We start from the raw sequence: 230,686 nt of genomic DNA, 5'->3' as shown, positions 1-230,686 counted from the left end.
CTTTTTGCTCGGCGTCCCAGGCTGGGTGGGCACGGCGACGGTAGGCGGGATCGTGATCGCGAACGTGGTCGGGGGCGGGATGCGGTCGATCACGCTGGTCCAGGCTTTCCAGTACTGGTTGAAGCTGACCGCGGTGGCGATTCCGGCGCTGGTGCTGCTCGGGCACTTCTTTGTCGAGGACCGTGCGCTCGGCGCGCCCGCCCCCCCTGTGGTGGCCGAACGCACCGTGGTCGACGTGACCACCGACGTGGTGGTGCAGGTCGGTGCGCCGCAGGAGGTTTCGATCACGGGTACCCTCGACGACCACACGGTCGACGGTCCGGTCCAGCTGACGGCGGGTGCGCACGAACTGGCGGGGGGCACGCGGCTGGTGCTGGACGCGGGAGCCGCGGTGCCGGTCGTCGCGGGCGCTCCCGCGGACGGCGCGGGCTGGCTGGCGCCGGGCGGCGGCCTCGGCGGGCCGCATCCGACCTACCAGGTGTACTCGCTGATCCTCGCCACGTTCCTCGGCACCATGGGTCTGCCGCATGTGCTGGTGCGCTTCTACACCAACCCCGACGGAAGGACCGCCCGAGCGACAGCGCTCGCGGTGATCGGCCTGGTCGGGCTGTTCTACCTGTTTCCGGTGCTGCTGGGCGTCTTCGCGCGGCTGTACGTGCCGCAGCTACTGATCACCGGGACCTCCGACGCTGCGGTGGTGTTGCTGCCGGGGTCGGTGCTCGGCGGGCTGCCGGGACAACTGCTCGCGGCGCTGGTGGCGGCGGGTGCGATCGCGGCGTTCCTGTCCACCTCGTCGGGACTGCTGGTGAGCATCGCGGGCGTGCTCAGTACCGACATGCTGCGTGGGCGGATTCGCGACTTCCGCACGGCGGCGCTGGTCGCCGGTGCTGTGCCGCTCGCGTTGTCGCTGACCGTCGTATCGCTGGATCTGTCGCGCACCGTGGGCCTGGCGTTCGCGGTGGCCGCGTCGACACTGTGCCCGCTGCTGGCGCTCGGTATCTGGTGGCGCGGGCTGACCGCGACAGGCGCGGCCGCCGGTCTCGTCGCGGGTGGTCTCGCGGCGGGCGCGGCGACGGTCGTCTCGGTCACCGGCGGGCTGTCGGACGAGGTGGCGGGCGGATGGCCATCGGCGATGCTCGGCTACCCGGCGGCGATCAGCGTTCCCGCGGCGTTCGCCGCCATGGTGCTGGTCAGCAAGTTCACCCGCGGGCTCGACAGCAGAAGCGTCGGCCACATCTTTGTCCGGATGCACGCGCCGGAGCGCCTGGGAATGGGCGCCGACCGCGAGCGCGGCCTGCACTCCGACTGACCGACCACGCCGCCCTTTCCAGGCACCCGCCGAGCACGGCCCGCGCTGGAACCGTTCGTCGCGCCGCATCGACCGCTCACCGCAGATTCGGCCACCTTCACAGAGTGACTCACACCACATATTCCGGTCTATGGGCGTAGCTGGCTACCGTCCTGAAGACGTAAGCCATGTCACACGCTAGGACCATCATGACCAGTATCGATCTCGACGACACCGCCGCACGGCGGGCGCCGGGCGCCGCAGCCTTCGCCGAAGTCCAGGCCAGTCCCCAGTTCCAAGAACTGCGAACGCGCCTGCGCCGCTTCGTGTTTCCGATGACCGTATTGTTCCTGCTCTGGTACCTCGGCTACGTACTGCTCGGCGCCTACGCGCACGACCTGATGTCGCACGCGGTGGTCGGCGACATCAACGTCGGATTGCTACTCGGGCTCGGCCAATTCGTGTCCACCTTCGCCATCACCGCGCTGTACGTCCGGTTCGCCAATCGGGAACTGGATCCGCGCGCGGCAGCCATCCGTGGCTACCTCGAGGGGGATCGGGCATGAACACCGTGCACATCTACGCGGCGACGGCGACGGTCGGCAACCCGGTCGCCAATATCGCCATCTTCGGCGCCTTCGTCGCGATCACCATGGTCGTGGTGATCCGGGCCAGCCGCAACAACGCCACCGCCGCCGACTACTTCACCGGAGGGCGCGGCTTCTCCGGACCGCAGAACGGCATCGCCATCGCGGGCGACTACCTTTCGGCCGCGAGCTTTCTCGGCATCGCGGGCGCCATCGCGGTCTACGGCTACGACGGGTTCCTCTACTCCATCGGTTTCCTGGTCGCATGGCTGGTCGCTCTGCTGCTCGTCGCCGAGATGCTCAGGAACACCGGCAAATTCACCATGGCGGACGTGCTGAGCTTCCGGCTGAAGGAGGGCCCGGTGCGCACCGCGGCCGCCCTGACCACGCTGGCGGTATCGCTGTTCTATCTGCTCGCGCAGATGGCGGGCGCCGGCGGGCTGGTCGCGCTGCTGCTGGACATCTCCGACAAGACAGGGCAATCCATCGTGATCGCCGTAGTCGGCCTTCTGATGATCGTGTACGTGCTGGTCGGCGGCATGAAGGGCACCACATGGGTACAGATCATCAAGGCGGTGCTGCTGATCGTCGGCGCCGCGCTGATGACGGTGCTGGTGTTCGCCAAGTTCGGGTTCAACTTCTCGGACATCCTCGGCTCCGCACAGGACGCGGTGTCCGGCTCGACGAACAAGGGCGTCGCCGCCCGCGACGTGCTCGCGCCGGGAGCGCAGTACGGCGGCAGCGAGACCTCGAAGCTGAACTTCGTCTCGCTCGGGCTGGCGCTGGTGCTGGGCACGGCGGGTCTGCCGCACGTGCTGATGCGGTTCTACACCGTGCCCACCGCCAAGGAGGCGCGCCGATCAGTAGTGTGGGCGATCGCACTGATCGGCGCGTTCTACCTGTTCACCCTGGTGCTCGGCTATGGAGCGGCCGCGATCGTCGGCCCGGACCGCATCCTGGCCGCCGCGGGCGGGCAGAATTCGGCGGCACCGCTGCTGGCGTTCGAACTCGGCGGCGTCGTGCTGCTCGGCGTGATCTCCGCGGTCGCCTTCGCCACCATCCTCGCGGTGGTCGCCGGCCTCACCATCACCGCGTCGGCGTCGTTCGCGCATGACATCTACGCCAACGTCATCAAGCGAGGCAAAGCCGGTGAGCGCGAACAGGTTCGGGTCTCGCGGATCACAGCCGTGGTGATCGGCGTGCTGGCCATCGCCCTTGGCATCCTCGCCAACGGGCAGAACGTGGCCTTCCTGGTGGCGCTCGCGTTCGCGGTTGCCGCGTCCGCGAACCTGCCGACCATTCTGTACTCGCTGTTCTGGCGGCGGTTCAACACCACCGGTGCGCTGTGGAGCATGTATGGCGGGCTCCTCTCCACCATCGTGCTGATCGTGTTCTCCCCCGCGGTCTCCGGCACCAAGTCCTCGATGCTGCCCGGGTCGGATTTCGACTGGTTCCCGCTGTCGAACCCGGGGATCGTGTCCATCCCGCTGGCATTCGTGCTCGGCATCGTCGGGACTTTCGCCGGAGGCAGGTCCGAGGACTCCGGCAAGGCCGCCGAGATGGAGGTTCGCGCGCTCACCGGCGTGGGCGCCGAGAAGGCGGTGGTGCATTGACAGCTGTCCGGTATTCCTTGTCCCCCTCGCTCTTTCGTTAGGAGATTCGTGTGACCCGCGCTACCACCGATGACCGCGACACTTCCCCCACCGCGTATCCGCCCAGCGCGGACTTCGCCGCCGACGCCAACGCCGACGCGACGTGGTACGACCGGGCGCAAGCCGATCGGCTGGACTTCTGGGGTGAGCAGGCCGATCGGCTGCAGTGGCATCGCCCGTTCGATCGGGTGCTGGACTGGAGTGCCGCGCCGGTGGCGAAGTGGTTCGTCGGCGGCACGCTCAACGTCGCCTACAACTGTGTGGACCGGCATGTCCTGGACGGGTACGGCGACCAAGTCGCCATCCATTGGGAAGGCGAACCCGGCGACTCCCGCGCCATCACCTACACAGAACTGCTCGCCGAGGTGTGCCGGGCGGCCAACTGTTTGACCGAACTCGGGTTGCGGGCAGGCGACCGGGTCGCCATATACATGCCGATGGTGCCCGAGGCCATCGTCGCTATGCTCGCCTGTGCCCGGCTGGGCCTTACCCACTCGGTCGTGTTCGCCGGATTCTCCCCCACCGCCCTTCGACAGCGTGTCGACGACGCCGGTGCCCGGTTGATCATCACTACCGACGGGCAGTGGCGCCGCGGCAAGCCCGTACCGCTGAAGGCGGCCGTCGACGAAGCGCTATCGGCCCATGGTGATGCGCCCTGCAGTGTCGAGCATGTGCTGGTGGTGCGCCGCACCGGGATCGAAGTGCCCTGGACCGAGGGCCGCGACCTGTGGTGGCACGACACCGTCGGGCGAGCCGCCCCCGAACACCAGGCCCAGCCCTTCGACGCCGAACACCCCCTGTTCATCCTCTACACCTCCGGTACCACCGGAAAACCCAAAGGCATCCTGCACACCAGCGGCGGCTACCTCACCCAAACCTCCTACACCCACCACACCGTCTTCGACCACAAACCCGGACAAGACATCTACTGGTGCACCGCCGACATCGGCTGGGTCACCGGACACAGCTATATCGTCTACGGGCCCCTGTCCAACCGCGCTACCCAGGTCGTCTACGAAGGCACCCCCAACTCGCCGAACGAGCACCGACACTTCGAAATCATCGAAAAATACGGCGTCACCATCTACTACACCGCACCGACCCTGGTACGCACCTTCATGAAATGGGGTAAGCAGATCCCCGCCGCGCACGACCTGTCCAGCATCCGGCTACTCGGATCCGTCGGCGAACCGATCAACCCCGAAGCCTGGCGCTGGTACCGCGAGGTGATCGGCGGTAACCGCACCCCGATCGTGGACACCTGGTGGCAAACCGAAACCGGCGCCATCATGATCTCCCCGCTACCCGGGGTCACCGCCACCAAACCCGGCGCCGCGATGACCCCGCTACCCGGGATCTCCGCACAAGTGGTCGACGAGGACGGCCAACCGGTACACCAACCCCATACCGAGGCCGATTCCTCGGACCGCTCCGCGGTCGTCGGCTACCTCGTGCTCGATCAGCCATGGCCTGCCATGCTGCGTGGTATCTGGGGCGATACCGAACGCTTCCGCGAAACCTACTGGACACGCTTCGCCGAACACGGCTGGTACTTCGCCGGCGACGGCGCCACCCTCGACACCGACGGTGACCTGTGGATACTCGGCCGTGTCGATGACGTCATGAACGTCTCCGGCCACCGCATCTCCACCGCCGAAGTCGAATCCGCGCTCGTCGGACACCACGGCGTCGCCGAAGCCGCGGTCGTCGGCGCCACCGACGCCACCACCGGCCAAGGCATCGTCGCCTTCGTCATCCTCACCGCCGAAACCGACAACACCGGAACCGACCTGATCGACGAACTCAAAGCAGAGGTATCCCAAGAAATCAGCCCGATCGCGCGACCCAGAGAAATCCACATCGTCCCCGAACTCCCCAAAACCCGCAGCGGCAAAATCATGCGCCGCCTACTACGCGACATCGCCGAAGGACGCGAACTCGGCGACACCTCGACCCTGGTCGACCCCAGCGTCTTCGAAGCGATCGCCCGCGGGTAACCGGGGAGAACGGCGGACCCGGCCACCAGATGAGGGGCCCGGGTCCGCCGTTCGGCCATGGCTCAGTCCGTCGGCACTGGACCGTAGGTGGCGATGATGATGCCGGTCTCCAGAACGGTGGTATCCAGCAGCCGCAGCGGGGTCTTGCCGGTGTCACGGTAGATCAGGTGGTCGGGTTCGGCACGACCCGCGAAGATGGGGTGGATCCAGAGGCGGATCTCGTCGAGCAGGCCGTGTTCCAGGAGCAGACGGGCCACCGGCCCGTGCCCGTACATCAGGATATCGCCCTGGGTTTCGGCCTTGATGCGGGCGACCTCGGCGGGAATGTCCGCGCCGAGCACGACGGTGTTGGTCCATTCCGGATCGGTCAGCGTGCTCGACACCACGTATTTCCGCATGGTGTTGAACTTGTCGGAGAACCAGTCGCCGGTGCGCTGCGGCCACGCCGAGGCGAAATTCTCGTAGGTCTTGCGGCCCATCAGCAGCGCGTCGGCCGCTTTCAGCTGGGCGCCAGCGAAGTCCATCGCGCCCTCTTTGAAGTAGTCGAAATGCCAGTCCCGCATGTTGTCCATGAGCCCGTCGAGGGACACATTGGTGCTTTCGACGATCTTTCCCACGTTCGCCTCCTTGTCTCTCGCGTTGCTTTCTACCGCACGAAGGGAGTCCTGGCCCGCGTGTCGCGCAAGGCATATGCCCACCAGAGGAGCTGGGGAAGATCGAACCAACGCCGATCCCCTCAATGGTTGGCCTGCCCGAGATCGAACAGGTCGAACTTCGGCGCGCGATCTCAGCTCCTGGGATCGCACCTGGTGGCGGACTTGTCCGTGAAGCGGTGTCCGCCCAGCTGCGCTACGCGGTCGGATTACCACACACGGTCCTGGGCTTCGACACCGCGCCGCATTCGGGAATTTCGGAGCACCGGTGACCGAATTCGCAGGATGCTATGGACTCGCTGAAATATCGAGACACAGTCCGGCCATGACGATATTTCGGTAGCGGTTGCAGAAGACAGATTATTACCCGCACTGCGGGACGGGACGCCGCTGCCGCGACGTTCCAGTGGCCGACGGTTTTATCCTGTCGCACCCAGGCGGTGCATCTGGATTGTCGATCCGTTCGATATCTGCGCGAATTCCGTATTGACGGCAAGTTTTCACCGCGGGCACCTCTTGTGCGAGACACAGCACGAGTTGGGCCCTGCGTTTACACGGATACCACCGACTCTGGGTTCAACCACTCCTGCTGCGGACTCGGTGACGGTCAGCTGCCGAACGGCAGGGCGCCAGTCGCGGCCCGATAGCCGGATCTACCAGAGAAAACGTTGCCCCACAGGCAATTCAGAGCATAGGTGAGCATTCCAAACCTCCGTGGCGGCGTATGCCGACCGATTATTGCCTGTGTGACTAATCGGTAACGAAATCGCCGGTCGTGGTAGTCCGTTACAAGCCAATGATCACGCGGGCGGTGGTCCTGGTCAGTAAGTTCTTTTGGAACTCCGATTCCTTTCGGAGCAAGGCCTCGTCTTCATCAGGCGCAACGGCCTTGAAACCCGACGCCCCAGCATCCGGATAACCCTCGTCACCCAAGGTGTTGACCAGCCGGTTCAGAAAATTGACAAGCATGAGGAAACCTCCATCGCGGAATGTGCCGATCGATTGCGGATCTGGCCAATCGGTAGGTAAATCGCAGGGTGTGATCGATCCGTTAACAGGACGCCGGTTTCCGTACGACCTATATCAGTTCGGCGGCTTTCGCGCGAAACCGTAGGTGGCGCATGTCACTTCCATGGCATGGGTCGGTGGCAGTGGCGATTCTCCCGAAGTGCGCAGTGTTTCGGTTTCGATTGTCGCCGGATGCCCCAGAGGAACGAGGAACCGGCTCAGCCGAACAGCTCGGTCATCCGCCGGTCCATCTCGTCGGGCGGCACGTCCTCGACGTGCGTGGCCACGGTCCAGCGGTGCCCCCACGGGTCCTCGAAGGCGCCGCTGCGATCGCCGTAGAACTGGGTGGTCATCGGCGTGAGTTCGCTGGCGCCCGCGGCCAGCGCCGCGGCGAAGGCGGCGTCGGCGTCCTCGACGTACACGTAGAGGTTGACGGGAGTGCCACCGACCGTCTTCGGGTCCAAGAAGCCCATATCGGGGGCCGGGTCGCCGAGCATGACGACGGAATTGCCGAACATCAGCTCGCAATGCGCGATCTTGCCGTCCGGGCCCGGCATGCGCATTCGCTCGGTGGCGCCGAATATGTTCTTGTAAAAATCGATCGCGGCCGCCGCACCGTCGATCGCGAGTCCCGGCGAAACCACCGGATATCCGTCGGGAACGGGTTTAACATCAGACATGGGAACCTCCGCTCGAGGCGTTGTGTCGGACCATGTCGAGCTTATTCTCGGCACCCGCGCAGTAGGCAGGATCGTCGGAATCAGGGCCCTGCGACACCCTGCAGCCGACGCACCTGGGCGGTTGTGAGGTCGCTGAGCACGCCGGGGTCCACCGGCTCCGTCGCGGTCACCGCGACCTGCGCCAGCGTGCCGCCGACCTGCACGATCGCCACCGATGAGCTGAGCATCATGCCGTCGCTGCTCGTGCGCACCTGGAAGGCGGTGGCCGCGTCGCCCGCGGGCGGCTGAGCGAGCCCGCCGACCTGATAATCCACCGGGATGTCGGTGGCGTCCGCTCCGGAATAGTGCGTGCAGCGGCGCAGCATCGCCTGCACGTCCGAAAACACCTCGGCCAGTGCCTCGCTCGGATAACTCGCCGCATCGATATCGATACTCGAGAAATTAGGCCCCGCGTATTGAATGGACGCCTGGGCGAGCGCGCCAGGACGCAGTGTGGCCAGCGGGGTGAGCACTTTCGCGCACTCCGCCGGATTCGTCGGTGCAGAAGCGGCGTCGCCTGCGCCCTCGGGCACGTCGGCGCGCGGCGGCAAGGCAGTGAAATTCGGCGGCAGGTTCGCACCGCCGAGCAGCAGGCCCCGCAACCGCTCCGGGTCGGATTCGGGTACCGCGGTCACCGGGGCCGCGGCGACCGCGGGGCCCAGCGGCGGCAGCTCGGCCGGTTCGGGTGCGGCGGGCTCCGCGGACCCGCATCCCGCGGCGAGCGCGATGGACGCGGCCGCGAGCAGCAGGCCGCACACCCGGATCACTCGGTCCACGACACCTGCGTATCGATCGTCTGCTGCAACATGCTGTCGCTGCGCGGATCGCGATAGGCCTGGTGGCCGCCGACGGTGATGGACCCCGATACCGGAAGCGGCAAGCCGAGGTCGACCGTGATGGTGCCGGCGCCCTGCATGACGTAGTCCCGGATGTCCAGGGTTCCCGCGTTGTTGGGCAGGTTCCACGCCGGAGACTTCGGCTTCTGGGTGACGTTCAGCTCGATGGTGAGCCGTTCGCCGTCACGCTTGGTCAGCGTAGCGGTGGTCACCTGGTCGAGCGTGACGCCGCCGGTGACCTCTTGACGCACCGTCCACACCGCGCCCTCGCCGACCGGCTGGTCGGGGAACGCGATCGAGCGGTAGACCGCCTGATAGAAAGCCTGCTCCAGGGCAGAGCGTGCGGTGTTGGAGGTATCCGGCGACGGCTCGAGCCGCAGCGCGGTGATCGCCCCGAGATCGCTGAGGTCGAAGCCCGCGTGCGAGCCGCCGATGTTGGTGAGCGCCTTGGCCAGCGTCGGGTCCGGGGAGGTGACGGTGCCGAGGGTCAGATCGATGCCCTCGGTGGTGGTCTGCGCGGTCATCGGGATGGTCAGCGCGGGCGTCGAGAAGTCGCGCATCGGCTGCTCGTTGATCTGCTGTTCGATCCGGTGCGCGGTGTGCAACGTCACCCGCTGCACGGTGCCCGCCGGGTAGTCCGGGCGCAGCAGCGAGCGCGGCTCCTCTCCCGTGGAGAGGACTGTGGTCACCGCGGCCGGAATCGGCACGGTCACTTCCTTGCCGATCCCCAGCGGCTCGGTGCCTTCGGTCTCGCTGCGCGATTCGGCGCCATCGCCGCAACCGACACCGAACGCGGAGAGCCCGAGCGCGAACACCATGAGAAGCACACCCGAACGCGCGATCCGGGGGGGAGACAACACCGTCACGAGCAACAGCGTACGACCGCTTCCTGAGTGTCAGCTGGGACATCTGGTCCGCGCGCCGCGCGCGACCACGAACCGCCCGGAGAAGCGCGGCAATCGGACTCGCGCACCGGCCCGGATCGCGCTCGAGAGATGATAGTCGTCGTGAGTGATGACCCGCCGCCCGAGGAGAGCCCAGCAAACACCGCTGATCCGACGACCCCAGCGATTTCGCCGCAGCGCCTGCGGACCTTGCTCGTCATCGCCGCGGTCCTGCTCGGCCTGGATCTGCTCACCAAGACCGTCGCGGTCGCGAAGCTGACGCCGGGCGATCCGGTACCGATCATCGGCGACTTCGCGCGACTGAGCCTGGTACGCAATCCCGGCGCGGCCTTTTCCATGGCGACGGGCATGACCTGGCTGCTGACCCTGGTCGCCGCCGCCGTCGTGATCGGGGTGGTCCGCATCGGCCGCACCCTGCGCTCGCTGTGGTGGGCGATCGGCCTCGGCATGGTGCTCGGCGGCGCGCTCGGCAATTTGGTGGACCGGCTGTTCCGCGCGCCCGGCCCGCTGCAGGGGCACGTGGTCGACTTCGTCGCGATCGGCTGGTGGCCGGTATTCAACGTGGCCGACTCCTCGATCGTGTGCGGCGCGATCCTGCTCGTGGTGCTCACCGTGTTCGGTTTCGAGCCGAACGGGACCCGGGTCGGCCGCGGCGCCGAGCACAGCGGCGGGGAGAGCGCGGCATGAGGGAGACCAGAACCATGCCGGTGCCCGACGGGCTCGACGGTATGCGCGTCGACGCGGGACTGTCCCGGCTGCTCGGCCTGTCCCGCACCGCTGTGGCGACGCTCGCCGAAGAAGGCTCGGTGCAGCTCGACGGCGTGGCCGCGGGCAAGTCCGACCGGCTCGCGGCGGGCGCATGGCTCGAGGTGATGTTCCCGGAACCCGAGCGGGAGTTGACGATCGAGGCCGAACCGGTGGAGGGCATGAAGATCCTCTACGCCGACGACGACATCGTCGCGGTGGACAAGCCGGTCGGCGTAGCCGCGCACACCGGTGTCGGCTGGAGCGGGCCGACCGTGGTTGGCGGGCTGGCCGCGGCCGGATACCGCATCTCCACCTCGGGCGCCCATGAGCGGCAGGGCATCGTGCACCGCCTCGACGTCGGCACCTCCGGGGTGATGGTGGTCGCGCAGTCCGAGCACGCGTACACGGTGCTCAAGCGCGCGTTCAAGCAGCGCACCATCGACAAGCGGTATCACGCGCTGGTGCAGGGACATCCGGATCCGAGCAGCGGCACCATCGACGCCCCGATCGGCCGGGCCCGCGGCAACGACTGGAAGTTCGCGGTCACCGCCGACGGCCGCCCGAGTATCACGCACTACGACACGGTTGAGGCGTTCCAGTCGGCGAGCCTGCTCGACGTCCACCTGGAGACCGGCCGCACCCATCAGATCCGGGTGCATTTCTCCGCGATCCGCCATCCTTGCTGTGGCGACCTCACCTACGGTGCTGACCCGCGCCTTGCCCAGCGGCTCGGGCTGGAACGGCAATGGCTGCACGCCCGCTCGCTGGGATTCCAGCATCCCGCGGACGGCCGCTATCTGGAGATCACCAGCGAGTACCCGGACGACCTGCGGCACGCCTTGGACGTCCTGCGCAATGCCTGACCGGCGCGCGCTGCCGCGGCGTGGCATCGCCCTCGCCGCGGCGGCCGTCGCGCTGGTCGTGCTGATCGTCGCGCTCGGTGTGCTGAATCCGCCGCGCAAGGCCGGGGTGTTCACCGACCGGCTCGGGCCGGACCGAGGTGAGCAGGTGGCGGACTACCTCGCGCGGGCGCGGGATTCGCTGACCGGATCCGACGGCGATCAGCACTGGGCACTGCTGTCGTTCACCGAACCCTTGGGGCCGGAACGGATTCCGGACTACACCGTTGGCCTGCGCGTCGCGCAGGTGCTGTATCGGGTGCCGATTCCCCGGGTCCAGACACCCCTCGTCGCCGTGCCCGTCCCGGAAGACGTCGGCGCGGCCGTGGATTCGGCAGGGTACGCGGCCTGGCTGCTCCCGCGTCCTTCCGACAACCGCTCCGGCCGCATAGTCGGCGTCTCCGCCGCACGGCTACGCGCAGGCTGTGCGTGCGTGGTCGGCCTCGTCGCCCGCGGGCCGCTGACGGCGCTGCGAAACCTCGCCTCCCAGAATGGCATCCGCGCCGTCCAGGCACTTCCCGCCGACGCGCTGGCAGGCCGTTTCGCGGTGGTCCCGCTCCTGCCCGACTACCTCGACGTGGTGCTGCCCGGCCCCGACGACGGGCCGGTCCCGGACCGGTGACGCGCCGGCCTCTCAGCGCCTCATCAGGCACTCCGCGACGTCGGTGAGCACCGCTGGGTCGACGTGCTGCGCTGCTTCGTAGTCCGCGGGCGTGGGCGGACCGGTCCCGGGGAAGAACAGATGGTCGTCGTCCGGGTACACCCGGAAGGTTACGTCGGGGTGGTCGGTGAGCCCGGACCTCCAGCGAGCGAAGTCGTCGGCGAGCGTCACCTGGTAGTCGCGCCCACCCTGGAGCAGCAGCAGCGGTGTCGGCAGCGCGGCGGCCGTCGAAACCGGTTGGTAGCCGAGCAGATCCAGCCAGTACCCGCCGGAGAGGCCGAGCGGCAGCTCGGCGCGCGGCGTCGCCGGCGAAAGCCCGGGGCGGTCCACCACCGCGGCCAGGCGAGCCATTGCCGCCGCCCTGGCCGCGGCCTGCGGGCTCGGATCGAGGGACGCGAGATACCGGGTGACGCGCACCGCCTCATGGTGCATCGGCTGGGCGTCGCCCGCCATGATCACCAGCCCGGCGACGGCCGGTTCGGCGGCCGCGACGCGCGGCGCGACCTTGCCACCCATGCTGTGGCCGAGGACGAAGACGCGCCCGGCATCCACCTCCGGCCGCTCGCGCAGCAGGCGGATCGCCGACATCGCGTGCGGCACATACTCCTCGGTCATGGTGAATCCGGGATCGCCGGCCACCCCGTGGCGCGTCCAGGTCACCTTGTCGAACCGCAGCGTCGCAATGCCGAGGGAGGCCAGCCCCCAGGCGATGTCCTTGATCGGCTTGTTCGGACCGCTGGTCTCGTCGCGGTCGAACGGCCCTCCTCCGCTGAGTAGGACGACCGCGGGCACGGCGTCGCGATGCCGCGGAAGGCTCATCGTTCCCGCGACCGCGAGTGCGCCGGAACCGACAGTGACGTCATGCTCGGCAAAAGCACTCGGGTCGGCGTAGGGCGGAGGCTGCCACCCCGTGCCGGTGTCCGGCGCCAAACGCAGGCCTACTGGACCGCGACGACGCCGAACCCTTCCGCGACCTGGTCGGGTACCGGCAGCACGCGGTCTGGCTCCGCACGGACGAGGTCGACGCGCTGATCGAGGGTATGCGCGCGGTCATCGCACCCGTGCTGGCCAACGAGGCCGCGCCGGGACGAGCACAGTACCTGCTGAGCCCTATCCTGTTTCCGATCGGCGACCAGGGTGATTCCGACCTGCCGAGGGACCACCAGGCTCGTGGGCGGCGGTGACGTGCTGGACAGCATCGCGAAGGCGTCGCGGCTCAGCGCCGCCACCGGAACTCGAATAGCCAAGCGGCACAGGAGAACGCGGCACCCCGGCGAGCGGCTCGTGCCACCATCATGCCGGCGTCGGCTCCGCGTCCATCCGTTCCAGTGCGACCAGTCTCACGACCACCGATTCCACGACCGTCGTCGCCGACGGAACGAGCACTACGGCCACGCGGACCGGATGTCAGTCCGGCAGAGTGACGACCCCGTCGAGATAGCGGCGGCAGCGGCCGAGCAGTCGGACGCGGTCGTCGACGAGTTCGCAGCGCAGGGTTCCGCCACGGCGGGATAGCTGTCGGGCGTGCAGTTCCGTGCGCCCCAAGTGCTCGCTCCACAGCGGAACCAGTTGGGCATGCGCCGATCCGGTCACCGGGTCTTCGGGTATGCCCGCGCCCGGGGCGAAGACCCGGGAGACGAAGTCGGCCGAATCACCGGGGGCGGTGACGATCGCGGCGCGCGGCAGCGCCGGAAAGGCGGAGAGCACCGGCGCGGCAGCGCGGACCTCCTGTTCGGTCGCGACGACGATCACCTCGTCCGTGCCGGAGTACGCCCGCACCGGGCGCACCCCGAGCGCCGCGACGAGCGCCGGATCGGGCCGCACCGCGATGCTGCGCACGACCGGCAGATCGAGGACGAACTCGTCGTCGTCGGTGCGGTCGACGTGCAGCCAGCCGCTACGCGTGAAGAAGCTCACCCGGTCGGCCCCTGGGTGCACGTCGGCCAGAATCTGGGCGGCACAGGCCAAGGTGGCGTGCCCGCACATGGCCACCTCTACCGTCGGCGTGAACCAGCGGAGGTGGAAGGCGGGCCAGTCGCCAGGCGCCGCACCCGCCTCGGGAGGTAATTGCGAGGTGTAGAAGGCGGTTTCGGCGAGGTTGTTCTCCTCGGCCAGATGTTGCAGCAACGCATCTGGGAGCCACGACAAGAGCGGCATCACCGCGGCCGGGTTGCCCGAGAACGGTGCGTCGGCAAACGCGTCGATCTGGTGCAGCAGTACCTCCATAGTCGAGAAGGTACCCCAACCCTGAATGACCGCCTCGCACAAGGGTTCTCGCGGCGCCGCGAATCAGGCGTCCAGTTGGTCGGGCGCCCCGCCCGGTGAGCTCGGGAAAAGTTGCCGCCGCTCCCCCAACATGGCCGCGCTCACCCACCAAGCGGCCTCGACGAGCACGATGCCGACCACGCCGCAGACCACCGCGGCGCCCGTCAACGCGACGTTGGAGGGATCGAGTTTGAAGAACTCCCGGGTGAACGGAACCGTGAACAGGAAGACGTAGGCCGCGACGGACGCCGCGAGCAACAAGACCTTCCACCACACGTACGGCCGCGCCACGATGGCCAGCACCCACACCGCGATCATGATCAGCGTGATGAGCGCGGTAGTGCCCGCCTGGATCTTCTGCTCCTCGCCGGCGTGCGGACCGGCGTAGGCGATCAGATAGGCGACGAAGGTGGCCACGCCGATCACAACGCCCGACGGGATGGCCAGTCGCATCACGCGCGCGACGAACCCCGTGCGGGCGCGCTCGTTGTTCGGCGCGAGCGAGAGGATGAACGCCGGGATGCCGATGGTGAACCAGGCCGCGATCGTGACGTGGCGCGGCAGGAACGGATAACCGATCGGCGCGTAGTCGAAGATCTGTGAGCCGACGCCAGCGAGGCCGACCAGGAACGCGAGCAGCACGGAGTAGACAGTCTTGGTGAGGAACAGGTTCGAGACCCGCTCGATGTTGCCGATCACCCGGCGCCCCTCGCCGACCACGTAGGGCAGCGTGGCGAATCTGTTGTCCAGCAGGACGATCTGAGCGACCGCGCGAGTAGCAGGGCTGCCCGAGCCCATCGCGACACCGATATCGGAATCCTTCAGCGCCAGAACGTCGTTCACGCCGTCACCGGTCATCGCCACGGTGTGCCCGCGCGATTGCAGTGCCGAAACCATGGCGCGCTTCTGGTCCGGGCGAACCCGGCCGAAAGTGGTGCTGCGCGCCAGCACGTCGGCCAGCTGGTCGCGGTCCTCGGGCAGCTCGCGCGCATCGATGGCGTGGTCGCCGCCCGCCAGGTCCAGCGAGGAGGCCACCGCGCCGACCGACACGGCGTTGTCGCCGGAGATCACCTTGATGGAAACATCTTGGCTCGCAAAGTATTCGAGGGTGTCGCGGGCGTCGGCCCTGACCTTCTGCTCGAGCACGACCAAAGCGGCGGGCCGCACCGCACCCGGGGCGTCCGGTGCGTCCACCGGACGGTCGCCGCGAGCCAGTAGCAGGATGCGCAAACCGGAGGAACCGAGCTCCTCGGCTACGCGCGCATCCTCGGAGCCGGCGTCGAGCAACACGTCCGGCGCGCCGAGCAGCCAGTCGCCGTGCGCACCATAGGAGCAGCCGCTCCACTTCTTGGCCGAGGAGAACGGCGCCACGGCCGTCCGCTGCCAGCCGGGGCCGTCCGGCAGCGCCTCCGCGATCGCCTGCACGCTGGCGTTCGGACGCGGATCGTCGGCTGCCAGCGCGGCCAGCGCGGTGCGGACCTCGGTGTCGTCGAAGGACTCGAGCGTCTTGATGTCCGACAGCCGCATCCCGTTCTCGGTCAGCGTGCCGGTCTTGTCCGCGCAGACCACGTCGACACGGGCCAAGCCCTCGATGGCGGGCAGCTCCTGGACGAGGCACTGACGCCGACCCAGTCGCACGACGCCGACCGCGAACGCGATCGAGGTCATCAGCACCAGCCCTTCGGGCACCATCGGCACGAGTGCGGCAACCATGCCGGTGACCGCGGGCCGCCACGACTCCTTGCTGGAGACCAGCTGGTTGTAGATGCTCAGCAAGCCGGCGGGAATGAGCAGGTAGGTGATGAACTTCAGGATCTTGTCGATGCCGGTGCGCAGCTCGGAGTGCACCAGGGTGAACTTGCTCGCCTCCTCGGCCAGTTGCGCCGCGTAGGCGTCCTTGCCGACCTTGGTTGCCCGGTAGGCGCCGGACCCGGAGACCACATAGCTGCCCGACAGCACTGTGGCGCCGACCGCCTTGTCGATCGAATCGGCCTCACCGGTGAGCAGCGATTCGTCCACCTCGAGCTGCGCGGATTCCTCGACGGTGCCGTCCACGACGATCTGGTCACCGGGGCCGAGCTCGATCAGGTCGTCGAGTACCACCTCGCGCGGCGCGATCTCGACGGCCGCGCCGTCGCGGCGCACGGTCGGCTTGGCCTGACTGACGATGGCCAGCCGGTCCAAGGTGCGTTTGGCGCGGATCTCCTGGATGATGCCGACCGCGCTGTTGGCGACGATCAGCAGGCCGAACATACCGTCGATGATCGAGCCGGTCGCGAGCACCAGGATGAACAGGACGCCGAGGATGGCGTTGATCCGGGTGAAGACGTTCGCGCGGATGATGTCGCGGACCGAGCGGCTCGCACGATCGGGCACGTCGTTGGTGCGGCCGTCACGGCGCCGCTGTTCGACCTCCGCCGTGGTAAGTCCGGTGGCGCCCGAAGCCTGCACGGTAATCGACATGACCGCAAGGCTACGTGACAACTACGTTCGTCATGGTGCGGCAAAGCAGGTCTATCCCCGGTGTGACGTTCGGAACAAGCGCATTCTTCCTGTGGGGTCTGTTCCCCGCGTTCTTCGGGTTGCTGGCGTTCGCCCGCGCGGGCGAGGTTGTGGCCCAGCGAATCCTGTGGACGCTGGTCGTGGTGCTCACGGTGCTCGCGGCGAGCGGGCGACGACGCGAGCTACGCGACATCAGCGGGCGGGTCTGGCGGCTGGCTGCGGTCGCTTCGACCGCGATCGCGCTCAACTGGGGGGTGTACGTCTACGGTGTCACCTCCGGACACGTCGTGGAGTGCGCGCTCGGGTACTTCATCAACCCGCTGGTCACGGTCGCGTTCGGCGTCGTGATCTTCCGCGAGCGGCTGGCACGAGCTCAGTGGGCTGCGCTGGCCCTCGGCGCGACCGCGGTGACGGTGCTCACCATCGACTACGGCAGACCTCCCGTCATCGCGTTGGCATTGGCCTGCTCATTCGCCACCTACGGCCTGGTGAAGAAGGTGATCCCGCTGGACGCGTTGCGCGGCATCGCCGCGGAGGGGGTGGTCGCCGCACCGTTCGCGCTGGCGTTCGTGATCGCGCTCGTGGCCACCGGGCGCAGTGAATTCGGTTCCAGCGCGGGACATGCCGCACTGATGATGTCCACCGGCCCGGTCACCCTCGTGCCACTGCTGCTGTTCGCGGTTGCGGCCCAACGGGTTCCGCTGTCCACCATGGGCCTGCTGCAATATCTCACCCCCGCCCTGCAGATGGTCTGGGGCGTCGCCGTCGCGCACGAACCGATGCCCGCCTCCCGCTGGACGGGTTTCGCGCTGATCTGGGTCGCACTGGCGATTTTCACCACCGACGCCCTCCTGCGCGCCCGGCGTGTGCGCAGGAAGCCAGTCGCCGTCCCGCAACCACCGGCCAACGCCTGACCACGCGCACCCGGGTGCGAGAACGCGCCAGCCGCTTCCGAAACCTGCGCTCCTGGCTCTCCGGTCGGTCTCCCACAGCGACCCGGCCGATCGCTCGAGCACCACCGGCCGGCCGGGCCGATCCCGATGCGGCTATTTTCCGCCAGCGTGATGTCGGGGATTAGAGCAAACGTGTCGGATCCGACGCTTTTGCTCGCTCCGCGACACTCGTAGCGTCGACCCATGGCAGCACCGCAACCTCTCCACCCCCGCACACACTCCTGGCGGCCACGTCCTGAAGCGACGCCCGACATCGAGCACATGACCGGCCGTGAGATCTTGCAGGAAGCGCTCGACGGACGGTTCCCGGAGGCCCCGATCATGAGCACGCTCGGCTTCCGGCTGGTACAGGTCGGCGACGGGACGGTGGTGTTCGAGGGCGAGCCGGGCGATCACCTGCTCGATCCGATGGGCAGCGTGCACGGCGGCTTCGTGACCGCCCTGCTGGAATCGGCACTCGCCGCCGCGGTGATGACGAGGCTGCCCGGCGCCACGAGATCCACCTCCGTCCAGATCGGCATCCATGTGCTGCGCCCTGTGCGCATCGACACCCGAACCCTGCGCTGCGAAGGCACCGCGATCCACGTGGGGCCCACCACCGCCAGCGCGGAGGCTCGCCTCCTCGGCGTCACAGACGGCGACCTCTACGCGCACGCCAACTCGACGTGCGCGATCCTGCGGATAATTCAGTAGGCGGTGCCGCCGGCCCCGGATCGCAGAGCTGGCAAGCTTCACGTTCGGATCGGTCCAGGCCGCGCTGCCCGGCTGGACAAGACATATTCCCGGTCGCACAGGAAATTTCGATCAGGACAGCCCGGAACGACAGCCGTGCCCGCCCGGAGCGGGCGATGAGGTCGGATGGTCGGCCGTGCGACGACGACGGGCCGGCGACCGGGGCAGATCCCGGCGGCCGGCCCGACCTGTCGAGCGAATCAGCCGCAGGCGGCCGACTGCTGGCCCAGGTTGGTCAGCATTGTGCAGGCCCATGCCTTCTGGATCTTCCACTTGCCGTTGTCGGCGACGAACGGCACCTCGACAATGTTGTCCTGGCCGTTCAGAGTGAACTTGGCCTTGGCGTTCACGCTGTCGCCGAACGAGGTCACGTCGGTGACCTCGATCTTCACGTCGGCGCCGGACACGGCCTGCGACAGCCGGTCCGGCAGCGTCGGATCGGTTTCGGCGCCTTGGACGTTGTCCAGCTTCTCCGAGGCGGGCACCGACGGGTCCAGTGCCCGCGTCATGGCGGTGTTCAGCTCCGCGACGGTGGGGACCGGCGGCAGGTTCGCGCTCGCGGCCGCCGACGCCTTGGCGCTGGTCGACGTCTTGGCGGCGGGCTTGCTGTCCTTGTCGTCGCTGCCGCAGGCGGTCATGCCAAGCGCGGCGACGATGGCAAGGCCTGCGATCGCGATGCGTCCAGTCTTACGAAGCTTCAACTGCTCGTCCTTTACGTTCGAGTAGGTCCGTGTCGTGTTCCACCATGGCAGCCGTCACCCGAACCGGCGGCGCTGCACGAGGCCCCAGGCTACCCGGCGGCGGAAACCACCGCCGAGATCCACACGGGACAGACGGATGTCGTCGGCAGCGAACGTACGCGTCCGACCGGGCAATGTCGAGCCGTCGCGGGCGTTTGTCAGAGCAGACTGTCCAAGGGGTCGGCCCGGGCGAGCGCGGCGTCGGCGGCGGCGAAGGTGCGCGCGGGACCCGGTCCGGTCGAACGGGTTTCGAAGCGGACGGTCACCACCCCGAGCCCAGCGCCCTGCACCCAGCCGTGGCCGTGCTCGGGATGCGTCACGTCCATGCCTGGATGCCAGACGCTGACCGGCAGTGTGGGCGCGGCGACGGCTTGCGACGCACCAACCGTGTCGTCGAATCGCGGGGGCTCGGCGGCTTCCGGCTGCTCCTCGGCGATCTCGGCAACTGGACCTCGGTCGAGTTCCGGGAACAACGATTCCTGGCGGACCGTCGACAGGCCGCCGTAGCTCACCCCGACCAGCCGGATCGGACCCAGCTCTTGTGGGTCCAGCGCCGAACGCTGCGCGGCGGCGGCGAGAGCCGCCAAGTCCTCGGTCGCGTAGGGCAGCGTGTAGGAGCGGGTGACGACGCTCATGTCGGATTTCTTCAGCTTGAGCACCACGGTGCGGGCCGCGCGTCCGTCACCGGCCAGGCGCCGGTGCGCGGCGGCGGCCATGTCCTCGATGGCCGGGCGCAACTGGGCCAGGGTGACGATGTCGGTCTCATAGGTGGTCTCCGCGCTGATCTGCTTGGCCTCGGCACGCTCGGCGACCGGACGGTCATCGATGCCGCGCGCCAGCCGGTGCAGGGCCGCGCCGACACTGCCGCCGAGAATCGACACCGCCTCCGATTCCGGCAGTGCGGCAAAAGCACCCACGGTCTCGATGCCCAACGAGCGCAGCCTGCTCTGCGCGACCGGCCCGATCCCCCACAGCTTGCGCACCGGAAGCCCGGCGAGCAACCGCTGCTGCTCGACCGGCGAAATCACCCGAATCCCATCGGGTTTGGCCAGCCCGGAGCCGATCTTTGCCAGCTGCTTTCCCATGCCAGCGCCGACCGATGCGGTCAGCCCGGTGCGCTCGCGCACCAACGCGCGCAGTTCCGCGCAGAACTCGTACACCCGCGCCACCGTTGCGCCCGCCAACTCGGCGGGCTCGCCGAACGCCTCGTCGAACGACAGCGTCTCCAGCACCGGAATCCGGCTGCGCAGCGCGTCGAAGACCTGGCCGCTCAGCACGCTGTAGACCGCGCCGCGCGGCGGCACCACCACCGCGGTCACGCCGACGAGCCTGCGCGCCTGATGCATCGGCATCGCCGAGCGGGCACCGAAGACCCTGGCCTCATAGCTGGCTCCGGCCACGACGCCGCGTCCGCCGGTACCGCCGACCAGGACGGGACGGCCGCGCAGCGTCGGTCGCGTCAGCTGTTCGACCGACGCGAAGAACGCGTCCATATCGATGTGCAGAACCCATCGCCGCGCCGCGGTATCCGCGTCGGCGAGCACAGGCGGATGCTGCCCGCTCACCGAGGTTTCGCCGCATGTTGTCCGAACCCGGGAATCCGGGGGCGTGACAGGGCGATGCGCCGCCCGAACGACATGATGTCCGCGATCAGGCCGACCAGCTTGTCGTCGCCGCGCCGGCCTTGCTCGCCGAACGCGCCCCCTACTCGGACCACAGGCCCGGCCAGGCGCTCGACGATCCCGGCGGCGGTCGCCTTGTCGGTGCTCACGGCGAGCAATGTACGCCCGGCCACCGACAGATCCCGACATGCGGCGACGCTGTCCGATGGCTGTGCGCTAGCTGCTTGTTCCCTGTCGGAACCAGCGCACGCCAGAGCGTGCCGCCTGCCGCCACCTTCCTCGACGAAATGGCCCTGATCTGCTCTTTTGACACACCGAACGATGTACTAATCAGTATCGATGAACCGCCGACGAACCGCGGGGACCGAGCTTGTGACGCGCCGCGGTATGTGATGATCGAACGCATGAAGATCCGTAAGGCCGTCATCCCGGCCGCCGGTATCGGCTCCCGGCTGCTCCCGCTGACCAAGGCCATCCCCAAAGAGATGCTGCCGGTCGGCGACCAGCCGGTGATCGAGCACACGGTCCGTGAGCTGGTCGCCTCGGGCATCACCGACATCACCATCGTGGTCAGCGGCGGAAAATCATTGATCCAGGACCACTTCCGTCCGAACCCGGCATTGGTGGCCCAGCTCCGCGCGGACGGAAAACCTGCCTTCGCCGACGCGGTCGAGGAGGTCGGTGAGCTGTCCCGGCTCGGCCACATCACCTACCTCGATCAGCACGGCCCGTACGGCAACGGCACCCCGGTGCTCAACGCCGCCCGCAACCTCGGCGACGAGCCGATGCTCGTGCTGTGGCCGGACGACGTGTTCGTCGCCGAGGTACCGCGCGCCCAGCAGCTCATCGACGCCTACGAAGCCACAGGAGCCCCGGTACTCGCACTGATGCCGATGGACCCCGCCGAATCACAGCGCTACGGCGTTCCGGTGGTGGCCGACGACCACGGCAGCGGTCTGCTGCGCATCACCGGGCTGCGGGAGAAGCCGAAGCCGAAGGACGCGCCGTCGGATTTCGCCGCGATCGGCGGCTACGTGGTCACGCCCGGCATCATCGAGGAACTGCGCATCCAGACCGACGCGTGGTACGAGCACCGCACCGGCGAGGTGTACCTGACCGACGCGATCAACGTGTATGCCGCGGACAACCCGGTGTTCGGCCAGGTGATCCGGGGCCGCTGGTACGACACCGGCAATCCGGCCGACTACCTGGTCGCGCAATTCGCCTCGGCGCTGGCGCATCCGCAGTACGGACCGCTGCTGCGCAAGCTCGCCGCAGACCTCGGCAACTGACGGACACCCCCGCGCCCAGCCGCATCCTATAGCTTACGGCTATGCTGTCGCCGATTGCGATCGGCGACGCTGGTTACACCACGCATTGCTTCTCGTCGCCGATCCGGAGCTCGCTGTTTCTCCACGTTCCTGTTCGAGCAGAGAGGTGCGTTCGTGAGCATGATTCCGAGTCGTTGTGTGCGTCACCTGGCCATGACCGGCGGGGCCGCAATAGCCCTGATCTCGGCCGCAGCGGGCCCCGCGGCGGCCGAGCAGCAAACAGTGCAGCTGGGCTTCGCCAACGGCAACTGCAGCAAGACCGTCATCCAGGCGAAGGCGGGAACGCGTGTCATCCTCGACGTGGTGACCGCGGGAAACCCGACAACCGGGGCGGCGCTGGCGATCCCGGACAAGGACGTCCAGCTGCCGCTGCCGGACACCTTCTACTGGACAGTGACCCGAGTGGACCTCGGCGTGAACCAGCCGGGGCCGCTCCCATTCCAGGTGGTGTCGCCCCCGTGGTCCGGGAGCGCGGGCAGCGGATGCCAGGGGGTCATCCAGTTCGACTGAACCGCATGCGGCGCCACGCATACGGCCCCGATCCGCACCTGTGGCGGGTCCGGGTCGTTCTCGTGCCGGCCAACCAACACTCGGTCCGGATGACGCCGACTTCCGTTGAGCGACACCGTGTTCCGCCTGCACGGTGTGCTCAGAAGCGGCGGATGGCGTAGATGTCGAACTGCTTGAGCGGCGTGAAGCCGACCGGCACTCCCCAGTCGTACGCGTTGAGCACCTGGCCGAGGCCCGCGTAGATACCGACGTGTGAGCCGTCGCTGTTCAGCACCACCACGTCGCCGATCGAGAGGGCGCTGCGTGGGACCGACACGCCCGCCCTCGCCTGCTGCCAGGTTGTGCGCGGCAAGTTGACCCCGACCTGACGATAGGCCCACTGGACCAGGCCCGAGCAGTCCCAGGCGAACGGCCCCGTGCCGCCCCATTGGTAGGGCTTTCCGATCTGTGTCACGGCCGCCGCCAGCGCGCCGAGGCCGTAATAGCTGGGCACCGGCAGCGCGGCCGAGCCGCTGGCACTGCCGGATCCCGAACCGGAACCGCCGCTGGGCCCGCTACCGGAGGCACTGCCGGTGTCGGACCAGACCGGTCCGGCGAGGACGAATGTCGCGAGGGTAGATACCAAGAATCCGAGTACAACGCGGCGCAGCAATTTCCTTGTCACGTGCTCGCCCTTCCGTCGGCCTTGCTGACGGGCCGCCGTCCGACGGCCCCGGCTAACGCACAGCACCAGGGTGGTCACCCTGGGGCCGCAGTCACCGCGCCCGGCAAATACGCGCCCGACGCAGCGCATTTCAGGTAGGACAACTCCGCGAATAGACACTGCCGCCCCAGGAGTTGACCCGAGCAACAGCAGCAACATGGCGATTATGCCGCGCACCCATGCTCTAAACCTTTGGATCAGCAAATTCTCAGCATGTGATCTAACTCACATATTCACCCTCGCTCGGACCGCTTCCCGGACATCTGGACGACCGTCGACAGCACCGCCACCTCGCATGGCAGGCGAAGAGACAGCACAGAGAACCGATGGCCTTTCGCAATCGGATTGCGAGCGGCGCGCCTACCTCATCCGGCTCGAGGAAAACGACCACGAACAGGGCGACCGCTCCTACAGCTCGGGGCGGGACCTTTCGGTCCCGCCCCGACTGGTTCGCCCTCGGCCGTCAGGCCTTGGTGACCTTCGCCCGCACGCCACCGATGAGATCGACGGCGTCGGGGCCTGCGTCACCGAATATGACTGTGGTGGCGAGGATCTCGCCCGCGATCAGGGCGCGGTGGTTTTCGGCCCACGCCGCCCGCTCGGTGGGGATGTCGAGAACCACGGTGATGCGGTCGGAGACGTCCAAACCGGAGGACTTCCTGGTCTCCTGCAGGTCTCGGATCAGGTCGCGGGCCCAGCCCTCGGCCTCCAGTTCCTCGGTGACCACCGAGTTCAGCACCACCAGGCCCGCGTTGCCGGGCAGTGCCGAGGTGGACTCCGGCTCGGCCGCGACAAGGCGCTGGGTGTATTCCTCTGGCAGCAGGGTGATTCCGGCCGCGGTCACCACACCGTCGGCGTCCTCGGACCACTCCCCCGCCTTGACCGCCTTGATCACCGTCTGCACGTCCTTGCCGAGGCGCGGACCCGCGGCGCGGGCGTTGACCACCAGCTCGAAGCGGCCGTGCATGTCCACGTCGGTGGTCAGATCCACCTTCTTGACGTTGACTTCGTCGGCGATGATGTCCGCGAACGGCGCCAACCGCTCGGCGTCGGCCGCGGCGATGGTGACCTCGGCCAGCGGCAGCCGCACCCGCAGGTTCTGTGCCTTGCGCAGGCTCAACACCGTCGAGCACACCACGCGCACCTCGTCCATGGCGGCGACCAGTTCCGGATCGTGGGGAAGCACATCCGCTGCCTTTTCTGGTCGCTCCGCAGGCTCCGCTCCCGCAGGCCAGTCGGCCAGATGCACCGAGTCACCGCCGGTCAAACCGCGCCAGATCACCTCAGTGAGCAACGGCAGCAGCGGCGCGGCCAGCCGGGTGACCACCTCCAGCACCGTGTGCAGGGTGTCCACCGCGTCGCGGTCCTCGCTCCAGAACCGCGAACGCGACCGGCGCACATACCAGTTGGTCAGCGCGTCGGCGAACGAGCGCAACTCCTCGCAGGCGCCGGCGATATCGTAGACCTCCAACGCCTCGGTCATCACGTCCCTGGTCTGCGCCAGCTTCGCCAGGATGTAGCGGTCCAGCACGTTGGTCGAGTCCGTTCGCCACGACCCGGGCTTCGACGCGTACAGCTGCAGGAAGGTCCACGTGTTCCACAGCGGCCGCAGCGCGTGGCCGACGCCCTCGCGGATGCCGCGCTCGGTGACGATGAGATTGCCGCCACGCAGGATCGGCGAGCTCATCAGGAACCAGCGCATGGCGTCGGAGCCATCCCGGTCGAACACCTCGTTCACGTCCGGGTAGTTGCCCTTGGACTTGCTCATCTTCAGTCCATCGTCGCCGAGCACGATGCCATGGGCGACAACGGTTTTGAAGGAAGGGCTGTCGAAGAGCGCGGTGGACAGCACGTGCAGGTTGTAGAACCAGCCCCTGGTCTGCCCGTTGTATTCGACGATGAAGTCGCCGGGGAAGTGGGTGTCGAACCACTCGTTGTTCTCGAACGGATAGTGCACCTGGGCGAACGGCATCGAGCCGGACTCGAACCAGCAGTCCAGCACCTCCGGTACCCGGCGCATGGTCGACTTGCCGGTCGGATCATCGGGATTCGGCCGGGTGAGCTCGTCGATCGTCGGCCGGTGCAGGTCGGTCGGGCGCACGCCGAAGTCACGTTCCAGCTCGTCGAGAGAGCCGTATACGTCGACGCGCGGATAGGACGGGTCGTCGGAGAGCCATACCGGGATAGGGCTGCCCCAGTAGCGGTTGCGGCTGATGTTCCAGTCCCGCGCGCCTTCGAGCCACTTGCCGAACTGACCATCCCTCATATGCTCGGGCACCCAGGTGATCTGCTTGTTCAGCTCGACCATCCGGTCACGGAAGGTGGTCACCGCGACGAACCAGGACGGCACCGCCATGTAGATCAGCGGCTGGCCGGAGCGCCAGCTGTGCGGGTAGGAGTGTTCGATCGTCTCGTGCCGCAGCAGCTTTCCCGCGGACTTGAGGTCCTTGATGATCACCGGGTTGGCGTCGAACACCATCAGGCCCTCATACGGCGGCACCATCGAGGTGAACTTGCCGCCCGGATCCAACGGCTGCACCAGTTCGATTCCGTTGGCCGTGGCCACATCCATGTCCTCCTCGCCGAAGGCCGGGGCGAGATGCACGATTCCGGTGCCGGAGTCGGTGGTCACGTAGTCGGCAGTGAGCACACGGTGCGCGTGCGGGTGGCCGAGGAAGAAGTCGAACGGCGGAGCATAGGACAGGTCGGCCAGCGCCGCGCCGTCGTACTCGCCGAGCACCTCGGGGTCCTCACCGAACTCTCGCGCGTAGTGCAAGACCCGCTCGGCGGCCAGCAGATAGCGCTTGCCGTCGGCCGCGCGCAGGTGCACGTAGCGGATGTCGGGGTGCACCGCGATCGCCAGGTTCGACGGCAGTGTCCACGGCGTGGTCGTCCAGATCAGCGCGTTGGCACCGTCGAGTTCGCGCAGCGGATGGTCGGCGGATACACGCAGCACCATGTCGACGGTGACCGCGGGGTCCTGACGCATCTTGTACGCGTCATCGAGCCGGGTCTCCTGATTCGACAACGGCGTCTGCTCGTACCAGCTGTAGGGAAGCACCCGGAAGCCCTGATAGATCAGGCCTTTGTCGTAGAGCGACTTGAACGCCCACATCACCGACTCCATGAAGTTGGTATCCAACGTCTTGTAGTCGTTGTCGAAGTCGACCCAGCGGGCTTGGCGCGTCACGTAGTCGCGCCATTCCCCGGTGTAGCGCAGCACCGACGATTTACAAGCCGCGTTGAATTCCGCCAGACCCATTGCGTCGATCTGTGATTTGTCCGTGATACCGAGCTGCTTTTCCGCTTCGATTTCCGCCGGCAATCCGTGGCAATCCCAGCCGAATCGGCGATCGACCCTCTTGCCGCGCATGGTCTGGAAACGTGGGACGAGGTCCTTGACATACCCGGTGAGCAAATGGCCGTAATGCGGCAGACCGTTCGCAAAGGGCGGACCGTCATAGAAGACGAACTCCGATGCGCCGGAACGGTTTTCGATACTTGCGCGGAAGGTGTCGGCGGCCGCCCATGCGTCGAGCACACGGCGCTCCATCTCGGGGAACGATGTCCCGTTGCCGACGCCGAGGTCGACCCGTGGGTACGCGCTGGGGCTGGAAGTGTGGTCCGCCATCGCGGATGCGTCTCCTCGTGCCGTGTCGTTGGCACGGGGACGATGACAGCGCCCGGTGCGCCGAAACCGCGGTACCACCCCGCTTGTCCGGCGCAGGACTCGCCGGACCTCTCATTGGGAGCTGTGACGGGCTCACCCGTTCGGTTCTACTGAGCGTCCGACCCGAGGGCCGTACCGCCGTTCTTCCGAAGACTCCCCGGTGATGGCCGGATCGCTGCCGTATTCATGTTTGATTCTAGCCAGAGCGGTCAACCCAGTTTGCAGGGCAGGTTACCGTTTGGCATGACGACCAGGAGGCGGCGTGGATTCACTCTCCGGCCTCCGCATAGACAGGGCGCTCACCAGCAGCAGAACAGCACCGATGACACACACGACGATGCATCCCCACGCCCAGAGCACCGATCCGGTGGTGAGCGCGGCCACGAGCATGGCGAAGCCGATCGCGGCAAGAACGAGCGTCAAGACGAGCATGATGACCCCCAAGGCATGCCAGGCGGCTCGACAGTTCCTCTAATGGTATGAACTGCTGCGCTCGGAGCGAGGCGCGCTACTTGCCACCCTTGGCGAAGGAGGCGGGCGCGAGGTTGTTCGCCGTGTTGGCGTCGGCGAACGCCTCACCGCCGTCGACCGGGACGGCCGAGCCACGGTTCTCCAGCTCCTCGAGCTGCGACTCCAGGTACGACTTCAAGCGCACCCGGTACTCCCGCTCGAACGTCTTGAGCTGCTCGATCCGGCCCTCCAGCACGGTGCGCTGCTGGGTGATGGTCGCCATGATCTCGGTGTGCTTGCGTTCCGCGTCGGCCTGCAGGGCGTCGGCCTTCTCCTTGGCCAGGCGCAACTGGCTGTCCGACCGGGTCTGCGCGTCCGACAGCATCGCGTCCGACTTCTGACGGGCGTCGGCGATCATGGCCTCCGACCGAGTTCGGGCGTCACCGACCAGGCGCTCCGAATTCGCCCGTGCGTTCGACAGCAGGTTCTCCGCTTCGACCTTGGCGTCGCTGGTCAGCCGATCCGCCATCTCCTGGGCGAGGCTGAGCACCTTGGCGGCCTGCAAGTTCGCGTCCGCGCCCGGCGCGTCCTTGGCCACCGGCGCCTGCATCGGAGCGGGCGGCGCGACCGGGACAGGGGGCTTGATCGGTTCCGGCGGCGGCGCCTGCGGCACCGGAGGTTTTGCGGTGTTCACCGCGCCGGGACCCCGATTCTTCTTGGCGTCGGCCAGTTCCGCGTCTAATTCGGCGACCCGCTGGCGTAGATCGGCGTTCTCCTCGATCAGACGCGAAAGCTCCTGCTCCACGAGATCCAGGAAGGCGTCGACTTCATCCTCGTTGTAGCCGCGCTTCCCGATCGGTGGTTTGCTGAACGCGACGTTGTGCACATCGGCTGGGGTCAGCGGCATGGAAGGATCCCTTCGCGCGTCTTTTGGAGATCTAGCAAGCTGTCGTCTCGGCCCATTCTGTCACACCGGAGCTACCGGTTGTCCGAGCCTGCCCACGATCGACATCAAGATGAACACGATGAAAAGCAGGACCATTATCGACAGATCCAGGCGAATTCCCCCCAGTGACACGGGAGGTATCAATCGCCTCAGGAGTTTCACCGGAGGGTCGGTGATCGTGAAGATCACCTCCAGCACGACGACCACGACACCGGTCGGCCGCCAGTCGCGGGCAAAGCTACGGATGAACTCGATGATCACTCGGCTGATCAGCAACAGCCAGAAGATGAACAGTACGAAGTACAGCACCGCGAACAAGGCCACGACTTCACTCTGCCGCAAAAATCGCGTCGCGCAAAATGACCGCGCCGAACCACCGGCAACCGGTCTGCTTCACCCCCCACATCACGACCTTATTTCTGGTTGTAGAAGCCGGTTTCGGCGATGCGTCGGCGTTCTTCGGCCGATACATCGACATCAGCCGGTGAGAGCAGGAACACTTTCGTCGCGACTTTGTCGAAGGAGCCACGCAGGGCAAACGCCAAGCCAGCGGCGAAGTCGACCAGACGCTTGGCGTCGGCGTTGCTCAGTTCGACCAGGTCCATGATCACCGGGTTGCCCTCACGGAAGCGCTCGCCGATGATCCGTGCCTCGCTGTAGTCGCGCGGGCGCAGCGTCGTGATCTTGGACAAGGGGCCTCCGTCCTCGAAGATCCCGGGCCGCCGCACCGGGGCGGGCTCGGGACGCACGCGCTCCTCCAGCCTGCGCTCCTCGGCGTCGGGATCGACGGCGAGCGCACCCCGGGTGGCTCCGCGCAGCACCTGCGCACTCCCGCCCGCACGAAACCGGCCCGACGGGGCGGACTCGATCCGGGTGGGACGTCGCGACGCCTCGTACCGGTCGGCACCGTAGGGCTCGTCGGCGTAGTCGTCGCGCCGCGACACCGGGTACCCCGCCGCCTTGTACGGCGACTTGTAGGCCGGCTCCGGGTATTCGACGTCGTCGAAACGGTCCGCACCGTAACGATCTTCGCCGTAACGATCGGCATAGCCGTCGCGGTCGGAGTAGTCACGGGGCCTCGGCCGGCGCGCGCCGCGCTCGTCCACACCCCGAGGGGCGCGGTCGTCGACGTAGTCGTCTTCGTAATCCTCGAGCGGAACCATGCCGAAGTACGCCTTGAACTTGTGCAGCGTGCTCATGACCGCGCCTCGCTGTCGCTCGGCGCCGTCATGACCACGAAGGTGGCTGCGTCGATTATTCGTTCGCTGCGCTCGCTCATTCTGGTCGACCTTCCTTCGGCCCCGGTGGCGGCCGGGTGTTGAAGTCTTGCTCAGCCCCTCGTCAGTCCCCAGCATATGTGTCGAATGTGACTGATGAGGTTTCTTTGCTACGCCGAGGTTATCGGCCGAGCGCCCATCAAGGCGGTACCGACACGCACAACCGTCGAACCGTGTTCGATCGCCGATTCCAGATCGCCGGACATTCCCGCGGAAAGTTCCGTCGCGTCCGGATGATCGGCCAACAGCAGAGTGTGCAACATCGCAATTCGTGCGAATGCCGCATCAGACTCCGCCCCCAAGGGCGGAATCGCCATCAGACCGGACAGCCGCAATCTCGGCGCGGCGGCGACCTGTTCGGCGAGCGCGGCGAGATCGTGCGCAGGCACACCGCCGCGCGTGGTGTCGTCGTCCAGGCTCACCTGGAGCAATACCCGAACCGGACCGGTACGATCCCCGGCGTCCAACGCGGCCCGCGCACCGGCGTCAAGGGCGGTTGCCAGACGTTCGCTGTCGACCGAGTGGACGGTGTGCGCCCAACGGGCCACGACCTTCGCCTTGTTCCGTTGCAACCGCCCGATCATGTGCCAGCTGATGTCGGCGAGTCCTTCGTCACGCAATGCCGTCACCTTGGTGGTGGCTTCCTGCTCGCGTGACTCGCCGAACTCGCGTCGACCGAGCCGATGCAGGATCGCCACGTCGGAGGCAGGGAAGAATTTCGTCACCGGCAGCAGCCGCACGGAGCCCGGAGCCCGGCCCGCCGCCGCGCAGGCCGCGTCGACCCGCGCGAGCAGACCCGACAGGTTGGCTTTCAACTCGGCGGTTCTGGCCGCGTGCGCCTCGGACACCACAGTCTCGGCCTCGGCGCTCATCAGGGCACCTCGCTGACGCTCGGCTCCGTCATGCGCGACTGCGCCCCGCGCCCTCCGCTCACTCGTCGACGCTTCCTCACGCTATGGCCTCCCGCCAAATCAGCCCGCCGATCCGGCCGGTCGGAGCTCCACGACGATGGCTGAACAGAGTGCGGTCCTCGATGGTGCAGCGGGGGTCGACGGCGACCCCGGCGACCCCGGCCTCGGTGAGCTGCCGGGAGATTCCGGCGCGCAGGTCGAGCGCGGGGGTGCCGCGGACGGTGGTGGTGGCGCTGCCTGGCAGGTGCGCCTCGACATCGTCGCGCATCGCGGCGGGAACTTCGTACTGGCGGCCGGAAGCGGCGGGCCCGAGGAAGGCGCCGATGCGGTCCAGGCGTGCACCGACGGACACCATGGCGTCGAGCACGCGCGGAACGATGCCGATGCGGGCGCCGATGCGTCCGGCGTGCACCGCCGCGATCACGCCCGCCTCGTCATCGGACAGCAGAATGGGGACGCAGTCGGCGGTGAGTACGATGAGCGCGAGACCTGCCACGGTGGTGACCAGGGCATCGGTCGCGGGAACCGGCTGCTGCCTCGGGCCGTCGACGATTTCGATGTTGCGACCGTGAATCTGTTCCATCCACACCAGGCGGTCGGGCGTCAGGCCGATCCCTTGGGCCAGCCGATCCCGATTGCGCCGCACCGCCGCCGGATCGTCACCGACGTGGTCGCCTAGGTTGAACGAGTCGTACGGCGGCGCCGAGAAGCCCCCAGCCCTGGTCGTCGTGACCCGTCGAACAGTAGTAATCGCCGCAACAGTCATGCGACGAGCCTAGTAGCGCTGAGCGAGCGCCGAGGAAATGCCCACGTAGGGTCGGATTGATCCCCCGCACTGTCTTCGGATCACGAAACGCACTCCCCCTACGCCGACTTTCACGATATCGCTTGCCCCACCCGGGGCACCGACCCACTGTGCCCCGCTTACCCCGCGCATCCCGGCCAAAGGCCGGGAGCTCACCACAATTCCGAGCTCGGTCCCGGCCTTCGCCGGAACCACTTTCCAGCTGCTAGCCCCTCCGCATGAAGGACGGCACGTCCACGTCGTCGTCATCGTCGCCGTCGGCATCCGGCGGCTGGATGTGCGAGCGCGAATTGTTCGCGACGGTCGGCTCGGACAGCGGGCGCGGCCGTTCGGTGTCGCGATAGCTCGGCACCGAGCCTCGACTGCTGGTGCTCGCCGTTGCGTCGGTGCTGCGCGCCGCGACCTCGCTGGTGCGGCTCTGCCCGATCTCGCCGGACCGCGCCGAACCGATGGTGCTCCGGCTCGTGGCGTCGAAGGTGCGCCGGGCGGGGCCGCCGCCGTCGAAGCCCGCGGCGATTACGGTGACCCGCACCTCGTCGCCGAGCGAGTCGTCGATCACGGTTCCGAAGATGATGTTGGCCTCGATGTGCGCGGCCTCCTGCACCAGCGACGCCGCCTCGTTGATCTCGAACAGGCCCAGATCCGACCCGCCCGCGATCGACAGCAGCACACCGTGCGCGCCGTCCATGGACGCCTCGAGCAGCGGCGAATTGATCGCGGACTCGGCCGCTTTGACCGAACGGCCTTCGCCGCGCGCCGAACCGATGCCCATCAATGCGCTGCCCGCGCCCGACATCACGCTCTTGACGTCGGCGAAGTCGACGTTGATCAGGCCGGGGGTGGTGATCAGGTCGGTGATGCCCTGTACACCGTTGAGCAGCACCTCGTCCGCGGAGCGGAACGCGTCCATCAGGCTCACCGCCGCGTCGCCGAGCTGCAGCAGCCGGTCGTTCGGAATAACGATGAGCGTGTCGCAGGACTCACGCAGCAGGTTGATGCCCACCTCGGCCTGATTGCCGCGCCGCTTGCCCTCGAACGAGAACGGACGTGTCACCACGCCGATGGTGAGCGCGCCGAGCTTGCGCGCGATCTGCGCGACGACCGGGGCGCCGCCGGTACCGGTGCCACCGCCCTCGCCCGCGGTGACGAAGACCATGTCGGCGCCCTTGAGCACCTCTTCGATCTCGTCCTTGTGGTCCTCGGCGGCCTTACGGCCGACCTCGGGGTCGGCGCCGGCTCCGAGACCGCGGGTGAGCTCGCGGCCGACGTCGAGTTTGACGTCGGCATCGCTCATCAGCAGGGCCTGTGCGTCGGTGTTGACCGCGATGAACTCGACACCTTTGAGTCCCTGTTCGATCATCCGGTTGACGGCATTCACACCGCCGCCGCCGATACCGACGACCTTGATCACCGCAAGGTAGTTGTGCGGGGGCGTCATGGGCTCTGGCCTTCCTTCGATCTAAAGCCTGTCGTTTCCGGATTCTCGGCACGTTGCCTTTTCGACCCGATCCGTGGGTCGGGTCGCTTCAGGGAAGCGACCCGCGGCTCGGCAAACCCTAAACCTGAACCATAGGGTTAGCGTAATGTCAAGTATCCGACTGGTGCGGAACGCTATTCGCAGCCGGCGCGATACGCGCGCAGGCGCGCCGAAACGAAAGTCAGAATCTTGTGTGATCCCGCTCGTCTCGCCGCTCCACACATCGTATGGTGAACGGTTGCCCCCAGGGCCCCTTCTCGGCGTCGGAACTCGTCCCGGACCACCGAAAATTCCCTGGGCACAATGGGTGTGGATCACCTTACCGTGACCAGATTCGGACTCGAAACATCGAACACCGTTCCGGGGCGCGTCAACAGCGGTAACACGACCGCCGACTTGCGTTCGGCATCATTTGCCCCACCCCAGAGTACCGTGCGACCGTCCTTCAGATTCAGGGAAATATCCGAAATGGACCGTGCGACAACCTCACCCACCTGGATACCCAGTGCAACGGGCGCAACGGCGAGCACCGAAACCGCGGCGCGAGTCACCGGGTCGTCGCTGCCCGGATGATCGGTGACCACCTTCGGCACGCCGATCGGCGCGGCGGCCTCGATCGCGAATTCCACACTCTGCGCGTCCAGCAGATGCGCGCCCTGCGGGCTGACGTAGAACAACACCGGAACGCGCTCCACTACTGTCACCCGGACCGTGGACGGAAAGACCCGCTGCACCCGCGCCGTGTGCACTTTCGGAATGCCCGCAACCCGTCGGGCGATCGCAGTGGTGTCGATCCGCAGCATAGAGCGACCGGACGGAATCTCGACCAGATCGCGCACCTGTTGTTCGGGCACCGCGGACACACCCTCGATCCGCACGGTGCGCACCGAGAGCACCGGCGTAAACCAGGCGACAACCCCGACCACCGCAAGAACGCACACACTCAGCAACGCCCACCATCGAATCCGGCGCCATTCGCCCGCGTCGAACCGATCAGCCGCGGATCGCCCGACCCCGCGCACTCCGGGTCACCGTCCGTGCTGGGGCCGCGCCCGTAGCCCGTCGAGGATCTGACTGCCGAGCATGGTCACATCGCCCGCACCCATGGTGATCACCACATCGCCCGGCAGGGCAAGCCCCGCGACCTGACGACCGACCCGGGACATATCCGGCTGGTAGTGCACCGGTTTCGTGACCGCCTGGGCCACCAGTGCGCCGTTGACACCGGGCAGCGGCTTCTCCCGTGCGCCATAGACGTCGAGCACGACGACCTCGTCGGCCAAGCTCAACGCGGCGCCGAAGTCCTGTGCGAAAGTCGCGGTGCGGCTGTAGAGATGCGGCTGGAAGACCACGATCACCCGCCCCTGCCGGGACCGGGCGCCGTCGCGGGCTTCCTGCTGGACCAGTTCGGCGGCGGCGCCGAGCACCGCGCGCACCTCGGTCGGGTGATGGGCGTAGTCGTCGAAGACCCGCACGCCGTTCTCCCGTCCGGCGAACTGGAACCGGCGGTGCACTCCACCGAAACCCTCCAGGCCCTGGATGATCTCGCCCATGTCCGCGCCGGCGGCACGGGCCGCGAGCAGGGCGGCGAGCGCGTTGAGCGCCATGTGCCTGCCCGGCACCGACAGCCGCAGGGTGCGCGGCGCGGCCTCGTCGGCGAGCTGGAACTGGGCGATGCCCCCGACATCACGCGGCTCCCAGCTGTGCAGCCGAGCGCCCACCGCGACCGGCGCGTCGGCGAGATCGCCCGATCCGTAGCCGAGCACCTGGACGTTCTTCGCGGCCAGCCGCGCGCCTACCCGTTCGGCCAACGCCCGCGAGCCCGGATCGTCCAGGCACACCACAAGCAGTCCGCCCGCGGCAAGGCGGTCGGCGAAGTCGTCGAAGACCTGGACGTAGGCCTGGTCGGAACCGAAGAAATCCAGGTGATCGGACTCGATGTTGGTGACCACCGCGACGTCCGGGTCGTACTGCAGCAGCGAGCCGTCGCTCTCGTCGGCCTCGGCCACGAAGATATCCCCGGTGCCGTGGTGGGCGTTGGTGCCCGCCTCGTTCAACTCGCCGCCGACCGCGAAGGACGGGTCGAACCCGCAGTGTTGCAACGACACAATCAGCATCGACGTGGTCGAGGTCTTGCCGTGCGTGCCGGAGACGAGCAGCGTGCGATGCCCTCGCATCAGCGCGGCGAGCACGGCCGGGCGCAGCAACACCGGGATGTCGCGCCGATGCGCCTCCACCAGTTCCGGATTGGTCTTCGGGATGGCCGCGTAGGTGGTGACCACCGCGGTCGGGCCGCCCGGCAGCAGGTCGAGCGCGGTCGCGTCGTGGCCGATCCGCACCTGCGCGCCCCGGGCGCGCAGCGCGAGCACGCCACGGCTCTCCTTGGCATCGGAACCCGAGACCGCACCGCCGCGGGCGAGCAGAATGCGGGCGATCCCGGACATCCCGGCCCCGCCGATGCCCACCATGTGCACCCGCGCCAGCTCCAGTGGCAAAGCGGAACGCTCGGTGGTGGCCTTTGATCCCACCCTGTTCGCCGTGGTATCGCTCATGCCTCCACCTCGCTAGCGCTCGGCTCCGCCATGACCGAGAACTCGGCTGTGCTCATTGTCCGCTCGCATCGCTCGCTCACGACTTCACCTCGCTGACGCTCGCTCACTGGCGCGCCACCTCCATCACGATCCGCGCCACCTCGTCGGCGGCGTCCCGGTGCCCGGCGCCTGCGGCGGCCCGGCCCATCTCGATCAGCCCTGCGGGATCCATGAGCAGTGGAATCACCTCATCGGTCACATACTTGGGCGTCAGTTCCGAATCGGGGACAATTCTGCCACCCCCCTGGCGCACCACCGGTCTCGCGTTGAGTTCCTGCTCCCCGTTGCCGTGCGGAAGCGGCACATAGAGCGCGGGCAGCCCGACCGCGGAGACCTCCGCGACCGTCATCGCACCCGACCGGCAGACCACCGCGTCGGCGGCGGCGTAGGCGAGGTCCATCCGGGAGAGGTACGGCACCGCCACATAGCGGGAGCCGCCCACGCCGGAATCGGCGAGCGCGAGCGTGTTCTTGGGCCCATGCGCGTGCAGCACCGAGATGCCTGCCGCGGCGAGCTGCGGTGCGGCGGCGGACACGGCCTCGTTCAGGGTTCGCGCACCCTGAGAACCCCCGAATACCAGCAGCACCGGCCCTTCGGCGGGCAGACCGAAGTGGGCGCGCGCCTCGGCCCGCAGCGCGGCACGGTCCAGGCTCGTGATCGATTCGCGCACCGGAATGCCGATGGCCTGGGCGTTCCCCAGGCCCGAATCCGGAACGGCGGCAAGCACGCGCACAGCGCGACGCGCACCGATCTTGTTCGCGATGCCCGCTTTGGCATTTGCCTCGTGCACCACCACCGGTACCGCACGCCGACGGCGCAGCACGCCCGTGCCCGCGGCGAGATACGCGGGCAGGGCCACATATCCGCCGAAGCCGATGATCACGTCGGCGTCGACCGCGTCGATCACCGCTCGGGTCCTGGTCACCGACGCCCGCACCCGCCCGGGCAACCGCAGCAGGTCCGCGGTGGGCTTGCGCGGCAACGGAACCGGAGGGATCAGCTCGAGGGAATAGCCACGGTCCGGAACCAGCCGGGTCTCCAGCCCGCGTTCGGTGCCGAGCGCCGTCACCCGGATCGAATCGTCGAGCCGCCGCAATGCGTCCGCCACCGCCAGTGCCGGCTCGATGTGGCCCGCCGTGCCGCCGCCCGCGACGATTACCGAGATCACCTAGATCTTCCCCGTTCTCTTGCGTGATTGACCGGATAACTGGGTTCCCATGCTCTGGTGGCACGCGCCGAGCTGGTGCCGCGACTCTCGGGCGACCGGCGCCGCGCCGGTTCCGCGCCATAAGGCGCGCGACCGCCGGGCGGCAGCGCCGACGACCTGCGAGCGGCAGGCGACCTGCCGCGCCGGGCGGTCCCTGCGCGGGCCACGCTCCCCCTACCCGCTGCGTAAACCTCGGGTTTGGGCAGCCGCAGCAGCCTGCTGAACCGACCGTCCTGCCCGGCGTGCAGCGCGGCCACCGCCTCCGGCTCGTGCCTGGCGGCGTTCGCGATGATGCCGAACATGAACAGCGTGATGGCCAGTGACGACCCGCCCGCGGAGACCAGCGGCAGCTGCAGGCCGGTCACCGGGAGCAGGCCGACCACGTAGCCGATGTTGATCAGCGCCTGCGCGGTGATCCAGGTCGTCGCGGTCGCGGTGAGCAGCCGCAGGAACGGATCCACCGAGCGGGCGGCGATGCGCAGACCGGTGTATACGAACAGCGCGAACAGGCCGAGCACCAGCGCGCAGCCCAGATAGCCGAGTTCCTCGCCGATGATCGCGAAGATGAAGTCGTTGTGCGAGTTGGGCAGGTAGCTCCACTTGGCCCGGCTCTGTCCTAGGCCGCGGCCCCAGATGCCACCGTCGGCCAGCGAGTAGAGCGCTTGGCGCGCCTGGTAGTTGATGCCCTGCGGGTCGTCACCGGGATTGAAGAACGCGCGCATCCGATCCGAGCGATAGCCCGCGGACAGCGCGAGCACCCCGGCGGCGATCGCGCCGGACAGCGCGATCGTCACGAACAGCCGCACCGGCAGACCGCCGAACCACAGCAGTGCCGCGAGCACCACGCCGAGCGCGATGGTGGTGGACAGATTCGGTTGCAGCACGACGAGCAGGCACACCAACAGACCGGCGGGCACCAGCGGAACCAGCATTTCCTTGAGGCCCGCGTGCTCGGAGCGGCGGGAGACCAGCAGGTGCGCGCCCCACACCACCAGCGTCACCTTGACGATTTCCGACGGCTGCACCGAGACCGGCCCGAGCATCAACCACCGGCGGGCGCCCTGCACCTCCGACCCGATGCCGGGGATGAGCACCAGCAGCAACGCCAGCACCGACAGCGCGAACAGCGGGAACGACCACTGCCGCAGCCGACGCAGCGGAATACACAGCGCAAGATAGAACAGCACGGTCCCGACCGCGGCGAACATGGCCTGCTGGATGAACAGCGAGTAGGCCGATCCGCCGTCCGCGTACGCCTCGACGCTGGAGGCCGACAGCACCATCACCAGGCCGAGCACGGTGAGCAGGGTGGCGATGGTGACCACCAAGTGAAACGACGCGAGCGGCCGCGCAAGCCAGGCCCCGAACCTAGTGGCCGCCGTACGTTTGCGCCGCGCCGATTCGGTCATAGCTGCCGCCCGACGTCCCCGTCTTCCAGGGTGTGCACCGCCGCTGCGAAGCTGCGGCCCCGGTGCGTGTAGTCGGCGAACATGTCCAGTGACGCGGCAGCGGGAGCCAGCAGCACGGTGTCGCCGCGGCGGGCGAATCCAGCTGCCGCGCGTACGGCGCGGGCCATCACGGCGTCGGCCGCGGCGGTACTCGACGCTTCGTCACCCATCCCTGCATCGTCTCCCGCGAGCAGCTCGACGACCGGGACCTCGGGCGCGTGTCGCGCCAACGCGGCCGCGATCACCGGCGCGTCGGCGCCGATCAGCACCGCGGCGACCAACCGGTCGGCGACCTCCTCGACCAGGTCCTCGACGTGCGCGCCTTTGAGCTGTCCACCGGCCACCCAGATCACCTGCGGGTGCGCCAGGATCGATGACCGCGCGGCATGCGGGTTGGTGGCCTTGGAGTCGTCCACGAAGTCGACTCCGCCCAGCTCGCGCACGAACGCGGCACGGTGCGGACCGACCTTGTGCTCGATCAGGCCCTCGCGAACGAACTGCGGTGCGACGTCGATTGCCCTGGTCAGTGCGGACGCGGCGAGCGCGTCGGCGACACCGGCGGGGCCGGGCGGGCTGATGTCGCCTACTTCGGCGAGGATGGCGGCCTTGGTGAACGCGCGATCGAGCAGCTTGCCGTCGACCACGCCGAGTTCGCCGTCGGCGGGCACGCCGATGCGGAAGCCCACCGTCCTGCGCGCCTTGGACTTGCGCACCAGCGAGGCCGCGACCGGATCGTCCAGACCGACCACGCCGACCCGGCCAACCAGCGCTCGCGCCTTCGCTGCGGCGTAGGCGTCCAGACCACCGTGCCAATCCAAGTGATCTTCGGCCACGTTGAGCACCACCCCCGCCTCCGGGCGCACCGACGGCGCCCAATGCAGCTGGAACGATGACAGCTCGACCGCGAGCACCTGTGGGCCGGGACTTCGCCGCAACGCGTCCAGGATCGGAAGGCCGATATTGCCGCAGGCGACGCTGGCGATACCCGCCGCGCGCAGGATCGCGTGGGTCATCTGCGTGGTCGTGGTCTTGCCGTTGGTTCCGGTGACGACCAGCCATTTGCGGACCGGACCGTAGATCCTGGCCTGATCGACCCACCAGGCGAATTCGACGTCACCCCACACCGGCGTGCCCTCGGACACCGCGGAGGCGAGCACCGGCGAGTCCGGCCGCCAGCCCGGGCTGGTGATCACCAAGGCGAACCGGCTCCAGTCCGCAGATTCCAGCTCGGCGCAGGTGGCCACGTCCAGTCCGAGCTCCGCGGCTTCGGACAGCGCCGCTGCGCCGCCGTCGGTGACCACCGGACGCGCGCCGATATCGTGCAGCGGTTCGACCAGCGAGCGCCCGGACACGCCCCAGCCGGCGACCAGAACATCCCGGCCGCGGAGGAATTCGAGCATGGGCCCCGGTGAACGCAGTGCTTTCGGAGAATGTTCGACCATCTCGTTCACCCGACCGCAGAGAGGTATTCGCTGTAGAACAAACCGAGACCGACGGCCGAGGCCATCGCGGCCAGCAGCCAGAACCTGATGATCACCGTCGTCTCGGCCCACTTGCTGAGCTCGAAATGATGATGGAACGGCGCCATCTTGAACAACCGGTTGCGCGTCGTACGGAACACCGCGACCTGCAACACCACCGACGCCGTCTCGGCGACGAACAGCGCGCCGATGACGATCATCAGAAGCTCGGTCCGGGTGGTGATGGACAGACCGGCGAGCATGCCACCCAACGCCAACGAACCGGTGTCACCCATGAAGATCTTGGCCGGGGCGGCGTTCCACCACAGGAAGCCGACGCACGCGGCGGCGCCCGCGGCGCACACCAGGGCGAGATCCAGCGGATCGCGAACGTTGTAGCAGCCGGTCTCGGGCTTGGTCTCGCACGCGTGATAGTACTGCCAGAACGTGATGATCACGTAGCCGCCGAGCACCAGGCTCATCGATCCGGCAGCCAATCCATCCAGTCCGTCGGTGAGATTCACCGCGTTGGACCAGGCGACCACCACGAAGCACACGAAAACAAGGAACACCACGACGCCCATGGTCACCGTGCTGATGTCGCGCACGTAGGACAGGTGCCTGCTGGCCGGGGTCAGCCCGCCCGCGCCGCGGAACTGCAATGCGAGCACGCCGAAGAGCACGGCCGCGGTCAGCTGGCCGAGATACTTGCCCGCCGCGGTCAACCCCAGGTTGCGCTGCTTACGGATCTTGATGAAGTCGTCCACGAAGCCCACCGCGCCGAGGGCGGTTGCCAGACCGAGGACCAGCAACGCCGACGCTGACGGTCCCTCGGCGTCGTAGCCGATGCCGATCAGATGAGAGCCGAGATACCCCGCCCACAGTCCGACCAGAATGGCGACGCCACCCATGGTGGGGGTGCCGCGCTTGGACTGGTGGCTGGCCGGGCCGTCGACCCGAATCTCCTGGCCGAAACCCTGCTTGGCGAACATCTTGATCAACAGCGGGGTGAGCAGGATCGAGACCGTCAGCGCGATCGCCGCGGCAAAGAGAATTTGCCTCATCCTGCTGCCTCCGTGTCATGTCCCGCCCCGCTGCCCGTCGCGGCGCCGCGACGGCCTACCACGGAACCCGCCGCGGTCAGATGTTCGGCGACCTCCCACAGGCCCACCGATTTCGATGCCTTGACCAGCACCACGTCACCCGCCGTGACTTCCTCGTCGAGCAGAGCGATCGCCGCCTCGATATCCGGTACGAGGACCGACTCCTCGCCCCATGACCCTTCCATCACCGCTCCCTGGTGCAGCGCGCGGGAGGGCCTTCCGGTGCCGACCACCACCACGCGGCTGACGTCCAGCCGCACGGCGAGCCTGCCGATCGCGTCGTGTTCGAGGACGGATTCCGTGCCGAGTTCGCCCATCTCGCCGAGCACGGCCCAGCTGCGCCGCGGCGTCTCGCCCGCGCGCGCCATGCTCACCAGTGCTTTGAGTGCGGCGCGGACCGAGTCCGGGTTGGCGTTGTAGGAGTCGTTGACGACGGTGATCCCGTCGGCGGTGGTCCGCACGTCCATCCGGCGGGCCGACGCGGCGCGCGCGCCGGACAGCGCCCGCGCGGCGGCGTCCAGATCCGCCCCGCATTCCAGCGCGACCGCGATCGCGGACAGCGCGTTGCCGACGTGGTGTTCGCCGTGCACGGCCAACCGCACCGAGATGGTGCCCGCAGGGGTGTGCGCAGTGAACTCGGCCCGAGCCTGGTCGTCGAGCCGGATGTCGGTGGCGCGGAGGTCGGCATTCCCGGCTTGCCCGACAGTCAGCACGCGTGCCGATGTACGCGCGGCCATCGCGGCGACCTGAGGATCGTCGGCGTTGAGCACGGCGAGCCCGGTCGAGGGCAGCGCCTCGACCAGCTCGCCTTTGGTCTGGGCGATGGCTTCCCGGCTCCCGAACTCGCCGAGATGAGCGGTGCCGACATTGAGCACCACGCCGATGCTCGGCGGCGCCACCTCGGCCAGCGCGGCGATGTGGCCCGGACCGCGGGCGGACATCTCGAGCACCAGGAAACGGGTCTCGGCGTCGGCGCGCAGCGCGGTCCATGGGTGGCCCAGCTCGTTGTTGAACGATCCCGGCGGGGCGACGACAGGCCCGAGCGGGGCCAGCACGGCGGCCAGCAGATCCTTCGTGGAGGTCTTGCCGGAGGAGCCGGTGACGCCGACGACGGTGAGACCGCCGTCCGCGACGAGGCGCGACACGCTCGCACGCGCCAACGCGGCGAGCGCTGCGAGCACGGCGGCGCCGGAACCATCCGAATCATGGGACAGCGCAACCGAATTCGCGGGCACCGAGCCGGGGTGGGGAGCGACAACGATGGCGGGCACACCCACCGGCCGTGCCGCCAGCACCGCGACCGCCCCCGCGGCGATCGCCGCACCCGCGTAGTCGTGGCCGTCAGAGCTCGCCCCCGGCAGAGCCAGGAAAAGATCACCGGAACCGATTCGGCGCGAATCGAATTCGACCGCGCCGGTCACTCGCACCTCCGGGTCGGGAACGTCGTGCAGCGTGCCGCCGACGACGTCCGCGATCTCCCGCAGTGTCATCTCGATCATGAAACCGTCAAGTCCTCCGCGTGGTTACCTTGCGGACTTCGTCTTTCCAATGCGGCCGCGAGCACCTCGCGGTCGTCGAACGGATACTTCACGCCCTGGATCTCCTGCCCTGCCTCATGTCCCTTACCCGCGATCAGCACTACGTCGCCGTGGTGCGCCCATGTCACCGCTGCCGCAATGGCTTCGGCCCGATCGCCGATCTCGCGCACCTCGCCGCGCTCGGCCTCGGGCACGTCCATCGCTCCCGAACGCACGGCGGCGCGGATGGCCGCAGGGTCCTCGGTGCGCGGGTTGTCGTCGGTGATGATCAGTAGATCGGCGCCCCGCGCGCCGACCGAACCCATCAGCGGTCGTTTGCCCGCGTCGCGGTCACCGCCCGCGCCGACGACCACGGCGAGCCGTCCCACCGTGTCCACCGCGAGATGCCCACGGAGCGTAGCGATCACGGACTCCAGCGCCGCGGGCTTGTGCGCGTAGTCGACGATCGCCAGGAAGTCCTGTCCGCGCTCCACTCGCTGCGTCCGGCCCGGCACGTCCACGGTCGCAAGGGCGGGAGCGGCGACCGACGGCTCGACCCCCGCCGCGGCGCACACGGCGACCGCGAGCAACCCGTTGGCGATGTTGTAGTGGCCGGGAAGCCGCAGCCGCACGGAAACATTCCCCTGCGGACCAGAGGCCGTGAAATCCTGCTCGCCGCCGTGCGCCGACACCGCGCCGGAAACGCTCCAGTCGGCGGATCGCTTGGTGGACACGGTGATCGGGCTCGCGACGACCTCGGTGAGCCGCCGCCCCCACTCGTCGTCCACGCAGATCACCGCGGTGCGCGCCGCCACCGGCGAATCCGGTTCGAACAACCGGCGTTTGGCGGCGAAGTAATCCTCGAAGTCGGCGTGGAAATCCAGGTGGTCCTGGGACAGGTTGGTGAACGCGCCGACCGCGAACCGCACACCGTCCACCCGGCCCAGCGCCAGCGCGTGGCTGGACACCTCCATGACCACTGCGTCCACGCCCTGCTCGACCATCAGTGCGAATGTCGCATGCAGCTGAGGCGCCTCCGGGGTGGTCAGCGCGCTGGGCACCCGCCTGCCGCCGATCCTGGTCTCGATCGTCCCGATCAGCGCCGTGGACAGCCCAGCGGCGGCCAGACCGGCCTCCACCAGATAGGAGGTCGTCGTCTTGCCCGAGGTCCCGGTGATCCCGATGATGCGCAGTCGCTCGGACGGGTTGCCGTAGATCGCCGCCGACAACTCCCCGAGCACCGCGCGCGGGTTCTCGCTCACCAGCACCGGCACGTCCAGCTCCCGCGCCGACTCCGCGCCCGCCGCGTCGGTCAACACCGCGACGGCGCCCCGCGCGACCGCGTCTCGCACGAAGCGGGCGCCGTGCGACCGGGCACCGGGCAGCGCGGCGAACAGGTCACCGGGCAGCACGGCGTTCGAGCGCTGCTCGATGCCGGTGATCGACACCCCACGCGCAGTCGGATCGAGGCTCGCTCCTGCCCCGATGACGGCGGCCAGCGACGCCAGCGGCGTTGTCGGCGAGTGCTCTGGCCGCAATGCGCGCGGTTGACCGGACTGCACAGAAACCAGGCTCCTTTCGGGGGCAGCGATCGACGTGTCAGGTTACCGGCGACCGATCACAGCGGGACCATGCGCCCCACCGCAAAGTCGTAGGTCACCACCGAACCCTACGGGCTCTGCCATCCCGCGCGTGCCGCGCCACGCGGCACACGAGAACCCCCCGACAAGGCCGGGGTGAGCACGGATCGAGCGGGGTAGCCGAATCACCCCGCCTGCAGCACGAAACGCTGGGAGGGCGCCGGCGAAGGAGGAATGCGATCACGTTGCAGCGCCCACGAGGCGATGCTGTGGAACAGCGGAGCCACCGAACCACCACCGCTGCCGTCGGAGCTGCGTTCGGGGGCATCGAGCATGAGGCCGATCACGTAGCGCGGATTGTCGGCGGGAACCATACCCGCGAAAGTGATCCAGAACGATGACGTCGAATAGCATTGGCAACCCGGGTCGACCTTCTGCGCGGTACCGGTCTTGCCCGCCACCTGGTAGCCCGTGATTGCCGCGGGCCAACCCGTGCCGTTCTGGTCGGCGTTCAACGGGTCACGCTGCATGACCGCCTGGAACATCGTCCGCAATGTCGCTGCGGTCTGCGGGCTCACCACCCGCACCCCGTCCGGCTGCAGTTCCTCGGTTCGCCTGCCGTCCGGTGCGATCTCGGCTCTGACGATCCTCGGCGGTATGCGAACGCCGTCGTTGGCAATGGCCTGGTACATGCTCGCCATCTGCAACGTCGTCATCGAGAGACCCTGTCCGATCGGGAGATTCGCGAACGTGCCACCTGACCACTGATCGCGGTCGGGCACCAACCCCGGGCTCTCCCCCGGCAAGCCGATCCCCGTGCGCTGCCCCAGCCCGAACCGGTTCATCATGTCGGCGAATCGGTCCTCGCCGACCCGCTGCGCCAGCATCAGCGTGCCCACGTTGGAGGACCGGCCGAAGATGCCGGTGGTGGTGTAGGGCGCTACGTCGTGTGACCACGCGTCGTGGACGGTGACGCCGGCCATCTGGATCTCACCGGGGACCTGAAGTACCTCATCGGGATCGGTCAAGCCGTACTCGATGGCCGCGGACGCCATAATGATCTTGTTCACCGAGCCCGGCTCGAACACGTCCGAGACCGACGGATTGTTCAAGTCGGCGCCTGCCCAATTCTGCGGTCCCAGCGCCGGATTGAAGGTGTTGTCATTGGCCATCGCCAGCACCTGGCCGGTCTTGGCGTCGAGGACGACCGCCGACGCGCCGTTGGCACCGGACATCTCCTTGGCCTGCTGCACCTGCTGCTGCACGTAATACTGCAGATCCGAGTCCAAGGTGAGCTCGACGGCGGAACCGTTCACCGCGGGCTGTTCATCTCGCCAGCTCCCGGGGATGACCGCGCCATCGGAACCGCGATCATAGGTGTGCGACCCGTCGGTACCCGCCAGCGCGGAGTCCATCGACGACTCGAGTCCAACCTGGCCGTGGCCGTCCCACCCGGTGGCGCCGACAACGTTCGCGGCCAGCGCTCCGCCGGGATACACCCGGATGCTCTGTTGGTCGGAGCCCACTTGCGAGAACTTCTCGGTGATTTCCGCCGCGATCCGTGGATCGACATTGCGGACGAGGTAGACGAACTGTTCGTCGCTGCGCAGCTTCGCGAGCAAGTCCGATTCCGCGGGCGCGTCCTTACCGAGCTTCTCGTGGATCGTGCGCGCGATGGCGCGCAGTCGCTCATCCGGATCAGGCGCATTGTCGCTCTTGGCTTTGGCGTCCGCCAGCTCCTTGCGGACCCGGACCGGTTGGAACGTCAAGGCTTTGGCAGAGATGGTGAAGGCGAGCGACTTACCGTTGCGATCGGTGACCGGCCCGCGGGTCGCCTGGTCGGGCTGGTGGGTGGTGCGCTGACTTGCGGCCCGCGCTGACAGTCCCGGCGCCGCGACGCTCTGTACCCACAGCAGTTGCAGCGCGACGACGGCGAGCGCGACCAGCATCACCACCCGGCCGACACCGAGGCGCAGCCGCAGCGGCCCATCCGAGGCGGACGGCGCGGACTGGCGCGGTCTGCCGGCTCCGGCCCCGGCGGGCCCGCGGCGCCGACGCGGCGCCGGCCTGGTCTGCGTCATCGTGGGGATCCGTCGGGTACAGCCTGCGGCTGCGGCGTCTCGACGGGAGACTGCGGTGCCTCCACCTCCGGCTGGGGCGCCTCCGCCTGCTGCGGCGATGCTTCCACCTGCTGCTGCGGGCCCGCTGCCTGCGACGGCACCGGCTCGGCGGGCAGTGGACCGATCTGCGTCGGACCGCCCGGACTCGCGGGCGCGGCGTTCACCTGGACGTCGCTCTGCTGCCCCGTGTTCGTCTGGCCCCGCGCAGGCACGGCAGGCGTGGTGCTGACCGGGACCACCCGCTCGCCGCGGGCCTGCACGCTACCCGGCCGCGCCGACGGCGAAACGTTCAGCGGCGGCACCGGAGCGCCCTGGGCGGGAGTCGGCTTGCCGATCACCGTGACAGTGCCGTCCGGGGCGATGACGAGGCGGGCCGGGTCCTTTGCCGGGATCATGCCGAGTTCGCGCGCTCGCGCGGCCAGCTCGGGCGCCGAGTCTGCGGCCTCGACCTCCCGCTGCAGCGCGGCGCGCTCGTCGGCCAGCTTCCGGTTGGTGGCTCGCGCGTCGCCGAGCTGATAGCTATCCTCGGCGGCACGGGTGGTCAGCAGCAGGGTCAGCGCCAGGCCGCAGCCGAGCAGCGCGATGATGGCCGTGACGAACGGGATACGCGCGGCCATCGCCGAGCGCCGCATCACGGGCAGAACCGCCCGGTCCGAACGGCCTTCGGCGCGTATCCGCCGCCGTGCGTAAGCCCGCTGCGCCGCACCGGATTTCACCCGCTCGGCATCCTGTACCCGCCGGGCGATCCGGCCCGGCGCCTCGACGGCCCGCGTCCGCACGCTCATCGGTTCCCCTCCTCTGTCCACACGGGACGCCGGATCGACGCAGCGCAATGCTGTCTCATCCGGCCACCTGTATCTCTGCGGGACACCCGCACCCGGTCGGCACGGCAAGGCGCTACGCGATGGTCCCTCACCGCGCCTCCTGTATCTCTGCGGGACACCCGCACCCGGTCGGCACGGCAAGGCGCTACGCGATGGTCCCTCACCGCGCCTCCTGTATCTCTGCGGGACACCCGCACCCGGTCGGCACGGCAAGGCGCTACGCGATGGTCCCTCACCGCGCCTCCTGGATCCGCTCCGCTGCGCGCATCCGCACCGGAGCCGCCCGCGGGTTCTCCTCGATCTCCTGCTCGGTCGCCTTCTCCGCACCGCGGGTCAGCATCCGGAACTCCGGCCCCATGCCGGGTAGTTCGACCGGCAGGTCAACCGGGGTCCTGGAGACCGTGCGCGGCACGAGCTCGTGCTTGACCACCTTGTCCTCCAGCGACTGGTAGGACATGACGACGATGCGGCCGCCGATTCGCAGCGCGGCGAGTGCGGCGGGCAATGCGTCCCGCAGCGAGTCCAGTTCCCGGTTGACCTCCACCCGCAGCGCCTGGAAAGTGCGCTTCGCCGGATGCCCGCCGGTGCGGCGGGTCGCCGCGGGGATCGTGGCGTAGAGCAGTTCCACCAGCTCGCCGCTGGTGGTGAACGGCTTCTGCCTGCGGCGGCGGACCACCTCGGCGGCGATCCGGCCCGCGAAGCGTTCCTCCCCGTAGGTTTTCAGCACCCGGGCCAGGTCGCCGTGGCTGTAGGTGTTGAGCACGTCAGCGGCGGTGGGACCGCTCGTCGGGTCCATCCGCATGTCCAGCGGCGCGTCGACGGAGTAGGCGAAGCCGCGGTCGGTCTCGTCGAGTTGCATGGACGAGACACCCAGATCCATCAGGATCGCCGAGACCGAGCCGATGGTCGGCAGCCCCGCCTGAGTCAGCGCGTCGGCAATGCCGTCATAGCGGGTGTGCACCAACGTGACTCGATCCACGAACGGTTCGAGCCGCTCGCCCGCCAGCTTCAGCGCGGTGGTGTCACGATCCAGACCGACCAGGTGGATGTTCGGGTAGGTGTGCAGGAAATGCTCGGCGTGCCCGCCGAGACCCAGGGTTGCGTCGACATAGACCGCGCCCGGCTCGCCCAAGGCAGGACCGAGTAGCGCGTCGGCCCGCTCGAGCAGAACCGGAACATGGCGGGGGCCGTGTTGTTCACGGTTCACCTCGACCTCCCGGAGTCCTGCCTCGCGTCGTCGCGTACCGCACACGGGTCGCCTTGATACACAGTGCTTTTGATACGGATACGAATGCCCCGTGGTCTCTGACCGAACCTCGGCACCTGGCGTCGGGGAAGTACGTCAGGGTCCGCGCCCGGGCAGAGACCGCGCGGCACTCGCTCGCTCAGGGCTAGAAGATTCCGCCCAGCGACTCGTCTCTGGCTTGCGAGAAGTCCTCCTCGTGCTCGGCGAGGTAGGACTCCCACGCCTGCTTGTCCCATATCTCCAGGAAATCGACCGAGCCGATCACCACGCAGTCCCGTTGCAGGTTGGCGTAGCGACGATGGTCGGCCGACAACACGATCCGGCCCTGCGCGTCCGGACGTTGCTCGTCCGTTCCGGCCGCGAGCGCCCGGACGAACGCGCGTGCCTGCGGATTGCTTCGAGACGCGGCCGCGGCCCGCCGGGCGAGCGCGGTGAACTCTTCTTTGGGGTACACGGCAAGGCTGTGGTCCTGACCCTTCGTGACCATCAACCCTCCCGCCAGATCGTCTCGAAACTTCGCAGGCAACGTGAGTCGCCCCTTGTCGTCCAAGCGCGGTGTGTAGGTACCGAGAAACATCTCGATACCTCCCTAGTCGATCACCTCGCTGGTCGGCCCTTTCAGTAAGTACGCGCTCCACATTACCCCACTTTCCCCCACTTTCAATCGAAACATGCGGTGATCCGGCTCCCGACCCAGACGATTCCGCAGGTCATCCCAGCTATCACCGGGGCGGAGAACTTCTTGCGAGTTCTGCCGACACGCGCAGGCCCCCTGACCAAACCTCCGAAAACACCCAGCAAACTCTCTCGCGCGGCCCTGCCCGGCCGGTGCGTGGGGTGTTGTGGGGGATGCACGTGGGGAGATGCGGGGAAGCTCGGAACTCCCGGCGCGAAGATCATCCGCGCGACCACTGGCGGCAGGCATGAGACGGCGACGCCGCACCATCTCGGTGCGGCGTCGCCGTCTGTACTGCCGATATCAGGTCACGGGGCGAGCTATTCCTGCTCGAACCGCCGCCGGAACCGGTCTTCCATACGCTCGGAAAAACCACCGGACTTGCGCTGGCGCCCGCGTCCGCTCGATCCGCCGCCCGGGCCACCGGAGGCGGTGTCGCCGCCCGACCGGTCGTTCTTGGCGGTGCTCTTGGAGCTGCCTAGCAGCAGGAGCACGCCCGCGCCGAACATGACAATGAACCCGATCAGGCTGATGATCGGGAAGCCGCCGGGCTTCACGGGTGCTGCGATGCCGGCGACCAGAAGGAATAGGCCGAGGATGAACAACGACGCGGCCTGGAGTCTGCGACGACTCGAGGTCGAACGAAGCCGTCCACCGCGGACGGACGAGGCGAACTTTGGATCCTCAGCATAGAGAGCGCTCTCGATCTGTTCGAGCATGCGCTGCTCGTGCTCGGAGAGTGGCACGGTACCTCCCCCGGCACTAGGACGTGGCTGTCGCCTCCGGGTAGGCGACAGATAGCCGACCTTGGCGGCTATCTGTCACCAATGATACGAGTTAGATCAGGGCCGTACCACCTACTCGCCGATAACTAAGCGGTCATGCCGCCGGTCCAACCCGGCGCGGGTCGCAACCTGGCCGATGCGGACAGCAGATCTTCCACGTCATGGAGGAATGCGCCCACCCGCGAAGAGAACTCATCGGCCTCGTGATCGTCGACATCCCGGTCCAGCCCGGCCTCCAGCGCGGCGCGGATCTCCGAGCGCGCACTGAAGTAGTCCGACCACATCACGAACTCGGGCGCGGCGCGCTGCATGAGCACCCACGCGTTGCGCGAGCGCGCCCGGGGCACGGCGTCGGCGCCCGTGAGCGCGAGCACCGCGCCCGCACCGCGCAGCGCGGCCAGATAGGCGGTGCGGAACCGTTCGCGCGGATCTCGCTCCCCCGCCGCCTGCATGAGCAAACCGTCCGCCCGCTGCAGCAGCTTGCCGGCCCGGCCGGGCTGCCCCGGATTTTCCACTCGACCAGACATCAGCCGTCCCTCCACAATCGCGCACCGCAGCCCGTACCTCCTCTGGAGGCGGCGTGCCACACCGCTTTCCAGCACCGCGCGGACCGAACAGGTATTCGAACGTTTGAATTGAGCTTGAATATAGAGACGCCCACCGACAAACTTCCGCGCCTGCCGCGGCCGACGAGAGCCATGACCGCCGTCAAGCCCAACCACACCCCCGCACCCGCCGTCGTCGACCTCTCGGTCAGGGACTTGCGCTCCCGGCTACACGACGCGCTGGCGGTCTATGTCGCGGCGATGGACTATCCCCGCGGCACCGAGCACCACCGCGCGCCGATGTGGACCGAGCACACCACCCGGCCCGGTTGGCAGGCGGTGGCCGCCGTGGTGCCCGACGACTCCGGTCGCATCGATCTGCGCTCCGCCCCCATCGTGGCGATCGCCTACGGCTACCGCGGCGCCGCCCACCAGTGGTGGCACCAGCAGGTACACAGCGGGATGCGCCGTTCCGGCTGGCCGGAACACTCCGCGCGCGAACTGCTCTCGGACTATTTCGAGCTCACCGAACTGCATGTACATCCGTCCGCGCAAGGCCTCGGCATCGGTGCCACGCTGCTGGAGCGGCTGCTGCGCGGCCGGACCGAGCACGCTGTGCTGCTGTCGACGCCAGAGGTCGACCGCGAGGACAACCGCGCCTGGCGGCTCTACCGCAGGCAGGGATTCACCGACGTGGTGCGGAACTTCGTGTTCGCGGGCGACAATCGGCCGTTCGCGATCCTCGGCAGGCGGCTGCCGCTGTGAGGGTCACGTGACGGTAGTCGTCGTCGGCTCGGGCCACAATGCCCTCGTCGCCGCGTGCTATCTGGCGCGTGCCGGGCACGCGGTCGAGGTGCTCGAACGCGACGAGGTGCTGGGCGGCGCCGTGTCGACGGTGGAACGGTTCCCCGGCCATCAAGTCGATCGCGGTTCGTCGGCGCACATCATGATCCGGCACACCGGGATCATCGAAGAACTCGAGCTCGCCCGCTTCGGGCTACGGTACATCGATTGCGACCCTTGGGGATTCACACCGGCGCACGATGGCCGCGCGGCCATCGTGTTCCACCGTGACCTGGAGTCGACCTGCGCGTCGATCACACAGGCCTGCGGAGCGCGGGAGGCGGAAGCGTATCGCCGGTTCGTGCGGGTATGGGGTCCGCGTAGCGCCAGGGTGATGCGGGCGTTCGGGGGCGCGCCGACACCGGGCAGGCTGGTGCGGTCGTTTTGGGGCCTGGACGCGCCGCGCGGCGGAAGCGCGCTCTCGCGGGAGTTCCTGCAATCCGGCGACGCCTTGCTGGACGCCTCTTTCGAGGACGAGCGGCTGAAAGCGTCGCTGGCCTGGTTCGGTGCGCAGTCGGGGCCGCCCATGTCCGAACCGGGCACGGCGTCGATGGTCGGGTTCGCTGCGCTCATGCACACGTTGCCACCGGGACGCGCGGTCGGCGGTAGCGGCGCGCTGACCGCAGCGCTGGTGGCGCGGCTGCGGTCCGACGGCGGCGTGGTGACCTCGGGCGACGCGGTGAGTGCCCTGCACAGGGACGGCGACCGCTGGCAGGTGCGCACCGTATCCGGCCGGAGCCTGCGCGCCGAGATCGTTGTCGCGGGCGCCCACGTGCTGACCACGCTGGACCTGCTGCGCGATGGCGGATTCGACGGCGAGGTGCTCGACGACTGGCGGCGGCGGATTCGGGTCGGCCCCGGCATCGGAATGGTGGTGCGTGTCGCCACCGGATCGCTGCCGAGCTACCCGGGCAGCTCGACCGACGAATCCGCGCATGGCCTGCAATTTCTCGTGTCCGATCGGACACAGCTGCGCCGCGCGCACGGTGCCGCGGTGGCCGGGGAACTACCGCCGCGGCCGGTGGTGCTGGCAATGAGCTTCAGCGCGGTGGACCCGAGCATCGCGGCGCCCGGCGAGCATCAGTTGTCGCTGTGGGCACAGTGGCACCCGTACCGCCTGACCGACGGCAGCGACTGGGCCGCGCACGCCGAGCGGGAGGGCGACCGGATCATCGCCGAAGCCGACTCGTACGCACCCGGGTTCGCCGACTCGGTGCTGCGCCGGCACGTGCAGACACCGGTGGACCTCGAGCGCGAGCTCGGGCTGATCGGCGGCAACGTCATGCACGTGGAGATGTCGCTGGACCAGATGATGCTGTGGCGACCGCTGCCCGAGCTCTCCGGGCAGCGGGTACCCGGTGCCCCTTGGCTGTATCTGACTGGCGCGTCCACCCATCCAGGTGGCGGCGTCTCCGGGGCGAGTGGCCGCACAGCTGCCGCCCTTGCCCTTCGCGACCTGCGCCGCCGCCGATTCTCCCGGTGGCGCGGGCGGTGACGAACCCGGCCGATCCGCCGACACCGCGTGGGCGCCCCGTGGCGGCCGAGCCGTCGCTCGAACACACGGCGGAGACCACCCGGACCGTCCCCGATCACCCGCTCGGACCTCGCTCGGCGCGCTTTCTGTTGCCGCTGGCCGGTGCCATGTTGACGGTCTGCGCGCAGATCGGCTATCCCCTGACCTCCGGCGACGCGCGTGACCGGATAACGACCGTGATCGTGCTGCTCTCCGCGGGAACCGCACTGGCCCATGCCACGGCGGTCCGGGGAATTCGCTACGCCGTCGGGTTCCTGGTGCTCGTTTCCGGGCTCGGACTGCTGGCCGAGGTGGTCGGCACGGCGACGGGGGTGCCGTTCGGCTGCTACGAGTACGCGGCCGACCGGCTCGGTCCCGTGCTGCTCGGGGTGCCACTGATCGTTGCGCTGGCCTGGACCGGCGGGATGTACCCGGTGTGGGTGGTAGCCGGGATGGTGTCCCAGCGAACGGCGTCGCGGATCGCGCTGGGCGCGGTCGGCGCGGTGGGCTGGGATCTGTTCCTCGACCCGCAAATGGTTGCCGACGCGCAGTGGACCTGGTGCGACACCGACTCGGGGCTGCCCGGGCTCGGCCAGATCCCCTATACGAACTATCTGGGGTGGTTCGGCGTCGCGCTCGTCATGGCCGGTCTGCTCGCAGTCTGGGAGCGCGCGGCGCCCGACGCTGCCCCGGCACCGCAAGCCGGTGGCCGCGTGACCACGTTCGCCGTCCCGGTCGCGATGTTCCTGTGGACCTGGCTCGGGTCGGCGCTGGCCCACGCGGTGTTCCTCGGCCTTCCACATTCCGGGTGGTATGGCCTCGTCGGCATGGGTGGTCTCGGCGTTCCGCTGCTGGTTCTGTCAGCCCGATCGCGGCGCTGACCACACCCGATTGCGCCTGCCGCGCCGCGCCGACGCGCGGGTTGCGACCGTCGCGTGGCATTCCGGACATCTGGCCTGGCACGATGTCACCCGTGCAGCCGAGTCCCGTCACCACGATGCCCGATGCCCCGGTTCCTCCGCAGCAGCGGACACCACGCCGCGGCATGCGTATCGCCGCGGCCGTCCTGCTCGCTGCGTTGCTGGCCCCGGTACTCGCGGGCTGCTTGCGGGTCCAGGTCTCGATGGGTCTCTCGTCCAACGACCGGGTGTCCGGGCGGATCGTCGCCGCCGTCGTGCCCGCGGACCCCAACGACAAGGGCCCGCAGCTGAAGGCGCCTGAGACACTCGCCGCGAAGGTGCGGGTGGAGGCGTACGCGCAGGACGGCTACACCGGCAGCCAGGTGTTCTTCGACGATCTGTCGTTCGGTGAGGTGCAGCAGCTCGGGCAGCTGTCCGAGCAGACCCAGGGGATGTTCCAGCTGCAGTTCCAGCGCACCGGCGACCTGGTCAGCCTCACCGGCCGGGTCGATCTGAAATCCGTTCCGCCGCACGGTTCCGACGTGCAGTTCACCATCGCGTTCCCGGCCCGCGTCGCGAAGACCAACGGCAGCCGCGAGGGCGACAACATCGTCTCCTGGAAACTACCGCCCGGCGATGTCTCCACGCTGCGCGCCGAGGTCAGCTACGCCGATCCGAACACCCGGTCGTTCGCGGGCTGGGCAGGCATCGTCGGCGGCCTCACCCTGGCCGTGGCCGCCGTCGTCGCCGCTATGTCATACATGGATCGCAACCCCGCCGCGCCCGGCGCACCGGAAGTCGGTTTCTCCCTGAGCCGCTGGTGGCGCTCGGTCACGCAGAATCGCTGAGCGGTCGGTCGGTGCGCCGGGATAGCGTGGCGCACATGGTGAGTGCCGATCGGCCGAAAACGTCGCCCGCGACCTCGATCCCCGTGACGTGCGCTGCGGCGCTCGCGGCGCTGGGCGCGGGAATCGCCCTCTACAACCGAATCACCGTACGCCGGTTGGCCAGTACACCCACGACAGTGATCGAGCCGGTCACGGTGTGCGTCCCAGCGCGCGACGAGGCCGATCGGCTACCCGGATTGATCGCTGACCTGCGCGCCCAGGTGCACATCCCGCGCATGTCCGTGCGCATCCTCGACGACGCATCGAGCGACGACACCTCCGCTGCCGCGAGCGCGGCGATCGACGGCGACCCGCGATTCACCCTGCTGCGTACCGAGTCGGAACCCTCGCCCGACTGGACCGGCAAAGCCGCCGCATGCGCCCGGCTGGCCGAGGAGGTGCACACGCCGGTGCTGGTCTTCCTGGACGCCGATGTGCGCCTCGCGCCCGCCGCCATCGCGTCGGCGGTCGGCGAATTGCGCAGGCGACGTGTCGATTTGGTGTCGCCGTGGCCGCTGCAGCTGGCGGGGTCGATGGCCGAAGCCGTGGTACAACCGCTGCTGTGCTGGTCCTGGGCCGCGACGCTGCCGATCACCGCCGCCAATCGCAGCCCGCGTCCGTCCACGGCGGTGGCCTGCGGCCAGTTCCTGGTGTTCGACTACGCCACGTACCGCGCCATCGGGGGTCACGCCGCGGTGGCCGCGACTGTGACCGAAGATCTCGATCTCGCCCGGAATCTGCGCCGGGCCGAGCATTCCACCGCAGTGGTGGTCGCGGGGCCGCTGGCGCGAACCAGGATGTACCGAGGCGCGGCCGAACTGGACGCGGGCTACACCCGCTGGCTGTGGTCGGCCTATGGCGGCACTATTCCCGGCGGGGCGGCGGTAGGACTGCTTGCCGCCCTGGCCTATTGGGTGCCGCCGGTGGCCGCGATGCTCGGCAAAGGCGCAGTCCGCGGCACGGGCTTGTTCGGCTATCTCGCTGCCGTCACGAGCAGACTGCTTGCCCGTTCCACAGAGACCGGCGGCCCGCTCGCGGGCGTGGACGTCGTTGCCGCCCTGGCGCATCCACTCTCGGTCGGGGCGTATCTTCTGCTATGGACGCGCTCGCACCGCGCCCGCCGCCAGGGCATCTTGCGCTGGAAAGGCCGCCCGCTCGGATCGGCGACCGGATAGCGGGCCCCGCGGCACACCCTACGGTGGTCGCGTTCCCCGCGACCGGACGGTCACGGAACCGCAGTGATTCCGACCGAAGGGCACCCGCCACCGCCGGTGCGAGACAGAAGGGGTGTTGTCGAGGCAGAACGAGTGCCGGACGGGTCGATGCCGAATGCGCGCACGGCCGTTGTCTCCCACCACCGGCAAAGGCCGTATGCTGCATCGGGCCCATGGCGTTTCGGTGGCCCGCCCCCTGATCGGGCTTACGCCGCGGAGATGTTCGCCCCGAACGTAGCGCACATCTGGCTACTACAAAGATCCGACGAATCCGCGAGCGGCACGATCTACGTTCACGGTGATTACTTCTCTTGTTCCAGGGTTCATGTACTGGGCATGATAATTCGACTCGACCATGGGATCGACTGACCGAGGGTCGACATCAACCATCCAGAGCGACCGAGAGACCTGGCTCGTCGACGTCGCAGCAACCCCACGGTCACCGGGTGCGGGTGCTTCCGCCGGGACCGATGGAGGAACCGAAGTGATCATCTCTGCTGCCCCCGGCCTCGCTGGGGCCGTCGCCACATCGACCAGTGCAAAGTCACACGCGGCGCACTCGGTGCATTGGCTTTCGTCACGCTCGGCGCCGGATCCCGGGCTGCCGCGACGCCGGAAGCGAGGGCTCAGGCGCTGATCGGTGCGGCAGTGACGCCGTAGCCGAGATTGGTGAGCACCTCGCTGGTCGCCTTGGCAAAGTTGAGGGTGATGAAGTGCAGGCATGGCGCGCCTTCGTCGATCAGCCGCTGCCCCATCTCCGTCGCGATCTCGATGCCGGCCGCGCGCACCGCGGCGGTGTTCTCCTCTCGGCCGTCGCCCGCGGCCTTGCGCAACCGCTCCATGACGGCGGCGGGCAGCGACCTGCCACACAGTTCTTCGGCACGCTGCACGGTGCGCAGCGACGTGATCGGCATCAGCTCCGGAATGATCGGCTTGGTGCCCTCGACCGGGTCGAACGCCGCGACCCGGTCGCGCAGGCGCAGGTAGTGCTCGACGTCGAAGAACATCTGCGTGATCGAATACTCCGCGCCCGCACGCAGTTTCGCGGCCAGGAACGCGGTGTCGGTTGCCAGATCGGGCGAGCGGTGGTGACCCTGCGGGAACGAGGCGACACCGACGTGGAAGTCACCGAGGCCGCGCACGATGCGCACCAGCTCTTCTGCGTAGGAGACGCCGTCGGGATGCTTGTGCCACTCGCCGAGCGGGTCGCCCGGCGGGTCGCCGCGCAGCACCAGGATGTTGCGGATTCCTGAGTCGGCGTAGGCGCCGACCAGCGAACGCAGCTCGGCGACGCTGTGCTGCACCGCGGTCAGGTGCGCGACCGGTAGCAGGGTGGTCTCCTGCGCGAGCTCTCCGGTGATGCGCACGGTGCGGTCGCGGGTGGAACCGCCTGCGCCATAGGTCATCGACACGAACGCGGGGTGCATGCACTCGAACTGGCGCACGGCACGCCACAGCCGCGCCTCGGCGGCGGCGTCCCTGGGCGGATTGAACTCCACGGAGAACGGCACCGCGCTCCCCGCGTGGTCCCGCAGACCCTGCACAACCGACGGTGTTCCAGAGACGTTCGGGTGCGTCCGAGACGGCCGGCCAGGGGTCGAGCTTCCCCGCACGTTGTCGAAAGTCACCGGTCCAGTGTAGAGGTGACCGGCGGCAGCGCCGTCAGGTCACTCCGGCGCCCCGCGTATTCTTCGGACCAGGCAGCACGTTCGCCACATCGAGCGAAACGCGCGACCATCCCCGCTCGGCCTCGAATCACTCGCGCCGCCGACACCCGTGAACCGCGTCCCGCGCGTCCACCACCGCACGACCTTGGAGGCTCCCCTGTCTGCCGGAATCGGTACCCAGACGCCGCATGCCGGTGTGCCACCGCCGGGCACCCCTGCCTTCGTCTCCGCCGTGGAAAGCGCCCTGACCGCGTTCTTCCTGACCCGCCGCGAGATAGTCGAGTGCCTGGGACCGGTCTTCGTCGAGGCCGTCGACGCGCTCCAGCTGTTCGTGCTGCGCGGCGGAAAGCGCACGAGGCCGGCGTTCGCGTGGACCGGGTGGCTCGGCGCGGGCGGCGCTTCGGATGGCCCCGAGGCGACGGCGGTGCTCACCGCGTGCTCGGCGCTGGAACTGGTGCAGGCCTGCGCGTTGGTGCACGACGACATCATCGACTCCTCCCACACTCGCCGCCGCTTCCCGACCGTGCACGTCGACTTCGAGCAGCGCCACCGCGAGCGCGGGTGGGCGGGCGACTCGGCGCACTTCGGCGCCGGCGTGGCCATCCTGATCGGTGACCTGGCGCTGGCCTGGGCCGACGACATGGTGCACGCTTCCGGCCTCGACCCGGCGGCCATCGCCAGGTTCGCGCCGGTCTGGGCAGGCATGCGCACCGAAGTGCTCGGCGGTCAACTGCTGGACATCCACGGTGAGGCGGGCGCCGACGAATCAGTGGCGGCAGCCCTCCAGATCAATCGATACAAGACCGCCGCCTACACCGTCGAACGCCCGCTGCACCTCGGCGCCGCCATCGCCGACGCCGACCAAGGCCTGGTCGAGGCGTATCGCACGTTCGGCACCGATATCGGCATCGCCTTCCAGTTGCGCGACGACCTGCTCGGCGTGTTCGGTGACCCGGCGGTGACCGGCAAACCCTCCGGCGACGACCTGCGGGAAGGCAAGCGGACCGTGTTACTGGCCGAAGCGCTGCGCCGCGCCGACGCCACCGACCCTGCCGCAGGCGAACTGCTGCGCACCAGCATCGGCACCGATCTGAGCGCGGACGACGTGCAGCGGCTACGCGCAGTGCTCACCGAACTCGGCGCGGTCGACGAGGTGGAGCGCCGGATCGCCGAACTCACCGAGAGCGGCCTGGCCGCCATCGAGACCAGCACCGCGACTCCGGCCGCGAAAGAACGGTTGCGCGCGATGGCGCTGGCAGCGACCAAGCGCGCCGCATGAGCGAGCGAACAACGGACACAGCCGAGTTCTCGGTCATGGCGGAGCCGAGCGCTAGCGAGGTGGAGCCACGAGCGAGCGCAGCGAGCGAACAACGGACACAGCCGAGTTCTCGGTCATGGCGGAGCCGAGCGCTAGCGAGGTGGAGCCATGACCGAGCGGACACGGCGGGCGCCCGCGCGCCGTGACGATGAGGAGGAGACCCGGATGAGGACCGTTGCGGGGCCGACCGATCGTGTGGTCGTCGTCGGCGCCGGGTTGGCGGGGCTGTCCGCCGCGCTGTACCTGACCGGCTCCGGGCGCGCGGTCACGCTGCTCGAGCGGGCCGACCACCCCGGTGGCCGGGTCGGGTGCTACCGGGGCGCGGACTACGACATCGACTCCGGCGCCACCGTGTTGACGCTGCCCGCGCTGATCACCGACGCGCTCGCCGCCGTCGGCCGCAGCCCGGAGACCTGTGTTCCCCCGCTGCGCATCCATCGGCTGACGCCGAGTTATCACGCCAGATTCGCCGACGGCGCCGACATCCGGGTGTTCGCCGACGCGGACGCGATGGCCGCGGAGGTCGAGCGCACCTGCGGCCCCGCCGAGGCGCGCGGTTACCGGCGCCTGCGCGACTGGCTGGCCCGCATCTACGCGGCCGAGTTCACCGAGTTCATGGACACCAACTTCGACTCACCGCTGGACTTGGTTCGCAAGCCCGAAAAACGCCGCGCGCTGGTCGAATTGGTGCGTCTCGGCGGATTCGGCAGGCTCGGCCCCCGGGTGCGCCGGTTCCTGAGCGACCCGCGGCTGGCGCGGCTGTTCACCTTCCAGGCGCTGTACGCGGGCATGCCGCCCGCCGACGCGCTCGCCGTGTACGGCGCGATACCGCACATGGACACCTCGCTGGGCGTCTACTTCCCCGAGAGCGGCATGCGGGCGATCGCCGCGGCGATGGCCCAGGCGTTCACCGACGCCGGCGGAACTCTGGAGCTCGGCGCCGAGGTGATCGGGATCGACTACGCGGGCCGCAGAGCCCGGCGAGCCCGCGCCGCGGACGGACGGTCCTTCGACTGTGACGCGCTCGTGCTCACCGCTGACCTCGGGTCGATCGAACGATTCGGTGTGCGGCGCAGACGCTTGCTGCGCGCCGCCCCCTCCGCCGTCGTCGCGCACGGAACCGTGCCCACCGCGGTCGCCGAGACCTGGCCGGTGCGGGCACATCACACCATCGAGTTCGGCCGAGCCTGGGAGGCCACGTTCGCCGAGATCACCGGGCGCCGCGGCCGCGGCGCGCTGATGAGCGATCCCTCACTGTTGCTCACCCGGCCCGCGTTGACCGATCCGAGCCTGTTCATCGACCGGGACGACGGACGGTACGAGCCGTTCTCCCTGCTCGCGCCGTGCCCGAATCTGACTGCGGCGCCGCTGGACTGGGCAAGGATCGGGCCCGCCTACCTGCGCGAGCTACTCGCCGTGCTCGAGAAACGCGGGTACCACGGCATCGCCGGGCGCTTTGCCGTCGACCATCTCGACACGCCGCAAACGTGGCTCGATCAGGGGATGCTGGCCGGCACTCCGTTCTCCGCGGCACACCTTTTCCGGCAAACCGGGCCATTTCGGCCGGGTAATTTTCCGCACTCCAGCGACAACGTGGTTATCGCCGGTTGCGGCACCACCCCCGGCGTCGGCGTGCCAACCGCGCTGCTGTCCGGAAAACTGGCGGCAAACCGCATTTCCGGCGATATCTCACCCGCTCGAAGAGAAACCCCACGCACCAGCGGGATAGGGTTCGGGGCGACGCCGTAAACTAAGCGCCGACCTATTCGCTCGCGGTTGCGACCGCCGACCACTCGGGGGGACCGACACCAGATGGCATCCCCCGAAACGCGCACCGCAGAGGCCGCATCCACCGACACCTCCGGCCCCGCATCCAGCACTTCGGCACGCCGCGAATCGGCCACCCCCCGTGGTTTCCTGTGGTGGATGCGCACCTACGCCGACTTCGCCAGAAGCCCCGAGGGCCATGCCGCCCTGCTCGGCTTCTTCGGCGCCGTCATGATCACCTTCGGCGGGTTCGGCGCGGGCAGCGTCCGCAAACGCGACCCGCTGCTCGAGGCCGTGCACCTGTCCTGGCTCCGCTTCGGCCACGGCTACGCGCTCTCGACCATCTGCATCTGGATCGGCGTACTGCTGATGATCACCGCCTGGGTCCGGCTCGGGCGCGCCACGATCGGGACGGGCGACCGGATGGACGCCGGTGTGACGCTGAACGAGTTGCGCGCGATCGTCGGCGTCTGGATCTTCCCTCTGCTGTTCGCCGTGCCGATGTTCAGCCGCGACGCGTACTCCTACCTGGCCCAGGGCGCGCTGCTGCGCGACGGCTTCGATCCCTACCAGGTCGGGCCGGTAGCGAATCCCGGTGTGCTGCTGGACAATGTCAGCCCCGTCTGGACAACCACCACCGCGCCGTACGGCCCGGTGTTCCTGCTGCTCGGACGCGCGATCACTGCCGTAACCGGCGACAACGTGGTGGCGGGCACCATCGCGATGCGGTTCGTCATGCTGCCCGGCCTCGCGCTCATGATGTGGGCGGTGCCCTATCTGACCAAGCACCTCGGTGGCAAGCCGACCGTCGCGCTGTGGCTGGCCGTGCTGAACCCCCTGGTGCTGATCCATCTGATCGGCGGCGTGCACAACGAGATGCTGATGGTGGGCCTGATGTGCGCGGGCATCGCGTTGGTGCTGGAGCGCCACCACGTGGCGGGCATCGTGGTCGTCGCGGTGGGCGTGGCCATCAAGGCGACCGCCGGCATCGCGCTGCCGTTCCTGGTGTGGATCTGGATGCTGCACGAGCGCGAGCGCCGCGCGGCGCAGCGGGTGGGGCGCGATCCGGCGCATCTGCCCGCGAGCGAGCAGCCCGACGACGCCGCCGAGCCGACCGAGGACATGCCGCATCCCGCGCTGATGTTCGCCAAGATCGCGGGGCTCGGCCTGAGCGTGTTCGCGGTGGTGTTCGTGGCCGCCTCGGCGATCGCGGGCGTCGGCATCGGCTGGCTGACCGCGCTGTCCGGGTCGAAGAAGATCATCAACTGGCTTTCGCTGCCGACTGTCCTGGCACACGCGGTCACCTGGGTGACCCCGCTGCGGCTGGAGTCGGTGCTCGAGGTGACCCGTGCGATGTGCGCGCTGTCGCTGGTCGCGGTGCTGGCCTGGACCTGGTGGCGGTTCCGGCACAGCGAGCGGGAGGCGGTGCTCGGCATCCTGATCGCGTTCGTGGCGATCGTCATCCTCTCTCCGGCCGCGCTGCCCTGGTACTACTCCTGGCCGCTGGCACTGGCCGCCGGGTTCGCACTGTCCACCACGACGCTGATGGGGCTGGTCGGTGTGTGCACCTGGCTGATGCTGGTGTTCCAGCCGGACGGCTCGATCGGCCTGTACAACTTCTGGCATGTCGCCGCCGCGACGTTCGCCTCCGTAGTGGCGGCGATGTCGCTGCGCAGGGTGGACCCGCTGCGCTTGCGTGCCGCTCCACCGAGTAGCGCTCCGGTATCGCCCGCCGCTCCATGACAAACCACCACCTAACGACTGACGCCGAACTCACACTCGCCTATCGCGAATGCAGGCAGATCGCCGCGACCCACGGCCGCACCTACTTTCTGGCCACCAGACTGCTGACGGCGGACCGACGGCCCGCGGTCCACGCGCTGTACGCGTTCGCGCGGATGGTGGACGACATCGTCGACCGCGCCGATCAGCCCGGAGACATCGCTGCGCCCGGACACGGGCAGGCCGAAGAACTCGACCTGATCGAAAAGCAACTGCGCACCGCGCTCGACAGAGCGAGCGCGATACCTTCCGACGTAGCGGGGAAAGACAGTGGGTGGCAGTCGATCCCGGCCCCCGCGGATCGGGCGAGCTCGCCGGAACTCGGACGCACGACAGCGCCGGAAGCCGGCACCCGGCCGGGCACGCTCGTGCTAGCGGCCCTCACGGACACCATCCGGCGCTATAGCATTGCGGCCCAGCATTTTTGGACGTTCCTGTGCTCTATGCGGATGGACGTCCCCGGCACTGCGGACTTCCGGGATCGCTATGCCACCATGGCCGAGCTCCGGCAGTACATGCACGGCTCCGCGGCCGCGATCGGGTTGCAGCTGCTTCCGATTCTCGGCACGGTCGTCCCGGTTTCCGAGGCCGAACCGGGCGCCGCAGCCCTCGGCGAAGCGTTCCAGCTCACCAATTTTCTGCGCGATGTCGCGGAGGATCTCGATCGCGGCCGTGTCTACCTGCCCGCCGACGACCTCGCGGCGTTCGGCGTGCACGACGAACTCCTCGCCGAGTGCCGTCGAACCGGACACACCGACGCGCGCGTCCGGCGGGCCCTTGCCCACCTCATCGCGGTCAACCGGGACCTCTACCGCCGCGCCGAACCCGGCATCGACCTGCTCGAGCCGCGCGTGCGCCCCGCCATTCGCACCGCAGCCACCCTCTACGCCGACATCCTGCATCGCATCGAGGACTCCGACTACGCCGTCTTCGAGCGTCGCGCTCTGGTCCCCCGCCACCGTCGACTACAGGTAGCCGCGACCGAATTCACCGCCGCGCGCCTGCGCAACCGACTCCACCGCTGATCGAGCATCGGTCGAACCACACACTCCGCGACTCTCGACCGCCGGTCACCGCCAGCCTCTGAGCCGCCCCAGCTGCCAGAGAGCTGCGAACACGCGGCCCCACAGGCTCGGCCACAACACAGCGCTCGCCCCCTAACGCGACCACACCGGCCTGACTCCCAATTCCGAGCGAAGCGGAGACCAAGCATTCCCCATTCGCGGCCCGGCTCACGTCCAAGCGACCACCGCGCCCGCGACGAAAACGCCCGCAACGGCCGCCCAAGCGCCAGCCACCAGAGAGCTGCGAACACGCGGCCCCACAGGCTCGGCCACAACACAGCGCTCGCCCCCTAACGCGACCACACCGGCCTGACTCCCAATTCCGAGCGAAGCGGAGACCGAGCATTGCCCCGTTCGCGGCCCGGCTCGCGTCCGAGCGGCCGTCGCGTTCGCGACGAAGTCGCCAGCGGCGGTCGCTCGGACGCGAGCCACGAGGGGGCCGCGAACACGCCGCGCCCGCGCGGCCAAAAACTCAGAACGGGTCGGCCGCCGCCCGGCGCAGCACTTCCCTGGCGAGGGGACCGTGCAGGGCATCGATCGGCTTGCCCGGCAGGCTTTCGTCCTCGGTGAAGATCCATTCCAGGATCTCTTCGTCGGTGTACTTGGCGTCCCGCATCACGGTGATCAGGCCGGGCAACGACTTCACCACCGCGCCGGTGTCGTCGAAGAATCGCTCGGGGACGCCCGCCACGCCGCCTCGGCGTAGGGCGATGAGCTGGTGGTCGCGCAGCATCTGATGCACCCGGGTCACCACGAGTCCGAGTCGGTCGGCCACCTCGGGCAGCGACACCAGGGCCACCGACTGCGGAAGGACGTCATCACTGCAGGGAAATGCACTCACCTGGACAACGGTAGACGGTTCCTGGTCGCCCGTCGTGAGGCACCCGGGGCGGTTCGGTCGATACCATCGTGAGTGCCGCACCGGGCGGCTGATCGCTTGTCGCAGGTACGCGAGGGGTGAGAGCTTTGTGAAAGCCGGAGGACATCACTTGATCGGCCAGATGCTGGAAGGGCGCTATCGGATCGATGCGCCGATCGCCCGCGGCGGAATGTCGATGGTCTTCCGCGGGGTCGACACCCGCCTGGACCGCCCGGTCGCCATCAAGGTGATGGACCCGAAGTTCGCGGGCGATCCCCAGTTCCTGTCGCGGTTCGAGTTCGAGGCGCGCGCGGTCGCCAAGCTCAAGCATTCTTCGCTTGTCGCGGTGTACGACCAGGGCATCGACGGTGACCATCCCTTCTTGATCATGGAGCTGGTCGAGGGCGGCACCCTGCGCGAGCTGCTGCGCGAACGTGGCCCGATGCCGCCGCACGCGGTGCGCGCCGTCGCCGAACCGGTGCTCGCGGCGATCGGTGTCGCGCACTCCGCCGGGCTGGTGCATCGCGACATCAAGCCGGAGAATGTGCTGATCTCCGATGCGGGAGAGGTGAAAATCGCCGACTTCGGCTTGGTGCGCGCGGTCGCGGCGGCCAATACCACCTCGGCGAGCGTCATTCTGGGCACCGCCGCCTACCTGTCCCCTGAGCAGGTCACCAGCGGCACCGCCGAGTCGCGCAGCGACGTGTACTCGTTCGGTGTGCTGATCTTCGAAATGCTCACCGGTCGGGTCCCGTTCACAGGCGACACCTCCCTGTCGGTGGCCTACCAGCGCATCGAGAACGACGTGCCGAGCCCGAGCCGATTCATCGCCGGAGTGCCGCCGGAGTTCGACGAGCTGGTCGCCAAGGCCACCGCGCGCGAGCCCGCGCACCGGTTCACCGACGCGAACGAGATGGCCGGGGCGTTGCGGCAGATCGGCGCGGAGTTGCAACTGCCCGCCTACCGGGTGCCCGCGCCGCAGGAGTCGGCCGAGCACCTCAGCGCCAGCTACCAGGCCGTGCCGCCGGATGGTCAGCCGACCGGGGCGCATGCGTTCGAGCCGCACACGCCGCAGCCCGTGCAGCACACAAAAGTGGTCACCGCGCAGCGGCCCCGGCTCGACTATGGTCGACCGGACGGCTACGACCAGCCGCAGCCGGTGCGCCAAGCACGTCCCGTGCCACCGTATTCGTCTTACGGCAACGAACTCGGCAAGTCCCGCCGCATGGTGTGGTTGTGGGTGGCGATCGTCACGATCCTCACGCTGGTGGTGGGTATCGGCGGTTGGTGGCTCGGCTTCGGCCGTTACTCGGCGGTCCCGCCGGTCGCCGGGTTGGACACCGACAAGGCGGTTGCCGCACTCCGGGACGCCGGTTTCGACACCGAGATACGGCAGAAGGCGTCGGACACGATCCCCGTGGGAGGCGTGGTCGGCAGCGATCCGTCGGCGGGGTCCAAGGTCACCAAGGGGTCGACTGTCGCGGTCCTGATCTCCAACGGCAAGCCCAGGGTGCCGGATATCCAATCGGGTGACGAGGTGTCGAAGGTCAACCAGTTGATCAGGGATGCCGGGCTGCAGCCGATCGACGCCGGAGAGGAGTCCAACGCCGCACCCAAGGGCACTATCGCCAGACTCGATCCGAAGCCGGGAACCGTGCTCCCGCTCGGCGCGCAGGTGAAGGTGTTCCGCAGCAAGGGATCGAAGCCGGTGCGCGTGCCCGACGTGCGTGGCCGCCCCACCGCGGAAGCGGTGAAGATGCTCACCGCGTCCGGAATCACCGTGCGCGAGAACCGGAGTCGGTTCGATCGTGCCGTCGAGGCCGATCACGCTATCGGCACCGATCCCGCAGCGGGGACGACGGTGCAGTCGGGCGACGGCGTCGCGCTGCTCGTCTCCAACGCGCTCAAGATGCCGAGTGTGCTCGGCACGAGCGTCGGCGATGCCCGGGCCCGCCTGGAAGGTATGGGATTGCAGGTGCAGGTCAGCCAGCTCGCGCGGTCGGATTCGTCGGTGGTGATCTCACAGGCACCCGCTATCGGCGCCAACCTCGAGGTGGGCAGCACCGTCTCCCTGGTCGCGCTTCCCTGATTCGTCGATACCCAGGCACATCGGACAGCAGGAAAGGGCGATTGCGCCAGAAGCCTATGCGCGGAAAGTCACGGCACAGGATTACCCGGGCAGGGTACGAACGTCGGCGCACCGGATGCGACCGGTGCGCCGACCGCAGCTCAGCGCAGCATCTCCGCGACGAGGAAGGCCAGCTCCAGGGACTGCTGGGTGTTCAGGCGCGGGTCGCAGGCGGTCTCGTAGCGGCCGGAGAGGTCCAGGTCGGAGATATCCTGGGCACCGCCGAGGCATTCGGTGACGTCTTCGCCGGTGAGCTCGATGTGCATGCCACCGGGATGCGTGCCCAGCGCGTGGTGCACCTCGAAGAAGCCCTGTACCTCATCGACGATGCGATCGAAGTGACGGGTCTTGAAGCCGGTAGAGGCCTCGTGGGTGTTGCCGTGCATCGGGTCGCACTGCCAGATCACCTGGTGGCCGGTGGCCTGCACCTTCTCGATGATGGGCGGCAGCACGTCGCGCACCTTGGTATTGCCCATCCGGGACACGATGGTCAGCCTGCCCGGCTCGTTGTTCGGGTCCAGCCGCTCGACGTACTCCACCGCCTGCTCGGGCGTGGTGGACGGGCCGATCTTCAGACCGATCGGGTTGGCTATCAGCTCCGCGAACGCGATGTGCGCACCGTCGAGCTGACGGGTGCGCTCACCGATCCACAGGAAGTGCGCGGACAGGTTGTAGAGCACCGGCTCACCGATCGCGTTCTCGCTCAGGCGCAGCATCGCGCGCTCGTAGTCGAGCACGAGCGCCTCGTGGCTGGCGTAGATGCGGGCCGACTTCAGGCTCGGATCGGTCACCCGGCAGGCGGTCATGAAGGCGAGGCCGCGGTCGATCTCTGCGGCCAGCGCCTCGTAGCGCGCGCCCGCGGGCGACTTTGCCACGAAGTCGCGGTTCCAGTCGTGGACCTTGTGCAGGTCGGCCATGCCTGCGCCGGTGAGCGCGCGAACCAGGTTCATCGCGGCGCTCGCGTTGGCGTAGGCGCGGACCAGGCGCGACGGGTCGTGCTCGCGCATCGCCGCGTCGGCGGTCAGCGAGTTCACCATGTCGCCGCGGTAGGACTTGAGGCCGAGCGAGTCGACGTCCGAGGAGCGCGGCTTGGCGTACTGCCCCGCGATCCGGGCCACCTTCACCACCGGCAGGCTCGCGCCATAGGTGAGCACGACTGCCATCTGCAGCAGGGTGCGGATGTTGCCGCGGATATGCGGCTCGGTGTTATCGGCGAACGTCTCCGCGCAGTCGCCGCCCTGCATGAGGAAGGCCTCGCCGCGGGCGACCTGGGCCAGCTGCTCGCGCAGCTCCTCCACCTCGGCGGGCACGCAGATCGGCGGCACGCTCTCCAATACGGTCCGCATCTGGGCCGCCTGCTCCGGATCCCAGGAAGGCTGCTGCAGCGCGGTGCGTGCCAGCGCGTCGTCCAACCGCCTGCGCAGCTCGGCGGGCAGCGGCGGCAGTTCCGGCAGGCGATCGATGGGTACGTCGACGGTCCAGTTCACAGGTCCCAGAATACGGACCATCCGGATCGGAGAGGTACCCAGTACCAGGGCTGGAATCACCCCACCCCGGGGTGGGCGGATTCCATACCCGTGTGTAGCAACCGATGGAACCGACGTAAGGTGACGCGTCGTGCCGTGCACCGATCTGGACAGCGACCGACGGTCGCCATGCCACCCCCCGTGCCGCCGAATTCTTGCCAGCAAAGTATCAGAGAGGCAGTTTGCTTGAGGTATTTCTATGACTGCGAATTCATCGAGGACGGTAGGACCATCGATCTGATCTCCATCGGCTTCGTCAGCGAGGACGGCCGGGAGTACTACGCCGTGTCCACCGAATTCGATCCGGGTCGAGCCGGCCCATGGGTACGCAAATACGTTCTGCCGCAGCTACCTCCGCCGTCGTCGCCGCTCTGGCGCAACAGGCAGCAGATCCGCGACGACCTGTACGAGTTCCTGCTGCCACGACCGAGCGTCCAGCCGGAGCTGTGGGCCTGGGTCGCGGCCTACGACCACGTGGCGCTGTGCCAGCTGTGGGGTTCCATGGTCGACCTGCCCACCGCGCTGCCGCGCTATACCAACGAGCTGCGCCAGCACTGGGAGGCGCACAGCCGTCCCGAACTCCCGCCGGTCCCCCCTGACGCGCACGACGCGCTGGCCGACGCCCGGCACAATCTGGCCAAGTTCGAGGCCATCGAGGCGGCCCGCCGCTCGGCGCCACGCCTGTGACACCCGCATCGTGATACATCACGGCCCCGAGTCGGTTTCGACTCGGGGCCGTCATGCGGAGGCGGGGGTCAGTGGCTGTGTTTGCCGTTCGCCTTCTCCTGAGCCTTCTGCAGCACCTTCAGCTGCCTGTGCTCTTCCTCGTGTTCGATCTCGAAATGCTTCTCGCTCTCCTGCCACGGGTCCGCCCGCAAGAAGCTGCCGGTGCCCGGCTTGCCCGCGGAACCCAACTTGCTCATCTTCTTCGGCACCGGAGCGCCTTGATACTCCAGCGGAATCGGATGGCCGTGCTCGTCGACCGGGCCCAGCGGTTGGTGCACCTCGATGTACTCGCCGTGCGGAAGACGCTTGATCACGCCGGTCTCGATGCCGTGCTCGAGCACCGCACGGTCACTGCGCTGCAGACCGATGCAGAACCGGTAGGTGAGGAAGTACGCGATCGGCGGCGCGATCAGCAGGCCGATGCGGCCGATCCAAGTGGTCGCGTTCAGCGAGATGTCGAACTTCAGCGCGACAATGTCGTTGACACACGACAGCGTGAGTACCACGTAGAACGCGATGGACATAGCGCCGATCGCGGTGCGCACCGGCACATCGCGGGGACGCTGCAGCAGGTTGTGGTGCGCGCTGGTGTCGCCGGTGAGCCGCTTCTCGATCCACGGGTACGCGATCAACACGGTGAACACCAAACCCATGATCAACGCGACCCAAAATACGGCGGGCACCGTGTAGCGACCCAGATACAGCTCCCATGGCGGCATCAGACGCGCCAGACCGTCGGTCCACATCATGTAGAAGTCCGGCTGCGACCCCGCCGACACCTGCGACGGGTTGTACGGGCCCAGGTTCCAGATCGGGTTGATCTGGAACACCCCGCCCATGATGCCGACGATTCCGAGGGTGAAGGCGAAGAACGCACCCTGATCGGCGGCGAACACCGGCACGATACGGGCGCCGACCACATTGTTCTCGGTACGGCCTGGTCCGGGGAACTGGGTGTGCTTCTGGTACCACACCAGCGCCACATGCGCGGCGATCAACGCCAGGATGATGCCGGGGAACAGCAGCACATGCGCGATGTAGAGGCGCGGGATGATGATCTCGCCGGGGAAGTCACCGCCGAAGATCAGCCAGTGCATCCAGGTACCGATGATCGGGATGCTCATCGTGATACCGCCGAACGCCGCGCGCAGACCGGTACCCGAGAGCAGGTCGTCGGGCAGCGAGTAGCCGAAGAACCCCTCGAACATCGCCAAGATCAACAGCAGCGACCCGATCACCCAGTTCGCCTCCCGCGGCTTGCGGAACGCGCCGGTGAAGAAGATACGGAACAGATGGATGATGATCGACGCCGCGAACAGCAGTGCGGCCCAGTGGTGGACCTGGCGGACGAACAAACCACCACGCACCTCGAAGGTGATGTCCAGCGCGGTCTCGTACGCCCGCGACATGGTCACACCGCGCAACGGCTGGTATGCCCCGTTGTAGACCACTTCGCTCATCGAGGGATCGAAGAACAAGGTCAGATACACACCCGACAGCAACAAGATGATGAAGCTGTAGAGCGCGATCTCACCGAGCAGGAACGACCAATGGGTCGGGAAGACCTTGTTGATCGACCGCTTCAGAAACGCGGCGGCGATATACCGTTCGTCCGCCTCGTTGGCTTGGGCTGCCACAGAAGGACTCATGAGCGACGCTCCCAGTAGGCGGGGCCGAGCGGCTCGATGAAGTCGCCGTTGGCGACCAGGAAGCCCTCAGCGTTGACGGTGATCGGCAGCTGCGGCAGTGCGCGAGCGGCGGGACCGAAGACCGGCTTACCCCATTCGGTCGCCGAGAACTGCGACTGGTGGCAGGGGCAGAGGATCTTGTTGGTCTGCTGCTCGAACAGCGAGGTCGGGCAACCGAGGTGGGTGCAGATCTTCGAGTAGGCGAAGTAATCGCCGTAGTTGAAGCTCTCCTGCCCTTTGCGCTTGATCGCTTTCTGCGCGTCTTCGGTGCGCAGGCGAATCAGCATGACGGCATTGCGGATACCGCGCAGCGACTGCAGAGTCGCGTGCTCGTCGCCGCGCCACTTCTCCTTCCAGGGGAACACCGTCTCCATGGCGCCCGCGTCCAGATCCTCGGGACGCACCAGCACGATATCCTCCGGGCGACCGGTGTCGCGGCGGATGAAGACGGTCTCGCCCGGGTAGTCCGGGGTCCAGCCCGAGACCCACAGCGGCGACTTGTCACCCTTGGCCCACGGGTTCTTGATCATGCCGCCGACGAACACCAGCAGCGCGCCGACGCCCAGCACGCCGACGCCGGCGCCCGCGGTGCGGGTGATCATCTTGCGGCGGCCGAGGGTAGAGGTGTCCAGCGCGTCCTGCAGCTCGGCGACCAGGGTCCGCCGCTCGACCTCGGGCGATGGACCGTCATGCCGGTCCTGGATGGACAGCTCCGCCGGGATGAACAGCTTGCGGATCAGCACCACCGCGACGCCGATGACCAGCACCGAGATACCGAAGCTGAGGCCGACCAGCGGGGTGAACAGGGAGTAGAGCCCGTGGCCCTCTTCTTCCTTGCCCTTGAACTCCCACGGCCAGAACAGGAACACGCCGACCAGCACGGCCGCCGCGATACCGGATACGGCGAACCAGAAGCTCACCGCACGCTCGGCGCGCTTCTCCGCACGGGTGCCCGGGACCGGGAAGCGCTCTCGCCGGTAGGCGACGTCTACACCGTCGCGCTCGGTACCGAGCTTGACCAGCTCGTCGCGCGACATCGCGTCCAGTTCCGCCTCGGTCGGCTCCGCCGGGGTGGTGTGCGCCGACTGTTTGTTCGACGGCTCAGCGTCGTGCCCCTCGTCCGGCCGACCCATGTCGTCTCGCTCCTTCTCGCTCATGACCTCGATCCGATCCACATCGCGGCGCCGACGACGAGCGTGATGCCGACCACCCAGATGGCAAGCCCCTCGGTCGCGGGACCGAAGCCGCCGAGATCCCAGCCGCCCGGGCTGTGCTCCTCGGTCGCGTTCTTGACGTAGGCGACGATGTCGCGCTTCTCCTCCGGGCTCAGCTGACGGTCGGAGAACTTCGGCATGTTCTGCGGACCGGTGAGCATCGCGGCGTAGATCTGCTGCTCGCTGGCAGGCTCGAGCGGCGGCGCGAATTTACCGGAGGACAGCGCACCGCCGCGGCCGGTGAAGTTGTGGCAGGACGCGCAGTTCATCCGGAACAGCTCGGAACCACGGGCGACATCCGGGCCACGCAGCGATTCCTGCGCGATCTCACCGTTCGTGTCGCGGATGACGGTCGGGCCGCCGCCGTTGGCCGCCACGTACGCGCTCAGCGCATCGGTCTGGTGCGCGTCGAACTTCGGTGGCTTGCGCTGCGCCTGGGCCTCGTTGCGGGCCATCGGCATGCGTCCGGAGGACACCTGGAAGTAGACGGCCGCCTCGCCGACGCCGATCAAGCTGGGACCGCGGTCCGCCACACCCTGCAGGTTCGCGCCGTGGCAGGTGATGCAAGAGGTGTCGTAGAGCTGCTGGCCCTCGCGGATCAGCGCGGACTGGTCCTCGTTCGCGGTCGCGCGCTGTGGGTCCGGCGTCAGCGCCGATGCCAGGAAGCCTGCTCCGACGAGGCCCACCAGCAACGCAAGCCCGCCCGCGATGCGACGGCGAACGCGGCGCTGCCTGCGCGTCTTGCTGGCCTCGCCGTGCCCGGGGCTCGCGGGCTCTGGCGTTGACGGGGGAGATGAACTCATCTGTGTCCCTTTAGAGTAGACGGAACCGACTTGTGCGAAAGCTTGTTGGGTCTCGCCCGGCTCAGCGGACGAAGTAGATCGTGGCGAACAGCCCGATCCACACGATGTCGACGAAGTGCCAGTAGTACGAGACGACGATCGCCGCGGTGGCCTGCGCAGGGGTGAACTTACTGACCTTGGTGCGGACCAGCAGGAACACGAATGCGATCAAACCACCGATGACGTGCAGACCGTGGAAGCCGGTGGTGATGTAGAACACCGAGCCGTAGGCACTGCTCGCGATCGAGGTGCCCTCGTGGACCAGGTTCGTGTACTCGTAGCCTTGGCCGCCGACGAAGAACGCGCCCATGATCAGCGTGATGACATACCAGCGACGCAGGCCGAACACGTCGCCCCGCTCCGCGGCGAACACGCCCATCTGGCAGGTGAAGGACGACGCGACCAGCACGGCCGTGACCGGCACGGCGAGCTTCAGGTTCAGCTCGGTCGGTTCCGGCGGCCAGTTTCCGTGCGCCTGCGCGCGCGCGACAAAGTACATCGCGAACAGGCCTGCGAAGAACATCAGCTCGCTGGACAGCCAGATGATGGTACCGACGCTGACCATGTTGGGCCGGTTCAGCGAGTGCACACGCTGGGTAATGGCCGATCCTGGGGTCCCTACTGCGGTCGTCACGGGGGTAAGTATGACTCGTCGTAGTACGACAGGAGTAGCCGGGTGCGAAACTGGACGCTCCCGGTCGGAAAACACACGGACAGACAGGCTCTCGACCAGGTATCGGCGTGCATCGCCGGGATCGTGGGTCCGGACGGACGCACCGCCAGCATGGCAGGCGAGGGTAAGGAAAAGCTGAGATGGAGGCAGATGTGACACCGCGACCGTGGCGGCGGATGTTCGGGCGAGGCAAGCGAGCCACGCTGGACCCGAGCCGGGCCGATCTGGTGGTGGTGGCGTCCAGTTTCGACGATGCGGAGGCGTGTTCGGCGGCGCTGGAGCGGGCCACCACACTGACACCGAACGCACCTGCGGTGCTGCGGCACCATCTGCGCATCCCGCCCCGGCACGTCGAGACCGTCTGCGTGATCGCCGCCCAGGACGGATACGCGCCCGCGCCGCAGGTCAGGGGTCCGCGCACCGACGAACTCGAGACGCTGATCCTGCAGCGGGTCCAACTGCTCGACGCGCTGCACTGCTCGCAGGAGCGCTCGCGTATGGCCGGTCTCGCGCAACGTCACGACGGGAGCGCCGACGGCTGGGACGCCCTGCAACCAAATCCCCGCCCATAACCGGTCGCGGATTAGGCTGCTTCCCGACAAACTGGTGCGCGAACCAGTGTGACGGGAGAAGTGGAATGAGCGTGCGCAGCTGGCCCCAGGTGCTCGGAACCCTCGCCGACGGTGGCGACCTGGCCGCGGACGACACGGCGTGGGCGATGAACGAGATCATGTCCGACAACGCCACCACCGCACAGATCGCCGCGTTCGGCGTCGCCATGAAGATCAAGGGCCCGACGCCGACGGAGCTGACCGGCCTGGCCTCGGGCATGCTCGACCACGCCCGCCTGGTGCACATCGAGGGCGACGCGGTCGACATCGTCGGGACCGGTGGCGACCGCTCCGGCTCGGTGAACATCTCCACGATGTCCTCGATCGTCGTCGCCTCTGCCGGGATTCCCGTGGTCAAACACGGCAACCGAGCTGCGTCGTCCAAGAGTGGCGGCGCCGACGTGCTGGAGGCACTGGGTGTGCGACTCGCGCTCGGACCGGAGGCGGTAGCGCGCTGCGTGCGCGAGGTCGGCATCGGGTTCTGTTTCGCGCCGGTGTTCCATCCCGCCCTGCGATTCGCCGGCGCGGCGCGCAGCCAGATCGGGATCCCCACCGTGTTCAACGTGCTCGGGCCACTCACCAACCCGGCGCAGCCGCGGGCCGGGCTGGTCGGCTGCGCGTTCGCCGACCTGCTCCCGGTGATCGCGGGCGTGTTCGCCGAACGCGGCGCGAGCGCGCTGGTGGTCCGCGGCAACGACGGGTTGGACGAGATCACCACCTCCGACACCACCACCGCGTGGGTCGTGTCCGGCGGACAGATCCGCGAGACGACCATCGACCCCACCCGCATCGGTATCCCCCGCGTCGACCTGGACGCGCTGCGCGGCGGCGACGCCGCGGTGAACGCGGGCGTCGCCCGCGACGTGCTCGCAGGCCGCAGCGGCGCGGTCCGCGATGCCGTGTTGCTGAACTCGGCCGCCGCGATCGTGGCCTACGACTGGTCCCGCGGCGCCGGCACCGACGAGGCGGACCTGCACGCCGTGCTCGCCGCAGGGATGGAATGCGCCGCCGAGGCGATCGACACCGGCAAGTCGGCCGCCCTGCTCGACCGCTGGGCGAAGCTGACGCAGACGCTCGGCGATAGCTGAGGCCCCTCCCCTCCCTCGCGCATCGGTGTCTCGCCGGCGGCGTCCACGGGTACGACTCGCCTGAAAGCTTCGCGATATCATCGGCATATTCGCGCCGGATCAGCACGCCTTGTTCCGGCCGAGACGTGCGGGTCGACAACGAGTCGCCGGGGAACTACTCGCCGAGCGAGAAACCCGCCTCCACTTCGGCACGCGAGTACGACTTGAACGCGATGTGGGTCGTGGTGCGCAAAACGCCGGGGGTCTTGTCGATCCGACCGGTCACCACCTCGGCGATCTGCTCGTGGTCGCGCACCCGCACCATCGCGATCAGGTCCACGTCACCCGCGCACGAGTAGACCTCGGTGACGCCCTCGGTGTCCGCGACCGCCTGCGCGGTCTCGGGGATGCGGCCGTTGTCGGCGTGAATCAAGACGATCGCGGTAATCATGGTGCTCAGCCTAAGCGGTCGAGGTAGGCCTGCTCGCTGGGCTGGGCGCGCGCCGCCGCGTCGGCCAGCGCCGCCCAGCCCAGCCACCGCGCCGCGCTGTACATCTCCTCGCGGTACCCCTCGGTGGTGCGCACGATCCGCACCCCCGGCCGCGTCAGCCAGCGCACGACCAAGGCCACTTCTTCCGGTGCGGCGCCGCGCAGCGGAGGAGCATCCACGGGTGCGCCGGGCACCGAGACCTGCTCGAGGCTGGCGGTTCTCGCGGAAGACCGCGTGGCGCAGTGAGCGGACGTATCGTCGAGCTCGACAGTGACGAAACCACCTGCGGGAATGATGGTTTCGGCGGCGGCGACCATCTGTTCCACGATCGGCATCGGCGGGACGCCACGCGGTGCGGTACCGGAACCGGCAAGGCGCCCGTAGCGGATGACCGCGAACTCCCAACCGCCGTTGCCGTCCGGATGCGCCGCGATCAGCTCGGCGACGCGCGCCACCGCGGCGAGCCGCTGGGTGCGGTGCAGCGCGCGCACCACCGTGACGGCGCGGTCGCGCAAGCGTGCTGCGGCCTCGAAATGTTCCGCGTGCGAATGGCTTTCGAGGCGATCGAGGACAGCCCGCAGCGGTGCGTCGGAGCGCCCGGCGAACAACGCGCGCACCGCCGCGGCGGCGGGAGCGTATTCCGCCGTATCGAGCCGCCTTCCCTCCGAGCCCGCCGGGCACCCGCCGACGACCGCGGGCGGGCAGTCGTGGACCCCGCGCCGAGACAGCCGCGTCGTGCAGGTGCGCAGACCGGTGAACTCGGCGACGATCACCCCGAGATTCATGGCGTCGTTACGAGAGTTGAACGGCCCCAGCGCATCCCGGTTGGGGTCCCGGACCACCGAGAACCGCGGGAAGGGCTCGTCGGTCAGGGTCAGCCACCACGCCCGCTTCGGAAACTTCGACCTCCGGTTGTACGGCGGGGTGTGCGCGACCAACAGTCGCAGCTCCCGCACCCCAGCCTCGAGCGCATGCGCGCACACAACGTGGTCGACCCGGCTCGCCAGCGACACCATCTCTTTCATCCGGCCCCTGGCCTCCGAACCGGTGAAGTAGTTGCGGACGCGGCGGCGCAGGTTCACCGCCGTCCCTATGTAGAGGACTTCGTCGGAAGGTCCGCGGAACAGGTACACACCAGGCGCCGCGGGGAGATCGGCGGCGAGGAAGCGTTTGGAACGCTGCCGGGGCGTGACGCCGGGAAGATAGTCGAGCAGCTCGGTGAGGCTGTGCACACCCTGGTTGCCGACGCGGCCGATCAGCGCGTGCAGCACGTCGACGGTCGCGCGGGCATCGTCCAAGGCACGGTGGGTCGGCTGAGTGGTGGCGCCGAGCAACCTGGCCAACGAACTCAGCCGCACCGAGGGCGCCTCGTCGCGGCCGAGCACTCGCCGGGCCAGCTTCACCGTGCACAACACCTGCGCGACGGGCCAGGAAGTGTCGCACCGAGCCGCGGCGGCGCGCAGGAACGCCATATCGAACCGCGCGTTGTGTGCGACGAGTACGGCTCCGGCGGCGAACTCCAGGAAGCCTGGGAGGATTGCCTCGATCCTGGGCGCGGCGTAGACCATCGCGGTGGTGATACCCGTGACGTGCACGACCGCGGGCGGAATCTCGCGTCCCGGGTTGACCAGCGTCGCGAACTCGCCGAGCACCTGGCCACCGCGCACCTTTACCGCTCCGATCTCGGTGATGCCATCGGTGCCGGGACTGGTCCCCGTGGTCTCCAGGTCCACGATCACGAAGGTGGTGTCGTAGAGGGGTGTGTCGAGATCGTCGAAGGCCAACTGCTGTGCGATGGCCTTGCGCGGCGCGGGGTCGGACACGGCGTGCAGCGTAGAGCCCTGGTACGACAGAAACGGGCACGTGATGGACACCATGAAATGTCGAATTACTCCATGGTGATTTCGCTCAGTTACCCGCCAAATGATCTAGAGATACTGCAAAGTGATGCAGATCACATTGTAGACAAATATGTATCAGACATATGGGTGCGTCCGACTGTGCACGTGCACGCCTCCCCCACCGCGGAAGCCGGTGGCAACTCACTGGCACCCGAGCAAGCAACCACCCCGCCGCAGCCACTGAATACAAGGCGATTACCTGGGCAAATATCCCATGGCGTGACATCGACGAGCCGCCCGCCCCGCCGGGCGCCCACCGGAGTGGCGGCGCGACCACTTTCCGATATCGCACCGTCGTTATCTTTTCGTGATTGCTGGGACATATCTCACACCAAATAGCCGCGAAATCATGCGGAAGTCTGCATTTCGGATTCCGATGGCTTTACAAATCACCGTGATGAGTTCGTAATCTTTTCGAGACCTCACGGAGTCCGCCGCACCGATCGGTGCGGCACCGACGAAGTCCGCAGCACCACCGGGTGCGGCGTCGTGAGGCAGATTGGGAGTACCGCATCATGACGACCAACGCCGTCAAGCGACAGGCTCACCGTGCCGTTGCCGTCGGAGCCGTCGGCGCTGCCACCATCGGCGCGTTCCTCTTGCCCGCCGCCCCTGCGTCGGCCCAGCCGGTGACCATCCCCGGCGTGGGAACCGTCGAGATCCCGAACGAGATCCAGATTCCCCAGGGTATCCCGGGCCTTCAGCTGCCCGCTCCGGCTCCGCTCCCGTTCTTCGCCCCCGTGCGGACGGCCGGCGAGGCCGCCCTCGACGCCGCGATGAGCAAGGTCGGCGCCCCGTACGTCTACGGTGCCGCGGGCCCGGACGCGTTCGACTGCTCCGGCCTGGTGCAGTGGTCCTACCGACAGGCGGGCATGGAGCTGCCGCGCACCAGTGGCGCGCAGCTCGCCTCCGGTGCCCCGGTATCGCTGAACGACCTGCAGCTGGGCGACGTGATCTCGTTCTACGGTGGCGGCCACTCCGGCCTGTACGCCGGTGACGGCAACATCGTGCACGCATCCACCTCCGGAACGCCCGTGCAGGTCGCGCCGATCTCCTCGATGCCAGTAGCCGGCGCCAGGCGTTACTGAGAAACCGCCGCTCAGGCCATGCGTAGCGGCCCGAGCGCCGGGACGGGCCCGTGATCGTTTCGTTCTCTACTGGACATCGACCTACGCCGGTCCGTAATCTAACCGAGACCTTCCCTCGAATACCCCGGGGTCGCGCATCGCAAACCTCCGGCATCGACGTAGGCATCTGCGTCGGTTTCACGAGAGATCGCTTCCGAGAGAACAGGGCACCGCGGGCTGTGGCTGAATATCACCGGAGACATCGCACGAAACGTCTGGTGGCAGGCACCCTGACGGCCGGGGCCCTGGCCACCGCCCTCTACGGTGGCAGTCCCGCCGGAGCCGATCCGGTCGCACTACCCGCCACGGCCACCGACGCCGTCCAGCAGATGATCGATTTGTCGCACCAATCCGAGCAGCTCAACCAGCAGGCCCTCGGCGCGCAGGCCGACCTCGACGCGAAGCTCGCCGTCCAGCGCGACGCCGACGCCAAGCTCGACTCCAGCACCGACATGGTCAACCGCGCCCGCGACGAGGTACGCAGGTACCAGCCTGTCATCGACCGCACGGCGATCGCCGCCTATCAAGGCGCGCGCACCAACCGGCTGTTCGCGGTGCTGGTCAGTGACTCCCCGCAACAGCTGCTCGACCAGATGTCCACGCTGGATGTGCTGTCCGCGCAAACCGCCGAGCAGCTCGACCATTACAAGAAGGCCACCGACGCCGCCAACGCGGCCGAGACAACCGCCAGGTCCGCCGCCGACGCCGCCCACGCGGCCGCCGAGAAGGCCGACGCGGTGCGCATCGATCTGGAACGCACGCGCAGCGAGCTGGGCGGCGCCATCGCCCAGGTGGTGCAGGCGTGGGGCGCACTGTCCACCAAGGACAAGTCCGCGCTGGCCGGCTCACCGTTCCCGCCCGGCTTCGACCGCGACACGTTGCTGCAGGGCCTCGTCCCTGGCAGCGGCACCAGCGCGCTGGCCGCCGGGCTCACCCGCGTCGGCGACCCTTACGTCTGGGGCGCCACTGGTCCGAGCCAGTTCGACTGTTCCGGCCTCGTCCAATGGGCGTTCAAACAGGTCGGCAAGAACGTGCCGCGCACCAGCTCACAGCAGGCCGCTTACGGCACACCCGTCGCCGAGAAGGATCTGCAGCCCGGCGACGTCGTGTTCTTCTACTCCGACATCTCGCACGTCGGCATCTACGCGGGCAACGGGCTCATGCTGCACGCCTCCACCTTCGGCGTCCCGGTCGCCGTAGCGCCCATGAGCTCGACACCGTTCCATTCGGCTCGGCGATACTAGACGTCGTGAGCGAGCGTCAGCGAGTGAACCATGGGCACAGCCGAGCATCGCTCGGTCACGACGGAGCCGAGCGTCAGCGAGGCGCAGTCGTGAGCGAGCGTCAGCGAGTGAACCATGGGCACAGCCGAGCATCGCTCGGTCACGACGGAGCCGAGCGTCAGCGAGGCGCAGTCGTGAGCGAGCGTCAGCGAGTGAACCATGGGCACAGCCGAGCATCGCTCGGTCACGACGGAGCCGAGCGTCAGCGAGGCGCAGTCGTGGGCGAGCCGGGCAGTCGACGCGGCGCAGCACACAGCAAGTCGTGAGCGGCATGCGGCGGCTGCGCGACTGGTGGTCGGCGCGGCGGCGACTCGAATTCTGTCTCACCGTCGGGATGGTGGTGCTGCTGACCGTGGTCTGCGTCGCACTGCTCATGCTGCCGAACTCGGTGCTGCCGAAACTGCGGGCGGTGCAACCGGCTACGACCGACACTGTCGGGCAGGTCGCGGCCGCTGATCCGCGGCTTGCCGAGGTCCGCCGCATCGTCGAACCGTTCGGACCGATTGTCGCCCGCCCGGTGCCGACCGGCGACGGACAGCAGTCCCTGATCGTCGGCCATCCGGCCCAACGGATCGAAATCGACATCCTGGAGCGTGAACTCGCCGCCGCCACCACTGCGGTCACCGACGTATGGGGCCAGGACTGGGCACAGTCCGCGCTGGTGGTCGTCGCATCCTCTCCCTCGGAATTCGCCGCCTTGGCTCGCGCGGGCAGCCTCTTGCCCTCCGAGGTCGCCGCCGCGTCGGTCGCCGACCCGATCGCGCCGGGTACCCGCCCCACCGGCCAACGCGTCGTCTTCGGCCCCGACACGGGCCGCCGTCTGGACCCCGAGGGTCTCGCGACCCTGTTGCGCCATGAACTCACCCACATCGCGGCCCGCGCCCAGACCGTCGACGGCGCACCCCTGTGGATGCTGGAGGGCTTCGCCGACTACACCGCCCACCACGGCCGGGGTCATCGCCTCGCGGACATCGCTCCCACCGTCACCGCACACGCCAGCGCTCGCGACCTTCCGCAGGACCTCCCGGCCGACGCCGAATTCTCCGGCCCCGACGCCGCCTTCACCTACGAAAAGGCCTGGTCCGTCTGTGCCTTCGTCGCTGAAAAGTACGACCAGCCCCACCTGGTCCAGCTCTACCACCGGATCGCCGCGGCCAAGCAGGACACCACCACCGAAGACCGCATCCTGCGCGAAGTCCTCGGCACCACCCGCACCGACTTCATCACCGACTGGCGCTCCTGGCTCCAAGCCCGAACAGCCTGACCCGCCGCCCGCCCGAAAACCAACCGCCCGCTCACCGCACGCCAGCCGGTCGGGGGTGCGCGTTCACGACCTGGCATCGCAGCAGTCGCGCCGACTACGAGAGAGTCGCCGACGCCGCCGACCTGAGGCCTTGCGTCCGAGCGGCCGAAGCGCGCGACGCAGTCACGACTCCCCTGCCTCCACACCCGAAATCGGGAAGCCGCAGCCGCGCCAAACCCACCAGAACCGGCCATCCCGCAGCCACCGAACACCGTCAGCAAGCATGCCCGCCGCGCTGCCCGAAACACCATTGGTCCGCTGCGTTCTCCATCCCGTCGAGGTGCGAGACGCTTACGAGCACCATCCGCGGCCCTGCTCACCAAAGAGGTCGTCGACTTACAGCGGCACACATCCACTCGCGCGTCCCGCCCAACGCAACCCATCAGTCCACCCCCGGTTCCGAGCGAAGCGAGACCGCGAGCATTGCCCGTTCGCGGCCCGGCTCGCGTCCGAGTGGCCGACGCGTCCGCGACGAAGTCGCCACGTCGGTCGCTCGGACGCGAGCCATGAGGGGGCCGCGAACACGCCGCGCCGCAGGCGCGGCAAATCAAACACAGTATTTTGTTGCGCATGGCCCGAACTCTGCTGGTTACCAATGATTTCCCGCCGCGGCCGGGCGGTATCCAGTCCTACCTGCAGGCGTTGGCCGGGGAGTTGCCGCCCGACGACCTGGTGGTCTACGCCCCGCGCTGGCGCGGCGACAGTCATCTGAAGTTCGACGCCAAGCAGAAGTTCCAGGTGGTCCGCCACCCCACCACGCTGATGCTGCCGACTCCGCTCGTGCTTCGCCGCGCCGCGCGTCTGCTGCGCAGCGAGCAGTGCGACACGGTCTGGTTCGGCGCTGCGGCGCCGCTCGCGTTGATGTCGCCTGCGCTGCGCCGTGCGGGGGCCGAGCGCATCCTGGCCAGCACGCATGGCCATGAGGTCGGCTGGTCGATGCTGCCCGGCGCGAGGCAGGCATTGCGCGCCATCGGCGAGCACACCGACGTTGTCACCTACGTCAGTCGCTACACCCGTCGACGGTTCGCCTCCGCGTTCGGGCCGAACGCGGCGCTGGAGTATCTGCCGCCCGGCGTGGACTCCGAGGTGTTCCGTCCTGACCTGGCGGCGCGCGCGGAACTGCGCGCCCGTTACGGCCTGGACGACCGCCCGACGATCCTGTGCCTGTCCCGGCTGGTGCCCCGCAAGGGTCAGGACGCGCTGATTCTCGCAATGCGCGACATCCGTGAGCGGGTGAAGGGCTCGGTGCTGGTGATCGCGGGCGGCGGTCCCTTCGAGGAGAAGCTGCGCACGCTGGCGATCGCCGCGGGCGTCACCGACGATGTGGTGTTCACCGGCCGCGTTCCGTCCGGTGAACTGGCCGCGCATCACACCCTCGCTGATGTCTTCGCGATGCCGTGCCGGACCAGGGGCGCGGGTCTGGACGTCGAGGGTTTGGGCATCGTCTATCTGGAGGCGTCCGCGTCCGGAGTTCCGGTGGTGGCGGGCAATTCCGGCGGTGCACCGGAAACCGTCATCGAGGGTAAGACCGGTCGTGTGGTGGACGGTCGCTCGGTGCAGCAGATCGCCGACGCGCTGGTGGAGATCCTCTCCGATCGGGATGCCGCCGCCCGCATGGGCACGGCGGGCCGCGCGTTCGTCGAGCAGCAGTGGCGCTGGGACAGCCTGGGCGCGCGCCTGCGACAGCTGCTGCGGTGATCCGCGTCGGATCCATTACGCTCAGCGGAGTGAGCAGTATCCAGGTCGCAGATCAGACTTTCGTCGCCGCGCCGGGGGCCGCCGTCGCCGACCTGCTGGCGGGGCCGGACAATTGGCGCCGCTGGTGGCCGGATCTGACCTTGAAGGTCCGGGAAGACCGAGGCGACAAGGGAATCCGCTGGTCACTGACCGGCGCGCTGACCGGAAGCATGGAGGTGTGGCTGGAGCCCTCGCTGGACGGGGTGATCCTGCACTACTTCCTGCACGCCGACCCGGAGCCCGCACTGCCGGAGGGCAAGCTCGCCGCGGCCAACCGGGCGCGGCGGGTCGCGGGCAAGGCGATGTCGTTCGAACTGAAGTCCCGGCTGGAGGCAGGCCGTCCGGCGGGTGTCCCACCCGCGCGGATCTCGTGACGCCCCCAGCACCGACGCTGAAAGGAATCGCTGTCCGCATGGCCGACAGGACCCAGAGGTCGATCATCATCGAGGCCCCGTCGCAGCAGGTGATGTCCGTCATCGCCGACCTGGAGTCCTACCCCGGGTGGGTATCGGCGGCGAAATCCGTCGAAGTGCTGGAGAAGGGGCCGGACGGCCGGGCCAAGACCGCGCGGTTCGTGCTGGACGCCGGGGTGGTCAAGGACAGTTATGTCCTGTCCTATGTCTGGCGCGCCGACCAGAAGGCGGTCAGCTGGACATTGCTCAGCGGCGAGCTGCAGAAGGCACAGAACGGGACATACGAGCTGATCGATCGGCCTGACGGCGGCACGGAAGTCGTCTACACACTGACCGTCGATCTGAACATCCCGATGATCGGCATGTTCAAGCGCAAAGCCGAGAAGGTGATCACTGATACCGCGCTGAAGGAACTGAAGAAACGGGTCGAAGGCTGACCGCGCGGGAGACCCGGGTCGAGCTGTTCATCGGCAAGGGTGGGGTCGGCAAGACCACGCTGGCGTGTGCCACCGCCATGTCCGAGGCCAGGTCGGGCCGCCGCGTGCTGGTCGCCTCGCTTGATCAGGCGCATTCGCTGGGCGACGCGCTCGGCTCCCGCTTCCCGCACGATCCGGGCACGGTGGCCGGCGTCGCGACCGTGCTGCCCGGTCTGGACGTGATCGAGGTGGATTCGCTCGCGTTGCTCGAGGACCGGTTCCGCGAGGTGGTGCGGTTGATCTCGACCGGTCACGGGCACGGTCACGGCATCGATATCGCCGCGCTGGACCCGGCTGAGCTCACCGGGCTGCCTGGTGTGCAGGACCTGCTGATGCTGGTCGAGATCGCCGAGTTCGCCGCGGAGCACCACTGGGATCTGATCGTCGTCGACTGCCCGCCGTCGGCGGACATGCTGCGCATCATCGCCGCGCCGGAAACCCTGCTGGGCTATGTCGAGCGGATCTGGCCACCGCAGGCGCGGGCGATGAGCGCGATAGGCACCGATTTGCGCCGCGCCGTGCTCGCGGCCACGGTCGAACGAATTGTCAAGGCGGTCACCGAGGTTCGCGATCTGCTTGCCGACCATCGGCGCACCGGTGCGCGGCTGATCACGGTTGCCGAGCGGGTCGCGGTGGCGGAGTCCGAGCGGGTGCGTTCCGCCGCGGCGCTGCTCGGCCTGCGGCTGGATGCCGTGGTGGTGAACAAGGTGCTCCCCGACTCCGCGCCGCCCGCGGATCCGGTCGAGGCCGAGAATCCTGCGGTGCACTGGTATCTGAACCGGCGCCGCGAACAGCTGGACGTGATCGCCGAATTGCGGCGCAAGATGCTGGGCATCCCGGTAGTGATCGCACAGCACACCGGACCGGAGCCGATCGGGCTGAGTTCGCTGGCTGCGCTGTCATACGCGGTGGACTCGACGAAAAACGTCGGCGACGCAGCGCTTATGCTGAACGACAATCAAACGGAGGTCGACGTGGGCGCCGGCAAACCGGTGGTTCGGTGGGAATCGGGCGCCGGGTTGCAGTCGGTGTACGCCCTGCACATGCACCTGCCGGTGGTCGACGCCACGACACTGCGCCTTGGCCGAGTGGAGGACGATTTGATCGTGGGAGCGGACGGTGTCCGGCGCCGGGTGCGCCTGGCGCCGGTGTTGCGGCGGTGTGCGGTCGACGGCGCGGAGCTGGACGGCGGATACCTGGTGATCCGGTTCCGGCCCGACCCTCAGGTCTGGTCGCACGCTTCCGAAGGTCACAGGCATGACCGGTGACGCACACTCGCCGGAGGGCGACGCGACCGCGCCGGAAGGCGCCGCCGAATTCGTGGCGGAACTGAAGCTGCTGGCCGAGGCGTTGCTGGAGCGGGTCGAGCCGGTGCTTCGGCGCGCCGCCGACGGACAGGTCGAATGGTCGAATTGCAGTTGGTGCCCGGTGTGCGCGGCCGCGGCGCTGGTGCGCGGCGAGCATCACGAGATGCTCGCAGCGGTCGCCGAGCACGGCACCGCGATCGTCACCGTACTGCGCGAGGCGCTGGCCGGGGTCCCGGTCGAACCGGTGATGCCAACCGGCGCCGACCCGGAAAACGGTACGCAGCACCGGCGCGGCACACGCGCGAACGCAGACGGCGCCACCCGTTCCCGTTACGTCGACATCCCCGTGACGACCAAGGTATGACGCACAATATGACCGGCACGCGATCGCTGACCGTCGGAATCGACGTCGGCGGCACCAACATTCGCGCCTCTGTGATCGATGGCGGCGGCGAGGTGCTCGATACTGTCCAGGCGCCGACCCCACATTCCGCGCGGGCGCTGGAGGATGCACTCGACCGCGCCGTCCGCGAACTGTGCCGCAGGCACCCGATCGGCGCGGTCGGACTGGCCGTCGCCGGGTTCATCAACAGCGAACGCTCGTCCGTCCGATTCGCCCCGCACCTGCCCTGGCAGAATGCCCCGGTCGCGCAGCGGCTCACCGAGCGTCTCGAGCTGCCTGTGATCTTGGAGCACGATGCCAACGCCGCCGTGTGGGCCGAGTACCGGTTCGGCGCCGCGGCGGGCGGGCACAACGTGGTGCTCATCGCGATCGGCACCGGCATCGGCGCCGCCCTGCTCATCGACGGCCAGCTGTACCGGGGCACGCACGGCGTCGCACCGGAACTCGGCCATCTGCAGGTCGTACCGCAGGGACGGGCCTGCCCCTGCGGCAAACACGGATGCTGGGAGCGGTACTGCAGCGGAACGGCTCTGGCCGACACCGCGATCGAGATGCTGGCCACCGATGCGGTGCGCTCGGTACTCGCCACGGACGTGATGCGCGATCCCGGCTCACTGACCGGACGGCGGGTCGCGGGCGCCGCGCAGGACGGCGACCCGCTCGCACTGCGGGTGTTGGCCGACTTCGCGCGATGGCTCGGGCTGGGGCTCGCCTTCGTCAGCGACATCTTCGATCCGGATCTCGTAGTCATCGCGGGCGGCGTCAGCAGTTCGGCGCCGCTGTTCCTCGACGAGGCGCGAGAGGACTACGCGCGTGCGGTCACCGGCGCGGGACATCGGCCGCTGGCCCGGATTCGGACCACGCAGCTCGGCGAGGCGGCGAGCATGATCGGCGCTGCCGACCTGGCCAGGGCGGCGTTGCCCGTAGGCAGCCGGAAATCCTCACGGGTGGCGCGAACCAGTCGTTGATAAGGCATTGGTGGCCTGCGGCGACACGCCGACCGTAGCCATTCCTCTGCGTCTCGGCGGAAGTGTGGTGAGATTCGCCGCAGCGGTTGGATGTGATCTGACACCAGCGGTAAAGTCGGCACTTGACATAGGTGCCCGCTACTATCCCGGTCCCGGGGGAAGGACGTCATGTTCTACTGGCTGCTGAAGTTCGTGCTGCTGGGACCATTCATTCATCTCTACAACCGACCTACGGTCGAGGGTGTCGAGAACATTCCGGCGGACGGGCCGGCAATCATGGCGGGCAATCACCTCTCCTTCGCCGACTGGCTGTTCGCGCCGCTGGTGAGCCCACGGCGGATCAACTACCTGGCGAAGGCCGAATACTTCAAGACGCCGGGCATCAAGGGCCGGCTCCAGAAGTTCTTCTTCAGCGCATCTGGTCAGTATCCGATCGACCGCAGCAGCGCCGACGCCGCCGAGGACGCGCTCAACGCGGCCCGCAAGCTGCTCGATGAGGGCCGCCTGGTCGGTCTCTACCCGGAGGGCACCCGCTCCCCTGACGGTCGCCTGTACAAAGGCAAGACCGGGCTGGCCCGTCTCGCTCTCGAGACGGGTGTCCCGGTGATCCCGGTCGCTGTCATCGGCACCGACGAGGTCAGCCCGCCCGGACCGTTCCGCTGGCGCCGCCGCAAGGTGACCGTCAAGTTCGGTGCGCCCATAGACTTTTCCCGCTACGAGGGCATGGGCGGCAACCGCTTCGTCGAGCGCGCCGTCACCGACGAAGTCATGTACGACCTGATGCGGCTCGGCGGCCAGGAGTACGTCGACGTCTACGCCGCAAGCCTGAAGAAGGGCGTGCCGAGCGGCAGCCGCCCCGAGGCCACGCGCATCCCGGACACCGCCGCGAGCTGATCCGGCCCTCGCCCCGAGACCACCCGGTCTCGGGGCTCGGCGCAATTTTCCATATCCGGCCTCGGCCGACGCGCTACGCAAGCAGGAAAGCTACGACGGGAAACACGATCGCCGTGAAGGCCGCGAACACCACCGCACCGACCTTCCCCTTGGGAACCGAATTCAACCGGGTAGCCGCGAAACCGTAGATCCCGAGGAAGACGAACAGCGTTCCCCAGGCGACCAGTGCCCGACTGGCGATCTCCCCGAGCGGCTTGGCGAAAATCTAGGCCAGGAACAGCGAAATTTTCACGGCCTCGAGCAAGCCCAGTTGGACGTAGATCTTCGGGTGCGAGCGCAGCTCACGACCAGGACGCCGACCGCCTACCGCAGCGATGACCAGCAGCGGAATCACCGCACCCACCGCCACCAAAGGCCCGGCCCGCTCGGAACCCGGCAAGGCGAGGCCGGCGCTGAAGAATCCCCACAGGCTCGTCCCCGCGACGAGCACCGCTACCAACAAGGCCCGGCCTACACCGAACGGCCGCACGCCAACCCTCCCCTTGCAGTCGAGAGTCGGCGGATTCGGTGCCCTCGCGACTCGACAGAGTCCAGCGCCGACCGATCCGAAAGGCCCTGCGCGATCGAGTATTCCAAGGACCAGCGCACCACGCCTACCCGGGCGCCGTAGACTCGGCACGCGCCCTCGCCCCGGCGTCGATCGCGATCGTGGCCCGGCTGCCTCGGCGGTGCGCGACAGCGCGAGTAACAGCGCACTTACAACGACACCAACGACGCCGACAACGGATCGAACGGTCACATTTTCGGCGCGGCGCAGACGAAATGGCTGATCGACGGCCTGCGCGAGTCCCGAGCCACCTGGAAGATCATTGCCAATGACCTGCCGCTCGGCCTGGTTGTCAAGGACGGCGAACAGCCGAACGCCGTCGCGTACGAAGGTCCCGCCAACGGCGACCCCGGCGCACCGTCGGGCCGGGAAAACGAGATCGCCCAGTTGCTCTCGTCGCTCGCGGCGAACAAGGTCGCCAACGTGGTATGGCTCACCGCGGACGTGCACTACACGGCGGCGCACCACTATTCGCCGGGCCGAGCGGCGTTTACCGGCTTCGACGAGTTCTGGGAGTTCGTCTCCGGTCCGCTCAACGCGGGCGCAGGCGGCCCGAATCCGCTGGACGACACATTCGGCCCGGAGGCGGTGTTCGTGCACGCGCCGCCTGCGCAGAACAGCTCGCCGCTGGATGCCTTCCAACATTTCGGCGAGGTGCGGATCGACGGGAAGTCAAAGGAACTGACCGTCGATCTGTGCGATGCGAGCGGATCCGTGCTGTTCAGCAAGCGCCTTGCGCCCGCGTCCCGGTAGCACCGGGATTCGGGTGAGCGTCGCGCGCCCCGCTGTGGTTAGCTTTCGTGCCATGAGCACGCCGCAGATTGTCTCCAACGCCGAAGAATTCCTCCCCCGTGATACCGCCGATGTCGTTCGCACGGTTCGGGATTCACGCGGGCGAACGGAACAATTGATGGTGCGCGGCGGCGAGCTGACCGACGAGGGCCTCACGCTGCCCGCCCAGCCGACCGTGGTCTCGCTGCGCCAGATGGACCAGGTGCTGGACATCAACCTCGGCCGACGCACCGTCCGGGTGCAGGCAGGCGCCAAGCTTTCGGACATCGACCGGAGGCTCGGAGCGCACGGGCTCGGCCTGCCCATCGTCGGCGACCACCGCGACATCACCGCGGGCGGTTTCGCCTCGGTCGGCGGCGTCAGCGCGGCCTCGCACAAATACGGCCTGTTCATCGACCAGATCGTCGATCTGGAGTACGTGGACAACGACGGCCGCATCGGCACCTGCGGCCGCACCCACCACACCGAGCGGTTCCAGCGCATCCTCGGCGCGGGCGGGCGCGCGGGCATCATCACCGCGCTCACCTTGGACGCGATCGACATCGACAAGGACCACACCTGGCTGACCACCAACGCCGACCGGTTCCTCGACTTCGACTCGTTCGTCGAGCACGCCTACGCCGAAATCACACGACCGGGCACATCCGCACTGCAGGTCGGCCGCTGGGTCGACACCGCCCCGCTGAAGGTGGCGCGCCCGGTCGGCACCGGCCACGTGCAGCTGGGCACCGTGCGCTTCGGCCAATGGTCGAGCCTGCACCCCACCTCGCCCACCAGATCGCTGCGGGCCCGGCGTGAGGTCGGGTCCCGGGCCCGGAAATCGCTGGGCGTCATCGCCTCCGCCGCGGGCGGCAAGGCGGGCATGCCGGTCCGCAATGCCGCCGCAGGCGCGGTGCTGTTCGCGCCGAAGGTGCAGACTCTGCGCGACGCCGAATATCTGGCCGACACGGCGCTCAGCTCGTCGGAGCGTGGACCGGCCTACCGGGTGGGCGTTTTCGCGCCGCTGTCGAGCTATACGTCGGTGTTCTACCGCCTGCACGATCTGTTCGCGGGACACCGTGAGCGCACCGGCTGCTTCACCGTGATCTCGGCGATGACCTACGGCGTGCGTTCACGCTACCTGCGCTCGGAATCGGCCGCGCGCGGCCTCTCCCGCCAGGACCACGGACTCATCACATTCGCCTGCCGGTTGCGGCCTGCCGCGGTGCCCTCGGAACTGCTGCGCGACATCGTTTCCGGCATCGACGAGATCTGCCGCTCGGAGAACGCGCTGCGTTACGAGGCTGATTAGTTTGCCAGCGCCTGCGGCGCTGGGTGTTCGCGGCCCCTTTATGGCTTGCGTCCGAGCGACCGCCGCTGGCGACTTCGTCGCGGACGCGGCGGCCACTCGGACGCAAGCCGGGCCGAGAACAGGCAATGCTCGATCTCGCTGCGCTCGGAACCAGGGTTGGGCTGGTGTGGTTGCGTTGGTATGTCCAGCCGCGGCACTAGCCGTTCGCCACCGACAAGTAGTCAGCGACCGGAATCGTCACCGACAACTTCGTCCCGAACGCGGTGCCCACTCCGGTGCGAGCCGCGCCGCGAACAGGCAACGCTCGATCGATCTCGTATCACTCGAAAACAGCAGTGAAGCCGACGTGGTCCCCGATAGAGCCGTAACCCACCGTCGGCGTTCACCACCGACAAGTAGTCAAGACCGCGACCATCACCAGCGACATCGTCACTGACGCATCGACCGCTCGGACGCCAGCCGCGCCCACGAACGCGTGCTCGAAAGACTCGCCACCCCTACGGAGTTTTGCGATATCGGCAACATTCTGGTAACCCACACGGGCCCCGAGTCATTCGACTCGGGGCCCGTCTTCACGAACATGACGACTGGTTTCGCAAGAACATGGGTAACTCACCGGGTACGCCCAGAACTCGAGCGGCACTCGCGCAGGACCTGAACGCAAATCCCCCGCCACCCAACTAGTACGGCCTGAATAGTCGGGGGAGGCGGTACAGCCCAGCTCAGTGCTTCTCGGGGCCGAGGTAGTACTCGAAAACCAGGCCCGCCGCGGCGGCCAGGATGCAGACGACACCGATGCCGATCAGCCAGAACTGGAAGAACGCCAGGCCGAGGGCGGTCACCGCACCGGCGCCGGCCAGCGTGATGGGCCAGAAGCTGCCAGGCGAGAAGAAGCCGAGGTCGCCGGCGCCGTCCACGATCTCGGCGTCCTCGTAGTCCTCCGGGCGCAGGTCGAGACGCCGTGCGACGAATCGGAAGTACGTACCGATGATCAGCGACAGACCCGCGGTCAGGACGGTGGCGGTGGTGCCCGCCCACTCGACGCCGGTGCGCGACTGGCCGGTGAAGAACCCGTAGACCACCGCCACGATGATGAAGAACACCGTGAGCAGTTCGAAAATCCGCGCTTCGATCTTCATATCAGATCAGTTCCTCACTTGCTCTCGGCCGCGGCCGCGCTCTTGATGTCCCGCTTGGTGTTGAACGGCGTGGTAGTGGTGGCGACGGGAGACTCACCGATGGACTCGAGCGCCTCGGCGTTGGTCTTACCCGCCTTGCGCGCGTCCACGTACTTGGTGAACTTCTCCGGCGAGACCGCACGAACCTCGAAGTTCATCATCGAGTGGAACGTGCCGCACATCTCGGCACAGCGGCCGACGAACGCGCCCTCCTTCTCGATCTTGGTGATCTGGAAGACGTTGTCGGAGTGGTTTTCCTTCGGGTTCGGCATCACGTCGCGCTTGAACAGGAACTCCGGCACCCAGAACGCGTGGACAACGTCCGCCGCGGCGAGCTGGAACTCGATGACCTTGTTGGTCGGCAGCACCAGGACCGGAATCTCGGAGCTGGAGCCGATCGTCTCGACCTTGTCGTAGTGCAGGTAGGACAGGATGTCATTCTCCGGCTTGCCGTGCACCGGGCCCGGCTGCGGGTGCCCGTCCTCGGTCCGCTCTTTGTACTCCTCGAGCTGCTCCTGGTTCGACGTCTCGCGCGTGGTGTCGATGCCGTCGAACTTGTAACCGTCTTTGAAATCGACCTCCCGGTAGCCGAACTTCCAGTTCCACTGGAAAGCGGTCACGTCGACGGTGACGTCGGGGTCGTTCACCTTTTCGTGCACGTAGTTCTGCACCACCACGGTGAAGTAGAACAGCACCGCGATGATGACGAACGGGATCGCCGTGTAGGTCAGCTCCAGCGGCACGTTGTAGCCGGTCTGCCGCGGGAATTCCGGCGAGTCCGCCTTCTTGCGGTGGAAAGTGACGGTCCAGAAGGTCAAGCCCCAAACCAGCACACCCATCACCAGCGCCGCAATGACCGACCAGGTCCACAGCTCCCGCATCCGGGCGGCCTGCGGCGTAACACCCGAGGGCCAGCCGAACCGCAGCCAGACATTGTCGATCGAGCAGCCCGAGACGAGCAGCGCGGTGATCCCCAAGGACACCGCCAGCCCGGCCCGCCGAAGGATGCGGCCCTGCCGACCCCGGGCGGGTCGTGCCCCGATCTCTTCGCTCGCCTTGTGCGCCACGCTCACGCCTTCCTGGTCGCCACACATTTCGACAGTGCATCGTCGGGGCTGCGATCGGCCCTGACGATGCGTCCTAAGCACGCTTCAAGACGCCCTCGGGGCCGGCACGTCCGCGCGCGGGTCACCTGAGAGAGACCTGAGTACTACGCAGCGTAGACCAAACGAACGGGTCCTTCGTCGTCGGGTCGGATTCGACGCCCCGCCGATCACGCCGGGATATCCGTCAGCAGCGCATCCGCCCAGGACGCCGTGTGCGCGAAGCGCGGACCCGGTGTGTGCGGCATACTCGGACACGAGATTTCGTCCCCGCGCTCCGCTCCGTGAGCGCGTACACCGACTGCGAGAAACGAGGTTGCCGGCGCCGTGTGTGGACTGCTCGGGTTCCTGACATCTGACGAGGCAGCACCTGGCACGGTGGAGCAGGTCTACGAAGCCTTGCACTGCGTGCGCCACCGGGGCCCGGACGAGCGCGGCACCTGGCATGACGATCACCTGATCGTCGGCTTCAACCGCCTGTCGATCATCGACATCGAACACTCGCACCAGCCGCTTCGCTGGGGCCCGCCAGAGAACCCCGAGCGCTACGCGCTGACCTTCAACGGCGAGATCTACAACTACCTGGAGCTACGCACGGAGATCGCCGCCGCGCACGCCGACGAGTTTCCGGACGGCAAGATCTTCCAGACCGAGGGCGACAGCGAGGCGATCGTCGCGGCGTTCCACTACTGGGGTCCCGAAGCCGTGCGGCGGCTGCGCGGCATGTTCGCGTTCGCGATCTGGGACACCGAGACCGAGGAGCTGTTCCTCGCCCGCGACCCGTTCGGCATCAAACCGCTGTTCCTGGCCAGCGGGCCGGGCGGCACCGCGTTCGGCAGCGAGAAGAAGAGCCTGCTGCAGCTGCTGCCCGCACTGCAGCTGAGCGACGCGCTCGACCCGAGGGCGCTGGAGCACTACACGGTGCTGCAGTATGTGCCGGAGCCCGAAACGCTGCACAAGGACGTGCGCAGACTCGAATCGGGCAGCTACGCCACCGTGCGGCCGGGACAGGCGCCCACGATCACCCGGTACTTCGGCCCCGAGTTCCAGGTACGCCCCTTCGCCCCCGGCTCGGCCGCGGCGCGCTACCGCGAGATCGCCGAGGCGCTCGAGGATTCCGTGGCCAAGCACATGCGCGCGGATGTCACGGTCGGCTCGTTCCTGTCCGGCGGCATCGACTCCACCGCGGTCGCCGCGCTCGCCATGCGGCACAACCCGAAGCTGATCACCTTCACCACCGGATTCGAGCGCGAGGGCTACTCCGAGGTCGACGTGGCAGCGGAGAGCGCGGAGGCGATCGGCGCGCGCCACGTCGTCAAGGTGGTCTCCCCCGCCGAGTTCGCGGCGGCCATTCCCGAAATCGTCTGGTACCTCGACGATCCAGTGGCCGACCCAGCGCTGGTGCCGCTGTACTTCGTGGCCAAGGAGGCCCGCAAACACGTCAAGGTGGTGCTCTCCGGCGAAGGTGCCGACGAGTTGTTCGGCGGATACACCATCTACCGGGAACCTTTGTCGCTGAAGCCCTTCGAGAAGTTGCCCGGCGGACTGCGCAGACTGGCGGGCAAACTGTCGGATCGCATTCCGGAGGGCACCAGAGGCAAGAGCTTGCTGCACCGCGGCTCGCTCACCCTGGAGGAGCGCTACTACGGCAACGCGCGCAGCTTCAACGACGCCCAGTTGCGTGCGGTGCTGCGCGAATTCCGGCCCGAGTGGACCCACCAGGACGTCACCGCTCGGCTGTACGCCCAGTCGCGCGGCTGGGATCCGGTGACGCGCATGCAACACCTGGACCTGTTCACCTGGCTGCGCGGCGACATCCTGGTCAAGGCGGACAAGATGACCATGGCCAACTCGCTGGAGCTGCGCGTGCCGTTCCTGGACGCCGAGGTGCTGAAGGTGGCCGAGGGGCTGGCGTTCGACCAGAAGATCACCAAGGAGACCACCAAGTACGCGCTGCGCCGAGCACTGGAGGGCATCGTGCCCCCGCACGTGCTGCATCGCGCAAAGTTGGGCTTCCCGGTCCCGCTGCGGCACTGGCTGCGCGGCACCGAGCTCTACGACTGGGCCCAGCAGCAGGTCGCCGAATCCCAAACCGACCACCTGTTGAACAAGAGCGCGATCAGCGACATGCTCGTCGCGCACCGGGCCGGTACCTCCGATCACAGCCGCAGGCTGTGGACGCTGCTGGTCTTCATGGTGTGGCACGGCATCTTCGTCGAGGACCGGATCAAGCCGGAGATCCAGGAGCCGGCATACCCGATTTCGCTGTAGCTGGCTGTTCCGCCTCTCCGGGTTTTTAGGCCGTACTGGTCGGGTGGCGGGGGATTCGCGTTCAGGTCCTGCGTTGGGTGCCGCTCGAGTTTTGGGTGTGCCCGGTGAGTTACCCATGTTCATGCGAAATCAGTAGTTGCGTGTTTTCATGCGAAATCAGCAGTTGTGTGGCGCGCCGTACCGGTCAGGTGACCCGGGATCACATCAGGTCTTGCTGCACCCTCGAGCCATGGGGGGTGGCCCGCCGACATCAGCGGGGAACCCCAGGATCCCCGGCGCAACAAGTGATTTCGTGAGCACATGGGTAACTCCATGTACTCGCATCGAACCAGCGTGCGATGAGTGTGGTTGTCAAGAGTTGGCAGTGTTGGGTGTCGTTGGTTCCGTGAGCCTCTGAGCTGCGGATACGTAGACGGGCGTTGTTGTACCAGTCGTACCATTCCATCAGCGCGTACTCGACCTCGGATAGTGTCTTGAACGGGCCGTGTCGGCGCACGACCGAAGGGATCGGTTTGGATCGCGCTGTTTTCTATGTCGCCGACGATGGTGTGGTGGAGCGCTCGACCACGTCACCAGGCAACTCTTCCGGATCCTGACTTCAGCTCACCCAAAGCCCAGTCCGGCTTGACAAATATAGAAGCATCCCGGCGAGTCCGGAGATGATGTCTCCCGACACTCCGATAACGGGGATTCAGTCGGAGATACCGGTCTTTCCGTTCGCGCAACGCGGCCCACTGCCATTCGGCGTTGTCCCACAGGCAGTTTCACATTTATGGACCGACACAGCCACCGTGCTTCCAAAACCGCAGCCCAGTATTCGAAAATCGGGCCTCCGTCAAGTCTATTGTTCGGGCTTTTCCGCGATCCAGGCGACGATCTGGGTGCGGGAGGTGAATCCGAGTTTGGTGAGGATGTGTTCTACGTGGCCTTGGGCGGTGCGTTGGGATATCACGAGTTTTGCGGCGATCTGCTTGTTGGTGAGGCCTTGGGCGATGAGGTCGGCGACCTGCGACTCACGCTTGGTCAATGCCGCGGACGGGCCCGGCGCGTGCGTTGTGTCGGTGAGTTGCTCTTCGAGTGCGTAGGCGACCGCGGCGTCCACCGCCATCGCCTGCCCCCGCCGGAAGGCCGTATCGAATCCGCGTGCGCCGAGGCTGGAGCGCGCCATCCGGACACATTCTTCGTGACAACGCAATCGGTCCGGGAAGACACCCACAGCAGTACCGGTCGAGCGCCATAGCTCCGCAGCGGTTCCCATCAGAACGGCCGCGCGTTCGGTGTTATCGGTGTCGACGGTCCAGGCCAGCGCCTCGAGACTCAACACGGCGACGACTGGGCTATATACCCGTCTGTTGACTCGGAGCGCATTCTTCAGCAGCTCGATTGCGCGGTGCCGCTCACCTTGCCGCCATGCGGCAATCCCCATATAGCACAGCACGAGAGACCGGAAGAACGATTCGCCGCACGTTTCAGTGATGGAAAGTACTTGCCGGTGATACTCGATCGCCTTGGCTGGATCACCGCCTAGTTCGTGCGCCACCCCGAGCAAGGTCAAAGCACTAACATGCAGCCATCCTTCCTGATTCGACTTGAAAACCTCGACGGCACGGTCGAGGGAGGCGGACGCGTGAGCGAACTCACCACTGAAGATCGCCAGGGTGCCATCGGCGGCGGTGACGAGCGCGTTACTCATTGGGGTCGGAGCCTGTTCGGCGAGCACGCGCCCCTGCGCCAGCAGGGCGGTCGCCGACTGAAGATCGCTCTGGACCGCCGCCATGACGGTGCCGGCATGAATCGCTTTGATGCGGGCGGGTATCGATTGTGCTCGAGGGTGGGCGAGGACGCGGTCGATCCAGCGTCGTCCTTCGCCGTACAGGCCTCGGAAGGTCCAGTACACGAATAGTGCTGTTGCGGTGCGCAGTCCCGCTTCGGCCGCGTCCTCGGTGTCCTCGGATAGGCAGTATTCCAGCGCGTCGCGCAGGTTCGGCTGGTCGCGCTCGAGCCTTGCGATCCAGTAGGGCTGCCGGTCGCTGATCCCCTCGGCCTCCGCGTCCAGCACGAGTTGCTGATACCAGTCACGGTGACGCCGCCGCAGCTGCGGGTATTCGCCGGCCGCGTGCAGTTTCTGCCTGCCGTAGTCGCGGACCGTCTCGAGTAGCCGGAACCGCACGGCTGTATCGGATTCCTGTCGGATCAGGATCGACTTGTCCACCAGCGAGGCCAGCGCATCGAGCGGGCTGTCCGGTGACAGGTCGGTACCGCATATCTGTTCGGCGGCTTCGAGTTCGAAGCTGCCGGCGAACACCGACAGCCGGGCCCAGAGCCGCTGTTCGACTGGGGTGCACAAATCGTGGCTCCAGTCGATACACCACCGCAGTGTCTGCTGCCGCGTCGGCGCGTCGCGGCTGCTTCGGGTCAGCAACGCGTACCGATCGGTGAGCCGCGCCAGAATCTGCTCGGGCGACATCATCCGCATCCGCGCCGCCGCTAACTCGATCGCCAGCGGCAACCCATCCAGCCGGGCGCAGATGCGGGCCACGGCGGCCTTGTTGTCCTGCGACAGTACGAAGCCTGGCAGCACCGCCGCGGCGCGGTCGGCAAACAAGGTCACCGCGTCGTACTTGGGCAGCCCCCGCATGGAGGGCTCGCGGTCGGAATCGGGCACAGGAAGCGGCGACACCCGCAGCACCGCCTCCCCAGCGATATCCAGCGGCTCGCGACTGGTGACCAGGATCTGCAGATCAGGACAGGTCCGCAACCACGTCTCGACCAGCCTCGCTACGGCCGCCACCACCTGCTCGCAGTTGTCCAACACCAGCAGCGACTCCCGCGAGGACAGGAACTCGACCAGAACCTCCTGCAACGGTCGCGCTGACTCGTCGCGCAAACCCACGGTGGCCGCCACCACATCGACCAGCAGCGACGGGTCCGACACATCGGCCAACTCGACCAACCACACCCGCTCAGCCAAGCCGCGCATCGTCGCCGCGACCCGCAACCCGAGCCGGGTCTTTCCGACCCCTCCGATGCCGGTCAACGTCACCAACCGTGATGAGGCCAGCAGATTCTTCACCTCCGACACCTCGGTGCGGCGATCGACAAAGCTGGTCAACTCCAACGGCAGAGCGCCGCCGCCACCGCGAACGACCACCCGCGCCGACGGCGGGCGCCACCCTCGCGGGGGTGGCTTCCGGTCTGGGTGCTCCGGGACCGGTTCGGCATGCAACGCCATCTCATCGACCTGGAAGCCGAGGCGGCGTTGCACCTGCCGGATCGCTTCCCCCAGCTCCGCCGCGGACGGCCGTTCGCGGGGGTCGCGGCTCATCGCTGATGCCACCACCGCGGACACGACTTCGGCGATGCCGCTGTCGCGCAGGTCCGGCACCGGTTGGGTGGTGATCCGCAAGAACTGGGTCACCACGTTCTCCCCGCTGCGCCGTTCGAAGGCGGCATGCCCGGTCAGGGCGCAGAACAGGGTGGCACCCAGCCCGTAGACATCCGCGGCCGCGGTGGGAACCTCGCCCTCGAGTACCTCCGGTGCCGTGAACGCCGGGGATCCGGTCAGGGTGCCCGCGGCCGTCTGGAACCCGCCCGTGATGCGCGCGATCCCGAAGTCGGTCAACGCCGGCTCGCCGTAATCGGTGAGCAGAATGTTTCCCGGCTTCACATCCCGATGCACGATGCCACGGCGATGCGCGCTCTCCAGCGCACCGGCGATCTTCACCCCGACCCACAACACGGCCTCCGCCGGCAGGCGCCCCTGCTCCCGGATCCGGGCATCCAGGGAATCCAACGGGTGGTACGGCATCACCAGATAGGGCTGGCCGCTCGCGGTGGCACCCGCCTGCAGCACCGTGACGATGTTCGGATGCCCGGTCAGCCGGCCCATCGCCCGCTGCTCTCGAAGAAACCGGGCCTGATTTTCCTCGTCCAGCTCGGCGGTCAACACCTTCACCGCCACCGTCCGGTCCAGCGCGACCTGCGTGCAGCGATACACGACACCGAAACCCCCGCGCCCGATCTCCACGGCGTCCTCGAACCCGGCCACGTCCAGCTCCGTCGTAACCGGCGTGATCACATCACGCTGGGTCCGAAGCGGATCGGTATCAGCCACGTGCTAACCGCCAACCATTCCCCAATACCAGGCCATATACGCTCACCTCTCGACAATGCTCAGTGTATCGCCGAAGAACGTGCACGGCGGCCGTCCGCGCATCCCCGCTAGCCCATGGCTAGCCCAGATATTTCGTGCGGCTGAGATGCTGGTCTGATCGGGTTCGGGTTGGTGTTTTGCGGCCGTTCCGGCCGCAAAATGGTGTGACGGTGTGGCCCGTTCAGCGGGTTGGCTGCCGGGTTCCAGGGGCCCGGGAGTGGTTGCCCTTTCGGTCTTCGGGGTGGGTTTACGCTGGTCAGCCTGGTTGCAGGCGGGCCAGGGCGGTGAGGATCAGGTCGGTGTGAGGCCAGTGGGCGGAGAATCGGAGGTAGGTTCTGCGGGCGTGGCGTGCGATGCGGGCCGCGGCGGAGAACAGGCGCATGCGCAGCCGTTTGGGTTCCCAGCGGCGCGCTTCGTGATCAGCAAGCGCGAGCATCTGCATCCAGGCGGTGAGTTCTGTTGCCAGGCAGACGATCTCGATCCAGATCCGATTCTGGTCGAAGCCTTGCAGCGGCAGGTTGGTCAGCCCGGTGTCCTTCGCGGTGCGGATGCGGTCTTCACAGCGGGCGCGGCGGCGGTGGCGCAGCTCCAGGTCCGGGAGCTGACCGGTGCGGGCGTTGGTGGTGAACGCGGTCAACCGCAGACCGTCGCGGTCGGTGGACCGCAGTTGCGCGCCGGGGTGCGGGCGCTCTTTGCGCACGATGACCCGCATGCCGGGCGGCCAGTCGGTGAGATCGATCAGGCCGGTCAGCTCGGCCACCCACGCGCCGTCACGGACTTTGCCGTCGGCGTCGTATGCCTCGGCCCAGGCATCTATGGGGATGAGATCGACTGCGGCGGCGGTGGTTTCGGTGAGCGAGAAGCCAACCGAGTACTGCAGATGCCGGGCAGTGAGGTAGTCGAGGAATTCGTGGGTGCCGCCGCCGGAGTCGGTGCGCACCAGCACTTTCCGGCCGACTCGGTAGCCGGGCTGCCATGGCAGCTGCTGCAGAGCCGCAGCCAGCACTTGCTTGTGGTCGGCCGCGGTGTTGCTGCCGGCGTTTCCTGGTCGCAGATCCGTGATCAGCGGTTCACCGGTGCCGGACGGGCCATAGTCGGCCCACGAACCGAGCGGATGATGACCGAAGCTCTTCTTGAACGTCGGTGCAGCGTGTTCTTTCTCGGAGTGGGCGATCGCCAGGGTCGCGTCCAGGTCGATGATCAGTGGATGCTCAGCGTCGATCCCGTGATCGGGAGCGCGGTCACCGGCACGATCCCACGCCGCGGCGCGGGCGGACGCTCGCGCGGATCTGATGGCCGCCAATGCTTCGGCGCTTCGACGGCCAGCCTGGCGATCGCGCGCGACACGGTCGGATCCGATGCCACCAGCCCGGACACGCCCGGCTCGGCACGCAGCATGCCGATATCGGCCAGGCAATCACCGCCGAGTGCGACCGCGACCGCCAGATCCAGCACAACCTTGCCCGGATCGTGCACCGACCCCGGCTTGCGCCACGGCGCCAACGCTTGCGACAAACCGCTGGTCAACCCAACCATTTCGGCGGTGCGCAGCAGCAATACCGCTCCCGCCTGCGACACGACATGCGAACCCGACCCGTCCGCGGCCAGCCGCGGATACAGCGACGTAGACTTCCCCACCGAAAGGGTGCTCCTCGAATCTGTGCGAATTCCGACTTCAGCAATCAGAATTCTCCCAGTTCAGAGCACCCTTTCTTCTTCGCGACACGCGATACTCAGTCACCTCCGATGAAAGCCCCGGGTTAATGGCCTGGCGATGCAGGCAGACCTTGAATCCCGCCCGGCGAGGAGCATTTCTGTCGGCACCCAATGGCGATACGCATCGATGCCGTCATCACCGGAGATGTGGCACGAGTCGCGCCTCGGCAGAGCAGCATCGAGGACTGCTGCGTTGAATGGACGCTGCTGCGATGTCGTCGACTGTCCGTGCCGGGCTCTACCGACTCTGGTGGTCGGTATCGAGGATCCGGTGTCGCGGCCACGGCTGGATGTCGTGCGGCTTCGGCCCTGCGACGATGCGGTTACGGGTCTCGCCCAACAATTCGACTGTGGTGACCACCTCGTCGCCGGGCTGTAGCGGTGGGTGGAAATCTGCTCCGTGGCGGCCCCACAGTTCGGCGAGACAGCCGCCCTGGCAGGTGCCCGAACCGAGCAGATCACCCGGTCGGATCCAGGTGCCGCGCGAGGCGTAGGCCGCCAGCGCCGGGAAGCTCCATGCCATGTTGTCCAGGGAATCCTCGCCGAGTAGTTCGCCATTGACGAAAACCTGCATGCGCAGGTTGTAAGACGGGCCGGACTGGCGGTCGAGTAGTTCGTCGGCGGTGACGAACAAGCTGCCAAGCGCGGTCGCGGTGTCCTTGCCCTTGGCCGGGCCCAGCCGCAACCGCATCTCGTGGAACTGCACGTCGCGAGCGGAGAAGTCGTTGAGGATCACGAACCCGGCAATGTGGTCTCGGGCCTCCTCGACGGACAAATCCCGTCCAGCGCGGCCGACCACTGCGGCTACTTCGAGCTCGTAATCGAATCGCGAGCAGTTCGGCGGGATCGGCACCTGGTCGTACGGCCCCACCACGGCATAGGGATTGGAGAAGTAGAAGGTCGGAATCTCCCAGAACTCCGGCGGGATTCCGGCCGCCGGATCGGTCGTCTTCACAATGCCCGCAGTGTGCTCAGGGAAGGTGGAGAAGTCCCGGATCGTCGGCGGTGCCAGCGGTGCCAGCAACTGGGCGGCGGTCAGCGCCGTCACCGAAGTCCTTGTGTGCAGGGCCTTTTCAGCCAGATCGGTCAACAGACCAGCCTCGGCGAGCAGGTGCGGTAAGTGTCGGTCGGTCGGTAGGTCGACCAACACCTGAGCATCGTCGAGGACGGCCAACTGCGGACCGTTCGCAGTCCGGTGCCGGGCGAATCTCATGTCGAGCTCCTTTGTCGGGTCCGTCACCATGCCGTCGAGTAACGATCGGCCTAGCGCAGTCGCCGGAGAGACATCTCGTCGGCGCACGCGGAACTCACTGTGACGGCGGCATCACGATCTAGGAAATCAATACTTCGTATCTGCGGAATCCACATGATTTATGTCCTGAGCCCGGCTGCCGCGCGGTCGACGACATCACGCAGGTAGCGGTGTTCGGGATCGTCGTCGTGGATCGGATGCCACCACATCGCCTCCAGCAGCGGACCGGCCGCAAACGGGCACGGCAGCGAACGCACCCCTAAGTCCTGCGGAATCGTTTCGGCGAGCAGCCGTTGAAACAGTGCAACCCGCTTTGTCCCGGCGATGAGAACCGGCACCGTCAGGAAGGTTTCGGTGACGACCTGCACGTGCGGCTCGATGCCGAGCATGCGCATCTGCCGCGCCGCCGGTGTCGAGGCGGTCGTCCCGTGATAGGTGAGCACCCAGGGCATGGTCTGCAGTTGCCCAACCGTCAGTTCCGCGCCCACGTCGTCGTTGTCGGCGGACACGAGACAGACCCACTCGTCGGAGTAGACGTCGCGATACGACAACCCCTCCAGGAATCCGTGTGGCATCAGCAGCAGATCGGTGTTGACCAACACTTGGTCGACCATGTCGATCTGCCGCGGCGTGTTGGCGGTCAGCCGCAGCCGGCAGCCGGGCGCCTCCGCGGCAAGCAGCGCCGCGATCTGTGCGCCGAGGACGACGATGCTGTAATCGCTGACGACCATCGAAAACTCTCGGGTCGCTGCGGCCGGGTCGAAGACGGGATCAGCTGCGAAGACCCGTTCGACCCCGGACAGGGCAACCCGAACGCGCTCCGCGAGCTGTGCCGCGAGCGGCGTGAGCCGATATTGGTTGCCGACCCGGGTGAGCAGTTCGTCGTGGAAGTGCCTGCGCAATCGTGCCAGCTGGGCTGAGACTGCGGGCTGACTCAGCCCGACCTGGTCTGCTGCCCGGGTGACGCTGCGTTGCTGCAACAACGCATCCAAGGTCACCAGCAGGTTCAGGTCCAGCCGCGCGAGATTCACCGGTCCAGCATATCCAAGGCATTTATATCGGGCATCATCAATTTCGTCTTCCCTGATGGCGGCGGACTGGTCGAGAGTGGTCTACGTCTCAAGGAGGAGCTGACGTGACCCACCGATCCTCGTCTCCGTTGTCGTTGGACCGATCCGATCCCGAAGGCGCTATCGCCGCGGCCGCAGAGCGTTGCTCGAATTGGGGTAGATGGGGTGCCGACGACGTGCTCGGCACCCTGAACTTTTTGGATGAGAACAAGCGCCGCGAAGGCGCCGCCCTCGTCCGCCGCGGAGCCAGCTTCTCGCTGGCCCAGCGGTTCGACGCCGACGGTCCGCAGAAAGGCTGGCGGCGGCGCACCAATCCGGTGCACACGATGCTCGATACCGGCCTGGACGCCGAGCGCGGCGCCCAGGGCTTCCCGCACGGCATCGGTGGCGCCGACGATGTGATCTTCATGCCGCTGCAGGCGTCTACGCAGTGGGACGGGCTCGGGCACATCTTCGACCACGGGCTGGCATACAACGGCCGCCGCGCCGGGGACGTGGTCACCAGCGAAGGCGACCAGGTCACCGGTATCGAGACCACGGCCGGGCTGATCGCGGGGCGCGGTGTGCTGCTCGACCTCGGCCGGGCGATCGGCGAGAACGGCGAACTGCCGGACGGATTTGCCATCACCACCGAGCACCTGGAAGCCACCATCTCCGTTCAAGGCTCCGCCGCGCAGGTGGGTCGCGGAGATCTGGTGCTGGTGCGTACCGGTCGGCTGGCCCGGGCGCGCCGGGAAGGGTGGGGAGACTACGCGGGCGGCGCCTCCCCCGGCTTGTCGTTCACCACCGCGGACTGGCTGCACGGCACCGAGATCGCCGGAATCGCCACCGACACCTGGGGGTTCGAGGTGCGGCCGAATGAATTCGAGCATGCTTTCCAGCCGCTGCACCAGGTGGTCATCCCGCACATCGGGCTTTTCCTCGGCGAGATGTGGGACCTCGAGGCATTGGCCGCCGACTGTGCTGCCGACGGCGTCTACGAGTTCTGGCTGACTGCCGCTCCGCTGCCGGTAACCGGTGCCGTCGGCGCGCCGGTCGCGCCCATTGCTGTCAAGTAAATCCCTTCTCGGACAAAGGAGTCCCAGTGACTGCCGTACACAACGTCCTGGTCGTCGGCGGCGGCCTCGCCGGGACGGCGGCCGCGATCGCGCTCGCCGACGGCGGTGTCGCGGTCGAACTGATCGAGGCCAATCCTGGCATCGCCGCCATTGGATCCGGAATCACTCTGCAGGGCAACGCTTTACGCGAGCTTCGGAAGCTCGGCGTGTGGGATCGGGTTCGCCCGGAAGGGTACGGCTTCGACAGCCTCGGGCTGCGGGCGCCCGACGCCGCGGGGATGTTGCTGGTCGAGATGCCCGACATCCGCACCGGCGGCCCGGACCTGCCCGCTACCCTGGGGATGCCCCGACCGGTGTTGGCCAGGATCCTGCACGAGCGAGCGGCCGAGCTGGGTGTCACGACCCGATTCGGTATCACTGCAACAGCATTCGAGCACCGAGACGCCGGAGTCGACGTCGTCTTCTCCGACCGCTCGACACTCCGATTCGACCTCGTCGTCGGCGCCGACGGCATCCGATCGGCCACCCGGCGGATGCTCGGGATCGACCTCCCAACCCGCGACACCGGCATGGCGATCTGGCGTGCATTCGGACCGCGCCCGGACTCGGTGACCCGCACTGACCTGTTCTATGGTGGGCCGTCCTACATCGCCGGATACACGCCCACCGGGGAAAATTCGCTCTACGCATTCATTGTCGAGAAGGCCCGGGACCGTGCCGAACTCAGCCCCGCGCAGCAGCTGGCGAGGATGCGCGAGCTCGCCGCCGCCTACCACGGACCGTGGGACGACATTTTGCGCACGCTCGATGATCCCAGCCGTGTGCACTACACCCGGTTCGAGACGCACGTGCTACCGCCGCCATGGCATCGCGGACGTGTCGTGCTCATCGGCGATGCCGCCCACTGTTGTCCTCCGACGCTGGCCCAGGGCGGCGCGCAGGCATTCGAGGACGCGGCGGTGCTCGCCGAACTGCTGCTCGCGGCCGAGGCCGTCGACGACCGGCTGTGGAGCACCTACACCGCTCGCCGCTTCGTTCGGGCGAAGGCCGTCGTCGACGCCTCCAACCAGCTCGGCCAATGGCTGCTCGACCACGAGCGGGGCGATGTGCCCGGCCTCATCGCCGGTGTCACCGCACTGGTCGCCCAGCCGACCTGATCCACCCGAAGGGACTCTCACCATGACCGATCACCTCATCACCCACCTCCGCCACGTTGATCTCGCCGTCCCGGACCTCGCTCGCCAGCGGAGCTTCTTCACCGAGGCTTGGGGACTTACCGCCGAGCACTCCGACACCGGCATCGCTTTCCTCGCCGCGGAGGGCTCGCCCGAGCAGTACGTGGTGCGGCTGCGGCAGGCGGTCGACAAACGCATCGATCTGATCGCCTTCGGCGCCGCGACGGCTGCCGACGTCGACGCCCTCGCCGCCCGTCTGGCGATCGACGGCGTCCAACTCGTCAGCGAGCCCGGCACTCTGCAGAGTCCTGGCGGCGGATACGGCTTCCGCTTCTTCGACAACGAGGGCCGCACCATCGAGATCAGCGCCGACGTCGCGATCCGGAAACATCGGGAAATCGAAGCGGGTGAATCGATTCCGGTGCGGCTGTCGCATGTGGTCGTCAACTCGCCGAAGCCCGAGGCGACCCGTGCCTTCTACGAACGCCACCTCGGCTTCCGCCTGTCCGACGTGCTCATGCATCCGCGCATGGGCGAAATGATGTGGTTCATGCGGATCAACGCCTGGCATCACAGCCTGGCCATCGCCCGCGGCCCCCACCCATCGCTGCACCACGCCTCATTCGAGATGCGCGGGCTCGACGAATACATGCGCGGCACCGGCAGACTGCTGCGCGCCGGCGTCGAGAAGATCTGGGGACCTGGCCGACACCTGGCCGGCAACAACACCTTCAGCTACTTCCTCGACCCACACGGCAACACCGTCGAATACACCACCGAACTCGAGCTCATCGACGAGGACACCTGGCATCCCCACCTGTACGACTTCTCCCAGCCGGAAGTCTCCGACCAGTGGGGCACCGCCAACGCAATGAACGAATTCGTCGCGCAGCGCTCGTTCAACGACCCCGACAAGGGGTTGTTCGTCGCCCCGCCGGTGTAGTACGGCGGTCTTCATCGAGAAGTATTCGCATCCAAGGAGATTCAACGATGAACACCGGCACCGGCGATCCCCGGTCCCTGGCCTCGTCGCCGCGTCCCCGCCCGCGGTACGCCGGCATTTGCCACCCGCCTGGTACCTGCCGTCCAGTGGCCGCGCCAGGTCGCTCGGCGGGTGCAGATGCTCCGGCTGCCGACACAACAGGGCGCCACCGATGAACGAGGGACGCGTGGACGGGAAGGTCGTGGTCGTCACCGGCGCCGGCCGTGGCCAAGGCGCGGCAGCGGCACGTTTGCTGCATGACGAGGGCGCCCGGGTCGTGGCCATCGATCGCACCGAGGAACCTGCCGAAGACTTGCCGGGTATCGACTACCGGCGTCTCGATGTCACCGATGCCCGCGGCTGGTCGACGCTGACCGCCGATCTCGGGCAGCGGTACGGTCGGGTCGACGGTCTGGTCGCCAACGCGGGCATCACCTGGCGTGCCCGGCTGACCGAACTCGACCCGGCCGACCTGACTCGGGTCCATGAGGTCAACGTCCACGGCACGCTGCTGGCGATCCAAGCCGTCACTCCACTGCTGCCCGTCGGCGGCTCGATCGTCGTCATCGGTTCGGCCGCCGCACTGACCGGGCACTTCCCGGTGGCGTACACCACCAGCAAATGGGCACTGCGCGGGTTGGCGAAAACCGCCTGCCTGGAACTCGGTCCCCGCGGAATCCGGGTCAACACCGTACATCCCGGCTACATCGATACCCCGATGACCGCATCGGCGGAACCGGCTTTCCGCGCGGCGAACATCGCCGAGACACCGCTCGGCCGCACCGGCACCGTCGCCGAGGTGGCCCGGCTGGTGGTGTTCCTGATCAGCGACGACGCCTCGTTCATCTCCGGTGCCGAGATACCCGTCGACGGCGGGATGACCGCACACGGCGGCGTCAAGTCCATCAGCGACGCACTGTGGGAGCACCGATGACCCGACCGACTCGCCAGAAAGACCGCGCTCATCGCCGACACCACGGGCAGGCAGGCACACAGGCAGGCACTGCTGATCGACGCCGAAGGCACCAACTGGATCATCCCCAGCATGATCCGCGTCCCGGCCATCGAGAACGAATTGCCCACTCTGACCACCCGATGTGCTCCATCGCTGTGCATATCCAGCCCGGCCGGGGCAGCACTCCAGACAAACTCGCCAGCTGCACCCTATTCCTGGCGAGTGGCGAGGACTCTTACGTCACCGAGTCAACGTGGTGGCCGACGGCGGCTGGTCGGACGAACCTCCTGGCGCACGCCGACGCCTCACGAACCAACACCTCAACAACCGATTTCCCCAACGGATAAGGACCACCGATGTTCGAATACTTCCCCGGAAATTACGTCTGGAACCTCAGCGTCGCCGCCACCCTCAACAGCGGCGGCCTCATCGACGAGGTCGACCGCGCCTGCCGCCCGATCCGTGACGCGGCGACCCGCGGCGAGGACGCCGGCACCGGTGACTTCCTGCAGGCATGGACCGCGCTGACCGACACACTGGTGCACCAGGCCGAGGCCGCCGAGAAAGCCGGCCACACACGCACCGCCGGACAGCTGTACCGGCGTGCCACCAACTACCTCTGCCAGGCCGAACGCATGCAAAGCGCATCATCGCTGCACCGACTCGACACCTACCGCCGAGTCCTCGAATTACAGCAGAAGGCATTCGACAACATCGACCCGCGCACCAGCCGCGTGACGATCCCGTTCGAGAACACGACGCTGCCCGCCTATTTCACCAAAGCTCCCGCTGCGGACCGCGACCCAGCCCCGGTGCTGATCATGTGGAACGGCCTGGACAGCACGAAAGAACACATCTACGCCTCCGGCATTTCCGACGAACTGGCCGCCCGCGGGATCTCCACCCTCATGGTCGACACCCCCGGCAGCGGCGAGGCTCTCCGGCTCGGCGGGCTCACCGCACGCATCGCCACCGAAGGCTGGGCGACCGCATGCGTGGACTACCTCGAGACACGCGACGACGTCGATACCGCCCGCATCGGTCTGGTCGGCTGGTCACTCGGCGGCTACTACGCCCCGCGCGCGGCCGCCTTCGAGAAACGGCTCGCCTTGGTCGTCGCTTGGGGCGCCAACCACAACTGGGGCGCCGTGCAGCGCCGCCGTCTCGAACGCGAAGGCGAGCGGCCGGTGCCGCATTACTGGGAGCACGTGCTGTGGGTATGGGGCTACGACGACCTCGACAGCTTCATCGCCTACGCCGACGACGTACACCTCGACGGTGTCGTCGAGCAGATCACTGTGCCGTTCTTGATCTGCCACGGCAGCAATGACCGCCAGATCCCGCTCGAATACGCCCATCGCTCCTACGACCAAGCCGTCAACAGCCCCAAGCGCGAACTGCGGATCTTCACCCCCGAGGAAGGCGGTGTCGAGCATATCGGCCTCGACCATTTCCCCTACGTCCGCGACTTCGTCGCCGACTGGGTCACCGACACCTTCGCCGAACTGGACGCCGCCACCCGCTGAGGCGCGGGGCCGGAGGACCTGTCAGAGGACATCTGGAAACTGGGTAACCGGTCGGCGTGTAATGCCTGATATGTGGAGGGACTCCCGGTACGACTGAGGTTTCCATACCAAGAAGTCACCACCGAAAGCCCCTTGTCAGTGTTGCTCACCTGCTCGTGCTCGTCGTGCCCGACCAACGGCGAGTCGCCGGATTGCCCGTTCTACCCGTCTTCGTCGCTAACCGACCCCGAGTGGGAACTGCCGGAGCCTCTGCTGCCGCCGCCGGGCAACACCGGCGGCAAGGGCGGTCGCCCGGAAAAGTGGCACCGGCGGCTGGTCTGTGACGCGATATCCAGGATCGGGACGCCGCACACCGGCTGCTGGCCGCCGTGGCCGCTCGCTTCGCCACCATCTCGCTGGTGTTCGCCGACGGCGGCTACGTCGGGCGGCTCGTCGAGTGGGCGAAATCCGGCGGATATGCTGTTAGGGGGCACATTGGTAACTCATCGGGTACACCCAAAATTCGAGCAGCACCACACGCAGGACCTGAACGCGAATCCGGCACCACCTGACCGGTACGGCCTGAAAACCCGTTAGAGCAGCGGCTTGATGTCCGCGGCGGCCTCGGGGCCGTAGGCGGCAGTCAGGCGCTCGAGCGCGGTTTCCTTGTTCAGCGTCCACTCCTGGGTGCCCATGGTCTCCAGCACGAGCACAGCGATCAGCGAGCCGAGCTGGGCGGAACGCTCCAAGCTCAGCCCGGCCGTGTGGCCGGTGAGGAAGCCCGCGCGGAACGCGTCACCGACGCCGGTCGGCTCCACCCTCTCGATCTCGGGAACCACGCCGACGGTCACCTCTGTGCCGTCGCGGTCGACGATCCGCACGCCGTCCGCGCCGAGCGTGGTGACGCGGATGCCGACCTTCTTCGCGACCTCTTCCTCACTCAGGCCGGTCTTCTGCAGCAGCAGCGCCCACTCGTACTTGTTGGTGAACAGGTACGCGGCACCGTCGATCAGCTGCACGGACTGGTCGCCGTCGAGGCGGGCCAGCTGCTGGGAGGGGTCGGCGGCGAACGGGATGCCGAGTTCGCGGCACTCGGCGGTGTGCCGCAGCATCGCCTCGGGATCGTTCGCACCGATCAGGACGAGGCCGAGCTTCCGCGTCTCGGCCAGCTGAGCGATGGAAACGTCGCGCGCCTCACTCATCGCGCCGGGGTAGAACGACGCGAGCTGAGCCATGTCGTCGTCGGTGGTGCAGACGAAACGGGCGGTGTGCGCCCGGTCGGAGACCAGGACACCGGAGCAGTCGACACCGTGCGATTCCAGCCAGGCGCGGTACTCGGCGAAGTCGGCGCCGACGGCGCCCACCAGCAGGGGCGTGCGGTTCAGCAAACCCATGGCGTAGGCGATGTTTCCACCGACGCCTCCGCGGCGGATCTGCAGATCATCGACAAGGAAGCTCAGCGACACGTGGTCGAGCTGATCTGCCAGCAGTACGTCGGCGAACCGTCCGGGAAAACGCATGAGGTGGTCGGTCGCAATGGACGCGGAAACGGCGATGGACACGTGGCTGAGCCCTTCAAAAGTAGGCGGCAGGCGGGTCTTGGACCGGGACGACGCGAGTCCCGGTCTCACCGTAGCCTGTTCCGCCTCTCCGGGTATTCAGGCCGTACTAGTCGGGTGACGCAGGATTTGCGTTCAGGTCCTGCGTCGGGTGCCGCTTCGGTTCTGGGCGTTCCCGGCGAGTTACCCATGTTCTTACGAGATCAGTCGTCACGAAATCAGTCGTCCCGTTCGGACTTGCTCATCGCGCGACTGGGCGGGAAAGCTCAGTTGAAGGAGTCGCCGCAGGCGCAGGAGCCGGTGGCGTTTGGGTTGTCGATGGTGAAACCCTGCTTCTCGATGGTGTCGACGAAGTCGATCGAGGCGCCCTGCACATAGGGAGCACTCATCCGGTCGACGGCCAGCGTCACGCCGCCGAAATCGACGATCAGGTCACCGTCCAGCGAGCGGTCGTCGAAGAACAGCTGGTAGCGCAGGCCGGCACAACCACCCGGCTGCACCGCGATCCGCAGCGCCAGGTCGTCGCGACCCTCCTGATCGAGCAGCGCCTTCGCCTTCGCAGCGGCGGCGTCGGTCAGAGTCACACCGTGGGTGGTGGCGGTCTCGTTCTGCACAGTCATGAACTCTCCTCGAGGAACCCTTGGTCAACCCGTGGCAGCGCACGGGTCGTGTTGGTCAACACCACTCGGCAGGCGGCTATTCCTCCATCTTGCCACCACCCGGCCCGCCGCGGCAGGCGACCTCCGTGACTGCGCACACTCCCGGCGAATCGGACCGCGTTTCACGCCGCATCGTCGATCGAATAGCCTGGTCGCTGTGAAATTGTTCCGTCGTGGCGAGTCCAGCACCACCGACGCGACCGCCGAATCGACGGCGGTCGTGGATGGCGGCTCGGCCGCGGGTTCCACCCGGACGGCGGCCCCAGCCACCGCGGGCAAGGGCCGTCCCACCCCGAAACGCCGTGACGCACAAGGCAAGCGCCGCGGCCCAGTAGCCCCCGCTCCACTCACCGCGAAGGAGGCCCGCGCCCGGCGCAAGGCCACCCGCGGCAGCAGGCAGGAGCGCAAGGCGGCGTCAGCCGAACGGCGCGCGGCCGCCCAGGATCGGCGGGCGCGCATGCTCGCGGGCGAAGACAAGTACCTGCTGCCGCGCGACCAGGGGCCGGTGCGAGCGTTCGTCCGCGACATCGTGGACGCCCGTCGCAACCTGGTCGGCCTGTTCATGCCGATGGCGTTGGTGCTGATCCTGTCGATGTTCGTCGCGCCCGCGCTGCAGACCATCGTGACACTGGCCATGCTGGTGATGATGGCATTCATGATCGCGGAGGGCGTCCTGCTCGGCCGGATCGTGAACAACCGGGTCAGGGAGCGTTTCCCGGATAGCACCGACACCGGATACCGGCTCGGCTGGTACGCCTTCGTCCGCGCCTCCCAGATCCGCAAGATGCGTGCTCCGAAGCCGCGGGTCGGCCCCGGCGACAGTGTTTAATTTGCAGCGCCTTCGGCGCTGCGTGTTCGCGGCCCCTTGATGGCTCGTGTCCGAGCGACCGCCGCTGGCGACTTCGTCGCGGACGCGGCGGCCACTCGGACACGAGCCGGGCCGCGAACATGGAATGCTTGGTCTCGCTGCGCTCGGAAGCGGGAGTCAGCCGATGTGGTTGCGGTAGGAGGCGAGCGCTAGTTGTGGCCTCGCCTGCGGCGCTGCGTGTCGGCGCCCTGCTGGTGGAGGGCGTCTGGGCGACTGCTGCTGGTGACTTCGTCGCGGGCGCGTCGACTGCTCGGACGCGAGCGGACAATGCTCGGTCTCGATGACACGCAAATAGCGAATGGTGCCCCACTGTCGTCTGGCGCGGGCGGACTCGTTGCTACATGCTGGGCCATTGCCGTTCGGTCGCGGTGGTCAGCGGTGGGCGTTACGGCCGAGCATGGCGGCCAGCTCGGCCCGCATGCGCTGAGCGTCGCGGTCGACGACGTCGGATGAGCCTGCCCGGCCGGTGCCGTACCCGACCAGCGCCGCGAAGGCCACGATGACCGCGAGAAAAACAAGGAAAGTAGTCATGGCAGTAATTTTGCGCTCAGTGATTTACCGCCGATAGTGGCTGCACTGACATTGTTCGTAAAAATTCGGCCAGTAGACTGCCCGCATGCTGTCGAAGGTCGCCGTGGTGCTGTCCCAGCGGATGGCTATGTTCGAGTTCGGGGTCATCTGTGAGGTTTTCGGCCTCGACCGGACCGCGGACGGATTGCCCGGCTTCGACTTCCGGGTCTGCGGGGCCGAGCCGGGCACCCCGCTGCACTCGACCAGTCCTGGGATAACTGTCACACCGGAGTACGGGCTCGCGGAGCTGGCGGCGGCCGACCTGGTCGCGATCCCGGCCGCCGCGACGGTCCCGGAATTCGATCCACGTGTTGTCGGGGCGGTCCGTGACGCGGCAGCGGCCGGCGCGACCGTGCTCACCGTCTGCTCCGGAGCCTTCCTGGCTGGTGCGGCCGGGCTGCTCAACGGCCGCAAATGCACCACGCACTGGCGTTACGTCGAGAAACTGGCCGCCGAGTACCCCGAGGCCACCGTCGATCCCGACGTCCTGTACGTCGACGAAGGCAACCTGATCACCAGCGCGGGCACCGCGGCGGGCATCGACGCCTGCCTGCATCTGGTGCGGCGCGAACTCGGCAGCAGCGTCGCCAACGCGATCGCGCGGCGCATGGTGGTGCCGCCCCAGCGCGACGGCGGACAGCGTCAGTTCATCGAACGCCCGGTCGCCGCCTGCACCTCCGACAGCCTCATCCCGACCCTGGAGTGGATGAACGAACACCTCGACCTGCCACACACCATCGAGGAACTTGCCACCCGCTCCGCTATGTCCACCCGTACCTTCGCCCGCCGCTTCACTGCCGAAACCGGAACCACCCCGGTGAAATGGCTCACCAACCAGCGCGTGCTGCTGGCCAAGCAACTCCTCGAGGAAACCGACCTCGGCCTGGAACGCATCGCCGCCCGCTCCGGCTTCGGCTCCGGCGCCCTCCTGCGCCACCACTTCCAACGCCTCGTCGGCATCGCCCCCACCGAATATCGCCGCCGCTTCGGCGGGAACCCGGACGCGGGGCAGAAGACGTCGGCGTAGTCGTCGCGCGGTGCGGGATAGCCGTCGAGTGGTGGACGGCACGCAGCGAGGGCGACGGTCGACATATCGCGGATGGATGGCTCGGCGCCCGCCGATTGATACGGTGCACCGGTGCCGCACAGTCCCTCCTCCGCATCCGCGCATCGCATACTCATTCTCGGCGGCGCGCGATCCGGCAAGTCGGTGTTTGCGGAGGAGCTCGCAGCCAACGCCGGCGGCCCGGTCCGCTATCTCGCCACCGCGGTGCCCGATCCCGCGGACCGCGATTTCGCCGAGCGGATCGCCAAGCACCGCAGCCGTCGGCCCGGAAGCTGGTCGACCGTCGAAAGCACCGACCCGGCAACGGTTCTCACCGAACCGACGGTGCCATCGAACCTGCCGGATGTCACTCTCATCGATGACATCGGCACGTGGCTCACCGCCCGCATCGACGCACGTGAGGCGTGGGACGCACCGCGCGGCACGATCTCCTCCGACACAGACGCCCTGGTCGCGGCCGTCGCCGCCTACCCATTCCACCTCGTGATCGTGACTCCGGAGGTCGGCATGGGCGTTATCCCGGCGACCCGCTCGGGCCGTTTGTTCCGCGACGAAATCGGCTCTCTCAACCAGCGCCTGGCCCAGGTCTGCGACGAGGCGTACTTCGTCGTCGCGGGCCTACCCCTGCGCTTGAAGTAGCGCGGTCCCGCGGCAGGTGTGTAGAAGCCTCCGACGGAGGGCCGACAGGGAGCCGGGAATGGCAAGATTGGGCTGCGTAGTCGGCGGGAACCGCCACGACCGGAAAGGCTCGACAGTGACTCACGGATTTGGACCGGTAGCGCCCCCGGACACACGGTTTCGTGTGGCCGCCGAGCAGCGGCAGGCGCAGCTGACCAAACCCGGTGGGGCGCTCGGCCGGTTGGAGGAACTCGGCAACTGGGTGGCGTCGTGCCAGGGTGCTTGCCCACCGAAGCAGTTCGAGCGCGCCCGGGTCGTGGTGTTCGCCGGGGACCACGGTGTCGCACGGCACGGGGTTTCGGCGTACCCGAGCGAGGTCACCGCGCAGATGGTCGCGAACTTTCTCGGTGGCGGCGCAGCGGTGAACACCCTCGCGGCGGTGGCAGGAGCGACGGTCCGGGTCGCGGACATCTCCGTCGACGCCGACACCGACCCGCAGGTGTCGAAGCACAAGGTATGCCGTTCCAGCGGTGCGATCGACCGCGAGGACGCGCTCACCGCCGAGGAGATCCAGGCGGCGCTCGCCGCGGGCCGCGCCATCGCCGACGAGGAGATCGACACGGGTGCCGACCTGCTGATCGCGGGCGACATGGGCATCGGCAACACCACCCCCGCCACTGTGCTCGTCGCTACCCTCACCGACACCGAACCCGTCGCCGCCACCGGGCGCGGCACCGGCGTCGACGACGCGGGCTGGGCTCGCAAGGTCGCCGCCATCCGCGACGCGATGCGCCGCGCCCGTCCGGTCGTGAAGGACCCGGTCGAACTCCTCCGTATCGCCGCGGGCGCCGACTTCGCCGCGATGGCCGCCTTCCTCGCTCAGGCCGCTGCCCGGCGCACCCCGGTCATACTCGACGGCGTAGTCGTCACGGCCGCGGCGATGGTCGCCGAAGACCTCGCAGCAGGCGCGAGGGCTTGGTGGCTGGCAGGCCATCGATCGACCGAACCGGCCCACGCCCTCGCACTGAAACATCTGCGCCTCGACCCCCTACTCGACCTGAACCTGCGCCTCGGCGAAGGTTCCGGCGCCCTCACCGCCCTTCCGGTCCTGCGTTCGGCAGTCGCGATCCTCGCCGAGATGTCCACCTTCGCCGACGCCGGAGTCAGCACCGCCGACGCCGCCGAACCGGCAAGCACCACACTGGACCTGCGCAAGTGAACCGTTCTCGGCCCACTGGGACGCAACCGCGGGACACCGTCACCGCCGGCCACGCTTCCTCGGCAACAACGCCGCACCGCCGCCACACCTGGTCGCGTCCGGTCACCGCCTACTCGACCTGCTGGACGCTCGGCCAGACCAATGCGGCGCCCCCGCGCCCTGACACACGATTGCAGCCGATCCCGAAACGGGTCTTTGTCGGCAAGCGCGAGGCCGCGGGCTGCAGAGGAGGTTGTTCGGCATGACCGGAGTATTACTGGCGATCTCGTGGCTGACCGTGCTGCCCGTGCCTGGGCCGGATGACGTCGATCGGGCGATGGTGGGGCGCGCGATCGGAGCGGCGCCGGTCGTCGGTGCGCTGCTCGGCGCGGGGGCCGCGGGGCTGCTGTGGCTGCTGACCTGGGACGGTGCGACTGCTCCGCTGGCCGGTCTGCTGGTGGTCGGCGCGTTGGCGTTGGCCACCCGGGGCATGCATCTGGACGGGCTCGCCGACACCATGGACGGGCTCGGCAGCTACGGTCCGCCCGAGCGGGCCAGGCAGATCATGAAGAGCGGCGGCGCAGGGCCGTTCGGCGTCGCGGGGATCGTGTTCACCATCGGAATACAAGCGTTCTCGTTCGCGGCTCTCGCCGACTCGGGCCGGTGGCTCGCGGTAGCCCTCGCGGTCACGACCGGCCGCGTGGTCGTAGTCATCGCCTGCCGGGGCATCGCTGCCGCCCCAGGCACCAGCTTCGGCGTCCTCGTCGCGGGCACCCAATCGACACTCACGGCCGCGTTCTGGACGGTCGCCTCCATCGCCCTCGCGGTGCTGGCGGTCCCCGGCCGCACCTGGCAGGGCCCCCTCGCCGTCCTGCTCGCCCTCGCCGCCTCGCTGGTCCTCGTGCTGCACTGCGCCCGTCGCTTCGGCGGACTTTCCGGCGACGTCCTCGGCGCCGCCCTGGAAACGTCGGTGGCCGTCGCCGCAGCGGTACTATCCCTCACCGTCTAGCCGGACGCACCGGAAATTTTCCGGCCGTGCCGCGCGGGATCGTCCGGGGCGAGCAATAAGGTGTGCGATATGTCTTCTGAGCGCGTGTACTTTCGCCAACTTTTGTCGGGACGCGACTACGCCGTTGGCGATCCGATCGCGACGCAGATGCGCAATTTCGCGTACCTGATCGGCGATCGGGAGACGGGCGAGTGCGTGGTGGTCGATCCGGCGTACGCGGCGGGCGACCTGGTGGATATCGCCGAAGGAGACGGTCTGCGGCTGACCGGGGTCCTCGCGACCCACCACCACCCCGACCATGTGGGCGGCACGATGCTCGGCTTCACCCTGCGGGGCGTGCGCGAGTTACTCGAAAGGGCAAGCGTCCCAGTGCATGTCAACGCCAAGGAGCTGCCGTGGGTAGCCAACGTCACCGGCATCGCCGAGAGCGAGCTGACCGGTCACGAGCACGGTGACAAGGTCACCGTCGGCGCTTTCGACATCGAGCTGTTACACACACCAGGACACACTCCGGGTAGCCAATGCTTCCTGTTCGACAACCGTCTGATCGCGGGCGACACCCTGTTCGTCGACGGATGCGGCCGCACCGATTTCCCCGGAGGCGACTCGGACGAAATGTTCCGCAGCCTGCGCTACCTCGCGGGACTCGCCGGCGACCCGGTGATCTACCCGGGTCACTGGTACTCGCAGGAACCGAACGCCGCGCTGTCCACTGTCCGGGACAACAACTACGTCATGCGCCCGCAGACCCTCGACCAGTGGCACATGCTCATGCCGGGCTGAGTCACATCCCGCGCATCCACCCGTGGATATCGGCGAAGGTGCCGCGCTGGATGCCGGTGAGCGTGTCGCGCAGGGCCATGGTGACCTCGCCGGGCTCGCCGCCGCCGATCGTGAACTCGCTCTCGCCCGAACGGACCCAGCCGACCGGCGTGATCACCGCGGCGGTACCGCAGGCGAAAACCTCGGTGAGCTCACCGGATTCGGCGCCCTTGCGCCACTCCTCCACCGAGATCTTGCGCTGCTCGACGGGGAAGCCGGAATCGGCGGCAAGGGTCAGCAGCGAGTCCCGCGTGATGCCCGGCAGCAAGGAACCGGACAGCTCCGGGGTCACCAGCCGTGCCTCGGAGCCGGAACCGAAGACGAAGAACAGGTTGTTGGTGCCCATCTCCTCGACGTAGCGGCGCTCGCACGCGTCCAGCCACACGACCTGATCACATCCCTGCGCCGACGCCTCGGCCTGGGCGAGCAAAGAAGCCGCGTAGTTGCCCGCGACCTTGGCCTCGCCGGTGCCACCAGGCGCCGCCCGCACGTACTCGGTGGACAGCCAGACCCGCACCGGCTTCACGCCGCGCGGGAAGTACGCACCCGCCGGGGAACCCAGCAGCAGGTATTTGTACGCCGAGGCGGGCTTCACACCCAACCCGGCCTCGGTCGCGAACATGAACGGCCGAAGGTACAGCGATTCCTCGCCGCCTGCCGCGGGCACCCAGTCCCGGTCCACGTCGAGCAGTTGGCGCACCGACTCGATGAACAGCTCCTCCGGCAGCTCTGCCATCGCCATGCGGCGGGCCGACTTGCGGAAACGCGTGGCGTTCGCGTCGATACGGAAGCAAGAGACGCTGCCATCGCTCTGGCGGTAGGCCTTCAGGCCCTCGAAGACTGCCTGGCCGTAGTGGAACACCATCGTCGCCGGGTCCAGGGCCAGCGGGCCGTACGGCTCCACACGCGCGTTGGTCCACGCACCGTCGGCGTAATCGATCGACACCATATGGTCGGTGAAGAACCGTCCGAACCCGGGCGCCGTCAGTACCTCTTGTCGCCGCTGCGCCGGAACGGGCGCGGGATGCGGGACACGGGTGAACTGTGCGGCAATGGTCATGCCGATGATCCTATCCGGGAGCGATTTCCCGGTTACGCCCGTGGTCCGACCCATAGCCGACCGCCTCCCGCGCACTACACGGCACTGCCCGCGGCTATTTGGTGTTCGTCTGCACGAATGGTGGGCGGATGATCTTGCAGCGCAACCGGCGCCCGCGCACGTCTACCTCGACCTCGGCTCCGGGCTCGAGGTCCGCCTCGGTATCGAGCAAAGCCAGCGCGATACCGACTTTCAGCGTCGGCGAGAACGTGCCGGAGGTGGTTTCACCGACCGACTTGCCGTCGCGGAGCACGGTCTGTCCCTGGCGGAGTACGCCACGATCAAGGGCTTCGAGTCCCAGCAGGAGTCGGCGCGGTCCGGCCGACTTCTCCTGCTCGAGTGCCGCTTTGCCCCAGAACTCCGGCTTCTTCCAGCCGACCGCCCAACCACAGCGCGCCTGCACCGGCGAAATCTCCAGCGACAGTTCGTGCCCGTGCAGCGGGTAACCCATTTCGGTGCGCAGCGTGTCACGGGCACCCAGGCCGGCGACCTGGCCGTCGGCCGCGCGCACCTGCTCGACCAGGGCGCGGAACAGCGGTTCCGCGTCGTCCCAGCCGGGCAGTAGTTCGTAGCCGTGCTCGCCGGTGTAGCCGGTGCGGCACACCCGGACCGGGCGGCCGTCCCATTCGGCGTCGGCGTAAGCCATGTACTCGAGCTCGGTGGGCAAGCCGAGTGCGGTCAGCACCTCGGTGGAGCGGGCGCCCTGTACCGCGAACACGGCGTAGTCACGGTGCTCGTCCGTCACAGTGACACCCTCGGGCGCGACCTTCCGCAGCTCCGCGACGACCACCGCGGTGTTGGCGGCGTTCGGCACGAGAAAGATCTCCTCGTCGCTCACGTAGTAGGCGATCAGGTCGTCGATCACTCCCCCGTCCGGCGCGCAGCACAGCGTGTACTGCGCCTGGCCGGGCCCGATCCGGCCGAGATCGTTGGTAAGCGCGGAGTTCACGAACGCCGCCGCTCCCGACCCACGCACCGTCGCCTTTCCGAGGTGGCTGACGTCGAACAACCCGACAGTGGCGCGAACCGCCTGGTGCTCGGCCACCGTCCCCACGTAGGACACGGGCATCTCCCACCCACCGAAGGGCGCGAACGTCGCACCCAACTCGACATGCACGGCGTGAATAGGTCCTCGCAGCAGATCGGTCACCCGCCGAGCTTATCGGGGACCACGCGGCCGTCGTCCTGGTCCTCGCCGGACCAGGCCCGCACACCGGCCTGCCCAGCGCCGGCCCTTGGGCAAACGCATCGAGATACGCCGCTGCATCGAAGAACAGCAATCCCCGAGGCGCGCAAGGCTCGAATCCTCAGCTGTGTCGCACCGACCCTCGAAGCTGGTCGCGAACTGTCGCAGCGATTTGCCGCCCAACGGGCGAGCCTAGGGACGGAACCACATGGGGATGAGTGTCGGGCCATTTTCCGGAAGTGTGTGGGTTGCTCCGGTCCGGGTGAAACCGGAGCGCGTGTACAGGCGGGCGGATCGTTCGGTGCTCGCTTCGAGGAAGACCGGGATGCCCGTTTCGGAGACGGCTCGCAGCCGGTGCGTGAGGATTGCGGCACCTGCGCCTTTGCCACGATGCTCCGGCATCGTGACGATCACTTGCAGGTATTGGTGCGGGAAGTCACGTGGGTGTTCGCGGGCGAGCAGTTCGGTCACGAACGCCGCGCGGCGCAGCGGGCGCACAGCGGGCGTCTTCTCGGCCAGTGTCCGCGCCTCGACGGCCTCCGCGGCGAACCGCTCCACCGAGGTGACGTGTTGCCAGATCGACACGGACCACATGTCCTCATCCGCCCCCGCGACCCAGATCTCGTCGTCCCGCAGTGCGCGGTCGACCAGTCCCGGCACGAACGCGGTGCGGAAGCCCGCGTCGGGCTGCCCCTCCAGCACCCACGCCGTCACCACTTCGTCCACGCTGGCCGTGCAGAACGCCTCGATGAGCACGTCGCGGTCCCGAGCACTCGCCTGCCGAGCGGTGAGCTGCATCCGCCAACCCTTTCGATGTGAACAGCGTGTGTGATTGTCAATCTAGGGATGCCACAACCATTTTGCTAGCATTTCGTCACACCTGTTCGTGTGTCGAAATAGGAGCGTCCGATGACGTGCGAGATGTGCCGGAACGAGCTCGCCCAACCCCCACGCGGCCGCAAACGCAAGTACTGCTCCCGGTCCTGCCGAGCGCGCGCCTACCGCGCCCGCCGCGACCACGCACCATCCACTCGCCGCACTACGCGGCCGACGCGGCTCACCAGAGTCGCCATCGCACGCGCCGCCATCGACCTGGCCGACCGCGACGGCATCGACGGCCTGACCATGCGCCGCCTGGCCAGCGTGCTCGGCGTCGCGACGGCCGGCCTCTACCGCCACTTCCCCGACCGGGAAGCATTGCTGGCGAGCATGGCCGAGCTGGTACTCGACGAAATCCCACCGCCTCCGCCCCGCTGCTCCGGCTGGCGCCCGCGGCTGCGGCACGAGGCAGGCGAGGAGTGGCGCCTCTACCGCAGGCACCCGTGGATGTTGCCCCTCTTGGCCCGTACCCGCCCGCCCCTCGGCCCCGCGTTGCTGGACATCCTCGAACGCAACTTCGCCGCCCTCGACCACCCCGACCTGACCAGGCAGACCGCGTTCGCGATCTACCTGTCGCTATCGGGCCTGGTCCAGGGTCTCGCGCTGCTGTGGAGTTCCGAGGGCACCGACCGCCTCGGCAATCCGCAATCCCTCGCGGAATCCGCCACGCCGCGTCACGATCTGACCGAGCTGCTCGACCCGGCGACCCGCCCGGTCCTGCACCGTTTCTTCACCGCCGACCCGGCTGGCCTCGAGCTGGACTTCGATGACCTCCTCGACACCGGCGTGGAACTCCTGCTGGACGGCGTCGCGATGCGGCACCTGGAACCGACCGAATAGCCTGTGCCCATGACCGCTGTTGCAGATCGCTCGCTCGGACCGGAACTGGCACGCACCGAGACCATCGGCGCGGACACCGATGTGCTCGTCATCGGGTTGACGTCGTCGGAGGACGGTCCCGCCATCGTGCCCGAGGACCTGTTCGGCGACGTGCTCGCCGCCGAGGTGCGCGCGGAGCTGCTCGACCAGCTCGGCGCGGTCGGCGCGAAGGGCAAGGCCGAAGAGCTGACCCGGGTTCCGGCCCCGGCCGGGCTGGACGGGGTGTCCAGCGTCCTCGCCGTGGGGCTCGGCGCCGCCGACAAGGCCGACGCGGAGCAGATCCGCCGCTCGGCAGGGGTGGCCGCCCGCGCACTGTCGGGTACCGAACTGGTGGCGACCACGCTGTCGGGCCTGGATCTCGGCGCCGCTGTAGAGGGCTTCTACCTGGGCGCCTACTCGTTCACGCCGTTCAGGTCGGACAAGTCCGCGCCCAAGCCGGACGAACGCCCCGCGGCCCGCGTCGAGTTCCTCGTGCCCGAGCCGGGATTCGGCGAGGAGGTGTTCTTCCGCGCTCAGCTGACGGCCGAGGCCGTCGCCACCGCGCGCGATTTCGTGAACACACCGCCCAGCCACCTGTTCCCCGCCGAGTTCGCTTCCCGAGCGGAGAAACTCGCCGAAGCCGCGGGTCTCACCGTCGAGGTGCTCGACGAAAAAGCACTGGAAGCACGCGGTTACGGCGGCGTACTCGGCGTCGGCAAGGGCTCTTCGCGCCCGCCGCGTCTGATCCGGATCAGCTACGTGGGCGGGCCCAAGAAGGTCGCGCTGGTCGGTAAGGGCATTACCTTCGACACCGGCGGCATCTCCATCAAGCCCGCGGCGAACATGGAGAACATGACCTCGGACATGGCCGGTGCGGCCGCCGTGATCGCCACCACGCTGCTCGCCGCGCGCCTGAGCCTGCCGATCACCGTCACCGCGACGGTTCCGATGGCCGAGAACATGCCCTCGGCCACCGCGCAGCGCCCCGGGGACGTGCTCACCCAGTACGGCGGCACCACCGTCGAGGTGCTCAACACCGACGCCGAGGGCCGCCTGATCCTGGCCGACGCGATCGTCCGCGCGAGCGAGGACGACCCCGACTACCTCATCGACGTGGCCACGCTGACCGGCGCGCAGATGGTCGCGCTCGGCACCCGCACCCCCGGCGTGATGGGCACCGACGAGTTCCGCGACCGGGTCGCCCGCATCTCCCGCGACGTCGGCGAGAACGGGTGGGCCATGCCGCTTCCCAGCGAGCTGCGCGCCGATCTGAACTCCAAGATCGCCGACCTGGCCAATGTCGCGCCACACCGCTGGGGCGGCATGCTCTCGGCAGGCTTGTTCCTCAAAGAGTTCGTCCCGGAGAGCGTGCAGTGGGCCCACCTCGACGTCGCGGGCCCGGCCTACAACACCGGCGGCCCGTTCGGCTACATCGGCAAGGGCGGCACCGGTGTGCCGGTCCGCACCCTCATCACGGTGATCGAGGACATCGCCGCCGAGTGAGCGCCAGGGGCGTCGTCTCTCGGACGACGCCCCTACATTTCGCGCAATTCCTCTTCCAACGCCCGCTGCCGCTGCACGCGCTTGCGGGCGTCGTAGTCGCGCATCCGCTGCGGATATCCGGTCTTACGCACGTCATAGACGGGGATTCGCAAATCTCCAGCAAGCCGCCGGGCCCCGCGTTCGCCGACGATCCGGCGCGTCCATTCACCATCAGCGGCAATAAGAACGACTGTGACATCAGTCACCGTGGTCTTCGGCTCGATGTAGCCTTCGACTCCCACGTGGGTGCGCACCCACGCGGCCAGGTAGCGAGCGTCCTCGCCGCTGACCGAATCCGCACGTCGAGCGCCACCAGCACGCGCCGCGCGGCCTCGGAAACGATCCAGCAAACCCAACGACGCCGACCTCCTTTCCAGCATCGGAGAATGTTCACCGCCGGTCATCCCATAGTGCCAGCTCCGTACAGTTGGCTGCCCTCTGCTTCGCAGCTCGCGGACGAATGCAAGGATGGACCGCGGTACAAGAACCACACAGATCTCCGGTGCCACCACAATGATCGGTGGCTGTCGGACGCACGACGCGACCCGCGACGGGCGTCCGCAGTGAGATCAGCTGTTGTAGAACCCGTCGAGCAGTCAGAGGAGTCAACGGACATGGCCTTCTCCGTCCAGATGCCCGCTCTTGGTGAGAGCGTCACCGAGGGAACGGTGACCAGGTGGCTGAAGCAGGAAGGAGACACGGTCGAGGTCGACGAGCCGCTGCTCGAGGTCTCCACCGACAAGGTCGACACCGAAATCCCGTCCCCCACGGCGGGCGTGCTGTCGAAGATCGTCGCCCAGGAAGACGACGTGGTCGAGGTCGGCGGTGAACTCGGCGTCATCAGCGAGCCTGGTGAGGCGGCTTCGTCCGCGCCCGCGCCCGCTCCGGAGGCCGCGGCCCCCGCCCCCGTGCAGGAGGCGCCCGCCCCGGAACCCCAGCCCGCGCCTGCCGCGCAGGAGCCGGCCCCCGCCGCCCAGGCCGCACCCGCGTCGTCCGGTGATGGCACCCCGGTCAAGATGCCGGAACTCGGCGAGTCGGTCACCGAGGGCACCGTCACCCGCTGGCTGAAGGCAGTCGGTGATGAAATCGCCGTCGACGAGCCGCTGCTCGAGGTTTCGACCGACAAGGTCGACACCGAGATCCCGTCCCCCGTCGCGGGCACGCTGCTGGAGATCACCGCGCAGGAAGACGATGTCATTCCGGTCGGTGCTCAGCTCGGTGTGATCGGCAGTGGTTCTCCCGCGGCCGCCGCCCCGGCTCCCGCGCCTGCCCCGGCACCAGCCGCCGCTCCGGCTCCCGCGCCTGCCCCGGCACCAGCCGCCGCTCCGGCTCCCGCGCCTGCCCCGGCACCGGCTCCGGCCGCCGCCGCTCCGGCTCCGGCTCCCGCGCCTGCCCCGGCACCGGCACCCGCCGCCTCCGACAACGGCGCGACCCCGTACGTCACCCCGTTGGTCCGCAAGTTGGCCGAGGAGAACAACGTCGATCTGGCCACGGTCACCGGCTCCGGTGTCGGCGGCCGCATCCGCAAGCAGGACGTGCTCGCCGCCGCGGAAGCCAAGAAAGCACCGGCACCAGCACCGGCCGCGCCCGCCCCGGCCGCCGCCAAGGCGCCGTCGGCCCCCGCAGCGGCGCGCCCGCAGCTGGCCCACCTGCGCGGCACCGTGCAGAAGGCCAACCGCATTCGCCAGATCACCGCGACCAAGACCCGCGAGTCACTGCAGACCACCGCGCAGCTGACCCAGGTGCACGAGGCCGACGTCACCAAGGTCGCCGCGCTGCGTAGCCAGGCCAAGACGTCGTTCAAGAACCGCGAGGGCGTCAACCTGACGTTCCTGCCGTTCTTCGCCAAGGCCGTCGTCGAGGCGCTCGGCGTGCACCCGAACGTCAACGCCAGCTACGACGAGTCCAGCAAGGAGATCACCTACCACGCCTCGGTGCACCTCGGCATCGCCGTCGACACCGACCAGGGCCTGCTGTCCCCGGTGATCCACAACGCGAGCGACCTGTCGCTGGCGGGCTTGGCGCGCGCCATCGCCGATATCGCAAACCGCGCACGCAACGGCGGACTCAAGCCCGACGAGCTGGCTGGTGGCACCTTCACCATCACCAACATCGGCAGCCAGGGCGCGCTGTTCGACACCCCGATCCTGGTTCCGCCGCAGGCGGCCATGCTCGGCACGGGTGCGATCGTCAAGCGTCCGGTCGTCGTGACCGACGAGACCGGCAACGAGTCCATCGGCGTCCGCTCGATGTGCTACCTGCCGCTCACCTACGACCACCGCCTGATCGACGGCGCCGACGCTGGTCGCTTCCTGACCACGATCCGGCACCGGCTCGAGGAAGCGGCGTTCGAGGCCGACCTCGGCCTGTAAAGAAGCTCCGGCACGTATGAAGGTCGTGATCGCCGGCTCGTCCGGGCTGATCGGGACAGCGCTCGTCGCGGCTCTGCGCCGCGACGGGCACGACGTCACCCGACTGGTGCGCAGAAAGGCCGCGGGCCCGGACGAATTCGCCTGGGACCCGGCCAGCGCCGACCTGAACGAGCGCGCGCTTCGCGGCGCCGACGCGGTGGTCAACCTGTGTGGCGCGAGCGTGGGAAGTCGCCGCTGGACCGGCAGTTTCAAACAAGAACTGCGCGACAGCAGGATCACCCCCACCGACGTACTGGCGAACGCGGTCGTCGCCGTCGGCGTTCCGGTGCTGTTGAACGCCAGCGGCGTGCACTACTACGGCGGTGACACCGGCGACCGCGTTGTCGACGAAACCTCCTCCGTCGGGTCAGGTTTCCTCGCCACCCTGTGCCGGGACTGGGAAGCCGCCACCGAGCCCGCGACCAGTGCAGGCGTGCGCACGGTCCTGCTGCGCAGCGCAGGCGTGCTCTCGCACACCGGCGGCCTGCTCAGCATGCTGCAACCGCTGTACTCACTCGGCCTCGGCGGACGGCTCGGCAGCGGTCGCCAGTACACGCCGTGGATCTCGATGGCCGATGAGATCGGCGCGATCGTCTTCGCGCTCGGCAACGACACGATGTCCGGGCCGGTCAACGTGGTCGGCCCCGCACCGGTCACCAACGCCGAGTTCAACCGCGCGCTCGGGCGGGCCGTGCACCGGCCCACTCCCTTCGCGGTGCCCGCGTTCGTGCTGCGGACGCTGATCGGCGAATTCGCGCAAGAGGCAATCCTGCACGGCCCGAGAGCGATTCCCATGGCACTCGAGGAGGCGGGCTATCCGTTCCAGCATCCCACCATCGGCGCCGCACTCGCGGCCGCGGTGGGACGACCCGGAGGCGCCCGATGACCGACCGACTCGACACCAGGCTCGCCACCGTCATCCGCGATGCGAACCCCACCGACCTGCCCGCGATCCTCACCATCCACAACGCGAACATCGCCGCCTCCACCGCGATCTGGGACACCGAGCAGGTCGGGCTGGACGAGCGTGCCACCTGGTTCCGTGTTCGCACCGGGGCGGGGCTGCCCGTGCTGGTCGCCGAGATCGACGGCGAGCTGGCGGGTTACGCGAGCTATGGCCCGTGGCGCACCAAGTCGGGGTACCGCTTCACCGTGGAGAACTCGGTATACGTCGACGGGCGGTTCCACCGCCGCGGCATCGCCAGCGCCCTGCTCACCGAGCTCGTCGAGCGGGCGCGGCGCGGCGGGACCGTGCACGCCATGATCGCCGCGATCGAATCGAGCAATACCGGGTCGATCTTGTTGCACGAGCGCTTCGGATTCCGCACTGTCGGTGTGCTGCCGGAGGTCGGGCACAAGTTCGGGCGGTGGATGGATTTGACGCTCATGCAGCTGATGTTGCCGGTCGACGTCGACTGAGCCGCTGTCGCTCGTCCCTCTTGATGCGATCACGATGAGGGGGCGGTGCACCGCTCGCCGCTCATCACACAGGCGCTGTGCACGCCATGGTAGGGCGATCGAATCGAACAATCCCCGGTCGATCCTGTTGCATGGGCGCTTCGGATTTCCGCTCGAGGTTGTAAGCCTGGGCGGTGGACGGATTCGACGCTCATGCCGTTGACGTTGCCGGTCCGCGTCGACCGAGCTGTCCGGCACTCCTCGACACGATCGCGACAGAATGACGCGCACCGCTCGTCTACAGCACGCTCTTCGTCATCCCGACGCGACCGCGATGAAGATGCCGCCGCGCCCCCTCGTGGCAGCACCGTCGCTGAGTTCATATTGTTCATGGCGCCGAGCGGGTGACCAACCTCCGAATCAGCCCAGCTCTTCCCCGGCAAACCCGATCACCTTGTGGCGGTTCCCACATCGAGGTGCTGGAATCGGACATCGTCCTGGGCGTACCGTCATGGCTGTGAACGACACGCGCACCACCTGGTCCGCCCGATTCGATTCGACCCCGATCGTGGTCGAGGATCTCGGACTCATCGACTACCACGCCGCCTGGGACCTGCAGCGCACCATCGCCGCGGAGCGCGCCGAGGGCAACGGATCCGATCATCTGCTGCTCCTCGAACACCCCTCGGTGTACACCGCGGGTCGCCGTACCGAGGCCGAGGATTTGCCGATCGACGGCAGCCCTGTCGTCGAGGTGGACCGCGGCGGCAAGATCACCTGGCACGGCCCCGGCCAGCTCGTCGGCTACCCGATCGTGCGCCTGGCCGAGCCGGTCGACGTGGTGAACTACGTGCGCCGCCTCGAGGAGGCGCTGATCGCCGCCTGCACCGGCCTCGGCCTCACCTGCGGCCGGGTCGAGGGTCGCTCCGGCGTCTGGCTGCCCGCCACCGAGCTGTACGCCGAACGCAAGATCGCTTCCATCGGCGTCCGCGTGCAGCGCGGCGTCGCCCTGCACGGCTTCTCGTTCAACTGCAATTCGGCCATGGACGGCTTCCAGGCCATCATCCCGTGCGGCATCCGCGACGCGGGCGTCACCACGCTGACCCGCGAGCTCGGCCGCGAGGTGACCGTGGCGGAGATGAAGCCGTTGGTCACCGACGCGATCATCCGTGCCCTCGACGGCGAACTGCCGGTAACCGAGCACGATATCGCCCGCGTCACACCGGGGGAGACTGCCCCGCAGCCGCCGACCGCGACGGCGTAAGGTCGCTGAAGTGACCTCAGTCGACACCCCGACACCTCACAGCGGAGCCGCAGCCGAACCTGCTGCGACACTCCCTGGGCCCTCCGCGGCTACGCAAGCTACCACCTCCGGGCCCGAAGCTCGTGCCGCAAACGGCCGCAAACTTCTGCGCATCGAAGCCCGCAACGCGGAGACCCCGATCGAGCGCAAGCCCAAGTGGATTCGCACCCGTGCCACCATGGGCCCCGAGTACTCCGAACTCAAGGGCCTGGTGAAGCGTGAGGGCCTGCACACCGTCTGCGAAGAAGCAGGCTGCCCCAACATCTTCGAATGCTGGGAAGACCGCGAGGCCACCTTCCTCATCGGCGGCGAACAGTGCACTCGCCGCTGCGACTTCTGTCAGATCGACACCGGCAAGCCAGCCGCGCTCGATCGCGACGAGCCCCGCCGAGTCGCCGAGAGCGTCCAGGCCATGGGCCTGCGCTACTCCACCATCACCGGCGTCGCCCGCGACGATCTGGAAGACGGCGGCGCCTGGCTCTACGCCGAAACCGTCCGCGCCATCAAGGCTTTGAACCCGAACACAGGTGTCGAACTCCTCATCCCGGACTTCAACGCCGACCCCGACCAGTTGGCCGAGGTGTTCTCCACGCGCCCAGAAGTGCTGGCCCACAACCTCGAAACCGTGCCCCGCATCTTCAAGCGCATCCGGCCCGCGTTCCGGTACGAGCGCTCTCTGGCGGTTCTGACCGCGGCCCGCGAGGCCGGGTTGGTGACCAAGTCCAACCTGATCCTCGGCATGGGCGAGACTCCGGAGGAAGTCACCCAGGCCATGCGCGACCTGCACGAAGCGGGCTGCGACATCCTCACCATCACCCAATACCTGCGGCCCTCCCCCCGCCACCATCCGGTCGACCGCTGGGTGAAGCCGGAGGAGTTCGTGGAGCACTCGAAGGTGGCTGAGGAGATCGGGTTCGCGGGGGTTATGGCCGGTCCACTGGTCCGCTCCTCCTACCGGGCGGGCCGGTTGTACGCCCAGGCAATGGCCCACCATGGCCGCGAAATCGCCCCAGAAATGTCGCATTTGGCGGAAGAGGGAACGGCGTCGCAAGAAGCCAGCTCTGTCCTCGCCCGTTTCGGCAGCTGACGCCGCCGAGTCGAGTGCCGCTGATCATCCTGTCGGCGATCTCCGGGCGGGGCGGTGATCAGTTGAGAATCTTCTGCACCGCAGTGAACGCCATAAGCCCGAAGAACCCGACGAGCACGGCGCTGAAGAGCCAAGTGAACCGCATCCAGTTCAACCCTGGCCATCGCGGCGGTTTCGGGCCGATCGCACCTGGCCACAAGCGCAGTGCAGGGGGGCGGTAGTAGACGGGTGTTCGGCGCCCGTCAGTTACCGGAACAACAGTGTCGGCGAATCCGATGTCGAACGACCAACCACTCATGAAGTTTCGGAAGAACCAGTGGGCCTTCCCCGTGCAGACCTCGACGTGGTGTAAGCCAGGAGGCGCGGGAACATGTGTCGCGCCCCAGGAGACGTCTGGCACTTCGATGCCGTCTACAAAGATTCGCGGCTTGGTTGTCGCGTACAAGTACACGGCCATCCACCATCGGAAGTACGAGGCGTCGACGATGATCCCTGTTTCCCCCGGCTCCGGGCGGTAGGCGTCCACCGGGTCGTTTGCGGTGCCGTGTTTCAGCAGAAAGCCGTGTTGGCCCATGGTATTCGGCGGCGGTGTCACATAGGAGGCGGCCGCTTCGTGCGGATGGGACGCCGACGATCCGTACGGATGCGGCCGGAAGGCGTTGCGCATCAGGCCACCAGGCGGCGCATAAGGCTGCGAGGGTGGCGCGCCGACGGCTGCCGGGCCCGGTTGCGGCGGCGCGAAAGGCATGCCTTCGGGCACCCCCGGATACTTTCCCGGCACATGCTGATTGTTCACGATCGGTTGTCCATTCGAGTATGTGAAGGCCCTGCGCGAAACACCGGCCACGCAGAGTCGTACGGCGAAGCACGCCCTACGCGGGCTGCTGTTGTTCCTCATGGCCGAGAAGGGCATAGATGACAGCGGCGACCGCCTGGCTGATCGTATGCACATCCTTGAAGGCCGCTATCATATCGGCGAGCAGCGTCGATATCCGCACGCCGTCTCGGGCGATTCTCGCCAGCACCGCGGAGATGACGTGCGGAGTGGCGGCAAGAGCTGTCACTGCCAGTTCGAGGGTGTACCCGATCAGCGCACCGGCGAGGCTGGTCAGGATGTCCTGCACCAGCTTGTGGAAAACCGCGACGATCTCCGATGCCGTCTTCATGGTGGCGCCGAGGCACGCGGCAACCCCACCCGCGGCGGAAATCTTGTCGGTCAATTCCGCTGCTCGATTACGGTAGGAGTCTCCCGCGCTGCCGGTCCACGTCGCTATGTCTTTCTCCAGCCCTGTTTTCCACGTACTGCTCATATCGGTCAGCGCTTTGGAGATTCTCATCCAGGTGTCGGAATATCCCTTGACCATCTGGCCGTTTCCGGCGAGTCCATCGAGCGTCTTCCGATAGTGCTCGACGTGCGTGAGCATCCAGCCGGCGATCTGATCTCCTACGAATCCGAACGGATCTCCGGGCGCATCCGACACGGTCGCACCGAGGGCGATACCACCGGTGATCGCTTTGAACGTATCGCCCTTCTGCAGATTCGAGTACACCTCCCAGATGTCACCGACGAGCGTGCCCTCCACAACCCCGGGGACTCCTGTCTCGGGGTTCTTGGCGAGGCCGACGCTCGACAGGAAGAAGACGTCCTCCTGGAAGTACTCCTCACGGTAGTCCGTGTGCTCGGCGATCAACGGGTTGTTCTTCGGCTTGGGCTTGTCGTCGAAACCGGGAGTGTTCTCGTTGAGCCAGTTACCGATCCCCGTGCTCACTTCGCACCTTTCTGTGCGTCGGCGATGGTCGCCAGCAGCTCGGTCAGCGACTTACCGAAGGAGCCGTCTTTGTCTTCGAATGTCGTTGCGACAGTGCGCAGTTTGTCGGGCAGCACGGCCACATCCTCGGCCAGCTTGCGGATGACGTCGATGGTGTTGCGGTGATTGTCGTCCAATACCCGCTTCACCAACGGGCGCGGTATCTCTCCGTAACCGTCGTCCGCGGCACCCAGGTAGGTGGCAGCCTCGAGCGACAAAGTCAAACTCTTCATGAGCTCTTGCACTTTCACGGCGTGCGCGCGCACCTCGTCGGGATCCACCGAGAACGCATCAGGATTGGTCATGATTACACCAGCCACGACTTCCGGTAGTACTCCTCGTCGGGGTCCGGCTCATCCGGAGTGACGATCTGATCGCGGTTGGGTTTACGGCTGCGCGCCGTCGGGGTCGACCCACCCGAAGGCGCCGCGGGCCCCTGCTGCGTCGAGGGATGGGCGGGCGGCACCGGCGGCGGAGCATACGAAGGCGGCGGCGCGGAATACTCCGGCGGCGCTGTCTCGGTCGGCTCGGGATCCGGAAACTGCTCGGCGAATCGCTCGATAATCGCCGCGCCTGCCGCATCATCGCCGCCCACCGTGTCCTGCACCATCTCGGTGACCTGCGCGCGCAGCTTCGCCTGGGCCCGCCGCAGACAGGCCATGATCTCGGCGGAGACCACCGCCGGATCCATTCCCCGCGTGCTCGCCGACAGATCGATGGCGGTGGGTACGCCATTGCCGTCAACGGTCACACTGACGCGCCCGCCGCTGCTCGACTCGGTGACCGCGAGCACCGTCATCCGTCTCTGCAACTCCTGAAACCGGTTTGCCTGACGCTCGAAATCAGCTGCCATCTGCGCGAAGTCCTCCACCGCGCGGCTCGGATCGAATCCCGCCATCAACACTCCTTCATTCGTGACTCTCCTAGACCAACCGAGCCGATGAGCACGCCGCTCCGCAGACCCAACCACGTCACCGATTGCAGTCATCGACCTACCCATCACTGACGCGGCAGCACCCCGATCGGTTCCACGAATGCGATATTCGCGCTCCCCGCAGGCGAAGAGCGCGATTGCAGAACGGATGCGAGCGCCACACACCTCCCTCGGGTCAGAGGGACTGGTGATGTCTAGCGGTGTCATCGACGGTGAAAACTGGGCAGCGCTCTGGCCACCGTTCACCGGCTCCACATCGGGTGCTGACGTAATCGACCGCACACCAATAGCGCAAGACCCGAGCCTGACGGACCGATTCGAAACGACCTGGCGACACCCTCCCCCGCTCGGCATGATCGCCGTATGGCAAGTTGGCGACTTCGATGGTGGTCGGCGACCAAGGTTCGGGTTTTCGGCCTGTGGCATCGGTGTCGATGTAAACCTTCGCGACCCGGGTCGGCGCGCCGCAGCGCATGCCGCAGCCCGGACGTTGGACACGATCGCCGACCCGACCCAACGCCCGGCCGATTTCGCGATCCGCTTGCGATCCGATCTCACGATAGATATCTGGCATGCCGCACTCGCCCACACATGCGACGGCGAGAAACTGACGCTGCCCGCCGCCGATCCGCGTGCTGCCAAGGGGTTGAAGTTCTCCGATGTTCTTCCCGAAAAGCTAGCTGCCGCAACAGTTTCGGTACGGTTGGCGGACCTGGCGGCTGCTCGGGCTGCGCTTCGCGAGAATGTACTGTTCCGCACCCCCAACGGCTGAATACTTCATGCGGTCACGCGATGTGATTACCAGAACTAACCGAAGAAAAGAACTCCATTTGCGGCGGTGCCGAGAACCGCACACCACACTCAGCGCGAAACAGTTCAGCTGCCATTGGCGCCCCCACTAGGAACCCGGTTCATGTAATACGAACGCTTCTCGTCGAGATAGCGTTGCCACCGCTGCTTGAGGCCGAGCATCCCAGGCAAGCTACCGACCGGTGGGGGCATGAACGTAACGAACTCGCCCACGTCTTCTGGGTAGCCGAAGTCCGCGAAGATCATGTCCACCACCTTGAACGGTTCGTCGAATTCGCTCTGATTCTCGTGAACCCATGCGAGTGCCAAATATGCCCACACTCGGTCATCGTGGTCGGCAAGCTTGTCCATCAGCGCGGGAAGGCGATACAGCTCGTCAGAAAGGAGCAGCGATATTTCCTCTATGACGCCCATCTTCGTGCTGGGAGGAACAACACTCGTCAGCGCTAATTCGACAACATCCTTCGACGTCAACCACTCGTTCTCATGGCCGAATCTGAGCTCACCCGGCGTTAATTTTGCCCACTCCGATACGAAAGAAGCCGGAATACTGAACTTCACCGAGGCACTCGAGTCGCTCATGGCTTGGTCGGAATTCCGTTGATCGTTCCGTTGCGGACGAACAATTGATGAACCACTTTACCTCCGTCGTCGATAATCCATTCGAATCGGCCCGGCGCGCCGTTTACCTCACCCGGCATCTGGACCAGTGTAACGGCCCTCCCATCACCACCGACGAGCTCAGTTACCGTACCTTTCTTGCCGATATCGTCGACGGGGAACGACGCCGAGCGGTGGAACACGTCCGGCTTGAGGCCCGAACCCGTGCGGTCCGCGTTCCTGATGATCTCCTGCGCCTCCTGCGGAGTCGGGAGCTTCGTCGGCGCACCGTCGCCGGGAGTTCTCTTCCGCCACTTCTGATAGATGTTCTTCCCGAGCTCGCAGAGCCGCTTCAGCTTCTCCCAAGCCTTCTTCGCACCTTGCCAGATAGTCGGCGGGATCCCTCTGGCGATATTCTTCGCCACTTTCCAAGCATCGATTGCTCGCTCGATGATCTTGTGAAATTTATCGATCGTTTTCGCCAGCTTGGCGGCGCCCACCGCACCGCCCAGACCGAAGCTCACCGCGGAGGCGACCGCGGCGAATATCGCATCGACCCCCAACTCGGTAGCAAATTGGATGATGATTCCCTCGAGCTGCTCACGAAGCTCTTCGGTGTGGCGCTTGTAGTCGGTGCACGATGTGGCCTGGTCGTTCGATGCGGCCTTCAGTTCTTCGACCGATCCGGATAACTCGTTCAAATCCTCGATGACAAATGGTATTTCATCGGAAATTATTCCGTCGAACATTCCGGCTAGGCCGCGCAGCTTGTCCGAGGCCGCGCCTATAGGTTCCCCGGACGCCAGGTAGCTCCAAATCTTGCGCGCATTCTCCAGCTTGTCCACGTCACCGTCGGGGACGGGAATCCCTACTTTGGAGGCAAGCCCGATTCCGCCGTCGATCAATCCGCCATGGGACGGTCCGCCCGCTGACGGCGGAGAGGAGGGCGTACACCCCGGCGATGTCGTTGGCAGGGCAGGCGCAGGCGGCGGCGCCCCAGGAGCGCCCGCCGCGTCGTGTTCGGCTATTGCATGGTTGTGCCCTGCTTGCCGCAACACTTCGGCGTAGTTTTCGGCCGCCCGGACGGCGGATTCCCAACCAGCCAGTACCGCAAGGGCACCTTCGTCATATGTCCTCGCCCATGCCTGAGCTGCGTCGAAGGTTCCCGCCATCCCATCGCAATGTTGCTTCAAAGATCCGACTGCGTTCGCGTATGCGCCATACAATTCCACCGCGGCCTCATGGCAACGACGCGCGGCCGAGTAGTAGACGTTCGGATCGACTGCGAGCGTCGTCATCGCCCCAGCATTCGCATGTTGGTTGTCACCGCACCGGTGTAGGTCTCATGCGCTCGCCGCGTGGCATCCTCCAGCGCCTGCAGCCCCTCCTGGACATCAGTCGCTCCAACTATCCACTCACGATGCGCATCCGTATAGGCGGCTGCGGCAGGCCCGGACCACGAGGTGCCCAATGCGCTTGCGCGACTGTCGAGTTCGCTCAGGTACCCGGCGACGAACTCTTTGAATCCGCGAACCCGAGCAGTCACATCCTCGAGGTGCTGGAGGTCGACGCTGAATTCGCGTGCTTCTTCGGCCGACATGTGTCCCTCACAGATCCAGCGAACTGATACCGGATGCCCGCGCGATATCAACGGTTCGATAGGTCTCAGCGGTGATACCGAGCTTCTCTGCGAGCTCGAACAACGCCTCCCATACGTCGACCGCGCCCCCATGCATCTCCTCCCAGCCCGCGAGGTAGGCATCGGCAGCGGCACCCTTCCACCCGCTCATCAATCCTTGCACCTCGACGTCCAGCGACGCAGATCCTGAACGCAATTCGGTCGCGACTTGATAGGCGAAGCGCCCGAACTCCTTGACGTGGTCCGGAATCACCGACAACGAGGCAGAATCACTCGAATCTACAGACACAATCTCCCCCAGTTCCTCTCATACGCTGCCTATGACGATAAGGCCAGCCACCTCACACGCGCAAAGTTGTCGTGACACACGCCGCCCGGCTGGTGCGAGGTTGCCACCGACCGCCGAGCACTGTCCATCGATGCCGGATTCCCGGGCATACCGACGACCGTTTCAGACTCGATGCCGTTCGCGCAGAGCCGCTTCCACCACTTCGCGATAGACCGGATCAGCTTCTACATTTCCCACGTCAGCTGCAGTTTCCCCACCAGGTTGGCCACCAACGCCGCCTCGGCGGCTGCGCCCGCGCTATGAGCACACTGCGTTCGACCTGGCACGCTCGACGCCCGGCCGGACCTGAAGGACATGGCCCCACCGAGTTCGAGCATCTGGTGCGAATATCTTCCAGGTGCCGAAGGCCTGACCACCCATCAGTCCAACGACGACGGTGTCGACACGGTGATCGCCGGCGACCACCGTAGATCGGCGGGCTCGCCGTCGTGCAGGCCAAGCAGTATCGCGGTGTCATCAGAGTGAGCAATGGTCGCGAGCTCGCCGGCAGGATGGCGAAGTAGAAGGCCAGCTGGGGCAGCCTTACCCGTCGCGATGCCGTCGCGTCGCTTTGCTGCACACGGCACTACATCCGTGTGGCACGCCTCCCCAAGAACTCCCGCACCTCCGGTACCGCGGCATGCGTACGAACCGAATTGGCAATTGCGTCAATTCGCTGATGCACGCGTGTGGATGCAAGGCTGGAGATGGTATCGAAGTTGTCGGCAAGTAGGGAGCACGCTTGGGCGATGTCACCGGCATTAACGAGGTTACGGGCAAGGTTGAGCTGCCACGCGGCACGCTCCCTGGGCCAAGCTGACGAACTGTCGATCGCGGCTTGGAAGTGGCCAGTCGCTGCATCATGCTCGCCCAACCACATCTGGGCTTTGCCGGTGATGCCGCTCAGTTCAGCCTCGGGCAGGTACACCCAGTCCGGATCATGGCCCCGAGTGGATTCGTAGGCACGGTGTGCTCGGCCGATCGCCGCCGTCATAGCGGCCTTGTCGCCACGTGCTGCCTGGGCTTCAGCTTCGCGGACCGCCATCAATGCGCGCAGTTTCGGGCCACCGTCACGAAGCGATGCCCGCGACGCGGCCTGCGCATATTGGACGGCCAAGGGATTGCCCGCCATGTCTTCCCAGGGACGGCGCACCATGAGGCAGCTGGCATTGCCCAAGGCGTGCGCTGCCGCGATCCCGTCACCAGCCGCATTGGCGGCGTTTGCCGCGTCCGCGTAATAACGGCGAGCATCGTCGAAACGGCCCGCGTCGAAGTGGACCCAACCCGCAGCGGTCATCATCTCGGCGCCTGCGCTAGTGAGCGCCCGTCCGATGTCGTCGGTGTAGACGCCGTGGTTGAGAAGCTGCTCGACGTAGCGGACTTGGTTGGCAGCCACCCGGCACAATCGGTCGCCACCGACCACCAAGTCCAGCTCGTGGATTTGGTTCACGCTCTCGTTGATGGCGCCGACATCGGCGGCACCGACCTTCACACTAGATCCCGATACGGCTCGACCTGGTGCGGTTGCCGCCATCATGGCCGCTCCCGCACTTCCGAGTGCCCCTGCTCTGAAGAAGTTGCGACGGTCCACATCTGCCTCCTGGTCCGACTCCACTACCAGTATGGCAAGCGGAACCTGAAGTGCACGAGCTACGAGCCGCAGGACGCGAACATCATGGGAGGCGGGGCCGCCGCGCTCCAGCCCCGAGACCGCGGGCTGAGAGAAGTTGAGGAGCGCGCCCAACTCGGTCTGGGTCATCCCGATGGATTTCCTGATCCGCCGGATGACTTCACCGGTCGTCATGTACATGCTTCAGCGCCCCCGACTGTTGGTCTATTTCCCCTGAGCATCCACCCGAAAACTACTGCGTCCGAAGAATATACGCCCCTTCGAATAGCCGGAACGAAAACCTGAATATATACGGCCACCTGACTGTTTGCGGAACCTACGGTCGCTCGAAGGTGCCCGGTACCGGGCCGACGCCGCAACCCCTCAACGGCGCACCGACCCGCCAGAGTGGCAGGCCGGTGGCGACAGCCCCCAGTACCGGGCACCGCCACCAACCGGTGCTCGAAACAGAGAGGCTCACATGCCCATGACTTCCCTCGCCGTATACCAACTCATCGCCCTGTGCGACGCGGCCGCCCACCATGCACCGACCCTGCCGTTCACCGTCGATCAAGCCCATGAGGTGATGCGGATCCATGTGGCCTGCCGCGCGAAACACTGCCCCCGCAAGGCGGCAGCACGGCAGGTGCTGATCGATAGCGGACGGATGGTGCCGAGCCCGAGCAAGCCGCACTGAGGCTCGATGTCCCGGGCCGAGCAATCGAACCCACACCGCCTCCGCCACATCCACATCGAATTCGGCGAACTGTGCTTGGACTACCAGGCGGGCGCCGAACAAGCCGAAAGCGTGGCCGACCAACTGGCCCGGCGCTTCCCGGAACTCACCGTGGGCATCGACGACAACGTCCACGACGACCTCCCGCCGTTGCCCTGCGCACGGCTCTGGGACCGGCCATCAGGCCGCACGCCATCCATCGAAACACGAACGGACACAACATCGATGCCACCTGAACCGCACCCCGACCCCACCGAACAACACCACACCGCCTGGCGCGCCCAACCGATCCATCACGGGAGTGCACAGGCCACCGATCCCACGCTCACCCGCTGCCTGCACTACCGGCACGTCTGCGGACTGCCGTGCTTCGTGCACACCGAAACCCGACGAATCACCATGCACGCCGGTGACATCGCCGCAGTAACCGTCCCCGAATGGCTCGGCAGAATGGTCCACGACGACCTCTCCAAGCAATACCTACTCGGACCCGTCATCGCACACGGCTCCCACCGCTGGACCATCCTTGCCCGACCCGATGACACCGGCACACTCGCCGCCGACACCGACATCTTCACCGCACTACTACGCGCAGCCGCAACGATCGTGCCCGACGGCGGCGAAATAGTCCTGCCCTCCCCCGGCGACGAGAACACCGGATACCGACGATGGGTCGTCGCCCCACGCGACACGTTCCGCCCACACATCAGCACCGTCGTGCAGTCGATCATCACCGGCGCCGGAAACCCGAAACCGGGCGACTACAACACAATTCGAGACACGGGCAATCCGCACCATCACCCGTAGCCCGGCGCAGACAACGAGTCGTCCAGGCACTCGACGCCGCCCGCAAAGGCGGCGCCGAGATCAACGTTTCGGCGATTGCGTGTGCCGGGCGCTTCTCTGGACTCGGCGGGGCTTGGCGAGCGTCGGCAAAGGTGAGCTGGAACGGTTCACATCGAGGCGGTCGCGGAGGTGGTGCTGACGATGATGGCTACTGTGACGGCCTGAACCTGCTGGACAGCCTTGTGCACCGCCGAGCCTGCCCATTCACCCTGGCTGACCTCCTTGCCGCGCTGCTTGACCGTTCGCTTGTCGATGTCGGGCAGAAGTTTGGGCAGCAGATCGACGGCGTGCAAGATCGAGATCAGGGCTCCGGTCCGTTCGTCGGTGTCGCGTCCCTCGATGATTACGCCACGCACCCGCTGCAGGATCTCGGCCTCCGCGGCCGGGTTCGCCGATTTCCACGCAGTGGTCGGGAACAGGCCCAGGACCTTGCCCTTCTCCTCGACGAGATATCCGGTCTCGACCAGGTCGTTCAGCAGCGCGTCCTCCAGGTTCCTTGCGTGGCTGCGCCATTGGCCGAACCCGGCCACTTTGCCGACCGCGTCCTTGGGCTTACGAGCGTCGGCCACACCGACCAGTTCCGCGAGCCGCGGATCGGCGGGTCGCCGTGACGTGGTTACCAGGCGGCCAGGTTTGTGCTCAGGATCCCCCTCCTCGGTCAGCCGCAGCGCCCCCTCGACTGTCAGCTCCACAATCGCCGCCCCGGCCAGCGCGGCCCCCATCCGTGGGCCACCCACCATCTTCTTGCCGGTGTCATCATCGAGCGCGAGCAGCAAGAACTCCTCCGCTACCGTCAGCATCTGGTCTCCTGTCCTCTGCCTGCACGGCAATCACCAGGACAGGTCCGCGCCCGCCCGCTTTACCTAGAGTATCGGCGACGACGAACCCAGTTGCCGGCGTCGCTCCGAGAACGTCGGCCAACTGATGGGCGTGCCGTTGTGTTGCGCAGCAGCTGTTCCGGTGCTGGCGGGCGCTCCACTCTCCGGCATTCCGGACGGTCGCGAGAGCAAAACGGTGGGATTGCCGCCGATGCGGTTGCCCCACAAAGGGTGTGTGGTTGCAGGCCGAGAGCGAGAGCTGAATTCGGCGGAACCAGTGGGTGCGTCGGTGCGTCCTACACTTCAGGGACGACTTTGACGGCCCAGATCGGGAGGCTTCGGTGGGACGACGGACGACGGCGACGATTGCGGCGCTCGCTGGGGTGGTGCTGGTCGCCTCGGGGTGCGGATCGGGCACGGAGGGGACGGCTACACCGAGCACGACCGACACCTCAGCGGCTACAGCCGCGCTGTGGGATCCGTGTACGCAGGTTTCGGATCAGCAACTGCAACAGATCGGTGTGGTCTCGTCCACGAAGAAATCGGGCGTCGCTGGTGTCGAAGAACCAGGATGGAAGATTTGCTCTTGGCATGATGCGCCTTCTCAATGGAATTACTCACTCGGGGTGTGGTCCACGATCCATTCTGTTGACGACCTCAAAAAGAAGCCTGAGAATGTCGACTTTACGAATATTGATGTCAGAGGTCGGCACGGATTTCGTTTTCACAACACGTCGGATACTGACAGCGAAGATTGCGACCTGGTTTTCCCTGCCGGCCAGGGCGCACTGCAAATCACCGTATTCAATACTTCACCGAAAAGCGCTATAGCTCCGTGCGATCGAGCCTTAAAAGCAGCGGAAGTGCTCGTGCCAGGATTTCCGCGCTGATCAGGAAGAATTTGCTATGTCGATGAGCGAAGAGGTATCGCGCTGGCGCTACCTCGCTGATGAAGCCAAGGCTGGCCGACTCCATCTGGACCGCACGGTCGCAGAAGGCTGCCGGGATGCTTGTAATCGTCAGATCGATCTCTACGTCAGCCTCCGCGAAGACCTGAAGATGCTGACCCGAGTAACTGGCCTCGGCGAGCTCGACTGCTCCGACGAGCTGGCGAAGATGCTGGGCGCCAAGGCAATCGGCGGTGAGGGTGACGTGGACACCGCGTTGAAGGAACACACCGAGGTACTGACCCTGATGCGTGATACGATCCAAATCTCTGTGGACCGAATCATCACCCAAGACGAGACCAATTCACAAGACACGAACAATCTTTTGAACTGATCGGGGGGATTATCGTGGGTCTACCATTTTTGGTAGCGATCGGCGCCGCTCTGCTCGAGCAGTCGAAATCCGGCCCGCCCGATACCGGTTCGCGCGACGAGAGCCCCGACGCGGCCATAGCACGGAACCGAATCGCCGAAATCATGTGCTCTGGCAACGAATTGCAGACCCAGTCGCCGAAAGTTCCGGAGAGCGCGTACAAGAACCCGGACGGTATCGACGATCTGTATCAACGGGTGCAAGCGATGTCGGTCACCGACGTCGTGGCGCTGCATCAGCGGTGGGAGTCCATTCGGAACAGGCTGGAGCAGGGATTGCAGGGTTTCGCCCCGGACATCAGCAAAGCGATGGAAGGCAAATGGGAAGGCGCGGCGGCGAAGGCCGCGGCGGACGGGATCAAAGAGTACGTCGACAAGTCCAGCGGGCTGATCGGTTCGGTGCAGATCGTCGCCGAGAAGGTGAAGATCATCCGGTCGGGAATCGAGGTCACCCGGCCCGCCGTGCAGGAGACGCCGGGTCACACGTGGACCAGCAACGTCGCGAGTTGGGTGCCCGGCCCGACGTGGAAGTTGAACCAGCATCGCGAGGATGCCGCGCACGACGCTTCCGTGAACGTCGTCAAGAACGTCTTCTATCCCGCGGTCCGGGAAGCCGACACAGGCGTTCCGCTGGTACCCAAGCCATACAACCCTGTCCAAAAGCCCGGTGATCTGCCCTCATCGAACAACGCCGGGCAACCTTCGTCACCCGGCAAAGATCCTGGTGACAAATTCACCACGGTGGAACAACAGTCATCGGGTACCGAGAACACGCCCGAGGACACTGATTCGGCCGGCACGAATCTGCTTGCCGAGCAACAGAACACGCCCGACCAGACGGCCACCACACCCGCAGGCACGAACCCGTCGACCCAACCGGCGAACACCACCGGCACCGATCCGTCACCGACTCGTCCCGGAACACCGAGTCCCGGATCCCCCGGCACACCGAACCCCGGTGTGCCGGGCCTTGGAACCCCCATCCCGGGCCGCAGCGTCAAGGCTCTCCCCGCTGTTCCGAACGGCGTTCCCGTCGCCGCGGCCGCGCGTACCGGCGCGGGACGTCCTGGTATGGGCGGGATGCCGGGCATGATGCCGCCGGGCGCCCGCGGCAAGGGCGATGACGACAAGGAACATCAGACGAAGGACTACCTGGTGAACCAACAGAACGGCGAGGAACTTACCGGTCTCGGTGCGGCGAACCGGGCGAAGACGGTGCCACCGGTGATCGGCGAATGAGCGAACGAAACCTCGACGCCGTGCTGACACGGACGACGCGGCTGCCACGCACGACGAACGAACCGGCGTCATGAGCCGACGGGACTGGTCGTTCACGGCGCTCGGCTTCACCGTGCTGTGGCGGGCCGTCGACCGCGACGTGCTTCCGTACCCGTTGCAATACCGATCCACCGCGGAAACAGTCGCCGACTACGAAGCGGAGTGGAAGTCCGAAGCCGCCGGACTACACCGTCGCTTCGACGAGCCCATGTACGGTGCGCTGCGCGTACTGGCCGAACCGGAGGCACGCGTCGAAGTCGCGGGACTCCACGGAAAGGACAAGCTGCGCGTCCACGCCGCCGTGCACTATCAGCACGCGGTGCTGCTGATGCAGGAACCGACCCCGTCGCCGGATCGCGGTGGGGCCGTGCACATGTCGCTGATCGACGCGGCAGAGGTGAGCCGACGAGTCGTCGACCTGCTGCCGGACGCCCCGCGTGGCCGCGGCCTCGGCATCGAGGTCTCCCGGCACGAACTCGACGCCGAGGACGAAGGACCGTACCGCGTCGGGGCACCACCCGCGCCCCGCGAACAAGCCGCACAGTTCTTCGAACGTCCCCGCGCCACTATCGCCCACGTCGCGGTGTACGCAGGCCCCGCATGGGACAACCGCCCCGCACCCGCCCGAGGCTTCCACGTGATGGACTATCCCGACGGCCGCTATCTCGTCCGCAGCGGAGCCAACATCAAGGCTGTTCCCGCCGGCACCACCGAAATACGGATTCAACTCGAGCGGGTCGTACAGCTCACCGTCGATGGCTATCGCGAGGAGAACGATCCAAGTTACCCCTGAAGCACAGCGGGAAACTTCGACGCTGCCGATGGTGGGTACGAACGCTCCGAAGACGCCGTCACTTGTTCGACGCTGTGACCGCATCGGACTCCGAGTGGCTGAATCCGCTGCGCGGTCACTGGCGAAGTTCTGACGTAGTCAGCGAATCCAACCCCGATGATATTGGTCTGCCGCAGAATAGGCGGGCGTGACGTCGATGCTGAGGCCGGTCAGCGGTGGTGCACCAGACCTTGCGGGTTTCGAGTTGGCATATGTGACCTCGGTCCTGGTCTGTGTGGACCTCACTCCCGCGGCTCGTTCGGTGGCGACGCCACGAGCGCCTGTTCCAGCGTGGCGAGAATCCCGGCGAGGGCCGTGCACTCGGCAGCTGTGAGCGCGCTGATCAGGTCCGCTTCGTGCTCGAGTAGTTGCCGCACGGTGGTTTCGATCAGGCGGTGGCCGATTTCGGTCAGCCTGACGGCGACCGCGCGGCGAGATACCGACGACGATGATCGCTCAACCAACCCAGCCCGCTCGGCGCGGGCAACACGCTGAGAGACAGCGCCGGCAGTAATCAGTGACCGGCGGCCGATCTCGCGGGTCGTGAGCGGATCGCGAAAGTCCTCGCCGATGACCGGCGGCGCACGCTGGCCAGTGAGCAAAGCGATGTTCCGCGCGCGCACTTGGTCGACCAGCGCCCGAGGGTCGGCTCCGTCGAACAGAAGATTGGCCTGCATCGCTATCACTGCGTGCCCGTCGTCGCCCGAGCGGCTGAAGTACAGCGGAGCTTGGGTCCACATCGCGATGGTAACGACAACGATCGCCACCCCCGCGCCGCTCCAGTGCCGCATGGCTACAAAAGCCACCACCCCGACCAGCGCGCAGCTCATCAGGTATGGCGCACCCGAAGCCGCCAAGACCAGCATTCGCCACCACGACTGGCTGAAGTGCAACGCGACCCCGGCAGCTCCTGTCAGTGTCGCAATCCATGCGAGCAGGTCGACACCGTTCCGAACCAACTTCGACATCACACCCAACAGACAAGCACGAGCCCCGCAAACGGCCGACGTGCGGTGGCTCTGGCCCGCTCCACTACTGCGTGCTCATGGCGGTCTGCCCCACCGATCGTCAAAGTGCGCCAGAGCCAGTGCGGCTCAGAAATGCCCCGCCTGCGGGGTGGGACGGTTCCCAAGGCATATCGACGACACCAGGCTCGACCCGCAGTCGATGATCGGCGAGCGACCTCGCTGGGCGTGCTGCAGTTTTCAAGGTGGACAACAGAACACCGACATATAGTCCAGCGTCACGAATACGGTTCAGGTGACCACCGTCGACAAGCTATCGCAGGTTTCGGCTGACATCAGAGCCATCGAGGCCCCGTTCGAGATCATATTCGGCCGGGGTCCGTGGTAACCGCGGTGGTCGGGGTACGGGGCGAGGCACGAGCAGCGCTCGACGAGGGCGCTGCTCGGAAACTGCCGCCTACGGTGCCTGCTGCGGCGCTGCTTGACCCTGACGTTGCGTGAGGCTCGACGATGTCGTCATGACCGACAACTTCCCCGCTTTCGATATCAGTCCCGTTCCCGTCCCCGCGCTTGACGCCGTGCCTCCGGAGCTTTTCCGCGGCCTCTACGGGATGCCGATGTTTGTCACGGTGCCGACGTTCGATCTGGCCACATCGGCGGACTTCTGGTGCCGCGGACTCGGGTTCTTCGATTTGTTCTCAGTCCCCGGCCAGATCACGCACCTGCGCCGCTGGGCGTTCCAGGACGTCTTGCTCGTGCCGGGGGACGGGGGCCCTGCCGGGGCGTCGGCGCTGAGCGTGAGCTTCGCATGCGTGCTGAGCCAGGTCGACCAGATCGCGTCCGCGTGTGCGGAATTGCTACCTGGCTGCACGACGGGGCCGCGGCAGATGCCGTGGAACTCGGTGGAGCTGGAGATCGTCACCCCGGAGAACACCCGGGTGATCATGACGGCAGCGCGACCGTACGATCCGAACAGCGCAGAGGCCGAGCATCTGCGAGCCATGGGAATCAGGGCGCCCGAAGAGTGATCAGACCGTAGTCGTGGGGGCCTCGCACGGAATGGGTGTCAGAGTGGACGGTGTAACGAAGCGAACCTTCGATGACGCCGAAGACGGTCTCACCGTAGGTGTCGTCGCATCGCTGGTGGGCGTCACGATCCGCGCTCTTCATCACTGGGATGCGCTGGGGCTCGTCCGCCCGTCCCAGCGCACCGACACCGGCTATCGGCTCTACACTGCCGCGGACATTGCCCGTATTCACCGGGTGCTCGTCTACCGTGAACTGGGTGTACCTCTCAACGACATCGGGACATTGCTGGACGCCCCGGCAACCGATGCGCTGGCATCTCTGCACCGGCAGCGCGACCAGCTTCGCGAGCGTGTAGCTCATCTGCAGCGCATGAGCAACGCGCTGGACCGCATGATCGAAGCCAGGAAGTCCGGCATTCTGCTGTCGGCCGAGGAACAGGTAGCGATCTTCGGCCAGCACTGGCAGCCCTCATGGGTCGAAGAAGCACGCGATCGTTGGGGTGACACCGCCCAGTGGGCGCAGTACGCCGAACGCGCCGCAGGCAGGACTGTGGAGCACTGGCACCAGATCGCCGATGGCGTCGATGCACTCAACGCGGAACTGGCCGCAGCACACCGCACCGGGGTGGCCCCCGGAAGCGACCAGGCCAACTCGCTGGCCGAGCGGCACCGGGCATCGATCGGCGCCTACTTCGACTGCACGCACTCGATGCACGTCTGCCTGGGACGCAGGTACGCCACCGATCCAGGATTCGCCGCTTTCTACGACGACATCGAGACCGGCCTGACCACCTGGCTTCGCGACATCATCGACGCCAATGCGCGCGCCCACGGCATCACCCCCGAATCAGCGACATGGGTTTGACAACCCAACGACACGACAAATTCGAGGCGGGCAACTGCTATCGGGTGCGGTGCGGGCTTTCGTCTACAATCCGGTAGTAGCTCATTGGATAAATATCCATGCTCCGGACCCTGTCCGGTAGATTGCATACTTTTCGTTCTGGCCGATCAATCGTGCTTCTTCGGAAGCGGTGATTTCCGCGGGTCGGCGCGAGCATGGCGCTTCGCATGCTGCGATCGGCAATTCTGTCGATGGCGTTCAACAGCCGGCTGGAGCATTCGAACTCGGCGGTGGCGCCGGTTGCGGCGCGCACCACGATCCCGGTCACGCTCGAAATGAGCGGCCGGGACGGCAGCCCATGAACTTCGAGGTACCGAAATCCATGGTAGGTGAAGCGGGGATGCCACACCTCGATCCCATGGCCGGCCAACGTGTAGTGATCGGCGACAACCACGTTCGGCACCCATCCGAGCATCCCGTTCTGGTCTACTCTGCCGTTGTCGAGGTACCAGCCCGGGTAGAGCGTGACAAGTGTCCCGGCAGGTCCTTCGACTTCGATCTCCGGCCATCCAACAGCAGATGTGCCGAAGTCGAACACGTAGATTCCAGGCTCGGGCTCGGTCATCTCGACCGCGCGCAGCCGCTCCGCCTCGACAACAGCCGGTTCGAACTGGGCGCTGAGCGCCGCGGGGATATCGGGGGCGACAGCAGCATGTCGCCACCGGGAGTGGTCACCGGCCGGTTCATCCCACCCGGGTCGCAGGCGGCGGGCATCGTAGTCCTCGCCCCCGTAATACCCGGAGAATTCGATCGGTCCCTCCTCGGCCCGCCAGGTGGCATCACTGGATACCCGCTGGACGGAACCGTCGTCGTACCGGATCTCCAGCTGCGCGATAACCTTCGGCTCGCCGGACAGCCGGACCGTCTCCCCGTCGGCGACACCGTTTTTCCAGGTCACCGACTCCCAGTATCGGCCTTCCCGTTCGGGCACATTGAAGAAACCGTTACCGACGAGCAGTCCCACGACGTTGTCTCCGGTCTGCAGGTGATCGGCGACATCGTGGGTGTTGTACAGCGCTCGTTTGCGGTAATCGGTGATGCTCGGCACAAGGACATCCACACCGACTTTGTGGCCGTTGAGCCGCGCTTCATACAGCCCGAGCCCCGATACATAGAGACGCGCCTGCCCGATCCGCCGCGCCGGTGGCACGGTGAAACGCTTGGCGAAGATCGGCAATGGAGCAGCCGCCCGTGCCGCGAGTATCGAACTGGTGATCCATTCCGCCGTCCAATCTGCTGAATCGAGCAAACCCATCTCCCAGCGGCCGACCGGACTCCATGCCGACACGCGGTCACCGTCGGTCCATACCCGGAATGCCAGAACACCTGCTCGCGCGAAGTGAGCAGCCGGCCGCCGTAGCCAATATCCACCTGCTGATCCGATGCCACCGCGCCGGAATCCCACAGGTCGGGCCGGTCCAGCGCGAGCCGTTGCGAAGCAGAGGCGGCTCTGACCTGGTATGCCGATTGCACGACCGCACGGTCGGCCGAGACCAGCCGCCAACCTAGAGTAGGTGTCCGGTCATCGATCCCGTACGGGTCCACGAGGTAGTTCACGGTCAGACCCGCGACCACGACTCCCGCGGTCTCGGTGCCGACGTCGGCCGGCTCGTCATCACTCACCGTGGTCGCCCTGCCGTGAGCCCCGGCGGTACTGCTGTCCATTGCGGCTTCCTGTTCTCCATGCGGCGTGTGCCGGCTTCTAGGTCTGCGTTCAGGTCGGGCCGCCAACTTCAAGTCCGGTTCGATCGACAACCCCACAGAACCTGAGGAGGCTGTGCACCCCCAGCATGTCGGCGCCGATCGGTCCGGTATTGTTGCGCCGCGAAACATTTGCGCGGCGCAATTTATTGGAACGACCGAAGTGGTGTCAAGCGATGGCGAATGAGCAGGAAGCCGGTCGAGCTGCCGAGTCACCCGGGCGGGATCTGGTCACCCAGATCATCGACACGCTGCCGGACTGGGTAACCCAGCTGATCCGGCTCAACGGGTTGATCGCCGAGCGAATCGGGTTGGTACCGAGCGATTTTCATTGTCTGCACGCCCTGCACCGGAACGGGCCCACCACCGCAGGCGCGCTGGCGGCACGCGTCGGCCTGAGCCCCGGCTCGACCACGCGAATGATCGACCGACTCACCGAAGCAGGCTGTGTCGAACGAGTTCCCGACCCTCACGACCGCCGCCGGATCCTCGTCCACCCCACCGCGGAAGGACTCGCGCGGGTCGCCGCATACTACGACGGCTTGACCGCCCGCACCCGCTCAGATCTCACCGCTTTCGACGGCGAGGAGCTTCAGGCCCTTCTGCGCTTTATCGAGGCATCTCGCGACAGCGCGACCACTGAAGTCGACCGACTGCGCACCACCCGATCGGACCCATAGACACTGGCGCCGAGCCACATTCACCCTGTTCACTACCAGCGAGGCCATCCGCCGATTCCGGCAGCCGCCCTCTCGGGTCGGCGGGCCGCGGCGCCACTGACCGGCAGTTCGCGCTGACAAACGCAGCATCCTACCGTCCCCGCACTGGGAAATCGGGTAATTCAAAGTCGAAGTAGCATCCATGCGACGAAGCAACTGTCGGCGTTCCCGAGCAATGCGCGCGAATGTCGTGTTGCCTCGAATCAATACGGTAGCCAGGTGAGGAAGGCGCACGATACGTGAACCGAGAAGCATACCTGAATGAGCTCGTCGACGGAATGTTCGGCGACAAGCGACCGGATGAGATCGCGCCTTGCCCGTTCACCGATACGGAGATCGCCGAGCTCGAATCGAGTGACGAACTACTCGTTTATGTGCCGGCCGGGCTGTCGGCAAGAGAACTGTGCGAGCTGTTCGACATCCGGGCGAATATAGATTTCGATGTCGAAGCAAATATGATCCGCACCGTCATGGTGAGCGAATCACATTGGTTCGTCACCTCCGCCGCCAAGGTACCGGAACTGATCGGAAGCAGCGGAAAATACGCGAAGCGTGAATACGACGACGAGGGGCTCCACGGCCTCGATCTGCGACGATACCTGCGTTTCTGCGCTGCCTTCAAGGCCCGGAACGGCGTCTTTCCGGATCGGACCTACTGGACCTTTCTGCTGTCCGGAAGTTACGATCGCAGTGGCATTTCGATCGTAGGTTTCGATGCCTGGGGAAATCTGTCGCATCACGGCTGGATGCGGAATTTCGAGGCGAAGTTCTGCGGCGCACGCTACGCGGTGTTGGCGCCGCGCATCGAACTCCTTCCACAAACCATCGACCTGCCACGCGCCCGCAGGGGTGTGCACGGCAAACATGGCGGCGACGAAGCAGGGTTGGATCGGCGCCGGTGATGGCCAGTGCATTCGACGAGTGGCGAGCTCTGCTCGGTGAACGCGCCACCACGGATACCCAGCCTTATACCGCGAACCTGACAGAGTTTTCCAGTCGGCAGCTCGTGGCCGTGCTGCGGCCTGTTTCCCGCGATGAAGTGCGGCAGATCGTCACTGTCGCCGCGAGGTACCGGATTCCGCTCCATCCCATCAGCACCGGCCGCAACTGGGGGTTGGGCTCCAAGCTCCCGGTCCACGATGGTTGCGCGGTCGTAGACCTGAGCCTGATGAATCGAATACTCGAGATCAACGAGGAACTGCACTATGCGGTTGTCGAGCCCGGCGTGACGCAAGGCCAGCTCGCCGACGCACTCACGCACCGCTCATGCATGCTGAATATCACCGGCTCGGGCGAGCAGACCAGCGTCGTGGGCAACGTACTCGAACGTGGCGTCGGAATATTCGGGCAGCGCACAGCCGATCTCCGCGGCATCGAAGCCGTGCTGGCGGACGCTGAATACGTTCGAACCGGCCATTGGACACACGACGACAACGAAGCCCCGGACTGGCACCACTACCCCTACGGTAGCGGCCCAGATGTGACCGGGCTTTTCGTTCAGTCGGGGTTCGGTATCGTCACAGCCGCGGTCGTCTCCCTCTACCCCAGGCAGAATGTCGCACTGGCTCTGGTGCGTTCCACCGAAGGCGAGCTGGCGTCGCACGTCGATACTCTGGCGGAACTACGTCGACATCAACTACTGCGCGACCGCATCGAGATCAATGGTGAAGACGACCCTCGGCTTGCTCGACTCGACCGGACAGCACCACCGAACACCTGGCTGACCTGGGTTGCGTTATGGGGTGACGACGACATCATCGCGCTGCTTCAGAAGAAGCTGTCCACACACTTCGACGACGTCGACTACTACACCACCGCCGACCTCGACCTTCCGGACACCGCGCGAACACGATTTCGGAAGCTGTCCGGCGAGCCGGGCAACGAGTACGTCGACGCAATGGCAGGCCGCTCCGTCGATATGTCATCGGATTTCGCCCTCGATGACGATCCGAAATTTCCGGGTTTCGTCTGCGCATTGCCCGCCGTTCCTTTCGTCGGTCGGCATGTGAATACCGCCGTCGCCATTGCCCGTACCACCGATTCGAACACCGGAATCCGGTCATATCTGACGTTCAACAGTGTCAGCGCACATTGTCTGGAAGGGTTCTTCCGGGTACCGTTCGACCGCGCGAACGACATCGAGGTCGAAGCCGCCCACCAGTGGGTCACACTGGCGCAGAAGAGGTTGGTCGAAGCGGGATTCCGCCCGATGCGCACCAGCATCGACACCATGCTCTACTCCAGCGGGCATCAGCGAATGGCGTTGTTGTTGAAGAAAGCGGTCGACCCGTACGGGCTGATCTCGCCTGGGCGGTACCTGCCATCAGATGAACAGACATGATCTCGATCGCGCGACAGAAGACCATCCTGTTCTCAGAGATGCTCCCGCGTCGGGCGAGCGGTTGTCGTGACCGAGGTCATGGAGCAAGCCCATAGCTCATTTGCTCCACGATCAGCGACCACCAGCAGTTTTCATGGTCCAGCGCCTTCTCGTCACACGCAGCGACCCGCTGTCTGAATCCCGGATGGGCCCGCGGTTCGTACAGACCGAGAAGGAGGACGAAGCCCCACAGGTGAGAGTTCACAAAGCGGGGCTCGTCGTCCGACTCCGCGACGGACCAGAGTTCGTCCGTGCCGGCACGCAATACCAGAGAAGTGCCCTCGTCATCACCCACCAGCAGGTACTGGACGTCGCGCAACCACAGCGGCTGCAGCAGTCGCTCGTCTCGGTAGAAACTGACAAGGAGGGGGCATTCACGTGGCAATCCCACGCGCACCAGGAACTCTCTGGTGCGTTCCGACACTGGCGCGACAGCGAGCCGCTCAGGCTCGATCGACACCAGCTGGTCCGGCGCCCAGGCCGCACACAGTTCTTCCCAGCCTTCGCCCGATGACATGTTTCTCCTCGATGCCGGCTTCCCTGATCTGAACATTGCGAAGCACCGTAGTGCACACCAGTTCGTGACCGACTTTCGAAGTCCTGTTCACCCACACCGGAATCCGCTTGTCAGCGTTGAACATCGACAGAGTGCATAGGCTCACTGTCCTGGCTGATCAGATACGGACGATCGTGAGGAAGTTGCCGAACCTGGAAGACATTACCGGTGGGCGGGAGGTGGCCGACCGCCGTTTTGCGTATCACCGAGCACACCCGTTCCCACCGAGGAGATCTGAGCGGTCCGCGCCACCGGCTGATACCCGGCGGCGGTGAACACCGCGGTATGCACGCCCGGGGGCAGCGGCTCGGTGGCCACTGCCCCCGGTCGCGTCGGCGACCGCGCGAGCGGTCTGACGCCCACTCAGGTCCGTCACGGTCAGCACCGCCTCCGGCACCGGCCACCCCTCGGCGTTGCGGATACGGGCGGTCAACCCCGTCATGTCCGGTCCCCGAGCCCGTAACCCAACCGCACATCGTGACCGACCTCCCCACCGGACACGGTGACCTGACTGGTCACCGGCGGGTAACCGCGGGCAACGATCGTGTACTGCCCTTCGGGCAGATCGGCCACCACATAGCGGCCGTTGTCATCGGTACGTGCCGTAGCCGTCAACTCGCCTGCCGCATCCAGCACCGTGATCTGGATATCCGCCACCGCGCGGCCCCCCTCGGCCCACGCCGACCCGGCGACGACACCCATCGCAGCCAACTCGATGTCGTGACGCAACACACCGGTATCCGGCACCGTCAGCGTGGTCGCAGCGGGGCGCATGTGCGCGACGACGGCCACCAAGGTGTAAGTACCCGATACCACATCGTGGCATACATAGGCGCCATCTCTACCCGAGACAGCCGCTCCGACGACCTCACCACGCAGGTCGGTCAACGTGATGGTCGCACCAGCCAACGGCTCACCGTGACCGGCCGTGCGAACCACACCCGACAACTCACCAGAACCCGCCAGGGTCAGGTCCAACTGCTGCGGCCGCTGGCCGAGGGCCACGTTGACCGCCGCGGGCTGATGCCCTGTCGCCGACACGATCAACACATAACTCCCCACCTCGGGTGCGCTGATCACGTAACCACCATCGACAGCCCCGGCTGCCCGCGCGACCTGATGACCACGCTGATCGATCAACGTCAACACCGCACTCGGGACCGGACAGCCGTCCTCACGCTGAATACGACCACCCAACGACCCACCACCGAAATCGGTCCCCGACAACTCCGCCACCGGCAACACAGACTCCGACACAACACCGACCCGATACCCACCATGACCATTCTGCTCAACCGACGCGTGCCGCCCACCCGCTACAGCGAGGACTGGCACCCGCTCGAGCTCGAGCTCGAGCTCGAGCTCTGGCTCGGGCTCGGGCAGGACCTGCGTTTTCGCCTTCCCCATCGGGATCAGCGTCGTCAGACCGATCGCGGTCAATGCCGCTGTCATCGCGATGAGGAACGTGGTGTGGAACCCGTCGCGGGACGGCAACACGTGTCCGCCCAGCGATATCGTCATGTGTGCGAGCACCACACTCATCACCGCCGATGAGGTCGAGGTGCCGATCGAGCGCATCAGTGAGTTCAAACCATTGGCCGCAGCGGTCTCTGTGATCGGTACCGCGTCCATGATCAGCGCCGGCATCGCCGCATATGCCAGACCGACGCCACCTGCCACGATCATCGCCGCGAGCATGATTTCCCAGACGCTGTTCATCAGCACCACCGCGCACAGGTAGCCGATGGCGATCACCGTGGAGCCGAGCGCGAGGGTTGTCTTCGGGCCTCGGCTCGCCGACAGTCGCGCCGACACCGGCGAGAGCAGCATCATCACGAAACCTGTTGGTGCGAGTGCCAATCCGGCGCTGACCATGGACAGCCCGAAGCCGTACCCGGTCTTCTCCGGCGCCATCAGCAGCTGCGGGAAGGTCAGCGACATGCCGTAGAGCGAGAACCCGACGGCTATCGAGGCCAGGTTGGTGAACAGCACCCTCGGCCGTGCCGAGACCCGCAGGTCCACCAGCGGCGAGCGTTGCCGCAGTTCGTAAGCGCCCCAGCCGAGGAACACCACCACCGACACCGCGAACAGGATCAGGATCCGCGCGCTGGCCCAGCCCCAGTCCGCGCCCTTGGTGATCGCGATGAGCAATGCGAGCAGCGCCACCGACAGGCCGACCGCGCCACCGAAGTCGAACCGCGCGGGCGTGCGCACCGGCGATTCCGGGACGAACACGAAAACCAATGCGGCGCAGACGACACCGAGACCGGCCGAGGTCCAGAACAGCACGTGCCAGTCCGCGTTCTGCGCGATCGCCGCCGCGACCGGCAGACCGATCGCACCGCCGACGCCGAGCGTCGCGCTCATGATCGCCATCGCCGAACCCACACGCTCAGCAGGCAGCTCGTCGCGCATGATGCTGATCCCCAACGGGATCGCCCCGACCGCCGCGCCCTGTAGCGAGCGACCGATGATCTCGGGCACCAGCTCGGAGAACGACGCACAGACCACCGAACCGACGATCAACAACACCAGATTCGCGAACAGAATCCGGCGCTTGCCGAACATGTCGCCGAGACGGCCGCTGATCGGAGTCGACACCGCACCAGCCAGCAGCGTGGCCGTCACGACCCAAGACGCATTGGACGCCGAAGTGCTCAGCAGCGTGGGCAACGACGGAATGATCGGAATGACCAGCGTCTGCATGAGCGAGACCACGACACCGACCATGCCGAGCGTCGCAATGAGAAGAGCCGGCGTGGGACGACGCCGGTCGTCGGAACCGGAGACGGTCGAAGACGCGTCGACAGCAACAGTCACGTATGTACGATACATATGCAGTGCATCATGCACAATTTGGTACAAAACCCGGACTCGGGTCCGGTCAGCGGCGTACCGAATGTCAGTGCCCCTTGCTAGGTTTCGTTGCGTTGTGATCTGACGGAAGCAAGCGAGGCGAGCTATGACAACCGGGGGCACCACCTATCTCGAACTGTCCGAAGACAGCGGTTCCGCGCACAAGTTCTACGAGATAGTCGTCGCAGGCACTCAGGTGAGTGTCCGTTTCGGCCGTATCGGGGAGCAGGGGCAGACCAAAGTCAGTTCCTTCGCCACCGAGGAGAAGGCGCAGGCGGCCGCCGCCAAGAAGGTCGGCGAGAAGGTCCGCAAGGGCTATATCCCGGCGGTGATCGGTGCGCGAGCAAAGCGTCCCGTAACGCGGCGGGCGATCAGCAGCGGGCGCTCCACCGCAAAGTCCGCGCCCGTGCTGTGGAGCTTCGACTCCGGCGCCGCCGCCTTCGGCATCTTCGTCGACGAGCGCCGCTGCTGGGTGGGTAACGAGAACGGTGACGTGTTCACCCTCACCCCGGCCGGTGTGGTCAACGGCCGCTACCGGCTGCCAGACGCGGTCAAATGCATTGTGGCCGATGACTTCTGGATTTATGCCGGCTGCGATGACGGCCGCGTCTACGACCTGTCCGGCAAGGTGCCGCGGGCCGCGTACGACATCGCCACCGATGTCGACATCTACTGGCTCGACATCCACGACGGCATCCTCGGTGTCTCCGACCGCCAAGGAGGCATCACCGTGATCGATTACGAAGAAGAGTCACTGTGGAGCAGGCGCAGCACCGGCGACTCGGGATGGATGGTGCGCGTCGACCCGACCGGCGTCTACCACGGGCATTCCGCTGGCGTCACCAAATATGACCTGGACAACGGAAACGCTCTATGGCAAGCCGACACCGGCGGGGCCGTACTGTTCGGCTGGCAGGAAGCCGACGCCGTCTACGCGGGCACCGCCCGCAGCCAGGTCCGCATGGTGACCAAGAGCGGCCGGGCCGAGCACACCTACCAGTGCGATGCCGCGGTCTTCTCCTGCGCCACCTCACCCGACGGCCGCTACATCTTCGCCGGCGACAATTACTCCTCGGTGTACTGCTTCGATGCGGCCGGAAACCGCCTGTGGAAACTGGCCACCGGCTGCGGCTCGGCCTATTCCATGCAGTACCACGACGACAAGCTGTACCTTGTCACCACCACCGGCGCCCTGGCCTGCCTCGATGTCAGCGAAGCCGCCATCCGCGACGCCGAGCAGGGCGTGCTGCCCGCGACGATATCGGTGAAAGCCCCCGAGATCTCGGCTGTGGTGCCCAGTAGCACCGTCGAAGTGACGTCCGACGCCGGGTCCGGCGTCATCGTGGAATGCGTGAACGACGGCCGGGCCCTGCGCGTGCACGTCGTTTCCTCCGGTTACAAGCACAAATGGAATGTCCAGTTTCCCAAGGATATTCGCCGCCCCGGCACTCGCTACGTGGTCGACGGCGTGTCCGAGTCCGCGCGCGGCGGTTTCTATCGGGTCCGCGGGGACATCCGCCAGTTGAGCTGACTACTGTGAGAAACTTTCCGCGTACCTACTCGAGGTTTGCAATGGGGTACTTGTACCAAATGGGTAGACAGCTCAGAAGATTCGGCGCGATAGGGTTGACCTCGGCTACCGCGGCGGCCTTGCTCGTCGGATGCGGAGCTGATCGCGGAGGCGACCAGGCGTTTCCGACGAACGTAGCCGACCAGATCGATCGAATCGTGCGGCCGCGCATGGATGCGGGCCTGGTTCCCGGTGCGTTGGTCGCCGTGATCGATCCCGAGCGTGGCACACTCACCAGGGCCTACGGCACAGCCGATCTCGCATCTGGACGGCCCATGGACGTAGCCGACCACGTCCGGATCGGCAGTGTCACCAAGACGTTCACCGCGACCGCCGTGCTGCGAGCAGCCGACGAAGGCAAGCTGTCCCTGGACGATGTTTTGGAACGGTACGTCCCGGGTGTCCCCAATGGGAACACCATCACCCTCCGAGATCTGCTCGGGATGCGCGGTGGCGTCTGGAACCTCGACGGCGACCCAGCATTCGCGGAACAGGTGATCTCGAAGGCCCCGACCGCCGAATGGCATGAAGGCGACCGGCTGCGCGCGATCATCGCCCACCCCGAGAAGGCCACGCCACCCCGCACCGAAACGACATACTCCAACTCGGAGTTCTATCTGCTGGGGCTCGTTCTCGAAAGGGTCTTCGGGAAGCCGGTTCACGAAGTGGTCAACGATGTCGTCGCTGCCCATGGGCTGGACAACACGACCTACCCCACCGACGCCTCCCTGCCCGTCCCCGAGAGCCGCGGTTACTCCTACTTCGACGAAGCCCCTACCGACGTCACCAGGCGCAACACCCCGGCGATTTTCGGCGCCGCAGGCACGATGGTGTCGACCATCTCCGACCTCGCCGAATACGCAGGCTTACTCGGCCGCGGCGACCTGTTGAAACCGGAGACGTTCCAATCCCGGACCCAGTTCACCGGCGACCTGCACTACGGACTCGGCCTCGCGCAATTCGGCCAGTGGATCGGCCACAACGGCGCGGTGCTCGGCTATAACACGCAGATGGGCTATCTGCCGGAGAAGAACGTGCGCCTGGCGGTCGCGGTGAACCAGTACACGACCCCGCCCGACCTGCTCGGGGCCGTGGCCGCGACGATCTGGTTCGCCGTCATCAGGCAGCTGTATCCAGGCACTGTGCCCGATGGGCAGACCAACGCGCCACCGAACCCGCCCGTCCCCACGGTCGCCGAACTCGACAGCCAGCTTCAGCGAGCGCTCGACCCGGCCGTTCCGGCGTCGGAGAAGGCGCTGCGGGTCGCGGGCGACGACAAAGACCCGGAGCTGCTCACTCGCCTCGCCTCGGCCTTGGCACGGTACTCGGTGACCACGCGGGTGAATAGGGTGACCGAACTCGGCCCCGGCCAGCTTCTCGCGACGACCACCGTCACCGGACCGAACGGCGTCCGTCCGATGATCCTCCCCTTTGTCGTCCGCGACAGTTCTTGGCGTATCGACACCTCATGGGCCTGCGCCAACCTCGCCGACAGGACCTCAGCGGCCTGCGTCTGACGATCTTCCTCGGCCTGATCCGCCGATCGGTGGACGAGAAGTGACCGCCGGTGGGAAGGTGGACATACCTCAGGTGTCGGCAAGGGAGCGGGACACATGGTGGACAAGGCGAACGGATCTGCTGCGGGCGGCGGTAGGGGGCCTGCGGCAGACCGGCCGGAGCACATCCGGAATGTAGTGCTCGTCGGCCACAGCGGGTCGGGAAAGACCACGCTGGTGGAGGCGATGGCGCTCACCGCGCGGGCCGTGAACCGGGCCGGGCGGGTAGAGGACGGCACCTCACTGTCGGATTACGACGAGATCGAGCATCGGCAACACCGGTCGGTGCAGTTGTCAGTGGTGCCGGTGGCGTGGGCGGGGATGAAGATCAACCTCCTCGACACGCCCGGCTATGCCGATTTCGTGGGTGAGCTTCGGGCGGGGCTGCGCGCGGCCGACGCGGCGTTGTTCGTTATCTCCGCGGCCGAGGGTGCAGAAGGCATCGCGGGTGCGACCAGAGCGCTGTGGGAAGAGTGCGCAGCGGTCGGCATGCCGCGTGCCATCGTGATCACACACCTGGATACCGCGCGGGACGAGTTCGATGTGATGACCGAGGCCTGCCGGACAGTGTTCGGCGGTGGATCGTCGGAAACCATTCTGCCGCTACATCTTCCGGTGTACGGACCGAAGAACCCGGACGGCCATCGTCCGGTCACCGGAATGGTCGAACTGCTACCGAACTACATCGGCGACTATTCCTCCGGCGAAGAGGTCCAGGGCGAACCCTCCCCCGAACAACTTCCGGATTTGGAGGAAGCACGCAACCGGCTCATCGAGGGCATCATCGCGGAAAGCGAAGACGAATCCCTGATGGAGCGTTACCTCGATGGCGAGGAGATAAGCCTCGAAACGCTGGTCACCGATCTGGAGCGGGCCGTCGCGCGGGGCAGCTTCTATCCGGTCCTGTTCGCCGCTCCCGCTCCGGAAGGCGCCAAACAGGGACTCGGCACGGTGGAACTGCTCGATCTCATCACCGGAGGCTTCCCGACGCCCGCCGAGCACGAGGTCACGGCCGTCACCGCCACCAACGGCGCGAGCCCGCACCAGCTCAGTTGCGACCCGGACGGCGAACTCGCGGCGGAGGTCATCCGCACGGCGTCCGACCCCTATGTCGGCCGGGTATCCCTGGTGCGTGTCTTCTCCGGAACGCTGCACGCCGACGACACAGTACACGTCTGCGGCCACGGCCTCGAAGTCCGCGGCCACGAGAGCCATGACGTGGACGAACGGATCGGCGCGATCTCCTCCCCCTTCGGCAAACAGCAACGTACGCTCGGTCAGGCCATCGCCGGCGACATCGTCTACGTCACCAAGCTCAGCCGCGCCGAAACCGGCGACACCCTGTCGGCCACCGGAACTCCCTTGCTGATCGAGCCGTGGCCGATGCCGGACCCGCTGCTGCCCATAGCTATTCGCGCGCGCAGCAAAGCCGACGAGGACAAGTTGTCGCAGAGCCTGGCCCGCCTGGCGGCCGAAGACCCAGCCGTGCGGCTCGAGCACAACAGCCACACCGGCCAGCTGGTCCTGTGGTGCCTCGGCGAGGCACATCGCGACGTTGCCTTGGAGCGCTTACGGGCTCGGTTCGGTGTGCAGGTCGACGTGATCGAGCATCAGGTAGCGCTGCGAGAGACGTTCGCGGGCAAGGCAACCGGGCGTGGCAGACATGTCAAACAATCCGGAGGTCACGGGCAATACGCCGTATGCGAGATCGAGGTCGAGCCACTGCCCGGTGGTTCCGGGATCGAGTTCGTGGACAAAGTGGTCGGCGGAGTCGTTCCGCGGCAGTTCATTCCGTCGGTGGAGAAGGGTGTCCGCGCCCAGGCCGGGCGAGGTGTGGCGGCGGGACATCCACTGGTCGACGTGCGGGTCACGTTGTACGACGGCAAAGCTCACTCGGTCGATTCCTCCGACGCAGCGTTCCAGACCGCGGGTGCGCTCGCCCTGCGGGACGCAGCCGCCGCGGCGGGGATCGCTCTCCTGGAGCCGCTCGCCGAGATCTGGGTCATCGTCGCCGACGAGTACGTCGGGCCGGTCTTGAGCGACCTGTCCGGTCGGCGGGGCCGCGTTCTCGGCACCGAACCGCACAGCACCGGACGGACTCGAATCCACGCCGAGGTGCCGGAACTCGAACTCAGCCGCTATGCGATCGATCTGCGGTCTCTCTCGCACGGGACCGGCGATTTCTCGCGGACCTATGTGCGGCATGAACCGATGCCCGATCAGCTGGCGGCCGCGTTGCGTGGGGAAATAGCCCGCGCCTGACCGCGCGCCATGTCATGCCTCACCCTCGATGGGCGCGCTCCCCACATTGCGCGCGGCCACCGACCTCACCGCAATGGGCGGCGAATACTACGGTCCCGCCGGACTATTCGAGATCCAGGGTTTTCCCACCACAGTGCAATCCAGCAGCCATGCGCGCGACCCCGAACGGCAAGCCTGACTCTGGATTGCGTCCGAGCGACTTATCGGTGTGCGCTACCCCAGCTGACCGGCACAGCACCTCACTGCATGTCGAGTACCGCCGCGGTCCACGATGGGCTGGTGCGAATCTGTGACGGAGTCATCGCCTCGAGCCCCGATCACCGTCGCCGACGCCCATCCGGCCGGTGCGGCCGACGCGTTGACGCGCTGGCGGCACGGGGGCCGCAGCCCGAGGGAAGCTGTGGTAGCGCACGTTGAGCGGGGCAACCGACCAATGGCTGAGCGACGGTCCAGCCGAGCATTCGGCCCGTCGGTGTCACGAGCGGCGTTCTCAGCGGGACGGTCGACATCCACACGACGCACCCGTATCCGGACGAAGGGCGAGCGATCTGGCCTTTGGATCGGCCCGGATGATGCGGTGGGTGTCGGCCGGGACAACGCCCTTACGCGGGAACTGCGAGTCATCGGCGGAAGCAACAGCGTGGACGGCGGCGGTCCAGCGTGCGCGCGCGAGAAGCTCGACGCAGGTGCCGTCGAGGACACCCGCTTTGCGGATCGATGGGCAGTGAAAACTGGACACCCCGAATTTGCCAAGGCCTGATTGTCGCCTCGAGGCACCCGGCCATGAGTGCACTGCTGATCCGCATTGCTGTCCGGCTCCCCACCAACTGTTGGTCTCCACCTCCCGGGGTACAGTTGGCTCCGTATACGAGCCCTTTGCTAGGTGGAGAAATGACAATGGATCCTTCCCGCTGTGTCGTGCTGGTACCGGTGAACGATTACATCGAGCCCGGGTGCGCAGAGGGTTTGGCAGAACTCGAGCGGCTCGGCTATCCCGTCTGGCGTATATACGGTTGTTCCGCAATCGACCAGGCACGAAGTCAAATCGCCACAGATGCCTTGGCGGCAGGTTTCGATGAGCTGATGTGGATCGATGCAGATGTCCGCTTCCATCCGGAAGCAGTGGGAATGTTACGGTCTCACGACTTGCCGTTGGTCTGTGGTATCTATCCCAAGAAAAGGTCACGCGAACTGGTCTGCAGCTTGTTGCCCGGCACCGAACAGATCATATTCGGAGAAGGCGGCGGCACCCTGGAGATCCGGTATGCGGCCGGCGGGTTCCTGCTCACCAAACGGAGTGTCTACGAGACGATCGCGGAGCAGGAAAAGCTCCCGGTCTGCAATGAACAGTTCGGCCGCGCCAATGTCCCGTATTTTCTGCCGCTGATCGTCCCAGATGGCGAGAACCACTGGTACCTCGGTGAGGATTTCGCGTTCTGCGAACGCGCTCGACGCTGCGGTTTCACCATCCACGCCGATACCAGATTCCGCCTGGAGCATATCGGAAAATACGGATACACGTGGGAAGATGCGGGTAGCGGGCGAAATCGCTACAGCAGTTATGAATTCAATTTCAATTTCGGACAACGCTCCGCGGATGTCGACACCGCTGCCGATGAGCAGGTCGACGCGGATGTGAGTGTCGACCAGGCCAGTTGACCGGCGCCCGGCCGGGCAACCCACAGCCCGGCTGTCACACTTCTTCCTCCACATACAAAGGGAAAAACTTTTCGATCAAGAACTCAGGCAGCACATACTGCGGAAACATTCGCACACTGCTTCCGGGGTGGAGCGTGTGCAGTACCAGCCCTTCAGTATCGGGTACGCAGACTGTTTTGAAACCGGCCTTCTGCAGCCTGAGAGCGAAATCGTAATCGCAGACCAAGCCATCCGGAGGATTGCCGCGAATTTCCACCTCCGGATAGGTCGACTTGCGCCACACGAAGGAGAAGCCGTATCCCCAGAGGTTTCCGTGGACCGAGTCCGGGTGCCAGCCCCTCGTCGAAATCGGCTGGAGCGGCTCCCATGGCGAAAGCATGAAGTGAGTCGGCGACAGAATATCCGTCGACCAGTAGCAGAACACCTTGTTCGCGGGATCGTAGACGAACCACCTGCTCAGGGTAACGAGAGCGGCGTCACCGAGAAATTCGACCATTCGCTCGATATATTTCGGAGCATAATAGTCGTCGTCATCGAACTCCACAATGATCTCGCCGCGAGCCAACTGAGTCATAAGATTAAGCTTGTCGCCGAGTGTCATACGCTTGTTCGGCATACGATAGTATCGGATTCGATGCTCGCGGCATAATTCCTCGTCGAGGAAATCGACCGGCTCCGGACTATCATCCACGATGATCATTTCCGTTCCGCCGCCGAAGGTCTGCGCACAGTAGTGGCGGACGACCTTGCGGAGGAAGGCTGGTCGCTGATACGTCGGGCAGACCACGCTCACTCGCGGAGCGGGTGAGCCATCGCCGAGCGAAGAGTGTTCGGATACCGGCGAATACAGCTGCATCGACGACCTTCCCCGAGGCACACCGAAGCTATGTGCCACGTTCAGGATCGTTGCGCCGTCGGCATCACCGGGAACACGACTCACGCCGGCTCGGGAAGAAGCGGAACGTTCACGCTGTGGGGGTGGATTGTCGCGGGTATTCCGGACTGCTTCTCGCGCGTCCACCACAGGCGCCGACCGTAGTCGGCTCCGCAGCGCGCGATCCCACTCCGGCACCCGATCGTATTGATGCACAATCGGATACAGCTTGCCTCCGGCTGTCTGCACGCCCTCCGCAGCGAGGACCGGCTCGGGCTCCAAGAGGAACGGGCGCAAGGCCCTGACCTTGCCCGGGTCCCCCAATGTGGCGGCTTGACAGGCGAACCCGTCCTCCGATGCCACCAATTGCACCGCCGAGCGATACGGTTCCATATCGAGCAGCAGATTGTATGCGCTTTGATCCGCGACCGGCACCCCCGCCGACTCGGCGGTGAAGGAGATCGCGAGACACAGGTCCGCCACCATATCGGCCTGCCCGGCAAGGACACCGACATTGCGGATCACTTTCGACCGCAAGCGCTCGGCTTGTGCCGGGAAACTTCGTTGCAGGTTGTCCCGGTTCCACTCCTCGTCGACGTATCGCACCGCCTCGCTGACGGCGAGAAAGGGACGCTCGAGGTGGGTTCCCAACCACTTGGTCGGATCTGCTTGAAAGTACACATCCCGCACATCGGTGACAACGGCGAATCGGAGCGAATGCACGAATTTCCGCAGTACATAGCCGATATCTTCGAATCGCTGATTGTATACGCTGCCGCGAAGCGGCATTCGCACCGCATGCAGCCCGAGCGATTCCAGGTTATCGGCCACGAGATCGCCGCGGTGATCCCGGTCGTACACGATGACGACACCCAGCCCGGCGAACTCGCTCGCGACGAGGCTCGTAGCCCACGCCTCGATATCGGCCCACTCGTACCCGGTCGCCGCACCGATGACGATGTCCTGTTTCGCGCCCAATCCTCCGGCCGCTCAGACCTTCGGCGGTGTAACGGGTGGTGGACCGGAAGGCTGTGCTTGGCTCACGGTCGGCGGCGGTGGAACCGCGGCTCCGGGGCCGGCGTTGCCACCGACGTCCATACCGGTCGGATGGAAGTAGCCCGAGAAATTCCCGTACTTCTCGATCAGCGGGGGACTGTTCGGATCCAAGGGAACGAGTTGACCGTTGTCCAGGATTTGCAGACCGTTCTGGTTGTTGACGACCAGCGCACTGTGGTTCTCCCACTGCACGACATCGCCTGTCTTCAGCTGGGCGACATCATTGATCGTCGACCACGGATGATTCGGTGTCGACTCACCCGTGGTTCCCGCATACGCGGCTGCCGCATCCATAGCGACATTTTGCTGCTGCCGCTGCAAAGCCTCCGCGACCGTCGACGATACCTGCACGGTCGACTTGTCCGGCAATGGGTAATCCACCATTGCGCCGGGTGCTGTTACCGCCGGCGGAGTACCCGCGTCGGTCGGCGCCGCCACCCCGGGAGGAGATGTCTGAACGGCGGGATCGGTTGCCGCGGGCGCGGCGCCTTGCTGGTCGCGGCGTCGGGCGTCACGGGAATCCCTGGAATACCTGCTGTCATTGCCGCTGTCATCGCTGGGCTGACGGTTTTGGTTCCCCATCTGAGACATAGCATTCATCATCATCATCTGCTGCATCGCATCGCCGATACCGCTGCCACTAGTAGCGGGGGTCGTGGCATTGCCGGTCGTCGCGGTCGTGCCGGTCCCCGACCCGTTTCCGGAGCCATTCTGCAGCGCCGCCTGCACCAGAGAACCGAAGTCCACGCTCGATGAAGCACCACCGCTACCGCTACCGCTACCCAGAAGGGAACTATCGGACGTGGAACCGAGGGAGCTGTCCGTAGAACTCGCGGTCAAGTCATCGTACAGCGGACCGAAATCCGTGCTCTGATAGCCGGCTTGCTGTGTGGAACCATTTTGACCCGTGTTCGCAGTACCGTTGTTTGCACCGTTGTCGACGTTGCCGCTGTTATCCGTGGCGGTCTTGTTGTTATTGTTGTTATTGTTGTCGCTGTCGACCTTATCCGCCTTTTTCTGGAACTCCTTGGTCGCGTTTGCGTACTCTTCATCCCATTTCTCGGCGGCGTCGTCGATGTACTTGACGTAATAGTTCTGTTCCGCTTCGGCAGTGAGGTAGTAATTGCCCGAATCTTTGTTTTTCTCGTAGGCTACGATCTTGGTTTGGCTATTGTCAACGTCTTTGTAGCTGTAGCTGATCTTGTCGCCGTCCTGCGTGTAGCCCGGAAACTCGAACTGAAGCTTCTCGTTGAGGTCGTCCTCGATTACCTTGAGCTTCTTGAAGGTTTCGGAGTTCAGTATCGCGGAGTCACTAGTGTTGACTTTTACGTCTTTGTGCGCTTCGGTGTACTCTTGCTGACGTTTGTCCAGCTGGGTCTTCAGAGTCTCGTGCTGGCTTTTGATCTGTGACCAGCCGTCTGCGGTCGTGACCTGTTCGCCGTCGAGCACGTTGGTGAAGTCGGGCGCAGCCTTCGGATCACGGGCACCGAGTGTGTCGAATCCCCACTGCATAGTGAACTCGGTGTCCTCGATCAGCGATATCAGCGCCGCACTGGCACCCTTCGGCTGATACAGGTCGACCCGATGCAGATGTTCTTTCTCGTCGGGCAGTTCCCAGCCATAACCTTTCTCGAACTCCGGCTTGTTGGCCTCATCCTCTTTCTTCTTCTTGGCGTCGACGACATGTGCCGGGTCGCCACTGGCAAGCGCGTTGATGATCTCCTTGTATTTGTCGTCTTTCTTGAGATCGTCGCCGGCATCTCTGGCGAGCATTTCTCTTTCCGCGGGTTCGAGTTTATCGAAAGCCTGCTTGAACTCGGTTGAATTCAATCCGGCCAGCGCATCCAACGAGTCTTTGGCTTGGCCGTCCTGGAAACCGGCCCCATCCCAGGTGCTCGGCTCGTAGTGCTTGTTGATTTTATCGACGGCGTCGTCTACCTTGTCGCCCATCAGACTCTCCTCTGCTCGCTGGAGCCCTCGAACTCCGCCGGACCTTTCAGCAATTCAGCGATGGACGGGGGAGCCCCGCCGGGGCCGACGGAACTGACGCCGTGGGCACCGGGTCCGATACTGCGAGCAACCTCGACGTTCGGGACCGCCATACCTGTGCTCGTCGTCTCCGTCGCCTGTGCCACCGCTACACGCGCCGCCGCCGGTAACAGCGGGTGCTCAGTTATCTGGCCGTACGTGTAGAGCACATCGCGCAGAGTCTGCCGGTCGGGTTCGCCTGCGGCGAGCAACAGCAGCAGTTCGTCCGCACGGCGCTCGAAAACCATGCCGCGCAGGGCTTCGGTGCCGTATCCCAGGCGGACGCCGCCGACAGGAACGTGGGACACGTCCACCCGCCGCGACTGCAGTGCCGCCGCCGTCATGTCATCGGCGCGTATCTGGTCCCACCAGTTCGCCGGGATGGGCCGACCGACGTGCAGGGCATCGAGGATCCGTTGCCGCCAGGCGCGGTGTGTGGAGATCTCCCCCTCAATGCCGGATACGGCGGCGCGGACCCCCGCATGCGCGGCTCGCGCCAGCTCGAGGCACTTGGCCCGAATTTCCATTTCGGGCACCGTCGCCGCCTGTCGCAGCAACTCGTCCGAGCCGGCCAGCGCGAGCCGGTCGACCAGTCCGATGCCAGGCGAAGTGAAGTCGACGGCGGACTCGGCGGCGGACACCCGGCCCTCGATGGCGACATCGTCGCCAAGGGCTGCGCGCAGGTCGTCGGTGATTGCCGCGGAAGACACCAGGGCGCTGATTCGGACACTCCTGAGGCGGCCCATCAAGCCGAACTCGGCGAGCATCCGGGCCGGGTCGGTGGTGCCCTCCAATGCCGCTGTGGCCTCCCGAGCCACGTTGTCGAGGACGACGTCCCACCTCCACGGGAGGGCGATCTCCGACGGCAGGAACAGTCCGGGAGGCAGCCAGCCACGGCCCTCGGTGGAGGTCAGCAGAACGATGGGCCCGACAGGGGTCCGCAGCACCACCACCGCCCATTCCAGACCGAGCGCCGAATCAGCTACGGCGGCGAGGGTCGCTGCGAGCAAGGTGCGGGCGAGCACCAAGTCCTCTTCAACCTGCGCACCTACCATGAACGACGGTAGCGCCTGCTTGTCCTTGACCGCGTGGACCGCTGCCGCGAACGGGCCTGTCGCCAGTGGTGCAGGCATCCCGCCGGCCGAGACCGCGGCACCGACGACGACCGCTGCCGCGAACGGGCCTGTGGCCAGTGGTGCACCTATCCCGCTGACCATGCCTGCGGCACTGTTCGCGTTGATGGCCGGAGTTACGGGTATGTCGGCGGCGCCGGGCACCGGTATGTCGACCGAGAGCGGCGTCGTCCAGGTCGGTGCGGTGGCTCCAGCGGGCGCGGTGTCGTAGGTTTGTGGTGCCGATGCGGCGGGTGCCAGGGGCGCCTGGTCGGAGCGGCCAGTCTCGTCGGACATGCCCGGGGCGTCGGGTGTGAGGGCGGAACGCCGCCCCGGCTGGGTGCCGTTCACCGTCGGTGTGTCCGGGCTGGTGCCCACCGGCGCCGCAGGATCCGTGGATGCGCCGGGCGTCGGACCGACCGGAGGGGCTTTGTGGTCGATGCCACCCGCCTGGGTGACCTGGCGCCTGCCGGTCTGATCGCCGTCTTCGAGTGATCTCGCCGACGCGATCAATTCGTCTCGCGTCCGCTCATGGTTAGCGGCGAGGCGTTCGGCAGTGTCGTGGCGCCTGTTGTAGTAGTCCACCAGAGCTGCCCGCATCGGGTCGGCAATCGACCCGTATGCAGATTCGAAGTCGGCGAGCCAGCCATGCGGGATTTCACCCCACTTCCGGATGTTTGCAGCGGCCAGATCGTGCTGCTTGGCAATTCTGCGCAGCTGCTCCGGCTCAACATCCAGGTATTCGGGCATGTTCGGTTAATCCCTCCCGCCATCTATCTCAGACTCATTGTTCCGCCTTCCCAAATTTGGGGACCTGCCGGTCCGGCTCGGTCCCAGCCCGCAATTCCCGCATGACTTCCGCGAGCGGCCGCGGCAGATTGTCGGTGTTGTTCATGGCGATGTCGTACTGCCGCCGCGCGTCTTCGGTGCTCTCTGTGATGGCGGCCATGATGTCGGCGGCCAGTTCCCGATTGTCGAGCCGGGCGCAGGTTCCAGGCGCCAGATACAGGCCGAGCAGCCGCCCCATCGCGTCCACCTCGGGAATGACCAAGCCGCTTGGGGACGGGCGGCGCGCAACGATCTCATCGGCCCGTTCGCGCATGTCGGCGATGCGGTGCCGCAACTCCCGCGCCATGCCGAGTGCGGTGCGTACGTTAGGGTGGATTTCTCTCATAGATCCTCACTCATTTGCTGGCAGAGCGCCCGCCTGCGCGGCGACTGACCAAGGCTAATACTCAGCTGGTGCGGCGAGAGATCCCTGACGGCCCGCGGCACTTACGGGTTTCCTCAGGTTTCCATCGCAACGTCCACCAGGGCCAGCACGGACATGGCCGTGCTGAGTAGCCTGCGATCATCGGCGAATATCTGAGTGGCTTGATTCCGTTGGCCTGGGACCAGCAGCCCGAGCGAGGCGGGCCAGCCACCGTCCGGCAACTGTGCCGCCAGCAGCGCCTGACGGAGCAGGTTGACGTGACCGGATGCACGCAGACGCACGGCCGTGATCAGGCGCTGAGCGGTGTCGAAGGATGACTCCTGTCCCGCGGCCATGCCTGCGCCCGCGGGGCCGACGGATTCGCTCAAGCGTTCCCGCTCCGCCGCGGCGATCGACGAGGGTATGCCGCCGGAACAGGCCAGAAAGTTCAGATTGTGCGCCGTCACGTAGGCGTCCGACCGCCACCAGAACGGAAGCCACCTACCGTGCTCTCGGTGGCGGCTCAGGGTGTGCAGGCGGATGATGTCGGCTGTGGCCTTGTCGCCGAGCGCGAGGAGGGCAAGTCCCGCCATTGCAGCGACCTCGTCGTGTTCGTCCGCCCAGGACCCGAATACCGCAGGTGATGGGAAGGTGCGCACTCCGCCCGTCGATGTGAGGTAGTTGGTGAATAGGCCCTTCGACACTGTTGGTTCGGTATCGCGTGTAGCGATCAGACGCACCACCCATGACGTGGAGTCGGCGTCGCACGAGACGTCACGGTTGTATCCCCATCCACTGGGTCGTTGCGAGTCCCGCAACGCGGCAACGGCCCGGTCGACGGCCCGGGTACGGTTGGAATCGGGCGAGGCGAGTCCTGCGGCGAGATCCAGCGTGACACCCACGCATCCGGTGATCCAGGATTCGGATCTGCCGGGCGGCAATTCGTAGTCGCGCCAATGGCCGTCGGGGTCTTGATGGCCGACCAGGAACTCGCACGCCGCGGCGACCACCTGGGTGAGATCACTATCCACGACACCCGCTTTCTATCTCGGATCCCGACCAAGAGGCGAAATGCCGCCAGGATACATCGGCGCAGCTGAGGTCCACCGCGACCAACGGTACAGACGGCAACGAGACACCGATGGAGACAGTCACCGGTGGCGTACGCGGGCGCCCAGGCGTGTCCCCGCGAAAGTCGCGCCTGTAGCCGATAGCGGCGTATGCCGCGCCGAGGCAGGCCAGCGACACACATGCGCTGTCCCCAGCGATGGGGATGCGAAAGATTGGGCACGTCGGTCGGAATGAGAGAGTTTGTCGGTATGGGTAAGAATGTCAATCCGCAGGGCCGGGCCGACTTCGGTGCCTTCCAAGGGTTTCTGCATTCGACCGAGCTCGACCAGTCCGCACCGGACACCGCGGGCGACCATGGCGCGCCGACCATTCCATCGACCCCTCTCAATACACCCGCCGCCCCGGGCGCGACGCCCGCAGCCCCCGTCCCCACCGGACAATCCTGACGATGGTTATGTCTGGAGCCGCCGGAGAATTCCTGGTCGACTTGGCCGAGCGGTTGACGCTGCGTTGTGATCCAGCACCCATGCACGCCATGGTGGGACGCGCCTGTGGCGGACAGCTGGCCGCGCGAGGGCCGGATGGACACCGAGCCAGCATGCTGACCATCTCCGGTATTCCGTTCGAAGCCAGTGTGACCGGTGGCCGAGGGAAGTTCACGCCTGCCGTTCGCTATATCACTGAGACCGCGACGCAGGAGACGGAGTTCGGCTCTCGCATCGCCGCTCAACTCGCGGCACTCCGGGATCTCGTCGCATGGTTGCCGAACGGAGATAAGACGGTCGCCGACATGCTGCAGTCCTTCGTCGCGACGCTGTATCCCGATCCCGCGAAAGTCGCGGCGCGACATCGCTCCGCCACGTGGATAGGGGTTGTCCATCATGCCGCAGCGCCACATCATGCAGCCCGTCTCAAGGTGTACGGCGGTCTGAAGATCGTGCCGGGGGCGCTGCGCCGGTTGTGCAGTGAATGGCCCGGGTTCGCCGGATTGGCGTCCGTACCCGACCACGAGAAGCTCATTACTCCTGTTGGTGCCGCGATTGAGGTGGACGCGCGCGGCGACGTGAACCACAAGATCTACCTGAAGGCCCGGTACGACGACGTCGCCGTGCCGATGAAACTGGCCCAATACTTCGGTGATCCGGCATGGGAAGTGCTGTCCGAGTTCGTTCGGTGTGGCGTCGACGCGGACGAACTCCATCAGCACGACTTATTCGTCTGCTGTGCACGCGGGGCAGGTGCCCCTGGCTTCGGGCTTTCCCTGGGCGCAAGGCAACGCGACGACCTGACCAGGCTCGTGTGCGAACTCGCCTCCCGGCACCACGGCACCACCCATGCCGTCGACGCCCTCGCCCGGGCAGCAGAATCGTGTGGGGCGACCTGGCGTTACTCAGCAGTCGGACTGGGCTTCTCTGTAGACCACGGCGTCGACAAACTCAACGTCTACGGCACACCCACATGGAGTACCGCGTAGTACGTGAGTGGCTGGATGCCCTACAGGAGCCGTGAGCCGCCAATCAGCATGGCGGTGAAGGGCCAGGTAAGGGTTGCCCGAGGAGTCCGGCGCGCGGAACTCGATGCGCTTGGCCTTCGGGTTGTTCCCGGTGACCGGGATACGAACCGCGGCAGAACGGTTGCGCTGCGAGTACACCAGGTTGATCGGGGCCTCGTAGCCCGGGACCAGGCGGTGGTAGGAGTTCACGGTCGGGTTCGTGAAGGCCAGCAGCGACGGCGCATGGTGCAGAATGCCGCCGATGTAGTGGCGCGCGATATCCGACAGCCCACCGTAGCCGGACTCGTCATGGAACAACGGCTTGCCGTCCTTCCACAGCGACTGGTGCACGTGCATGCCCGAGCCGTTGTCACCGAAGAGCGGCTTCGGCATAAAGGTAACGGTCTTGCCCTCGGCCCACGCGGTGTTCTTGACGATGTACTTGAACAGCTGCAGGTCGTCGGCGGCGTGCAACAGGGTGTTGAACCGGTAGTTGATCTCGGCCTGACCGCTCCGGAGAGACGCCCCGGCCGGATGTCTTCGGCTATGATCGCAGCTGGTTTACGGCTCTCAAGCGACCTTCCAGGTGCGATCGCCCAGCGTGACGACGACGTCCACCTTCCCGCCCAGTGCCGCAACATAGGCCCGGATGGTGTCGATACCCGCGATCTCTCCACTCTCGATCTTCGAGATCCGCGCTTGCGAGACATCCAGCAATCCGGCCAGTTCCGTCTGAGTGAGCCCGATCGCCTTGCGAATCTCGGCCAGTTGATGACCGCGCACATACGATTCGCGTCGGCCACGCGCCCGCGCGACACCCGCTGCGCGCTCATCCTCGGTTCGCGGGTCGAGTTCGCGCGCCTTCGCCTTGACCTCGCTCCACTTCGTGTACTTCGTGCTCATCACTTCTCCTTCAACGCTTCCAAGTGGTCGCTAAAGCGCTCATCGGCCAACGGGATCGCGTCGCGATACCATCGCTGCCAGTTTCCGGACTTGTCACCAGCGACGAGAACAATCGCCTCCCTGGCTGGGTCGAACGCGAAGAGCATGCGCACCTCAGTGGTTCCAGCGGATGGAGGTCTCAGTTCCTTCATGTTGTGATACCGGCTGCCCTTGATCCGGTCGACAAGCGGACGACCGGCCGCAGGACCTTCGACCACCAGTTGAACGAGCGCATCTTCGATCAGATCACCCGTTTCCGGATCGCCAGCACAAATCGCCAAGTACCACGACTCCACCTCCGGATGAAGACTGATCTCCCAGGTCACCGGCTGAAGTATAACAGAAATATTATATCGCACTTCTCGGGGTTACCGCCGAGATTGCGGCTACGACCAGCAACGGACCAGCCCAACGAACGGGACGAGCCCCCTCGCACCGGTCGGTGCGAGAGGGCTCGAAACGTCTGGCGCTACAACGACTTACACGTCGAAGTACAGCTCGAACTCGTACGGGTGCGGACGCAGGTTCACCGGCGCGATCTCACCTTCACGCTTGAGGGTGATCCAGGTTTCGATCAGGTCCTCGGTGAAGACGTTGCCTTCGGTGAGGTAGTCGTGGTCCTGCTCCAGGCGGTCGATGACCGAGGCCAGGCTGGTGGGAGCCTGCGGGATGTTCTTGGCCTCCTCCGGCGGGAGCTCGTAGAGGTCCTTGTCGACCGGGGCCATCGGCTCGATCTTCTTCTTGATGCCGTCCAAGCCGGCCATCAGCATGGCGGTGAAGGCCAGGTAAGGGTTGCCCGAGGAGTCCGGCGCGCGGAACTCGATGCGCTTGGCCTTCGGGTTGTTCCCGGTGACCGGGATACGCACCGCGGCAGAACGATTGCGCTGCGAGTACACCAGGTTGATCGGGGCCTCGTAGCCCGGGACCAGGCGGTGGTAGGAGTTCACGGTCGGGTTCGTGAAGGCCAGCAGCGACGGCGCATGGTGCAGAATGCCGCCGATGTAGTGGCGCGCGATATCCGACAGCCCACCGTAGCCGGACTCGTCATGGAACAACGGCTTGCCGTCCTTCCACAGCGACTGGTGCACGTGCATGCCCGAGCCGTTGTCACCGAAGAGCGGCTTCGGCATAAAGGTAACGGTCTTGCCCTCGGCCCACGCGGTGTTCTTGACGATGTACTTGAACAGCTGCAGGTCGTCGGCGGCGTGCAACAGGGTGTTGAACCGGTAGTTGATCTCGGCCTGACCGGCGGTGCCGACCTCGTGGTGGCCACGCTCCAGTTCGAAGCCGGAGTTCTGCAGGTTGGTCGAGATCTTGTCGCGCAGGTCGACGTAGTGGTCGTACGGGGCGACCGGGAAGTAACCACCCTTGTTGCGGACCTTGTAGCCGCGGTTCGGGGTGCCGTCCGGATTGAACTTCGCGCCGGTGTTCCAGGAGCCCGAGATCGACTCGATCTCGTAGAAGGCGCCGTTCATGGCCGAGTCGTAGCGGATCGAGTCGAAGATGTAGAACTCCGCCTCTGGACCGAAGTACGCCGTGTCGGCGATGCCGGTCGAACGCAGGTACTCCTCCGCCTTGCGCGCGATGTTGCGCGGGTCGCGGCTGTAGGCCTCACGGGTGAACGGGTCGTGCACGAAGAAGTTGAGGTTCAGCGTCTTGGCGGCACGGAACGGGTCGACACGCGCGGTGCTGAAGTCGGGCAGCAGCAGCATGTCCGACTCGTCGATCGACTGGAACCCACGGACAGAGGAGCCGTCGAACGCCAGCCCTTCCTCGGCGAGGTCGGTGGTAAAAGCCTTCCCGGGGATCGAGAAGTGCTGCTGAACACCGGGAAGATCGCTGAATCGGATGTCGATGTACTCGATGTCCTCGTCAGCGATGTATTTGATGACCTCGTCGGCCGTGCTGAACGTCACTTGTTCTCCTTACGGATCGGTTCCCAGCCAGTGTCGATTGCATGGGTTCGTCGCGACCAGACGGTATGGATGCCGTGTTTCCCTGCAGTCAAGGCTGTGTTTCGCCAGTGTTACGCGTACGCCTGGCCGAGTGGCGATGGCCACCCTGGCTCGAACTGCATGGTAGTCCTGCTATCGGCCGAGGTACGCGGCGACCTGAAGTCCACTTATGCGGTGCCGGGCGGCCGACCGGGCGCGCCTATTCTGGGGTGCATGGCACGCATCACCGGATCCTGGCTCTCCGGACCTTCAGCCGACTCCGGAGAGCCGGCAACCTCCGAGTTCCCCGGTGAACACCTCGGCCTGCCGAAGACCGGAGCGGGCTCGCTGGCGGGCATGGGCCGCCGCATCGCCGCCCTGTTCGTGGACTGGTTGATCGCGCTCGGCATCGCGGCGCTGATCGTGCGCGGCGGCTCGGCGTCGAGCCTGACGTTGCTGATCTGGTTCGTGATCGGCGTCGGCGCGGTCACGCTGTTCGGCTTCACGCCAGGGCAGTACTTCCTGCGGCTGCGGACGATCCGCATCGACGCGCCCGCGCCGGTCGGGTTCGTGCGCGCGCTGGCCAGGCAGGTGCTGCTGATCTTCGTGGTGCCCGCGTTGTTCACCGACGCCGACGGGCGTGGGATGCACGATCGCGCCACCGGCACAGCGCTGGTGCACTCCCGCTGAACCACCTGGCATCGGACCTGCTCGACGCCAGGTCACGCCGATAGGCTGCGCCGGTGTCCTTGAATCCGATGATGCTCGCTGCCCGCTTCCTGCTCGAGCTTGTTGCTGTAGCTTCTTTCGGCGTCTTCGCCTGGCGCGCATTCTAAGGACACGCGCCGTCGGCCAGCCCGGCTAGATATAGAGCAGAAGGCAAAGAATCCGTGTCGCAGGGACGCGTGCCCCTCCGGGAGTCGGGGTCAGCGCCTGCGGATGGTTCGCTGCACGCCGCGCATCTTGGCGCCCCCTGGCATCGGGCCCTTCGGCAGCGCGGGCCCGCTGCGCGAGCTGAGCGCGGATAGCCGGCCCTCGATGAGGTCGATGCGCTTGGTGTCGATGTTGCGGGGCAGCTTGGTCAGGTAGCGCTGCAGTTCCTTCAGCGGAACCTGGCCCTCCTCGTTGCCGATGACCACGTCATAGATCGGGGTGTCGCCGATCAGCCGGGCCGTACGCTTCTTTTCCTGGGCCAAAAGCGATTTCACCCGCTGCGGGGAGCCCTCGGCGACCAACACCACGCCGGGCAGGCCGATCACCCGGTGCACCGCGTCCAGCTGCGTGGTCGCTGCGATGCCGTTGTTCACCCGCCACTTGCCCTGCAAGTTGTCCAGCACCCAGGCCGCGGCGCCCGCCTGGCCCTCGGCCTTGCCGTAGACACTCTTCTGCACCCTGCGGCCGAAGATGATGAACGCGAGCAACGCGCCGAGCACCACGCCGAGCGGAACGAGGAACCAGGTCAGCCCGAAGATCAGGCCGATGACGACGAAGACGGCAGTGCTGCCGAGCACGGCGCCGATCATCAGCGGCAGCAGCAGCTTGTCTTCCTTGCGCTGCATCTGGAACGCCTGCCAGAGTTGCCTGCGACGCTCTTTCGACTGCTGCTTGCGAGCCGCTTTCGCCGCGGCCTTCGCTTCCTTGGTGGGCTTGCCTGCTGCCATGTCTCTCAGGATAGTGCCCAGGTAGTCCCGGCTTTGCCACGGGACAGCGGCGCGATCAATTCCAGCCGCGGCGGGCGATCGGGCCGAGCACGCTGAGATCCAGATCCCCGGATGCCTCGGTCCAGCCCATGGCGCGCAGCTCCACCGGGGTGGTGACGCCGAGGGCGTCGCGCAGGCCGACGGCGACCGAGCGGGCGAACGCGAGCAGGCTGCTCGGCGAGATCGGCCAGAACAGCGTTCTGGTCCAGTTGTCCGTGTCGCGCCGCAGCACCGGCTCGTGCCAGCCGAGTTCGCGCAACTCCTGCGCGGCGACATCCGGGATCGGCTGCGTCAAATAGTTGTTACCGGCCAGCTCAGCGGATAATTTGATGTCGTATTGGACGAACTGGACGTAGCGATTACCCGGCGCCGCGATGATCAGCGTCGCGCGCGAAGGGAGCTCCGAGAGACATTGCGTCAGCGCTTGCACGAACCGTTCCCAATCCGCGGTCACCGGCACGCTCATTCCTCCCCGGGCACTCACACTGGGCTGATCATACGCCGACCAGCCGCAGGCACCAGGCGAATTATGGTGAACCACGGCAGAGTTCACGCAGTCATAGCAATATGAAATAATTCGATGATATCGGCGCAAGCCCGCACATCAGCCCCGCCACGGCCCGCACCTATGTGAGCCGCCTGCCGGCCACCCTGCCTGGCCGGGACCGCTCGCCACTCGTCATGCTCGCCTACGAATCCGGACTGGTCACACCCGGCATCAATTCGACATAGGCTCGATGACAAGCAGGCGGCGAGCGTCGAGCTGCCCATGCTGATCGGAACGCGCAACCCCGACCTGCCCGGCGACGTCACCGAGGGCATCGTGAAGTGGCGAAACGACATGACCATCATGCTCGGTCCCGGCGTGCTGAACAATGCAACCGTGTCCATGAATGTGCCGAAGCGCGCCGGTGACCAATGACGGAGCCGGTAGACGATCTGACCGCCGAACGCCTCGCCGCGGCGCTGCGCTGCGCCACCGTGTCCGCGGAGGACCTGGAGAATGCCGCCACAGCCGCGTTCGAGCTCCTCGACGTCCACCTCGAGCAGTCCTTCCCGCTGGTACACGCCGAGCTCGAACTGCGACGGTTCGGGCACAGCAGGCTCTACCGGTGGCCGGGCAGCGAACCCGGCCGGGTCGCCGCCATCCTGCTCGCGCACCAGGACGTGGTGCCCGTGGACGATGCGCAGCGCTGGACCCATCCGCCGTTCGCGGGGGTGGTCGACGACGAATTCATCTGGGGCCGTGGCGCGATCGACGACAAGAGCCGCGTCGTCGCCATCCTGGAGGCGGTCGAGTCCGCGCTCGCCGGGGGTATCCGGCCCCGGCACACCGTGTATCTGGCGTTCGGGCACGACGAGGAGGTCTTCGGCGGGCATGGCGCCGAGCGCATGGCCGACCATCTCCGGCAGGCGGGCGTGCGCGCGGACCTGTTGCTCGACGAGGGCGGCGTGATCACCGAGGGGATCGCCGACGGCGTGCGGCAGCCGGTGGCCACGATCATGCTCGGCGAGAAAGGCTGCGCGACGGTTCGGCTGTCGGTCACCGAGGTGGGCGGGCATTCGTCCATGCCGGGCAAACAGACCGCGGTCGGACGGCTCGCTCGCGCGGTGGGCCGGATCCAGGACCATCCGATGCCGCTGCGCCTGACCCCGGTGATCGCGGACATGCTGGCCCGGCTGCGCCACGCCATGCCCGAGCCGCGGCGGCGCCTACTCGGCCTCGCCGGCGTCGCGGCGCCGGTGATCACCCGGGTGATGGCGGCCCGTCCGCACACCGAGGCGCTGGTGCGCACCACCACTGCGCCCACTGTGATCCGCGGCGGGGTGAAGTCCAATGTGCTGCCGCAGCATGCCGAGGCGCTGGTGAACTTCCGCATCCTGCCCGGCGACTCGGTCGCCTCGGTGCTGGATCATTGCCGGAAAGTGGTGCGCGACAAGGGTGTCCGCCTCGAACTGGTCGGCGTGTCCGCGGAACCGTCGCGCAGCACCGGTCCAGGCCCCACTTTCGACCTGATCGCCGAGCTCGCTCGCGACATCGTCCCCGGTATCGCGGTGACCACCGGTCTCGTCCCCGGCGCCACCGACTCCAGGCACTACGACGATCTGGCGGGCACCCGCTGTAATTTCGCCCCGATCGTGCTGAACGAACGCGACCTGGCATCGATTCATGGAACCGACGAGCGGCTCTCCCGGGTCAACTACGCTCGACTCATCGAGTTCAACCGGCGGCTGATCGAGCGGCTCGCAACAGCTACGACCAGTGCGCCATCGACGTCAGGAGCCGATGCATGACCACCGAGCCCACGGCGGACGACGCCACGCCGACCGGGCTGCCCGCGATCCGCACCGAGTCCGGCGAGTTCGACGGCACCGGCAGCGGGGTGGCCTGGCGCGGGTGGCTGCCCGACGGCACGGCGCGGAGCGCGATCGTCCTCGTGCACGGCGTGGCCGAACACTCCGGCCGCTACACCCACGTCGGGCAGCGTCTGGCGGCCGAGGGTTTCGCGGTCTACGCGCTCGACCACATCGGCCACGGCAAGTCGGCGGGCGGCAAGGCCAACATCGGCTCGATGGAAGGCGTTGCCGACAATGTCGCCGCCATGCTCGACATCGCGCGCCGCCAGCACCCGGACGTGCCGCACTTCCTCCTCGGGCACTCGATGGGCAGCCTCATCGTGCTCTACCTGGCCACCCGCGCGCCGATCGACGTCGCGGGCATCGTGGTGTCCGCGCCGCCGCTGGACATCCCGGTCGGCAATCCGGCGCAGCGGTTGCTCGCGCCCGTGCTGAGTAGGCTGGCGCCGAATCTCGGCGTGTTGAAACTGGATTCGTCGCAGATCAGTCGTGATCCCGCGGTGGTCGCGGCCTACGACAACGATCCGCTGGTCTACCGGGGCAAGCTGCCCGCCCGCACCGGCGCCGAGATGCTGAAGGCCAGCACCACGGTCAAGGGGCGGTTGTCGAAGCTCACGGCGCCGCTGCTGGTGCTGCACGGCACCGCCGACATGATCGCCGAGCCCTCCAGCTCCGACCTCATCGAGCGGGGCGCGGGCTCGAAGGATCTGACCGTGATCCGCTACGAAGGCCTCTATCACGAGGTGTTCAACGAGCCCGAGCAGGACAAGGTGCTCAGCGACGTGGTCGGCTGGCTGGAGGCGCACCTTACCAGCCAGTAGTATCCACGCATGGGAACCACCCGATCCATCGCGTTCATCCGTGCCAGCTGGTACAGCTCGATCTGGGGCGGGCCCGTTCAGTGGAAGCGCACTTGGGCCAGCACGGCGCGGTGGTCCGAGCCGGGCACGGTCAGGGTGTGGATCTTTTCGGCGGTGGCTTCGGCGAGGAGGATGTGGTCGATGCCGATCACCGGGCCCCAGCCGCGGTCGTTCGGGAAGGTGGGCAGCAGGCCCGCGCCGGTTTGGTCGGCGGCGGAGGCGAAGCGGCCGCGCAGCAGGTCGCGGTATGCCGCGTGGTCGCGGGTCGCGTTGAAGTCCGCGCCAACGATCGCGGGACCGGTTCGGGCATCGAGGATTTCACGGACCCTGCGCATCTCGGCAGTCCATGCCTTGAATGCGAGCGGCGGGACCGGATGTAAGGCGAAGACCGTGATCGGTCCGCGCTCGGGGTGATCCATTGTCGCGGACACGTTGTTCAGGATGAAACCGACGTATTTCGTGGTGTCGCGCAACGGGTATCGGCTGTAAATGCCCGTGCCGCCGCCGCCCGTGGGTGTGGGCTCGGTGTAGTGGTACGGCAGATCCTCCTGGATTCCCGCAATCGTCAATCGCTCGATCGCCTGGTCGGTCAGTTCATCGACGGTCAGCACGTCGATCCGGTTCTCTCGCACCGCGCGGACCACGGCCACCGGATCGGCGCCGCCGAACAGCAGGTTCGATTGCATGACGGTGAGCTGCGTCCCGCTCGTGGCCCGCCCCTCGGGCACGAACGCGGGCACCAGCGTCCACAGCGTGGCCGCGGCGAGCACCCCTGCGACGGCAGCGCTGCGCCACCTGCGCGCAATCAGGAACAGCACCAGACCGACGACCGCCCCGATCATCAGGTACGACGCCCCCGACGCGACCACCACCAGCCATCGCCGCTGCCACGCTCCGAAATGCAGCACGATCCCGACGGCTCCCGCCGCCACCGCGCACCACCCCGCTTCGAGCAACGCCCGGTCCGCCCATCCACGCATGTGGTCGAGCCTATCCGCCGATTGTGGAGATCCGATGTGGCCCAAATGCGGAGCGCCGTCTGGCTCACCATCCGTACCCGCCAGAATCCCCGGCGCACGGGAAGGGCAGCGAACGGATCCGCTGGGCCTGGTACTGACGCTGTTCTGGGACAAGGACGATATCGACCGCCGGTGAGTGCGCGCCTGCGGGACATCCTATATCGACTCGGGGGCCGGTGATTTCGCGGTGCAGCGTTGTCCTGCCGACCGTCACCGAACCGGCGGCGGCGTCAATACTCCTGCAATAACTACGAATTCACGCGAAACCACAAAAGGCCAGCGATTCACATGACCGTCTCGGGTGCGATAAGGTTCTTCGGCTGTATCAGTTCACCGAAGAGGACATGGATATGAGGCGTTCGGTCATTGCTCCACTGTGTTTCGTGGCGGCAGCGTTTCAGGGAGTATGCGCTCCCGGGATCGCACAGGCAGATCCGATGCCGGACAAGTCACGGGCGGTCACCACAGAGGATGGTTGGGACCTGCGGGTCACCACGACCGCGGCGAGTCTGGACCGCGTTCCGAACTTGGCAGCGACGCCGTTCACCCGCGAGGGGTTCGTGAGCCTCACAGCGACTGCCGACATCTCCGGAACCGGCCAGCAGCCGGTGGACGCAGGGAGCCTGACGCTCGGCTATCAAATCGGCTGCCAGGTGGATGTCTCCACCGGGGTCGCCGTGGGTTTGTCGGGACTGATCGGCCCGAATGTCGGTATCACGGTAGCGCCGACACCGGGATTGAATGTCGGCGGAAGCGCTTTGGCGGTGCCGTCGATCTCGGTCAATCCGAAACCAGGAGCGATCACCGCCCTTCCCTTCGGCACAAAGACGTTGGCCGGACCGCATGGCTCCATCAGCGTGGACCAGGTGCAGATCAAGGTGGATGCCTGCCTCGGGGCCGTCAGCCTGCGCGCGTACGCGATCGTGTCGATGTCCACGGCCACCGCCGACAATTCCGTCGCCGTCTACGGCGACCCGATCTGGTTGTGATCATGAAACGCCGCATAGGAACAGCCCTTGTGGCCGCAGTGATAGCGGCGGGCACCCAAGCCGTCGCGGCCCAGGCAGAGCCGATCCCACCATGTGACGAAGAGCTGATTACGATCCCTGGGAAGCCCTGCGATACAACACCACCCGGGGAACCCACCCACCCCGACGAAGACGTCCAACCCGGATCGTCCGGATCGAATGGGACACCCTCGCCACCGCAATCCCCCGGCACGAGCGGCCCGCCTGACAAGGGCGGCTCTGCTGCGTCGGCGCTGACTCCGCCACCACCTGGCCATGCCCACGGACATGGACATGAACACGCGATCGTGCCCGTGCCACGGTAAGCCAGGCCGATAGCAGCCATGGCCGGGTAGGTCCGGAGCTGGTCGAGTTCCGGGTTGCGGAACTGGATCGGCGAAATCAGCCGCAATACCCTGCGCAGAATCCTGAAAGACCAAGGCAACCTCGCGGCAGGCCACCAAGAGTGGAAGACCCGGCACCGACCCCCAGTTCGCGGAGAAGACGGCCCGGCTCCCGGACCTCTCCGGAATCACGGCTTGCGCGGTTGGACGATCATCGGCAGCGCATCGGGGCGGGGTACTTCTGCGACGACCTCCCGGACCGAATGCCCCTCGGCGAGGCGTAGCCGCCAACGGTGCGCAACAGTTGCCACTACGATGCTCATCTCGGTCCACGCGAAATCGTCGCCAATGCACTTGTGGTGGCCCGCTCCGAACGGATTGAACGTCCGCGGCGTCAGATATGCGGCTCGCTCCGACAACCAACGATCCGGGTCGAATCGTGTCGGTTCCGGATACAGGTCCGGATCCCGGTGCAATGCGTATGGGCTGTAGGCGATTTCGGTGCCCGGCGGAATACGAAGGCCGCCGATGCAGGTTTGCGCCGTGGCGCGCCGAGTGAACAGCAGCGGCGGATGGAGGCGTATCACTTCGTTGAGGATTCGTCTGGCATATTCGAGCCCGGCGACCGTGTCGATACCGATCGGCCGGTCTTCGACTACTGCGTCGATCTCGGCATGCAGTCGCTGCTCGACATCGGGGTGACCAGCCAGTGCGTGGAACGTCCAAGCCAGCGTATTGGCGGGGGTTTCAGTGCCGGCGATCAACAGCGAAATGACTTCGTCGCACACCTGCGCATCGGACATCGCGCTACCGCTGTCCGCGTCCCGCGCCGCCAGCAGCACCGACAGCAGGTCGTTGCGTCCGCGACCCGCGCCGCGGCGGGCCACGATCAACTCCTCGACGATCCGGCGCAGCCGCGTCGAAGCGGCGTCGAAACGCCTGTTCAATGGGATCGGCCAACCGTCCAAGCGTCTTGGGGTGATCATCCGGGCGGCGATGCCCTTCATGATGATCGGTACGTGTTGCTGCACTTCCGCAACGCTCGTCCGGCCGAGATCGGTCGAGAACAGCGCGTCCGCCACGATCCGAAGGGTCAACTCGTGCATCACCTGGTCGACCGCGACCTGTTGACCCGGCGCCCATGAGGCGACGAGCTCGTCGGCATGGCGTCGCATCGTTTCCGCGTAACCGGCTATTCGTTGTTGGTGGAACGCCGGCTGTAGGAGCCGCCGCTGCCGCAGATGCAGCGCGCCATCGGACGTGGCCAGGCCGTTCCCGAACAAGGTGCGCGCCCGGTCGTATATGCGGCCCCTGGTCAGACTTCCTGCCTGCGTGACCAAGGCATCCCGCACCAGCTCCGGTGTCGTCAACATGTACACCGGCCAGTTACCGAGGTCGATGCGGACGATACTGCCGACAGTGCGCAGCGATTCGAGAAATCCGAGGGGATTGCGCCCCAACGCCACCACATGACCCAGTAGCGGGAGACGGCCCGGTGCGGCCGGAACCGATCGCAGTGAGTCGTCCATCATGACTCGATGCGGGCAGGTGGGGTGATGACATCGTCGAACGTTCCGCGGATCCGCGGACGATCCAGGTCGTAGCGACAGGTTTCGTGGATCCACACCAGATTCGCGTATGCGTAGCGACGTAGTGCCCAGGCAAGCTGGGCACATTGCTCCGCCGCTTCAGGTGGCAGATCGAGTTGGCTTGCCAGCCCAGGTAACTGGGCCTGCAACTCGACAAGGAGACGTTGGCGGTGTTCGGCTCGGTCCAGCACCCGCTCTACCGCCTCTGCCAGACTGCAGTTCTCGCTGGCCGCGACCACCCGCACCATGTTGCACGTCTGGCCGTCGGCGATATCCTTCTCCAAGCCGTACACGTCGTTGTGCCACGCGGTGATATCGGCGAAACACGAGACGAGCTCACGAAACAGAAGACTGTCCCACAATGTGTCGGGGATCCGCAGCGAGCAAACCACCGCGAGAACGTCGGCCTGAAAGATCATCGCAATGGTGTGACGGCGCATAGTCAGGAAAGTCGCCATGTCCGGGATCCGGCCCGCGGCATGGTAGACGTTCTGAAAGATCACCGCTTGCATGTAGTCCATGAAGTGCTCGATGATCCGCCGTTTGCCGGACTCCGACAGCCCGGCAGTGAGCCGGGGCCAGAAATCCGCGAAACCGTCGATCACCGGGTTGGACCGCCCATCGGTGGGAGTCACGCCGTCGACGATCGCCTGCATAGCGCGCAACACGCCACGCATCCTGTCCAGCCGCTCGCCCCAGTCGTAGTTGTCGTACTGATCGTCGGCCAACGAGCCCCAGCAAAACCACATCAGCCCGAGCACCAGATGCTCATGATCCACGTGCGGCGTGGTGATCCCGTGGTAGAGCCCGAATTTGAAGGAGCGCAAGTGCGCTTCCTGCTCTGGCTTGGCAAGGAAGCCGATCCGCCACAGCCATTCGATCGTGGCGTCCTCGGCCGGCCGGGTAGCGGGATTGACCAGAGAACATTCGCAAAAACCGGGTATCAAAACAGATGTATCGATCATAGGCACGACCCCGATCGCCTCCCGTCCATTGCTCGCGCAGTGTGGGACGGGCGCCCCGCTTGCGGCAGCTGCGTCCCGCTTGCCAATGCCGGGTCGCGGCTGCTGCGCGAGAGTGCCCCGAGCCTTCTCCGGCGGATCCGACCGTGCCGCCGTCGTCACTGGTCATCAGTGACGATTAGTCGTCGACGACCTCCGTTCTCTAGGTCGTCTCCTGTTCCACTGTCGATCCAGGTGTCGGATGGACAATCACCTACGCTCAGAGCCCCGGCCCGCGGCCCTACGGGATGCCGGTCACGTTAGCCTCTTCGTTGCGGAGATCGACTTCCCGCCCTTGGGAGGAAGGGTAGCTATCGAAAGCCCCGACAGCGCCCAGATGCTCGGCCGTGCAAAACGGGGAGTGCCGGTGGTCCGACATCGAGGCATTCTTGCGGCCGCTCCGCCCGAAGTCGAGGAGTTGAAATCCCCTGACCGGTTCGTGTCGAAGTGGAGTCCGGAACCTGCTGCATCGCAATCAGATTCGCACCGATGTCGGCTGCCACCTGCCTCGCGACACGTTCAGCTCGCCGATTCGCCCGGCTTCCAGCCTGGGTAGGTGACTCCGCCCTCCTTACGAATACAGTGGGCGGCGTCGCCGCAGGGGACCTGTCAGGTGATCAAAGCAGCCGAGTCGTTCAGTTCGCTTCCAGGGAGCGTTTGATCCTCGCGTCGACGTAGGCGATGAGGCATTGCAACGGCCAGCGCCCCTCATCCATCGGCTCGAAAGCGTCGATACGGTCACGCAGCTCCCATAAGAGGTCGTCGATCTGCCGGAGGTCGTCCACAGTCAAGTCACCGCGTTGGGTCTCGGCCAATGCCGACAGCAGGTCTCGATCGATCTCCGCCAACTCGCCGCGAAGCCATTGCGTTCGCCCGAGGACGGCATCGTGGCTCTTCAGCTCGACGTAGTCGAACAGGTTTCGTAACGGACTCTGCTCGATCGTGTCCGGAGGCGGGAAGGGAACCCGATCCCGGACGACGTCGAGCTGATGTCGAACCTCGCGGGCGCTGTCCACGGAATACCCGTCTCGCAGATGGGCGGACAGCCCGAGAAGCAGTCGCTCGATATCATCCACACTCGCCACCTGTCAGGAGTCGAACTCGCCGTCGTTCGCACCGGCAAGGAAGGCGGTCCACTCGGTTTCGTCGAAGCGGAGCTGGACGCCAGGGGAAGTCACGAGGGTGTCGGCACCGTTTTGTCGTACGACGGCGGCACCGTTGGTGCCGGCCAGGCCCACACGGGCTGCACGAACACACGTCGACCATTGGGCGGCGGTGAACTCGATGATCCCCTGGTCGCGATGCTTGACGGGCCGAACGAAAACGCTGTCCGTCGCGGGGGCCACGTCGACGCAGCCTTCGCCGTTACCGCTGTAGCTGGATGTCCGCCACGATAGGTGGTCTGCGGTGCTCATCCGTTTCTCCTACTTCCCGAAGGCTGCCAACCGACTTCTGACGGCGTCGGCGGAGTCCGATCCGACAACGCCGCCGCAAAGAGGCGGTCGAAAGCCATCTTATACAGCTCTACCTGGTCCTCTTACTGGATGTAAAGCGCGCCAGCAGGGTATTCCACATGCCCGATGCTGCGGGCAGCATCGAAGTCCAGGACGATGAAGTCACCATCTAGATGAGTGATTCCAAGGTTGTGGTGCGCCGTTAGAATCCGGGTATGGCTCGACGACGGTACGTGGCACGCGGCGTGCCGGGCGGATACCGCGTATGGGACAACAAGGCTTGCCGTTGGTGGGGCGACCTGTACGAGTTGTGTCCCGACGAGCTGGTGGCCGAGCTGAACAATTCTCACCGCCCCGACCGCATCACCGAACTCACCAGGCAGGCGCGGGCCCGCAAGCGTTGAATCCTGTTCGCCGGAGCTGGTAGGTCGCTGCATTCGTGGGCTGTTGCGCGGTTCGGTCGCGCAGCGCGCCGAGCAGTTGTCCGGTTCTGTCGCCGCCTCGCGGGTCTCGCTGTTGTGAAAGCGATTGTCGGGAAGTGGGTTTGAGGATTCGGGCGAGGGCGTCGTAAGTCAAGGTTGTGAGCAATGACATCGACACCCTCGCCACTGCACTCTATGTCACCACCGACGACCTGTTGAAGCTTCGCTCGGATCTGGCTCCCCGACGCCCCGCGGTCGGATTCACGCCCCGGTTGACCGACGCCGAACTGGTGACGTTGGCGGTAATGCAGGCGCTGCTCGGGTTCACCTCCGAGGCCCGCTGGCTGCGGTATGCCCGCACGCATCTGCGGCCCTTGTTTCCATACCTGCCGAAACAACCCAGCTACAACAAGCGGCTACGTAACGCCGCCGCGATGCTCGTCACGGTGATCCGGGTCTTGGCCTCCGACACCAGTCTGTGGACCGACGACGTGTGGGTAGCCGATTCCACACCGGTCGAATGCGGCCGCTCCCGCGAAACGGTCAAACGCTCCGACCTGGCCGGATCGGCCGAGTATGGGTACTGCGCCTCGCATTCGCGCTATTTCTGGGGCCTGCGGCTGCATCTGGTCGCCACGCTGGGCGGGCTGCCGATCGGATTCGCCTTGACCGGTGCCAAAGCCGACGAACGCGAGACGCTGATGGGCATCTTGCGTGCCGATCCCACACTGGTCGTGCAGCGGCCGGGACAAACCCTGATCTGCGACAAGAACTACTTCGGGGCCGGGTTCGAGTCCGACCTGGCCGATGCCGGGCTGCACCTGCTGCGTCCGGCGCGCAGAGGCGAACCCGAACGCCCAGGAAGTGCCCTGTTCAGGCCGCTGCGTCAAACCGTCGAGTCGATCAATCAAACCCTCAAAGCCCAACTGGACCTGGAACGCCATGGCGGTCGCACCCCAGCTGGAGTCATCGCCCGCATCCTGCAACGCATCCTCGCGCTCACCGCCGCGATCTGGCACAACGACACCACCGGCGCACCGATCCACCGCTCGCTGACCGCCTACGATCACTGACCCCCAGACAGGACCGCAAAGCCGATCCCCCTTGGAATCACTCCTCTAGTCCGTCGTGGACAGCCACGCTGACCGGCAGCACGTGCAGTAGACGTTCATCAGCGACGCCACCTTCCCGGACAACCCGAGCTCTGTAGTGGCGCTCGACTCCTCTCATTCGCCGTTCTTGTCGATGCCCGGACAGATAGCCGACGTCGTGGCGAAGCTGGGCTGACACGGCAAATCGATCACGACAAAGTTGCCGCTCCACCAGGCAGCATCGCGCACGGGCGGCGACACCCGGTATCGAGCGGCCTACCCGCCGTCAGCCCTATTCGACCGTCACGGTGCGGAAGGACGCATCGAGAACGCCGATCAAACGGTTGAAGGTCTCGTCCACCGGATCCGGTAGGCCGAAACCACCTTCCGCTTCCAGCGAGGCCAGACCGTGGCAGACGATTCGCCAGATACGGACGGCGTGGATCAGGTCGGCTCCCTCCAGCTGGTAACCCTTGAGCGCGGTGTCGATGACGCCGACTGCCTGCACCGCCACTTCTTCATGCTCCCGATCACCTGCCGCAGGCGCCCGCACACTCGCCGAGTAGCGACCGGGAAACGCCATGGCATAGTCGCGGTACGACACCGAAAGGGCCTGCAGCGCCTCCTTTCCCGAGACGCCGGACGTCGCGGCAGCGAGCTTCGCGGTCAACTCTCGCACTGCCAGCACGGAGATGTCTCGCTTGACCGCGTCGAGCCCATCGACATGCTTGTACAGCCCGGGAAGCGAGACGCCACAGCGCTTCGCGACCGCCGCCAGGGTGAGCTTGTCCAAGCCCACCTCATCGGCGACGGCCGCGGCTTCGGTGACGACCACCTGTGGGGTCAGACCGACACGAGGCATCTACTCGGCCGATCGGCCGAGTATGATGCCGCTACCGGTGACGAACACGATCAGCAGTGGCAAAGACACGTAGGCCAGGGTAGCCATGCCGGAGATGAGCAGGAGATATCCGATGCCCGATCCGGCGATCGCGACTGCCATGGCAATGCCGGTGAACCGCAGCCAGCGTGGAAGCGCTCCGGCCATAACTCCTGCCACGCCCATCACGGCGAGCACGAACATCTTGGCGCCGTCGAGCCGGTTCAGCGATTCGAACAGCAGGCGCGCGGTATCGGGCGAGGTCGCCCCGGCCAGCGCGACGCCGACAACGAACTGGACCAACGAGATGGCCGCGGCCACGGCTCCCGCGATCGCGGTGATCCGACCCGCCCGGGACCAGCCTGCCGCACGAGCCAGCCACAGCGGCACGATGACCAGTCCGAGCGCTGGAACTCCCTCACTGAACAGGTAATTCAGGTCCATAGCCGCGACGTGCCCGGAAATTTTGGCGACCAGCGAACTTCCGGACTCGTCGAATCCGGGGTTTGGCACCGGGATCGAGAGGGCGATGGCCCAGGACAGTGCGTACCCGATCCCGATCACGGCAGGAATCGTGCGAAGTGCACCTGCGGGAGTGCGCTCGGCGGGGATGGTGGTCATGGTCTCAACTCCTGCGGTGTAAGTTAATCAAATTAACTACAAGTTAATCCAATTAACCATGAAGTGCAAGAACTCGCCCAATTCCGCCATATCGGCCAAGATATGGACGCGGGCCGACCGCCGAGATCGCATGGCCGAACAACCGGTGATGCGTATAACCTACTGGCTCGCTCCGGGGCGACGAGTGGTCCTGCTGACCGTTTTCCGTAAAACTCGGACGCGGCAAGCCGCAGAGGTGGAGCGAGCAAAGGCTCTTCGCAAGGTGTGCGAGGCCGAACATGACCACGCCCGAACCAGTTTCGATCGAGAGGTAATCGACGATGGCTGACCACAAGTCTATGGATGACCTGCGACGGGAACGAGTCGATCGTTCCGATTTCAACGCTACCGAGTACAACGTCGGCCGCGAAGAGGCACGACTCGCCATCGAGTTCGCCAATGCCATACGCGAACGTCGCTTGGAACTCGGACTGACGCAGACGCAGCTGGCCGAACGTGCCGGACTACGCCAGCCGGATGTTTCGCGGCTCGAGTCCGGTGGCGGCACGCCCACCATCGGCATGCTCGACAGGCTGGCTCACGCACTCGAGTTGCGGTTTGTCGCACGATTCGAGAAGAGCGACGCGGCCTGACAGGTCGCTTCCCGCGATGAGCCGATTGAGCGCGATGAGCCGATTGAGCTGGGAAGCTCAGGGGCAAAGACAGCAGTGGGGGGAGCCCGGGCACTTCGATGCCCCCTGCCCAGGCAATGCAACCCCGCGATCTCGCCGTGTGGAGTGATCAGCCCAGATGAGCCGACAGCAGCCAGGCCGGAACCGACTTGCGGCCGTTGGGCTCGTCGCGTATGCCCTCGAACCGAATACCCAAGTCCGCAGGCAGGTTGCCCGCAGGCAGGTTGCCATGGATTCGCGCCGGCCTGATCTCATCGATCACCCAGTACTTCGACACCACCTCACGAAGCTCGTCGACGGTGACGGGCGATGGCCCCGGTTCGGGCACTTCGGGCAAGCCGGCCCGGTCGAACACCAGCGCGAAATACGACGCGCCTGGCGCGGCTGCGCGAACGATCGACTCCTGATAGCCCTCCCGCGACTCGACCGGAATCGAATGGAACAACGTGCTGTCGACGATGGTGCCGAAGCGGCCGTCGTAGCCGGTGAAGGAGGTGATGTCGGCGACCTCGAAGGAGGCGTCGACCAGGCCGCGCCGGGTGGCCTCGGCGCGGGCCAGCTCGATCGCGGTCGGCGACAGATCCAATCCCACGGTGGTGTAGCCCCGCTCGGCCAGATGCAGCGAGATCGCCGCCTCCCCGCATCCGACGTCGAGGACATCGCCATGGAATTTGCCCTGTTCGATCAGGGCGGCCAGTTCCGGCTGGGGTTCTCCGATGCTCCACGGGGGTTTGACGCCCGGCCCGAACGGACCGCCTTTGCCTTGGTAGACGGCTTCGAATTCGAAATCATGTGGTGTCGGCATAACCCACGAATATCAGGGCACCTGATGCATGTTTGGGACGTGGCCCGCGACGCGCTCGGCATGCTCTCCAAACTCGGGCCGTTGCGCCGTGGGGAGCACGCGCTGGAGCTCACGCGCGCCTGGAATAGCGAGGCCGCGCCAAAAGAACTTACACTGTACGTAGCCGCCTTAGCCGTGGTGTACCCGGCCGTTCGGGCGCTGATGGCGGCCTTCGAGCCGGCCGGCTCGAACATCACGCGGCCCGGGAACCGAAAACCCTACGGCTACGGCTGTTCTCGGCCGCCGGACGCATCGCACGCCAGGCTCGCGAAACCACACCGCACTTGCCCGCCACGCACCCTGGACCGGACTGCCACCACCGCACCCACCCGCCTGCAACCAGTCTTGCCGGCAGAAACGCCCCGACAGCCAGCGAAAGGACTCCGAGCGGTCACCTCGGCGTATCGGGGCGTGCGATCTCGAAGGATCGTAGGGCGCGGCTGACATGTCCGAGCCATCTGGCTTCGTCGAGCAGCGTGTCAGCGCCGCCGTGTTCGGCGGACAGGGTCATCGTCGTGTTGTGCCGGGGCGGTATGCCTGCCTGCTTCGCCTGGATCGCGGCCGCGATGACGGCCGCCTCGATCATCGGGCCGCGCTCGTGGTCCGGCAGGCCGAGTTCCTCGGACCGTTCGGCGGCGAGCTGTCGCGCCCGTGGATCGGCATACCCGCGCAGCGCCAGTTGCGCGTCCCGAATGTCGATGACCCGGCGACAGAGCCGAAATTCAGCGTCCTGTAACGGATTCCATTCGCGGCTGATAGGGAGGGGCACAACGCTCGCCGTGCCGGTGACGGATGTCAGGTGCCAGCTCAGCGCAATGAGTTGTCGTTCGGTGCGGTGGCATCGGTAAGCATGAAGCAGCGACCCGAGGAGCTCACCGCCTGAGGGCAGCGCCATCCCCGCGATGACGATGAGCAGTCCGGTTACCGTGAGTAGCCCGTCGACGGTGGCGTAGATCGGCTGGGGTGGGTGGCCGAGATCGGCTGCCACGAGCACGTAGCCGAGGAAGGCCAGGCGCGCGATCACGGCGATGCCCCCTATTGCGATGACGCGGAATCCGCTACGTAGCCACGGCTTCGCGGTGAGCACGGCGTAGCGGAACCCGAACACGACCGCGGCGATGGCGCTGACACCGACGTAGCAGATGAACAGATACCGATACCGGGCACTATTCGCGGACGCCGGCGGGAACGCGGCGAACAGCGAGACGACTGCGGCGACGACGACAATGAATCCCGCACCACACAGCGGCGACCTGCGGCGCGCGATCTCGGTCCGTGTCGTGAGGTACACAAACCATATCTGGCTCGCGTACACCGCGAGCATCGCCGTGATGTCACTGAGCAGGATGCCGATCATCGGAACATGGGTGTGGTGGTCGATGGCATCGGATTCGAGCCAGAGCATCATAGTCGCCAGGATCGCGCCAGCGAAAAGCGCACTCGCACGGTGCATCCCATTGTCCGGATCCCGCATGATGTCGCGAGCCTTGATAGCCAGGACAGTGCCGCAAGCGAACGCCGTGAGCAAGATGAGGAGAATCGGGTCGGGGGTCACAGTGAGTTGTCCAAGCGGCGGACTATGTCGGCGATCGCCGGATCGGCAGCGATGGTGACCGGCTGGCTCGACCGGTGCGCGCGCCGCAGCAGCAACGTCGCCGTCATCTCTGCCTCGGTCTCCTGCTCGGTCGATCCGCAGGACCTGGCGAGAACCTGTCCCTGGATCTCATGGGCGATGTGCACGAACATGCAGTGCCGTCGATCATCGCCGATCGGCTGACCCGTGTGACCGAGAAGCAGATGCGCGAATTCGTGGAAGATGATCTGCTGGCGGTGAATCGGACTAGCAGACTCCTCGTAGATGACGGAATGCCCGTGTTCGTCGGTGATCAGCAACCCGAGTGGACTGGCCGGCGGCAAGGCCATCGGGATCAGTTCGATCCGTCTGCCCACATGACTCGCCAGCCGCTCGCACACCTCGTCGATACCGAAGCGAACCGGTAACCCGAGCACGTCGATTCGCCTCTCGCAGCGCTTCCGCAAATCCGTAGTCCGCATGGCAGTCGAAGTTCTTCGCGCGCTACCGGTCGCCGGAAGGACCTGCGGGCAGTCGCTCCAAGCGGCGGAAACGGTTGATCACGTCAGTGACCGCAGCCAGGCTCTCGGCAGACAGGCCCGCTGCCCGCAGCGCCACATCACGCACGCCCGCGTCCCGCATGGCAGTCAGCAGACCCAACTCGGCGTCGACCTCGCGACTGGTCTCATCGTCGAAGAAGTACGCGGGCGGAACCCCGAAGAATCGAGCCAGCGCGCTCAAGTGCCGAAAGGTCGGATTGTCTCGTTGACCGGTACGCAAGTACCAGACATACGAGCCGGACATCTTCACCCCCTGATGGCGGGCGATCGCGGTGGCGACCTCCTCGTTGCTGAACTCGCGACCGTCCGGCCTGCGCACGACGTCGAACAGATAGGTCAATCTCGACGCCAATGTTGAGCCCGTTTCGTCCACCGGTCGCCTTCCCCGTCAACTGGAATGCTTTCGAACCATTATCGCTTGACGACCGTTGACAGGCCAGACCAGGCGTGGTCCAATCAAAATCATCAACTGGCGTGAAGAGAATTTGTTCTGAAACCACGAATGTTGACATTTTGACACATTGCGTTGTGCCGTGCGGGAGGACTGACAGTGGGCAGGAGCAGACCGGACGCGTGCGATAGCGACGTCGACCACCGGCGGTTCTTCAGAGCATGCGCTGCGATGGCGTCGCTGGCCTGCTGGCGAGTGGCAGCTGGTTCCGGGGGCAACGCAGCCACAACCGCGATGCGCGTACACCCAACGTCCACAACAGCGGTCACCGACCCGCCGACGAGCCACCCGACACCGCGCGGCTCGACGCAGAGCGCGAACGCTGCGACGGCGCGGCACGCAAGCGAATCCGCAGCCCGAATCGCCACACGATCCGGTCGCCGCCACGACAACACGGGCGACCGCGAAGCATGCGCCGAGCCCGAAACATCGGAGCTGGTACAAGTTGTCGAACGATATCGCCGGAGCCGTCGCGGATATGGTACGTGGACAGAACGCCAAACACCCTGCGCCCAAGGGCAATACGTTCCCCGAGCCAGTTAGTGAAAGTGCTGGACAATACGACCGCGGGCGATGTCGCCGACTGGATGGTCGAGAGACTCACAGCCGCAAGGGATACGTCGCCGGACACCGTCACGTTCCTTGGCGACGTGGCACCCACGTTCGTCGGTTTCCACGCCGAGATCGCGAAGATCCCGCCGGAAGCCCGAATGCCGTGGCTGAAGGACCGGCTGGAGCGGCTCGGCGACAATCACGTCCGGGACGAAGTGAACCCGATGAGTTGCATGCGTCAGCACTGGAGCTGCGCCAGCTCGCCGAGGAGATGGCGGCGGAGTTGAACGTCGACCTCGCCCGCGAAGGGGAGTTCTGGGGCGACGACGAACCCGGAAAGACCTGCGCCCGAAGGTATCCGCCCGGCGCACAGCAGGGCATGGAGGGGTTCGAGAACCTCGCGGCGAACCTGCGCGCGATGGGTTCCGGCATCCAGGACGCCAACGACGCATTCGAGAATCAGGACGGTGGATGGCTCGGCGTTCGGTGATGCCGAACCAGACCTCGACCAGGTTCATCCACGATGCCGAGGTCGCCGAACCGACAAGTCCGAGAATACGAAGGAACAACCTTGGCCACCGAACACAATCCGTTTCCTGCGCTGTGGGCGCTGTTGGCCGGCTTCTTCATGATCCTGTTGGACATGACGATCGTTGCGGTCGCGACCCCGGCGATCAAAGCTGACCTGAATGCTGATATGCCCAGCGTGATCTGGGTGACGAGTGCCTATCTGCTCACCTATGCGGTGCCCCTGTTGCTGACCGGGCGACTCGGAGATCGGTTCGGGCCCAAGAGTATCTATCTGATCGGTCTGGTCGTCTTCACAGCTGCCTCACTGTGGTGCGGCCTGTCGCGATCCATCGAAATGCTGATCGCTGCGCGCGCGGCGCAGGGTATCGGCGCGGCGTTGATGACGCCACAGACGATGGCCGTGATCACCCGGATCTTCCCACCGGACAGGCGCGGCGCGGCGACGGGTCTATGGGCTTCCGTCGCTGGGCTGTCGATGCTGGTCGGCCCGATCATCGGAGGCGTGCTGGTCGACCAGATCGGCTGGCAGTGGATATTCTTCGTCAACATCCCGATGGGGGTCATGGCGTTCGCCTCGGCAGTCTGGCTGGTGCCCTCGTTACCGACCCATACACATCGGCTCGATCTTCTCGGTGTGGCACTCAGTGCGGTCGGTATGACGTTGTTGGTGTTCGGCATTCAGCAGGGCAATACCTACCACTGGTCGGCACTGGTCTGGGTGTCGATTGGCGTAGGACTTACGGTGCTGGTCGGGTTCGTCGTGACCCAGGCTCACAGTAGGAGCGAGCCGCTGGTGCCGCTGGGGCTGTTCCGCTATCGGAATTTCGCTTCGGCCAACGTAGCGGTTTGTGCAGCAGGCGCGGCGGAAACCGCCCTGATGGTGCCGGTGTATTTCTACCTGGAAGCGGTGCGGGATTTGTCGCCGATGGCAGCGGCTTCGGCTTTCGCCCCCATGGCGGTCGTCACCGGCATCGCGGGCCCGTTCATCGGCAAACTAGCCGACCACGTGCACCCGCGTTCCATTCCGAGCTTCGGCTTCCTTCTTTTCGCCGCTTCGATGGCGTGGTTGGCGTCGGCAATGACACCGAACACCGCGGTTCGGCAGGTTGTGCTCGCGTCCGTCGCAATGGGGCTCGCAGCGGCCTGCATCTGGGCACCGCTATCGGCCGCCGCCGCACGCGACCTGCCCGTGCACCACGCCGGCGCGAGCGCCGGCGTCTACAACACCACCCGGCTGGTCGGCTCGGTCCTGGGCAGTGCGACAGTCGGCGCATTGATCACCGCTCGGATGACAGCACACGGCATCTCGTCATCGGCAGCCGGCGGTACCTGGCAAGTGCCCGATTTCCTGAAACCTCCGTTCAGTGCGGCGCTGAGCCAATCGACCTATCTGCCCGCCGCGATCTTGCTGATAGGTCTGATCGCGTCGATGATGCTCGTCCGCCCCCGCAAATCATCGACACCGCCTACCGCGGATTCGAGACAGGCCGATCCGGCAACGTCGGGAACAGGCACAGGTTCTGGGGTGGCGTCGGCTTCGGTTGCGGAGTTGTTCGCCAGTCAGGCCGATCGAACACCGGACGCAGTCGCAGCGATATTCGAAGAGCGTTCGCTGCGGTATGCGGAACTGGATCACGAGTCCAACCGGCTGGCACGGATACTGATCGACCGAGGTGTCGGCCCGGAGACGATTGTGGCCGTGATGCTGCCGCGATCACTGGAGATGATCATCGCGATTCTGGCGGTGATCAAGGCGGGAGGAGCGTATCTGCCGATCGACCCCCGCCATCCCCGCGAGCGGATCGGGTTCATGCTCACCGACGCCGCCGCGCGTCTGGTCCTGACCGATTCCACGACAGCCGAATCGATGATGCGCCCGAACACCATCGACCTGCCGACCGCGGTATCGGTACTCGCGGTCGACGGCAGCGAGACCGTCCGACTCATGGCTGGGCAGGATGACGCGCCCCTCACCGACAGCGACCGCCTGTTCCCACTGCAACCGCTCAACCCGGCCTACGTCATCTACACCTCGGGATCCACAGGCGTGCCCAAGGGCGTCGTTATCACCCATCACAACGCGACGTCGTCGATTCGCGAACTGTCGTCTCGGATAGAGATGACAGCGGAATCACGAGTACTGGCTAGCACCTCGTTGACCTTCGACGTATCTGTGTTCGAAGTATTCTGCACACTGACCACGGGCGGCAGCATCGAAATCGTCCGCGACATTCTGACGCTGGCCGAACGCGATTCGTGGACGGGTGACATCATCAGCGCGGCGCCCTCGGCATTCGGCGAGCTGATCGGACAACCCAATGCGGCGAAACTCGACGCAAAAGCTGTCGTCTTCATCGGCGAGCCGCTGACAGCGGCACTTGTTGAGAGAACCCTGGCGTATATCCCCGGCGTTCGCATCATCAACGGCTACGGTCCGACTGAAACAACTGTTGCGATCACCTCATTCACCGTATCGCAAGCGCCCGCTCAGGCCGCTGTGCCGATCGGTTCGCCGGTCGGGAATACGCAGGTGTTCGTGCTGGATGGCCGGTTGCGGCCGGTCCCGGTAGGGGTCGCGGGAGAACTCTATGTGGCGGGTGTGCAATTGGCCAGAGGCTACCTGGGGCTGGCAGCGTTGACATCGTCGCGGTTTGTGGCGAACCCCTATCCGGCGGCCGACGGCGATCGGATGTACCGGACAGGGGACGTCGTTCGGTGGAATCCCAGGGGTCAGTTGGAGTTCGTAGGGCGGGTCGATGACCAGGTAAAGATTCGGGGATTTCGGATCGAGCCCGGCGAAGTGGAAGCGGCGCTCGTCGCCCATACCGCGGTAGCGCGCGCCGCGGTAGTGGTACGCGAGGACCGACCGGGAGACAAGCGACTGGTGGGCTACATCGTGCCGGCAAACGGTATACAAGCGGAGACCAGGGACGTCGAGCATGTCGACGCGTGGCGGCAGGTTTATGACGATATCTATCACGCGTCCGGCAGTCCAGCGCTCGGAGCGGACTTCGCGGGCTGGAACAGCAGCTATACCGATCGACCGATTCCGCGGGCCGAGATGTGCGAGTGGCGCGAGGAGACCGTACAAAGGATCCTGGAACTTGCTCCGGAAAGGGTCCTGGAAATCGGCGTCGGCGCGGGCCTGATACTGAGCGGAGTCGCGCCCTCGTGTGAAAGCTATTGGGGCACCGACGTATCCCAGGCAGTCATCGATCGCCTGCGTTCCCAGCTCATCGAGCGCCCCGGCCTGGCAGCCAAGGTAAATTTGCGTTGCCAAGTTGCGGATGACATCGACGGCCTGCCGGAGAAATTCTTCGACGCGGTTGTCATCAATTCGGTTGTCCAGTACTTTCCGCACGCGGAATATCTGGTCGAGGTGCTGCGCTCGGCCGCCCGGCTCCTGCGAGCGGACGGCGTGATATTCGTCGGCGATGTTCGCAACATGCGCCTGGCCAGTTGTTTCCACACCGCAGTCGAACTACATCATGCCAAACTGGATACTATGGCGACGGTGGCACTGAAAGCCGCTGAACGGGCGATGACCGCGGAGAAGGAGTTGATGGTCGATCCGGACTTCTTCGTAATGTTCGCAAACGATACCGCCGGCATCACGGGCGCCGATTTACGACTCAAAGACGGCGTCCATCACAATGAGCTGACGCGCTACCGATACGATGTGATACTTCGCACCAGGCCGAGCGCGGCGCAGCAGCTGCTCACGGATGCACCGAGACTGCATTGGGGACATCCGGGGAGTGGCATCGATGAACTCATCCACCACCTGCGCTCCGATTCACCTCCGATACTTCGCGTAGACGGCATTCCCAACGGTCGCCTGTTTCCGGAAATCATGGCCGAGCGCAGGCTGCGCAGCGGTGGACCTCTCGATGCCGCCGTTGCCGATCTCAACGCGTCACCCCCACACCGAGATTGGATCGACCCGTCCGAACTCAGCCGCCTTGCCGCCGAACACGACTATCGGGCAATCATGACCTGGTCGAATATTCCTGAGCAGTTCGACGTCATCTTCGCCGAATCGGAGCGGGTGACCACCGCATCATGGATCGCAGCGTACACGCCGAGGACAACCGGTGAATTCTTGGTAGACAAGCTCACCAACAGACCCGCGCGCTCCCGCGAAATCGCCGCCTTGACAAGCATTCTACGGACATTTCTCTCGTCCCGATTGCCGGACTATATGCTGCCTGCGGCGATAGTTGTTGTGGAAGGTTTCCCGCTGACACCGAATGGGAAATTGGACCGTCGCGCGCTGCCGGCTCCGGAATTCACCGGCGGGACATATCGGGCGGCGCGCACCGAGCGGGAAAAGATACTGACAGGATTGTTCGCCGAGGTGTTGGGGGTGGAACGGGTCGGAATCGACGACAGTTTCTTCGATATGGGTGGTCATTCACTCTCGGCGACGAGACTGGCCAATCGAGTACGCGTGATGCTGGGAATCGAGTTGGGTGTGCGGGACTTGTTCGACACACCCACCGTATCCGAGTTGGCGGCACGACTCGAAAATGGTGTTCGGGTGCGCCCCATTTTGACGATCAAAGACCGTCCACAGGAAGTGCCGTTGTCGTTCGCACAGCGGAGACTGTGGTTCCTCCATCGGCTGGAAGGGCCTTCGGCGACCTACAACATGCCGATAGTTGCGCGGCTGACCGGAGTAGTGGACACGGCGGCCCTGCAGGCCGCGCTGGTCGATGTGGTGCAGAGGCACGAAAGCCTGCGCACGGTGTTCCCACAGCGCGACGGCGTCCCGTATCAGCACGTGCTTCCGGTCGAGGATGTTTGTCCACGGTTGATGATCTCGCAGCAAGTCGAGGCTGAAACGGCGGTAGCCGATGCGGTGCACTATGCCTTCGATCTGGAGTCGGAGATTCCAGTGCGGGCGTGGTTGTTCGACGTGGGCGCGGACCGGCATCTGCTAGTTGTCGTGGTCCATCACATTGCCGCCGATGGTTGGTCTATCCGACCGCTGTGGCGGAATTTCAGCCAGGCGTATGTGGCACGTCGGGCGGGGCGAGCGCCGGAATGGGCACCACTGCCGGTGCAGTACGTGGATTACACGCTGTGGCAACAGGATCTGCTCGGCGAGCAGGCTGATCCGGACAGTCGGATCGCCGAACAGCTGGGCTACTGGAAACGGGTCTTGGCCGGAACGCCGGAACGGATAATGTTGCCCGTTGATCGACCTTCTCCGCCAGTGGTCTCGTATACGGGTGCAGCCGAGCGCTTTTCGTGGTCAGCCGAGTTGTGTACGGGATTGGAGAGACTTGCCCGAGCCAACGGGGCGAGCGTGTTCATGGTTGTCAACGCGGCGTTGGCGGTGCTGCTGTCGCGCATGGGTGGCGGTGACGACATTGTCATAGGTTCGCCTGTCGCCGGACGCACCGACGAGGCACTCGACGAATCGGTCGGGTTCTTCGTGAACACTCTTGTGCTGCGGACGGATCTCTCCGGTGATCCCACTTTCGCGGAGCTTCTCACGCAGGTACGGGAACGTTGCCTGGATGCCTACGCTCATCAGGATATCCCCTTCGAGCGCCTCGTCGAGGCCGTCAATCCGACGCGGTCGACGGCCAACCACCCGATATTCCAAGTGATGCTCGCTTGGGACAACACCGAGCAAGCCGATCCCGTATCGGCCGAAGGTCTGGGACCCGAGCTGGAGGCACGCTCGGAGTTCGTCGATACCGGCACCGCCCGAATGGATTTGGCCTTCAGCATGACCGAACGCGGTGGTCTCGGCGCGGTCGGTGTCGCGGTGGACGGCGTGGTGGAATTTCGGACCGATCTGTTCGATCCGGACACCATCAAGATGTTGCTCACTCGGCTGAGGCGAGTGCTCGAAGCTGTTGTGGCCGATTCGGGCGCTCGGACGGGGTCGATCGATCTGCTCGACGATGTGGAGCGGCGTAGGTTGCTGGTGGAGTGGAACGACGCAGGCAACAGCGTTGGGCCGGTACAACCGTTGACGGTCGCGGAGTTGTTCGCCCGTCAGGTCGCTCGGGTGCCGGATGCCACCGCGGTGACATCCGGTGATCGGTCGTTGTCCTATCTGGAGCTGGATCACCAGTCCAACCGGTTGGCGCGGGTATTGATCGACTGCGGCGTCGGCCCGGAGATGATCGTCGCAATCGTGTTGCCACGATCTTTGCGGATGATCGTGGCAATCATGGCAATATCAAAAGCAGGCGCGGCGTACCTTCCTATCGATCCCGACTACCCACGCGAACGGATCGGGTTCATGCTCGGCGACGCCACCGTGCGATTGATCCTGGCCCAGTCCAGCACAGCCGGATCGGCGTTGTCGTCGGATTCGATTGCATTGCCGGCAGACATTCCGGTGCTCGCGCTGGACACCGCTGAGACGGCAGCGCTCGTTGCCGGACACAACAGCGACCCGATCACCGATGCCGACCGCCTGCGCCCGTTGCGTCCACTCGACGCGGCCTACGTGATCTACACCTCTGGATCAACGGGCCTCCCCAAAGGCGTTGTCATCACCCACACCGGCGTCGCCAATCTCCTCGCGGCCCAGCGTGATCTGCTCGACATCGACGACAACAGTCGCGTGTTGCAGTTCGCCTCCGCCAGCTTCGACGCCGCGTTCTTCGAACTGCTACTGGCGCTCGGATCCGGGGCCGCACTCGTGATACCCGCGCAGAGCCGGGTGGTCGGTGCAGAGCTCGCCGACCTGATCACCGAATGCCGGGTGACCCATGCGGTTCTCACTCCCGGTGTGCTCGATGGGATTCATCCAGCGGAACTACGGTCTGTTACCGATCTCGTTGTCGCAGGGGAACCTTGCCCTCCCGGGTTGGCCGCGCGATGGTCGGCCACACGGCGGATGGTCAATGGGTACGGTCCGACCGAGGCTACTGTGTGCGTTTCGATGAGTGCCCCGCTGTCCGGCACCGACCCGACTGTGCCGATCGGTTCGCCGGTCGGGAATACGCAGGTGTTCGTGCTGGATGGCCGGTTGCGGCCGGTCCCGGTAGGGGTCGCGGGAGAACTCTATGTGGCGGGTGTGCAATTGGCCAGAGGCTACCTGGGGCGGGCAGCGTTGACATCGTCGCGGTTTGTGGCGAACCCCTATCCGGCGGCCGACGGCGATCGGATGTACCGGACAGGGGACGTCGTTCGGTGGAATCCCAGGGGTCAGTTGGAGTTCGTAGGGCGGGTCGATGACCAGGTAAAGATTCGGGGATTTCGGATCGAGCCCGGCGAAGTGGAAGCGGCGCTCGTCGCCCATACCGCGGTAGCGCGCGCCGCGGTAGTGGTACGCGAGGACCGACCGGGAGACAAGCGACTGGTGGGCTACATCGTGCCGGCAAACGGTAGTGCCATGGCAGCAAGCGAGGTTCGTCGGTTTGTCTCGTCCCGATTGCCCGAATACCTGGTGCCATCAGCGATCACGGCCATGACAGCACTGCCGTTGACAGCGAATGGGAAAGTGGATCGCCGGGCACTCCCCGCCCCGGAATACACCGATACGGCGTATCGGGCACCGCGCACCGATCAGGAGAAGTTGCTGGCAGCATTATTCGGCGAAGTGCTGGGGGTGGAACGGGTCGGGATCGACGACAGTTTCTTCGATCTCGGGGGGCACTCCCTCTTGATCACCAGGCTGGCTGTTCGGATCCGGGAGGTCCTGGGAGTGACGCTGACTGTGCGGTCCTTGTTCGACGCGCCTCGCATCGCCGAATTAGCGCAGGAGATAACCGACGATGCGGATTCAACTCGGTCCGACGCCACAGAATAGAGCCTGTCTCGAGCTATCCGATACCGCTACAAGCCGGGCACCGGCTCAGTCCATTCAGCAGTAACAGTGGCTGCGCTTGCGGGTATCCGGGGACGACAACCCTCGGCTTCGGGATCACACCTCTGTCGAGTCGACCTGGCGGCCGGTGCCGGATCAACTTCTATCGATGCGAGCATCCTGTCGAGTGCTCGGCAGGACCGTTGTGAGCTCGAGGACTCGGGACACCCACAGCTGGTCGAGGTTGTGACGCAGGATCCTGGTGAACTCGTCATCACCGAGTTTCGCGCGTTCCTCTCGCAGCACTGTGATGTTGCGAATCGCGTTGTCGGACTTGATCCGCTGGTTGATGGACAATGCTTCGACCGTCAGGGAAATTGCCTCAGCGGCAAGGCCCTGCTCGGCGCGTATGCTTCCGAGTCCGGCGTAGTCCATCGCTATTCCATGCCAATCTTCCTGCCCCTCGTCGATCGCGAGGCAGTCGCGGAAGTACCGTTCCGCGAGGGCAAGGTCACCGCGAGACTGGGTGACCCTGCCGAGGTGAAAGGTGCTGTTGGAGACGCCCGACAGATTGCCGAGCCGCCTCTTGATCGCTATCGAGGCGCGGAAATGCCGCTCCGCTTCCACATAGTCCTTCCGGTCCTCGCAGACCCGTCCGAGCTGGTGATGGACAATGGCCATATTCGTGTCGTGGTCGAGCCGCTGATAGACCTCGAGTGCCGCCAGGTAGCTTGTCTCGGCCTCCTCCAGGCGCCGGGTCTCCAGCCCCACCAGCCCCAGGTCCTCATGGCATTTGGCGACGCCCTCCGAATACCCCGCAGCCTCGCAGATCGGCAACGCCCGCACGAAGCACATCCGGGCGGTGCCGTAGTCCCGCTGCCCGTGAGATGCTATTCCGAGCTTGATGTATCCGCTACCTAGGTGCGTGGGGCTCGGATATGAGTTGTAGAGTTCGATGAACGACTCGGTCTGTTCCAGTACATAGGCCGCCCGCGCCGGATCGCAAAATTCCAGCAGCACATCGCTGAAGGCATGAGCACCGAGCTCCATACGTTGAATCGCGAGCCATTCGATATTTCGCTGGTTCACATGATGGTCGCTTTCGTAGAACCACGCCGCGACCGTGCACGGCACCGCATCGGCGACCCGCCCCAGAACCGTGCGGACGGCACCCAATCCCCGGCTGCACATGGCCAGGAAAACCTGCTCACCTACGGCCGAGAAAATGGCTTGTGCGCGTGCGAAGCAGATCTCGGCCCAGTCGAGCTCGCCAACATCACGCGCGATCTCGCCGAGCTGTAGGTAGCACTCGGCGATGTGACGGTTGCTGCCGATGTCCTCGAAGACCTCCAAGGCTGCCCGGAGGTTGACCTGAGCTGTCTCGTAGTAGAAAAGGGCGAGCGAAATTCTGGCGAGAATGACCAATCCGTTTCCGATATTGATGCGGTCGCGCAATCGATTGTAGTTCGACAGGGCGACCTGGATGCATCGTTCCGCCCTGACGTAATCCTTGGCACGGAAAGCCAGGATGCCGATCTGGTGATGGCTTGCCGCGATTCCCTCCAGATCGCCCAGTTCCTGCGATATATCCAGCGCGTCGAGGTATTGTTCCTCGGCCAGCTGATCGTCGCCGTTGTCCATTGCTATCCCAGCGAGATTATGGATAGTGATGGCCATTGCCCACCGGTCACCGATTCGTTCCTTGATAGACATCGATTCCCGGAACAGCCCTTCCGCCTCCCTGCGGTTGCCTTTACTTTCGGCGATCAGGCCCAGCTGCTGCAGCGCACACGCAATATCGCCGTCGGCGCCCAGCCTCCGGAAGATAGTCAATGCCTCCTGGTACTTGGCGACCGCCTGCTCGTACTCGCCCCTCCGCATGTACAGCCCACCGAGATCCGCGGTGAGCTGGGCCGACTGTTGTGATCCCGGTGGCGCCACAGCCAGTACCTCACGACGCAGCCGCTCCTCCCAGGACCAGTGGCCGGCGACGTCCAACTCTCGGCAGGCCAGCTCGGTGTACCTGATCGCCTCTTCCACACTGCCTGCGGCCAGCTGGTGGTATCTCGCCTCGATCGCCTGCTGGATGTAGTCGAGTTGTTCGGAGGTCGCACCCATCCGCCAGCCCCGGTAGTCGGCTGCCTGTCGGTGCCTGTCGGCCAACTGTTCTCGACCGGCCAGCCGGGCTATGGTCCCCGCCGTCCATCGGTGCACCAGGTACCCGAGCTCGGAGGGCGCCAGCAACCCGAGTTGCAGCAGTTTGTCGATGGCATCGTCCAGACCGTCCGGAGCTGGTGGCGGCTGCTCATCACCGGACACGGAGGCGACCTGCCAGGCGAGGCCGGTTCTGTCCACCGGGAGCCGGTACACCGATGCACCCAGCAGCAGTCGCCTGGCAAGCGGCACCGTGTCGAGGTGGGCGATCAGCTGCGGCAGCAGCACGTCTTCGGCGATCAACGCGCCGGTTTCGGCGAGCTTCTCCCCCAAGTCGCCGTCTCGGACACCACGGCCTGCCAGGGCCACTCGCAGGCGGTCAGTCACCTCATCGAATCGGGCGACGCCGTCGCGCAACAGCGCGTCGAGGTATTCCAGCGAACGCGGATGACCGCCGAGCTGAGTCCACACCTGCCACTGCTCTCGCGGCGTCAACCGGTCGAGGCCGGGCAGCCGCCAGATCAGCTTGCGCGTCTCTTGCCAGGACAGCGGGCCGAGTGGATAGGTGTCGAGGCCGGGTAATGGGAACGGGTGTCTGCTGGTGATGACCAGCCGATGACGCTCCGGCCAAGCCAGGAGAAACGCCGCCAGCTCCGGGTCGCTCAGTTGATGCTCGACGTCCAGGTTGTCTTCGAAGTCGTCCAGCACGAGCATGATCAGCACAGTGCTTCTGGCAATCGCCGCGAGACGATCGCGCTGATCCCGGCTGCGCTCGGCCAGCACGATGACCAACTGTCGCAGCGGATCCGACTCTGCGACTTCCTGTTTTCCACAGTAGAACCTCAGCTCCCGGCGGAGCTGTTCCAGAATCGCGTCGACCGTGGTGGCGCCACTTATCGCCACGACCACGCCACCTGCGATCCGGAAGCGCTGCGCAAGCTCGGCAGCGAGGCTGGTTTTGCCGACCCCACCGATGCCGTGCAACACAATGCGCGGCTCCGCTCGGGACAACCGGCGCAAAGCGCTTCTGCGACCGATGAAATCACCAGGTTTGTGTGCTGCGCCGTCCCGGATGACCGCTGGCTCCGGTGGTTGCACGGCATGCTCTGCGGCATTGCCTCGACCCGTCAGCCGCAGCTCGGGATCGGCGAGGAACAAAACCGGTCTCGCCCACTCCGGCAGCGGGCGGGGCGCACGCTCCAACTCCCGTCGGACTTCGGAAAACACCGTGAGCAGGGCTGATTCCTGTTGACCCGCGAGCCTTTCATACAATTTGGCGCAGAGATCGATGACGTAGTTGTCGCTGACCACACCGTTCATCGCCAATACGGCTGGCGCACCGTGCCCAAGCAAGCTTCTGGCCAACCCGGGGAGTTCGGACTTCCCGTCGCGCGCAGTAGAGCAGCCGGTCAGCGAGATCAGCGGTACGGTGCGGCCAGGCGGGAAGGCCTCGGCCAGGAACCGTGCGGCGTCCACACGGTCTTCTGCGCCGGTGCCGGTCTCCAGCAGTAGCGCTCCGGGACCGGCATGGCAGGAAACGTGCAGGATGTGGAACTCTTCCTCGGCAAGCGCAGCCCTGATCGCCGCCGTGCTGCCCCATTCCAGGATGCGCACCCGCACACCGCTGCGGTGGCCGGGATCCACCGCGTCCAGGATCCTGCCGAGTTCCCGCTCGTAGTCCAACAATTCCAGACTGCTCGCATCCGGGCTGCCGATCGCCGCGAGTATCCGCAGCGGCCCCTCGACACCAGCGGCGGAGCACGCACCGATCCGCACCGTCCGGTACAGATCGACGGCAGGATCCAAGGCCAATGGCATAGTGCGGCCTGGCGGTACGAGCGTTTCCCACGGTAGATCAGCGACCGCGGGATCGGTGACCTCGATGCCGAGCCGATGACGGCCGGGCTGCTGTAGCTCCTCGGCCAGCGCATCGCCGACGGGACCGTCCAAGAAGCGGTGTCCAAGAGCAACACCCAACTCCCGCAACAACTCTGCCGACGGCTGTCGGTCCGACCGCCACAGCAGATCGGTCAAACGCTGATCCGCCGCCGTTGGCATCTGCCTGATCTGCTCGCATCCGATGTCGCCCGTCACAAGTGCGGTGTCGATCGCCAGCCTGATCACAGACGAACCTCCTTTGTGGACCAGTATGGCGGCACGGCACGGGCGAGCATCCCGGATGCGCGGAACGGCTCGCGGGCATGCACACTGGTGCGACAGCCAGCGGATCCAGAAGGAACTCCGCCGACGGTCATCGGGGGGCTTCGAAGCAGGTCGAGATCACGGGGTTCCGGCCTGCACCAGGCAATCCGCTCTCCGGCCGAGCGGAAACCTCCACTCCCGCAACACATCAAGGAATACTGTCACCATGTCAGATACTCCGGAGGAGCCCACTCAGAAGAACGCAGTGCGGATCAACGACTCTGGTTCGCTAGAGTTCTTCGACGGGCAGAAGTGGGCGCCATATGTGGATCTTCCCGACGACAACCCCGGCCCGCTGGGTGTTGTGTTCCGCAAGGACACCGCATGAGCTCCGACCAACCCGCTGAGATTCCCAGCACCGCGACGTTGGATGCGCTGCCGTCGCCGCTGGATTCCATCGCCGACAGCCGGGCCGCCGCACGCTGGACCATCGCGTCGATCGGTGCGGTCGGGGTGCTGCTGCTCGGCGGCGGGCCATTGACCGCTGTCGGCAAGATTACCGACTGGACCCATGCGGCATGGGCGGGTGGTGGTCTGCTAGCGGCATTGCTGGGCGTCGCCCTGGCGGTCTGGCAAACCAGCGAGGCCCTGATCCCGCCGATGACCACACCGGCCACTCTCACGGGACCGGTCATACGCCAACTCCGTGAACAACTCGACGCTGAGCCGTGGTACTACTTCGGCTCTCTGGCCACCAGCGTCGACGATCTATTGCGCCATCGGCATATCGCAGCGCAGATCGCCCGGCAGCTCGCATCGGCGAGACCCGACGAACGCGGCACGCTGGAACGTGGCCTGGCAGTGGCCCATCGCAATATCACCCGAACCGATCCCTGCCTGCGATGGCTGCTGGTGACCGCGCACGCCTGGCAGGTACGGGAGAAACTACGCAAAGCCCGCAGATACACGCTCCTGGCCGCAGTGCTGGTCATCGCTGGTTCCGTCGTGTTCCTCAGGGCAGCGGGCCGGTAACCGGGGGCCGGGAGGGGGCTATCAGGAAGTCTGGCGGTGCGGAATCCGACTAGCCGTGGCTCCCTGTCCTCAGGCGGCGATCGGAGCGACGCGAAGCGGCGGGCGGTGCGGTGGCCAGGAGGCTCGGATGGCATCGAATTCTTGCCCGAACCTCCTGTTCCCGGCCCTGATCGAATGATCATGGGCCGGGCCGGGATTCGCCTGCCGATCAGTTGAGCACGGCGTCGAACATGCCGGGCTCGTAGAACCTCCCTATCTGGCCGACGCGCAGCTCCACCAGCTCCAGGCCGCACTGTCGCCCATCGTGGGGGCCGACCTGGTATCCGGTCTACTGGCGGGCAGCCTGCCCAAGATCGGCGCCGAGATGACGGTCGAGCCGGTACAGATCAACGGCTACCCGGCGCTGCTTCTCCGGCGGGGCGGGGAGATCGACACCGTCATGGCGGTGCGCATCGACGACGGCCTCATCACCGGGCTCTACGCCGTACGCAACCCCGAGAAGCTAACGCATATGCAACGCGAGACCGCCCTGCGCCGCTGAGCCCGGGCCCTTCGGAAACGAACAGCACAACCGGCGTCTCCACCTCGCGTCGCTACTGGCGACGGCGTAGCGAGTTTGTCGCGAAGGCTCGGAGCTTCAACCCCTGGCGGTTGGCCGCGGTGGTCCTGGCAGCCCGTCTGCGCAGCTTCCGTTGCGCCGTATGAGCGACAGCCGATTTCGCCGCGTCATGCACCGAATACCCGCTCCACCACCGCTTTGGCGCGGCGGGTTACGCGCAGGTAGTGGTCGAGGAATTCGCTGCCGTCGTCGTTGGGCCATCCCGCTACGCGTGCGACGGCCGACAGCAGTCGGCCGGGGCCGGGTAGCTGATCGGTCGGCTTGCCGCGGACCAGGACCAGCGCGTTGCGGGCCTTGGTCGCGGTGAGCCACGCGTCGCGCAGCAGCGCGACGTCCGCGGCGGCCAGCAGCTTGTTTTCCTCGATCACGTCCAGCGATTGCAGCGTCGAGGTGTTGTGCAGGCCGAGGACGTCATGGGCGTGGCGCAGCTGCATCAGTTGAACGGTCCACTCGATGTCGGCGAGTCCGCCACGTCCCAGCTTGGTGTGGGTGGCCGGATCGGCGCCGCGCGGCAGCCGCTCGGCATCGACTCTGGCCTTGATGCGCCGGATCTCGCGGACCGCATCGGTCGAGACGCCGCCCTCCGGATACCGCACCTTGTCGATGATGTGCAGGAACCGCAGCCCGAGTTCCTGATCGCCCGCCACCTGGTGGGCGCGCAGCAGCGCCTGTACCTCCCATGGCTGTGCCCACTGCTCGTAGTAGGCGGCGTAGGCGGCCAGCGTGCGAACCAGCGCCCCGTTGCGCCCCTCCGGCCGCAGCCCGGCGTCGACGTGCAGCGGCGGATCGGTGCTCGCCGCCCCGAGCAGCTGCCGCACCCGGTCCGCCACGCCGATCGCCCACTTGACGGCTTTGGTCTCGTCCTCGCCCGGCCTCGGGTCGCACACGAACAGTACGTCGGCGTCGGAGCCGTAACCCAGCTCCATTCCCCCGAGCCTGCCCATGCCGATCACCGCGAGATCGGCGGGTGCCGGCGCGCCCCGCTCCGCCTCACTTGCCCGGATCACCGCGCGCAGCGACGCCTCCAGCACCGCGACCCACACCGACGACAACGCCTGGCACACCCGCGGCACGTCGAGCATGCCGAGCAGGTCGGCCGAGGCCACTCGTGCCAGCTCGTGTCTGCGCAGCGAACGTGCCGCGGCTACCGCGCGTTTCGCGTCGTCGTAGCGTGCGGCGGCGGTCAGGATGCCGCGCGCGACGTCCTCGGGCTGCGGACCGAGCAGCAGCGGACCGCCGGGTCCGTCGGCGTACATCCGGATCGTCTCCGGCGCGTTGATCAGCAAGTCGGGCAGATACTCCGAGGAGCCGAGCACGATCATCAGCCGCTGCGCGATCGCCCCCTCGTCGCGCAGCTCGCGCAGGAACCAGATCTGGTCGGCAAGCCCTTCCGAAACCCGCCGGTAGGCCAGCAGGCCCGCGTCGGGATTCGGCGTGTTACCGAGCCATTCGAGCAGCGTCGGCAGCAGCAAGGCTTGGATGCGTCCCCTGCGCGACACCCCGCCGGTCAGCGCTTTCAGGTGTCCGAGCGCGTGTTCCGGCGCGACATAGCCGAGTGCCGCGAGCTGCCGGATCGCGGCTTCCGGGCTCAGCCGCAGCGCGTCGGAGTCCAGCCGCGCCACGGATTCCAGCAGCGGACGGTAGAACAGCTTGGCGTGTAAACGCCGCACCCGCACCGCGTTTCGGCGGATCTCACTGGCCAGCACGCCCACCGCGTCCTGCCTGCCGTCCGGCCGGACGTGCGCGGCGCGGGCCAGCCAGCGCATACCCTCCTCGTCGTCGGGGGCGGGCAGCGTGTGTGTGCGACGCAACCGCTGCAACTGCAGCCGATGTTCGAGCAGACGCAGGAATTCGTAGGACGCGTTGAGGTTCGCGGCGTCGTCACGGCCGACGTATCCGCCCGCCGCCAGCGCGGTCAACGCCTCGACGGTGCCCTGCACATGCAAGGTCTCGTCCACCCGCCCGTGCACCAATTGCAGCAGCTGCACGGCGAATTCGACATCGCGCAGGCTGCCGTGCCCGAGCTTCAGTTCGCGTTCGCGCAGATCGGCGGGCACCAGGTCTTCCACCCTGCGGCGCATGCCCTGCACGTCGGCGACGAAATCGGGACGCTCGGACGCCGACCAGACCATCGGCATCAGCGCATCGCGGTACTCCTCGCCGAGCGCGAGATCGCCGGTCATCGGCCGGTTCTTCAGCAGCGCCTGGAACTCCCAGGTACGCGCCCACCGCTTGTAGTAGGCGACGTGCGATTCCAGCGTGCGCACCAGCGCCCCCGCCTTGCCCTCCGGCCGCAGCGCCGCGTCGACATCGAAGAACGCCTGGCTCGCCACGCTCATCATCTCGGCCGCCATGCGGGTTGCGGTGGTGTCGGCGGGCTCGGCGACGAACACGACGTCGACGTCGCTGACATAGTTCAGCTCACGCCCGCCGCTCTTGCCCATGGCGATCACGGCCAACCGCACCGGCACCGGCCCGTCTTTGCAGACCCGCGCGACCGCTACCGACAATGCCGCGGTCACGGCGGCATCGGCCGAGTCGGCGAGATGCCTGCCGACCACCTGGTACGGCAGCACCGGCTCGTTCTCCACGGTGGCCGCCAGGTCGAGCGCGGCGAGCAGCATCAGCTGGTCGCGGTAGCGCTTGCGCAGCAGCGCCACCACCTCGGGACCGGAGATGCCAGCCCGGAACAGCATCGGGCCCGCGTTGGGGCCCTCCTCCGGCGCCGCGTCGACCACGCGGAGCAGATCGGCGACGAGCTCGTCACGCCCGGGTAATTCCTTGCGGCGCAAGATCTCCCAGGCTGACGGGTCGGCGACCAAGTGGTCACCGAGCGCGCCGGAGGCACCGAGCAGAGCGAACAGCCTGCCACGCAACGACTTGTCCGTGCGGATCGTCGAATCCAGCGCGTTCCAGCCTGTTCCGATGCTCTCACGTAGCCTCATGAGCGTGCTCAACGCGAGATCGGCATCCGGCGCGCGGGACAGCGCCCACAGCACGGGGATACTTTCGACGTTGTCCCAGCCCAATTCACGCAGCGAGGCGGCAGCGGACGGCTCGAGCAATCCGAGCCGACCGACGCCGGGTACAGCGGAACGGGCAGACGGTGGCCGGACCATGGCTCTCAAATTACATGGCCGAGGTCGTCGGCACGCCGACGCCGGACATCCGTTGGGTTACAACCCCAGGTATTCCTTGAGCTCGAAAGGCGTCACCTGGCTGCGGTAGTCCGCCCACTCCCTGCGCTTGTTACGCAGGAAGAAGTCGAACACGTGCTCGCCGAGGGTCTCGGCGACCAGCTCGGAGCGCTCCATCGCCTGCAGTGCCTCGTCCAGCGTGCCGGGCAGCTCACGGAAGCCCATGGCGCGTCGCTCGGCGGTGGTCAGCGACCACACGTCGTCCTCCGCCTCCGGCGGAAGCGTGTAGCCCTTCTCGATGCCACGCAGACCTGCCGCGAGCAGCACCGCGAAGGTCAGGTAGGGGTTGCATGCGGAGTCCGGGCTGCGGATCTCGACACGGCGCGAGGACGACTTGTTCGGCGTGTACATCGGCACGCGCACCAGCGCGGAGCGGTTGGATCGGCCCCACGAGGCCGCGGTGGGCGCCTCACCGCCGTGAATGAGGCGCTTGTAGGAGTTCACCCACTGATTGGTGATCGCACTGATCTCCGGCGCGTGCTCGAGGATGCCCGCGATGAACGCCCGCGCCGTCGCCGACAGGTTGATCGGGTCGTCCGGATCGTGGAAGGCGTTCGACTCGCCCTCGAACAGACTCATGTGCGTGTGCATCGCGGAACCGGGGTACTGGGCGAACGGCTTGGGCATGAACGTCGCGCGCACGCCCTCGTCGATCGCCACTTCCTTGATCAGGTAACGGAAGGTCATCACGTTGTCGGCCATGGACAGCGCGTCGGCGTAGCGCAGGTCGATCTCCTGCTGGCCCGGTGCGCCCTCGTGGTGGCTGAACTCCACCGAGATGCCCATCGACTCCAGCGCGTCGATGGCGTGGCGGCGGAAGTTCGGCGCCGCATCGTGCACGGCTTGGTCGAAGAAGCCGCCGGAGTCGGCGGGAATCGGCGAGGCGTCGTCATGCGAACCGTTCTTCAGCAGGAAGAACTCGATCTCGGGGTGCACGTAGCAGCTGAAGCCCACGTCACCCGCCTTGTTGAGCTGGCGGCGCAGCACGTGGCGCGGGTCGGCCCAGGACGGCGAGCCCTCGGGCATGGTGATGTCGCAGAACATGCGCGCGGAGTGCTGGTGGCCCTTGCTGGAGGACCACGGCAGCACCTGGAAGGTCGACGGATCCGGCCGGGCGACCATGTCGGCCTCCGAGACACGTGCGAAGCCCTCGATGGCCGAGCCGTCGAAGCCGATCCCCTCCTCGAACGCGCCTTCCAGCTCGGCGGGAGCGATCGCGACGGACTTCAGATAGCCCAAGACGTCGGTGAACCAGAGACGTACGAAGCGGATGTCCCGCTCTTCGAGCGTCCGCAGCACGAATTCCTTCTGGCGATCCATGCCCGCGAGCGTAAGCACCTGGCGTTAAATCTGTGTTACATACACGCTTAAGAATGCCGAGCAGGTGTTTTCGGAAGACTTCACACAGCCGGATCGTCCGTTTTGTGAGGTTTTCCGGCTCGACGTCAACCGTTCAGCAGCGATCGAACCGGGACTCGACGGGTTCAGCAGGTGAGGCCCGGCGCGGGTTCGGTCAGGTCGACCAGATAGCCGACGACCGCGTCGTCCACGCAAGGCACGCCGCCCGCCAGCGCCACCGTATGCCTACTGCCCCGGTAGGTGATGAGCGCGGCGCCCAGCTGCTCGGCCAGGTCGACCCCGGCCTGGTACGGCGTCGCCGGATCGTCGGTCGTGGACACCACCACCGTCTTCGGCAGCCCGTTCACCGCGATCCGGTGCGGTTCAGTGGTGTTGGGCACCGGCCACGAGGTGCACAGCTCCAGCGGCGCCGCCCCCGTGCCGTGCCCGTCGTCCAAGAACGGCGCCGCCTTGCGGTATTCGGTGTCCTGTTGTCCGGTGACGCCGCGGTCACCGATGCGCGGATCGTCCATGCAGCGGATGGCGTTGAACGCATCGCTGGTGTTGCTGTAGGTGCCGTCGTCGCGGCGGCCGTCGTACAGGTCGGCCAGCGACAGCAGGGTGTCGCCCCGGCCCTCGCGCAGTTCGGACAGACCGAGTGTGAGCACCTTCCACAGTTCGTCGGAGTACAGCGCCTGGCGCACGCCGGTGAGCGCGTCGCCGTAGTTGAGCCCGCGCGGGTCGGTCGTCGCGACCGGCTTGTCCCACAGCGGGTTCACCAGCTCACGGAACCGCTGCACGGCCTGCGCCGGATCGGTGCCGAGCGGGCAGTCCGGCTGCCGCACGCAGTCCGCGGCGTAGGCGTCGAACACCTTCTGGAAGCCCGCCGCTTGGCGCAGCGACTCCTGCACCGGGTCCTGCGAGGAATCGATCGCGCCGTCCAGCACCAGGGCGCGCACGTGCGTCGGGAACTTCTCCGCGTACGCCGAGCCGATCCTGGTGCCGTAGGAGTAGCCGAGGTAACTGAGCTTCGCGTCGCCGAGCGCGGCGCGCATGACATCAAGGTCCTGTACCACCTCGCGGGTGCCGACGTGCGCGAGGAAGTCCTTGCCGGTCCGTTCGAGGCAGCGGTCCACGTACCTGCGGTTGTCGGCCTCCGCGTCGGCGATGCCCTCGGGCGAGTTGTCTTCCTGCGGCTCGGCGCGTTCGGCGTCCTGCTCCTCGGCGGTCTGGCAGACGATCGCGGGGGTCGAGGAGCCGACGCCGCGCGGGTCGAAGCCGACCCGGTCGAAGCGCTCGGCCAGCGGGGTCTTGTTACCGAGGAACGACATGGTCAGGCCGGACTCCCCTGGGCCGCCCGGGTTCATCAGCAGCGAACCGAGGCGCTCACCCGTCGCTTTGATCCGGGATACCGCGATCTGCGCAGTCGGTCCGTCCGGCGCCGCGTAGTCCACCGGCACGGCGATCCGCGCGCACTCCGCGTTCGGGGGGAAGCGGTCGTCCGCTCCGCCGAATCCGGCGCAGCCGCCCCACCGCACCGTCTGCCCGTAGAACTTCTCCAGCCCGGTGGGCGGCGCGGGCATCGCGGTACCCGGCTCGTCACGGGTGACAGCGCACCCCGCGGCAACCAACGCCAGCACCGCCACCACGAGCACACCGCGCCCACTTCGCACCATCGACATGCCCTTGATAGTGCCATCGGGAAAACACCGACGCCGCCATCGGGCAAACCTCTGCGGCGCTGTGACCAATTGCACCGGTCACGGCCCTTAATCCGCCCCGGCGGCGGGTGGCACACTGGTTTTCGTCAGACAACCCGGGGACCCGGACGGGCCCCGAGGCGACACAGACGAAAGGGACGATGATGTCCGTATCCGATTCGGAAACCCCTGCCTACGGCGCGGTGTCCACCGCGACCGAGAAGGCGGTGCGCAAGACCCGGGTGCACCACCTGCAGCAGATGAAGGCCGACGGCGAGCGCTGGGCGATGCTGACCGCCTACGACTACTCCTCGGCGCGGCTGTTCGAAGAGGCAGGCATCCCGGTGCTGCTGGTCGGCGATTCCGCGGCCAACGTCGTGTACGGCTACGACACCACCGTGCCGATCACCGCCGACGAACTGATCCCGCTGGTGCGCGGCGTGGTGCGCGGCGCTCCGCACGCGCTGGTGGTGGCCGACCTGCCGTTCGGCACCTACGAGTCCTCGCCGCAGCAGGCGCTGGCCACCGCGACCCGCTTCATGAAGGAGGGCGGGGCGCACGCGGTGAAGCTGGAGGGCGGCGAGCGCGTCGCTGAGCAGATCGCGCTGGTCACCTCCGCGGGCATTCCGGTCATGGCGCACGTCGGCTTCACCCCGCAGAGCGTGAACACCCTGGGCGGTTTCCGCGTGCAGGGGCGCGGCGACGCCGCCGAGCAGCTGATCGCCGACGCCATCGCCGTGCAGGAGGCGGGCGCGTTCTCCGTGGTCATGGAGATGGTGCCGGCCGAGCTGGCCGGACAGGTCACCCGCAAGCTGACCATTCCGACCATCGGCATCGGCGCGGGCGCCGACACCGACGCGCAGGTACTGGTCTGGCAGGACATGGCGGGCTACACCAGCGGCAAGACCGCCAAGTTCGTCAAGCGGTTCGGCCACATCGGTGACGAATTGCGCGCCGCCGCGGCCGCTTACGCCGACGAGGTGCGCCGGGGCACCTTCCCCGGACCGGAGCACAGCTTCTGAACGACGGTCGGACCGGGCGATAACCGCGGAGCGGTGCACGCACCCGTCGCACCGCTGGCGTCAACCGCTGGTGGTGTGGGTCCGCGCGGTGCTGACGACCGATGGGATCGAGGTCACCGGCGACTCCCTCGACGAGTTGCCGGACGAGCGGCGCGCGGACTTCCGCTGCATATTCCCAGCGAAACCGACCGGGCACGGGCCGGTCAGCGGAAAAAATGGCAGACTCGATGCCGACAATACCGACACGAGCAGAGGTACCGATGCCGCACAGCCGTTGGATTTCCCGCAGCACACTGCTGATCGCGGGTGTTTGCGCCGCAGCACTCACCGCCTGTGGCAGCGAGTCGAGCCCCGCTCCGACCGGGAGTTCGACCACGGCATCAGCGGGCCCGACCACCAGCCACAGCACGCAGGCCAGTCCCGAGGTCAGCGACGCGTCCGCGGCTCAGCTGTGCGACATGCTCCGGCCGGAACTGACGAATTGGCGGATACAGGGTGGGACGCTGGGCAAGATCGGGCTGAACGCGCTCGTGCACGAGTGGGCGCTGCGCAACGGCGCCATCAACGCCGCGGTGCTGGCCGACAAGGCGATCATCGATCGCGCCGCCATCAAGAGCTGCCCTGATGTGCGTCAGCAGGCCATAGACGCCCTGGGGATCCCGGACCTGGCCTCCGGTCTGGCGTTCTGATCGAGAAGACCGAATGCGCACCCGCTACCCCGAGATCGAACCCCACGACTCCGGCATGCTCGCCGTCGGCGAAGGCCAGTCGCTGTACTGGGAGGTCAGCGGGAATCCGGACGGCAAGCCGGTGGTGTTCCTGCACGGCGGTCCCGGCAGTGCCACCGCGCCGTTCCATCGGCAGTTCTTCGACCCGGACGCCTACCGGATCGTGCTGTTCGACCAGCGTGGCTGCGGTCGCTCCACCCCGCACGTCGCCGACGGCGCGAGTCTGGAGCACAACACCACCCAGCACCTGATCGCCGACGTCGAGGCGCTGCGCGAGCAACTCGGCGTCGAGCGCTGGCAGGTGTTCGGCGGCTCGTGGGGTTCGACGCTCGCGCTGGCCTATGCACAGCGGCATCCCGAACGGGTGACCGAGCTCGTGCTGCGCGGCATATTCCTGGTGCGCCGCAAGGAAATCGACTGGTACTACAACGGCGCCGCGGGTTACGTCTACCCCGAGGAGTGGGCGAAGTTCCTCGCGCCGGTGCCCGAGGCCGAACGCGACCAGGATCTGGTCGAGGCCTACCACCACCTGCTGCACTCGGCCGACGACGAGGCCGCCAGCGCGGCCGCCGTCGCCTGGTCCACCTGGGAGGGCGCCACAAGTTCGCTGCTACCGCAACCGGATCGGGTCGCCGAAATGGCCCAGCCCAGATTCGCGCTGGCCTTCGCCAGGATCGAGAACCACTACTTCCGCCACGGTGGCTTCCTCGACGAGGGACAGTTGCTGCGCGATATCGGCGCCATCGCGCACATACCCGCCGTGATCGTGCATGGCCGCCACGACATCGTCTGCCCGGCGGTCAGCGCGTGGGACCTGCATCGGGCGTGGCCCGGTTCCGAACTGCGCATCGTCGACGACGCAGGGCACACGGCCAACGAGCCCGGTATCACACATCACCTGGTCGAAGCGACCGACCGATTCGCGAAGGCGGGTTAAACATGGCGACCACGGCCGGGAGCGCGTTCGTCACCGCACTGGGTGACGACGTCGACCGGCTGCTGGCCGCCGAACCCGAGGTCCGTTCCGACACACCGGATTCGGTGCACCAGATGCGGGTGGCCACCCGCAGGCTGCGCAGTGTGCTGCGGTCCTATCGCAGGCTGTTCGGCAGGAAACCAGTCGCCGCGATGGGCGCGGAACTCAAATGGCTCGCCGGATTGCTCGGGGAGGCCCGCGACGCGGAGGTGCGCGCCGACCGCTTCGAGACGCTGCTGGCCGACCATGCCGGGCAGACCTCGCGCGCCGACCTCGACGCCGTCACCGCCCGGCTGGTGAACGCCGAGCGGCACCGCTACCGAGCGGCGCACGACGTGGTCCTGAAGGCGTTGGACAGCGGGCGCTACCGCGATCTGCGGGCCGAGCTCTCCGAGTGGCGCACCGATCCCCCGCTGCGCCGCTCCCGCGCCGCGGCGCACGCCGCGGACTTTTTCGGGGAGGTGCTGCGACGCGACCTCGACCGGGTCGGGTCCCTCGTTCGCGCCGAACCCACGGTCACCGCCACCGAGCGGATCGAGCTGCTGCACGATGTTCGCAAGAGCGCCAAGCGTTTGCGCTACTCGTGCGAAGCGGCCGAGCAGACCGTCGGCGAGGACGCCGCCGATCTCGGCAGGCACGCGAAGAAGCTGCAGACGGTGCTCGGAGACCACCGTGACGCGGTGGAATCACACGAGGCGATCCTCGGCAGGGCGGCCGACGCCGCCGCGGCGGGCGAGCACGCGGCCATATACGAGATCCTCGCGGCCGCCGAGGACGCGGCGGCCGGTCGCGAGCTGAGCCGCTACCCGACCACGGCCGCAGCGCTGTTCGGATAGCTCGACGCCAGGTAGCTCGTCGAGCCCGCGACGCACGGCGGCCGGTACTCCGCGATCCAGTGCCATGCGAAGGCGCGCCGCCCCCGACGGTCCGCAGGGTCAGCCGGTTCGCGCGGTCGCCACGCGCGCTTACGGTGCGTCACTCGCGCCATCGAGAGTAGTGCGACGCAACGGCTTCTGTCGGACAGACAGCGACAGCCGACACCCGGCACTGCCGGACGCCCGACTGACTGCTGGACGCGCGGATTCACGCCGGGAACGCGAACGTCACCTTCCGTCCCCTCGGGTCCGCCGATGTCAGCCGCACCCGCACCGCCGCCCCTTCCGGCGGCTCGCCCACGCACGACCCGAGCACCGGAGGGTCGGCGATGAAGATCTCGGCGGGCCGATTGCCGTTGCCCTCACGCACCACCACGGCGTCGAACTCCGCGCCGACCCGCTGCGTCAGCAAGGTCGCCTCGGTCAGATCGATGCAGGCACGCTCCAGTTTGCCCGCGACGCCGTCGCTACGGCGCATGGCGTCGGCCGTACTCGTCAGCCCGTCACGTACCCACCGCGGCACCTCGTTTCCGGCGCACCTGGCCAGGCAGATCTCCGTCGCGAACCGATCCGACAGCCGCCGCAGCGGGGCGGTGACATGCGCGTAGGGTGCGCCGATACCGCTGTGCCGCACCGCCTCCGGCGCGGGCGGCTCCCCCGCGGCGCCGTCGACCACGGTGTAGGACGCGCCGCGCAGCAGGCTGGTCGCCTCGGACATCAGCACCAGCGCCGCCGGTGTGTTCAGGTCCAGCCGCGCCAGCATCCGACCGACCGGCTCCCGCGCGGGCCAGGTCACACCGAGCGCGTGCGCGGTGCGCCGGATGGAATCGATCGCCGATTCGGCCGGTGGCGGCATGGTGCGCAGCAGCGCGACCCGCTGCTCGGCCCGCGCGCCACTGTCCAGCATGATCCGCGCCGCGCAGATGCCGGTCAGCAGCGAGACCTGCTCGTTCCAGTCGTCGGCGGGGGTACGCGGTTCCACCACCAGCCGCCAGTGCCCGTCGGCGCACTCGTCCCGAACGACGGTTTGCGCCGGCAACCGCAGCCCGATCGCGCCGCGCATCAGCCCCGCCTCGATGCGCCGCGTGCCGAATTCCGGCAGGGCCGCGATCGAGGGATGCAGCCGACCGGCGGCGGCGTCGTCCTGCACCCCGGTGTAGTCGAGCCGGGCGCGGGAGCGCACCAGGGCCCGCACCACCGAGAAACTCCGTGGTTCGGCCTGTTCGTCGAGTTCGATGGTCCACAGCGCCACAGGGCGGGTCTGCCCCGGCAGCAGGCTCGCGGACCCTTCCGCCAGCACCGGCGGATGCAGCGGCACGGAGTTGTCGGGGAGATAGAACGTCTGCCCCCTGGCGCCGGACTCCTCGGCGAGCGCGCCGTCGGGGGTGATCACGGCACCGACGTCGGCGATGGCGTAATGCACGATGAAGCCGGTGGGGGTGCGTTCGAGATATAGGGCCTGGTCCAGATCCAAAGCCCCGGGCGGGTCGATCGTCACGAACGGGATGTCCGTGCGATCGACCCGGTCACCCGCGAACGCGTCGATCGCATCGCGAGCCTCGGCGGTGGCCTCGGCGGGATACGCCGAGGCCAAGCCGAATTCGGAACGGATGGCGCCGAAATCGACCGGCGCCGACACGATCCGCTGGTGGAGTTCCACGCTGGAGCGCCGGTCCTACTGCAGCGCCAGCATGGTGCCGTTCAACTGATCAACGGGCCCGTAGACGGTGAAGGTGACCCGGCCACCGGGGACCGAGGACGACACCTGGGCCGCCGCGTCGAGCGCCTCACCGAACGAGGCCGCCGAGGGATGCGGCAGGCCGGCGATCGTCTGGCCGAAATGGTTCTGAGATACCCACGCCGTGTCCGCGGGGCTGAGGTCCACTTGGACCCCACCCCCCAGCGGAGTCACCGCGACCGCGCTGGCGGAACCGGTGCCGAGCACGGCGAAAACCGATGCGGCCCCGGCGACCAATGCACCGGCGACCAATGAGCGAACTACTCGCATATGAGTTGAGACCTGCTTTCCCGCGATCGGAGTACGAATGGCCCGTTGCTGCCCCGCAACAGGCCGTGCCAACGGCGACTACTTTATGACGTCGATCACGATGAAGGCCAGCTCCACACGAATCGACATGGCGGAAACTTCGAGCGGCGACATGACCGCGCCCGCGCTGCTAACGTGGCCCGCCGTGACGGGTGTCTCGTGCGCCCGCACATTTCGAAATGTCCTGTATGTCGACAATTGGGAGCCCTTCACCTATGTCATCGATTCTGTTCGACTACCTTTTGCCTCTCCTCGGCCCCGAGCAGGCCGCGTACTGGGCTCAGGTCTTTATGGTCAACCCGGTATGACCGCGTGATTCTTCTCTCCCAGCGTCGCCTCCCGTTCACCCGACGGGAGGCGGCCTTGGTTCCAGGCCGCTAACATCCCGCTATGTGAGAAGAACTACCGCCGCTCTCGCGGCCAGCGCCACCCTCTTCGCCCTACTCCTCGCGGGCTGCGGGAATGACGAAGCAAGCAGTGGCTCCCCGTCGACCACCTCCGGCGCGCCCTCGGCGCAGGGCGGCGAGGCCCAGGCCTTCAACGGCGTGCAGGCCGGCGTTTTCGTCGTCAACTTCCGCGGCGCGTTCCCGAAGCTCGCCGAAGGCAAAGACGATGCGAAGATCGCGAGTATCTTGTCCGAGGGGTGCAAGGACATCAAGGCGGGTAAGTCCGAAGATGAAGTCGTCGAAAACATCACCAAACGAGCCGGGGGCAGCACCGAACCCAGTTCGGAGGAGGCCGAGGCGATCTACCACATGGCCAAGCTGATGTGCTGAGCTGAATTACCTCCGCAGCGGCAGATACTTCAGATCGTGATCATGGCGATGGCGATGGCGATGGCAGGAACCAGCACGGACACGCGGCGCGTCGAGTTCGGCGGCGGCGCACCCGAATCGGTATCCGCCGCCCGTGTTACGACCGGGCACCCGCTCGGCGGGTCCCTGACGTTTCGCCGACGTCGGGGCGGACGAGTCGGTCTCTAAGCCGGATCCTGTACCCGGTTCGCACCGGGTGGCGACCATCCATCTGGACACACCGTCACCGGGTGCCTCGAGCGGTCCACCCGCAGGCTCGGGCGAGCAACCCTCGAACGCCTGCGCAACCGCACCGCGAGCGGTGCGACCTTCGACCTTGCTCCGGGCGGGGTTTACCTAGCCGCCCCGGTCACCCGGGGCGCTGGTGCGCTCTTACCGCACCGTTTCACCCTCACCGCACGGCCCCGAAAGGCCATGGGCGGTCTGTTTTCTGTGGCACTTTCCCGCGGGTCACCCCGGGTTGCCGTTAGCAACCGCCCTGCTCTGTGGAGTCCGGACTTTCCTCGGCTCCGGGCAGCGGCACACCTGTGCCCGTTCCCGGCGACGCGGTCGCCCGACCAACTCGTCCGCGGTAACAGGATACTAGGTACGGTTACTGGCCATGGAACGTGTCGAGGTCGGCTTCCCGTCCGGAAGCGAGCAGTGCGCCGCGTGGCTTTATCGCCCGGACGGAGCACCCAAACCCCGCCCACTCGTGGTGATGGGACACGGCCTGGGGGCCAATCGGGAAATGGGACTCGACCGCTACGCGCGGCGCTTCGCCGCCGCGGGCATCGCGGTTCTGGTGTTCGACTATCGGCATTTCGGTGCCAGCCAGGGCACGCCGCGCCAGGTGGTGAACATCGCGCGCCAGCGCGCGGACTGGCATGCCGCCATCGCGTTCGCGCGCACCCTGCGCGGCATCGATGCGACCCGAATCGCGTTGTGGGGCACCTCTTTCGGCGGCGGGCACGTGCTGTCGGTCGCGCCGGACGACGCCTACATCGCGGCTGTGGTCGCGCAGGTGCCGTTCACCAGCGGCTTGGCTTCGGCGCTGGTGAAGGGACCGATCAGCCTGGTCAAGGTCGCCACCATCGCCGCGACCGATCTACTGATCGGCCCGATCCGCCGCAAGCCCATCGGCATCCGGCTGGCAGGCCGCAAGTGGGCGGCGGCGCTGATGAGCGCACCCGACGTGCCGGACGGCAACCGCAGGCTGGCTGAGGAGAGCGAGACCTACGAGCCGAAAGTGGCTGCGCGCGTGGCGATCTCCATGCTGTTCGACGCGCCGGGCCGACGTGCGAAGGCACTGAAGATGCCGGTCATGTACGCGCTGTGCGACAACGACTCCCTCACACCGGTGAAATCGGCAATGCAGGCCGCCGACCGCACCAAGCACGCGATCGTGAAGCGCTATCCGGCCGGGCATTTCGACATCTACTTCGACGACGTTTTCGAGAAGGCCGTGTACGACCAAACCGAGTTCTTGGTGTCGATACTGCGGCCATGAGATCTCGCGACGCGACCCGGCCGGGCGGTCGGGTCGCGCGCTCGGTGCCGTATCGTGGATGACAGTTCGTATCCCGGGCAGTCCGCCCTCGGTGATGGCCCCGATGCGCCGCGAAGCATCGTCTCGATGAAAATCGTTCTCTCCCACGGGAAGGCATTTCCCGTTCCACTATGAGTTCCGTGCGGGTCAGGACCCGCACGGAACTGCGCGGACAGCGCCGCAGGCGCGGCCACGGCTGCTGGAACCATCTGCTGATCGCACCGCTGTGGCCCAAGCACGGCGTCAACCTGGGGACGCTGCTGCGCACCTGCGACGCCGTCGGCGCGTGCATGGCGGTGCCGCGGCGCCCCTGGGTGCCCGACGCGCTCGCGCAGGGCAACACGTTGCGGCACCGGCAGTGCGTGCACTGGGTCGAAGGACGGGTCGAGCGGTGGCTCAGGCGCCAGCGCGACGGTGGTTCGGCGATCGTCGGCGTGGAACTCACCGACGAATCCATCCGCCTGGCCGACCTGCCCGTCGCCCGGCGGCGCACCGTCATCGTGCTCGGACATGAGACCAGCGGAATCCCGCCGGAAGGGCTCGAGTTGCTCGACGTGGCGGTCGAGATCCCGATGGTCGGCACCGGGCACAGCCTCAACGTGGCGGTCGCGGGCTCGCTGGTGCTCTACAAGCTGGCCGGGCTGTGCTGATCACCGCTCACGCAGCAACTCACGCGCGAGGACGGCGGCCCACCAGTCCGCGACCCGCTGGGGCGGCCATCCGCGCTCGACGGTGAGGTCGAGGTAGACGTCGATGTTGCAGATCGCCGCGTAGATGTCGATGGCCGTCGGCACGTCGATGCCGCGCCGCAGCGTGCCCTCCGGCCAGGCGGACAGCACGTGCCGGTGGGCGTCGTCGCCGCGGTGGCGGCCCTCGCGGTACGCCTCCGCCAGTTCCGGCTCGGTTCGCCCTGCCTCACGCAGCAGCACGATCACGTCGCCCGCCCGCTCGAACAGCCTGCGGTCATAAGCGGCCATGGCGGCCAGCTGCCGTCGCGGATCAGGGGCGACCTCCAGGTCCGCGAGCAGCAGAGGCAGGTCGGCGGACAGGTCGGCCGCGTCGGCCAGTGCCCTCGTCAGGCCGGTCTTGTTGCCGTAGGCCGCGTAGACCGTCGGCACCGAGACGCCCGCGGCTTGTGCCACGTCACGCACTGTCGCCGCCGCCCAGCCCTTGGCGAGGAACACCTCTCGGGCGGCACGGGCGATCTCCGCGCTGGTCTGCTGGGCCTGGGCGGTACGGCGTAGCGAGTCGTAACGGCGCCGAGCCGGTTTCGCAGTCACAGGGTTCCTCTTTCGGTTTCCACTACCTATATTAAATATATGATAGACAAAATTAAATGCGCCTGGACATTCACCCGAATCGGCGGCTCGGCGGGCCTCGGCTTCGCACTCGTGATCGTCGGCGCGAACCTGATCCTCGAGCCCACGGGTATGCCACCGGTCGGCGCCGACGTCGCCGACGTGGACGCCTTCTTCACGGACAAGGCGGGTCTGGTCGGGTTGTCGTCGATGTTCCTGCCCGCGGCGTGGGCATGCGTCGTCGTATTCGGTGCCGCCGTGGTCGCCACGTTGTGGCCGCGCGAGCGGTCGCTCGGTTCGGCCTGGTCACTGGTCGGCTTCGCGGGACTGCTGTTGCAGAACAGCACCTTCGTCGGCATTGCCGCCACCCGCCTCGCGCTGTCGGACAGCACCGGCGGCGCCGCGGGGCTCTGGGCCATGCACAACGCACTGTTCAGCCTCAACGGCACGTTCCTGGCCGTCGCTATGCTCGGGTTCTCCCTCGGCGGATGGCGCACCGACCTCATCCGTCGCTGGCACGCCGTTCTCGGACTGACCGCCGCCACGGGCCAATTCGCCTGGGCCACGCTGGGGCCGCTCGTGATCGACCATGTCTCCCCGCTCAGCTTGCTCGGTCTGGTCAGCTGGTTGCTGTGGGTGGTGTGGATTGCGACATACGGGATCACGCTGGTGCGACTTCCCGCACCGCTCAGGCCAGTCGTTCTCGACGGCTGATCCTGTCGGTGCCCGGCGCTATCGTCCGGTGCCATGAATGCCGCGACCGCTGCCGTCGCCGAGATCGTGGACGCAATAGCGCCCCTCGACCGACTCGAGCAGGAGCACATCGATACGGCGCTGGCCTGGCTCGCGTCGACCGACGACGTGTTTCGGCCGCTTCCGCACCAAGCTCGATAAGTCGCTCCGACCAGCCGCCGACTAGCGCCATCCTGTGTCGACGGCGGCGGCTCCTGCTGCCAAGATAACGCGGATGATCATCAGACCCGCGCGGGACGAGGACTTCGCCGAATTTCTCGAGCTGGCGGCGCAGGTCGAGCACTGGTTCGGGCCGATGGTCGACGATGCCGGATTTTGTTCCGCGGTGACACGACACATCGGGCTGGGCACAGCGCTCGTCGCGGTGTCGGCAGGGGCGGAGATCCTCGGCGGCCTGCTGTTCGGCGCGCACGCAACCTTTTACACCGTGCACTGGCTGGTAGTCGCGAAGCAGATACGCGGGTACGGCATCGGCCGGGCGTTGACGGCGGACGCGATACGCCGGTTCGTACGCGGTCCCGGAACACTCGAGGTGATCACCTTCGGAGCCGACCATCCCGGTGCGGTAGCCAGTGGTGCACGGGCGTTTTACGAAAGCCTGGGCTTCGCACCCGCCGAAGCGGCGGACAGCGGACCGGACGGCGGTTCGCGGCAGGTTTATCGCCGCGCCGTCTGATGCGCGGGCCAGGTTCGGTCACTGCCTGCGGAGTACTCGCCGAAGAACGACCGCGGCGGACGCCGTAGCGGCAACGGCCGGCTGGGAACCGCGTGGCCGCGTTGCACGCGAAGGCCGACGTCGACTGCGCGGTCGCTGACCACGCGCACCGAGGAGTGCTCGGCATCACCTACACATCACGATCACCGTCGAGATCGACGGCTGACACGACCCACAACCACCAACCGCGCGGCATCGCCGTTAACGCACGGGACGTCTCCCGAGAACAAAAGAGACCAGTTGGTTCTTTGATCGAAGACGGGTTTGGTAGATATGCAGGTGAACAGTGGGGTGGCCATGGCTTTTCGGCGCGCTGCCGACGACCTCACCCGCGCAGTTGTCGACCGTGAGACGCCGGCTCTCGCCGGGGTGATGCGTCAGACGGGTGAGCAGCTGCGGAGGACGGTGGACGAGCTGTGCGACATGGACCGCCGCGGAGGAGCACAGTCAGCCGTATATGCGGGGCATGGCGTGGAACCATGGCGAACAACTGGCAACTCATCCCGCCGAGAGGGCGGCTCCAGGTGGTTCCAGCCGCGACCACCGCGATCCGATCGGATCAACCGAGCGATCGACGACACCCTGACCAGGGTGAGTCCGCGTTTCGACCCGGACGATCCGCGACGGAGTAACAACTGTGTGGCCGTGGCGACCGCGTACGAGTTGCGTCGGCGGGGATACGACGTCGAGGCAGAGCAGATGCCGTTCCCGTTCGAAGCTGGGTTCCCGCACAGCATCACCGAGATCGCCTGGGGGCGACGGTTCACGACGGTGCTCCAGCGGAATCATCTGCGTGACGCGTTTCGGCAACCTGGTACACGGGGAATCGTCATCGCGGACTGGCCTCCGGGGCCGCGCGTCGACCTCGGCGATTCACATGTATTCAACATCGAGCACGTGTCCGGTGCCGGGATACGCGTTATCGACGGACAACCCAATCCCCCGTTGACGGACGCCACAGAACATATCCACCGAGCGGCAGCGTTGCGGTATTTGCGAGTGGACGATCTTGCGGACCCTGTACCGAGCATCATCAACTACCTCGGGATACGTACCGCGAGTCGATAACCCGTTGGTGACTGCACCATACCCGTTGCGACACTGAGACTTCCGCCTGGCCGCCGAGCGTTCGGAATCGGACGATTCTCGACACCCGCGGCGACGACAGCGACCGACTTGCGGTGACCACCTCGGGTGCGCGGACGCGTAATGCGTCGCCCCCTGAGTCGGTGAGCGCGACGCATCACAAACAACTGGGCCAGAACCGACGCTGACCCATAGCTTCGTGCTCGAGCTACCGGCGGCCCACGTTGTGCAGAAGCTGCCTGGTCGACTACCGTCCGCGGAGGGCTCGCCAGACAACGAATGCGATGACCGCGGCGGGTGCGGCGGCGAGCATGGGTTGGTTGCGGAACAATTCCAGCAGCGTGCGGCCCTGCCGGGCGACGGGTTCGGGGACTCCGGCCGCCCCACGCTCGCCGGCGGCGGCGGTGTTCGCCTCCGTCAGTTCGGCGCGCTCGGCCGCCCGACGAATGGACTCGGCCGCCTTTTGGGTGGCCTCCTGGCTCCGACCCGCCTGTCGCGCGGCGGCCACTTTCTCCTCCGCCTCCCGTGTCGCCTCCGCGGCCCGGCGGCGCACGTCGGCGGCTTTGCGTTCGGCCGCGTGCCGCGCCTCGACGGCCGCGTCCTCGGCCAGGTGCTCGGTCTCGGCCGCCTCGCCGCGCGCGGCGCCTGCGATCTCCTGGAAGCCGTCGGTTTCCGGACCGGGGGATTTATGTTCGTTCATCACTGTCTCCTGTCCTCGGCGGCGCAGTGCCGGGCGGATGTCCTGATGGTGTCGATCGAGCGCGGCACCGACGGACCGAGGGTGTTGGACGAGAGAACCGCTCGTCACGCCCCTGTCGAGGCCCGGTTACCCGGCGACCGCGCGGACAAACCGAAGCTCAGAAGCGCAATTCCAGCACATGTTCCCGTCGTGGATCGCCTGGTGCGAAGGGTCCGCTGACCCCGGTCAGCGCGAAGCCATTGCGTCGATACAACTGCTCGGCGAACGTGTTCCCTTCGACGACCTCCAAACGGACCACGCGATGACCGCCGCGCGCGGCCCATTCGATCACCGCGCGCACAAGCAGATCCGACACCCCGGTGCCGCGTGCCTCGGGCGCCACCCACATCGAAATCAAGTGCACACCACCGCGATTCAGGTCTGGCATGCCCGCGACGGTGCCCAGCTCGACCCCTGCGGAACCGGCCAGAAACTGCGCCCGGTCCGACAGCGCGCGCCGCCAGTCACGCTCGGTGCGGGCCTGTGCATCGGCCAGGGTCGAACCGAAGAATTGCGGCGCGTCGGCCAGCGCCCTGAGCCGGACCCGCCGGAACACCGCCCACTCGTCGGGGATGAGCAGCCTGATCTCGAATGTCGAGGCATCCACCCGGAATTCTCTACACTCCCGGCACTGTCGTGCGCAAAGGGTTTGAGACGGGCATCCGTGCGGCGAGCGCCGCACCGGCCGCCCAGGCGGCGATCTGTCGGGTGGCCCGGGTCGAGATGCTCATGTCCACTCCTGTGGTCGATCCTGTCGGGGCCCACTCGGCTCCCTGGACCAACCCTGCTGACTCGAGGTGAGCGTCTCAATAACCTCTGAGGTCATGGCTGCGCGGCACGGCGGGTGATTAGCTGGTCAGGTGGCACATACACCGGTGCGAACGGAGTCCAGAGCGGGCAGTCTGCTGCGCGAGTGGCGGCAGCGACGCAGGCTGAGCCAGCTCGATCTGGCGCTGGCGGCCGACACCTCGGCGCGGCACCTGTCGTATGTGGAGACCGGGCGCGCCAAGCCGAGCCGAGCGATGGTGTTACGACTGTGCGAGACGCTGGAGGTGCCGCTGCGCGAGCGCAATACGCTGCTGATGGCCGCGGGCTACGCGCCGGCGTATCGGGAGAGCAGCCTGGACGACGCACATCTCACGTCGGTCCGCGCCGCGCTGGACACCATGCTGGCCGCACATGAGCCGTACCCGGCGGTGGTGGTCGATCGGGTGTGGAACGTGGTGACCGGGAACGCGGCGATGGGCGTGCTGATGCACGGCGTTCCCGACCACGTGCTGGCACCACGGCCGAACGTGTACCGGCTGGTGCTGCATCCGGAGGGGCTCTCCGCCCGGCTGGCCAACCTCGCCCAGGTGCGCGAGCTGTTCGTGGAGCGGCTGGCCAGGCAGGTCACCGCGAGCGGCGATCCCGAGCTGGCGGCGCTGTACGACGAGGTGTCCCGCTATCCGGATCCGCCGCGGATCGCCGACGATTCGGAGCAGACGGGCACCCGAACGAGTCCGTTCGAGGTGCCGATCCGGATCCGCACTCCCGCGGGCGAGCTGTCGATGTTCAGCACGATGGCCACGTTCGGCGCACCGGCCGACGTCACGCTGTCCGAACTGGCCATCGAATTGTTCTACCCTCTGGACCAATTCACCGCGACCGCGCTGCGCAACCTCGCGGCAGCAGCGAATTCGTGACAGTCCCGCGAAACCGCACGGCTGCGCGGGCGGCAACCTCAGGCGGGTCAGGCGCCCGACCAGTTCCGCCTCGAGCACCGCACCCAGATCGACGATATCGATGTTTACGCGGTCAGCCTGCCGACAGCAGGGCGCGCACACTCTCGTCGGCGAGACGTTCGGCGCGGTCGCGGGACACCGCAGGCTCGACATAGCCGATATTGAAGGACAACTCATTGTGGGTCGCGTTGGCGGTGGCCATGATGAATCCGCTCACCGACATGCCCGAGACGAACTGGGCTCCTTCCAGCCACCAGGAACCGATCTTGTCGGGGAAGGGGTAATCGCCGAGGTAGGTCATACCGAGATGCCCGGGGCCGCGGGTGTCCATGAGCTCGACCGTGGACGCACTGGCGGCCACCGACTTCGGCGCGGCCACCTTCAGCAGGTTCAGCGCGGACAGATGATCGCGGCGGCCGATCCGCGCGCCGTACTCGCGCTCGATCTCCGCGGCGATCTCCCAGAGCGAGGCCCACGGCGCGTATTTCGCCGGGGTCGCGATCATCCCCTGATAGGTGCCCACCTCGGTGTCGGCGGCGGCGCCGTCGAGGTGGCCGCGGAAGTTGACCGAGCTGCCGACGGTGTACCAGGTCTCCTTGTCGGTGCCTGCCTCCCTGGCCGCCGCCATCAGCAGCGCCGCCGAGAGCGCGGCCTGCAGGCCAACGACGTGGCGCGCACAGCCTGCGGCAAGCCCGTCCAGCCGGTCGACGTCGAGGCTGCGATGCACCACCCGGCTGCGCCGTTGCGCGGGCGGCGCCAGCGAAGTGGGCTCCAGCCTGCGCGGCCTGCGCAGCTGCGACCTCTGGTCGCGCAAGAAGGAACCCGCGGTGCGCAGGGCGCCGCCGGTTCCCTGGAAGCGCGGCGGGAAGAGGTCTTCCGGACCCGGCCGCACCGGGGCGGGCGGGACCTCGCTCGCTTCCCCCGCGGCCGCCTGGAGCACCTGCTTGGCCACGGTCAGCGCGCTCTCGCCGTCGGCGACGGCGCAGTGCAGGGTGACGATCAGCTCGTTGGTGCCGTCCGCGTCTTTGATCAGCACGGCCCTGCCCAGCGGCCCGGCGCGCCAGTCGAACGGCTCACGCAGCTCGACCTCGTCGACCTCGGTCAACCATGTCGTGGTGTCCTCGGATTCGATCACGCGCAGTGGAATGGGCACCTGGATAGGCACAAAACGCGGTGCGGTGCCGTCGGGTTCGGCGGCCACCGCGACCCGCAGCAGCGGATGTCGGCGCTGGACGTCGTCCAGTCCCGCCCGGATCTGCTCGGCGTCGACGTGCCCGCGGATCCGCACACGCGACAGGATGTGCAGCGGCGCCAGCTGATCGGCGATCCAGTGCCAGCGCTCGACCGGCGACAGCGGGCGTGGCAGCCGGGCGGTCGGACCGTTCAGCGGCGGGAACGACATCGGTTTGGCGAGCTCGCGCAGGAAGAAATCGGTGGGGGCGTGCCGGAAGTAGGCGTCGCGCACCTGCACCAGGCGCGGGTTGGTGGTCTGCTCGATCTTGGCGAGCGAGGCGGATCCGTTGACGAGCATGCCGGTCCGCTCGGCCCGCAGACGTTCGTAACGACGCAGGCCCGCAACAGGATCCAGCGAACTCCGCAGCACGCCGGCCAGCACCACCGCGTCCTCGATGGCGGCGTTGGCGCCCTGGCCGAGGCCGGGCAACATCGGGTGCGCGGCGTCGCCGAGCAGGGTCGCCCGGCCGCGGCCCCACTGTGCCAGCGGCGGACGGTCCTCGGCCGGCACGGCGAGAATCGCGGATTCGTCGGTCTGCTCGATGCAGGCACGCACCTCCGGTGCCCAGTCGGCGTAGAGGCGAAGCAGATCTCCCTTGCCACCTCGCCAATTCGCGGCCTCGTCGGCGGACATGGTCTGGGTGCCCCACCAGTACACCCGGCCGTGGCCGATGTCATGGATGCCGAAACGCATTCCGGTGCCCCAGAAGTGCGCCGAGAGGCCGCGCACCACATTGGGGTGCTCGAAGGGAATGCAAGCCCGCCAGCACACGAAGTTGCCCGACCTCGGCTCGGAGCGGCCGTGCAGCTGGGCGCGCACCGTGGAGTGGATGCCGTCGGCGCCGACGAGCAAGTCGCCCTCGGCGATACGGCCGTCGGCGAACTCGACGCGCACGCGCTCGCCGCGGTCGACGAACCGGATAGCTTGCGCGTCGATAAAAGTCGGCGTGTCGCCGATCGCGCGCAGCAACACATCGTGCAGGTCGGCGCGGTGCAGCGCCACTGCGGGCGCGCCGAGCTGGGCGTCGAGCCGGTGCACCGGGAGCACCCGGATCGGGCTGCCGTCGGGATGGCAGAAGCGGAAGGTCTCCACCCGTCCGCCGCGTTGGAGCAGTTCCTCCTCGATGCCGAGTCCGAGGCTGCGCAGCGCGTTGATTCCGTTGGCCTGCATCGAAAGACCGAAACCGTGGGCGCGCAGCTCGGGGGCGGCCTCGTAGAGTTCGACGCCGAAACCCGCGTGGCGCAGCGCGGCCGCCGTAGTGAGTCCTCCGATCCCCGCTCCGAGAACGACAACCTTGATCGGACTGCTCATCGAACCTGCACTCTCATCAAACTATTCGACGGCACAGGTGCTTCCTGCCGCAACGCGGGCGTTCGGGCGTTGCTGCCAATGAACCACCGTCCCCCTGAGCAGTACTGATCAAGGACACTGGGTCTTCCCCGACCAAGCAAGCAGGGGGCCACCTGTGCCTGACCGTCCGGAAGCCTACCGCTCTGAGGCGGGCACGGCGGAGTTGATGCGAGATTCACCGCATCGCACAAATGTGAAACGCAAATATGTTGAAGTAAGCCATAGTTCGCGGTTCCCACACGGTGTTCAGCATCGCATCAGAGATAGGACGTGTCGTTCACCAGACGCACCGATGCTCCACCATCGGGATAGAACTCCGCCATCGACAGCGACGCCAGATCCAGATGCAGCCGGTACAGCAGCGACGGGCCGACGCCGAGCGCCAGTTGCAGCAGCGTCTTGATCGGGGTCACGTGGCTCACCACCACCACGTTCGCGCCGGGATACAACCCGACCAGATCGCGACGGACCGCGTCCACCCGCTCCCGGACCTGATCGAAGCTCTCGCCGCCTGGCGCGGCGATCGCGGGATCGCCGATCCAGCGGGCGTGCAGTTCCGGGTCGTGCTGCGCGGCCTCCAGGAAGGTCAAACCCTCCCAGGAACCGAAGTCGGTCTCGATCAGGCCGTCGAACACCGTGACCGGCACGCCCAGCGCGGTGGCCGCGGCGTCGGCGGTCTCCCTGGCGCGGCCGAGCGGGGAGCTGACCACGGCCGCGATATCACCTTTGGCGGCCAGCATTTTCGCGGCGCGGGCGGCCTGCTCGCGGCCGAGGGCGGTGAGCGGAGGGTTGCCGCGACCGGAGTAGCGCCGCTGCAGCGACAGCTCGGTCTGGCCGTGGCGCAGCAGAAGCAGACGAGTGGGGCGGCCGGTGGCTCCGGTCCAGCCGGGGCCGGGCTGCGCGGCCTTCGCCGACACGGCGTCCGCGTCCCTGACCTCGTCGATCCAACTCGGCAGCTCGCGCTCGTCGTCGGTGGCGACGGCCGGATCGGCGGGTCCCGTCGCCGGTGCCCGCTGCTCACGCGAAGCCGCCGAACGGACCTCGTCCACCAGGGTGGCGTCGTCCATCGCCTCGTTCGCCAACCGGTCGGCGTGCGCGTTCCGCTCGCGCGGAATCCAGGTGAAGCTCACCCGCGCGAAACCGGCGACCAGCCTGCGCGCGCGGTCGGCGAGCGGAATCATGGACGCGTGCTTGACCTTCCAGCGGCCGGACATCTGCTCGACGACCAGCTTGGAATCCATCCGCACCGTGACGGATTCGGCGCCGAGTTCCGCCGCCGCCTCCAATCCGGCGATCAGGCCGCGGTACTCGGCGACGTTGTTGGTGGCGACGCCGATGAACTCCCGCCGTTCGGCCAGCACCCGGACGTGCTCCGCGTCGTAGACCACGGCGCCGTACCCGGCCGGTCCCGGATTGCCGCGCGAGCCGCCGTCGGCTTCGACGATCACCTCGGAATATGTCACCGTCATCCCCGCTTCGCGCGAGCGTCCGAGCCGGACAGCTGCCCGCTCACAGCCCCGATTCCTTGGTCCGGACCAAGATCGCGCCGCACTCCGGGCAGCGCACGACCACGTCGCGCGCGGTCTTGGCGATCCGCGCGATCTCGCCGCGGTCGAGTTCGATGCGGCACGCACCGCAGCGGCGGGCCTGCAACAGGGCCGCGCCGGCACCGTGCTGCTCGCGCTGGCGGTCGTAGATCGCGAGCAATTCGGCCGGGAACCGCGCGACCAGACCGGATCGGTCGGTGTCGCAGCGGCCCTGCGCCACATCCAGATCCGCGAGCGCCTCGTCACGCTGCCGCTGCGCAGCGGCCAGATCCTCATCGGTCTTGCTCAGCCTGGCGCCCGCGTGCTCATGGTCGGCGGCCGAAGCCTCGCGGCGCTCCATGACCTCGAGCAGTTCGTCCTCCAGCACCGAGCGGCGGCGCTCCAGGCTACCCAGCTCGTGCTGGATCTCCGTCAGTTGTTTGGCGTTCACCGAGCCCGCGGTGAGCATCCCCTTGTCGCGGTCCTCGCGTTTGCGCACCGCCTCGACCTCGCCCTCCAACTTGCGGATGTCGCGATCGAGGTCGTCCAACACGATCTCCACGGCCACCGCGGCGTCCTTGTGCGCGTTGCGCTCGGCCTCCAGCCGAGCCACCTCCTGCTGCTCGGGTAGCACGGTGCGACGGTGCGCGATCCGCGTCAGCTCGGCGTCGACGGCGGCGAGCTGCAGCAGCTCGGCCTGGATCGGGGGTTCGACATTCAACGCGGACAAACTCCTGGACATGGTGGATGGGGTTGGTGTTCAACCGTACCTCGCCGGACCCGTTGCCCCGCGCTAGCCGCCGACGGTGCGAGTCTTGATGGCGTCTCTGGAGATATAGACGTCGTATTCGCCGGGTACCGCGATCACTGCGTTGCCATAGGCGGAGCGCACGAACGGCTGGGTCCACCAGCGGCCGGCCCGCATGTCGGTGAAGAAGTCCCGGTCGCCGTCGTTGAGGAAGATCTGATGCTGGGTGGTCGCCACACCGTCCAGGCGCTGGCCGTACATGCGGCTGATCTGGTAGCCGGAGTGGAAGCCGAGGGCGTTCACCCAGGGCTCCAGCTCGACGATGCCCGCCTGTAGCACCCACATGTCGCCCTCGACCCGATAGGTCTTGCGCTGTTCGGGATGGTCGTCGTCGCCGTAGAGGGTGAGGTCGACGTCGAGCTGATGCTCCTGCCCCGCCACTTCCTTGGCGACCACGTGCGCCGCCTTGACCTCCCCGGTCAAGCCCAGATACGTCTGCAGTACCGTCGCGATCCACAGCAACACCGCCGCGACCAGCAACAGCACGAGCCCGCTCGCGCCGCGGGCGACCAGTGCCCGCATCCCGACCCGGCGCGCCGTGATCAGTCCGGAGATGATCAGCGCGACGCCGACGAGCAGCAACAGGATCAGGCCGATCTGCACGACCCCGAAATCGAACGAAAAGCTCATGACCGCGCCTCGCCGGCGCTCGGCTCCGGCATGCGCACTGCGCGCCGCGACATGATTCCCTCGCTACGCTCACTCATGACCGCACCTCGCCAACACTCGACGCCGTCATACGCAATGCGCGCTGGGTGTTGATGCTTCGCTCGCTGCGCTCGC

The 230,686-nt window shown here is 66.8% G+C and carries 203 protein-coding genes, 1 other RNA gene, 5 pseudogenes and 1 riboswitch (1 of these 210 only partly in view); of the genes and pseudogenes, 99 read left to right on the top strand and 110 right to left on the bottom strand.

All coding sequences use genetic code 11. From position 1 onward, the window contains the following. From OHB12_RS34905 to acs, 4 genes are all read left to right on the top strand, one after another. A protein-coding gene (locus tag OHB12_RS34905) for a sodium/solute symporter (protein WP_327114581.1) crosses the window boundary here: on the top strand, positions 1-1,309 show its 3' portion. Its footprint begins 446 nt before the window's first position; only the last 1,309 of its 1,755 coding nucleotides appear in the window; its start codon lies beyond the left edge, outside the window; it ends in the stop codon at positions 1,307-1,309. Positions 1,310-1,497: 188 nt separating this feature from the next. Further along, complete coding sequence (locus tag OHB12_RS34900) at positions 1,498-1,854, top strand: DUF485 domain-containing protein (RefSeq protein WP_327114579.1); 357 nt, start codon at positions 1,498-1,500, stop codon at positions 1,852-1,854. After that, on the top strand, positions 1,851-3,488 hold the full coding sequence (locus tag OHB12_RS34895) for a solute symporter family protein (RefSeq protein ID WP_327114578.1): 1,638 nt from the start codon (positions 1,851-1,853) through the stop codon (positions 3,486-3,488). The genes OHB12_RS34900 and OHB12_RS34895 overlap by 4 nt, the downstream gene beginning before the upstream one ends. Positions 3,489-3,538: 50 nt before the next feature. Next, positions 3,539-5,524, top strand: coding sequence for an acetate--CoA ligase (gene acs, locus OHB12_RS34890; RefSeq protein WP_327114577.1), 1,986 nt, complete (start codon positions 3,539-3,541; stop codon positions 5,522-5,524). A 62-nt stretch (positions 5,525-5,586) separates the two neighbouring features. Here the strand turns inward: acs and OHB12_RS34885 are convergent, their stop codons facing one another. The 5 genes from OHB12_RS34885 to OHB12_RS34865 form a co-directional block, all read right to left on the bottom strand. Continuing rightward, positions 5,587-6,141, bottom strand: coding sequence for a dihydrofolate reductase family protein (locus OHB12_RS34885; RefSeq protein WP_327114575.1), 555 nt, complete (start codon positions 6,139-6,141; stop codon positions 5,587-5,589). Between the two features lie 822 nt (positions 6,142-6,963). Beyond that, positions 6,964-7,146: a hypothetical protein gene (locus OHB12_RS34880; RefSeq protein WP_327114573.1), complete on the bottom strand. Its 183-nt coding sequence runs from the start codon at positions 7,144-7,146 to the stop codon at positions 6,964-6,966. 257 nt (positions 7,147-7,403) lie between these two features. Further along, on the bottom strand, positions 7,404-7,865 hold the full coding sequence (locus OHB12_RS34875) for a VOC family protein (RefSeq protein WP_327114571.1): 462 nt from the start codon (positions 7,863-7,865) through the stop codon (positions 7,404-7,406). Between the two features lie 80 nt (positions 7,866-7,945). Further along, positions 7,946-8,680, bottom strand: a complete 735-nt coding sequence (locus OHB12_RS34870) for a hypothetical protein (protein WP_327114569.1) — start codon at positions 8,678-8,680, stop codon at positions 7,946-7,948. Continuing rightward, complete coding sequence (locus OHB12_RS34865; RefSeq protein WP_442800165.1) at positions 8,668-9,558, bottom strand: hypothetical protein; 891 nt, start codon at positions 9,556-9,558, stop codon at positions 8,668-8,670. Before OHB12_RS34865 ends, OHB12_RS34870 begins: the two co-directional genes overlap by 13 nt. 177 nt (positions 9,559-9,735) lie before the next feature. Between OHB12_RS34865 and lspA the strand changes: the two genes are divergently transcribed. Genes lspA through OHB12_RS34850 form a run of 3 tightly spaced genes read left to right on the top strand, consistent with a single transcriptional unit; the run spans position 9,736 to position 11,913 of the window. Then, the gene (lspA, locus tag OHB12_RS34860; RefSeq protein ID WP_327114565.1) at positions 9,736-10,332 is read left to right on the top strand and encodes a signal peptidase II; all 597 of its coding nucleotides are present in this window, start codon (positions 9,736-9,738) and stop codon (positions 10,330-10,332) included. Beyond that, on the top strand, positions 10,329-11,255 hold the full coding sequence (locus OHB12_RS34855) for an RluA family pseudouridine synthase (protein ID WP_327114563.1): 927 nt from the start codon (positions 10,329-10,331) through the stop codon (positions 11,253-11,255). The genes lspA and OHB12_RS34855 overlap by 4 nt, the downstream gene beginning before the upstream one ends. Next, positions 11,248-11,913 (top strand): hypothetical protein, encoded by a 666-nt coding sequence (locus OHB12_RS34850; protein ID WP_327114561.1) that lies wholly within the window; start codon positions 11,248-11,250, stop codon positions 11,911-11,913. The genes OHB12_RS34855 and OHB12_RS34850 overlap by 8 nt, the downstream gene beginning before the upstream one ends. Before the next feature lie 12 nt (positions 11,914-11,925). Here the strand turns inward: OHB12_RS34850 and OHB12_RS34845 are convergent, their stop codons facing one another. The 4 genes from OHB12_RS34845 to OHB12_RS34830 form a co-directional block, all read right to left on the bottom strand. Beyond that, positions 11,926-12,882 (bottom strand): alpha/beta hydrolase family protein, encoded by a 957-nt coding sequence (locus OHB12_RS34845; RefSeq protein ID WP_327114559.1) that lies wholly within the window; start codon positions 12,880-12,882, stop codon positions 11,926-11,928. 8 nt (positions 12,883-12,890) lie between these two features. Beyond that, entirely contained in the window at positions 12,891-13,181 is a 291-nt protein-coding gene (locus tag OHB12_RS34840) for a hypothetical protein (RefSeq protein WP_327114557.1), read from the bottom strand. A gap of 178 nt (positions 13,182-13,359) precedes the next feature. Then, positions 13,360-14,178 carry a PhzF family phenazine biosynthesis protein gene (locus OHB12_RS34835; RefSeq protein ID WP_327114555.1) on the bottom strand — a complete coding sequence of 273 codons (819 nt, stop codon included), beginning with the start codon at positions 14,176-14,178 and terminating at the stop codon, positions 13,360-13,362. 63 nt (positions 14,179-14,241) lie between these two features. Beyond that, positions 14,242-16,680 carry an HAD-IC family P-type ATPase gene (locus OHB12_RS34830; RefSeq protein WP_327114554.1) on the bottom strand — a complete coding sequence of 813 codons (2,439 nt, stop codon included), beginning with the start codon at positions 16,678-16,680 and terminating at the stop codon, positions 14,242-14,244. A gap of 32 nt (positions 16,681-16,712) precedes the next feature. On the opposite strand from OHB12_RS34830, the gene rarD reads away from it, so the two are divergent. Both rarD and OHB12_RS34820 read left to right on the top strand, forming a co-directional pair. Next, positions 16,713-17,633, top strand: coding sequence for an EamA family transporter RarD (gene rarD / locus OHB12_RS34825; protein ID WP_327121755.1), 921 nt, complete (start codon positions 16,713-16,715; stop codon positions 17,631-17,633). 222 nt (positions 17,634-17,855) lie between these two features. Continuing rightward, positions 17,856-18,365 (top strand): PaaI family thioesterase, encoded by a 510-nt coding sequence (locus OHB12_RS34820; protein WP_327114553.1) that lies wholly within the window; start codon positions 17,856-17,858, stop codon positions 18,363-18,365. 239 nt (positions 18,366-18,604) lie between these two features. Here the strand turns inward: OHB12_RS34820 and OHB12_RS34815 are convergent, their stop codons facing one another. The 3 genes from OHB12_RS34815 to OHB12_RS34805 all read right to left on the bottom strand — a co-directional run bounded on the left by OHB12_RS34815 (position 18,605) and on the right by OHB12_RS34805 (position 20,915). Beyond that, entirely contained in the window at positions 18,605-19,105 is a 501-nt protein-coding gene (locus tag OHB12_RS34815) for a hypothetical protein (protein WP_327114552.1), read from the bottom strand. Between the two features lie 197 nt (positions 19,106-19,302). Continuing rightward, the gene (locus OHB12_RS34810) at positions 19,303-20,709 is read right to left on the bottom strand and encodes a DNA polymerase IV (RefSeq protein ID WP_327114551.1); all 1,407 of its coding nucleotides are present in this window, start codon (positions 20,707-20,709) and stop codon (positions 19,303-19,305) included. After that, entirely contained in the window at positions 20,706-20,915 is a 210-nt protein-coding gene (locus OHB12_RS34805) for a hypothetical protein (protein ID WP_327114549.1), read from the bottom strand. The genes OHB12_RS34810 and OHB12_RS34805 overlap by 4 nt, the downstream gene beginning before the upstream one ends. A gap of 255 nt (positions 20,916-21,170) precedes the next feature. Here OHB12_RS34805 and OHB12_RS34800 point away from each other — a divergent pair, with 255 nt between their 5' ends. Together OHB12_RS34800 and OHB12_RS34795 are read left to right on the top strand one after the other, a co-directional pair. Then, positions 21,171-22,058 (top strand): UTP--glucose-1-phosphate uridylyltransferase, encoded by an 888-nt coding sequence (locus OHB12_RS34800; RefSeq protein ID WP_327114547.1) that lies wholly within the window; start codon positions 21,171-21,173, stop codon positions 22,056-22,058. Between the two features lie 153 nt (positions 22,059-22,211). Then, a complete protein-coding gene (locus tag OHB12_RS34795) occupies positions 22,212-22,607 on the top strand; it encodes a hypothetical protein (RefSeq protein WP_327114545.1) in 396 nt (131 codons plus the stop codon). A 139-nt stretch (positions 22,608-22,746) separates the two neighbouring features. On the opposite strand, the gene OHB12_RS34790 is transcribed toward OHB12_RS34795, so the two are convergent. The 23 genes from OHB12_RS34790 to OHB12_RS34680 all read right to left on the bottom strand — a co-directional run bounded on the left by OHB12_RS34790 (position 22,747) and on the right by OHB12_RS34680 (position 49,930). After that, on the bottom strand, positions 22,747-23,271 hold the full coding sequence (locus tag OHB12_RS34790) for an NlpC/P60 family protein (protein ID WP_327114543.1): 525 nt from the start codon (positions 23,269-23,271) through the stop codon (positions 22,747-22,749). A gap of 502 nt (positions 23,272-23,773) precedes the next feature. Further along, on the bottom strand, positions 23,774-26,941 hold the full coding sequence (gene ileS / locus OHB12_RS34785; protein WP_327114541.1) for an isoleucine--tRNA ligase: 3,168 nt from the start codon (positions 26,939-26,941) through the stop codon (positions 23,774-23,776). 270 nt (positions 26,942-27,211) lie between these two features. Next, positions 27,212-27,412 carry a hypothetical protein gene (locus OHB12_RS34780; protein WP_327114539.1) on the bottom strand — a complete coding sequence of 67 codons (201 nt, stop codon included), beginning with the start codon at positions 27,410-27,412 and terminating at the stop codon, positions 27,212-27,214. A 76-nt stretch (positions 27,413-27,488) separates the two neighbouring features. After that, complete coding sequence (gene wag31 / locus OHB12_RS34775) at positions 27,489-28,337, bottom strand: DivIVA-like cell division protein Wag31 (RefSeq protein ID WP_327114537.1); 849 nt, start codon at positions 28,335-28,337, stop codon at positions 27,489-27,491. Positions 28,338-28,397: 60 nt separating this feature from the next. Beyond that, on the bottom strand, positions 28,398-28,700 hold the full coding sequence (locus OHB12_RS34770; protein WP_327114535.1) for a YggT family protein: 303 nt from the start codon (positions 28,698-28,700) through the stop codon (positions 28,398-28,400). Between the two features lie 89 nt (positions 28,701-28,789). Continuing rightward, entirely contained in the window at positions 28,790-29,575 is a 786-nt protein-coding gene (locus OHB12_RS34765; RefSeq protein WP_327114534.1) for a cell division protein SepF, read from the bottom strand. A 188-nt stretch (positions 29,576-29,763) separates the two neighbouring features. After that, positions 29,764-30,525, bottom strand: a complete 762-nt coding sequence (locus tag OHB12_RS34760; protein ID WP_327114533.1) for a YggS family pyridoxal phosphate-dependent enzyme — start codon at positions 30,523-30,525, stop codon at positions 29,764-29,766. A 76-nt stretch (positions 30,526-30,601) separates the two neighbouring features. Beyond that, complete coding sequence (gene pgeF / locus OHB12_RS34755) at positions 30,602-31,330, bottom strand: peptidoglycan editing factor PgeF (protein WP_327114532.1); 729 nt, start codon at positions 31,328-31,330, stop codon at positions 30,602-30,604. Positions 31,331-31,574: 244 nt separating this feature from the next. Further along, positions 31,575-32,807: a cell division protein FtsZ gene (ftsZ, locus tag OHB12_RS34750; protein ID WP_327114530.1), complete on the bottom strand. Its 1,233-nt coding sequence runs from the start codon at positions 32,805-32,807 to the stop codon at positions 31,575-31,577. Between the two features lie 353 nt (positions 32,808-33,160). Next, a complete protein-coding gene (locus OHB12_RS34745) occupies positions 33,161-33,868 on the bottom strand; it encodes a cell division protein FtsQ/DivIB (RefSeq protein ID WP_327114528.1) in 708 nt (235 codons plus the stop codon). Between the two features lie 6 nt (positions 33,869-33,874). Further along, positions 33,875-35,398: a UDP-N-acetylmuramate--L-alanine ligase gene (gene murC / locus OHB12_RS34740; protein ID WP_327114526.1), complete on the bottom strand. Its 1,524-nt coding sequence runs from the start codon at positions 35,396-35,398 to the stop codon at positions 33,875-33,877. A 103-nt stretch (positions 35,399-35,501) separates the two neighbouring features. Then, positions 35,502-36,605: an undecaprenyldiphospho-muramoylpentapeptide beta-N-acetylglucosaminyltransferase gene (murG, locus tag OHB12_RS34735; RefSeq protein WP_327114525.1), complete on the bottom strand. Its 1,104-nt coding sequence runs from the start codon at positions 36,603-36,605 to the stop codon at positions 35,502-35,504. Continuing rightward, complete coding sequence (gene ftsW / locus OHB12_RS34730) at positions 36,602-38,053, bottom strand: putative lipid II flippase FtsW (RefSeq protein ID WP_327114523.1); 1,452 nt, start codon at positions 38,051-38,053, stop codon at positions 36,602-36,604. The genes murG and ftsW overlap by 4 nt, the downstream gene beginning before the upstream one ends. Then, entirely contained in the window at positions 38,050-39,492 is a 1,443-nt protein-coding gene (murD, locus tag OHB12_RS34725) for a UDP-N-acetylmuramoyl-L-alanine--D-glutamate ligase (protein WP_327121753.1), read from the bottom strand. The genes ftsW and murD overlap by 4 nt, the downstream gene beginning before the upstream one ends. Positions 39,493-39,539: 47 nt before the next feature. After that, entirely contained in the window at positions 39,540-40,616 is a 1,077-nt protein-coding gene (gene mraY / locus OHB12_RS34720; protein WP_327114521.1) for a phospho-N-acetylmuramoyl-pentapeptide-transferase, read from the bottom strand. Continuing rightward, positions 40,613-42,154, bottom strand: coding sequence for a UDP-N-acetylmuramoyl-tripeptide--D-alanyl-D-alanine ligase (locus OHB12_RS34715; protein ID WP_327114519.1), 1,542 nt, complete (start codon positions 42,152-42,154; stop codon positions 40,613-40,615). Before OHB12_RS34715 ends, mraY begins: the two co-directional genes overlap by 4 nt. Continuing rightward, positions 42,151-43,734: a UDP-N-acetylmuramoyl-L-alanyl-D-glutamate--2,6-diaminopimelate ligase gene (locus OHB12_RS34710; RefSeq protein ID WP_327114517.1), complete on the bottom strand. Its 1,584-nt coding sequence runs from the start codon at positions 43,732-43,734 to the stop codon at positions 42,151-42,153. The genes OHB12_RS34715 and OHB12_RS34710 overlap by 4 nt, the downstream gene beginning before the upstream one ends. Positions 43,735-43,937: 203 nt before the next feature. Further along, entirely contained in the window at positions 43,938-45,833 is a 1,896-nt protein-coding gene (locus OHB12_RS34705) for a peptidoglycan D,D-transpeptidase FtsI family protein (protein WP_327114515.1), read from the bottom strand. Then, positions 45,830-46,657, bottom strand: coding sequence for a hypothetical protein (locus OHB12_RS34700; RefSeq protein WP_327114512.1), 828 nt, complete (start codon positions 46,655-46,657; stop codon positions 45,830-45,832). The genes OHB12_RS34705 and OHB12_RS34700 overlap by 4 nt, the downstream gene beginning before the upstream one ends. A gap of 271 nt (positions 46,658-46,928) precedes the next feature. Continuing rightward, entirely contained in the window at positions 46,929-47,903 is a 975-nt protein-coding gene (gene rsmH, locus OHB12_RS34695) for a 16S rRNA (cytosine(1402)-N(4))-methyltransferase RsmH (RefSeq protein ID WP_327114510.1), read from the bottom strand. 184 nt (positions 47,904-48,087) lie between these two features. After that, positions 48,088-48,519 carry a division/cell wall cluster transcriptional repressor MraZ gene (mraZ, locus tag OHB12_RS34690; RefSeq protein ID WP_039797118.1) on the bottom strand — a complete coding sequence of 144 codons (432 nt, stop codon included), beginning with the start codon at positions 48,517-48,519 and terminating at the stop codon, positions 48,088-48,090. A 419-nt stretch (positions 48,520-48,938) separates the two neighbouring features. Then, complete coding sequence (locus tag OHB12_RS34685; protein WP_327114504.1) at positions 48,939-49,364, bottom strand: DUF3040 domain-containing protein; 426 nt, start codon at positions 49,362-49,364, stop codon at positions 48,939-48,941. Positions 49,365-49,489: 125 nt separating this feature from the next. Continuing rightward, complete coding sequence (locus OHB12_RS34680) at positions 49,490-49,930, bottom strand: SAV_6107 family HEPN domain-containing protein (RefSeq protein WP_327114502.1); 441 nt, start codon at positions 49,928-49,930, stop codon at positions 49,490-49,492. A 171-nt stretch (positions 49,931-50,101) separates the two neighbouring features. On the opposite strand from OHB12_RS34680, the gene OHB12_RS34675 reads away from it, so the two are divergent. From OHB12_RS34675 to OHB12_RS34655, 5 genes are all read left to right on the top strand, one after another. Beyond that, positions 50,102-50,713, top strand: a complete 612-nt coding sequence (locus tag OHB12_RS34675) for a GNAT family N-acetyltransferase (protein WP_327114500.1) — start codon at positions 50,102-50,104, stop codon at positions 50,711-50,713. 7 nt (positions 50,714-50,720) lie between these two features. Next, entirely contained in the window at positions 50,721-52,286 is a 1,566-nt protein-coding gene (locus OHB12_RS34670; RefSeq protein ID WP_327114498.1) for a phytoene desaturase family protein, read from the top strand. Positions 52,287-52,432: 146 nt separating this feature from the next. Then, the gene (locus OHB12_RS34665; protein WP_327121751.1) at positions 52,433-53,185 is read left to right on the top strand and encodes a carotenoid biosynthesis protein; all 753 of its coding nucleotides are present in this window, start codon (positions 52,433-52,435) and stop codon (positions 53,183-53,185) included. Positions 53,186-53,268: 83 nt separating this feature from the next. After that, positions 53,269-54,051, top strand: coding sequence for an LppM family (lipo)protein (locus OHB12_RS34660; protein WP_442799913.1), 783 nt, complete (start codon positions 53,269-53,271; stop codon positions 54,049-54,051). Between the two features lie 35 nt (positions 54,052-54,086). Then, a complete protein-coding gene (locus tag OHB12_RS34655) occupies positions 54,087-55,265 on the top strand; it encodes a glycosyltransferase (RefSeq protein WP_327114496.1) in 1,179 nt (392 codons plus the stop codon). Between the two features lie 422 nt (positions 55,266-55,687). Beyond that, positions 55,688-55,781: riboswitch (SAM riboswitch) on the top strand. 149 nt (positions 55,782-55,930) lie between these two features. Here OHB12_RS34655 and OHB12_RS34650 read toward each other — a convergent pair. Then, the gene (locus tag OHB12_RS34650; RefSeq protein WP_327114494.1) at positions 55,931-56,932 is read right to left on the bottom strand and encodes a methylenetetrahydrofolate reductase; all 1,002 of its coding nucleotides are present in this window, start codon (positions 56,930-56,932) and stop codon (positions 55,931-55,933) included. A 184-nt stretch (positions 56,933-57,116) separates the two neighbouring features. Here OHB12_RS34650 and OHB12_RS34645 point away from each other — a divergent pair, with 184 nt between their 5' ends. The 4 genes from OHB12_RS34645 to OHB12_RS34630 all read left to right on the top strand — a co-directional run bounded on the left by OHB12_RS34645 (position 57,117) and on the right by OHB12_RS34630 (position 62,863). After that, a complete protein-coding gene (locus tag OHB12_RS34645) occupies positions 57,117-58,250 on the top strand; it encodes a polyprenyl synthetase family protein (RefSeq protein ID WP_442800164.1) in 1,134 nt (377 codons plus the stop codon). 204 nt (positions 58,251-58,454) lie between these two features. Then, entirely contained in the window at positions 58,455-60,038 is a 1,584-nt protein-coding gene (crtI, locus tag OHB12_RS34640) for a phytoene desaturase family protein (RefSeq protein ID WP_327121745.1), read from the top strand. Positions 60,039-60,101: 63 nt separating this feature from the next. Further along, on the top strand, positions 60,102-61,799 hold the full coding sequence (locus OHB12_RS34635; RefSeq protein WP_442799912.1) for an alpha-(1->6)-mannopyranosyltransferase A: 1,698 nt from the start codon (positions 60,102-60,104) through the stop codon (positions 61,797-61,799). Continuing rightward, positions 61,796-62,863: a phytoene/squalene synthase family protein gene (locus tag OHB12_RS34630; protein ID WP_327114492.1), complete on the top strand. Its 1,068-nt coding sequence runs from the start codon at positions 61,796-61,798 to the stop codon at positions 62,861-62,863. Before OHB12_RS34635 ends, OHB12_RS34630 begins: the two co-directional genes overlap by 4 nt. 511 nt (positions 62,864-63,374) lie before the next feature. Here OHB12_RS34630 and OHB12_RS34625 read toward each other — a convergent pair. Beyond that, complete coding sequence (locus OHB12_RS34625; RefSeq protein ID WP_327114490.1) at positions 63,375-63,743, bottom strand: Rv2175c family DNA-binding protein; 369 nt, start codon at positions 63,741-63,743, stop codon at positions 63,375-63,377. Between the two features lie 148 nt (positions 63,744-63,891). Between OHB12_RS34625 and pknB the strand changes: the two genes are divergently transcribed. Then, positions 63,892-65,850: a Stk1 family PASTA domain-containing Ser/Thr kinase gene (gene pknB / locus OHB12_RS34620; protein ID WP_327114488.1), complete on the top strand. Its 1,959-nt coding sequence runs from the start codon at positions 63,892-63,894 to the stop codon at positions 65,848-65,850. Between the two features lie 140 nt (positions 65,851-65,990). Here pknB and OHB12_RS34615 read toward each other — a convergent pair whose 3' ends face one another. Then, positions 65,991-67,376 carry a class II 3-deoxy-7-phosphoheptulonate synthase gene (locus tag OHB12_RS34615; protein ID WP_327121741.1) on the bottom strand — a complete coding sequence of 462 codons (1,386 nt, stop codon included), beginning with the start codon at positions 67,374-67,376 and terminating at the stop codon, positions 65,991-65,993. A gap of 225 nt (positions 67,377-67,601) precedes the next feature. Here OHB12_RS34615 and OHB12_RS34610 point away from each other — a divergent pair, with 225 nt between their 5' ends. Then, positions 67,602-68,102 (top strand): polyadenylate-specific 3'-exoribonuclease AS, encoded by a 501-nt coding sequence (locus OHB12_RS34610; protein WP_327114486.1) that lies wholly within the window; start codon positions 67,602-67,604, stop codon positions 68,100-68,102. A gap of 68 nt (positions 68,103-68,170) precedes the next feature. Here the strand turns inward: OHB12_RS34610 and qcrB are convergent, their stop codons facing one another. From qcrB to ctaE, 4 genes are all read right to left on the bottom strand, one after another. Next, complete coding sequence (gene qcrB, locus OHB12_RS34605; protein WP_327114484.1) at positions 68,171-69,790, bottom strand: cytochrome bc1 complex cytochrome b subunit; 1,620 nt, start codon at positions 69,788-69,790, stop codon at positions 68,171-68,173. Continuing rightward, positions 69,787-70,962 (bottom strand): cytochrome bc1 complex Rieske iron-sulfur subunit, encoded by a 1,176-nt coding sequence (qcrA, locus tag OHB12_RS34600; RefSeq protein ID WP_327121739.1) that lies wholly within the window; start codon positions 70,960-70,962, stop codon positions 69,787-69,789. Before qcrA ends, qcrB begins: the two co-directional genes overlap by 4 nt. Before the next feature lie 20 nt (positions 70,963-70,982). Beyond that, positions 70,983-71,846, bottom strand: a complete 864-nt coding sequence (gene qcrC, locus OHB12_RS34595) for a cytochrome bc1 complex diheme cytochrome c subunit (protein ID WP_327114482.1) — start codon at positions 71,844-71,846, stop codon at positions 70,983-70,985. A gap of 61 nt (positions 71,847-71,907) precedes the next feature. Then, positions 71,908-72,519, bottom strand: coding sequence for an aa3-type cytochrome oxidase subunit III (gene ctaE / locus OHB12_RS34590; RefSeq protein WP_327114480.1), 612 nt, complete (start codon positions 72,517-72,519; stop codon positions 71,908-71,910). A gap of 179 nt (positions 72,520-72,698) precedes the next feature. On the opposite strand from ctaE, the gene OHB12_RS34585 reads away from it, so the two are divergent. Together OHB12_RS34585 and trpD are read left to right on the top strand one after the other, a co-directional pair. Continuing rightward, positions 72,699-73,130 (top strand): hypothetical protein, encoded by a 432-nt coding sequence (locus tag OHB12_RS34585; RefSeq protein WP_327114478.1) that lies wholly within the window; start codon positions 72,699-72,701, stop codon positions 73,128-73,130. Positions 73,131-73,195: 65 nt separating this feature from the next. Further along, on the top strand, positions 73,196-74,257 hold the full coding sequence (trpD, locus tag OHB12_RS34580) for an anthranilate phosphoribosyltransferase (protein WP_327114476.1): 1,062 nt from the start codon (positions 73,196-73,198) through the stop codon (positions 74,255-74,257). A 154-nt stretch (positions 74,258-74,411) separates the two neighbouring features. Here trpD and OHB12_RS34575 read toward each other — a convergent pair whose 3' ends face one another. Continuing rightward, positions 74,412-74,687, bottom strand: coding sequence for an Lrp/AsnC family transcriptional regulator (locus tag OHB12_RS34575; protein ID WP_327114474.1), 276 nt, complete (start codon positions 74,685-74,687; stop codon positions 74,412-74,414). Positions 74,688-74,692: 5 nt separating this feature from the next. Then, positions 74,693-76,549 carry a DEDD exonuclease domain-containing protein gene (locus OHB12_RS34570; RefSeq protein ID WP_327114472.1) on the bottom strand — a complete coding sequence of 619 codons (1,857 nt, stop codon included), beginning with the start codon at positions 76,547-76,549 and terminating at the stop codon, positions 74,693-74,695. Between the two features lie 593 nt (positions 76,550-77,142). On the opposite strand from OHB12_RS34570, the gene OHB12_RS34565 reads away from it, so the two are divergent. The 10 genes from OHB12_RS34565 to OHB12_RS34520 all read left to right on the top strand — a co-directional run bounded on the left by OHB12_RS34565 (position 77,143) and on the right by OHB12_RS34520 (position 86,538). Next, entirely contained in the window at positions 77,143-77,715 is a 573-nt protein-coding gene (locus OHB12_RS34565) for a C40 family peptidase (protein WP_327114470.1), read from the top strand. A gap of 257 nt (positions 77,716-77,972) precedes the next feature. Next, positions 77,973-78,998: an NlpC/P60 family protein gene (locus OHB12_RS34560; RefSeq protein WP_327114468.1), complete on the top strand. Its 1,026-nt coding sequence runs from the start codon at positions 77,973-77,975 to the stop codon at positions 78,996-78,998. Positions 78,999-79,308: 310 nt separating this feature from the next. Further along, positions 79,309-80,301 (top strand): hypothetical protein, encoded by a 993-nt coding sequence (locus tag OHB12_RS34555; protein WP_327121737.1) that lies wholly within the window; start codon positions 79,309-79,311, stop codon positions 80,299-80,301. Between the two features lie 609 nt (positions 80,302-80,910). Then, the gene (locus tag OHB12_RS34550; RefSeq protein WP_327114466.1) at positions 80,911-82,038 is read left to right on the top strand and encodes a glycosyltransferase family 4 protein; all 1,128 of its coding nucleotides are present in this window, start codon (positions 80,911-80,913) and stop codon (positions 82,036-82,038) included. A 29-nt stretch (positions 82,039-82,067) separates the two neighbouring features. After that, complete coding sequence (locus OHB12_RS34545) at positions 82,068-82,451, top strand: polyketide cyclase / dehydrase and lipid transport (protein WP_327114464.1); 384 nt, start codon at positions 82,068-82,070, stop codon at positions 82,449-82,451. A 38-nt stretch (positions 82,452-82,489) separates the two neighbouring features. After that, positions 82,490-82,927 (top strand): SRPBCC family protein, encoded by a 438-nt coding sequence (locus OHB12_RS34540; RefSeq protein WP_327114462.1) that lies wholly within the window; start codon positions 82,490-82,492, stop codon positions 82,925-82,927. Next, positions 82,924-84,234, top strand: coding sequence for an ArsA family ATPase (locus tag OHB12_RS34535; RefSeq protein WP_327121735.1), 1,311 nt, complete (start codon positions 82,924-82,926; stop codon positions 84,232-84,234). Before OHB12_RS34540 ends, OHB12_RS34535 begins: the two co-directional genes overlap by 4 nt. Next, positions 84,224-84,637, top strand: a complete 414-nt coding sequence (locus OHB12_RS34530) for a hypothetical protein (RefSeq protein ID WP_327114460.1) — start codon at positions 84,224-84,226, stop codon at positions 84,635-84,637. Before OHB12_RS34535 ends, OHB12_RS34530 begins: the two co-directional genes overlap by 11 nt. Before the next feature lie 8 nt (positions 84,638-84,645). Continuing rightward, positions 84,646-85,644 carry an ROK family protein gene (locus OHB12_RS34525; RefSeq protein ID WP_327114458.1) on the top strand — a complete coding sequence of 333 codons (999 nt, stop codon included), beginning with the start codon at positions 84,646-84,648 and terminating at the stop codon, positions 85,642-85,644. A gap of 168 nt (positions 85,645-85,812) precedes the next feature. Further along, the gene (locus OHB12_RS34520) at positions 85,813-86,538 is read left to right on the top strand and encodes a lysophospholipid acyltransferase family protein (RefSeq protein ID WP_327114456.1); all 726 of its coding nucleotides are present in this window, start codon (positions 85,813-85,815) and stop codon (positions 86,536-86,538) included. Between the two features lie 265 nt (positions 86,539-86,803). On the opposite strand, the gene OHB12_RS34515 is transcribed toward OHB12_RS34520, so the two are convergent. Further along, positions 86,804-87,067 carry a hypothetical protein gene (locus tag OHB12_RS34515; protein ID WP_327114454.1) on the bottom strand — a complete coding sequence of 88 codons (264 nt, stop codon included), beginning with the start codon at positions 87,065-87,067 and terminating at the stop codon, positions 86,804-86,806. A 222-nt stretch (positions 87,068-87,289) separates the two neighbouring features. Between OHB12_RS34515 and OHB12_RS34510 the strand changes: the two are divergent. Both OHB12_RS34510 and OHB12_RS34505 read left to right on the top strand, forming a co-directional pair. Next, a pseudogene (locus OHB12_RS34510) lies at positions 87,290-87,898 on the top strand (alkaline phosphatase D family protein); the annotation flags it as partial. Between the two features lie 52 nt (positions 87,899-87,950). Then, positions 87,951-89,228 carry an FAD-binding oxidoreductase gene (locus OHB12_RS34505; RefSeq protein WP_327114452.1) on the top strand — a complete coding sequence of 426 codons (1,278 nt, stop codon included), beginning with the start codon at positions 87,951-87,953 and terminating at the stop codon, positions 89,226-89,228. A 722-nt stretch (positions 89,229-89,950) separates the two neighbouring features. Here the strand turns inward: OHB12_RS34505 and OHB12_RS34500 are convergent. Continuing rightward, positions 89,951-90,367, bottom strand: coding sequence for a cytochrome c oxidase subunit 4 (locus OHB12_RS34500; protein WP_327114450.1), 417 nt, complete (start codon positions 90,365-90,367; stop codon positions 89,951-89,953). Between the two features lie 14 nt (positions 90,368-90,381). Continuing rightward, the gene (gene ctaC / locus OHB12_RS34495) at positions 90,382-91,473 is read right to left on the bottom strand and encodes an aa3-type cytochrome oxidase subunit II (RefSeq protein ID WP_327121733.1); all 1,092 of its coding nucleotides are present in this window, start codon (positions 91,471-91,473) and stop codon (positions 90,382-90,384) included. A gap of 363 nt (positions 91,474-91,836) precedes the next feature. Between ctaC and asnB the strand changes: the two genes are divergently transcribed. Beyond that, on the top strand, positions 91,837-93,780 hold the full coding sequence (gene asnB, locus OHB12_RS34490; RefSeq protein WP_327114448.1) for an asparagine synthase (glutamine-hydrolyzing): 1,944 nt from the start codon (positions 91,837-91,839) through the stop codon (positions 93,778-93,780). An 841-nt stretch (positions 93,781-94,621) separates the two neighbouring features. On the opposite strand, the gene OHB12_RS34485 is transcribed toward asnB, so the two are convergent. The 4 genes and pseudogenes from OHB12_RS34485 to OHB12_RS34470 all read right to left on the bottom strand — a co-directional run bounded on the left by OHB12_RS34485 (position 94,622) and on the right by OHB12_RS34470 (position 101,932). Beyond that, positions 94,622-97,894, bottom strand: a complete 3,273-nt coding sequence (locus OHB12_RS34485; RefSeq protein WP_327114446.1) for a protein kinase domain-containing protein — start codon at positions 97,892-97,894, stop codon at positions 94,622-94,624. Between the two features lie 295 nt (positions 97,895-98,189). Continuing rightward, a pseudogene (locus OHB12_RS34480) lies at positions 98,190-99,571 on the bottom strand (IS1380 family transposase). A 316-nt stretch (positions 99,572-99,887) separates the two neighbouring features. Continuing rightward, positions 99,888-100,862 (bottom strand): fumarylacetoacetate hydrolase family protein, encoded by a 975-nt coding sequence (locus OHB12_RS34475; RefSeq protein WP_327114444.1) that lies wholly within the window; start codon positions 100,860-100,862, stop codon positions 99,888-99,890. 158 nt (positions 100,863-101,020) lie between these two features. Further along, complete coding sequence (locus tag OHB12_RS34470; protein WP_327114442.1) at positions 101,021-101,932, bottom strand: LysR family transcriptional regulator; 912 nt, start codon at positions 101,930-101,932, stop codon at positions 101,021-101,023. 104 nt (positions 101,933-102,036) lie between these two features. Between OHB12_RS34470 and OHB12_RS34465 the strand changes: the two genes are divergently transcribed. The 5 genes from OHB12_RS34465 (at position 102,037) to OHB12_RS34445 (ending at position 107,667) form a co-directional block, all read left to right on the top strand. After that, a complete protein-coding gene (locus tag OHB12_RS34465) occupies positions 102,037-103,029 on the top strand; it encodes a cyclase family protein (RefSeq protein WP_327114440.1) in 993 nt (330 codons plus the stop codon). Positions 103,030-103,055: 26 nt separating this feature from the next. Then, positions 103,056-104,186, top strand: coding sequence for an FAD-dependent monooxygenase (locus OHB12_RS34460; RefSeq protein ID WP_327114438.1), 1,131 nt, complete (start codon positions 103,056-103,058; stop codon positions 104,184-104,186). 22 nt (positions 104,187-104,208) lie between these two features. After that, positions 104,209-105,147 (top strand): VOC family protein, encoded by a 939-nt coding sequence (locus OHB12_RS34455; protein ID WP_327114436.1) that lies wholly within the window; start codon positions 104,209-104,211, stop codon positions 105,145-105,147. Between the two features lie 211 nt (positions 105,148-105,358). Next, positions 105,359-106,120 carry an SDR family NAD(P)-dependent oxidoreductase gene (locus tag OHB12_RS34450; protein WP_327114434.1) on the top strand — a complete coding sequence of 254 codons (762 nt, stop codon included), beginning with the start codon at positions 105,359-105,361 and terminating at the stop codon, positions 106,118-106,120. Positions 106,121-106,497: 377 nt separating this feature from the next. Continuing rightward, positions 106,498-107,667 (top strand): alpha/beta hydrolase family protein, encoded by a 1,170-nt coding sequence (locus OHB12_RS34445; protein WP_327114432.1) that lies wholly within the window; start codon positions 106,498-106,500, stop codon positions 107,665-107,667. 572 nt (positions 107,668-108,239) lie between these two features. On the opposite strand, the gene OHB12_RS34435 is transcribed toward OHB12_RS34445, so the two are convergent. Both OHB12_RS34435 and OHB12_RS34430 read right to left on the bottom strand, forming a co-directional pair. Further along, a complete protein-coding gene (locus OHB12_RS34435) occupies positions 108,240-109,208 on the bottom strand; it encodes a carbohydrate kinase family protein (protein ID WP_327114430.1) in 969 nt (322 codons plus the stop codon). Positions 109,209-109,471: 263 nt separating this feature from the next. Continuing rightward, positions 109,472-109,825 carry a HesB/IscA family protein gene (locus tag OHB12_RS34430; RefSeq protein ID WP_327114428.1) on the bottom strand — a complete coding sequence of 118 codons (354 nt, stop codon included), beginning with the start codon at positions 109,823-109,825 and terminating at the stop codon, positions 109,472-109,474. Positions 109,826-110,021: 196 nt separating this feature from the next. On the opposite strand from OHB12_RS34430, the gene OHB12_RS34425 reads away from it, so the two are divergent. Further along, entirely contained in the window at positions 110,022-110,693 is a 672-nt protein-coding gene (locus OHB12_RS34425) for a DUF3043 domain-containing protein (RefSeq protein ID WP_442799911.1), read from the top strand. A gap of 411 nt (positions 110,694-111,104) precedes the next feature. Here the strand turns inward: OHB12_RS34425 and OHB12_RS34420 are convergent, their stop codons facing one another. Then, positions 111,105-111,263, bottom strand: coding sequence for a hypothetical protein (locus OHB12_RS34420; protein ID WP_327114425.1), 159 nt, complete (start codon positions 111,261-111,263; stop codon positions 111,105-111,107). An 85-nt stretch (positions 111,264-111,348) separates the two neighbouring features. Here OHB12_RS34420 and OHB12_RS34415 point away from each other — a divergent pair, with 85 nt between their 5' ends. The 5 genes from OHB12_RS34415 to OHB12_RS34395 all read left to right on the top strand — a co-directional run bounded on the left by OHB12_RS34415 (position 111,349) and on the right by OHB12_RS34395 (position 115,976). Then, on the top strand, positions 111,349-112,329 hold the full coding sequence (locus OHB12_RS34415; RefSeq protein ID WP_327114423.1) for a helix-turn-helix domain-containing protein: 981 nt from the start codon (positions 111,349-111,351) through the stop codon (positions 112,327-112,329). Between the two features lie 111 nt (positions 112,330-112,440). Further along, positions 112,441-113,007 (top strand): bifunctional adenosylcobinamide kinase/adenosylcobinamide-phosphate guanylyltransferase, encoded by a 567-nt coding sequence (cobU, locus tag OHB12_RS34410; protein WP_327114421.1) that lies wholly within the window; start codon positions 112,441-112,443, stop codon positions 113,005-113,007. 115 nt (positions 113,008-113,122) lie between these two features. After that, positions 113,123-114,205 carry a nicotinate-nucleotide--dimethylbenzimidazole phosphoribosyltransferase gene (cobT, locus tag OHB12_RS34405; protein ID WP_327114419.1) on the top strand — a complete coding sequence of 361 codons (1,083 nt, stop codon included), beginning with the start codon at positions 113,123-113,125 and terminating at the stop codon, positions 114,203-114,205. A gap of 241 nt (positions 114,206-114,446) precedes the next feature. Continuing rightward, positions 114,447-115,193 (top strand): adenosylcobinamide-GDP ribazoletransferase, encoded by a 747-nt coding sequence (locus tag OHB12_RS34400; RefSeq protein ID WP_327114417.1) that lies wholly within the window; start codon positions 114,447-114,449, stop codon positions 115,191-115,193. Between the two features lie 69 nt (positions 115,194-115,262). Continuing rightward, the gene (locus tag OHB12_RS34395) at positions 115,263-115,976 is read left to right on the top strand and encodes an MBL fold metallo-hydrolase (RefSeq protein WP_327114415.1); all 714 of its coding nucleotides are present in this window, start codon (positions 115,263-115,265) and stop codon (positions 115,974-115,976) included. Position 115,977: 1 nt separating this feature from the next. Here the strand turns inward: OHB12_RS34395 and OHB12_RS34390 are convergent, their stop codons facing one another. The 3 genes from OHB12_RS34390 to OHB12_RS34380 all read right to left on the bottom strand — a co-directional run bounded on the left by OHB12_RS34390 (position 115,978) and on the right by OHB12_RS34380 (position 119,098). Then, on the bottom strand, positions 115,978-117,075 hold the full coding sequence (locus tag OHB12_RS34390) for a branched-chain amino acid aminotransferase (RefSeq protein WP_327114413.1): 1,098 nt from the start codon (positions 117,073-117,075) through the stop codon (positions 115,978-115,980). 94 nt (positions 117,076-117,169) lie between these two features. After that, positions 117,170-118,264, bottom strand: coding sequence for a glycine cleavage system aminomethyltransferase GcvT (gene gcvT / locus OHB12_RS34385; RefSeq protein ID WP_327114411.1), 1,095 nt, complete (start codon positions 118,262-118,264; stop codon positions 117,170-117,172). Between the two features lie 228 nt (positions 118,265-118,492). Further along, a complete protein-coding gene (locus tag OHB12_RS34380) occupies positions 118,493-119,098 on the bottom strand; it encodes a GNAT family N-acetyltransferase (protein WP_327114409.1) in 606 nt (201 codons plus the stop codon). A gap of 111 nt (positions 119,099-119,209) precedes the next feature. Here OHB12_RS34380 and OHB12_RS34375 point away from each other — a divergent pair, with 111 nt between their 5' ends. Then, positions 119,210-120,019 carry a TetR/AcrR family transcriptional regulator gene (locus OHB12_RS34375; protein WP_327114407.1) on the top strand — a complete coding sequence of 270 codons (810 nt, stop codon included), beginning with the start codon at positions 119,210-119,212 and terminating at the stop codon, positions 120,017-120,019. A gap of 9 nt (positions 120,020-120,028) precedes the next feature. Next, the gene (locus tag OHB12_RS34370; protein WP_327114405.1) at positions 120,029-121,540 is read left to right on the top strand and encodes a leucyl aminopeptidase; all 1,512 of its coding nucleotides are present in this window, start codon (positions 120,029-120,031) and stop codon (positions 121,538-121,540) included. 32 nt (positions 121,541-121,572) lie between these two features. On the opposite strand, the gene OHB12_RS34365 is transcribed toward OHB12_RS34370, so the two are convergent. Next, complete coding sequence (locus OHB12_RS34365; RefSeq protein ID WP_327121729.1) at positions 121,573-121,935, bottom strand: oxidoreductase; 363 nt, start codon at positions 121,933-121,935, stop codon at positions 121,573-121,575. A gap of 258 nt (positions 121,936-122,193) precedes the next feature. On the opposite strand from OHB12_RS34365, the gene sucB reads away from it, so the two are divergent. From sucB to lipA, 5 genes are all read left to right on the top strand, one after another. Continuing rightward, positions 122,194-123,951, top strand: a complete 1,758-nt coding sequence (gene sucB, locus OHB12_RS34360) for a 2-oxoglutarate dehydrogenase, E2 component, dihydrolipoamide succinyltransferase (RefSeq protein WP_327114403.1) — start codon at positions 122,194-122,196, stop codon at positions 123,949-123,951. A gap of 16 nt (positions 123,952-123,967) precedes the next feature. Beyond that, entirely contained in the window at positions 123,968-124,876 is a 909-nt protein-coding gene (locus tag OHB12_RS34355) for a TIGR01777 family oxidoreductase (RefSeq protein ID WP_327114401.1), read from the top strand. After that, on the top strand, positions 124,873-125,409 hold the full coding sequence (locus OHB12_RS34350; protein ID WP_327114400.1) for a GNAT family N-acetyltransferase: 537 nt from the start codon (positions 124,873-124,875) through the stop codon (positions 125,407-125,409). Before OHB12_RS34355 ends, OHB12_RS34350 begins: the two co-directional genes overlap by 4 nt. Before the next feature lie 490 nt (positions 125,410-125,899). Continuing rightward, positions 125,900-126,652 carry a lipoyl(octanoyl) transferase LipB gene (gene lipB, locus OHB12_RS34345; protein WP_327114399.1) on the top strand — a complete coding sequence of 251 codons (753 nt, stop codon included), beginning with the start codon at positions 125,900-125,902 and terminating at the stop codon, positions 126,650-126,652. A gap of 10 nt (positions 126,653-126,662) precedes the next feature. Continuing rightward, positions 126,663-127,778: a lipoyl synthase gene (gene lipA, locus OHB12_RS34340; RefSeq protein ID WP_442799910.1), complete on the top strand. Its 1,116-nt coding sequence runs from the start codon at positions 126,663-126,665 to the stop codon at positions 127,776-127,778. Between the two features lie 58 nt (positions 127,779-127,836). On the opposite strand, the gene OHB12_RS34335 is transcribed toward lipA, so the two are convergent. The 4 genes from OHB12_RS34335 to OHB12_RS34320 form a co-directional block, all read right to left on the bottom strand. Further along, a complete protein-coding gene (locus OHB12_RS34335) occupies positions 127,837-128,574 on the bottom strand; it encodes a hypothetical protein (RefSeq protein ID WP_327114397.1) in 738 nt (245 codons plus the stop codon). A gap of 76 nt (positions 128,575-128,650) precedes the next feature. Beyond that, a complete protein-coding gene (locus OHB12_RS34330; RefSeq protein WP_327114395.1) occupies positions 128,651-129,547 on the bottom strand; it encodes a hypothetical protein in 897 nt (298 codons plus the stop codon). Further along, entirely contained in the window at positions 129,544-129,891 is a 348-nt protein-coding gene (locus OHB12_RS34325) for a hypothetical protein (RefSeq protein WP_327114393.1), read from the bottom strand. The genes OHB12_RS34330 and OHB12_RS34325 overlap by 4 nt, the downstream gene beginning before the upstream one ends. 2 nt (positions 129,892-129,893) lie before the next feature. Continuing rightward, positions 129,894-130,484, bottom strand: coding sequence for a YbaB/EbfC family nucleoid-associated protein (locus OHB12_RS34320; RefSeq protein WP_327114391.1), 591 nt, complete (start codon positions 130,482-130,484; stop codon positions 129,894-129,896). 526 nt (positions 130,485-131,010) lie between these two features. Here OHB12_RS34320 and OHB12_RS34315 point away from each other — a divergent pair. Next, positions 131,011-131,292, top strand: coding sequence for a hypothetical protein (locus OHB12_RS34315; RefSeq protein WP_327114390.1), 282 nt, complete (start codon positions 131,011-131,013; stop codon positions 131,290-131,292). Between the two features lie 104 nt (positions 131,293-131,396). Here OHB12_RS34315 and OHB12_RS34310 read toward each other — a convergent pair whose 3' ends face one another. From OHB12_RS34310 to OHB12_RS34290, 5 genes are all read right to left on the bottom strand, one after another. Continuing rightward, the gene (locus OHB12_RS34310) at positions 131,397-131,891 is read right to left on the bottom strand and encodes a DUF2247 family protein (RefSeq protein ID WP_327114389.1); all 495 of its coding nucleotides are present in this window, start codon (positions 131,889-131,891) and stop codon (positions 131,397-131,399) included. Positions 131,892-131,908: 17 nt separating this feature from the next. Beyond that, entirely contained in the window at positions 131,909-133,228 is a 1,320-nt protein-coding gene (locus OHB12_RS34305) for a hypothetical protein (RefSeq protein WP_327114388.1), read from the bottom strand. After that, positions 133,225-133,530: a WXG100 family type VII secretion target gene (locus OHB12_RS34300; RefSeq protein WP_327114387.1), complete on the bottom strand. Its 306-nt coding sequence runs from the start codon at positions 133,528-133,530 to the stop codon at positions 133,225-133,227. Before OHB12_RS34300 ends, OHB12_RS34305 begins: the two co-directional genes overlap by 4 nt. 7 nt (positions 133,531-133,537) lie before the next feature. Continuing rightward, a complete protein-coding gene (locus OHB12_RS34295; RefSeq protein WP_327114386.1) occupies positions 133,538-133,858 on the bottom strand; it encodes a WXG100 family type VII secretion target in 321 nt (106 codons plus the stop codon). A 625-nt stretch (positions 133,859-134,483) separates the two neighbouring features. Beyond that, the gene (locus OHB12_RS34290; RefSeq protein WP_327114385.1) at positions 134,484-135,701 is read right to left on the bottom strand and encodes a helix-turn-helix domain-containing protein; all 1,218 of its coding nucleotides are present in this window, start codon (positions 135,699-135,701) and stop codon (positions 134,484-134,486) included. A gap of 286 nt (positions 135,702-135,987) precedes the next feature. Between OHB12_RS34290 and OHB12_RS34285 the strand changes: the two genes are divergently transcribed. Continuing rightward, complete coding sequence (locus OHB12_RS34285; protein ID WP_327114384.1) at positions 135,988-136,203, top strand: hypothetical protein; 216 nt, start codon at positions 135,988-135,990, stop codon at positions 136,201-136,203. A gap of 6 nt (positions 136,204-136,209) precedes the next feature. Beyond that, a complete protein-coding gene (locus OHB12_RS34280) occupies positions 136,210-137,049 on the top strand; it encodes a hypothetical protein (protein WP_327114383.1) in 840 nt (279 codons plus the stop codon). Between the two features lie 146 nt (positions 137,050-137,195). On the opposite strand, the gene OHB12_RS34275 is transcribed toward OHB12_RS34280, so the two are convergent. After that, entirely contained in the window at positions 137,196-137,888 is a 693-nt protein-coding gene (locus tag OHB12_RS34275) for a GOLPH3/VPS74 family protein (RefSeq protein ID WP_327114382.1), read from the bottom strand. A gap of 359 nt (positions 137,889-138,247) precedes the next feature. Between OHB12_RS34275 and OHB12_RS34270 the strand changes: the two genes are divergently transcribed. The 4 genes from OHB12_RS34270 (at position 138,248) to OHB12_RS34255 (ending at position 141,296) form a co-directional block, all read left to right on the top strand. Continuing rightward, entirely contained in the window at positions 138,248-138,796 is a 549-nt protein-coding gene (locus tag OHB12_RS34270) for a DUF3558 domain-containing protein (protein ID WP_327114380.1), read from the top strand. Between the two features lie 16 nt (positions 138,797-138,812). Continuing rightward, positions 138,813-139,187: a hypothetical protein gene (locus OHB12_RS34265; protein WP_327114378.1), complete on the top strand. Its 375-nt coding sequence runs from the start codon at positions 138,813-138,815 to the stop codon at positions 139,185-139,187. A 14-nt stretch (positions 139,188-139,201) separates the two neighbouring features. Further along, positions 139,202-140,464, top strand: a complete 1,263-nt coding sequence (locus OHB12_RS34260) for a hypothetical protein (RefSeq protein WP_327114376.1) — start codon at positions 139,202-139,204, stop codon at positions 140,462-140,464. A 70-nt stretch (positions 140,465-140,534) separates the two neighbouring features. Beyond that, the gene (locus OHB12_RS34255; RefSeq protein ID WP_327114374.1) at positions 140,535-141,296 is read left to right on the top strand and encodes an ESX secretion-associated protein EspG; all 762 of its coding nucleotides are present in this window, start codon (positions 140,535-140,537) and stop codon (positions 141,294-141,296) included. Positions 141,297-141,577: 281 nt separating this feature from the next. Here the strand turns inward: OHB12_RS34255 and OHB12_RS34250 are convergent, their stop codons facing one another. After that, positions 141,578-142,303: a MarR family winged helix-turn-helix transcriptional regulator gene (locus tag OHB12_RS34250; protein WP_327114372.1), complete on the bottom strand. Its 726-nt coding sequence runs from the start codon at positions 142,301-142,303 to the stop codon at positions 141,578-141,580. Positions 142,304-142,818: 515 nt separating this feature from the next. On the opposite strand from OHB12_RS34250, the gene OHB12_RS34245 reads away from it, so the two are divergent. Together OHB12_RS34245 and OHB12_RS34240 are read left to right on the top strand one after the other, a co-directional pair. Next, positions 142,819-143,328, top strand: coding sequence for a VOC family protein (locus tag OHB12_RS34245; protein WP_327114370.1), 510 nt, complete (start codon positions 142,819-142,821; stop codon positions 143,326-143,328). Between the two features lie 43 nt (positions 143,329-143,371). Beyond that, entirely contained in the window at positions 143,372-144,193 is an 822-nt protein-coding gene (locus OHB12_RS34240) for a MerR family transcriptional regulator (protein WP_327114369.1), read from the top strand. Between the two features lie 37 nt (positions 144,194-144,230). Here OHB12_RS34240 and OHB12_RS34235 read toward each other — a convergent pair whose 3' ends face one another. Further along, positions 144,231-145,520, bottom strand: coding sequence for a family 78 glycoside hydrolase catalytic domain (locus OHB12_RS34235; RefSeq protein ID WP_327114368.1), 1,290 nt, complete (start codon positions 145,518-145,520; stop codon positions 144,231-144,233). A 38-nt stretch (positions 145,521-145,558) separates the two neighbouring features. Beyond that, positions 145,559-145,897: pseudogene (locus tag OHB12_RS36565) on the bottom strand (glycoside hydrolase family 78 protein); the annotation flags it as partial. A 212-nt stretch (positions 145,898-146,109) separates the two neighbouring features. On the opposite strand from OHB12_RS36565, the gene OHB12_RS34230 reads away from it, so the two are divergent. The 3 genes from OHB12_RS34230 to OHB12_RS34220 all read left to right on the top strand — a co-directional run bounded on the left by OHB12_RS34230 (position 146,110) and on the right by OHB12_RS34220 (position 148,993). After that, positions 146,110-146,613 (top strand): MarR family winged helix-turn-helix transcriptional regulator, encoded by a 504-nt coding sequence (locus tag OHB12_RS34230; RefSeq protein WP_327114367.1) that lies wholly within the window; start codon positions 146,110-146,112, stop codon positions 146,611-146,613. Positions 146,614-146,891: 278 nt separating this feature from the next. Beyond that, the gene (locus OHB12_RS34225; RefSeq protein ID WP_327114366.1) at positions 146,892-147,554 is read left to right on the top strand and encodes a hypothetical protein; all 663 of its coding nucleotides are present in this window, start codon (positions 146,892-146,894) and stop codon (positions 147,552-147,554) included. Next, a complete protein-coding gene (locus OHB12_RS34220; RefSeq protein WP_327121725.1) occupies positions 147,554-148,993 on the top strand; it encodes an FAD-binding oxidoreductase in 1,440 nt (479 codons plus the stop codon). Before OHB12_RS34225 ends, OHB12_RS34220 begins: the two co-directional genes overlap by 1 nt. Before the next feature lie 76 nt (positions 148,994-149,069). Here the strand turns inward: OHB12_RS34220 and OHB12_RS34215 are convergent, their stop codons facing one another. The 3 genes and pseudogenes from OHB12_RS34215 to OHB12_RS34205 form a co-directional block, all read right to left on the bottom strand. Then, a complete protein-coding gene (locus tag OHB12_RS34215; RefSeq protein WP_327114365.1) occupies positions 149,070-149,549 on the bottom strand; it encodes an SUKH-4 family immunity protein in 480 nt (159 codons plus the stop codon). Between the two features lie 477 nt (positions 149,550-150,026). After that, entirely contained in the window at positions 150,027-150,995 is a 969-nt protein-coding gene (locus OHB12_RS34210) for an MSCRAMM family protein (RefSeq protein ID WP_442800163.1), read from the bottom strand. Continuing rightward, positions 150,987-152,423 (bottom strand): annotated as a pseudogene (locus OHB12_RS34205) (MFS transporter); the annotation flags it as partial. The gene OHB12_RS34210 and the pseudogene OHB12_RS34205, both read right to left, overlap by 9 nt. Positions 152,424-152,550: 127 nt before the next feature. Between OHB12_RS34205 and OHB12_RS34200 the strand changes: the two are divergent. The 5 genes from OHB12_RS34200 (at position 152,551) to OHB12_RS34180 (ending at position 159,491) form a co-directional block, all read left to right on the top strand. Further along, entirely contained in the window at positions 152,551-153,975 is a 1,425-nt protein-coding gene (locus OHB12_RS34200; protein WP_327114364.1) for a WGR domain-containing protein, read from the top strand. Positions 153,976-154,172: 197 nt separating this feature from the next. After that, a complete protein-coding gene (locus tag OHB12_RS34195) occupies positions 154,173-155,531 on the top strand; it encodes a serine hydrolase domain-containing protein (RefSeq protein ID WP_327114363.1) in 1,359 nt (452 codons plus the stop codon). Positions 155,532-155,627: 96 nt separating this feature from the next. Further along, complete coding sequence (locus OHB12_RS34190; RefSeq protein WP_327114362.1) at positions 155,628-157,832, top strand: elongation factor G-like protein EF-G2; 2,205 nt, start codon at positions 155,628-155,630, stop codon at positions 157,830-157,832. A gap of 28 nt (positions 157,833-157,860) precedes the next feature. Then, positions 157,861-158,010, top strand: a complete 150-nt coding sequence (locus tag OHB12_RS34185) for a hypothetical protein (protein ID WP_327114361.1) — start codon at positions 157,861-157,863, stop codon at positions 158,008-158,010. Positions 158,011-158,729: 719 nt separating this feature from the next. Further along, positions 158,730-159,491, top strand: a complete 762-nt coding sequence (locus OHB12_RS34180) for a hypothetical protein (protein ID WP_327114360.1) — start codon at positions 158,730-158,732, stop codon at positions 159,489-159,491. A gap of 34 nt (positions 159,492-159,525) precedes the next feature. Here the strand turns inward: OHB12_RS34180 and OHB12_RS34175 are convergent, their stop codons facing one another. The 5 genes from OHB12_RS34175 to OHB12_RS34155 form a co-directional block, all read right to left on the bottom strand. Further along, positions 159,526-161,343: a glycosyltransferase family 2 protein gene (locus OHB12_RS34175; RefSeq protein WP_327114359.1), complete on the bottom strand. Its 1,818-nt coding sequence runs from the start codon at positions 161,341-161,343 to the stop codon at positions 159,526-159,528. A gap of 12 nt (positions 161,344-161,355) precedes the next feature. Then, positions 161,356-163,371: a hypothetical protein gene (locus OHB12_RS34170; protein WP_327114357.1), complete on the bottom strand. Its 2,016-nt coding sequence runs from the start codon at positions 163,369-163,371 to the stop codon at positions 161,356-161,358. After that, positions 163,371-165,311, bottom strand: a complete 1,941-nt coding sequence (locus OHB12_RS34165; protein WP_327114355.1) for a type VII secretion target — start codon at positions 165,309-165,311, stop codon at positions 163,371-163,373. Before OHB12_RS34165 ends, OHB12_RS34170 begins: the two co-directional genes overlap by 1 nt. A 34-nt stretch (positions 165,312-165,345) precedes the next feature. After that, positions 165,346-165,735 carry a hypothetical protein gene (locus OHB12_RS34160; RefSeq protein WP_327114353.1) on the bottom strand — a complete coding sequence of 130 codons (390 nt, stop codon included), beginning with the start codon at positions 165,733-165,735 and terminating at the stop codon, positions 165,346-165,348. Positions 165,736-165,848: 113 nt separating this feature from the next. Beyond that, positions 165,849-166,784 (bottom strand): prenyltransferase/squalene oxidase repeat-containing protein, encoded by a 936-nt coding sequence (locus OHB12_RS34155; RefSeq protein ID WP_327114351.1) that lies wholly within the window; start codon positions 166,782-166,784, stop codon positions 165,849-165,851. 288 nt (positions 166,785-167,072) lie between these two features. Here OHB12_RS34155 and OHB12_RS34150 point away from each other — a divergent pair, with 288 nt between their 5' ends. Further along, positions 167,073-167,270: a hypothetical protein gene (locus OHB12_RS34150; RefSeq protein WP_327114349.1), complete on the top strand. Its 198-nt coding sequence runs from the start codon at positions 167,073-167,075 to the stop codon at positions 167,268-167,270. Positions 167,271-167,278: 8 nt separating this feature from the next. Then, positions 167,279-168,298 (top strand): hypothetical protein, encoded by a 1,020-nt coding sequence (locus OHB12_RS34145; protein ID WP_327114347.1) that lies wholly within the window; start codon positions 167,279-167,281, stop codon positions 168,296-168,298. A 60-nt stretch (positions 168,299-168,358) separates the two neighbouring features. Here the strand turns inward: OHB12_RS34145 and OHB12_RS34140 are convergent. The 4 genes and pseudogenes from OHB12_RS34140 to glnA form a co-directional block, all read right to left on the bottom strand. Further along, positions 168,359-168,829, bottom strand: a pseudogene (locus OHB12_RS34140) (glutamine synthetase family protein); the annotation flags it as partial. A 57-nt stretch (positions 168,830-168,886) separates the two neighbouring features. After that, on the bottom strand, positions 168,887-169,219 hold the full coding sequence (locus OHB12_RS34135) for a helix-turn-helix domain-containing protein (RefSeq protein ID WP_327114345.1): 333 nt from the start codon (positions 169,217-169,219) through the stop codon (positions 168,887-168,889). Continuing rightward, complete coding sequence (locus tag OHB12_RS34130; protein WP_327114343.1) at positions 169,219-169,584, bottom strand: type II toxin-antitoxin system RelE/ParE family toxin; 366 nt, start codon at positions 169,582-169,584, stop codon at positions 169,219-169,221. The genes OHB12_RS34135 and OHB12_RS34130 overlap by 1 nt, the downstream gene beginning before the upstream one ends. 153 nt (positions 169,585-169,737) lie before the next feature. Beyond that, positions 169,738-171,174 (bottom strand): type I glutamate--ammonia ligase, encoded by a 1,437-nt coding sequence (gene glnA, locus OHB12_RS34125; RefSeq protein WP_327114341.1) that lies wholly within the window; start codon positions 171,172-171,174, stop codon positions 169,738-169,740. A 252-nt stretch (positions 171,175-171,426) separates the two neighbouring features. Here glnA and OHB12_RS34120 point away from each other — a divergent pair, with 252 nt between their 5' ends. Beyond that, the gene (locus OHB12_RS34120) at positions 171,427-171,882 is read left to right on the top strand and encodes an RDD family protein (RefSeq protein ID WP_327121721.1); all 456 of its coding nucleotides are present in this window, start codon (positions 171,427-171,429) and stop codon (positions 171,880-171,882) included. A gap of 236 nt (positions 171,883-172,118) precedes the next feature. Here the strand turns inward: OHB12_RS34120 and OHB12_RS34115 are convergent, their stop codons facing one another. Then, complete coding sequence (locus OHB12_RS34115; protein ID WP_327114339.1) at positions 172,119-172,853, bottom strand: DUF4191 domain-containing protein; 735 nt, start codon at positions 172,851-172,853, stop codon at positions 172,119-172,121. A gap of 55 nt (positions 172,854-172,908) precedes the next feature. Then, entirely contained in the window at positions 172,909-173,346 is a 438-nt protein-coding gene (locus tag OHB12_RS34110; RefSeq protein WP_327114337.1) for a TY-Chap domain-containing protein, read from the bottom strand. Between the two features lie 315 nt (positions 173,347-173,661). Between OHB12_RS34110 and OHB12_RS34105 the strand changes: the two genes are divergently transcribed. Genes OHB12_RS34105 through OHB12_RS34095 form a run of 3 tightly spaced genes read left to right on the top strand, consistent with a single transcriptional unit; the run spans position 173,662 to position 176,071 of the window. Continuing rightward, complete coding sequence (locus OHB12_RS34105) at positions 173,662-173,814, top strand: hypothetical protein (RefSeq protein ID WP_327114336.1); 153 nt, start codon at positions 173,662-173,664, stop codon at positions 173,812-173,814. Further along, positions 173,811-175,187: a M20/M25/M40 family metallo-hydrolase gene (locus OHB12_RS34100; protein WP_327114335.1), complete on the top strand. Its 1,377-nt coding sequence runs from the start codon at positions 173,811-173,813 to the stop codon at positions 175,185-175,187. Before OHB12_RS34105 ends, OHB12_RS34100 begins: the two co-directional genes overlap by 4 nt. After that, positions 175,184-176,071, top strand: a complete 888-nt coding sequence (locus OHB12_RS34095; protein ID WP_327114334.1) for an alpha/beta hydrolase — start codon at positions 175,184-175,186, stop codon at positions 176,069-176,071. Before OHB12_RS34100 ends, OHB12_RS34095 begins: the two co-directional genes overlap by 4 nt. Before the next feature lie 77 nt (positions 176,072-176,148). Here OHB12_RS34095 and OHB12_RS34090 read toward each other — a convergent pair whose 3' ends face one another. Continuing rightward, positions 176,149-177,090 carry an endonuclease/exonuclease/phosphatase family protein gene (locus OHB12_RS34090; RefSeq protein ID WP_327114332.1) on the bottom strand — a complete coding sequence of 314 codons (942 nt, stop codon included), beginning with the start codon at positions 177,088-177,090 and terminating at the stop codon, positions 176,149-176,151. A 476-nt stretch (positions 177,091-177,566) separates the two neighbouring features. Here OHB12_RS34090 and OHB12_RS34085 point away from each other — a divergent pair, with 476 nt between their 5' ends. Further along, complete coding sequence (locus OHB12_RS34085; RefSeq protein WP_327114330.1) at positions 177,567-178,118, top strand: MspA family porin; 552 nt, start codon at positions 177,567-177,569, stop codon at positions 178,116-178,118. Between the two features lie 550 nt (positions 178,119-178,668). Here the strand turns inward: OHB12_RS34085 and OHB12_RS34080 are convergent. The 4 genes from OHB12_RS34080 to OHB12_RS34065 form a co-directional block, all read right to left on the bottom strand. Beyond that, a complete protein-coding gene (locus OHB12_RS34080) occupies positions 178,669-180,012 on the bottom strand; it encodes a cytochrome P450 (protein ID WP_327114328.1) in 1,344 nt (447 codons plus the stop codon). Continuing rightward, positions 180,009-181,034, bottom strand: a complete 1,026-nt coding sequence (locus tag OHB12_RS34075) for a terpene synthase family protein (protein ID WP_327114326.1) — start codon at positions 181,032-181,034, stop codon at positions 180,009-180,011. Before OHB12_RS34075 ends, OHB12_RS34080 begins: the two co-directional genes overlap by 4 nt. A gap of 671 nt (positions 181,035-181,705) precedes the next feature. Then, positions 181,706-182,146, bottom strand: a complete 441-nt coding sequence (locus tag OHB12_RS34070; protein WP_327114324.1) for a hypothetical protein — start codon at positions 182,144-182,146, stop codon at positions 181,706-181,708. Positions 182,147-182,158: 12 nt separating this feature from the next. Continuing rightward, positions 182,159-182,485, bottom strand: coding sequence for a DUF397 domain-containing protein (locus OHB12_RS34065; RefSeq protein ID WP_327114322.1), 327 nt, complete (start codon positions 182,483-182,485; stop codon positions 182,159-182,161). Between the two features lie 254 nt (positions 182,486-182,739). On the opposite strand from OHB12_RS34065, the gene OHB12_RS34060 reads away from it, so the two are divergent. Further along, a complete protein-coding gene (locus OHB12_RS34060; protein WP_327114320.1) occupies positions 182,740-182,928 on the top strand; it encodes a hypothetical protein in 189 nt (62 codons plus the stop codon). A gap of 176 nt (positions 182,929-183,104) precedes the next feature. Beyond that, entirely contained in the window at positions 183,105-184,019 is a 915-nt protein-coding gene (locus OHB12_RS34055; protein WP_327114318.1) for an IS982 family transposase, read from the top strand. Between the two features lie 310 nt (positions 184,020-184,329). Here the strand turns inward: OHB12_RS34055 and OHB12_RS34050 are convergent, their stop codons facing one another. Then, positions 184,330-184,899 (bottom strand): TetR-like C-terminal domain-containing protein, encoded by a 570-nt coding sequence (locus OHB12_RS34050; protein WP_327114316.1) that lies wholly within the window; start codon positions 184,897-184,899, stop codon positions 184,330-184,332. After that, the gene (locus OHB12_RS34045; RefSeq protein ID WP_327114314.1) at positions 184,900-185,538 is read right to left on the bottom strand and encodes a hypothetical protein; all 639 of its coding nucleotides are present in this window, start codon (positions 185,536-185,538) and stop codon (positions 184,900-184,902) included. It lies immediately after the preceding gene. Between the two features lie 320 nt (positions 185,539-185,858). Here OHB12_RS34045 and OHB12_RS34040 point away from each other — a divergent pair, with 320 nt between their 5' ends. Further along, on the top strand, positions 185,859-186,170 hold the full coding sequence (locus OHB12_RS34040) for a helix-turn-helix domain-containing protein (RefSeq protein ID WP_327114312.1): 312 nt from the start codon (positions 185,859-185,861) through the stop codon (positions 186,168-186,170). Between the two features lie 148 nt (positions 186,171-186,318). Here OHB12_RS34040 and OHB12_RS34035 read toward each other — a convergent pair whose 3' ends face one another. From OHB12_RS34035 to OHB12_RS34020, 4 genes are all read right to left on the bottom strand, one after another. Further along, entirely contained in the window at positions 186,319-187,014 is a 696-nt protein-coding gene (locus tag OHB12_RS34035; RefSeq protein WP_327114310.1) for a class I SAM-dependent methyltransferase, read from the bottom strand. A gap of 430 nt (positions 187,015-187,444) precedes the next feature. Beyond that, the gene (locus OHB12_RS34030) at positions 187,445-188,608 is read right to left on the bottom strand and encodes an MAB_1171c family putative transporter (RefSeq protein ID WP_327114308.1); all 1,164 of its coding nucleotides are present in this window, start codon (positions 188,606-188,608) and stop codon (positions 187,445-187,447) included. Beyond that, positions 188,605-189,063, bottom strand: coding sequence for a hypothetical protein (locus OHB12_RS34025; protein ID WP_327114306.1), 459 nt, complete (start codon positions 189,061-189,063; stop codon positions 188,605-188,607). The genes OHB12_RS34030 and OHB12_RS34025 overlap by 4 nt, the downstream gene beginning before the upstream one ends. Positions 189,064-189,130: 67 nt before the next feature. Then, entirely contained in the window at positions 189,131-189,526 is a 396-nt protein-coding gene (locus tag OHB12_RS34020) for a helix-turn-helix domain-containing protein (RefSeq protein ID WP_327114304.1), read from the bottom strand. 892 nt (positions 189,527-190,418) lie between these two features. Between OHB12_RS34020 and OHB12_RS34015 the strand changes: the two genes are divergently transcribed. Beyond that, positions 190,419-190,679, top strand: a complete 261-nt coding sequence (locus tag OHB12_RS34015) for a hypothetical protein (RefSeq protein ID WP_327114302.1) — start codon at positions 190,419-190,421, stop codon at positions 190,677-190,679. A gap of 81 nt (positions 190,680-190,760) precedes the next feature. Beyond that, positions 190,761-198,500: a non-ribosomal peptide synthetase gene (locus OHB12_RS34010; protein WP_327114300.1), complete on the top strand. Its 7,740-nt coding sequence runs from the start codon at positions 190,761-190,763 to the stop codon at positions 198,498-198,500. Positions 198,501-198,653: 153 nt separating this feature from the next. Here OHB12_RS34010 and OHB12_RS34005 read toward each other — a convergent pair whose 3' ends face one another. Then, the gene (locus tag OHB12_RS34005; protein ID WP_327114298.1) at positions 198,654-202,775 is read right to left on the bottom strand and encodes a tetratricopeptide repeat protein; all 4,122 of its coding nucleotides are present in this window, start codon (positions 202,773-202,775) and stop codon (positions 198,654-198,656) included. Between the two features lie 244 nt (positions 202,776-203,019). On the opposite strand from OHB12_RS34005, the gene OHB12_RS34000 reads away from it, so the two are divergent. The 3 genes from OHB12_RS34000 (at position 203,020) to OHB12_RS33990 (ending at position 204,366) form a co-directional block, all read left to right on the top strand. After that, the gene (locus OHB12_RS34000) at positions 203,020-203,181 is read left to right on the top strand and encodes a hypothetical protein (RefSeq protein ID WP_327114296.1); all 162 of its coding nucleotides are present in this window, start codon (positions 203,020-203,022) and stop codon (positions 203,179-203,181) included. Beyond that, positions 203,178-203,825, top strand: coding sequence for a hypothetical protein (locus tag OHB12_RS33995; RefSeq protein ID WP_327114294.1), 648 nt, complete (start codon positions 203,178-203,180; stop codon positions 203,823-203,825). The genes OHB12_RS34000 and OHB12_RS33995 overlap by 4 nt, the downstream gene beginning before the upstream one ends. A 304-nt stretch (positions 203,826-204,129) precedes the next feature. Beyond that, positions 204,130-204,366: a hypothetical protein gene (locus OHB12_RS33990; RefSeq protein ID WP_327114293.1), complete on the top strand. Its 237-nt coding sequence runs from the start codon at positions 204,130-204,132 to the stop codon at positions 204,364-204,366. Between the two features lie 185 nt (positions 204,367-204,551). Here the strand turns inward: OHB12_RS33990 and OHB12_RS33985 are convergent, their stop codons facing one another. From OHB12_RS33985 to OHB12_RS33975, 3 genes are all read right to left on the bottom strand, one after another. After that, positions 204,552-207,563, bottom strand: a complete 3,012-nt coding sequence (locus OHB12_RS33985; RefSeq protein ID WP_327114291.1) for a bifunctional [glutamine synthetase] adenylyltransferase/[glutamine synthetase]-adenylyl-L-tyrosine phosphorylase — start codon at positions 207,561-207,563, stop codon at positions 204,552-204,554. 57 nt (positions 207,564-207,620) lie between these two features. Further along, a complete protein-coding gene (locus tag OHB12_RS33980; protein ID WP_327114289.1) occupies positions 207,621-208,961 on the bottom strand; it encodes a glutamine synthetase family protein in 1,341 nt (446 codons plus the stop codon). Between the two features lie 164 nt (positions 208,962-209,125). Then, positions 209,126-210,655: an alpha/beta hydrolase gene (locus OHB12_RS33975; RefSeq protein ID WP_327121719.1), complete on the bottom strand. Its 1,530-nt coding sequence runs from the start codon at positions 210,653-210,655 to the stop codon at positions 209,126-209,128. A gap of 188 nt (positions 210,656-210,843) precedes the next feature. Between OHB12_RS33975 and panB the strand changes: the two genes are divergently transcribed. From panB to OHB12_RS33955, 4 genes are all read left to right on the top strand, one after another. Next, positions 210,844-211,701: a 3-methyl-2-oxobutanoate hydroxymethyltransferase gene (panB, locus tag OHB12_RS33970; protein WP_327121717.1), complete on the top strand. Its 858-nt coding sequence runs from the start codon at positions 210,844-210,846 to the stop codon at positions 211,699-211,701. A gap of 260 nt (positions 211,702-211,961) precedes the next feature. After that, positions 211,962-212,390 carry a hypothetical protein gene (locus tag OHB12_RS33965; RefSeq protein WP_327114287.1) on the top strand — a complete coding sequence of 143 codons (429 nt, stop codon included), beginning with the start codon at positions 211,962-211,964 and terminating at the stop codon, positions 212,388-212,390. A 13-nt stretch (positions 212,391-212,403) separates the two neighbouring features. Continuing rightward, positions 212,404-213,366 (top strand): prolyl aminopeptidase, encoded by a 963-nt coding sequence (gene pip, locus OHB12_RS33960; RefSeq protein WP_327114285.1) that lies wholly within the window; start codon positions 212,404-212,406, stop codon positions 213,364-213,366. Positions 213,367-213,368: 2 nt separating this feature from the next. Then, positions 213,369-214,241, top strand: a complete 873-nt coding sequence (locus tag OHB12_RS33955) for a CHAD domain-containing protein (RefSeq protein ID WP_327114283.1) — start codon at positions 213,369-213,371, stop codon at positions 214,239-214,241. 247 nt (positions 214,242-214,488) lie between these two features. On the opposite strand, the gene OHB12_RS33950 is transcribed toward OHB12_RS33955, so the two are convergent. Together OHB12_RS33950 and OHB12_RS33945 are read right to left on the bottom strand one after the other, a co-directional pair. After that, on the bottom strand, positions 214,489-215,940 hold the full coding sequence (locus OHB12_RS33950) for an RNB domain-containing ribonuclease (protein WP_327114281.1): 1,452 nt from the start codon (positions 215,938-215,940) through the stop codon (positions 214,489-214,491). A gap of 15 nt (positions 215,941-215,955) precedes the next feature. Then, positions 215,956-216,288: a hypothetical protein gene (locus OHB12_RS33945; protein WP_327114279.1), complete on the bottom strand. Its 333-nt coding sequence runs from the start codon at positions 216,286-216,288 to the stop codon at positions 215,956-215,958. A 431-nt stretch (positions 216,289-216,719) separates the two neighbouring features. On the opposite strand from OHB12_RS33945, the gene OHB12_RS33940 reads away from it, so the two are divergent. Continuing rightward, complete coding sequence (locus OHB12_RS33940; protein WP_327114277.1) at positions 216,720-217,103, top strand: hypothetical protein; 384 nt, start codon at positions 216,720-216,722, stop codon at positions 217,101-217,103. 188 nt (positions 217,104-217,291) lie between these two features. On the opposite strand, the gene rnpB is transcribed toward OHB12_RS33940, so the two are convergent. Then, positions 217,292-217,707, bottom strand: an RNA gene (gene rnpB, locus OHB12_RS33935) — RNase P RNA component class A. Between the two features lie 36 nt (positions 217,708-217,743). Between rnpB and OHB12_RS33930 the strand changes: the two genes are divergently transcribed. Beyond that, on the top strand, positions 217,744-218,631 hold the full coding sequence (locus tag OHB12_RS33930) for an alpha/beta hydrolase (protein WP_327114275.1): 888 nt from the start codon (positions 217,744-217,746) through the stop codon (positions 218,629-218,631). A 170-nt stretch (positions 218,632-218,801) separates the two neighbouring features. Beyond that, on the top strand, positions 218,802-219,320 hold the full coding sequence (locus OHB12_RS33925) for a TrmH family RNA methyltransferase (protein ID WP_327114273.1): 519 nt from the start codon (positions 218,802-218,804) through the stop codon (positions 219,318-219,320). On the opposite strand, the gene OHB12_RS33920 is transcribed toward OHB12_RS33925, so the two are convergent. Beyond that, the gene (locus tag OHB12_RS33920) at positions 219,321-219,950 is read right to left on the bottom strand and encodes a TetR/AcrR family transcriptional regulator (protein WP_327114271.1); all 630 of its coding nucleotides are present in this window, start codon (positions 219,948-219,950) and stop codon (positions 219,321-219,323) included. Between the two features lie 39 nt (positions 219,951-219,989). Here OHB12_RS33920 and OHB12_RS33915 point away from each other — a divergent pair, with 39 nt between their 5' ends. The 4 genes from OHB12_RS33915 to OHB12_RS33900 all read left to right on the top strand — a co-directional run bounded on the left by OHB12_RS33915 (position 219,990) and on the right by OHB12_RS33900 (position 222,504). After that, positions 219,990-220,682, top strand: a complete 693-nt coding sequence (locus OHB12_RS33915; RefSeq protein ID WP_327114269.1) for a hypothetical protein — start codon at positions 219,990-219,992, stop codon at positions 220,680-220,682. 33 nt (positions 220,683-220,715) lie between these two features. After that, positions 220,716-220,862, top strand: a complete 147-nt coding sequence (locus OHB12_RS33910; RefSeq protein ID WP_327114267.1) for a hypothetical protein — start codon at positions 220,716-220,718, stop codon at positions 220,860-220,862. A 73-nt stretch (positions 220,863-220,935) separates the two neighbouring features. Further along, positions 220,936-221,397, top strand: coding sequence for a GNAT family N-acetyltransferase (locus OHB12_RS33905; protein ID WP_327114265.1), 462 nt, complete (start codon positions 220,936-220,938; stop codon positions 221,395-221,397). A 678-nt stretch (positions 221,398-222,075) separates the two neighbouring features. Beyond that, a complete protein-coding gene (locus tag OHB12_RS33900) occupies positions 222,076-222,504 on the top strand; it encodes a hypothetical protein (protein WP_327114263.1) in 429 nt (142 codons plus the stop codon). A 265-nt stretch (positions 222,505-222,769) separates the two neighbouring features. On the opposite strand, the gene OHB12_RS33895 is transcribed toward OHB12_RS33900, so the two are convergent. Then, positions 222,770-223,222, bottom strand: a complete 453-nt coding sequence (locus OHB12_RS33895) for a hypothetical protein (RefSeq protein WP_327114261.1) — start codon at positions 223,220-223,222, stop codon at positions 222,770-222,772. Positions 223,223-223,379: 157 nt separating this feature from the next. Continuing rightward, positions 223,380-223,868: a GNAT family N-acetyltransferase gene (locus OHB12_RS33890; protein ID WP_327114259.1), complete on the bottom strand. Its 489-nt coding sequence runs from the start codon at positions 223,866-223,868 to the stop codon at positions 223,380-223,382. Between the two features lie 253 nt (positions 223,869-224,121). Here OHB12_RS33890 and OHB12_RS33885 point away from each other — a divergent pair, with 253 nt between their 5' ends. Further along, positions 224,122-224,946, top strand: coding sequence for a helix-turn-helix domain-containing protein (locus OHB12_RS33885; RefSeq protein ID WP_327114257.1), 825 nt, complete (start codon positions 224,122-224,124; stop codon positions 224,944-224,946). A 112-nt stretch (positions 224,947-225,058) separates the two neighbouring features. Here the strand turns inward: OHB12_RS33885 and OHB12_RS33880 are convergent, their stop codons facing one another. The 4 genes from OHB12_RS33880 to OHB12_RS33865 all read right to left on the bottom strand — a co-directional run bounded on the left by OHB12_RS33880 (position 225,059) and on the right by OHB12_RS33865 (position 230,533). Next, positions 225,059-227,530 carry an FAD-dependent monooxygenase gene (locus OHB12_RS33880; RefSeq protein WP_327114255.1) on the bottom strand — a complete coding sequence of 824 codons (2,472 nt, stop codon included), beginning with the start codon at positions 227,528-227,530 and terminating at the stop codon, positions 225,059-225,061. Between the two features lie 296 nt (positions 227,531-227,826). Next, positions 227,827-229,038, bottom strand: coding sequence for a bifunctional RNase H/acid phosphatase (locus OHB12_RS33875; protein ID WP_327114253.1), 1,212 nt, complete (start codon positions 229,036-229,038; stop codon positions 227,827-227,829). A 40-nt stretch (positions 229,039-229,078) separates the two neighbouring features. After that, on the bottom strand, positions 229,079-229,816 hold the full coding sequence (locus tag OHB12_RS33870) for a zinc ribbon domain-containing protein (RefSeq protein WP_327114251.1): 738 nt from the start codon (positions 229,814-229,816) through the stop codon (positions 229,079-229,081). A gap of 72 nt (positions 229,817-229,888) precedes the next feature. Then, the gene (locus tag OHB12_RS33865; protein WP_327114249.1) at positions 229,889-230,533 is read right to left on the bottom strand and encodes a hypothetical protein; all 645 of its coding nucleotides are present in this window, start codon (positions 230,531-230,533) and stop codon (positions 229,889-229,891) included. Between the last annotated feature and the right edge of the window lie 153 nt (positions 230,534-230,686).

Source organism: Nocardia sp. NBC_01730 (genome assembly GCF_035920445.1).
Classification (GTDB): Bacteria; Actinomycetota; Actinomycetes; order Mycobacteriales; family Mycobacteriaceae; genus Nocardia.
This window is presented reverse-complemented; position numbering and strand designations above follow the sequence as displayed.

Coding starts and splice junctions, on each gene's coding strand:
- OHB12_RS34900 (WP_327114579.1), top strand. CDS start 1,498: ATGACCAGTATCGATCTCGACGACACCGCCGCACGGCGGGCGCCGGGC.
- OHB12_RS34895 (WP_327114578.1), top strand. CDS start 1,851: ATGAACACCGTGCACATCTACGCGGCGACGGCGACGGTCGGCAACCCG.
- OHB12_RS34880 (WP_327114573.1), bottom strand. CDS start 7,146: ATGCTTGTCAATTTTCTGAACCGGCTGGTCAACACCTTGGGTGACGAG.
- OHB12_RS34875 (WP_327114571.1), bottom strand. CDS start 7,865: ATGTCTGATGTTAAACCCGTTCCCGACGGATATCCGGTGGTTTCGCCG.
- OHB12_RS34865 (WP_442800165.1), bottom strand. CDS start 9,558: ATGGTGTTCGCGCTCGGGCTCTCCGCGTTCGGTGTCGGTTGCGGCGAT.
- lspA (WP_327114565.1), top strand. CDS start 9,736: ATGATAGTCGTCGTGAGTGATGACCCGCCGCCCGAGGAGAGCCCAGCA.
- OHB12_RS34855 (WP_327114563.1), top strand. CDS start 10,329: ATGAGGGAGACCAGAACCATGCCGGTGCCCGACGGGCTCGACGGTATG.
- OHB12_RS34850 (WP_327114561.1), top strand. CDS start 11,248: ATGCCTGACCGGCGCGCGCTGCCGCGGCGTGGCATCGCCCTCGCCGCG.
- OHB12_RS34835 (WP_327114555.1), bottom strand. CDS start 14,178: ATGGAGGTACTGCTGCACCAGATCGACGCGTTTGCCGACGCACCGTTC.
- OHB12_RS34830 (WP_327114554.1), bottom strand. CDS start 16,680: ATGTCGATTACCGTGCAGGCTTCGGGCGCCACCGGACTTACCACGGCG.
- rarD (WP_327121755.1), top strand. CDS start 16,713: ATGGTGCGGCAAAGCAGGTCTATCCCCGGTGTGACGTTCGGAACAAGC.
- OHB12_RS34820 (WP_327114553.1), top strand. CDS start 17,856: ATGGCAGCACCGCAACCTCTCCACCCCCGCACACACTCCTGGCGGCCA.
- OHB12_RS34800 (WP_327114547.1), top strand. CDS start 21,171: ATGAAGATCCGTAAGGCCGTCATCCCGGCCGCCGGTATCGGCTCCCGG.
- ileS (WP_327114541.1), bottom strand. CDS start 26,941: ATGGCGGACCACACTTCCAGCCCCAGCGCGTACCCACGGGTCGACCTC.
- OHB12_RS34780 (WP_327114539.1), bottom strand. CDS start 27,412: ATGCTCGTCTTGACGCTCGTTCTTGCCGCGATCGGCTTCGCCATGCTC.
- wag31 (WP_327114537.1), bottom strand. CDS start 28,337: ATGCCGCTGACCCCAGCCGATGTGCACAACGTCGCGTTCAGCAAACCA.
- OHB12_RS34765 (WP_327114534.1), bottom strand. CDS start 29,575: ATGAGCACGCTGCACAAGTTCAAGGCGTACTTCGGCATGGTTCCGCTC.
- OHB12_RS34760 (WP_327114533.1), bottom strand. CDS start 30,525: ATGAGCGCCGAGGCCGAGACTGTGGTGTCCGAGGCGCACGCGGCCAGA.
- pgeF (WP_327114532.1), bottom strand. CDS start 31,330: ATGACTGTTGCGGCGATTACTACTGTTCGACGGGTCACGACGACCAGG.
- ftsZ (WP_327114530.1), bottom strand. CDS start 32,807: ATGACGCCCCCGCACAACTACCTTGCGGTGATCAAGGTCGTCGGTATC.
- murC (WP_327114526.1), bottom strand. CDS start 35,398: ATGAGCGATACCACGGCGAACAGGGTGGGATCAAAGGCCACCACCGAG.
- ftsW (WP_327114523.1), bottom strand. CDS start 38,053: ATGACCGAATCGGCGCGGCGCAAACGTACGGCGGCCACTAGGTTCGGG.
- murD (WP_327121753.1), bottom strand. CDS start 39,492: ATGCTCGAATTCCTCCGCGGCCGGGATGTTCTGGTCGCCGGCTGGGGC.
- mraY (WP_327114521.1), bottom strand. CDS start 40,616: ATGAGGCAAATTCTCTTTGCCGCGGCGATCGCGCTGACGGTCTCGATC.
- OHB12_RS34715 (WP_327114519.1), bottom strand. CDS start 42,154: ATGATCGAGATGACACTGCGGGAGATCGCGGACGTCGTCGGCGGCACG.
- OHB12_RS34705 (WP_327114515.1), bottom strand. CDS start 45,833: ATGACGCAGACCAGGCCGGCGCCGCGTCGGCGCCGCGGGCCCGCCGGG.
- OHB12_RS34700 (WP_327114512.1), bottom strand. CDS start 46,657: ATGAGCGTGCGGACGCGGGCCGTCGAGGCGCCGGGCCGGATCGCCCGG.
- mraZ (WP_039797118.1), bottom strand. CDS start 48,519: ATGTTTCTCGGTACCTACACACCGCGCTTGGACGACAAGGGGCGACTC.
- OHB12_RS34680 (WP_327114502.1), bottom strand. CDS start 49,930: ATGTCTGGTCGAGTGGAAAATCCGGGGCAGCCCGGCCGGGCCGGCAAG.
- OHB12_RS34675 (WP_327114500.1), top strand. CDS start 50,102: ATGACCGCCGTCAAGCCCAACCACACCCCCGCACCCGCCGTCGTCGAC.
- OHB12_RS34665 (WP_327121751.1), top strand. CDS start 52,433: ATGTTGACGGTCTGCGCGCAGATCGGCTATCCCCTGACCTCCGGCGAC.
- OHB12_RS34660 (WP_442799913.1), top strand. CDS start 53,269: ATGTCACCCGTGCAGCCGAGTCCCGTCACCACGATGCCCGATGCCCCG.
- OHB12_RS34655 (WP_327114496.1), top strand. CDS start 54,087: ATGGTGAGTGCCGATCGGCCGAAAACGTCGCCCGCGACCTCGATCCCC.
- crtI (WP_327121745.1), top strand. CDS start 58,455: ATGAGGACCGTTGCGGGGCCGACCGATCGTGTGGTCGTCGTCGGCGCC.
- OHB12_RS34635 (WP_442799912.1), top strand. CDS start 60,102: ATGGCATCCCCCGAAACGCGCACCGCAGAGGCCGCATCCACCGACACC.
- OHB12_RS34630 (WP_327114492.1), top strand. CDS start 61,796: ATGACAAACCACCACCTAACGACTGACGCCGAACTCACACTCGCCTAT.
- qcrB (WP_327114484.1), bottom strand. CDS start 69,790: ATGAGTCCTTCTGTGGCAGCCCAAGCCAACGAGGCGGACGAACGGTAT.
- qcrA (WP_327121739.1), bottom strand. CDS start 70,962: ATGGGTCGGCCGGACGAGGGGCACGACGCTGAGCCGTCGAACAAACAG.
- qcrC (WP_327114482.1), bottom strand. CDS start 71,846: ATGAGTTCATCTCCCCCGTCAACGCCAGAGCCCGCGAGCCCCGGGCAC.
- OHB12_RS34585 (WP_327114478.1), top strand. CDS start 72,699: ATGGAGGCAGATGTGACACCGCGACCGTGGCGGCGGATGTTCGGGCGA.
- trpD (WP_327114476.1), top strand. CDS start 73,196: ATGAGCGTGCGCAGCTGGCCCCAGGTGCTCGGAACCCTCGCCGACGGT.
- OHB12_RS34575 (WP_327114474.1), bottom strand. CDS start 74,687: ATGATTACCGCGATCGTCTTGATTCACGCCGACAACGGCCGCATCCCC.
- OHB12_RS34565 (WP_327114470.1), top strand. CDS start 77,143: ATGACGACCAACGCCGTCAAGCGACAGGCTCACCGTGCCGTTGCCGTC.
- OHB12_RS34555 (WP_327121737.1), top strand. CDS start 79,309: ATGCGGCGGCTGCGCGACTGGTGGTCGGCGCGGCGGCGACTCGAATTC.
- OHB12_RS34550 (WP_327114466.1), top strand. CDS start 80,911: ATGGCCCGAACTCTGCTGGTTACCAATGATTTCCCGCCGCGGCCGGGC.
- OHB12_RS34540 (WP_327114462.1), top strand. CDS start 82,490: ATGGCCGACAGGACCCAGAGGTCGATCATCATCGAGGCCCCGTCGCAG.
- OHB12_RS34530 (WP_327114460.1), top strand. CDS start 84,224: ATGACCGGTGACGCACACTCGCCGGAGGGCGACGCGACCGCGCCGGAA.
- OHB12_RS34525 (WP_327114458.1), top strand. CDS start 84,646: ATGACCGGCACGCGATCGCTGACCGTCGGAATCGACGTCGGCGGCACC.
- OHB12_RS34520 (WP_327114456.1), top strand. CDS start 85,813: ATGTTCTACTGGCTGCTGAAGTTCGTGCTGCTGGGACCATTCATTCAT.
- OHB12_RS34505 (WP_327114452.1), top strand. CDS start 87,951: ATGAGCACGCCGCAGATTGTCTCCAACGCCGAAGAATTCCTCCCCCGT.
- OHB12_RS34500 (WP_327114450.1), bottom strand. CDS start 90,367: ATGAAGATCGAAGCGCGGATTTTCGAACTGCTCACGGTGTTCTTCATC.
- OHB12_RS34475 (WP_327114444.1), bottom strand. CDS start 100,862: ATGAGATTCGCCCGGCACCGGACTGCGAACGGTCCGCAGTTGGCCGTC.
- OHB12_RS34455 (WP_327114436.1), top strand. CDS start 104,209: ATGACCGATCACCTCATCACCCACCTCCGCCACGTTGATCTCGCCGTC.
- OHB12_RS34450 (WP_327114434.1), top strand. CDS start 105,359: ATGAACGAGGGACGCGTGGACGGGAAGGTCGTGGTCGTCACCGGCGCC.
- OHB12_RS34445 (WP_327114432.1), top strand. CDS start 106,498: ATGTTCGAATACTTCCCCGGAAATTACGTCTGGAACCTCAGCGTCGCC.
- OHB12_RS34430 (WP_327114428.1), bottom strand. CDS start 109,825: ATGACTGTGCAGAACGAGACCGCCACCACCCACGGTGTGACTCTGACC.
- OHB12_RS34420 (WP_327114425.1), bottom strand. CDS start 111,263: ATGACTACTTTCCTTGTTTTTCTCGCGGTCATCGTGGCCTTCGCGGCG.
- OHB12_RS34415 (WP_327114423.1), top strand. CDS start 111,349: ATGCTGTCGAAGGTCGCCGTGGTGCTGTCCCAGCGGATGGCTATGTTC.
- OHB12_RS34400 (WP_327114417.1), top strand. CDS start 114,447: ATGACCGGAGTATTACTGGCGATCTCGTGGCTGACCGTGCTGCCCGTG.
- OHB12_RS34395 (WP_327114415.1), top strand. CDS start 115,263: ATGTCTTCTGAGCGCGTGTACTTTCGCCAACTTTTGTCGGGACGCGAC.
- OHB12_RS34390 (WP_327114413.1), bottom strand. CDS start 117,075: ATGACCATTGCCGCACAGTTCACCCGTGTCCCGCATCCCGCGCCCGTT.
- OHB12_RS34380 (WP_327114409.1), bottom strand. CDS start 119,098: ATGCAGCTCACCGCTCGGCAGGCGAGTGCTCGGGACCGCGACGTGCTC.
- OHB12_RS34375 (WP_327114407.1), top strand. CDS start 119,210: ATGACGTGCGAGATGTGCCGGAACGAGCTCGCCCAACCCCCACGCGGC.
- OHB12_RS34370 (WP_327114405.1), top strand. CDS start 120,029: ATGACCGCTGTTGCAGATCGCTCGCTCGGACCGGAACTGGCACGCACC.
- sucB (WP_327114403.1), top strand. CDS start 122,194: ATGGCCTTCTCCGTCCAGATGCCCGCTCTTGGTGAGAGCGTCACCGAG.
- OHB12_RS34355 (WP_327114401.1), top strand. CDS start 123,968: ATGAAGGTCGTGATCGCCGGCTCGTCCGGGCTGATCGGGACAGCGCTC.
- OHB12_RS34350 (WP_327114400.1), top strand. CDS start 124,873: ATGACCGACCGACTCGACACCAGGCTCGCCACCGTCATCCGCGATGCG.
- lipB (WP_327114399.1), top strand. CDS start 125,900: ATGGCTGTGAACGACACGCGCACCACCTGGTCCGCCCGATTCGATTCG.
- OHB12_RS34325 (WP_327114393.1), bottom strand. CDS start 129,891: ATGACCAATCCTGATGCGTTCTCGGTGGATCCCGACGAGGTGCGCGCG.
- OHB12_RS34320 (WP_327114391.1), bottom strand. CDS start 130,484: ATGGCGGGATTCGATCCGAGCCGCGCGGTGGAGGACTTCGCGCAGATG.
- OHB12_RS34305 (WP_327114388.1), bottom strand. CDS start 133,228: ATGACGACGCTCGCAGTCGATCCGAACGTCTACTACTCGGCCGCGCGT.
- OHB12_RS34300 (WP_327114387.1), bottom strand. CDS start 133,530: ATGTCGGCCGAAGAAGCACGCGAATTCAGCGTCGACCTCCAGCACCTC.
- OHB12_RS34290 (WP_327114385.1), bottom strand. CDS start 135,701: ATGACGACCGGTGAAGTCATCCGGCGGATCAGGAAATCCATCGGGATG.
- OHB12_RS34285 (WP_327114384.1), top strand. CDS start 135,988: ATGCCCATGACTTCCCTCGCCGTATACCAACTCATCGCCCTGTGCGAC.
- OHB12_RS34280 (WP_327114383.1), top strand. CDS start 136,210: ATGTCCCGGGCCGAGCAATCGAACCCACACCGCCTCCGCCACATCCAC.
- OHB12_RS34275 (WP_327114382.1), bottom strand. CDS start 137,888: ATGCTGACGGTAGCGGAGGAGTTCTTGCTGCTCGCGCTCGATGATGAC.
- OHB12_RS34265 (WP_327114378.1), top strand. CDS start 138,813: ATGTCGATGAGCGAAGAGGTATCGCGCTGGCGCTACCTCGCTGATGAA.
- OHB12_RS34255 (WP_327114374.1), top strand. CDS start 140,535: ATGAGCCGACGGGACTGGTCGTTCACGGCGCTCGGCTTCACCGTGCTG.
- OHB12_RS34250 (WP_327114372.1), bottom strand. CDS start 142,303: ATGTCGAAGTTGGTTCGGAACGGTGTCGACCTGCTCGCATGGATTGCG.
- OHB12_RS34245 (WP_327114370.1), top strand. CDS start 142,819: ATGACCGACAACTTCCCCGCTTTCGATATCAGTCCCGTTCCCGTCCCC.
- OHB12_RS34230 (WP_327114367.1), top strand. CDS start 146,110: ATGGCGAATGAGCAGGAAGCCGGTCGAGCTGCCGAGTCACCCGGGCGG.
- OHB12_RS34220 (WP_327121725.1), top strand. CDS start 147,554: ATGGCCAGTGCATTCGACGAGTGGCGAGCTCTGCTCGGTGAACGCGCC.
- OHB12_RS34215 (WP_327114365.1), bottom strand. CDS start 149,549: ATGTCATCGGGCGAAGGCTGGGAAGAACTGTGTGCGGCCTGGGCGCCG.
- OHB12_RS34210 (WP_442800163.1), bottom strand. CDS start 150,995: ATGGGGAAGGCGAAAACGCAGGTCCTGCCCGAGCCCGAGCCAGAGCTC.
- OHB12_RS34200 (WP_327114364.1), top strand. CDS start 152,551: ATGACAACCGGGGGCACCACCTATCTCGAACTGTCCGAAGACAGCGGT.
- OHB12_RS34190 (WP_327114362.1), top strand. CDS start 155,628: ATGGTGGACAAGGCGAACGGATCTGCTGCGGGCGGCGGTAGGGGGCCT.
- OHB12_RS34185 (WP_327114361.1), top strand. CDS start 157,861: ATGGGCGCGCTCCCCACATTGCGCGCGGCCACCGACCTCACCGCAATG.
- OHB12_RS34180 (WP_327114360.1), top strand. CDS start 158,730: ATGGATCCTTCCCGCTGTGTCGTGCTGGTACCGGTGAACGATTACATC.
- OHB12_RS34170 (WP_327114357.1), bottom strand. CDS start 163,371: ATGGGCGACAAGGTAGACGACGCCGTCGATAAAATCAACAAGCACTAC.
- OHB12_RS34165 (WP_327114355.1), bottom strand. CDS start 165,311: ATGCCCGAATACCTGGATGTTGAGCCGGAGCAGCTGCGCAGAATTGCC.
- OHB12_RS34160 (WP_327114353.1), bottom strand. CDS start 165,735: ATGAGAGAAATCCACCCTAACGTACGCACCGCACTCGGCATGGCGCGG.
- OHB12_RS34150 (WP_327114349.1), top strand. CDS start 167,073: ATGGGTAAGAATGTCAATCCGCAGGGCCGGGCCGACTTCGGTGCCTTC.
- OHB12_RS34145 (WP_327114347.1), top strand. CDS start 167,279: ATGTCTGGAGCCGCCGGAGAATTCCTGGTCGACTTGGCCGAGCGGTTG.
- OHB12_RS34135 (WP_327114345.1), bottom strand. CDS start 169,219: ATGAGCACGAAGTACACGAAGTGGAGCGAGGTCAAGGCGAAGGCGCGC.
- OHB12_RS34120 (WP_327121721.1), top strand. CDS start 171,427: ATGGCACGCATCACCGGATCCTGGCTCTCCGGACCTTCAGCCGACTCC.
- OHB12_RS34115 (WP_327114339.1), bottom strand. CDS start 172,853: ATGGCAGCAGGCAAGCCCACCAAGGAAGCGAAGGCCGCGGCGAAAGCG.
- OHB12_RS34105 (WP_327114336.1), top strand. CDS start 173,662: ATGCTGATCGGAACGCGCAACCCCGACCTGCCCGGCGACGTCACCGAG.
- OHB12_RS34100 (WP_327114335.1), top strand. CDS start 173,811: ATGACGGAGCCGGTAGACGATCTGACCGCCGAACGCCTCGCCGCGGCG.
- OHB12_RS34095 (WP_327114334.1), top strand. CDS start 175,184: ATGACCACCGAGCCCACGGCGGACGACGCCACGCCGACCGGGCTGCCC.
- OHB12_RS34090 (WP_327114332.1), bottom strand. CDS start 177,090: ATGCGTGGATGGGCGGACCGGGCGTTGCTCGAAGCGGGGTGGTGCGCG.
- OHB12_RS34085 (WP_327114330.1), top strand. CDS start 177,567: ATGCCGGACAAGTCACGGGCGGTCACCACAGAGGATGGTTGGGACCTG.
- OHB12_RS34080 (WP_327114328.1), bottom strand. CDS start 180,012: ATGATGGACGACTCACTGCGATCGGTTCCGGCCGCACCGGGCCGTCTC.
- OHB12_RS34075 (WP_327114326.1), bottom strand. CDS start 181,034: ATGATCGATACATCTGTTTTGATACCCGGTTTTTGCGAATGTTCTCTG.
- OHB12_RS34065 (WP_327114322.1), bottom strand. CDS start 182,485: ATGAGCACCGCAGACCACCTATCGTGGCGGACATCCAGCTACAGCGGT.
- OHB12_RS34060 (WP_327114320.1), top strand. CDS start 182,740: ATGGCTCGACGACGGTACGTGGCACGCGGCGTGCCGGGCGGATACCGC.
- OHB12_RS34050 (WP_327114316.1), bottom strand. CDS start 184,899: ATGCCTCGTGTCGGTCTGACCCCACAGGTGGTCGTCACCGAAGCCGCG.
- OHB12_RS34045 (WP_327114314.1), bottom strand. CDS start 185,538: ATGACCACCATCCCCGCCGAGCGCACTCCCGCAGGTGCACTTCGCACG.
- OHB12_RS34040 (WP_327114312.1), top strand. CDS start 185,859: ATGGCTGACCACAAGTCTATGGATGACCTGCGACGGGAACGAGTCGAT.
- OHB12_RS34035 (WP_327114310.1), bottom strand. CDS start 187,014: ATGCCGACACCACATGATTTCGAATTCGAAGCCGTCTACCAAGGCAAA.
- OHB12_RS34000 (WP_327114296.1), top strand. CDS start 203,020: ATGTCAGATACTCCGGAGGAGCCCACTCAGAAGAACGCAGTGCGGATC.
- OHB12_RS33995 (WP_327114294.1), top strand. CDS start 203,178: ATGAGCTCCGACCAACCCGCTGAGATTCCCAGCACCGCGACGTTGGAT.
- OHB12_RS33985 (WP_327114291.1), bottom strand. CDS start 207,563: ATGGTCCGGCCACCGTCTGCCCGTTCCGCTGTACCCGGCGTCGGTCGG.
- OHB12_RS33980 (WP_327114289.1), bottom strand. CDS start 208,961: ATGGATCGCCAGAAGGAATTCGTGCTGCGGACGCTCGAAGAGCGGGAC.
- OHB12_RS33975 (WP_327121719.1), bottom strand. CDS start 210,655: ATGGTGCGAAGTGGGCGCGGTGTGCTCGTGGTGGCGGTGCTGGCGTTG.
- panB (WP_327121717.1), top strand. CDS start 210,844: ATGTCCGTATCCGATTCGGAAACCCCTGCCTACGGCGCGGTGTCCACC.
- OHB12_RS33965 (WP_327114287.1), top strand. CDS start 211,962: ATGCCGCACAGCCGTTGGATTTCCCGCAGCACACTGCTGATCGCGGGT.
- pip (WP_327114285.1), top strand. CDS start 212,404: ATGCGCACCCGCTACCCCGAGATCGAACCCCACGACTCCGGCATGCTC.
- OHB12_RS33955 (WP_327114283.1), top strand. CDS start 213,369: ATGGCGACCACGGCCGGGAGCGCGTTCGTCACCGCACTGGGTGACGAC.
- OHB12_RS33945 (WP_327114279.1), bottom strand. CDS start 216,288: ATGCGAGTAGTTCGCTCATTGGTCGCCGGTGCATTGGTCGCCGGGGCC.
- OHB12_RS33930 (WP_327114275.1), top strand. CDS start 217,744: ATGGAACGTGTCGAGGTCGGCTTCCCGTCCGGAAGCGAGCAGTGCGCC.
- OHB12_RS33925 (WP_327114273.1), top strand. CDS start 218,802: ATGAGTTCCGTGCGGGTCAGGACCCGCACGGAACTGCGCGGACAGCGC.
- OHB12_RS33915 (WP_327114269.1), top strand. CDS start 219,990: ATGATAGACAAAATTAAATGCGCCTGGACATTCACCCGAATCGGCGGC.
- OHB12_RS33910 (WP_327114267.1), top strand. CDS start 220,716: ATGAATGCCGCGACCGCTGCCGTCGCCGAGATCGTGGACGCAATAGCG.
- OHB12_RS33905 (WP_327114265.1), top strand. CDS start 220,936: ATGATCATCAGACCCGCGCGGGACGAGGACTTCGCCGAATTTCTCGAG.
- OHB12_RS33895 (WP_327114261.1), bottom strand. CDS start 223,222: ATGAACGAACATAAATCCCCCGGTCCGGAAACCGACGGCTTCCAGGAG.
- OHB12_RS33880 (WP_327114255.1), bottom strand. CDS start 227,530: ATGAGCAGTCCGATCAAGGTTGTCGTTCTCGGAGCGGGGATCGGAGGA.
- OHB12_RS33875 (WP_327114253.1), bottom strand. CDS start 229,038: ATGACGGTGACATATTCCGAGGTGATCGTCGAAGCCGACGGCGGCTCG.
- OHB12_RS33865 (WP_327114249.1), bottom strand. CDS start 230,533: ATGAGCTTTTCGTTCGATTTCGGGGTCGTGCAGATCGGCCTGATCCTG.